At 66.1% G+C, this 218,092-nt stretch carries 237 protein-coding genes, 1 tRNA gene, 9 pseudogenes, 1 riboswitch and 1 other annotated feature (2 of these 249 cut by a window edge); of the genes and pseudogenes, 143 read left to right on the forward strand and 104 right to left on the reverse strand.

What is annotated here, in order from left to right; genetic code table 11:
* On the reverse strand, window positions 1–673 hold the 5' portion of the coding sequence (gene hda / locus BPET_RS04165) for a DnaA regulatory inactivator Hda (RefSeq protein ID WP_012247838.1). 29 nt of this gene lie to the left of the window's left edge; 673 of the gene's 702 nt are visible here — the first part of the coding sequence; its start codon is at window positions 671–673; the stop codon falls past the left edge of the window.
* A gap of 137 nt (window positions 674–810) precedes the next feature.
* On the opposite strand from hda, the gene purM reads away from it, so the two are divergent.
* Complete coding sequence (purM, locus tag BPET_RS04170; RefSeq protein ID WP_012247839.1) at window positions 811–1,860, forward strand: phosphoribosylformylglycinamidine cyclo-ligase; 1,050 nt, start codon at window positions 811–813, stop codon at window positions 1,858–1,860.
* Window positions 1,861–2,134: 274 nt separating this feature from the next.
* Here purM and miaA read toward each other — a convergent pair whose 3' ends face one another.
* Window positions 2,135–3,079 (reverse strand): tRNA (adenosine(37)-N6)-dimethylallyltransferase MiaA, encoded by a 945-nt coding sequence (gene miaA, locus BPET_RS04175; protein WP_012247840.1) that lies wholly within the window; start codon window positions 3,077–3,079, stop codon window positions 2,135–2,137.
* A 45-nt stretch (window positions 3,080–3,124) separates the two neighbouring features.
* A complete protein-coding gene (mutL, locus tag BPET_RS04180; protein ID WP_041863497.1) occupies window positions 3,125–5,023 on the reverse strand; it encodes a DNA mismatch repair endonuclease MutL in 1,899 nt (632 codons plus the stop codon).
* Between the two features lie 281 nt (window positions 5,024–5,304).
* On the opposite strand from mutL, the gene BPET_RS04185 reads away from it, so the two are divergent.
* Complete coding sequence (locus BPET_RS04185) at window positions 5,305–5,961, forward strand: VTT domain-containing protein (protein ID WP_085970200.1); 657 nt, start codon at window positions 5,305–5,307, stop codon at window positions 5,959–5,961.
* A gap of 40 nt (window positions 5,962–6,001) precedes the next feature.
* Here the strand turns inward: BPET_RS04185 and BPET_RS04190 are convergent, their stop codons facing one another.
* The 3 genes from BPET_RS04190 to tsaE form a co-directional block, all read right to left on the reverse strand.
* A complete protein-coding gene (locus BPET_RS04190) occupies window positions 6,002–6,436 on the reverse strand; it encodes a VOC family protein (protein WP_012247843.1) in 435 nt (144 codons plus the stop codon).
* Window positions 6,437–6,529: 93 nt separating this feature from the next.
* Complete coding sequence (locus tag BPET_RS04195; RefSeq protein WP_012247844.1) at window positions 6,530–7,906, reverse strand: N-acetylmuramoyl-L-alanine amidase; 1,377 nt, start codon at window positions 7,904–7,906, stop codon at window positions 6,530–6,532.
* Complete coding sequence (tsaE, locus tag BPET_RS04200; protein WP_041863500.1) at window positions 7,837–8,373, reverse strand: tRNA (adenosine(37)-N6)-threonylcarbamoyltransferase complex ATPase subunit type 1 TsaE; 537 nt, start codon at window positions 8,371–8,373, stop codon at window positions 7,837–7,839. The genes BPET_RS04195 and tsaE overlap by 70 nt, the downstream gene beginning before the upstream one ends.
* A gap of 143 nt (window positions 8,374–8,516) precedes the next feature.
* On the opposite strand from tsaE, the gene fumC reads away from it, so the two are divergent.
* Complete coding sequence (gene fumC, locus BPET_RS04205) at window positions 8,517–9,908, forward strand: class II fumarate hydratase (protein ID WP_012247846.1); 1,392 nt, start codon at window positions 8,517–8,519, stop codon at window positions 9,906–9,908.
* A gap of 697 nt (window positions 9,909–10,605) precedes the next feature.
* Here fumC and BPET_RS04210 read toward each other — a convergent pair.
* Complete coding sequence (locus BPET_RS04210; protein ID WP_012247847.1) at window positions 10,606–11,502, reverse strand: AEC family transporter; 897 nt, start codon at window positions 11,500–11,502, stop codon at window positions 10,606–10,608.
* Between the two features lie 226 nt (window positions 11,503–11,728).
* Here BPET_RS04210 and BPET_RS04215 point away from each other — a divergent pair, with 226 nt between their 5' ends.
* Window positions 11,729–12,712, forward strand: a complete 984-nt coding sequence (locus tag BPET_RS04215; RefSeq protein ID WP_081483048.1) for a tripartite tricarboxylate transporter substrate binding protein BugE — start codon at window positions 11,729–11,731, stop codon at window positions 12,710–12,712.
* A gap of 89 nt (window positions 12,713–12,801) precedes the next feature.
* Here the strand turns inward: BPET_RS04215 and BPET_RS04220 are convergent, their stop codons facing one another.
* Complete coding sequence (locus BPET_RS04220; RefSeq protein ID WP_012247849.1) at window positions 12,802–13,698, reverse strand: LysR family transcriptional regulator; 897 nt, start codon at window positions 13,696–13,698, stop codon at window positions 12,802–12,804.
* A 144-nt stretch (window positions 13,699–13,842) separates the two neighbouring features.
* Here BPET_RS04220 and ggt point away from each other — a divergent pair, with 144 nt between their 5' ends.
* On the forward strand, window positions 13,843–15,597 hold the full coding sequence (gene ggt / locus BPET_RS04225) for a gamma-glutamyltransferase (RefSeq protein ID WP_012247850.1): 1,755 nt from the start codon (window positions 13,843–13,845) through the stop codon (window positions 15,595–15,597).
* A 236-nt stretch (window positions 15,598–15,833) separates the two neighbouring features.
* Here the strand turns inward: ggt and BPET_RS04230 are convergent, their stop codons facing one another.
* From BPET_RS04230 to BPET_RS04240, 3 genes are all read right to left on the reverse strand, one after another.
* The gene (locus tag BPET_RS04230; RefSeq protein WP_012247851.1) at window positions 15,834–16,985 is read right to left on the reverse strand and encodes a CaiB/BaiF CoA transferase family protein; all 1,152 of its coding nucleotides are present in this window, start codon (window positions 16,983–16,985) and stop codon (window positions 15,834–15,836) included.
* A 12-nt stretch (window positions 16,986–16,997) separates the two neighbouring features.
* Entirely contained in the window at window positions 16,998–17,975 is a 978-nt protein-coding gene (locus BPET_RS04235) for a Bug family tripartite tricarboxylate transporter substrate binding protein (protein ID WP_012247852.1), read from the reverse strand.
* Window positions 17,976–18,074: 99 nt separating this feature from the next.
* The gene (locus BPET_RS04240) at window positions 18,075–19,763 is read right to left on the reverse strand and encodes an acyl-CoA dehydrogenase family protein (protein ID WP_012247853.1); all 1,689 of its coding nucleotides are present in this window, start codon (window positions 19,761–19,763) and stop codon (window positions 18,075–18,077) included.
* A 118-nt stretch (window positions 19,764–19,881) separates the two neighbouring features.
* Here BPET_RS04240 and BPET_RS04245 point away from each other — a divergent pair, with 118 nt between their 5' ends.
* Window positions 19,882–20,781, forward strand: coding sequence for a LysR family transcriptional regulator (locus BPET_RS04245; protein ID WP_041863502.1), 900 nt, complete (start codon window positions 19,882–19,884; stop codon window positions 20,779–20,781).
* A 42-nt stretch (window positions 20,782–20,823) separates the two neighbouring features.
* Here the strand turns inward: BPET_RS04245 and BPET_RS04250 are convergent, their stop codons facing one another.
* Window positions 20,824–21,738 (reverse strand): PhzF family phenazine biosynthesis protein, encoded by a 915-nt coding sequence (locus tag BPET_RS04250; RefSeq protein ID WP_012247855.1) that lies wholly within the window; start codon window positions 21,736–21,738, stop codon window positions 20,824–20,826.
* Between the two features lie 300 nt (window positions 21,739–22,038).
* Here BPET_RS04250 and BPET_RS04255 point away from each other — a divergent pair, with 300 nt between their 5' ends.
* A complete protein-coding gene (locus BPET_RS04255) occupies window positions 22,039–22,755 on the forward strand; it encodes a DUF2242 domain-containing protein (protein ID WP_050978199.1) in 717 nt (238 codons plus the stop codon).
* Between the two features lie 38 nt (window positions 22,756–22,793).
* Here the strand turns inward: BPET_RS04255 and BPET_RS04260 are convergent, their stop codons facing one another.
* Entirely contained in the window at window positions 22,794–23,273 is a 480-nt protein-coding gene (locus tag BPET_RS04260; RefSeq protein ID WP_012247857.1) for a VOC family protein, read from the reverse strand.
* A gap of 180 nt (window positions 23,274–23,453) precedes the next feature.
* Here BPET_RS04260 and BPET_RS04265 point away from each other — a divergent pair, with 180 nt between their 5' ends.
* The 12 genes from BPET_RS04265 to BPET_RS04320 all read left to right on the forward strand — a co-directional run bounded on the left by BPET_RS04265 (window position 23,454) and on the right by BPET_RS04320 (window position 36,094).
* Complete coding sequence (locus BPET_RS04265) at window positions 23,454–23,957, forward strand: MaoC family dehydratase (RefSeq protein ID WP_012247858.1); 504 nt, start codon at window positions 23,454–23,456, stop codon at window positions 23,955–23,957.
* Window positions 23,958–24,027: 70 nt separating this feature from the next.
* Complete coding sequence (dctP, locus tag BPET_RS04270; RefSeq protein ID WP_012247859.1) at window positions 24,028–25,017, forward strand: TRAP transporter substrate-binding protein DctP; 990 nt, start codon at window positions 24,028–24,030, stop codon at window positions 25,015–25,017.
* Between the two features lies 1 nt (window position 25,018).
* Window positions 25,019–26,635 (forward strand): amidase, encoded by a 1,617-nt coding sequence (locus BPET_RS04275; RefSeq protein ID WP_012247860.1) that lies wholly within the window; start codon window positions 25,019–25,021, stop codon window positions 26,633–26,635.
* Window positions 26,632–27,636 carry a TRAP transporter substrate-binding protein DctP gene (gene dctP / locus BPET_RS04280; protein WP_012247861.1) on the forward strand — a complete coding sequence of 335 codons (1,005 nt, stop codon included), beginning with the start codon at window positions 26,632–26,634 and terminating at the stop codon, window positions 27,634–27,636. Before BPET_RS04275 ends, dctP (BPET_RS04280) begins: the two co-directional genes overlap by 4 nt.
* Window positions 27,623–28,255 (forward strand): TRAP transporter small permease, encoded by a 633-nt coding sequence (locus tag BPET_RS04285; protein WP_012247862.1) that lies wholly within the window; start codon window positions 27,623–27,625, stop codon window positions 28,253–28,255. The genes dctP (BPET_RS04280) and BPET_RS04285 overlap by 14 nt, the downstream gene beginning before the upstream one ends.
* Window positions 28,252–29,523, forward strand: coding sequence for a TRAP transporter large permease (locus BPET_RS04290; RefSeq protein ID WP_012247863.1), 1,272 nt, complete (start codon window positions 28,252–28,254; stop codon window positions 29,521–29,523). The genes BPET_RS04285 and BPET_RS04290 overlap by 4 nt, the downstream gene beginning before the upstream one ends.
* 17 nt (window positions 29,524–29,540) lie before the next feature.
* A complete protein-coding gene (locus BPET_RS04295; protein WP_012247864.1) occupies window positions 29,541–30,941 on the forward strand; it encodes an MmgE/PrpD family protein in 1,401 nt (466 codons plus the stop codon).
* A 31-nt stretch (window positions 30,942–30,972) separates the two neighbouring features.
* Window positions 30,973–32,127, forward strand: coding sequence for an acyl-CoA dehydrogenase family protein (locus BPET_RS04300; protein ID WP_012247865.1), 1,155 nt, complete (start codon window positions 30,973–30,975; stop codon window positions 32,125–32,127).
* Window positions 32,124–33,314, forward strand: a complete 1,191-nt coding sequence (locus BPET_RS04305; RefSeq protein WP_012247866.1) for a CaiB/BaiF CoA transferase family protein — start codon at window positions 32,124–32,126, stop codon at window positions 33,312–33,314. The genes BPET_RS04300 and BPET_RS04305 overlap by 4 nt, the downstream gene beginning before the upstream one ends.
* Window positions 33,311–34,069, forward strand: coding sequence for a GntR family transcriptional regulator (locus BPET_RS04310; RefSeq protein WP_012247867.1), 759 nt, complete (start codon window positions 33,311–33,313; stop codon window positions 34,067–34,069). Before BPET_RS04305 ends, BPET_RS04310 begins: the two co-directional genes overlap by 4 nt.
* Window positions 34,066–35,286 (forward strand): MFS transporter, encoded by a 1,221-nt coding sequence (locus BPET_RS04315; RefSeq protein ID WP_012247868.1) that lies wholly within the window; start codon window positions 34,066–34,068, stop codon window positions 35,284–35,286. Before BPET_RS04310 ends, BPET_RS04315 begins: the two co-directional genes overlap by 4 nt.
* Entirely contained in the window at window positions 35,270–36,094 is an 825-nt protein-coding gene (locus tag BPET_RS04320) for an HpcH/HpaI aldolase/citrate lyase family protein (RefSeq protein WP_012247869.1), read from the forward strand. Before BPET_RS04315 ends, BPET_RS04320 begins: the two co-directional genes overlap by 17 nt.
* Before the next feature lie 31 nt (window positions 36,095–36,125).
* Here BPET_RS04320 and BPET_RS04325 read toward each other — a convergent pair whose 3' ends face one another.
* The 6 genes and pseudogenes from BPET_RS04325 to BPET_RS04350 form a co-directional block, all read right to left on the reverse strand.
* The gene (locus tag BPET_RS04325) at window positions 36,126–36,734 is read right to left on the reverse strand and encodes a LysE family translocator (RefSeq protein WP_012247870.1); all 609 of its coding nucleotides are present in this window, start codon (window positions 36,732–36,734) and stop codon (window positions 36,126–36,128) included.
* Between the two features lie 13 nt (window positions 36,735–36,747).
* On the reverse strand, window positions 36,748–37,602 hold the full coding sequence (purU, locus tag BPET_RS04330) for a formyltetrahydrofolate deformylase (protein WP_012247871.1): 855 nt from the start codon (window positions 37,600–37,602) through the stop codon (window positions 36,748–36,750).
* Between the two features lie 41 nt (window positions 37,603–37,643).
* On the reverse strand, window positions 37,644–38,753 hold the full coding sequence (locus BPET_RS04335; RefSeq protein ID WP_012247872.1) for an NAD(P)/FAD-dependent oxidoreductase: 1,110 nt from the start codon (window positions 38,751–38,753) through the stop codon (window positions 37,644–37,646).
* A 13-nt stretch (window positions 38,754–38,766) separates the two neighbouring features.
* Window positions 38,767–39,279, reverse strand: coding sequence for a flavin reductase family protein (locus BPET_RS04340; RefSeq protein ID WP_041862694.1), 513 nt, complete (start codon window positions 39,277–39,279; stop codon window positions 38,767–38,769).
* 16 nt (window positions 39,280–39,295) lie between these two features.
* Window positions 39,296–39,928, reverse strand: coding sequence for a pyridoxamine 5'-phosphate oxidase (gene pdxH, locus BPET_RS04345; RefSeq protein WP_012247874.1), 633 nt, complete (start codon window positions 39,926–39,928; stop codon window positions 39,296–39,298).
* A gap of 68 nt (window positions 39,929–39,996) precedes the next feature.
* A pseudogene (locus BPET_RS04350) lies at window positions 39,997–40,374 on the reverse strand (gamma-glutamylcyclotransferase); the annotation flags it as partial.
* 66 nt (window positions 40,375–40,440) lie between these two features.
* Here BPET_RS04350 and BPET_RS04360 point away from each other — a divergent pair.
* A protein-coding gene (locus BPET_RS04360; RefSeq protein ID WP_085970191.1) for an IS3 family transposase occupies window positions 40,441–41,615 on the forward strand; the annotation gives its coding sequence in 2 pieces (ribosomal slippage) (window positions 40,441–40,690 and window positions 40,690–41,615; 1,176 coding nt in all).
* Between the two features lie 41 nt (window positions 41,616–41,656).
* On the opposite strand, the pseudogene BPET_RS04365 reads toward BPET_RS04360, so the two are convergent.
* Both BPET_RS04365 and BPET_RS04370 read right to left on the reverse strand, forming a co-directional pair.
* A pseudogene (locus tag BPET_RS04365) lies at window positions 41,657–41,923 on the reverse strand (gamma-glutamylcyclotransferase); the annotation flags it as partial.
* Entirely contained in the window at window positions 41,920–43,053 is a 1,134-nt protein-coding gene (locus BPET_RS04370; protein ID WP_041862696.1) for an MFS transporter, read from the reverse strand. The pseudogene BPET_RS04365 and the gene BPET_RS04370, both read right to left, overlap by 4 nt.
* Window positions 43,054–43,393: 340 nt before the next feature.
* Between BPET_RS04370 and BPET_RS04375 the strand changes: the two genes are divergently transcribed.
* Window positions 43,394–44,263: a tRNA threonylcarbamoyladenosine dehydratase gene (locus BPET_RS04375; protein WP_012247878.1), complete on the forward strand. Its 870-nt coding sequence runs from the start codon at window positions 43,394–43,396 to the stop codon at window positions 44,261–44,263.
* 258 nt (window positions 44,264–44,521) lie between these two features.
* Here BPET_RS04375 and BPET_RS04380 read toward each other — a convergent pair whose 3' ends face one another.
* Both BPET_RS04380 and BPET_RS04385 read right to left on the reverse strand, forming a co-directional pair.
* Entirely contained in the window at window positions 44,522–45,265 is a 744-nt protein-coding gene (locus BPET_RS04380) for a GntR family transcriptional regulator (protein WP_012247879.1), read from the reverse strand.
* 2 nt (window positions 45,266–45,267) lie between these two features.
* On the reverse strand, window positions 45,268–46,941 hold the full coding sequence (locus BPET_RS04385; RefSeq protein WP_041862698.1) for an AMP-binding protein: 1,674 nt from the start codon (window positions 46,939–46,941) through the stop codon (window positions 45,268–45,270).
* A gap of 96 nt (window positions 46,942–47,037) precedes the next feature.
* Between BPET_RS04385 and BPET_RS04390 the strand changes: the two genes are divergently transcribed.
* Window positions 47,038–48,030, forward strand: coding sequence for a Bug family tripartite tricarboxylate transporter substrate binding protein (locus BPET_RS04390; protein WP_012247881.1), 993 nt, complete (start codon window positions 47,038–47,040; stop codon window positions 48,028–48,030).
* A complete protein-coding gene (locus BPET_RS04395; protein ID WP_012247882.1) occupies window positions 48,027–48,746 on the forward strand; it encodes an SDR family oxidoreductase in 720 nt (239 codons plus the stop codon). The genes BPET_RS04390 and BPET_RS04395 overlap by 4 nt, the downstream gene beginning before the upstream one ends.
* A 238-nt stretch (window positions 48,747–48,984) precedes the next feature.
* Here the strand turns inward: BPET_RS04395 and BPET_RS04400 are convergent, their stop codons facing one another.
* From BPET_RS04400 to uvrA, 3 genes are read right to left on the reverse strand one after another with little or no spacing between them, the layout of a single operon-like run.
* Entirely contained in the window at window positions 48,985–49,617 is a 633-nt protein-coding gene (locus BPET_RS04400; RefSeq protein WP_012247883.1) for an aminotransferase class IV family protein, read from the reverse strand.
* Window positions 49,618–49,645: 28 nt separating this feature from the next.
* Window positions 49,646–50,803: an aminodeoxychorismate synthase component I gene (locus BPET_RS04405; RefSeq protein ID WP_012247884.1), complete on the reverse strand. Its 1,158-nt coding sequence runs from the start codon at window positions 50,801–50,803 to the stop codon at window positions 49,646–49,648.
* 6 nt (window positions 50,804–50,809) lie between these two features.
* Window positions 50,810–56,584 (reverse strand): excinuclease ABC subunit UvrA, encoded by a 5,775-nt coding sequence (gene uvrA, locus BPET_RS04410; protein ID WP_041862700.1) that lies wholly within the window; start codon window positions 56,582–56,584, stop codon window positions 50,810–50,812.
* Window positions 56,585–56,759: 175 nt separating this feature from the next.
* Here uvrA and BPET_RS04415 point away from each other — a divergent pair, with 175 nt between their 5' ends.
* From BPET_RS04415 to BPET_RS27435, 4 genes are all read left to right on the forward strand, one after another.
* Window positions 56,760–57,593: an IclR family transcriptional regulator gene (locus tag BPET_RS04415; RefSeq protein ID WP_012247886.1), complete on the forward strand. Its 834-nt coding sequence runs from the start codon at window positions 56,760–56,762 to the stop codon at window positions 57,591–57,593.
* 18 nt (window positions 57,594–57,611) lie between these two features.
* Window positions 57,612–58,256, forward strand: coding sequence for a bifunctional 4-hydroxy-2-oxoglutarate aldolase/2-dehydro-3-deoxy-phosphogluconate aldolase (locus tag BPET_RS04420; protein ID WP_012247887.1), 645 nt, complete (start codon window positions 57,612–57,614; stop codon window positions 58,254–58,256).
* Complete coding sequence (locus BPET_RS04425; RefSeq protein WP_012247888.1) at window positions 58,249–59,187, forward strand: sugar kinase; 939 nt, start codon at window positions 58,249–58,251, stop codon at window positions 59,185–59,187. The genes BPET_RS04420 and BPET_RS04425 overlap by 8 nt, the downstream gene beginning before the upstream one ends.
* A 168-nt stretch (window positions 59,188–59,355) precedes the next feature.
* On the forward strand, window positions 59,356–59,484 hold the full coding sequence (locus tag BPET_RS27435; protein ID WP_268903484.1) for a hypothetical protein: 129 nt from the start codon (window positions 59,356–59,358) through the stop codon (window positions 59,482–59,484).
* Window positions 59,485–59,847: 363 nt separating this feature from the next.
* On the opposite strand, the gene BPET_RS04430 is transcribed toward BPET_RS27435, so the two are convergent.
* Window positions 59,848–60,771 carry a LysR family transcriptional regulator gene (locus BPET_RS04430; RefSeq protein ID WP_012247889.1) on the reverse strand — a complete coding sequence of 308 codons (924 nt, stop codon included), beginning with the start codon at window positions 60,769–60,771 and terminating at the stop codon, window positions 59,848–59,850.
* A 250-nt stretch (window positions 60,772–61,021) separates the two neighbouring features.
* Here BPET_RS04430 and BPET_RS04435 point away from each other — a divergent pair, with 250 nt between their 5' ends.
* Window positions 61,022–61,957, forward strand: coding sequence for a glycosyltransferase family 2 protein (locus BPET_RS04435; protein ID WP_012247890.1), 936 nt, complete (start codon window positions 61,022–61,024; stop codon window positions 61,955–61,957).
* A gap of 15 nt (window positions 61,958–61,972) precedes the next feature.
* On the opposite strand, the gene BPET_RS04440 is transcribed toward BPET_RS04435, so the two are convergent.
* Complete coding sequence (locus tag BPET_RS04440; protein WP_012247891.1) at window positions 61,973–62,476, reverse strand: hypothetical protein; 504 nt, start codon at window positions 62,474–62,476, stop codon at window positions 61,973–61,975.
* Window positions 62,477–62,612: 136 nt separating this feature from the next.
* Between BPET_RS04440 and BPET_RS04445 the strand changes: the two genes are divergently transcribed.
* From BPET_RS04445 to BPET_RS04460, 4 genes are all read left to right on the forward strand, one after another.
* Window positions 62,613–63,518, forward strand: coding sequence for a DMT family transporter (locus BPET_RS04445; RefSeq protein WP_012247892.1), 906 nt, complete (start codon window positions 62,613–62,615; stop codon window positions 63,516–63,518).
* A gap of 75 nt (window positions 63,519–63,593) precedes the next feature.
* Complete coding sequence (gene ettA, locus BPET_RS04450; protein ID WP_012247893.1) at window positions 63,594–65,267, forward strand: energy-dependent translational throttle protein EttA; 1,674 nt, start codon at window positions 63,594–63,596, stop codon at window positions 65,265–65,267.
* Between the two features lie 65 nt (window positions 65,268–65,332).
* Window positions 65,333–65,866, forward strand: coding sequence for an isochorismatase family protein (locus BPET_RS04455; protein ID WP_012247894.1), 534 nt, complete (start codon window positions 65,333–65,335; stop codon window positions 65,864–65,866).
* A gap of 208 nt (window positions 65,867–66,074) precedes the next feature.
* A complete protein-coding gene (locus BPET_RS04460; protein ID WP_041863514.1) occupies window positions 66,075–66,296 on the forward strand; it encodes a glycine zipper 2TM domain-containing protein in 222 nt (73 codons plus the stop codon).
* Between the two features lie 117 nt (window positions 66,297–66,413).
* Here BPET_RS04460 and BPET_RS04465 read toward each other — a convergent pair whose 3' ends face one another.
* Entirely contained in the window at window positions 66,414–66,974 is a 561-nt protein-coding gene (locus BPET_RS04465) for a LuxR family transcriptional regulator (protein WP_012247896.1), read from the reverse strand.
* A gap of 100 nt (window positions 66,975–67,074) precedes the next feature.
* On the opposite strand from BPET_RS04465, the gene BPET_RS04470 reads away from it, so the two are divergent.
* The 6 genes from BPET_RS04470 (at window position 67,075) to BPET_RS04495 (ending at window position 73,739) form a co-directional block, all read left to right on the forward strand.
* Window positions 67,075–68,253, forward strand: a complete 1,179-nt coding sequence (locus BPET_RS04470; RefSeq protein WP_012247897.1) for an acetyl-CoA acetyltransferase — start codon at window positions 67,075–67,077, stop codon at window positions 68,251–68,253.
* Window positions 68,254–68,257: 4 nt separating this feature from the next.
* Window positions 68,258–69,787, forward strand: a complete 1,530-nt coding sequence (locus tag BPET_RS04475; protein WP_041862703.1) for a class I adenylate-forming enzyme family protein — start codon at window positions 68,258–68,260, stop codon at window positions 69,785–69,787.
* Window positions 69,788–69,840: 53 nt separating this feature from the next.
* Window positions 69,841–70,932 carry a C4-dicarboxylate TRAP transporter substrate-binding protein gene (locus BPET_RS04480; protein ID WP_012247899.1) on the forward strand — a complete coding sequence of 364 codons (1,092 nt, stop codon included), beginning with the start codon at window positions 69,841–69,843 and terminating at the stop codon, window positions 70,930–70,932.
* 78 nt (window positions 70,933–71,010) lie between these two features.
* Complete coding sequence (locus tag BPET_RS04485) at window positions 71,011–71,559, forward strand: TRAP transporter small permease (RefSeq protein ID WP_012247900.1); 549 nt, start codon at window positions 71,011–71,013, stop codon at window positions 71,557–71,559.
* Between the two features lie 23 nt (window positions 71,560–71,582).
* Window positions 71,583–72,902, forward strand: a complete 1,320-nt coding sequence (locus BPET_RS04490) for a TRAP transporter large permease (RefSeq protein WP_012247901.1) — start codon at window positions 71,583–71,585, stop codon at window positions 72,900–72,902.
* Between the two features lie 33 nt (window positions 72,903–72,935).
* Window positions 72,936–73,739, forward strand: coding sequence for an SDR family NAD(P)-dependent oxidoreductase (locus BPET_RS04495; RefSeq protein ID WP_012247902.1), 804 nt, complete (start codon window positions 72,936–72,938; stop codon window positions 73,737–73,739).
* Between the two features lie 79 nt (window positions 73,740–73,818).
* On the opposite strand, the gene minE is transcribed toward BPET_RS04495, so the two are convergent.
* From minE to BPET_RS04515, 4 genes are all read right to left on the reverse strand, one after another.
* Window positions 73,819–74,079, reverse strand: coding sequence for a cell division topological specificity factor MinE (minE, locus tag BPET_RS04500; protein ID WP_012247903.1), 261 nt, complete (start codon window positions 74,077–74,079; stop codon window positions 73,819–73,821).
* A gap of 3 nt (window positions 74,080–74,082) precedes the next feature.
* Window positions 74,083–74,898 (reverse strand): septum site-determining protein MinD, encoded by an 816-nt coding sequence (gene minD / locus BPET_RS04505; RefSeq protein WP_012247904.1) that lies wholly within the window; start codon window positions 74,896–74,898, stop codon window positions 74,083–74,085.
* Window positions 74,899–75,007: 109 nt separating this feature from the next.
* Window positions 75,008–75,841 (reverse strand): septum site-determining protein MinC, encoded by an 834-nt coding sequence (minC, locus tag BPET_RS04510; RefSeq protein ID WP_012247905.1) that lies wholly within the window; start codon window positions 75,839–75,841, stop codon window positions 75,008–75,010.
* Between the two features lie 13 nt (window positions 75,842–75,854).
* Entirely contained in the window at window positions 75,855–77,618 is a 1,764-nt protein-coding gene (locus BPET_RS04515) for a glutamine--tRNA ligase/YqeY domain fusion protein (RefSeq protein ID WP_041863518.1), read from the reverse strand.
* Between the two features lie 118 nt (window positions 77,619–77,736).
* Here BPET_RS04515 and BPET_RS04520 point away from each other — a divergent pair, with 118 nt between their 5' ends.
* Both BPET_RS04520 and BPET_RS04525 read left to right on the forward strand, forming a co-directional pair.
* Window positions 77,737–79,080 carry a cytochrome ubiquinol oxidase subunit I gene (locus BPET_RS04520; RefSeq protein WP_012247906.1) on the forward strand — a complete coding sequence of 448 codons (1,344 nt, stop codon included), beginning with the start codon at window positions 77,737–77,739 and terminating at the stop codon, window positions 79,078–79,080.
* A complete protein-coding gene (locus BPET_RS04525; protein ID WP_012247908.1) occupies window positions 79,077–80,111 on the forward strand; it encodes a cytochrome d ubiquinol oxidase subunit II in 1,035 nt (344 codons plus the stop codon). The genes BPET_RS04520 and BPET_RS04525 overlap by 4 nt, the downstream gene beginning before the upstream one ends.
* A gap of 52 nt (window positions 80,112–80,163) precedes the next feature.
* Here BPET_RS04525 and risK read toward each other — a convergent pair whose 3' ends face one another.
* Window positions 80,164–81,663: a sensor histidine kinase RisK gene (risK, locus tag BPET_RS04530; RefSeq protein WP_012247909.1), complete on the reverse strand. Its 1,500-nt coding sequence runs from the start codon at window positions 81,661–81,663 to the stop codon at window positions 80,164–80,166.
* A 13-nt stretch (window positions 81,664–81,676) separates the two neighbouring features.
* Window positions 81,677–82,378 (reverse strand): response regulator, encoded by a 702-nt coding sequence (locus tag BPET_RS04535; RefSeq protein WP_012247910.1) that lies wholly within the window; start codon window positions 82,376–82,378, stop codon window positions 81,677–81,679.
* Window positions 82,379–82,543: 165 nt separating this feature from the next.
* On the opposite strand from BPET_RS04535, the gene BPET_RS04540 reads away from it, so the two are divergent.
* Together BPET_RS04540 and recQ are read left to right on the forward strand one after the other, a co-directional pair.
* Window positions 82,544–83,947 (forward strand): fimbrial protein, encoded by a 1,404-nt coding sequence (locus tag BPET_RS04540; protein ID WP_331386524.1) that lies wholly within the window; start codon window positions 82,544–82,546, stop codon window positions 83,945–83,947.
* Window positions 83,948–84,025: 78 nt separating this feature from the next.
* On the forward strand, window positions 84,026–85,840 hold the full coding sequence (recQ, locus tag BPET_RS04545; RefSeq protein WP_012247912.1) for a DNA helicase RecQ: 1,815 nt from the start codon (window positions 84,026–84,028) through the stop codon (window positions 85,838–85,840).
* A 56-nt stretch (window positions 85,841–85,896) separates the two neighbouring features.
* Here recQ and ruvB read toward each other — a convergent pair whose 3' ends face one another.
* Window positions 85,897–86,958, reverse strand: a complete 1,062-nt coding sequence (gene ruvB, locus BPET_RS04550) for a Holliday junction branch migration DNA helicase RuvB (protein ID WP_012247913.1) — start codon at window positions 86,956–86,958, stop codon at window positions 85,897–85,899.
* Between the two features lie 566 nt (window positions 86,959–87,524).
* Between ruvB and BPET_RS04555 the strand changes: the two genes are divergently transcribed.
* Together BPET_RS04555 and BPET_RS04560 are read left to right on the forward strand one after the other, a co-directional pair.
* Window positions 87,525–88,490, forward strand: coding sequence for a threo-3-hydroxy-L-aspartate ammonia-lyase (locus BPET_RS04555; protein WP_012247914.1), 966 nt, complete (start codon window positions 87,525–87,527; stop codon window positions 88,488–88,490).
* A 73-nt stretch (window positions 88,491–88,563) separates the two neighbouring features.
* The gene (locus tag BPET_RS04560) at window positions 88,564–89,484 is read left to right on the forward strand and encodes a complex I NDUFA9 subunit family protein (RefSeq protein ID WP_012247915.1); all 921 of its coding nucleotides are present in this window, start codon (window positions 88,564–88,566) and stop codon (window positions 89,482–89,484) included.
* A gap of 13 nt (window positions 89,485–89,497) precedes the next feature.
* Here the strand turns inward: BPET_RS04560 and ruvA are convergent, their stop codons facing one another.
* From ruvA to BPET_RS04590, 6 genes are all read right to left on the reverse strand, one after another.
* A complete protein-coding gene (ruvA, locus tag BPET_RS04565) occupies window positions 89,498–90,070 on the reverse strand; it encodes a Holliday junction branch migration protein RuvA (RefSeq protein WP_012247916.1) in 573 nt (190 codons plus the stop codon).
* Between the two features lie 78 nt (window positions 90,071–90,148).
* Window positions 90,149–90,697, reverse strand: coding sequence for a crossover junction endodeoxyribonuclease RuvC (gene ruvC, locus BPET_RS04570; protein WP_012247917.1), 549 nt, complete (start codon window positions 90,695–90,697; stop codon window positions 90,149–90,151).
* On the reverse strand, window positions 90,697–92,286 hold the full coding sequence (purH, locus tag BPET_RS04575; RefSeq protein ID WP_012247918.1) for a bifunctional phosphoribosylaminoimidazolecarboxamide formyltransferase/IMP cyclohydrolase: 1,590 nt from the start codon (window positions 92,284–92,286) through the stop codon (window positions 90,697–90,699). The genes ruvC and purH overlap by 1 nt, the downstream gene beginning before the upstream one ends.
* A gap of 45 nt (window positions 92,287–92,331) precedes the next feature.
* On the reverse strand, window positions 92,332–92,571 hold the full coding sequence (locus BPET_RS04580; RefSeq protein ID WP_012247919.1) for a helix-turn-helix domain-containing protein: 240 nt from the start codon (window positions 92,569–92,571) through the stop codon (window positions 92,332–92,334).
* 35 nt (window positions 92,572–92,606) lie between these two features.
* Entirely contained in the window at window positions 92,607–93,632 is a 1,026-nt protein-coding gene (gene dusB, locus BPET_RS04585; RefSeq protein ID WP_041863520.1) for a tRNA dihydrouridine synthase DusB, read from the reverse strand.
* A 54-nt stretch (window positions 93,633–93,686) separates the two neighbouring features.
* A complete protein-coding gene (locus BPET_RS04590; protein WP_012247921.1) occupies window positions 93,687–94,847 on the reverse strand; it encodes a UbiH/UbiF/VisC/COQ6 family ubiquinone biosynthesis hydroxylase in 1,161 nt (386 codons plus the stop codon).
* A 98-nt stretch (window positions 94,848–94,945) separates the two neighbouring features.
* On the opposite strand from BPET_RS04590, the gene BPET_RS04595 reads away from it, so the two are divergent.
* Entirely contained in the window at window positions 94,946–95,398 is a 453-nt protein-coding gene (locus BPET_RS04595) for an NINE protein (protein ID WP_012247922.1), read from the forward strand.
* Window positions 95,399–95,459: 61 nt separating this feature from the next.
* Here BPET_RS04595 and BPET_RS04600 read toward each other — a convergent pair whose 3' ends face one another.
* Window positions 95,460–96,800, reverse strand: coding sequence for an aminopeptidase P N-terminal domain-containing protein (locus BPET_RS04600; protein WP_012247923.1), 1,341 nt, complete (start codon window positions 96,798–96,800; stop codon window positions 95,460–95,462).
* An 85-nt stretch (window positions 96,801–96,885) separates the two neighbouring features.
* A riboswitch (yybP-ykoY riboswitch) is annotated at window positions 96,886–97,026 on the forward strand.
* A 78-nt stretch (window positions 97,027–97,104) separates the two neighbouring features.
* Here BPET_RS04600 and BPET_RS04605 point away from each other — a divergent pair.
* The 3 genes from BPET_RS04605 (at window position 97,105) to BPET_RS04615 (ending at window position 99,809) form a co-directional block, all read left to right on the forward strand.
* Complete coding sequence (locus tag BPET_RS04605; protein WP_012247924.1) at window positions 97,105–98,097, forward strand: sodium:calcium antiporter; 993 nt, start codon at window positions 97,105–97,107, stop codon at window positions 98,095–98,097.
* Window positions 98,098–98,505: 408 nt separating this feature from the next.
* Window positions 98,506–98,832, forward strand: coding sequence for a hypothetical protein (locus BPET_RS04610; RefSeq protein WP_012247925.1), 327 nt, complete (start codon window positions 98,506–98,508; stop codon window positions 98,830–98,832).
* Between the two features lie 80 nt (window positions 98,833–98,912).
* Window positions 98,913–99,809, forward strand: a complete 897-nt coding sequence (locus tag BPET_RS04615) for a cytochrome c oxidase assembly protein (RefSeq protein WP_085970244.1) — start codon at window positions 98,913–98,915, stop codon at window positions 99,807–99,809.
* Between the two features lie 15 nt (window positions 99,810–99,824).
* Here the strand turns inward: BPET_RS04615 and galU are convergent, their stop codons facing one another.
* On the reverse strand, window positions 99,825–100,661 hold the full coding sequence (gene galU / locus BPET_RS04620; protein ID WP_012247928.1) for a UTP--glucose-1-phosphate uridylyltransferase GalU: 837 nt from the start codon (window positions 100,659–100,661) through the stop codon (window positions 99,825–99,827).
* 65 nt (window positions 100,662–100,726) lie between these two features.
* Here galU and BPET_RS04625 point away from each other — a divergent pair, with 65 nt between their 5' ends.
* The gene (locus BPET_RS04625; protein ID WP_012247929.1) at window positions 100,727–102,235 is read left to right on the forward strand and encodes a M48 family metalloprotease; all 1,509 of its coding nucleotides are present in this window, start codon (window positions 100,727–100,729) and stop codon (window positions 102,233–102,235) included.
* 412 nt (window positions 102,236–102,647) lie between these two features.
* Here BPET_RS04625 and BPET_RS04630 read toward each other — a convergent pair whose 3' ends face one another.
* From BPET_RS04630 to BPET_RS26880, 5 genes are read right to left on the reverse strand one after another with little or no spacing between them, the layout of a single operon-like run.
* Window positions 102,648–103,748, reverse strand: a complete 1,101-nt coding sequence (locus BPET_RS04630; RefSeq protein WP_041863524.1) for a YheT family hydrolase — start codon at window positions 103,746–103,748, stop codon at window positions 102,648–102,650.
* A 15-nt stretch (window positions 103,749–103,763) separates the two neighbouring features.
* Window positions 103,764–104,186: a YybH family protein gene (locus BPET_RS04635; RefSeq protein WP_012247931.1), complete on the reverse strand. Its 423-nt coding sequence runs from the start codon at window positions 104,184–104,186 to the stop codon at window positions 103,764–103,766.
* A gap of 7 nt (window positions 104,187–104,193) precedes the next feature.
* Window positions 104,194–104,406: a zinc-finger domain-containing protein gene (locus tag BPET_RS04640; protein WP_012247932.1), complete on the reverse strand. Its 213-nt coding sequence runs from the start codon at window positions 104,404–104,406 to the stop codon at window positions 104,194–104,196.
* A 43-nt stretch (window positions 104,407–104,449) separates the two neighbouring features.
* A complete protein-coding gene (locus BPET_RS04645) occupies window positions 104,450–105,370 on the reverse strand; it encodes a branched-chain amino acid transaminase (protein WP_012247933.1) in 921 nt (306 codons plus the stop codon).
* Window positions 105,351–105,518: a hypothetical protein gene (locus tag BPET_RS26880; protein WP_158310069.1), complete on the reverse strand. Its 168-nt coding sequence runs from the start codon at window positions 105,516–105,518 to the stop codon at window positions 105,351–105,353. The genes BPET_RS04645 and BPET_RS26880 overlap by 20 nt, the downstream gene beginning before the upstream one ends.
* Window positions 105,519–105,550: 32 nt before the next feature.
* Between BPET_RS26880 and BPET_RS04650 the strand changes: the two genes are divergently transcribed.
* From BPET_RS04650 to BPET_RS04660, 3 genes are all read left to right on the forward strand, one after another.
* Window positions 105,551–106,303 (forward strand): AzlC family ABC transporter permease, encoded by a 753-nt coding sequence (locus BPET_RS04650; protein ID WP_012247934.1) that lies wholly within the window; start codon window positions 105,551–105,553, stop codon window positions 106,301–106,303.
* The gene (locus tag BPET_RS04655; RefSeq protein WP_012247935.1) at window positions 106,300–106,635 is read left to right on the forward strand and encodes an AzlD domain-containing protein; all 336 of its coding nucleotides are present in this window, start codon (window positions 106,300–106,302) and stop codon (window positions 106,633–106,635) included. Before BPET_RS04650 ends, BPET_RS04655 begins: the two co-directional genes overlap by 4 nt.
* A gap of 103 nt (window positions 106,636–106,738) precedes the next feature.
* Window positions 106,739–108,169, forward strand: a complete 1,431-nt coding sequence (locus BPET_RS04660) for a DEAD/DEAH box helicase (protein WP_012247936.1) — start codon at window positions 106,739–106,741, stop codon at window positions 108,167–108,169.
* 13 nt (window positions 108,170–108,182) lie between these two features.
* Here the strand turns inward: BPET_RS04660 and BPET_RS04665 are convergent, their stop codons facing one another.
* On the reverse strand, window positions 108,183–108,569 hold the full coding sequence (locus BPET_RS04665; protein WP_012247937.1) for a thioredoxin family protein: 387 nt from the start codon (window positions 108,567–108,569) through the stop codon (window positions 108,183–108,185).
* Window positions 108,570–108,632: 63 nt separating this feature from the next.
* Between BPET_RS04665 and BPET_RS04670 the strand changes: the two genes are divergently transcribed.
* The 3 genes from BPET_RS04670 to BPET_RS04680 all read left to right on the forward strand — a co-directional run bounded on the left by BPET_RS04670 (window position 108,633) and on the right by BPET_RS04680 (window position 111,268).
* Window positions 108,633–109,436 (forward strand): EI24 domain-containing protein, encoded by an 804-nt coding sequence (locus BPET_RS04670; RefSeq protein WP_012247938.1) that lies wholly within the window; start codon window positions 108,633–108,635, stop codon window positions 109,434–109,436.
* A 22-nt stretch (window positions 109,437–109,458) separates the two neighbouring features.
* Window positions 109,459–110,259, forward strand: coding sequence for a competence/damage-inducible protein A (locus BPET_RS04675; RefSeq protein WP_041862706.1), 801 nt, complete (start codon window positions 109,459–109,461; stop codon window positions 110,257–110,259).
* Between the two features lie 157 nt (window positions 110,260–110,416).
* Window positions 110,417–111,268: an IclR family transcriptional regulator gene (locus tag BPET_RS04680; protein WP_012247940.1), complete on the forward strand. Its 852-nt coding sequence runs from the start codon at window positions 110,417–110,419 to the stop codon at window positions 111,266–111,268.
* A gap of 207 nt (window positions 111,269–111,475) precedes the next feature.
* On the opposite strand, the gene BPET_RS04685 is transcribed toward BPET_RS04680, so the two are convergent.
* A complete protein-coding gene (locus tag BPET_RS04685; RefSeq protein ID WP_012247941.1) occupies window positions 111,476–112,453 on the reverse strand; it encodes a tripartite tricarboxylate transporter substrate binding protein BugD in 978 nt (325 codons plus the stop codon).
* Between the two features lie 329 nt (window positions 112,454–112,782).
* Here BPET_RS04685 and phaP point away from each other — a divergent pair, with 329 nt between their 5' ends.
* On the forward strand, window positions 112,783–113,358 hold the full coding sequence (gene phaP / locus BPET_RS04690; protein ID WP_012247942.1) for a TIGR01841 family phasin: 576 nt from the start codon (window positions 112,783–112,785) through the stop codon (window positions 113,356–113,358).
* Between the two features lie 94 nt (window positions 113,359–113,452).
* Here the strand turns inward: phaP and BPET_RS04695 are convergent, their stop codons facing one another.
* The 7 genes from BPET_RS04695 to BPET_RS04725 all read right to left on the reverse strand — a co-directional run bounded on the left by BPET_RS04695 (window position 113,453) and on the right by BPET_RS04725 (window position 119,219).
* The gene (locus BPET_RS04695) at window positions 113,453–114,502 is read right to left on the reverse strand and encodes a quinone-dependent dihydroorotate dehydrogenase (RefSeq protein ID WP_012247943.1); all 1,050 of its coding nucleotides are present in this window, start codon (window positions 114,500–114,502) and stop codon (window positions 113,453–113,455) included.
* A gap of 39 nt (window positions 114,503–114,541) precedes the next feature.
* A complete protein-coding gene (locus BPET_RS04700; RefSeq protein WP_012247944.1) occupies window positions 114,542–115,276 on the reverse strand; it encodes an arginyltransferase in 735 nt (244 codons plus the stop codon).
* A 60-nt stretch (window positions 115,277–115,336) separates the two neighbouring features.
* A complete protein-coding gene (gene aat / locus BPET_RS04705; RefSeq protein ID WP_012247945.1) occupies window positions 115,337–116,098 on the reverse strand; it encodes a leucyl/phenylalanyl-tRNA--protein transferase in 762 nt (253 codons plus the stop codon).
* A 2-nt stretch (window positions 116,099–116,100) separates the two neighbouring features.
* On the reverse strand, window positions 116,101–116,682 hold the full coding sequence (locus BPET_RS04710; RefSeq protein WP_012247946.1) for an NUDIX hydrolase: 582 nt from the start codon (window positions 116,680–116,682) through the stop codon (window positions 116,101–116,103).
* Between the two features lie 45 nt (window positions 116,683–116,727).
* Window positions 116,728–117,315, reverse strand: coding sequence for a DUF2946 family protein (locus BPET_RS04715; RefSeq protein ID WP_012247947.1), 588 nt, complete (start codon window positions 117,313–117,315; stop codon window positions 116,728–116,730).
* Window positions 117,316–117,398: 83 nt separating this feature from the next.
* Window positions 117,399–118,130, reverse strand: coding sequence for a helix-turn-helix transcriptional regulator (locus BPET_RS04720; protein ID WP_012247948.1), 732 nt, complete (start codon window positions 118,128–118,130; stop codon window positions 117,399–117,401).
* A 213-nt stretch (window positions 118,131–118,343) separates the two neighbouring features.
* The gene (locus BPET_RS04725) at window positions 118,344–119,219 is read right to left on the reverse strand and encodes an AraC family transcriptional regulator (protein WP_012247949.1); all 876 of its coding nucleotides are present in this window, start codon (window positions 119,217–119,219) and stop codon (window positions 118,344–118,346) included.
* On the opposite strand from BPET_RS04725, the gene BPET_RS26885 reads away from it, so the two are divergent.
* The 5 genes from BPET_RS26885 to BPET_RS04745 all read left to right on the forward strand — a co-directional run bounded on the left by BPET_RS26885 (window position 119,218) and on the right by BPET_RS04745 (window position 122,037).
* Entirely contained in the window at window positions 119,218–119,361 is a 144-nt protein-coding gene (locus BPET_RS26885) for a hypothetical protein (protein ID WP_158310070.1), read from the forward strand. The genes BPET_RS04725 and BPET_RS26885 overlap by 2 nt on opposite strands.
* A gap of 450 nt (window positions 119,362–119,811) precedes the next feature.
* On the forward strand, window positions 119,812–120,207 hold the full coding sequence (locus tag BPET_RS04730; protein WP_041862707.1) for a hypothetical protein: 396 nt from the start codon (window positions 119,812–119,814) through the stop codon (window positions 120,205–120,207).
* Between the two features lie 65 nt (window positions 120,208–120,272).
* Window positions 120,273–120,680 carry a hypothetical protein gene (locus BPET_RS04735; protein ID WP_012247951.1) on the forward strand — a complete coding sequence of 136 codons (408 nt, stop codon included), beginning with the start codon at window positions 120,273–120,275 and terminating at the stop codon, window positions 120,678–120,680.
* Window positions 120,681–120,849: 169 nt separating this feature from the next.
* Window positions 120,850–121,164 (forward strand): DUF1153 domain-containing protein, encoded by a 315-nt coding sequence (locus BPET_RS04740; RefSeq protein ID WP_012247952.1) that lies wholly within the window; start codon window positions 120,850–120,852, stop codon window positions 121,162–121,164.
* Window positions 121,165–121,467: 303 nt separating this feature from the next.
* The gene (locus BPET_RS04745; protein ID WP_012247953.1) at window positions 121,468–122,037 is read left to right on the forward strand and encodes a hypothetical protein; all 570 of its coding nucleotides are present in this window, start codon (window positions 121,468–121,470) and stop codon (window positions 122,035–122,037) included.
* 238 nt (window positions 122,038–122,275) lie between these two features.
* On the opposite strand, the gene BPET_RS04750 is transcribed toward BPET_RS04745, so the two are convergent.
* Genes BPET_RS04750 through BPET_RS04785 form a run of 8 tightly spaced genes read right to left on the reverse strand, consistent with a single transcriptional unit; the run spans window position 122,276 to window position 128,340 of the window.
* The gene (locus tag BPET_RS04750) at window positions 122,276–123,205 is read right to left on the reverse strand and encodes a tyrosine-type recombinase/integrase (RefSeq protein WP_407921180.1); all 930 of its coding nucleotides are present in this window, start codon (window positions 123,203–123,205) and stop codon (window positions 122,276–122,278) included.
* Window positions 123,100–123,417 (reverse strand): helix-turn-helix domain-containing protein, encoded by a 318-nt coding sequence (locus BPET_RS27525; protein ID WP_081482963.1) that lies wholly within the window; start codon window positions 123,415–123,417, stop codon window positions 123,100–123,102. Before BPET_RS27525 ends, BPET_RS04750 begins: the two co-directional genes overlap by 106 nt.
* 24 nt (window positions 123,418–123,441) lie before the next feature.
* Window positions 123,442–123,831: a hypothetical protein gene (locus BPET_RS04760; RefSeq protein ID WP_151208935.1), complete on the reverse strand. Its 390-nt coding sequence runs from the start codon at window positions 123,829–123,831 to the stop codon at window positions 123,442–123,444.
* Window positions 123,832–123,839: 8 nt separating this feature from the next.
* Window positions 123,840–124,040 (reverse strand): hypothetical protein, encoded by a 201-nt coding sequence (locus tag BPET_RS04765; protein ID WP_041862710.1) that lies wholly within the window; start codon window positions 124,038–124,040, stop codon window positions 123,840–123,842.
* Window positions 124,037–124,462 (reverse strand): hypothetical protein, encoded by a 426-nt coding sequence (locus BPET_RS04770; RefSeq protein ID WP_012247956.1) that lies wholly within the window; start codon window positions 124,460–124,462, stop codon window positions 124,037–124,039. The genes BPET_RS04765 and BPET_RS04770 overlap by 4 nt, the downstream gene beginning before the upstream one ends.
* A gap of 1 nt (window position 124,463) precedes the next feature.
* Entirely contained in the window at window positions 124,464–124,742 is a 279-nt protein-coding gene (locus BPET_RS04775) for a DUF4031 domain-containing protein (RefSeq protein ID WP_012247957.1), read from the reverse strand.
* Window positions 124,742–126,433: a dATP/dGTP pyrophosphohydrolase domain-containing protein gene (locus tag BPET_RS27270; RefSeq protein WP_012247958.1), complete on the reverse strand. Its 1,692-nt coding sequence runs from the start codon at window positions 126,431–126,433 to the stop codon at window positions 124,742–124,744. The genes BPET_RS04775 and BPET_RS27270 overlap by 1 nt, the downstream gene beginning before the upstream one ends.
* A complete protein-coding gene (locus BPET_RS04785; protein ID WP_012247959.1) occupies window positions 126,430–128,340 on the reverse strand; it encodes a DNA cytosine methyltransferase in 1,911 nt (636 codons plus the stop codon). Before BPET_RS04785 ends, BPET_RS27270 begins: the two co-directional genes overlap by 4 nt.
* A 62-nt stretch (window positions 128,341–128,402) precedes the next feature.
* Here BPET_RS04785 and BPET_RS26495 point away from each other — a divergent pair, with 62 nt between their 5' ends.
* A complete protein-coding gene (locus BPET_RS26495) occupies window positions 128,403–128,606 on the forward strand; it encodes a hypothetical protein (RefSeq protein WP_012247960.1) in 204 nt (67 codons plus the stop codon).
* An 8-nt stretch (window positions 128,607–128,614) separates the two neighbouring features.
* Here BPET_RS26495 and BPET_RS04790 read toward each other — a convergent pair whose 3' ends face one another.
* The 17 genes from BPET_RS04790 to BPET_RS04865 form a co-directional block, all read right to left on the reverse strand.
* Window positions 128,615–129,082 (reverse strand): hypothetical protein, encoded by a 468-nt coding sequence (locus tag BPET_RS04790; RefSeq protein WP_012247961.1) that lies wholly within the window; start codon window positions 129,080–129,082, stop codon window positions 128,615–128,617.
* Complete coding sequence (locus BPET_RS04795) at window positions 129,079–130,851, reverse strand: AAA family ATPase (RefSeq protein WP_012247962.1); 1,773 nt, start codon at window positions 130,849–130,851, stop codon at window positions 129,079–129,081. Before BPET_RS04795 ends, BPET_RS04790 begins: the two co-directional genes overlap by 4 nt.
* A 4-nt stretch (window positions 130,852–130,855) precedes the next feature.
* The gene (locus BPET_RS04800) at window positions 130,856–131,509 is read right to left on the reverse strand and encodes a cell division protein FtsK (RefSeq protein WP_231852653.1); all 654 of its coding nucleotides are present in this window, start codon (window positions 131,507–131,509) and stop codon (window positions 130,856–130,858) included.
* Window positions 131,510–131,799: 290 nt separating this feature from the next.
* Complete coding sequence (gene recT, locus BPET_RS04805) at window positions 131,800–133,047, reverse strand: recombination protein RecT (protein ID WP_081482964.1); 1,248 nt, start codon at window positions 133,045–133,047, stop codon at window positions 131,800–131,802.
* Between the two features lie 16 nt (window positions 133,048–133,063).
* Window positions 133,064–133,861 carry a RecB family exonuclease gene (locus tag BPET_RS04810; RefSeq protein ID WP_012247965.1) on the reverse strand — a complete coding sequence of 266 codons (798 nt, stop codon included), beginning with the start codon at window positions 133,859–133,861 and terminating at the stop codon, window positions 133,064–133,066.
* Complete coding sequence (locus BPET_RS25415) at window positions 133,854–134,315, reverse strand: HNH endonuclease signature motif containing protein (protein ID WP_012247966.1); 462 nt, start codon at window positions 134,313–134,315, stop codon at window positions 133,854–133,856. Before BPET_RS25415 ends, BPET_RS04810 begins: the two co-directional genes overlap by 8 nt.
* On the reverse strand, window positions 134,315–134,515 hold the full coding sequence (locus tag BPET_RS04820; protein WP_041862711.1) for a hypothetical protein: 201 nt from the start codon (window positions 134,513–134,515) through the stop codon (window positions 134,315–134,317). Before BPET_RS04820 ends, BPET_RS25415 begins: the two co-directional genes overlap by 1 nt.
* Complete coding sequence (locus BPET_RS04825) at window positions 134,512–134,751, reverse strand: hypothetical protein (RefSeq protein WP_012247967.1); 240 nt, start codon at window positions 134,749–134,751, stop codon at window positions 134,512–134,514. Before BPET_RS04825 ends, BPET_RS04820 begins: the two co-directional genes overlap by 4 nt.
* Window positions 134,748–134,969, reverse strand: coding sequence for a hypothetical protein (locus BPET_RS04830; RefSeq protein WP_041862712.1), 222 nt, complete (start codon window positions 134,967–134,969; stop codon window positions 134,748–134,750). Before BPET_RS04830 ends, BPET_RS04825 begins: the two co-directional genes overlap by 4 nt.
* A 359-nt stretch (window positions 134,970–135,328) precedes the next feature.
* Window positions 135,329–135,694 (reverse strand): hypothetical protein, encoded by a 366-nt coding sequence (locus tag BPET_RS04835; RefSeq protein WP_012247969.1) that lies wholly within the window; start codon window positions 135,692–135,694, stop codon window positions 135,329–135,331.
* 34 nt (window positions 135,695–135,728) lie between these two features.
* A complete protein-coding gene (locus BPET_RS04840) occupies window positions 135,729–135,929 on the reverse strand; it encodes a hypothetical protein (RefSeq protein WP_041862713.1) in 201 nt (66 codons plus the stop codon).
* A 3-nt stretch (window positions 135,930–135,932) separates the two neighbouring features.
* Window positions 135,933–136,265 (reverse strand): hypothetical protein, encoded by a 333-nt coding sequence (locus BPET_RS04845; RefSeq protein ID WP_012247970.1) that lies wholly within the window; start codon window positions 136,263–136,265, stop codon window positions 135,933–135,935.
* A 160-nt stretch (window positions 136,266–136,425) separates the two neighbouring features.
* A complete protein-coding gene (locus BPET_RS04850) occupies window positions 136,426–136,713 on the reverse strand; it encodes a hypothetical protein (RefSeq protein ID WP_012247971.1) in 288 nt (95 codons plus the stop codon).
* On the reverse strand, window positions 136,706–137,032 hold the full coding sequence (locus tag BPET_RS26500) for a hypothetical protein (protein WP_012247972.1): 327 nt from the start codon (window positions 137,030–137,032) through the stop codon (window positions 136,706–136,708). The genes BPET_RS04850 and BPET_RS26500 overlap by 8 nt, the downstream gene beginning before the upstream one ends.
* 52 nt (window positions 137,033–137,084) lie before the next feature.
* Window positions 137,085–137,405, reverse strand: a complete 321-nt coding sequence (locus BPET_RS04855; RefSeq protein WP_012247973.1) for a TM2 domain-containing protein — start codon at window positions 137,403–137,405, stop codon at window positions 137,085–137,087.
* Window positions 137,406–137,501: 96 nt separating this feature from the next.
* Window positions 137,502–137,867 carry a surface-adhesin E family protein gene (locus tag BPET_RS04860; RefSeq protein ID WP_151208936.1) on the reverse strand — a complete coding sequence of 122 codons (366 nt, stop codon included), beginning with the start codon at window positions 137,865–137,867 and terminating at the stop codon, window positions 137,502–137,504.
* 93 nt (window positions 137,868–137,960) lie between these two features.
* Window positions 137,961–138,689, reverse strand: coding sequence for a S24 family peptidase (locus BPET_RS04865; protein ID WP_012247975.1), 729 nt, complete (start codon window positions 138,687–138,689; stop codon window positions 137,961–137,963).
* Window positions 138,690–138,772: 83 nt separating this feature from the next.
* Between BPET_RS04865 and BPET_RS04870 the strand changes: the two genes are divergently transcribed.
* Complete coding sequence (locus BPET_RS04870; RefSeq protein WP_012247976.1) at window positions 138,773–139,030, forward strand: transcriptional regulator; 258 nt, start codon at window positions 138,773–138,775, stop codon at window positions 139,028–139,030.
* Window positions 139,031–139,035: 5 nt separating this feature from the next.
* Here the strand turns inward: BPET_RS04870 and BPET_RS26505 are convergent, their stop codons facing one another.
* Window positions 139,036–139,299 (reverse strand): hypothetical protein, encoded by a 264-nt coding sequence (locus tag BPET_RS26505; protein WP_151208937.1) that lies wholly within the window; start codon window positions 139,297–139,299, stop codon window positions 139,036–139,038.
* Here BPET_RS26505 and BPET_RS04880 point away from each other — a divergent pair.
* Window positions 139,298–139,558, forward strand: coding sequence for a hypothetical protein (locus BPET_RS04880; RefSeq protein WP_041862716.1), 261 nt, complete (start codon window positions 139,298–139,300; stop codon window positions 139,556–139,558). The two genes, BPET_RS26505 and BPET_RS04880, sit on opposite strands and share 2 nt — an antisense overlap.
* Window positions 139,559–139,562: 4 nt before the next feature.
* Here the strand turns inward: BPET_RS04880 and BPET_RS04885 are convergent, their stop codons facing one another.
* Entirely contained in the window at window positions 139,563–139,820 is a 258-nt protein-coding gene (locus BPET_RS04885) for a hypothetical protein (protein WP_012247977.1), read from the reverse strand.
* Between the two features lie 218 nt (window positions 139,821–140,038).
* On the opposite strand from BPET_RS04885, the gene BPET_RS04890 reads away from it, so the two are divergent.
* Together BPET_RS04890 and BPET_RS04895 are read left to right on the forward strand one after the other, a co-directional pair.
* On the forward strand, window positions 140,039–140,677 hold the full coding sequence (locus BPET_RS04890) for a toxin YdaT family protein (RefSeq protein WP_012247978.1): 639 nt from the start codon (window positions 140,039–140,041) through the stop codon (window positions 140,675–140,677).
* A complete protein-coding gene (locus BPET_RS04895) occupies window positions 140,670–141,191 on the forward strand; it encodes a DUF1367 family protein (protein ID WP_012247979.1) in 522 nt (173 codons plus the stop codon). The genes BPET_RS04890 and BPET_RS04895 overlap by 8 nt, the downstream gene beginning before the upstream one ends.
* Window positions 141,192–141,250: 59 nt before the next feature.
* Here the strand turns inward: BPET_RS04895 and BPET_RS04900 are convergent, their stop codons facing one another.
* The gene (locus BPET_RS04900) at window positions 141,251–141,925 is read right to left on the reverse strand and encodes a hypothetical protein (RefSeq protein ID WP_012247980.1); all 675 of its coding nucleotides are present in this window, start codon (window positions 141,923–141,925) and stop codon (window positions 141,251–141,253) included.
* Window positions 141,926–142,055: 130 nt separating this feature from the next.
* Between BPET_RS04900 and BPET_RS25420 the strand changes: the two genes are divergently transcribed.
* From BPET_RS25420 to BPET_RS04925, 5 genes are all read left to right on the forward strand, one after another.
* Window positions 142,056–143,132 (forward strand): DUF1376 domain-containing protein, encoded by a 1,077-nt coding sequence (locus tag BPET_RS25420; RefSeq protein WP_012247981.1) that lies wholly within the window; start codon window positions 142,056–142,058, stop codon window positions 143,130–143,132.
* Window positions 143,113–143,814: a hypothetical protein gene (locus BPET_RS04910; protein ID WP_012247982.1), complete on the forward strand. Its 702-nt coding sequence runs from the start codon at window positions 143,113–143,115 to the stop codon at window positions 143,812–143,814. The genes BPET_RS25420 and BPET_RS04910 overlap by 20 nt, the downstream gene beginning before the upstream one ends.
* Window positions 143,815–144,165: 351 nt before the next feature.
* Window positions 144,166–144,417 (forward strand): hypothetical protein, encoded by a 252-nt coding sequence (locus BPET_RS27000; RefSeq protein WP_162098127.1) that lies wholly within the window; start codon window positions 144,166–144,168, stop codon window positions 144,415–144,417.
* Window positions 144,402–144,857 carry a RusA family crossover junction endodeoxyribonuclease gene (locus BPET_RS04920; protein WP_231852654.1) on the forward strand — a complete coding sequence of 152 codons (456 nt, stop codon included), beginning with the start codon at window positions 144,402–144,404 and terminating at the stop codon, window positions 144,855–144,857. Before BPET_RS27000 ends, BPET_RS04920 begins: the two co-directional genes overlap by 16 nt.
* Complete coding sequence (locus BPET_RS04925) at window positions 144,850–145,497, forward strand: hypothetical protein (protein WP_012247985.1); 648 nt, start codon at window positions 144,850–144,852, stop codon at window positions 145,495–145,497. Before BPET_RS04920 ends, BPET_RS04925 begins: the two co-directional genes overlap by 8 nt.
* 137 nt (window positions 145,498–145,634) lie before the next feature.
* Here the strand turns inward: BPET_RS04925 and BPET_RS04930 are convergent, their stop codons facing one another.
* Window positions 145,635–145,928, reverse strand: a complete 294-nt coding sequence (locus tag BPET_RS04930; protein ID WP_012247986.1) for a hypothetical protein — start codon at window positions 145,926–145,928, stop codon at window positions 145,635–145,637.
* An 83-nt stretch (window positions 145,929–146,011) separates the two neighbouring features.
* Here BPET_RS04930 and BPET_RS04935 point away from each other — a divergent pair, with 83 nt between their 5' ends.
* The 31 genes from BPET_RS04935 to BPET_RS05090 all read left to right on the forward strand — a co-directional run bounded on the left by BPET_RS04935 (window position 146,012) and on the right by BPET_RS05090 (window position 168,695).
* Entirely contained in the window at window positions 146,012–146,590 is a 579-nt protein-coding gene (locus BPET_RS04935; RefSeq protein ID WP_012247987.1) for a terminase small subunit, read from the forward strand.
* A gap of 1 nt (window position 146,591) precedes the next feature.
* Window positions 146,592–147,983 (forward strand): phage terminase large subunit, encoded by a 1,392-nt coding sequence (gene terL, locus BPET_RS04940; protein WP_012247988.1) that lies wholly within the window; start codon window positions 146,592–146,594, stop codon window positions 147,981–147,983.
* Between the two features lie 2 nt (window positions 147,984–147,985).
* Window positions 147,986–149,266 (forward strand): phage portal protein, encoded by a 1,281-nt coding sequence (locus BPET_RS04945; RefSeq protein WP_012247989.1) that lies wholly within the window; start codon window positions 147,986–147,988, stop codon window positions 149,264–149,266.
* Window positions 149,202–150,041, forward strand: coding sequence for a phage head morphogenesis protein (locus tag BPET_RS04950; RefSeq protein ID WP_012247990.1), 840 nt, complete (start codon window positions 149,202–149,204; stop codon window positions 150,039–150,041). The genes BPET_RS04945 and BPET_RS04950 overlap by 65 nt, the downstream gene beginning before the upstream one ends.
* Window positions 150,042–150,051: 10 nt before the next feature.
* A complete protein-coding gene (locus BPET_RS04955) occupies window positions 150,052–151,134 on the forward strand; it encodes a DUF2213 domain-containing protein (RefSeq protein ID WP_012247991.1) in 1,083 nt (360 codons plus the stop codon).
* A gap of 9 nt (window positions 151,135–151,143) precedes the next feature.
* Window positions 151,144–151,596 (forward strand): structural cement protein Gp24, encoded by a 453-nt coding sequence (locus BPET_RS04960; RefSeq protein WP_012247992.1) that lies wholly within the window; start codon window positions 151,144–151,146, stop codon window positions 151,594–151,596.
* 78 nt (window positions 151,597–151,674) lie between these two features.
* A complete protein-coding gene (locus BPET_RS04965) occupies window positions 151,675–152,625 on the forward strand; it encodes a DUF2184 domain-containing protein (RefSeq protein WP_231852655.1) in 951 nt (316 codons plus the stop codon).
* A 1-nt stretch (window position 152,626) separates the two neighbouring features.
* Window positions 152,627–152,962 (forward strand): hypothetical protein, encoded by a 336-nt coding sequence (locus BPET_RS04970; RefSeq protein ID WP_012247994.1) that lies wholly within the window; start codon window positions 152,627–152,629, stop codon window positions 152,960–152,962.
* 2 nt (window positions 152,963–152,964) lie between these two features.
* Window positions 152,965–153,345, forward strand: coding sequence for a DUF4054 domain-containing protein (locus BPET_RS04975; protein WP_012247995.1), 381 nt, complete (start codon window positions 152,965–152,967; stop codon window positions 153,343–153,345).
* Window positions 153,332–153,790 carry a hypothetical protein gene (locus tag BPET_RS04980; protein WP_012247996.1) on the forward strand — a complete coding sequence of 153 codons (459 nt, stop codon included), beginning with the start codon at window positions 153,332–153,334 and terminating at the stop codon, window positions 153,788–153,790. Before BPET_RS04975 ends, BPET_RS04980 begins: the two co-directional genes overlap by 14 nt.
* Window positions 153,790–154,146 (forward strand): hypothetical protein, encoded by a 357-nt coding sequence (locus tag BPET_RS04985; protein WP_012247997.1) that lies wholly within the window; start codon window positions 153,790–153,792, stop codon window positions 154,144–154,146. Before BPET_RS04980 ends, BPET_RS04985 begins: the two co-directional genes overlap by 1 nt.
* 154 nt (window positions 154,147–154,300) lie before the next feature.
* On the forward strand, window positions 154,301–154,816 hold the full coding sequence (locus tag BPET_RS04990; RefSeq protein ID WP_012247998.1) for a phage neck terminator protein: 516 nt from the start codon (window positions 154,301–154,303) through the stop codon (window positions 154,814–154,816).
* 57 nt (window positions 154,817–154,873) lie between these two features.
* The gene (locus BPET_RS04995; RefSeq protein WP_012247999.1) at window positions 154,874–156,238 is read left to right on the forward strand and encodes a DUF3383 domain-containing protein; all 1,365 of its coding nucleotides are present in this window, start codon (window positions 154,874–154,876) and stop codon (window positions 156,236–156,238) included.
* 11 nt (window positions 156,239–156,249) lie between these two features.
* The gene (locus BPET_RS05000; protein ID WP_012248000.1) at window positions 156,250–156,675 is read left to right on the forward strand and encodes a phage structural protein; all 426 of its coding nucleotides are present in this window, start codon (window positions 156,250–156,252) and stop codon (window positions 156,673–156,675) included.
* Entirely contained in the window at window positions 156,675–157,154 is a 480-nt protein-coding gene (locus tag BPET_RS05005; protein ID WP_012248001.1) for a phage tail assembly chaperone, read from the forward strand. Before BPET_RS05000 ends, BPET_RS05005 begins: the two co-directional genes overlap by 1 nt.
* Before the next feature lie 149 nt (window positions 157,155–157,303).
* Window positions 157,304–159,166: a tape measure protein gene (locus BPET_RS05010; protein ID WP_012248002.1), complete on the forward strand. Its 1,863-nt coding sequence runs from the start codon at window positions 157,304–157,306 to the stop codon at window positions 159,164–159,166.
* Window positions 159,163–159,720: a phage baseplate protein gene (locus tag BPET_RS05015; RefSeq protein ID WP_012248003.1), complete on the forward strand. Its 558-nt coding sequence runs from the start codon at window positions 159,163–159,165 to the stop codon at window positions 159,718–159,720. The genes BPET_RS05010 and BPET_RS05015 overlap by 4 nt, the downstream gene beginning before the upstream one ends.
* The gene (locus BPET_RS05020; RefSeq protein WP_012248004.1) at window positions 159,717–160,049 is read left to right on the forward strand and encodes a phage baseplate plug family protein; all 333 of its coding nucleotides are present in this window, start codon (window positions 159,717–159,719) and stop codon (window positions 160,047–160,049) included. Before BPET_RS05015 ends, BPET_RS05020 begins: the two co-directional genes overlap by 4 nt.
* Window positions 160,036–160,950, forward strand: coding sequence for a phage protein (locus BPET_RS05025; protein WP_012248005.1), 915 nt, complete (start codon window positions 160,036–160,038; stop codon window positions 160,948–160,950). The genes BPET_RS05020 and BPET_RS05025 overlap by 14 nt, the downstream gene beginning before the upstream one ends.
* Window positions 160,947–161,639: a Gp138 family membrane-puncturing spike protein gene (locus BPET_RS05030; protein WP_012248006.1), complete on the forward strand. Its 693-nt coding sequence runs from the start codon at window positions 160,947–160,949 to the stop codon at window positions 161,637–161,639. The genes BPET_RS05025 and BPET_RS05030 overlap by 4 nt, the downstream gene beginning before the upstream one ends.
* Entirely contained in the window at window positions 161,636–161,995 is a 360-nt protein-coding gene (locus BPET_RS05035) for a hypothetical protein (protein WP_012248007.1), read from the forward strand. The genes BPET_RS05030 and BPET_RS05035 overlap by 4 nt, the downstream gene beginning before the upstream one ends.
* A gap of 22 nt (window positions 161,996–162,017) precedes the next feature.
* Window positions 162,018–163,469 (forward strand): baseplate J/gp47 family protein, encoded by a 1,452-nt coding sequence (locus BPET_RS05040; protein ID WP_012248008.1) that lies wholly within the window; start codon window positions 162,018–162,020, stop codon window positions 163,467–163,469.
* Window positions 163,469–164,224 carry a DUF2612 domain-containing protein gene (locus BPET_RS05045; protein ID WP_012248009.1) on the forward strand — a complete coding sequence of 252 codons (756 nt, stop codon included), beginning with the start codon at window positions 163,469–163,471 and terminating at the stop codon, window positions 164,222–164,224. The genes BPET_RS05040 and BPET_RS05045 overlap by 1 nt, the downstream gene beginning before the upstream one ends.
* Before the next feature lie 27 nt (window positions 164,225–164,251).
* Window positions 164,252–165,802: a phage head spike fiber domain-containing protein gene (locus BPET_RS05050; protein WP_012248010.1), complete on the forward strand. Its 1,551-nt coding sequence runs from the start codon at window positions 164,252–164,254 to the stop codon at window positions 165,800–165,802.
* Entirely contained in the window at window positions 165,799–166,209 is a 411-nt protein-coding gene (locus BPET_RS05055; RefSeq protein ID WP_012248011.1) for a hypothetical protein, read from the forward strand. Before BPET_RS05050 ends, BPET_RS05055 begins: the two co-directional genes overlap by 4 nt.
* Window positions 166,210–166,218: 9 nt before the next feature.
* Complete coding sequence (locus BPET_RS05060) at window positions 166,219–166,884, forward strand: gp53-like domain-containing protein (RefSeq protein WP_012248012.1); 666 nt, start codon at window positions 166,219–166,221, stop codon at window positions 166,882–166,884.
* Between the two features lie 14 nt (window positions 166,885–166,898).
* Window positions 166,899–167,366 carry a hypothetical protein gene (locus BPET_RS05070; RefSeq protein WP_012248013.1) on the forward strand — a complete coding sequence of 156 codons (468 nt, stop codon included), beginning with the start codon at window positions 166,899–166,901 and terminating at the stop codon, window positions 167,364–167,366.
* 73 nt (window positions 167,367–167,439) lie between these two features.
* The gene (locus tag BPET_RS05075; protein WP_012248014.1) at window positions 167,440–167,781 is read left to right on the forward strand and encodes a hypothetical protein; all 342 of its coding nucleotides are present in this window, start codon (window positions 167,440–167,442) and stop codon (window positions 167,779–167,781) included.
* On the forward strand, window positions 167,778–168,218 hold the full coding sequence (locus BPET_RS05080; RefSeq protein WP_012248015.1) for a glycoside hydrolase family protein: 441 nt from the start codon (window positions 167,778–167,780) through the stop codon (window positions 168,216–168,218). The genes BPET_RS05075 and BPET_RS05080 overlap by 4 nt, the downstream gene beginning before the upstream one ends.
* On the forward strand, window positions 168,215–168,445 hold the full coding sequence (locus BPET_RS26510) for a DUF7940 domain-containing protein (protein ID WP_041863548.1): 231 nt from the start codon (window positions 168,215–168,217) through the stop codon (window positions 168,443–168,445). Before BPET_RS05080 ends, BPET_RS26510 begins: the two co-directional genes overlap by 4 nt.
* Window positions 168,423–168,695, forward strand: a complete 273-nt coding sequence (locus tag BPET_RS05090) for a hypothetical protein (protein ID WP_012248016.1) — start codon at window positions 168,423–168,425, stop codon at window positions 168,693–168,695. The genes BPET_RS26510 and BPET_RS05090 overlap by 23 nt, the downstream gene beginning before the upstream one ends.
* 269 nt (window positions 168,696–168,964) lie before the next feature.
* On the opposite strand, the gene BPET_RS05095 is transcribed toward BPET_RS05090, so the two are convergent.
* Both BPET_RS05095 and BPET_RS05100 read right to left on the reverse strand, forming a co-directional pair.
* On the reverse strand, window positions 168,965–170,047 hold the full coding sequence (locus tag BPET_RS05095; protein WP_012248017.1) for a polysaccharide pyruvyl transferase family protein: 1,083 nt from the start codon (window positions 170,045–170,047) through the stop codon (window positions 168,965–168,967).
* 198 nt (window positions 170,048–170,245) lie between these two features.
* Window positions 170,246–170,458, reverse strand: coding sequence for a hypothetical protein (locus BPET_RS05100; protein WP_041862719.1), 213 nt, complete (start codon window positions 170,456–170,458; stop codon window positions 170,246–170,248).
* 145 nt (window positions 170,459–170,603) lie between these two features.
* On the opposite strand from BPET_RS05100, the gene BPET_RS05105 reads away from it, so the two are divergent.
* On the forward strand, window positions 170,604–170,837 hold the full coding sequence (locus BPET_RS05105; RefSeq protein WP_231852656.1) for a hypothetical protein: 234 nt from the start codon (window positions 170,604–170,606) through the stop codon (window positions 170,835–170,837).
* A gap of 2 nt (window positions 170,838–170,839) precedes the next feature.
* Here the strand turns inward: BPET_RS05105 and BPET_RS05110 are convergent, their stop codons facing one another.
* From BPET_RS05110 to BPET_RS26890, 5 genes are all read right to left on the reverse strand, one after another.
* Window positions 170,840–171,505 (reverse strand): SOS response-associated peptidase, encoded by a 666-nt coding sequence (locus BPET_RS05110; RefSeq protein ID WP_012248019.1) that lies wholly within the window; start codon window positions 171,503–171,505, stop codon window positions 170,840–170,842.
* A gap of 22 nt (window positions 171,506–171,527) precedes the next feature.
* Window positions 171,528–171,887: a hypothetical protein gene (locus BPET_RS05115; protein WP_041862721.1), complete on the reverse strand. Its 360-nt coding sequence runs from the start codon at window positions 171,885–171,887 to the stop codon at window positions 171,528–171,530.
* Window positions 171,888–172,331: 444 nt separating this feature from the next.
* Window positions 172,332–172,405: transfer RNA gene (locus BPET_RS05120), tRNA-Cys, on the reverse strand.
* 465 nt (window positions 172,406–172,870) lie between these two features.
* A complete protein-coding gene (gene arsH, locus BPET_RS05125) occupies window positions 172,871–173,533 on the reverse strand; it encodes an arsenical resistance protein ArsH (protein WP_407921181.1) in 663 nt (220 codons plus the stop codon).
* Window positions 173,534–173,729: 196 nt separating this feature from the next.
* The gene (locus tag BPET_RS26890) at window positions 173,730–174,182 is read right to left on the reverse strand and encodes a hypothetical protein (RefSeq protein WP_012248022.1); all 453 of its coding nucleotides are present in this window, start codon (window positions 174,180–174,182) and stop codon (window positions 173,730–173,732) included.
* A gap of 306 nt (window positions 174,183–174,488) precedes the next feature.
* Between BPET_RS26890 and BPET_RS05145 the strand changes: the two genes are divergently transcribed.
* The 6 genes and pseudogenes from BPET_RS05145 to BPET_RS05170 all read left to right on the forward strand — a co-directional run bounded on the left by BPET_RS05145 (window position 174,489) and on the right by BPET_RS05170 (window position 177,593).
* Entirely contained in the window at window positions 174,489–174,971 is a 483-nt protein-coding gene (locus BPET_RS05145; protein ID WP_012248023.1) for a MerR family transcriptional regulator, read from the forward strand.
* An 11-nt stretch (window positions 174,972–174,982) separates the two neighbouring features.
* Window positions 174,983–175,953 (forward strand): annotated as a pseudogene (locus tag BPET_RS05150) (arsenic resistance protein).
* A gap of 61 nt (window positions 175,954–176,014) precedes the next feature.
* Window positions 176,015–176,683 (forward strand): annotated as a pseudogene (locus BPET_RS05155) (ParB/RepB/Spo0J family partition protein); the annotation flags it as partial.
* A pseudogene (locus BPET_RS05160) lies at window positions 176,668–177,165 on the forward strand (transposase); the annotation flags it as partial. The pseudogenes BPET_RS05155 and BPET_RS05160, both read left to right, overlap by 16 nt.
* A pseudogene (locus BPET_RS05165) lies at window positions 177,162–177,389 on the forward strand (ATP-binding protein); the annotation flags it as partial. The pseudogenes BPET_RS05160 and BPET_RS05165, both read left to right, overlap by 4 nt.
* A gap of 21 nt (window positions 177,390–177,410) precedes the next feature.
* Complete coding sequence (locus BPET_RS05170; RefSeq protein WP_041862725.1) at window positions 177,411–177,593, forward strand: anaphase-promoting complex subunit 10 family protein; 183 nt, start codon at window positions 177,411–177,413, stop codon at window positions 177,591–177,593.
* A gap of 218 nt (window positions 177,594–177,811) precedes the next feature.
* On the opposite strand, the gene BPET_RS05175 is transcribed toward BPET_RS05170, so the two are convergent.
* Window positions 177,812–178,852, reverse strand: a complete 1,041-nt coding sequence (locus BPET_RS05175) for a cation transporter (protein ID WP_012248029.1) — start codon at window positions 178,850–178,852, stop codon at window positions 177,812–177,814.
* A 69-nt stretch (window positions 178,853–178,921) separates the two neighbouring features.
* A protein-coding gene (locus BPET_RS05180) for an IS3 family transposase (protein ID WP_085970202.1) occupies window positions 178,922–180,171 on the reverse strand; the annotation gives its coding sequence in 2 pieces (ribosomal slippage) (window positions 178,922–179,877 and window positions 179,877–180,171; 1,251 coding nt in all).
* Window positions 179,762–179,878: a sequence feature (AL1L pseudoknot), on the reverse strand. It overlaps the preceding gene by 117 nt.
* A 152-nt stretch (window positions 180,172–180,323) precedes the next feature.
* Here BPET_RS05180 and cadR point away from each other — a divergent pair.
* Together cadR and BPET_RS05195 are read left to right on the forward strand one after the other, a co-directional pair.
* Window positions 180,324–180,737, forward strand: a complete 414-nt coding sequence (gene cadR, locus BPET_RS05190; RefSeq protein WP_012248032.1) for a Cd(II)/Pb(II)-responsive transcriptional regulator — start codon at window positions 180,324–180,326, stop codon at window positions 180,735–180,737.
* A 126-nt stretch (window positions 180,738–180,863) separates the two neighbouring features.
* Window positions 180,864–181,385: pseudogene (locus BPET_RS05195) on the forward strand (IS110 family transposase); the annotation flags it as partial.
* Window positions 181,386–181,428: 43 nt separating this feature from the next.
* Here BPET_RS05195 and arsC read toward each other — a convergent pair.
* Genes arsC through BPET_RS05220 form a run of 5 tightly spaced genes read right to left on the reverse strand, consistent with a single transcriptional unit; the run spans window position 181,429 to window position 184,284 of the window.
* Window positions 181,429–181,851, reverse strand: coding sequence for an arsenate reductase (glutaredoxin) (arsC, locus tag BPET_RS05200; protein ID WP_041862728.1), 423 nt, complete (start codon window positions 181,849–181,851; stop codon window positions 181,429–181,431).
* Between the two features lie 14 nt (window positions 181,852–181,865).
* Window positions 181,866–182,951, reverse strand: a complete 1,086-nt coding sequence (arsB, locus tag BPET_RS05205) for an ACR3 family arsenite efflux transporter (protein WP_012248035.1) — start codon at window positions 182,949–182,951, stop codon at window positions 181,866–181,868.
* Window positions 182,952–182,961: 10 nt separating this feature from the next.
* Window positions 182,962–183,459, reverse strand: a complete 498-nt coding sequence (locus tag BPET_RS05210) for an arsenate reductase ArsC (RefSeq protein ID WP_012248036.1) — start codon at window positions 183,457–183,459, stop codon at window positions 182,962–182,964.
* Window positions 183,460–183,471: 12 nt separating this feature from the next.
* Window positions 183,472–183,942, reverse strand: coding sequence for an ArsI/CadI family heavy metal resistance metalloenzyme (locus tag BPET_RS05215; RefSeq protein WP_012248037.1), 471 nt, complete (start codon window positions 183,940–183,942; stop codon window positions 183,472–183,474).
* A gap of 12 nt (window positions 183,943–183,954) precedes the next feature.
* Window positions 183,955–184,284 carry an ArsR/SmtB family transcription factor gene (locus BPET_RS05220; RefSeq protein ID WP_041863555.1) on the reverse strand — a complete coding sequence of 110 codons (330 nt, stop codon included), beginning with the start codon at window positions 184,282–184,284 and terminating at the stop codon, window positions 183,955–183,957.
* A gap of 615 nt (window positions 184,285–184,899) precedes the next feature.
* Here BPET_RS05220 and BPET_RS05225 point away from each other — a divergent pair.
* The 12 genes and pseudogenes from BPET_RS05225 to BPET_RS05280 all read left to right on the forward strand — a co-directional run.
* Entirely contained in the window at window positions 184,900–185,646 is a 747-nt protein-coding gene (locus tag BPET_RS05225; protein WP_012248039.1) for a hypothetical protein, read from the forward strand.
* Between the two features lie 118 nt (window positions 185,647–185,764).
* Window positions 185,765–185,977, forward strand: coding sequence for an AlpA family transcriptional regulator (locus BPET_RS05230; protein WP_003090093.1), 213 nt, complete (start codon window positions 185,765–185,767; stop codon window positions 185,975–185,977).
* A gap of 42 nt (window positions 185,978–186,019) precedes the next feature.
* Window positions 186,020–186,895: a ParA family protein gene (locus tag BPET_RS05235; RefSeq protein WP_012248040.1), complete on the forward strand. Its 876-nt coding sequence runs from the start codon at window positions 186,020–186,022 to the stop codon at window positions 186,893–186,895.
* Window positions 186,879–187,148 carry a hypothetical protein gene (locus BPET_RS05240; protein ID WP_012248041.1) on the forward strand — a complete coding sequence of 90 codons (270 nt, stop codon included), beginning with the start codon at window positions 186,879–186,881 and terminating at the stop codon, window positions 187,146–187,148. Before BPET_RS05235 ends, BPET_RS05240 begins: the two co-directional genes overlap by 17 nt.
* On the forward strand, window positions 187,141–188,820 hold the full coding sequence (locus BPET_RS05245; RefSeq protein ID WP_012248042.1) for a ParB family protein: 1,680 nt from the start codon (window positions 187,141–187,143) through the stop codon (window positions 188,818–188,820). The genes BPET_RS05240 and BPET_RS05245 overlap by 8 nt, the downstream gene beginning before the upstream one ends.
* A 14-nt stretch (window positions 188,821–188,834) precedes the next feature.
* Window positions 188,835–189,395: a DUF2857 domain-containing protein gene (locus BPET_RS05250; RefSeq protein WP_012248043.1), complete on the forward strand. Its 561-nt coding sequence runs from the start codon at window positions 188,835–188,837 to the stop codon at window positions 189,393–189,395.
* A gap of 3 nt (window positions 189,396–189,398) precedes the next feature.
* On the forward strand, window positions 189,399–190,631 hold the full coding sequence (locus BPET_RS05255) for an STY4528 family pathogenicity island replication protein (RefSeq protein WP_012248044.1): 1,233 nt from the start codon (window positions 189,399–189,401) through the stop codon (window positions 190,629–190,631).
* 430 nt (window positions 190,632–191,061) lie between these two features.
* On the forward strand, window positions 191,062–191,856 hold the full coding sequence (locus BPET_RS05260; RefSeq protein ID WP_003090099.1) for a PFL_4669 family integrating conjugative element protein: 795 nt from the start codon (window positions 191,062–191,064) through the stop codon (window positions 191,854–191,856).
* Window positions 191,853–192,380: a DUF3158 family protein gene (locus tag BPET_RS05265; protein WP_012248045.1), complete on the forward strand. Its 528-nt coding sequence runs from the start codon at window positions 191,853–191,855 to the stop codon at window positions 192,378–192,380. The genes BPET_RS05260 and BPET_RS05265 overlap by 4 nt, the downstream gene beginning before the upstream one ends.
* Window positions 192,381–192,454: 74 nt before the next feature.
* Entirely contained in the window at window positions 192,455–192,907 is a 453-nt protein-coding gene (locus tag BPET_RS05270; RefSeq protein ID WP_003120036.1) for a single-stranded DNA-binding protein, read from the forward strand.
* Window positions 192,908–193,182: 275 nt separating this feature from the next.
* Entirely contained in the window at window positions 193,183–195,204 is a 2,022-nt protein-coding gene (locus BPET_RS05275) for a DNA topoisomerase III (RefSeq protein ID WP_012248046.1), read from the forward strand.
* A 531-nt stretch (window positions 195,205–195,735) separates the two neighbouring features.
* Window positions 195,736–196,320: pseudogene (locus tag BPET_RS05280) on the forward strand (DNA cytosine methyltransferase); the annotation flags it as partial.
* A 93-nt stretch (window positions 196,321–196,413) separates the two neighbouring features.
* Here the strand turns inward: BPET_RS05280 and BPET_RS05285 are convergent.
* The 3 genes from BPET_RS05285 to BPET_RS05295 are packed head-to-tail and all read right to left on the reverse strand — an operon-like array spanning window position 196,414 to window position 199,659.
* Window positions 196,414–197,463 carry a site-specific integrase gene (locus BPET_RS05285; protein WP_012248048.1) on the reverse strand — a complete coding sequence of 350 codons (1,050 nt, stop codon included), beginning with the start codon at window positions 197,461–197,463 and terminating at the stop codon, window positions 196,414–196,416.
* Window positions 197,456–198,451, reverse strand: coding sequence for a tyrosine-type recombinase/integrase (locus BPET_RS05290; protein ID WP_012248049.1), 996 nt, complete (start codon window positions 198,449–198,451; stop codon window positions 197,456–197,458). Before BPET_RS05290 ends, BPET_RS05285 begins: the two co-directional genes overlap by 8 nt.
* The gene (locus BPET_RS05295; RefSeq protein WP_012248050.1) at window positions 198,451–199,659 is read right to left on the reverse strand and encodes a site-specific integrase; all 1,209 of its coding nucleotides are present in this window, start codon (window positions 199,657–199,659) and stop codon (window positions 198,451–198,453) included. Before BPET_RS05295 ends, BPET_RS05290 begins: the two co-directional genes overlap by 1 nt.
* Window positions 199,660–199,829: 170 nt before the next feature.
* Here BPET_RS05295 and BPET_RS05300 point away from each other — a divergent pair, with 170 nt between their 5' ends.
* From BPET_RS05300 to BPET_RS05395, 20 genes and pseudogenes are all read left to right on the forward strand, one after another.
* The gene (locus BPET_RS05300) at window positions 199,830–200,840 is read left to right on the forward strand and encodes a DNA cytosine methyltransferase (RefSeq protein WP_012248051.1); all 1,011 of its coding nucleotides are present in this window, start codon (window positions 199,830–199,832) and stop codon (window positions 200,838–200,840) included.
* Window positions 200,841–201,083: 243 nt separating this feature from the next.
* Window positions 201,084–201,641, forward strand: coding sequence for a hypothetical protein (locus tag BPET_RS05305; protein ID WP_012248052.1), 558 nt, complete (start codon window positions 201,084–201,086; stop codon window positions 201,639–201,641).
* Window positions 201,642–202,575: 934 nt separating this feature from the next.
* Window positions 202,576–202,797 carry a hypothetical protein gene (locus BPET_RS05310; protein ID WP_003120032.1) on the forward strand — a complete coding sequence of 74 codons (222 nt, stop codon included), beginning with the start codon at window positions 202,576–202,578 and terminating at the stop codon, window positions 202,795–202,797.
* 21 nt (window positions 202,798–202,818) lie between these two features.
* Window positions 202,819–203,208 (forward strand): annotated as a pseudogene (locus tag BPET_RS05315) (hypothetical protein); the annotation flags it as partial.
* A gap of 182 nt (window positions 203,209–203,390) precedes the next feature.
* A complete protein-coding gene (locus BPET_RS05320; RefSeq protein WP_012248055.1) occupies window positions 203,391–204,077 on the forward strand; it encodes a hypothetical protein in 687 nt (228 codons plus the stop codon).
* A gap of 83 nt (window positions 204,078–204,160) precedes the next feature.
* Window positions 204,161–204,898 (forward strand): DUF5983 family protein, encoded by a 738-nt coding sequence (locus BPET_RS05325; RefSeq protein ID WP_012248056.1) that lies wholly within the window; start codon window positions 204,161–204,163, stop codon window positions 204,896–204,898.
* Window positions 204,899–204,994: 96 nt separating this feature from the next.
* The gene (locus tag BPET_RS05330; RefSeq protein WP_012248057.1) at window positions 204,995–205,273 is read left to right on the forward strand and encodes a hypothetical protein; all 279 of its coding nucleotides are present in this window, start codon (window positions 204,995–204,997) and stop codon (window positions 205,271–205,273) included.
* Between the two features lie 282 nt (window positions 205,274–205,555).
* Window positions 205,556–206,368 carry a hypothetical protein gene (locus BPET_RS05335; RefSeq protein WP_012248058.1) on the forward strand — a complete coding sequence of 271 codons (813 nt, stop codon included), beginning with the start codon at window positions 205,556–205,558 and terminating at the stop codon, window positions 206,366–206,368.
* 120 nt (window positions 206,369–206,488) lie between these two features.
* Entirely contained in the window at window positions 206,489–206,842 is a 354-nt protein-coding gene (locus BPET_RS05340) for a DUF3085 domain-containing protein (protein ID WP_012248059.1), read from the forward strand.
* A gap of 362 nt (window positions 206,843–207,204) precedes the next feature.
* On the forward strand, window positions 207,205–208,122 hold the full coding sequence (locus BPET_RS05345) for a DUF3577 domain-containing protein (protein ID WP_012248060.1): 918 nt from the start codon (window positions 207,205–207,207) through the stop codon (window positions 208,120–208,122).
* A 144-nt stretch (window positions 208,123–208,266) separates the two neighbouring features.
* Window positions 208,267–209,094 (forward strand): DUF932 domain-containing protein, encoded by an 828-nt coding sequence (locus tag BPET_RS05350; RefSeq protein ID WP_012248061.1) that lies wholly within the window; start codon window positions 208,267–208,269, stop codon window positions 209,092–209,094.
* Window positions 209,095–209,188: 94 nt separating this feature from the next.
* On the forward strand, window positions 209,189–209,878 hold the full coding sequence (locus BPET_RS05355; protein ID WP_003098913.1) for a DUF3275 family protein: 690 nt from the start codon (window positions 209,189–209,191) through the stop codon (window positions 209,876–209,878).
* 94 nt (window positions 209,879–209,972) lie between these two features.
* Window positions 209,973–210,311 (forward strand): hypothetical protein, encoded by a 339-nt coding sequence (locus BPET_RS05360; protein WP_003090121.1) that lies wholly within the window; start codon window positions 209,973–209,975, stop codon window positions 210,309–210,311.
* 106 nt (window positions 210,312–210,417) lie between these two features.
* Complete coding sequence (locus BPET_RS05365; RefSeq protein WP_012248062.1) at window positions 210,418–210,717, forward strand: hypothetical protein; 300 nt, start codon at window positions 210,418–210,420, stop codon at window positions 210,715–210,717.
* A 601-nt stretch (window positions 210,718–211,318) separates the two neighbouring features.
* Window positions 211,319–213,037: a group II intron reverse transcriptase/maturase gene (gene ltrA / locus BPET_RS05370; RefSeq protein WP_012248063.1), complete on the forward strand. Its 1,719-nt coding sequence runs from the start codon at window positions 211,319–211,321 to the stop codon at window positions 213,035–213,037.
* A gap of 218 nt (window positions 213,038–213,255) precedes the next feature.
* Window positions 213,256–213,516 (forward strand): hypothetical protein, encoded by a 261-nt coding sequence (locus tag BPET_RS05375; RefSeq protein WP_003120021.1) that lies wholly within the window; start codon window positions 213,256–213,258, stop codon window positions 213,514–213,516.
* Between the two features lie 76 nt (window positions 213,517–213,592).
* Complete coding sequence (locus BPET_RS05380; RefSeq protein ID WP_012248064.1) at window positions 213,593–214,240, forward strand: hypothetical protein; 648 nt, start codon at window positions 213,593–213,595, stop codon at window positions 214,238–214,240.
* Window positions 214,241–214,967: 727 nt separating this feature from the next.
* Window positions 214,968–216,683 carry a group II intron reverse transcriptase/maturase gene (gene ltrA / locus BPET_RS05385; protein WP_012248065.1) on the forward strand — a complete coding sequence of 572 codons (1,716 nt, stop codon included), beginning with the start codon at window positions 214,968–214,970 and terminating at the stop codon, window positions 216,681–216,683.
* A 67-nt stretch (window positions 216,684–216,750) separates the two neighbouring features.
* Entirely contained in the window at window positions 216,751–217,761 is a 1,011-nt protein-coding gene (locus tag BPET_RS05390; RefSeq protein WP_041862730.1) for a DUF6094 domain-containing protein, read from the forward strand.
* Between the two features lie 51 nt (window positions 217,762–217,812).
* Window positions 217,813–218,092: the 5' portion of a hypothetical protein gene (locus tag BPET_RS05395; protein WP_012248067.1), read on the forward strand. Its footprint extends 41 nt past the window's final position; 280 of the gene's 321 nt are visible here — the first part of the coding sequence; it begins with the start codon at window positions 217,813–217,815; its stop codon lies off the right edge, out of view.

Genomic DNA, 218,092 nt, shown 5'->3' on the forward strand with positions numbered 1-218,092 from the left:
GCATGGCGCGCAGCAGCGGAATGGTAATGGGCCGGCCGGTGGCCAGGGAATAGCGGTCTAGCGCGTCGAGCAGGGCGGCAAGCTTGCGGATGTCGCGTTCGCGGTGCGTGAGCATCCATTGGATGACTTCGGGCGCCAGCTGCAGGCCGCGTTCGGCGGCTTGTGCCGCCAGCGCGGCCCGCTTGTCGGCGTCGGACAGCGGTTCCAGCCGGAAGACCAGGTCCCAGCCCAGGCGGGTGCGCAGGTCTTCGCGCAACGGCATGGACAGGGGCGCGCGGTCGCCGGCCACCGCCAAGGCGAATGCGCGGCTGGTGGCCGCGCATTCGCGCCACCGATTGTACAGGGCGAACAGGCCGGCCTGCCGGGCGTCGTCCATGCGGTGCACGTCGTCGATGGCTACCACCGTCGGCATGGCGGCGGCGGAGTCGGCGCCGGCCAGCTGCCGCAGCGCCTGGGCCCCTTGCGCCGCGTCGATATACATGGCGCCCGGCACGGCGGCCAGCCCGCGCAGCAGGTGGCTGCGGCCGCAGCCGGCGGCGCCCCACAGGTATACGGCCCGGCCCGGCGCCAGCGCGCGCGCGGCGGCCAGCGCTTCGCCATTGGGACCGGCGATGTAGTTCTGCAGCGTGGGGGCGGTTGCGGGAAGAACGTCGAGCAGCAGCTGGCGATTCATGGGTGGCGATAGGTACAGGGCGGGGTGGCGCGGCCCTTGCGGGCCGGGCTGAACGATAGCAGGCGCGCGGGCATCGTAAAATGCTGGCGCGGCACCCCGTCAACCCTGCAATTGTTACATACCCCACGGTTTTTCTCATGACTACTCAACCTTCCGCCCCCCTGACGTACCGCGACGCCGGCGTCGACATCGACGCGGGCGACGCCCTGGTCGACCGCATCAAGCCTCTGGCTGCGCGCACCATGCGTCCCGGCGTGCTGGCCGGCATCGGCGGGTTCGGCGCCCTGTTCCAGGTGCCCGGGAAGTACCGCGAGCCCGTGCTGGTGTCCGGCACCGACGGCGTGGGCACGAAACTGCGCCTGGCGTTCGAATGGAACCGCCACGATACGGTAGGCGTCGACCTGGTCGCCATGAGCGTCAACGACATCCTCGTGCAGGGCGCCGAGCCGCTGTTCTTCCTGGACTACTTCGCCTGCGGCAAGCTGTCGGTGGACACGGCGGCCGCGGTGGTGGGTGGCATTGCGCGCGGCTGCGAACTGGCCGGCTGCGCCCTGATCGGCGGCGAAACCGCCGAAATGCCCGGCATGTATCCCGACGGCGAATACGACCTGGCCGGTTTCGCGGTGGGGGCGGTCGAAAAGTCCGCCATCCTCGACGGCAAGTCGATCCAGCCGGGCGACGTGGTGCTGGGCCTGGCGTCCAGCGGGGCGCACTCCAACGGCTATTCGCTGGTGCGCAAGATCCTGGACCGCGCCGGCGCGCGTCCCGACCAGGACTTCCACGGCCAGCCGCTGGCCGACGTGGTGATGGCGCCCACGCGCATCTATGTGAAGCAGGTGCTGGCCGCGCTGGCGGCGCATACGGGCGGCATCAAGGGGCTGGCGCATATTACCGGCGGCGGCCTGCTCGACAACGTGCCGCGCATCCTGCAGCCCGGCCTGTCGGCCCGCCTGCACCGCGACGCCTGGCAAATGCCGCAGCTGTTCCAGTGGCTGCAGCAGCAGGGCGGCGTAGCCGACACTGAAATGCACCGCGTCTTCAACTGCGGCATCGGCATGGTGATCGTGGTCGATGCCGCGCAGGCTGACGCGGTGGCCGCCACGCTGGCTGCCCAGGGCGAGACGGTCAGCCGGATCGGCGAGATCGTTGCCCAGAAAGACGGCGAGGCACAGACGGTCGTCGTCTAGTCGGCGGCCTGTCTGCGTATTGCCCAGGTGTCAGGCTCCGCCAGGCGCCTGACACCGTGCTATTGAGATAGCCGCTACGCGCTTCGGTGTCTGGCACCTGCGGAGCCAGACACCTGCCACAATCGCCTTCAATCAGGTGTCAGGCTCCGCCAGGTGCCTGACACCGTGCTGTTGAGACAGCCGCTGCCCACTTCGGTGTCTGGCACCTTCGGAGCCAGACACCTGGCTCAATCGGCCCTTGCCAGGCGCCGCAGGCAAAGACGCATGGCAATGGTCAGTCCGCCAGTATCTCGGCCACTCGGTCAACAACCCGCCCGCTGGCATTCCCCGCCAGGCAATCCACCACCAGGCGTTCCGGCTGCGCCCGCAGCCAGGTCAGCTGCCGCTTGGCCAGCTGCCGCGTTGCCGCGATGGCCTGTTCGCGCGCGGTTTCCAGATCGACCGCGCCATCCAGGTGCGCCCACATCTGCCGGTAGCCCACGCAGCGCACTGACGGCAAGCCGGGGTGCAGGTCGCCACGCGCGCGCAGGGCGCGCACTTCATCGAGCAGGCCGCCGGCCAGCATGGCATCGAAGCGCTGCGCAATGCGCGCATGCAGGGCGGCGCGGTCCGAGGGCTCGAGGCTCAGCGTCACATAGCGGTGCGGCGTGGCGTCGGCCGCGCGCTGCCGGCCGTGCAGCAACGCTGACATGGGCTGGCCGCTGAGCGTGCAGATTTCCAGGGCGCGCTGAATACGCTGGCTGTCATTGGGAGCCAGGCGCGCCGCCGTGGCGGGGTCCAGCCGCGCCAGCTCGGCATGCAGGGCTGGCCAGCCCAGGCGCGCGGCCCGCGCTTCCAGTTCGGCGCGCAGCGCCGGGTCGGCCTGCGGCAGGTCGTCCAGGCCATCGCGCAGCGCCTTGTAGTACAGCATGGTGCCGCCGGCCAGCAGCGGCATGCGGCCGCGCGCGCGGATCTCGTCGATGAGGCGCAGCGCGTCGGCGCGGAACTCGGCCGCCGAATACGACTGCGCCGGGTCGCGGATGTCCAGCAGGTGCTGGGGCACGCGGGCCTGTTCGGCGGGCGAGGGCTTGGCCGTGCCGATGTCCATGCCGCGGTAGATAGTGGCGGAATCGACGTTGACCACCTCCAGCGGCCAGCGCTGCGCCAGCGCCAGCGTGGCGGCGCTCTTGCCGGCCGCGGTGGGGCCGGCCAGGCAGACGATGGGGGCGGCGGAACTCATGCCGGCCCGGGCGCGGCGCGCCCGCAAGGCAATGCGCGCATGATGTTATTGCCCGCGCAGGAAAAGCTTGTCCAGGTCGGACACCGACCATTGCACCCAGGTGGGGCGGCCATGATTGCACTGGTCGGCGCGCTCGGTCACTTCCATCTGGCGCAGCAGTGCATTCATTTCCTCGATGCTCAGGCGCCGGTTGGCGCGCACCGAACCGTGGCAGGCCATGGTGGACAGCAGTTCGTTGCGCTGCTCGGTGAGCAGGCGCGACACGCCCACCGAGGCCAGGTCGCGCAGCACGGCGCGCGCCATGGTTTCGATGTCGCCGCGCGCCAGCAGCGCGGGCACCGAGCGCACCGCGATCGAGGTGGGGCCGGCCGGGCGCAGGTCGAAACCCAGGCCGGCCAGTTCTTGCTGGTGTTCTTCGGCCAGGGCCACGTCTTTTTCCTGGGCGTGGAATACCACGGGCACCAGCAGGTCCTGGCGCGGCAGGTCGCGCGCGTCGAGCGCCTGCTTCAGTTGTTCGTACACCACCCGCTCGTGGGCGGCATGCATGTCGACCAGCACCAGCCCGCGCCGGTTCTGCGCCAGGATGTAAATGCCGTGTAATTGCGCCAGCGCCATGCCCAGCGGGTGTTCTTCATCGGCGGGCAGGGCGCGGGGGGATGCCGGCGCTGGCTCGCGCAGCGTGGCAGGCGCCGGCGCGGTGTTGTCGAGCGGCCGGTACAGCGTGCGCCAATCGGTGGCGGGAATGCCGGCCGGTTCGGTATGCAGGCGGAAGGGCACTTGCGCGTGCGGCCGGGCGGTTCGGTCTGGCGCGGCAGGCCAGGCCGCCGCGCTGCCGCCGCCGGCAGAGAGCATGGCGGCGGGAGTGGTTTCGACCGTCAGGGCGGGTGCGCCTGTGTCGGATGCGGCGGCTGGCGCGCCCGGGGCCATGCCGGCCGCCGCCGGAACGGCGGATGCGCCGCCGGTCTGCGCCAGCGCCTGGCCGACCACTTGCGATACGAACCGGTGCACGGCGCCGCTGTCGCGGAAGCGCACTTCATGCTTGGCCGGATGCACATTGACGTCGACCGCGCCGGGGTCGATGTCCAGGTACAGCACATAGGCCGGCTGGCGGTCGCCGTGCAGCACGTCCGCATAGGCGGCTCGCAGCGCATGACTGACGGTGCGGTCGCGCACGTAGCGGCCATTGACGTACAAGTACTGGCGGTCGGCTCGCGCGCGGGCCGCGGTGGGGCGCGTGATCATGCCCGACAGGCCGATGGCGCCGGCCGAGGCTTCCACCGGCAGGCCGTGTTCAGTGAATTCGGCGCCCAGGACGTCGCGGATGCGTTGGCCCGGATCGGCCGGCAGCCACTGGCGCTGCGCGCGGTCGTGATGAAACAGGCGGAACGCGATGTCGGGATGCGCCAGCGCGATGCGCTCCAGCGCATCGACGCAATGGCCGAATTCGGTGGCCTCGGCGCGCAGGAACTTGCGGCGCGCGGGCACCGAGTCGAACAGCTGGCGCACGTCGACAGTGGTGCCCGGCGGGCCCGAGGCCGGCGTCACTTGCAGGCTGCCGCCGTCGATCTGCCAGGCGTGTTCGCCGTCGCGCGTGCGCGAGATCAGCGTGACCTGCGCCACCGAAGCGATAGAGGCCAGGGCCTCGCCGCGGAACCCCATCGAAGCCACCGATTCGAGTTCGCCCAGCGAGCGGATCTTGCTGGTGGCGTGGCGCGCCAGGGCCAGCGGCAATTCTTCGGGCGGAATGCCCACGCCGTCGTCTGACACGGCAATGCGCCGGATGCCGCCGCCTTCCAGGCGCACTTCGATGGCGCGCGCGCCGGCATCGATGGCGTTTTCAAGCACTTCTTTCAGCACGGACGCGGGCCGCTCGATGACCTCGCCCGCGGCGATCTGGCTGATCAGCAGGTCGGGCAGGGCGGCGATGGCGCGGCGTTCGGACATGGCGGGCGGCGGGAGGGAATCGGGCATGTGGCGATTTTAGCCTCCGGACCCGTCCGCGCCGAAAGCGGCCCGGGGGTTCTGCGGGCGGCAAGCCCGGTGCGCTATAGTCGAAGCCGGTTCGGTATTTGCCAGGATTTGCCAGGTGTCTGGCTCCCGCCAGGGTGCCTGACGCCGTGCTATTGAGACAGCCTCTGGCCGCTTCGGTGTCTGGCACCTGCGACGCCAGACACCTGGTTGCGCGGCCTGGCGTCGCGGCGCCGCTAATTTCACACGGTTATTGCATGCTCGAATTTTTCCAGATGGTGTTGCACATCGACCAGACGCTGGGCGTCTGGGTCGAACAATACGGGTCGTGGGTCTACCTGGTTCTGTTCCTGATCATCTTCGCCGAAACGGGGCTGGTGGTGCTGCCTTTCCTGCCCGGCGATTCACTGCTGTTCATCGCGGGCGCGTTCGGCGCCACGGGCAGCCTCGACCCGCTGCTGCTGGGCGCGCTGCTGATCGTGGCGGCGGTCGTGGGCAATACGGTCAACTACGCCATCGGCCGCGCCATCGGGCCGCGCGTGTTCACCATGAACGTGCGTTTCCTGGATCGCGCGGCGCTGCTGCGCACGCACATGTTCTACGAAAGGCACGGCGGCAAGACCATCGTGATGTCGCGCTTTCTGCCCATCTTCCGCACCTTCGCGCCATTCGTGGCGGGAGTGGCCGAAATGAACCTGCTGCGCTTTCAGTTGTTCAACGTGAGCGGCGCCGTGCTCTGGGTGGCGGGCCTGATCACGGCCGGCTATTTCTTCGGCAACATCCCCCTGGTGAAAGAACACCTGAACACGATCGTGCTGATCGGCCTGGCGGCGGCCATCGTGCCGGTGGTGCTGGCCGGGCTGGTGAAGCTGGCGCGCGGGCGCCGGCACGCCGGCAAGGATTCGCACCCCTGAAGGCCCGCAACCGCGCAAGCGCCGGCGGCGGCCCGAGCGTTCAGTCGTGCGGGGCGGGGTCGCTGGCCTTCGGCCAATAGGTGCCGAACACCCACAGGTTCAGTTCCGGATCGCGGCACGAGAACTCCCGGCTGCCGTAGCTGGTGTCGGCGGGCTCGGATTCGATCCGGGCGCCGGCCGCCTTGACTTGTTCGTATAGCGCGTCGGGATCTGCCACGGCCACGTACAGCGCATCGGTGCGGCGGCCGTCCAGGCTGCCGACCATCTTGCCGTAGGCGTCATCGCGATGCTGGCCCAGCATCAGAATCGACGAGCCCAGGGCCAGTTCGGCATGCTGCACTTCGCCCGCATGCCGGTAGACGACCCGTTCGGTGAAGCCATAGGTGTCGACCAGCCAGCGGATCATCGCTTCGGCGTCGTGGCAGCGTAGTGTGGGAAACAGGCAAGGCGGCTCGCCTGCGGTATGTGCGGTCATCGGGGTGCTCCTTCCGGTCGGCAGGAGTCCCCATCATAGAAGCAGCGTGCCGGCGGGCGTCCGGCTTTGAATAATTGTTACCCTTGCCGCGCGTCAGCTGGCGTCGGCAATGTGCGCCAGCGGGGGGTTCGCGACAAAGTACTGCTGGATGCCCGTCATCATGGCGACCGCCAATTTTTGCTGGTGGCTGCTGGAGCGCAGCAGCTTTTCTTCGTGCGGGTTGCTGATGAACGCCGTCTCCACCAGGATCGACGGAATATCGGGCGCTTTCAGCACCGCGAAGCCGGCCTGTTCGACATCGCGCTTGTGCAGGCGGTTGATTTTCTTGATTTCGTCCAGAAACGCCGCGCCCAGCCGCAGCGAATCGTTGATCTGGGCGGTGGTGGACAGGTCGAGCAGCACCTTGGCCACCTGTTTGTCATGGCTGCCGATGTTCACGCCGCCGATCAGGTCGGCCGCGTTTTCTTTGTTGGCCAGCCAGCGCGCCTGGGCGCTGGAGGCGCCGCGTTGCGACAGCGCGAACACCGACGAGCCGCTGGCGCTGGGCTTGATCCAGGCATCGGCGTGAATGGAAATGAACAGGTCGGCGCGCACCCGGCGCGCTTTCTGCACGCGCACGTGCAGCGGCACGAAGTAATCGTCGTCGCGCGTCAGGTAGGCGCGCATGTTGGGCTGGTCGTCGATCAGCGCTTTGAGGCGGCGCGCGATGCGCAGCACCACGTCTTTTTCGCGCAGTCCGCTGCCGCCGATGGCGCCCGGGTCTTCGCCGCCGTGGCCTGGGTCGATGGCAATGGTGACCATGCGCTTGCGCCGCGACGGCCGGGCCGGCTCGGGAGCGGGCTTGGGCATGGCGATGGCGGGCGGTGGCTCTTGCCCCTGGGCCTGCGGCGCGGGGGCGGTAGGCGTGACGGGGTTGCGCGCGATGTCTTCCAGGATGCGCGCCAGCGGGTCGTCGACGTCGGGGCCGGCCTGCTTGTTCAGCATGGCCATCAGCGGATCTTGCGCCACCTTGGGATACAGGTCGAGCACCAGGCGGTACTGGTAGTCGGCCACCGGCTTCAAGGTGAACACCTGGGGCGCCACGGCCTGTTTCAGGTCGAAGACCAGGCGCACGACATTGGGGCGGTTCTGCGCCACCCGCAGGGCCTGGATGTACGGGTCGTCGGGCCGCACCTTGGACACCAGCTGGTTCAGCGCGCTGCTGACCTGCAGGCCTTCGATGTCGACGACCAGGCGGTGCGGGTTCTCGAGCGTGAAGTGTTCGGCCTTGAGCTCGCTATCGAGTTCGAGCGTGACGCGCGTGTATTCGTCGGCCGGCCAGGTGCGCACGGCCAGGATGGTGGCCGCTTGCGCCAGCCGGGGAAGAACCGGCAGGACAAGCAGGGTGGTGGCGACGCTGATCAGGCGTCGGCGTTGGGCGCCGCTGGCAGAGAGGGCACCTGGGTCGGAGGGACAATCGCGTTCAACCATGTTTGTCCTCGTGCGGTATAGGCAGTCAGGGTGACCTCGCGGCCCGGGCCGGCATAGGCCAGGGAAATTTGCATGTCCGGAGGGGGCAAGACCCCCTCGGCACGCTCGGGCCATTCGATCAGGACGACTGCGTCATCGCGCAGTAAATCTCGGAATCCCGCGTCCAGCCATTCACGCGAATCACTAAATCTATAAAAATCAAAGTGATAGAAGTATAAGTTAGAAACTTTATAGGATTCAAGCAGCGCATAGCTTGGGCTTTTGATTCGGCCCGTTATGCCGCATTCGCGCAACAATGCCCGGGCGAAGGCCGTTTTGCCGGCCCCCAGCTCGCCTTGCAGGTGGATGCGGCCGCCCGCCGGGACGCCTCGGGCGCCAGTGAGCAACGGCGCGAACTGGCGGGCCAGCGCCTCGGTGGCGGTTTCGTCGGGCAGGGACAGGGTCAGGCTGCGCAGCGGGACGGACATGGCGGGGATGGAGTGGTAAAACAGGATGAACGTGCCGGGATTATAGGAAGCCGCCCGTCTGCTATCATCGTACTGATTTTTATTCTCGTTTAAGCCACGCCCGTGGCCACGCCGGTCCGGGCCCAGCCAGGACATCCCTCGCCATGACTACCCGTACCGAAAAAGATACTTTCGGCCCCATCGAAGTGCCCGCCGATCACTTATGGGGCGCCCAGACGCAGCGGTCACTGCAGTTCTTCGCCATTTCGACCGAGCGCATGCCGCAGCCGCTGGTGGCGGCCATGGCACGCTTGAAGCGCGCGGCGGCGAAGGTCAATGCCGAGTTGGGCGAACTGGACGGCAAGATCGCCGACGCCATCGTGCGCGCGGCCGACGAGGTCATCGCGGGCAAATGGCCCGACGAGTTTCCACTGTCGGTCTGGCAGACCGGCTCGGGCACGCAGAGCAATATGAACATGAACGAGGTGCTGGCCAACCGCGCCTCGGAACTGCTGGGCGGCGTGCGCGGCGAAGCGCGCAGGGTGCATCCCAACGACCACGTCAACCGCGGCCAGTCGTCGAACGATACGTTTCCCACCGCCATGCACGTGGCCGCGGCGCTGCAGGTCGAGCACGCGCTGTTGCCGGCCCTGAAGGCGCTGCGCGCCACGCTGGCGGCCAAGAGCGCGGAGTTCTACGACATCGTGAAGATCGGCCGCACGCACCTGCAAGACGCCACGCCGCTGACGCTGGGCCAGGAACTGTCGGGCCATGTGGCGCAGCTGGATCTGGCCGAGCAGCAGATCCGCGCCGCGCTGCCGGGCCTGCACCAGCTGGCCATCGGCGGCACGGCGGTGGGCACCGGGCTGAACGCGCATCCGGCTTTCAGCGCCAAGGTCTGCGCCGAACTGGCGCATGACACGGGCTCGGCTTTTGCGTCGGCGCCCAATAAATTCCAGGCCCTGGCCTCGCACGAGGCGCTGCTGTTCGCGCACGGCGCGCTGAAGGCTTTGGCCGCCGGCCTGATGAAGATCGCCAACGATGTGCGCTGGCTGGCCAGCGGTCCGCGCTCGGGCCTGGGCGAGATCCGCATTCCCGAGAACGAGCCGGGCAGCTCGATCATGCCGGGCAAGGTGAACCCCACGCAGTGCGAAGCCATCACGATGCTGGCCGCGCAGGTCATGGGCAACGACGTGGCCATCAACATCGGCGGCGCCAGCGGCAATTTCGAGCTGAACGTGTTCAAGCCCCTGGTGATCCACAACTTCTTGCAGTCGGTGCGCCTGCTGGCCGACGGCATGGCCAGTTTCGACCAGCATTGCGCGGCCGGCATCGAGCCAAACCGCGAACGCATCGCCGAACTGGTCGACCGCTCGCTGATGCTGGTGACGGCGCTGAATCCCCACATCGGCTACGACAAGGCCGCTCAGATCGCCAAGAAAGCCCACAAGGAAAACCTGTCGCTGAAAGACGCGGCGCTGGCCCTGGGGTATGTGACGGAAGACGAGTTCGCCCAATGGGTTGTGCCGGGGGAGATGACCAACGCCAAGAGGTAGGTGTTTCGGGGGGGCCTTTGCCTGGTTGCTTGATTGGTTGTTTGTTTGTTTGTTTGTTTGTTTGTTTGTTTGTTTGGCGGTGGGGTTCTTCTGGCGCCGGCGGGCGGTGGGCGGGGTGGCCTCGGCTTCACGGGGCCGTCCGGGCGCCCCGCGCGCCCGGACCCGGCCCCGAGGCGCCTCGCCCACCCCGCCCACCCCCCGCCGGCTCGCGAGGGTTCCGACTCGTTGCATCGCTGGGGAGGGTGGGGTTCTTCTGCTTCGTGGGGGCGTTGGTCTGGGGGGGGGGAGGATTTCGCGGGGCCGCCGAACGAAGCCGCCCTGCGCGGCTTCGTTCGGCATTCGCGCGGGGGCATGCGTGCAGCTGCGAGGCAGCGTTCTCCACGGCAACCTCGGCAAGCCACCACCCGAATGCCCTTGAACGCCGCGCAGGGCGGCGTTCAAGGGCGGCCCCGCAACCTTTTTCTCTAATCAACCGCGGCTGCCCAGACAGGCAAGAACCCCGCCCGCCCCGGCGACGCAGCAATTCCGATTCACCGCAAGTCTGGGTGGGATGGCGGGCCTGGCGAGGCGCCTCGGGGCCGGGCCCGGGCGCGCGGGGCGCCCGGACGGCCCCGTGAAGCCGAGGCAGGCCCGCCATCCCGCCCAGACGCCAGAAGAAACCGCACGCAACGCCCAACGCAGCAGCCGCCCCCGCGAGCTACCCCCCGGCCACCCCCAACCACACGGGTATCGTCAACACCGACAACAACGTCCCCAGCGAAATCAATAGCGCCACCATGCGCCCGTCGCCCCCCATCCGCATCGCCAGCACGTAGGCGGCCGAAGCGGTGGGCAGGGCGGCGAACAGCAGCAGCATGCGTGCTTCGGCCGCCGGCAGGCCGAACAGGCGGGCTGAGGCCAGGGCGGCCAGGGGCAATAGCAGCAGCTTCACCGTCAACACCCAGGCGATCAGCCGGCCGTGCCCCTGGCCGCCTTGCCAGGACAGGCTGGCGCCCACGCATAAGATGCCCAGCGCCAGCGAGGCCGCGCCCAGGCGCGCCAGGACGGCGTCGATCGGGCCGGGCAATTGCAGGCCGGCCAGGTTGCCGGCCAGGCCGAGCAGGGTGGCCATCAGCAGCGGATTGCGCAGCAACTCGCGCAGCAGGCTGCTGCTGCCATGCCGCGCCAGGCCGTACACCGCCGCCACGTTGGCGATGGGCACGGCGAAACCGACGATCAGTGCCATGGTGGTCTGGCCTTGCGGCCCGCCCAGGCTGGCCGCCAGCGCCAGCCCGATGTAAGTGTTGAAGCGGTAGCCGCACTGCGCTGCCGATGCCAGGGCCAGCGGTGGCGCGCGCAGGGCGCGCCCGCCCAGCCAGGCCAGCGCCACGCCGGCCGCCACCAGGGTCGCCGTGGCCTGCAGCAGCGCCAGGGCGCTGCCGGCGCTGATGGGCGTGCGCAGGATGGCCTGGAACAGCATGGCGGGGAACAGGACGAAGTACACCATGCGCTCGGTGCCGGCGAAGAATTCACGGTTGAATCCCAGTTTGTGGCGCATCAGCCAGCCCAGGGCGACCAACAGAAAATCCGGCAAAACGAGCAGGGCGACCGACATAAAATTTCTGAAAAGTTGGGGAAACTACCGCATGTTCCGGCCGCGCGATCTGGCCGTTTTGCTGCTATTCTCCCCGAATTCGGCTGAGCGCGTGCGCCACGGGCACGCCGAAATCCATAGACTTAGCTCACCTGTTTGCGCGGCGGCCGGCTTATCGGCGGGTCGCCGAAGCCTGCACTATCGGCCCCCATACAGGGGGCCCGCACCTGGAGGAAATACAACAATGATGATCAAAGCACGTAACCTGGCATCGGCCATCGCGCTGGCCACCGGCCTGGCGGCCACGTCGGCCGCCGTGGCCGCTGACGCTTACCCCAGCAAGCCGATTCGCGTGATCGTGCCCTTTGCGCCGGGCGGCTCCACCGACATCATCGCGCGCCTGGTCACCCAGCGCATGAGCCAGGAACTCGGCCAGCCCATGGTCGTCGAGAACAAGGGCGGCGCCGGCGGCGCCATCGGCGCTGCCGAGGCGGCCCGCGCCGACGCCGACGGCTACACGCTGTCCATCGCCACGGTCTCGACCATGGCGGTCAACTCGGCATGCCGTCCCAACGACCTGCCCTACGATCCCATCAAAGACTTCCAGCCGGTCACCAACTTCGCGAACACCGCCAACGTCGTGTCGGTGAACCCCAAGTTCCCCGCCAAAGACTTCAAGGGCTTCCTCGAAGAACTGAAGAAGAATCCCGGCAAGTACTCGTACGGCAGCTCGGGCACCTGCGGCGTGCTGCACCTGATGGGCGAATCGTTCAAGATCGCCACCGGCACCGACATCGTGCACGTGCCCTACAAGGGTTCGGGTCCGGCCGTGGCCGACGCCGTGGGCGGCCAGATCGAAATCCTGTTCGACAACCTGCCGTCGTCCATGCCGCAAATCCAGGCCGGCAAGCTGCGCGCCATGGCCATCGCGTGGCCCGAGCGCATCGACGCCATCAAAGACGTGCCCACCTTCAAGGAAGTCGGCTTCCCGCAGCTGAACCAGCCGGTGTGGTATGGCCTGCTGGCGCCCAAGGGCACCCCGATGGACATCGTGAACAAGCTGCGCGACGCTGCGGTGGTGGCCCTGAAAGACCCGAAGGTCATCGAAGCCCTCGACAAGCAGGGTTCGGCGCCGTCGGGCAACACGCCGGAAGAGTTCGCCAAGGAAATCCAGGAGCAGTACGACTGGGCCAAAGAGATCGTCAAGAAGAGCAACATCTCGCTCCAGTAAGCCGCGCACGCAGCGGTGGGCCTGCCGGGCCTGCCGCCGCACGGCACACGGGCGCCCGCGGGCGCCCGTTTTTCATGCCTGGCCGGGTTTCACGCTTCGCCGGGCAGGTGCCGGGCCAGTTCGGCGCAGGCCTGGCGTAGCCGTTCGATGAGTTCGCGGTGCAGGGCCGATAGTGGGTCTTGCGTGCGCGTCAGGATGCTGAGCGGCACTTTCAGGGGCGGGTCGAGACGGCGCGCCACCATGCCGGGGCGCAGCATGGCGCGCACGGTGATAGCGTCGACGATGGCTTCGCCGCAGCCCGCGTCGACCAGCGCGCAGGCCACGTAGTGGGTTTGCACCTGGATGGCCACGTCGGGGTCCAGCCCTTGCGCGTCCAGCGCCATCTGCAGCAGCGAGCCCGACGCGTCGCGGGAATCCAGCACGATCAGGGTGTCGTCGACCAGGTCGGCCAGCCGCGTGGCGCCGCCGCCGGGCTTGCGCCCCAGGTGCACCAGTTCGGTATGGCCCAGCGTGGAGCGGGTCAGGCCGGGGTAATCGTGCATGTCGAACGTGACCGCCAAGTCGAGTTCGCGCGCCAGCAGGCCCTGCACCAGTTCGGCGCTGTGATACGTGTGGATGTCGAACGTGATGCCGGGGCGGGCATCGCGGCTGGCCCGCACCACCTGGGGCAGCAGGCCCAGCCCCAGGGCCGGCGCGCAGCCTATCCGCAGGTGCCCGTGCGGACGTTCGCGCAAGCTGGCCGCCAGCCGGCGCACGCTGTTCAGGTCCTGGTTCAGGCGCGAGACTTCGGGGGTCAGGATTTCCGCTTCGCGAGTGGCCACCAGGCGGCCCTTGACCCGTTCAAACAGTTTGAAGCCCAGTTGCGCTTCGGCATGCGCCAGCAGCTTGCTGGCCGCGGGCTGCGAAATATGCAACGCGGCCGCGGCCTCGGTCAGCGAGCCGGTGCGGCGGATGGCCTCGAAAATTTCTATGTGGCGCAGGCGCATGGGGCAATGTGGCAGTGATGGCTGGACGCAGGATGAACAGGCCTGGAGCCGGCGGCGTCGAAAGAACGGCAGGCCCCTGGCATTCTATTGCGATAATGCCTGCGTCGGCGCCATGCCGGGCGCCGCGCGATGCGGGAGACCTCGATGCGTGTTCTACGATGGGCGGGCGCCTGGTGCGCCGCCTTGCTGTGCGGCGCCGCCGCCGGCCAGCCGGCCGCTCCGGCGGCGCACGAAAGCCTGAACCCGGAGGCGGCCTCGGGCTATGTGGCCAAGCAGGCCGTGACGGCGCGGCGCTTCATGGTGGCCACGGCCAACCCGCTGGCCAGCGAGGCCGGTTATCGCATCCTGCGGGAAGGCGGCAGCGCGGTGGATGCCGCCATTGCCGCGCAGCTGGTGCTGGGCCTGACCGAACCGCAGTCGTCGGGCATAGGCGGAGGCGGTTTCATGCTGCACTACGCCGCGGGCACGCACGAGTTGCGCGTTTACGATGCGCGCGAGACGGCTCCCGCGGCGGCCCGGCCCGATCGCTTCATGCGCGACGGCAAGCCGCTGCCATTCCGGCAGGCGGTCAACAACGGCATGTCGGTTGGCACGCCGGGGCTGCTGCGCGGGCTGGAGCTGGCTCACCGGCAGCAGGGCAGGCTGCCCTGGCGCAGCCTGTTCGAGCCGGCCATCGCGCTGGCCACGCAGGGGTTCGAAGTGTCGCCGCGCCTGCATGCCTTGCTGGCCGACGCGCGCGCCGAGCTGGCCGCCCAGCCGGCGGCCGCCCGCTATTTCTACGCGCCCGACGGACAGCCCTGGCCGGTGGGACATGTGCTGAAGAACCCGGACTACGCGCAGGTGCTGCGCCGGGTGGCCGACAAGGGCGCCGATGCGTTTTATCACGGCGATATCGCGCACGACATCGTGGCGGCGGTGCGCGCGCATGCCGTGCCGGGCGACCTGAGCGTGGCCGACCTGGCGGGCTACCGCGCGCGCGTGCGTGACGCGGTTTGCGCCGACTACCGGGCCTATCGCCTGTGCGGGCCGCCGCCGCCCAGCAGCGGCCCGCTGGCCGTGATGCAGATGCTGGGCATCTTGCAGCGCTTTCCCATGGACAAGCTGGGGCCGCAGAGCGTCGAGGCCGTGCATTATTTCGCCGAGGCCGGCCGGCTGGCCTTCGCCGACCGCGGCTTCTACGTGGCCGATCCCGCGTTCGCCGATGTGCCGGTGGCCGCGATGTTGCAGCCGGCCTACCTGGCCCGCCGCGCCGCGCTGATCCGCCCCGACCGCAGCATGGGCACGGCGCTGCCGGGCGACCCGGCCGGCCTGCTGGTCCGCCGCGCGCGTGACGACGCGCTGGAAGTGCCTTCGACCTCGCACGTCGTCGTGGCGGACGCGCAGGGCAATGTGGTGTCGATGACGAATTCCATTGAATCGGCCTTCGGCAGCAAGATATTCGTGCGCGGCTTTCTGCTGAACAACGAGCTGACCGATTTTTCGTTGTCGTTCCAAGACCCCGAAGGCCGCCTGGTGGCCAACCGCGTGCAGCCGGGCAAGCGGCCGCGCAGTTCGATGGCGCCCCTGATCGTGTTCCGCGATGACAAGCCCTATATGGCGGTGGGTTCGCCGGGCGGCAGCGCCATCATCAATTACGTGGCCAAGACGCTGGTGGGCGTGCTGGACTGGAACCTGGATATCCAGCAGGCGATTGCGCTGCCCAACATGGGTAGCCGCAACCAGGCCACTGAACTCGAACGCGGCACGGCGCTGGAAAACATGATGCCGGCCCTGCGGGGCATGGGGCACGAGGTGAAGGCGGTGGAGTTTCCCAGCGGCATCCAGGGCATCGTCATGCAAGACGGCCGCCTGATGGGCGGCGCCGACCCGCGTCGCGAGGGGCTGGTGCTGGGGGAATAAGGGTCGCCCTGTTCGGGCTCGATAGTGGCAGGTGTCGAGCTCCGCAGGTACCTGGCCTCGTGCGATGCAGGCAGCCGTTGCCCACAACGGTGTCGGGCACCTGCGGAGCCCGACACCTGGCTGCGACGTCTGCATGCTTGGCTGCTATGTCTGCATGCCTGGCGACTACTAGCGCACGCCTGTCAACACTACATCGCACGTGCCGCCATCCCCGGCTTCTGCTGGCTATTGCTGGTTCACGGGGGCGTGTCCGCTTCGGCGCGGATCTCGGCGTCGTGCTCGCCCAGGGCGGGCGGTGGGCGGCGCAGGGTGGCGGGCGTGCGCGAGAGTTTGATGGGCGAGCCCACGCCGCGATAGTTGCCGTGTTCCAGCACCATGCCGCGATGACGCGTGTGCGGATGGTGCAGCACGTCTTCGACGTTCTGCACGGCCGCGGCCGGCACGCCCTGCCGCAGCAGTTGCTCGGCCAGTGCGGCGGCGTCGTGTCCTGCCAGCAGCGCGGCCAGCTCGTCGCGCAGGGCTTCGCGATGTTGCAGGCGGCTGGCGTTGCTGGCAAAGCGCGCGTCGTCGGCCAGCCCCGGGGCGCCCAGCGCCCGCGCCAGCGCGGCGAACTGCCGGTTGTTGCCCACCGCCAGGAAGATCGGCCCGCTGCGCGTGGGCAGGGTCTCGTAGGGCGCGATATTCGGATGCGCGTTGCCGGTGCGGCCGGGCACTGCGCCGCTGTAGAAATAATTGGCCGCGTGCGGGTGCAGCAGCGACACGGCGCAATCGTACAGAGTGATGTCCAGGAACTGGCCCAGCCCGCTGCGGGCCCGTTCGTTCAGCGCCAGCAGCACGGCTACCGCGGCGTTCAGCCCGGTGACCATGTCCACCACGGGCAGGCCCACGCGCGTGGCTTCGCCGCCCGCGTCGCCGTTGACGCTCATCAGGCCGCACATGGCCTGCGCGCAGGCATCGTAGCCGGGCAGGCCGCCCAGCGGCCCGTCGGCGCCGAAGCCGCTGACGCGGCAGTGGATCAGGCGGGGAAACGCCGCGCTCAGCGTGTCGTATCCCAAGCCCCATTTTTCCAGCGTGCCGGGCTTGAAGTTTTCGACCAGCACGTCGGCGTCGGCCAGCAACCGGCGCAACAGTTCCTGGCCGGCGGGTTGCGACAAGTCGAGCGCCATGCCGCGCTTGTTGCGGTTCACGCCGATGAAGTACGACGCCGTTTCGCCCAGGAAGGGCGGCCCCCAGCCGCGCGTTTCGTCGCCGCCGGGCGGTTCTATCTTGATGACGTCGGCGCCGTGGTCGGCCAGCAACTGCGTGCAGTAGGGGCCGCCCAGCACACGCGACAGGTCGATGACCCGGCAGCCCGCCAGGGCGCCGGCTTGCAACGTAGGAATAGGCATTCAGATGTGTCCTCAGTCCATGGCCACGTGGGCTTCCCGGATGATGCCGCGCCATTTCGGCACCTGCGCGTCGATGAACGACGCCAGGCCTTGCGGGGTTTTGTCGTCCGCTTCGACGATGCCCTGCGCGTGCAGCGCCTGCTTCACCGCCGGCTGGGCCAGCGTGTCAACGAAGGCCTGGTTGAGCCGGGCCACCACGTCGGCGGGAGTGCCGCGCGGCGCCACGATGCCGAAGAACACGCTGACGTCGTAGCCGGGCAGGCCCTGCTCGGCGATGGTGGGCAGATCGGGCAGCGCGTCGGACCGTTCGGCGCTGGCCAGGCCGATGGCGCGCAGGTTGCCGGCCTGCACGTGCGGCAGCGCGGTCAGGATGTCGGTGAACGACATCGATACCTGGCCGCCCAGCAGGTCGTTCAGCGCAGGTCCGGTGCCTTTATAGGGCACGTGCAGGATCTGCGTGCCCGCCATCTTGTTGAACAGGATGCCCGCCAGGTGCGACGAGGCGCCGTTGCCCGACGAGGCGTAGCTCAGCTTGTCGGGGTTTTTCTTGGCGTAGGCGATGAGTTCCTGCACGTTGTGCACCGGCACCGACGGATGCACGGTCAGGATATTGGGCAGGTGGCCGATGCGGATGACGGGCGCGAAGCTTTTCTGCGGATCGTATTGCTGGTTCTTGTACAGGCTGACGTTGATGGCCAGCGGCCCCGAGGTGCCGAACAGGATGGTGTAGCCGTCCGGCTTGGCGTTGGCGACGTACTCGGCGCCGATGTTGCCGCCCGCGCCGCTGCGGTTTTCCACCACCACGGTCTGCCCCAGCTGGTCTTTCAGGCCGTCGGCCAGGCGCCGCGCCATGGCGTCGGTGGGACCGCCCGGCGGGAAGGGCACCACCAGGGTCACGGGGCGTTCGGGGAAGGTGCTGGCGGCGGTTGCGGGGGCGGACGCCAGGACGGCGGCGCCGGCCAGAGCCAGGCAGAAGATGCGACGATGCATGGTTGTCTCTCCAGGTGTCGATGAGCGCGCTCTCGCCCTCTTGGCGGGTCGGATGGCGCTGTTATGGAAATGGCCGGCCCTGCGGCTGGCCGGCGGTTACTACAAAGCGTGGGCCAGCATGGCGCGGCAGGCGGCGTCTTCGTCGGCGGGAATGGCGCAGGGGTCGCGCGGCGTCAGGCGGTGCAGCAGCACCTGGTCGGCCAGCACGCCGCGGCCGGCCAGGCCCGGGGCGCGCGCTTCCCGGCGCAGCGCCGCCAGCGACAGCGCGTGGTACAGCGCCGATGCCGCCTGGCGGGCCAGGTCGGGGCGGTCTTGCAGCGCGGCGTGGTCCGCCAGCGCGAAGGCGCCGTCCAGCGCGCGCGCCTGGGTGTCGGCCAGCGCGGGAGCGCAGGGCTCGCCGTCCTGCAGCAGGCTGTCGACATGGCGGCGCAGCACCGCCAGCGCGTCGGTTTTCTGGATGGCGCGCAGGACGTCCAGCGCCACGATGTTGCTGGTGCCTTCCCAGATCGAGCCCAGGTGCGCGTCGCGCACCAGCCGGGCCTCGACGAATTCTTCGATGTAGCCGCAGCCGCCGCGCACTTCCATGCCGTCGCCGGTAACCTTGCGCGCGTCGCGGCAGGCGCGGAACTTGATCAGCGGCGTCAGGATGCGGGCCAGCGCGGCGGCGTCGGCGTTCTGTTCGGCATCGGCCAGCGCCGCCGCCGTCTGGAACATGACGCTGCGCGCCTGTTCCGCCCACACGTTCATCTTGGCGAGCTGGCGGCGCATCAGCGGCATGTCGATCAGGCGCTTGCCGAACGCGCGGCGGTGCTGCGCGAAGTAAATGGCCTCGGTAACGGCGCGGCGCATCAGGCCGGCTGCGCGCATGCCGTTCGACAGCCGCGAGTTGTTGATCATGTCGGCCATGTGCTTGAAGCCTTTGCCGCGCTCGCCCACCAACCACGCCAGCGCGCCTTCCAGGCGGATTTCGCCGCTGGCCATCGAACGCGTGCCCAGCTTGTCTTTCAGGCGCAGGATGCGATAGGCATTGTGCGTGCCGTCGGGCAGGTCGCGCGGCAGCAGGAACAGCGACACACCCTTCAGCCCGGGCATGTCTTCGCTGCGCGCCAGCACCATGGCGAAACCGGCATCGGGGTTGGAGCAGAACCATTTGTCGCCATGCAGCCGCCAGGTGCCGTCGGCCTGTGGCTCGGCGCGGGTGGTGGTGGCGCTGACGTCCGAGCCGGCGCCCTGTTCGGTCATGAACATGGCGCCCTGGCGCAGTTCGTCGAAATCTTGCGAGGTGACCTGCGGCAGCACGCGTTCGACCAGGGCAGGGTCGCCAAACTTGCGCAGCGTGCGGGCCAGCGAGTCGGTCATGCTGACCGGGCAGCACAGCCCGAACTCGGCCTGCACGAAAAGGTGGCTGAGCGCGTATTTGGCCGCTGGCGGCATGGGCGCGGGCCAGTCCAGCACGCCGCCGCGGTGCGACAGCGCGGCCAGCCCGAATTCGCTGTAGGCCAGGCGTTCGAGCTCGACATAGGCGGGGTGCTTGTGCACGCGCGATTCGTCCTGCCCGGCGCGGTTTCGCACCGACAGGGTGGGCGGGTTCTGGTCGGCGACCGCCGCCAGCGCGTCGATGTGGCCGCCAGCCAGCGCGCCCAGGCGCTCCAGGTGCGGCAGCAGATGGGCGTGCAGGTCGGGCGGCAGATATAGCGCGCAAAGGCTGGCCGCGTAGGGGTCGGCGCTGAACAGGTTCAGGCCGCGCGAATCCGGGACGTCGGTGGTGGCGGAAGAAGTCGGGGACATGGCAGGCGCTCGGGTAGCAGGAAAGTGCATGGTCGCGCAGGCCATTTATCTATACAAATACCGTTTTTATGTAGAACAATACATAAAATATATTGATTGCAATGCAGGAAGGCATGCCATGGAGCTGGAACCCCGTCTGTTGCGCTACTTCATCGCGGTGGCCGAAGAGCGCCATTTCAGCCGCGCGGCGGCGCGCCTGCATTTGTCGCAGCCGCCGCTCAGCTATGCCATACGCCAGCTGGAATCCACACTGGGCACGCGCCTGCTCGAGCGCACCAGCCGGCACGTGGAGCTGACCGAGGCGGGCCGCGTGCTGTACCGCGAGGCCCAGGCGTTGCTGCGCCAGTCGGAGGCCATCGGCACGCTGGTGCAGCGCGTGGGCGCGGGGCTGCGCGGCCGGTTGCGCATTGGTTTCGTGGGCTCGATGCTGTACCGCGGGCTGCCCGACCTGCTGGCCGCGATGCGCACGGCGCTGCCCGATGTCGAGCATGTGCTGACCGAGCTGAATTCCCACGAGCAGATCGAGGCCGTGCGCCGCGGCGAGCAGGACCTGGGCTTCATTCACGCCAACCCCGCGCCCGCCGAAGTGCAGACCCTGAACCTGGTGGCAGAGCCCTTCGTGCTGTGCGTGCCCGACACCCACCCGCTGGCGCGGCGCCGGCGCGTGTCGCTGCAGGCGCTGGCGCACGACGATTTCATTTTGTTCGCGCGCGCGGCGTCGCCCAGCTACCACGAGACCGTGCTGTCATTGTGCGTGACGGCGGGCTTTCACCCGGCCATCCGCCACGAGGTACGGCATTGGCTCAGCGTGGCGGCGCTGGTGTCGCAAGGACTGGGGGTGTCGATCGTGCCGGCCTGCCTGGCGCGCAGCGGCCTGGCGGGCACCCGGTTCATTGCTTTCGATCACCCGGCGCGTTCGGTCAGCCAGGCGATCTGGCCGCGCGACACGGATGCGCCGCTGCTGCGCACGGCGGTCGACCTGGTGCGGGCCCAATACCAGTACGCGGCGCCACAATAGGGCGGGCCGCGCGGCGGCTGCCGGCGCCACCGCGGGCGCGGATCAAGGCAGGGGCGGCGCCGGCAACGAGCCTTCCATGACTACCACGGCCTGGCCTGCCACGCCTGCCCACACGCCGTCGGGGCGAGGCTCGGCATGCGCCAGCAGCAGGCTGGGGCGGCCCATGTCCACCCCCTGGCCGACGCGCAGCCGCAGCATGCCGCTGCCGCGCAGCGCCGCCCGCAGCGCGGTGGCCGCGGCCGTGGCGCTGCCGGTGGCGGGGTCTTCGGTCATGCGGCCGGTGAACATGCGCGCCTGCAGGTCGGTGGGGCGGTCGATCAGGTCGGCGCCGGTATCGGTGGTGTAGGCGTAGATGGATTTTGCGCCGGTCTGGGGCATCAAGGCGGCGTAGCCGTCGGCGTCCGGCGCGGCGCGGCGCAGGGCATCGCGGCTGGCCAGCTGCACCACCAGGAAGGCAAGCCCCACCGACACGACCTGGGGCGCGTGCTCGGAGAGCTCGATATCGGCCGGGGCCAGCTTCAAGGCCCGCGCCACGGCCTGCGCCGGCGCTTCGCTGCCGCGCGACAGCGGCTCGGGGGCCAGCAGTTCGGCGCCTTCGATGCCGTGGGCGCCCGCGGCCAGCGCGATGCGCACCAGGCCCGCGGCTTCTTCGAACACGAACTTGTCCGGCACGCGTGCGCCCGCCTGTGCGAGCTCGCGCGCCAGCACCACCGCGGTGCCGATGTTCGGATGGCCGGCGAACGGCACCTCGCGGTCGGGGGTGAAGATCCTGACCTGGGCGGTATGCGCCGGGTCTTGCGGCGGCAGCACGAAGCTGGTTTCCGAATAACCGAACTCGCGCGCAATGCGCTGCATCTGCGCGGCGCTCAGGCCCTGGGCGTCGAGCACCACGGCCAGCGGGTTGCCGCAGTAGGCCTGCGGGGTGAATACATCGGCGGTAACGTAGCGGTAGCGCATCTGGCCCTGCTTTCTTTTTTCCATGCGGGAAATATAGGCGGCGCGGCATCGGCGCGACAGACACAGAATTGTTGGATTCACGCCATAACAGGGCGCCGCGGCACGGTTCCAGGGTGTTCCGTTGCTTGGATGTTTATTTCAAGGCGGAGCGGCCGGCGGCGGGCCGCGCGGGAAGCCGGTAACAAACATAGCGGCCTGCACACGCTTGGAATCAGGCACGCGCGCAGCGATCGGAAAGAATGGATTTTTATTACTGCCAGCCCATCGCGCCGGGCGCCCCTGGCGCGCGCTTATTCGACCATGCTTGCCAAATATCCGTTGCCGGCGCCGCGCGCCGGCCTGCTGGCCCTGGCCTTGCTGCTGGCCGCCTGCAAGGCCACGCCGACCATCGACGAGCGCGATTCCTTTACCCAGGGGAACACCTATTCCCACCGCTTCGCGGGTTCCAGCCAGGTGGCCTGCGAAGCCGGGCGGCGTTCGCTGCTGGGGCAGGGCTACATTATTGACAAGGCCGAGCCCAACCGGGTCAGCGGCCACAAGAACTACCAGGACCAGGAAAACGACGACCAGCATGCGCAGATCCTGTTCAACGTGGACTGCGCGCCCAGCGGCGACGGCAACGCCATTGTGTATGTCAGCGCATTGCGCGAGCTGTACACGATGAAGAAGTCCAGCAATTCAGCCAGCGTGGGCCTCAGCGTGCTGGGCGCGGTGTCCATGCCGGTGGGGGCCAGCGACGATTCGCTGGTCAAGACGTCCAGCGAAACCATATCGCGCGGTGCGTTCTACGAAGGGTTCTTCGAGCAGGTCGAGCGCAACCTGGCGTCGGCGCGGGCCGCTATCAGTGCGGGCGCGACGCCGGGCCAGAATCCGGCCAACGTCAACGGCGCCGCAGCCAGGCCGGGCACCGGCGCGCCGGCGGCCCCGACGCGACCGCCGGCGCCGCCGGCCGCCGCACCCGCGGCACAGCCCGCGCCACAGCCCGCACCGCAGCCCGCCCCAGCCACGCCGCGCTGATTTCCCAGCCGGCAGCCTGGCGCATGACTGGCGCCGGGCTACCCGCGGCGCGCCGCCTCGATGGCGGCGATGTCGATTTTCGTCATTTCCATCATCGCCTGGAAGGCGCGCTTCGCGGCGGCCGGGTCGGGATCGGCAATGGCGTCGGTCAGGGCCCGCGGCGTGATCTGCCACGACAGACCCCATTTGTCTTTGCACCAGCCGCAGGCGCTTGCCTGGCCGCCGTTGTCGATGATGGCATTCCACAGTCGGTCCGTTTCGGCCTGGTCGTCGGTGGCGATCTGGAACGAGAAGGCTTCGTTGTGCTTGAAGGCGGGGCCGCCATTCAGGCCCAGGCAGGGGATGCCCGCCACGGTGAATTCGACCGTCAGCACGTTGCCCTGCTGGCCCGAAGGGTAGTCGCCGGGCGCGTGTAGAACGCGGCCCACGGCGCTGTCGGGAAATGTGCGGGCGTAGAACTGCGCCGCGTCCAGGGCGTCGTTGTCGTACCAGAGGCAAATCGTGTTCTTGCTGACCATGCGGACTCTCCCTTGGCAAAGCCGGCGGGTCGCGCGCGGCCTCGACACCTCTCACGTTAACGCATTGGCTGCCGGCCAGGCGGTATTTGCTGCGCCGCATGATGGAAATTCGTTGACAGGGATTTTCCTTTGCTGGAGTATTTGTCCAGACAAAGTGATAAATAAGACAAAGGAGACGTCATGGAGGTGGTATCCACCGGACCCAAGAGGTATCGCTTCAGCTTCGGTCGCTATCTGGAAGAGTTCGAAGTGGGGGCGGTGTACGAACACCGCCCCGGCCGCACGCTGACCGACGCCGACAACATTCATTTCTCGTTGTTGACGATGAACTTTCATCCCATGCACTGCGACGCGGCGTATGCCGGCCAAAGCGAGTTCGGACGCCTGCTGGTCAATAGCGGCCTGACGGTAGCGGTGGTGCTGGGCATGACCGTGGCCGACGTCAGCGGCAAGGCCATCGCCAACCTGGGCTGGAAGGAAATCAACCTGACCGCTCCGGTTTTTGCCGGGGACACCCTGTACGCCGAATCCGAAGTGCTGGAGCTGCGCGAGTCGCGCAGCCGGCCTACGCAGGGCATCGTGACGACGCGCACACGCGCCTACAACCAGGACGGGGTCGAGGTCATGAACTTCATACGGTCCTGCCTGGTACCCAAGCGGGGACACGGCGTAGGCGACAAATAAACACGCCGGACCCGACGACGCGGGCGCCGCCCGCGCCGCATCGCAGTACTCATCCAAAGGAGAGTTGGTCATGGTTCATTCGCTGTTCCGCCGGGCGGCGCTGCTGCTCGCGCTGGCGTTACCGCTGCACGCGGGCGCCGTCGAGATGGTGCTGACGTCCGAAGTCGCGGCCTCGCACTGGAAGACCCGCTACATGAACGAGTTCGCCCAAGACGTGGCCGAGCGCACTCATGGCGAAGTGCAGGTCAAGGTGTTTCCCGCCGCGCAGCTGTACAACGACCAGGACGGACTGGCCGCGCTGGGCACCGGCGCCGTGCATATGGTGTGGCCGGTCTCGGTGCGGCTGGAAACGCTGGACCCCGGGCTGGGCTATGTGAATCTGCCGTTCGGTTTGTCGGACAAGAAGATGGAAAACGCCTGCTTCGCTAGCGGATTGACCGACCTGATGTCCGAGCGGCTGAAGTCGCGCCAGTTGCAGGTGCTGGGCCTGCTGCGCACGGCCGACCTGTTCTTCATTTTCCGCGACCGCGACGTGAAATCGCTGGAGGACATGCGCGGCGCCAAGCTACGCGTGACGGGTGGCCGTATTTTCCTGGACATGGTGCGCAGCTTCGACGCCAGTCCGGTCTCGATGGCGGCCTCGGAAATGAGTACGGCGCTGGCGCAGGGGGCCATTGACGGCGTGCTGACCTCGCCGGCCGGCTGGGCTGAAATGATAGGCAAGACCGGCAAGTACGCGTTCCACGTGCCCGGCATGTCGCTGGCCACCTACGCGGTGGTGGTGGACCGCGCCTGGATGGACGCGCTGACGCCCGCGCAGCGCAAGGCCGTGGCCGACAGCCTGAACAGCATTATCTCGCGCCAATGGGAAGAGGCCCGCGCGGCCGACGACAAGCTGATCAAGCAGATGGAGAAGGAAGGGTCCGTCTATCGCGTGGCCGACGACGCGGCCGCGGCCGATTGGCAGGCCCGCGCCGACACCGCCAAAAAGGCCTACACCGACAAATACCCGGAGGTGGTCAAGCAAGTCGACGCCATCGCCAAGCGCTGCGGAGTATGAAATGGATGCATTGACCCGGTCGGCGCGCGAGTGGTCGCAGGCGCGCGGCTTGCCGCTGGACGACCAGGACCTGCCCGATCTGGTCGCGGCGGTGGCCGGCCTGGCCGACGCCCTGGAGCGGGAAACCGCGTCGCTGGGCATGGAGCAGGTGGCTGCGCCATTCGGCCAGATGCTGCATGCGCTGGCGCCGGCCGCGTGGGCCGATGCGCCGGCGCCGGCAGAAGTGGGCGCGTTGGACAGCGAGGCATGGGTGCGCGCCAGCCTGGCGGAAATCGAGCAGGCCGCGCCCGGCCGGCTGGCGTGGGTGGAAGTCGACGCCGAGGCCGCGCTGGCCGAAGCACGGCAGCGCGACGATGAGCGCCGGCGAGGCCGGGTGCGCGGGCCGCTGCACGGCATGCCGGTGGGCATCAAGGACATGTTCGACCGGCAGGGGCGCGTGGCCGGCTGGGGCACGCCGCTGCGCCGCGACAGCGCGCCGGCGGACGCCGACGCCACGGTGGTGGCGCGCCTGCGCGCCGCGGGCGCAGTGGTGCTGGGCGTGCAGCACATGGCCGAATTCGCCATGTCGCCGACGGGTTGGAATGCCAGCTACGGGCCGGGCCGCAATCCGTGGGATACCGGACGGGTCTCGGGCGGCAGTTCCAGCGGGGCCGCGATGTCGGTCGCGGCCGGGCACGTGCCGCTGGCCATCGGTTCCGACACCGGCGGCTCGGTGCGCCTGCCCGCGGCTTTATGCGGGCTGACCGGCCTGAAACCCACGCAGCATCGCATCAGCGTGGCCGGCGCCATGCCGCTGTCTCCCAGCCTGGACTGCATCGGCCCGCTGGCCTGGTCGGCCGAACTGTGCGGCCACGCATGCCGCGCGCTGGCTGGCGCGGACGCCGCCGATCCGTCCTGCCTGCACGCACCCGTCGTGGCGGGCCAGCCGCCGCGCCGCTTGCGCGTGGCAGTGCCGCGCTGGCGCGACGACGACCCTATGTCCGGCGCCATGCGGCAGGCGCTCGACGAGGCCGTGCGCGCGTTGCGCGACGCCGGCGTGGAGTGCGTGGCCGTGGCCTCGCCGTATCCGCTGTTGCAGCGGGCCGGGCAACTGGCGTCGATTGTGCTGGCGGTGGAAGCGGCGGCCATGCACCAGCGCTGGCTGCGCGAGCGCGCCGATGGCTATGGCCGCCAGGTGCGGCGCCGCATCGCGCGGGGCCTGCTGGTGCCGGGCGTGGACTATTGCAATGCGCTGCGCCTGCGCGGGCCGTTCCTGCGGCGCCACCTGCGCGAAACGCTGGGCGAGGCCGATGCCTTGCTGTTGCCTTGCACGCCCGATGTGGCGCCGCGGGTCGATGACACCCTGGGCGACGACCAGGGCCGCCTGGAGCGCGAGTTCGCATTGCTCTCGGCATGGACGCGCGGCGTCAATTATCTGGGCCTGCCGGCGCTCACCCTGCCCGTGGGAGCGGGGGCCGGCGGCCTGCCGCTGGGCATGCAGCTGGTGGGTCCGCCGCTGGGGGAAGACCGGGTGCTGGCGCTGGGGCGGTTGTTCCAGCGGACTACCGAATGGCATGCGCGCCGCCCGGCGGCATGCGCACAATCAGGCCACCAGGCCACCAATAAGGAGACGACATGAGGGCATTATGGAACAAGGCCGCGCCATGGTTCGCCGCCCTGGCCATCGGCTGGAGCGCTAGCGCGGGAGCGGCGGAAATGATCATCACCAGCGAGATCCCGCTGGCCACCAACCCCAGTCCGTACATCGAGCAGTTCATCGCCGAAGTCGGCAAGCGCACCGACGGCGCCATCCAGGGCAAGTATTTCCCCGCCTCGCAGCTCTACAACGATCGCGACGGACTGGCCGCGCTGGGCACGGGGGCCGTGCACATGGTGTGGCCCGTGTCTTCGCGCCTGGAGCAGTTCGACGCGCGCGTGGGCCTGGCCAGCCTGCCGTTCGCGCTGACCACCGACGAAATGACCAACGCCTGCTTCGCCGACGGCTTCACGCGCATGATTTCCGGCTACCTGGAGCCGCGCGGCATACAGGTGCTGGGCTTTCTGCGTACGGCCGACCTGATCTTCTTGATGAAAGACCGCGACATCCAGCGGGTGGCCGACCTGAAGGGCCAGAAAGTGCGGGTGATTGGCGGGCAGATCATGCTGGATGCCATGCGGTCGGTGCAGGCCAGCCCGATCTCGATGTCGGCCTCGGAAATGTCGGCGGCGCTGTCACAGGGCGCCATCGATGGCGCCATGACCTCGCCGGCCGGCTGGGTCGACGTGCTGGGCAACACCGCCCGGTACGCCACGCTGGCGCCCGGCATGGGGCTGGCCACGTCGGCCGTGACGGTCGACAAGCAATGGCTGGATGCCTTGCCCGAGGCGCAGCGCAAGGCCATCCACGACGTACTGGCGGAAATCATTGCGCGGCAATGGCAGGAAACCGTAGCCAAGGATCGCCAGTTGATCGAGCAGATGGTGGCGCAGGGCGGGCACTACCGCGTCATGGCCCCGGAAGAGGTTGAAAAACTGAAGGCGCGCTTTGTCGCGGCGGGCGAAGGGTTCCGCAACAAGTACGCGGACGCCATTGCGCAGCTGGAAAAAGTGCGCAAGGAGTGCATCCATGATGGCAAGTGACCTGGAGTCTGCGCGCATGCCGGCGGCGCGGCAGCCCGCCAGCGGCGCGCCGCGCGCCGCGCCGCGGTTCGGCGGGCTGGGCTGGGCCTCGCGGCTGGTGCTGGCTGTCGCGACCATCATGGCATTGGGCGCGACGTCCATCATGATGCTGGAGGGCTTCAGCCGCTATGTGCTGAATATCAGCTACTTCTGGGCGGAAGAATCGGTGCGGTTCCTGATGGTGTGGGCGTTCTTCCTGACGCTGGGCGTGGCGGGCTTTCGCCAATATCACATTCGCACCGAACTGCTGGTGCAGCGGCTGCCGGCGGCGGCGCAGCGCGCGGCGTGGCTGCTGTCATGCGCGGCCGGCATGGTGTTCGCCTTCATCCTGGCCTACTCGTCCATTCCGCAAGTGCACCGGTTCTACACCATGGGCATGGTCTCCGAATCTTCGCTCGAGCTGCCGATGTGGTTGCTGTTCCTGGCCATGCCGGTGGGCGGCGTGGCGCTGTTCTGCTATTACGCCTGCGCCGCCTGGCATGCGTGGCGCTGGGGCGACCCCTTTGCCCCCGAAGCCGTCGACGACGAACCCGATGCCGGCGTGGCCGCCGCCATGAACCGCCAGGAGCCGCTGCTATGACACTGGGACTTTCCGTAATCGGCCTGCTCGTCCTGCTGGCGCTGGGCGCGCATGTGGGCACTGCCATGGGCCTGGTTTCCAGCGCGATGGTGATGTCGGTGGACGGCGTGCCGCTGACCGTGGTGGCCCAGACCGCGTTCAAGTCGATCAACAGCTATCCGCTGATGGCGATCCCGATGTTCGTGCTGATGGGCAACCTGATGATGCGCGGCAATATCGTCGCCGTGATGATCGAGCTGATCGGCAGCCTGGTGCGTTGCGTGCGGGGCGGGCTGGCCCTGACGGTGATGCTGGCCTGCGTGTTCTTCGCGGCCGTGTCGGGCTCCAGCGTCGGGTCGGCCGCCGCCATCGGCGCGGCCACCGTGGACGGACTGAAGCGCGAGCACTACCCGCCGCGCTTTTCGGCGGCGCTGGTGGCGGTGGGCGGCACGCTGGGCCTGATGATTCCGCCGTCGCTAGGGTTCATCCTGATTGGCTCCATCGTGGGCCTGCCGGTGGACCGCCTGTTCGTGGCGGGCATCGTGCCCGGGCTGATGGAAGCAGGCCTGCTGCTGACCACCACCGTATGGCTGACGCGCCGGCACGGCTATGGGGCCACCAGCGGCAAGCCGGACGTGGCCGGGTTCGTGCAGCGCCTGCCGCGCGCGGCGGGCGCCCTGTCGATGCCCGTACTGGTGCTGGGCAGCATCTACATGGGCATCTTCACACCCACCGAGGTATCGGCGGTGGCCGCCGGCTACGCGGCCGTGCTGTGCGTGCTGGTGTACCGCACCATGAACTGGGGCACGGTGTGGAAGGTATCGCAAGAGTCCATCCTGCAGTCCACCATGATTTTCATGGTGGTGATGGGCGGCAGCCTGATCGGCTTCATCCTGGCGCGCATGGGCGTGTCGGCGTCGCTGATCGGGTTCATGGAACGCATGGATATGTCGGCCTGGCAGTTCCTGCTGCTGGCTAACGTCGTGCTGCTGATGCTGGGCATGTTCCTGGACGGCGTGGCCATGATCGTGCTGACCGCGCCGCTGCTGTTTCCCATGGCCACGCACCTGGGGGTGGACCCGGTGCATTTCGCGGTGATCATGGTGGCCAACGTCGAGATCGCCACGCTTACTCCGCCTATCGGCCTGAACCTGTTCGTCATGAGCGGCATCGCGCGCATTCCGGTCGAGCAGGTCGCGCGCGGGGTAGTGCCTTTTTACGCCACGCGGCTGGTGTCGCTGGCCCTGATTACATACGTTCCCGCGCTGTCGCTGGCGCTGGTGAGCTGAACAAGAGGAGAACACGCATGAAAGACAATGCAGACATGCCGGCCACCGGGCTTGCGCTGTCCGAGACCCTGGCGGACTATGCCGCCGGCTTTGACGGGGCGCGCATTCCAACCGAGGTGCGCGAGCGCGCGCGCCTGCTGATGCTGGACTCGATCGGCATCGCGCTGGCTTCGCACGGCTACGATTTCTCGCGGCGCGCGCTGGCGGCCGTAAGCGAACTGGATGGCGGCGGCGACAGCGTGGTCATCGGCACGCGGCTGCGCCTGGACCCGCGCAATGCCGCACTGGCCAATGGCGTGCTGGTGCACGGGCTGGACTACGACGATACGCATGCGCGCGGCGTGATCCACGCCACCGCTTCAGTGCTGCCCACGGTGCTGGCGCTGGCCGCGCGCGACGGCCGCTCCGGCGCCGACATGGTGACGGCCTATGTGCTGGGCATGGAAGTCGCTACCCGCCTGGGCGCGGTGGCAAAGGGCGGCTTTCACCAAGTGGGCTTCCACCCCACCGGCCTGATCGGCGCCTTTGGCTGCACGCTGGCCGCCGGCTGGCTGATGGGCCTGGACGCGCGGCAGATGGTGGACGCGCAGGGCCTGACGCTGTCGGTGGCGGCGGGGAGCCTGGAATTCCTGAACGACGGCGCCTGGAACAAGCGCATGCATCCCGGCTGGGCGGCCAATGCCGGCATCACCGCGGCTACGTTCGGCAAGCATGGCTATACCGGCACGCGGCTGGCCTACGAAGGCCGCTTCGGCCTGTACGCCAGCCACCTTGGGGACGCCGGCTACGATCTGGCGCTCGCCACCGAGGCCCTGGGCCAGCTGTGGGAAGTGCCGCGCGTGTCCGTCAAGCCGCTGCCCGCCTGCCATTTCACGCACGCCAGCGTCGACGCCGCGGTGCGCCTGCATGCGCAGGGGGTCAAGCCGGAGCAGGTGCGGCGCATCACGGTGCTGGTGCCGGCCGAGGTGGTAAAGACCGTGTGCGAGCCCGAGGCGTCCAAGCGCCGGCCCGCCAACAGCTATGAGGCCCAGTTCAGCATTCCCTATCTGGTGGGCACGGCCTTGTGCAAGGGCCGGCTGACGCTGGACGACCTGGAAGAAGCCGCGCTGCGCGATCCGGCCGTGCTGGCGCTGGCCGCCGTCACCGATTACCGCAACGACCCCGACAGCGGCTTTCCCCGCCACTATTCCGGCGAGGTGATCGTCGAGCTGAAAGACGGCCGCGTCTTGCGCGAGCGCGAGGCGGTGAACCGCGGCGCCGAAGACCGGCCGCTGAGCGCCGACGACATCCGCGCCAAGTTCCACGACAACGCGCGGCGCCAGGTGCCGGCCTCGCGCGCCGACGCCATCGAGCAATGCGTGCTGGGGCTGGACCAGGGCTCGGCCCGCGCGCTGGCCGACCAGTTGGGCCAGGCCTGAGCGCCGCCGCATTTTTCAAGGAGAACATTGCATGACAGTGCATGACGAGGGCCAGGAACAGCTGATCCTGGACATGGTGGGGCGCTTCCTGGAACAAGAGGTGCGCCCTCACGTGTGGCAGATGGAGCACGACGACACTTACCCGGTGGAAATCGTCGAGAAGATGAAGGACATGGGTCTGTTCGGCTGCCTGATCGCTCCGGAATACGGCGGCCTGGGCTTGTCCACCGTGACGTACGCCAAGATCATCGAGCTGATTTCCGAAGAATGGATGTCATTGTCCGGCATTTTGAATTCGCATCTGATTATGGCGGCCGCCGTGCAGCGCAACGGCACCGAAGAGCAGAAGCAGGCCTTCCTGCCGCGCTTTGCCACCGGCGAACTGCGCGGCGGCATCGGCCTGACCGAGCCCGACTGCGGCACCGACCTGCAGGCCATCCGCACCGTGGCGCGCCGCGACGGCGACGCCTACGTGATCAACGGCGCCAAGATGTGGATCACCAACGGCTATCACGGCAACTGCTTTGCCCTGCTCGTCAAGACCGACCCGCAGGCCGAGCCGCGCCATAAAGGCATGAGCCTGTTCATTGCCGAGAAAGGGCCGGGCTTTACCGTGAGCCGCCAGCTGGAAAAGCTGGGCTACAAGGGCATCGATTCGACCGAGCTGGTATTCGAAAACTACCGCGTGCCGGCTGACCGCCTGATTGGCGGCGTCGAGGGGCGCGGCCTGCAGATGGTGCTCAACGGGCTCGAACTCGGCCGCATCAACGTGGCGGCGCGCGGCGTGGGCGTGGCCCAGGCGGCGCTGCGTGAATCGGTGAAGTACGCGCAGCAGCGCAAGACTTTCGGCAAGCCCATCTGCGAGCACCAGGCCATCCAGACCAAGCTGGGCGACATGGCCACCCGCACCGAGGCCTCGCGCCTGCTGGTGCAGCGCGCCGCCGAAGCCTACGACCGGGGCGAGCGCTGCGACATGGAGGCAGGCATGGCCAAGCTGTTCGCCACCGAGACCGCGGTGGAAAACAGCCTGGAGGCCATGCGCATCCACGGCGGCTACGGCTATTCCAAGGAATACCTGGTCGAACGCTTCTACCGCGACGCGCCGTTGCTGGTAATTGGCGAGGGCACCAACGAAATGCAGCGCATCATCATCGCCCGGCAACTGGTGGAAAGGAACCGCATATGAGCCTGCCGCTGACAGGATTGCGCATCGTCTCGGTAGAGCAATATGGCGCGGGGCCGTTCGGCACGCAACATCTGGCCGACCTGGGCGCCGAAGTGATCAAAATAGAGAACCCGCACGACGGCGGCGACGTGGGCCGCGCCGTGGGGCCGCACTATTTCGGGCCGGGCGACAGCCATTTCTACCAGGCCTTCAACCGCAACAAGAAAAGCGTCACGCTGGATCTGAAAAAGCCCCAGGGACAGCAGGTGCTGCGCAGCCTGTGCCAGCATGCGGACGCCGTGTTCAACAACCTGCGCGGCGATCTGCCGGGCCGGTTGGGGCTGACGTACGAGGCTCTGAGCGAGGTGCGGCGCGATATCGTGTGCGTGCATCTGTCGGCCTACGGCCGCGACGGCGAGCGCGCCGGCTGGCCGGGCTACGATTATCTGATGCAGGCCGAAGCGGGCTATCTGTCGCTGACCGGCGAACCCGACGGGCCGCCGTCGCGCTTCGGCCTGTCGATCATCGACCTGATGACGGGCACCACGGCCGCGCTGGGTCTCGTGTCGGCTGTACTGGGCGCGCGCCAGAGCGGCGTGGGGCGCGATGTGGACGTCAGCCTGTTCGACGTGGCCCTGCACAACCTGGGCTATCTGGCCACCTGGTACCTGAACGGCGGCCACAAGACCGGCCGCGCGCCGCGCTCGGGGCATCCCTCGCTGGTGCCCAGCCAGCTCTACCGCACCGCCGATGGCTGGATCTTCATCATGTGCAACAAGGAAAAGTTCTGGCCGCTGCTGGCGCAGGCCATGGGGCATCCCGAGTGGGCCGAAGATCCCGACTACCGCGATTTCGCGGGCCGCCTGCGCCACCGCGAGCGCTTCAACCAGGAACTCGAGGCCGTGTTCGTGACCGCCACCACGGCCGACTGGATGGCGCGCTTTGCCGGGCGGGTGCCGGCGGCGCCGGTTTATGATGTAGCGCAGGCGCTCGACAACCCCTTCGTGCAGGCGCGCCATTGCCTGCTGGATGCCCATGATGCCGGGGGCCGGGCCATCAAGGGCGTGGCCTCGCCGATCCGCTGCCCGGGCGAAGCGCCGCTGACGCGAGCGGCGCCGGCCATGGGCGCCGATACCGACGAGCTGCTGGCGCAGGCAGGCTATACGCCGGACCAGATCGCCAGCTTGAGGAAGACTGCTGTTCTATGACCTTGAAGATCGAAGCGCCCGGCGGCCGGCCGCGCTACCTGCAGCTGGCCACCACCCTGGTTCACGAAATACGCTCCGGCCGTTATCCGGTGGGCGGCCTGTTGCCCACCGAGTTCGAGCTGTGCGACCAGTTCGGCGTTTCGCGCTTCACGGTGCGCGAAGCGGTCAAGCAGCTGGTGCAGATGGGGCTGGTGACGCGCCAGCCAGGCGTGGGCAGCCGCGTGCTGGCCAAGACGCCGGTGACCCAGTACACGCAGACCATGTCCGGCATTACCGACCTGCGCCAGTACGCCTACGAAACCTCGCTGGAAATCGAAGGCCAGGAACTGCTTGAGGTGGACGGCGAGCTGGCCGGCACCCTGGACGCCTCGGCCGGCGAAACCTGGCTGCATGTCTGGGGGCTGCGCTACACCGAGGCGCACGATGCGCCCATCTGCATGACCGACGCCTACATCGCGCCTGCCTTCCGCGCAGTGGCGGGCATACAGGGCCGCATGACGCGCGCCCTGTATGCGGTGCTGGAAGAACAATTCGACCTGCAGATCAAGACCGTGCACCAGGACATCCGCGCCGTGGTGCTGGACAAGGCCGCCGCGCGGCGCCTGGCGGCCAAGCCCGGCTCGGCCGGGCTGCGCCTGGAACGCCGCTACCTGGATGCCCGCGACGCGCTGGTCGAGCTGGCCGTCAGCGTGCATCCGGCCGACCGCTTCAGCTACCGCGAATCGTTCCGCCGCGACTGGCAGGTGCCTGCGTGAAAGTCTCCGGAGCAGGAACGCTCGCCATCACGCTGGCGGTGCAAGCGCTGGTCGCGGCAGCAGCCCTGGTAGTGCCGGTGCTGGCGCCAGTGCTCAGCGCCTCGGCCGGCGTGGGCGCCGAGCTGGTGGGCGTGTACGTCTCGCTGATGTATGCGGGCGCCATGGCGGGCAGCCTGATGGCTGGCGGCTGGGTGGCGCGGCAGGGGGCCATCCGGGCCAGCCAGTGGGGGCTGGCCTTGTGCGCGCTGGGGCTGCTGTGCAGCCTGTCGGGCCACGTGGCGCTGCTGGCCATGGGCGCGGTGCTGCTGGGGCTGGGCTACGGGCCGATCACGCCCGCCAGCTCGCACCTGCTGATCCAGACCACCCCGCCTCACCGCATGTCTTTCGTGTTTTCGGTCAAGCAGACCGGCGTGCCGCTGGGCGGCGTGCTGGCCGGGCTGCTGGCGCCCAAGATGGAAATTGTCGCGGGCTGGCGCGGCACGCTGCTGGCCACGGCGCTGGCCTGCCTGGCCTGCGCGGCCCTGGCGCAGCTGGTGCGCGCGCAGCTGGACGCCGATCGCACGCCGCAACGGCGCGCCGGCCTGGGCGATCTGCGCGCGCCGCTGGCCTTGATCTTCTCGCGCCGCTCGCTGGCGATGCTGGCTGGCGCGTCTTTGTGTTTTTCGGCGCTGCAGTGGTCGTTCAGCGCCTACGTGGTGACCTATTTGCACGACAGCCTGGCCTACACGCTGGTGATGGCGGGCGTGATGCTGTCGGTGGGCCAGGTGGCTGGCGTGGTGGGCCGCCTGCTGTGGGGCTGGTGCGCCGACCGCTACCTGGGCGCCGTCGCCACGCTGGCGCTGCTGGCGCTGTTGATGGCGCTGGGCTCGGTGACGCTGGCCTTGCTGCCGCCGGGCACGCCGGTGCCCGTGGTGGCGTTGGCGCTGATCGTGCTGGGCGCGGCCGGGGTGGGCTGGAACGGCGTGTACCTGGCCGAAGTGGCGCGCCAGGCGCCGCCCGGCAAGACCAGCCTGGCCACGGGCGGCGCGCTGACCTGCACTTTCCTGGGCGTGGTGCTGGGACCGCCGGCCTTCGGCGCGGTGGCTGCGCTGCTCGACAGCTATCGCCTTGCCTTCGTCTTGATCGTCATTCCGGCGCTGCTGTTCGGCTTGTTGCTGATCGCCCAGCGGCGCCGCTTCCAGGCCCAGGAGCCTATTGCCCATGAATCGTCTGCGTAGCTTGCTGTTCGTCCCCGGCGACCGTCCCGAGCGTTTCGATAAAGCCGTCGCGGCGGGCGCCGACGCCGTCATCCTGGACCTGGAAGACGCCGTGCTGCCCGATGCCAAGACGGCGGCGCGCCAGGCAGTGGCCGAGTGGCTGGCCACGCCGGGCCGGCCCGCCATCCTGCGCATCAACGGCGCGGGCACGCCGTGGTTCGACGACGATCTGCGCGCCGCGCGCCAGGCCGGCTGCCGCGCGGTGATGTTGCCCAAGTCGGAAGACCCTGCGGTGCTGGCGCACCTGCGCCAGCACCTGGGCGCCGAAGCGCGGCTGTTTCCCCTGGTCGAGACCGCCCTGGGCGCGCATCGCGCGCGCGAACTCGCGCTGGCCCCCGGGGTGGCGCGCCTGGTGTTCGGCAGCGTGGATTTCGCGCGCGATACCGGCATCCAGGACGAGGCCGGCTGGCTGCCGGTGCGTGTCGAACTGGTGCTGGCGTCGCGGCTGGCGGGCCTGGCCCCGCCTATCGACGGCACCACGCTGCACTGGGATGACACCGCGGCCGTGCAGGCCGTGGCCGCCGCGGCGCGCCGGCTGGGCTTCGGCGGGCAGTTGTGCATTCATCCGCGCCAGGTCGAGCCCGTGAACCAGGGGTTCCTGCCATCGCGCGAGGAACTGGATTGGGCCCGCAGGGTCGTGCAGGCCGTGGCCGGCGGCGGGCGCGGCGCCATTGCCGTGGACGGCAAGCTGGTCGACAAGCCCCTGCACGACCTGGCGCTGGCGTGGCTGGCCCAGGCCGGGCAGGCCACGCCGGCGCCGCAAGCCTGACTTCCAGGGGTTGCGGGCGCCCGGGTGGGTTTCAGGTCGTGGGCAGCGCCAGCCCCATGGCCGCGAACAGCCCGCCGCAGGTCTTGTTGAAGCGCTTGCCGGCACGTTCCAGGAACGGCCGCACCCGGTGCGCCCCGCGCGCCAGGCCGTATTCAACCAGGAATTCCATGGCCGCGAATGTGGCCGCCATGGTGGCGAACTGGGCCGCCAGGCCGCGCGCAGGGTCGATGAATTGTGGCAGGAACGCGCCGAAGAACAGCAGCGCCTTGGGGTTGGAAACCGCCGACAGCAGGCCCTGGCCGAACAGCCGCGCGGGCCGCGCGGCCGGCATGGCCGGCCCGGCCTGCAATTGCACGGCCGGCGCGCGCCACAGCTGGATGCCCAGGTACACCAGGTAGGCGCCGCCTACCCATTTCAGCAGGATCAGCGCCGGCGACCAGGCCTGCAGCAGCGCGCCGATGCCCAGCATGGAAAGGCCAATGACCAGGGTGAAGCCCAGCGTGCCGCCGGCGATGGTGCACAGCGCCTTGCGGTGGCCATGCAGCGCGCCGTGCGTCAGCGCCAGCAGCGTATTGGGGCCGGGCGTGACCGACAGCCCCGTTACGGCAATCAGGTAGAGCAGCCAGGTGTGCAGGGTCATCGCGGCATGGCCATTACCGGAACACCACCGTCTTGTTGCGGTTGAGCAGGATGCGGTGTTCCACGTGGCTGCGCACCGCGCGCGCCAGCACCAGCGATTCGACGTCGCTGCCGACCTGGGTCAGGTCGGCGGCGGTCATGGTGTGGTCGACGCGTTCGATGTCCTGCTCGATGATCGGGCCTTCGTCGAGGTCGGATGTCACGTAGTGCGCCGTGGCGCCGATAATCTTCACGCCCCGCGCATGGGCCTGGTGATACGGCCGGGCGCCCTTGAAGCTGGGCAGGAAGCTGTGGTGGATGTTGATCGCGCGGCCCGTCAGCGCCACGCACATTTCCGGCGACAGGATCTGCATGTAGCGCGCCAGCACCACCAGGTCGATCTGCTCGCTTTCCACCAGCGCCAGCACTTGTTTTTCTTGCTCGGCCTTGGTGTCGGCGCTGACCGGCAAGTGGTGAAACGGGATGCCGTACGAGGCCGCCAGGCCGGCGTAGTCGTTGTGGTTCGACACGATGGCGGCGATCTCGGCATGCAGCTGGCCGCTTTGCACGCGGAACAGCAGGTCGTTCAGGCAGTGGCCCTGTTTGCTGACCATGATCAGCAGGCGCGCCTTGCGGCGCGCGTCGTGAATCTGCCAGTCCATGCCGTAGGCGCCGGCCAGCGCGCCGAACTGCTCGCGCAGGCTGGCTTCGGTCGCCGCCGCGGGCAGGTTGAAGTGCACGCGCAGGAAAAAGCGGTTGGTTTCGTCGTCGCCGAACTGCTGCGAATCGAGGATGTTGCAGCCCAGCTCGAACAGCAGGCCGCTGACGCGGTAGACGATGCCGGTGCGATCAGGGCAGGACAGGGTCAGGATGTAGTCGTTATGTTGCATGGTCTGCAGGAAAAATCGGGCGATGCGAAGCGATGCCGGCCTTACGGCGCCAGGCGCGCCAGGACCTCTTCGGCGATGGCCAGGCTGGCGGTCAGCCCGGGCGACTCGATGCCGAACAGGTTCACCAGGCCGCCCACGCCGTGCGCCGCGGGGCCGGCAATGACGAAATCGGCGGCAGGTTCGTGCGGGCCCGAGATCTTGGGGCGGATGCCGGTATAGCCCGGCGCCAGCGCGCCATCGGGCAGGCCAGGCCAATAGGTACGCACCGCATCATAGAACACCTCGGCCCGGGTCGGGTCGAGCGTGTAGTCTTCGGTGGCGATCCATTCTGTGTCGGGACCGAATTTGGCCTGTCCGCCCAGGTCCAGCGTCAGGTGCACGCCCAGGCCGGCGTGTTGCGGCACCGGGTAGACCAGGTGCGAGAAGGGCGCCCGGCCCGCCAGCGTGAAATAGCTGCCTTTGCACAGGTACTCGGCCGGAATGCTGGCCGGCGGCAGGCCCTGGATGCGGCGCGCCAGGGTGGGCGCGTGGATGCCCGAGGCGTTGACCAGCACGTTGCACGACAGGCTCATGGCTTCGTCGCCGCCGAACTGCACCTCGAAGCCGCCTTCGGGCCGCACCCGGGCGGCGAGCATGGGCGTATGGAACACACATTGCGCGCCGGCGTTCTCGGCGTCGCCCTGGTAGGCCAGCATCAGGCCATGGCTGTCGACGATGCCGGTGGACGGCGACAGCAGCGCCGCCGTGCAGCGCAGCGCCGGTTCCAGCGCGCGGGCTTCGCTGGCGCTCAGGCGGCGCATGTCGTCCACGCCGTTGGCGCCGGCGCGCGCGGCGATGCCGTCGAGCAGGGCGGCTTCGGCGTCGGTGGTGGCGACGATGAGCTTGCCCAGCCGCTGGTGGGCAATGCCGCGCCCGGCGCAGTAGTCGTACAGCAATTGCTTGCCGCGCACGCACAGGCGCGCCTTGAGGCTGCCGGCCGGGTAATAGATGCCGGCGTGGATGACTTCGGAATTGCGCGAGCTGGTGCCCGTGCCGATGGCTTCGGCGGCCTCGGCCACCAGCACTTCGCGGCCGGCCAGCGCCAGGGCGCGAGCCACGGCCAGGCCGACCACGCCAGCGCCGACGACGATGCAGTCGATGTCAGTGCTCATGATGGGATGAGGTTCATTCAGAATGCTTGTGGGCGGGCGTCAGGTCGAACCCGCCGGCGTGAAAGACCAGGGGCGCCTCGCCGCTGTGGCCACAGCGTTCCACCTCGCCGACCATGATGATGTGGTCGCCTTCGACGTAGCGGCTGCGATTGCGGCATTCGAACCAGGCAGCGCAGTGCGCGTCCAGCATGGGCGTGCCGCCCGGCGCCAGCGCGCGCGACAGGCCGTTGAAGCGCTCGCGCGTGTGGCCGGTCGCGAAGCGGCGCGCCAACGCGGCCTGGCCGGCCGACAGCACGTTGACGACGTAGCGTTCGCATTGCTCGAAGATGCCGAGCGAGGCCGAGCTTCGCGACAGGCTCCATAGCACCAGCGGCGGGTTCAGCGACACGGAATTGAACGAGCTGACGGTCAGCCCGATGGGCGCGCCATCGGGCGCCGCCGTGGTTACGACCGTGACGCCGGTCGCGAAGCGGCCCAGGGCGGTACGAAAAAAACGCGCGTCGAAGTCGGGGGCGATGTCGGGCATGCAGCGGCGGCGCGGCTCAGGGCGAAAGCCGGTCGATGGCCCAGCCGCCACGGCCATCCGGCAGGTAGCGCAAGCGGTCGTGCAGGCGCGACGGGCGGCCCTGCCAGAACTCGAACAGGGTCGGCACGACCCGGTAGCCGCCCCAGTGCGGCGGGCGCGGCGGCTGTTCGCCGTAGCGGGCGCGGATTTCCTGTTCGCGCGCTTCGAGTTCGGCGCGGGTGACCGGCTGGCTTTGCCGCGAGGCCCAGGCCCCGATGCGCGAGCCCAGCGGGCGGCTGTGGAAATAGGCGTCGGATTCTTCCGCGGATACTTGCTCGACGCGGCCCTCGATGCGCACCTGGCGTTCGAGCGGCTGCCAGAAAAACAGCAGCGCGGCGCGCGGATTGGCCAGCAGGTCGTGGCCCTTGCGCGATTCGTAGTTGGTGTAGAACGCGAAGCCGCGCGAGTCGTAGCCCTTGATGAGCACGATGCGGGCCGACGGCTGGCCATCGGCGTCGACCGTGGCCAGCGTCATGGCGTTGGGTTCGGGCACCTGTGCGGCCAGCGCCTGGTCGAACCACTGGCTGAACTGGTCGAATGGCGAGGCGGCCGCCGAGTCTTCGAGCAAGGTGCTTTTTTCGTAGCTTTGGCGCAGATCGGATACAGACATGGAATGCGGAATGCCAGGACAGATGGAGGGCGGGTGAATGGGTGAGTTTACCGCCAACGCACGGGGCCCTAGTTGTCGACCTGGGGGTCGTCGGGTTCTTCCAGGCGCCGGGCGATGCGGTCGAGCCGGGCGTCGCGGATGCCGGCGGCGCGCAGCGCCTGCGCGGTCTGCACGACGTATTCGGTGCAGCGCCCATAACGGCCCGAGGCGCGACGCACGATGGCCAGCAGTTCGGCGTCGGGCAGGGCGCGGATGTAGGCGGGGTTGTCGCGGTTCATCACGAACACCAGCGCGCGCACCAGTCCTTCGTCGGTGGCGCAATTGATCCAGCGCGGCAGATAGGCGCCGGTGGACATCTCGCGTTCCCACAGGGCCGGGAAGTAGTCGGGCACGGCCTGCCCGGCCAGGCGGTACACCACGCCGCGGCATGAGCCGCCGCGGTCCAGTGAGCTTGCCCGCAAAAAATGGATCCCTTGCTGAGTGTGTAAAACTCACGCAAGGAGGGAGGAAAGATGGGTAATCCGAGAGCTCGATATACGCAGGAATTCATGCTGGAAGCCGTGCGCATGGTCCGCGGCGGCCAGAGCATGGCGGCGGTGGCGAAGATACTGGGCATCAGCCCGAAGACGCTGCACAACTGGGTGAAGGCCGATGCCGCTGGGAAGCTGAACGGCGCAGGCAAACAGGTTTCTCCAGAACAGATGGAGATTGCCCGGCTGCGCGCGGAGTTGGCACGCGTGAAGATGGAGCGCGACATATTGGGAAAAGCCACGGCGTACTTTGCGAAGGTGTCGGCATGAAGTACGCCTGGATCGAGCTTCACAGCCGACAATGGCCGGTGTCCCTGAGCTGCCAGGTGCTGGGTGTCAGCCCCAGCGGTTACCACGCGCGCAAGGTGCGGGATGTCGATACTGACCGACCGCGCCGACGCATCAGCAACGACGCTCTGCTGGTGCACATCAAGGCCGTGCACGCTGAATCCAAAGGCGAGTACGGCTGGCCGCGCGTGTGGAAGCAACTGCTGGTCCAGGGCATTCGCGTCAGCAAGGATCGTGTCCAGCGGCTCATGAAGCTGCACGGCATCAAGGCGAAGACCAAACGCCGGTTCAAGGTCACGACCGACAGCAAACACAGCCTGCCGGTCGCACCGGACCTGCTGCAACGAGACTTCTCTCCCGCGCGTCCCGACCAGGTCTGGACTACGGACATCACGTACATCTGGACGGACGAGGGTTGGCTGTTTCTGACCGTCATTCTCGACCTGTTCAGCCGTCAGGTGGTGGGCTGGTCGATGCAGCCGCACATGCGCACGGAGCTGGTGTCTGATGCGCTGCGTATGGCGTGGTTTCGCCGCCGTCCGCAAGCGGGCCTGATCCTCCACAGTGACCGTGGCAGCCAGTATTGCAGTCATGACTTCCAGGACCTGCTCAAGGGCTACGGCATGCGCAGTTCGATGAGCCGTCGAGGCAATTGCTGGGACAACGCACCGACCGAGAGCCTGTGGGGATCGCTCAAGCGTGCACGCATCCTCGGCCAGCGCTTTGCAACGCGTCGCGAAGCGATGGACGAGGTAATCGACTGGTTGAGCTTCTACAATCATTCGCGCTTGCACTCGACGTTGGGCTACGTCAGCCCGATGCAATTCGAGCGGGACTGGTACGCCGCCCAGAACCAACGGGTGGCATAATCTCGCTCAGTTAAGGGATCCGAAATTCGCGGGCAACGTCACAGCCCGAACACCAGTCCCGGGCATTCCGGCGTGCCGCGATTCACCCGCGACCACAGGCACAGCGCGCGGTGGTGGCCGCGCAGGGTGGCCAGGCGGCGTTCCCGGTATTCGAAATCGGGTCGCCAGATCAGCGAGCCATAGCCGTACACCCAGACGTCTTCGCCCTGGCGCCAGTGCTTCAGGGCGTCGTCCAGCGAGGCGCGCCGTTCTTCGGGCGTCCACAGGCGGAAGGGCATGGAAGGAATGGCGGGGGGCTGCGAATTCACGGCGCGGGGGTCTCGACGTCTTGCGGGGGGTGGCGATTGGCCCAGCCTCCGGCGCCGAGCGCCAGGGCGTAGGCCCAGAACAGGGGGGCGATGCCAATTACCGCACCCAGCGCGCCGAAGGTCAACGGCAGCGAGACCTGCGAGGCGTTGATGAAGGCCATGCGCAGGCCCACGGCCTCGGCGGCGCGGCCGTGCGGGGTGTGTTGGTGCAGCAGCGACAGGATGCTGGGCTGGCAGCAGCCCAGCGCCAGGCCAAGAATAAAGGATAACCCGATCAGGGTGGTAACTTCGGCGAACAGCGGGTAAATCAGGAAATCTGCCGCGGTAATACCCATGGCCGTGCGTATCAGCGTCCACGATCTGACGCGCGTCTGGATAAAGGGCAATACCAGCCGGATAAGGAATGTTCCCAGCGCGAAGGCGGCGAGTATGCTGCCGATCGTGGTGGCGGACAGGCCGATGGCCACCCCGAACAGGGGCACCACGAACAGGTGGGTGTCCCAGGCGCCCGACAGGATGGTGTTGACCATCAGAATGCGGCGCAAGGGGGGCAGTTTGAGCAGCTCCGCCACCGGGCGGCGCCGGGCCTGGCGCTCGGTGGGTTCGATGGCGTGGTCCATGGCGCGCAATGCGGGCTGCAGCCGCCGCAATCCGGCCAGCGCCACCAGCGGCCCCAGGGCCAAAATGCCGAAGGCCATGCGCGAGCCCAGATGGTCGATGGCCAGCCCGGCGATCAGCGGGCCACTGAAGCCCGAGCCGGCCATGGCCAGTGACAGCCACGAGAAGTTGCGCAGCCGCCGCTGGGGTTCGGCATGGCCCAGTACGTCCTGGGTGGACACCTGGTGCAGCATGAAACCGACCCCGATGCTGCAGGCGGCCACCAGCAGGGCCCATTGGGTCTGGAAGGCAAAAGGCAGCACGGTGCCCGTGACGACCAGTCCGTTGCCCAGCGTAACGGGCCGGCGCACGCCAACGCGGTCGATCCACTGGCCGGCGCGCACCGACATCAGCATGGGGATGACGGCGAAAACCGCCACCAGCCCGCCCACGACGAAAGTGGACAGGCCCAGTTGCAGGGCGGTCAGCGAAACCGTGATGCGTCCGCCGGTCAACGCCACATGGTTCAGCATGGCGACCACGCACAGCAGCCCCGCCCCGGAAAATTCCGGCGCGTTGGCAGAAGGCGAGGGAGAAGAGTGTGAGGCGGACACGGCGTTAACTGCAGTCATTCTGGCCGTATCTTCCGACAGTGTCGAGCGATGGCGCCGTCCGGCCGCCGTGGCGGGCAGTTTCAGCCGCATCTAGCGTATAGGCTGCAATGATGGGGTGCTGGCGGCAATTGGCAGGCAGATCGGCGTAGATGGCGTCCTGTTGCCGCTACAAATAGATGTTGGATCAATAGTTTGCGTGTGTCGTTCTTGCAACGGCCGGGCCGGCGCGCCGCCGCGGCGTCATGGGAGAATACGTGCCATGGCCATTTCACCCGTCCCCGAATCCAGTATTTCCGCCTCGCTGTGCGAGATCGACGCCGAGCGACGTTTTGGCGGCCTGGCCCGCTTGTACGGCCCCGACGCGCCCGCGCGCCTGCGCGAGGCCCATGTGGCGGTGGCCGGGCTGGGCGGCGTGGGTTCGTGGGCGGCCGAGGCCCTGGCCCGCTGTGGCGTGGGGGCGCTGACCCTGATCGACCTGGACCATATCGCCGAGTCCAATATCAACCGCCAGGTACACGCCCTGACTCCCACTCTGGGGCAGTCCAAGGTTGACGCCATGGCGGAACGCATCATGGCCATTAATCCCGAGTGCGTGCTGACGCGGGTGGACGATTTTGTCGAACCCGGCAACGTGGGCGAGGTGCTGCCAGGCTATTACACGGCGCTGGCCGATTGCACCGACCAGGCCGCAGCCAAGATCGCCATGGTGCTGCACGCGCGCCAGCGCGGCATTCCGCTGCTGCTGTGCGGGGGCGCCGGCGGCAAGACCGATCCGCTGGCCCTGCGCGCGGGCGATCTGTCGCAGGCGCAGAACGATGCATTGCTGGCCAAGCTGCGCAATACCTTGCGCCGTCAGCACGGCTTTCCCAAGGCCAGCGACGCGCGCGGCAAGCCGCTCAAGCGCGTGCCGCGCATGGGCGTGCGGGCCTTGTGGTTCGACCAGCCGGCGATCTTGCCGGCGGCGTGGGCGCGCGCGGCCGAGGCGGGCGACGACCTTGGCGCGGCGGCGCAGGCTGCGGCGCCGCAGGGTTTGTCGTGTGCTGGCTACGGTTCGGTGGTGATGGTGACGGCGGCCATGGGCATGGCGGTGGCCAACGAGGCGGTGCGGCTGGCGTTGCAGGGGACTTAGCTTGCGGGTGGGCAGTGGGGTTCTTGCTCCGTCACGCGGCGGGCGGCCGGGCGGTGGGCGGCGCACGTGCGTCGGGCTCGGGCGCAACCAGGCGCCCGAGGCCTGCTGCGCAGCTGCCCCGCCGCCCAACGCGCCGCCCGCCGCCCGGCCTCCCGCCGCGTGACTAGGCGGGTGGACTAGCGTGTCGCCGTTCGGTCTTGGCGTCGCCCTGCGAGCATGAGGGCCGCAGCATAGTGTGCGGCGGCGTGAAGGAAGGTGTCAGCGGGGGGCTAGCAGGTCGAACTCCATGCGGATCTTCTGGAACGGGAATTCGAGCCGCGCGAAGTAGACGACCCGGTTGCCGATGCAGGCGTAGCGGCGCAGTTCGGCTACGGGCGCCGACACCGGAATTTGCAGGGCCTCGGCCGATTCCCGGCCCGCCTCGATTACGTTCAGCACCTGGCGCGCCTGCGTGATGCGGCTGCCGTAGAACTGGTCGAGCACGGGCGCCACGGTGCTGCTGCGGATGCGCGTGCGGTGCCTGCGGAACAGGCCGGTGTCCAGGTAGACCTCGCTGTAGCAGAACGGCCCGGCGTCGGTGACGTGCACGCGGCGCAAATACTGGAAGCGGCCATCGCGCGCCTGGTCGCAGGGCATGCCCAGGTTGTCGGGCAGGGCCGTGTCGGCGCTGGATTCCATCAGCGACACGGTGCCCAGCTGGTTGCTCAGGGCCACGGTTTCTTCCCAGTTCTTGGGAATCAGCAGGGTGGGGGTGTGGGGCAGCGCTTCGTTCACGAAGGTGCCCGAGCCGCGCGCGCGGCGGATCAGGCCTTCGTTTTCCAGCAGGCCGAAGGCCTGCCGCACCGTAGAGCGCGCCACGCCGTATTGTTCGACCAGCGTTTCCAGCGGCGGGACCTGCTGGCCGGGCTGCCAGTGGCGGCTGTGGATATTGCTGCGGAATACCGCGGCGATCTGCAGGTACAGCGGCTGGGGACTGCGCGCATACAGTTTGGCGGCGGCCATGGTCAGTGGGCCGCCGATTCGGCCAGCAGGGCGATGGCCATGTCGCGTAGCCGGTGCTTCTGGATCTTGACCGAGTTGGCGCTTTCCACGGCGGGAAACGCCTGCAGCACCTGGAAGCCGGCGGGCACCTTGAAGCCCGCCAGCGCCCGCTTGCAGGCCGCACGCCAGCCTTCCGGGTCGGGTTGCGCGCCGTCCTCGAGCAGTACGAAAGCATAGGGTACCGTCTTGCCCTGGTGCTCGGCGCCCACGACCTGGCAGGCGCGCACGCCGGGCAGCGATTCGACCAGGTGTTCGATTTCGGCCGGGTTCACCAGAAAGCCCGCCAGGCGCAGGGAGTCGCCCAGGCGCGCCTGGAACACGAACTGGCGCGGCCCCAGGGTGTAGCCCAGGTCGCCCGTCTTGAAATACCCGTCGGGCGTCAGCGCGGCCTGCGTTGCCTCGGGGTTGTCCAGGTAGCCGCGCATCAGGCTGGGCGACTGGATATGCAGCTCGCCCGATTGGCCGTGCGGCAGCACGGCGCCGGTTTGCGGATCGCAGGCGCGCACGCGCGCTTGCGGATAGATGAGCAGGCCGCCGGCCAGGTGGCGCACCGACACGTCGCCCTGCGCCGCATCGAGCGGCTGGGCCGCCACCAGGGCGATCAGCTCGCTCGATCCGTACAGGCCGGTGAGCGGCACGCCGTGTGTTTCGGCCAATTGCAGCAGGTTGCCCAGCGCGGGGGCGAAGCTGGCGAAGCCGCACAGGCGCAACGAGGCGAAGTCACCCGGCTGCCCGGCCTGGAACAACTGCGCCAAGGCTTCATTGTTGGCAAACGCGTGCGTAATGCGATGGCGGCGGATGGCCTGCGCTGTGCGTCCGGTGTCGTAGACCGGCTCGCATACCAGTGGCACGCCGGCCGCCAGGGCGCCCGCCAGCATGGCGAAACCGAAGGCCCCGCAGAACGGCGCGGCGGCCAGCACGCAGGCGTCGTTGCCGTAGCCATAGGCCTGCGCAATGGCATCGCCGTGGCGCAGCAGCGTGCCCTGGTCGTGCAGCACGAATTTGGGCAGCGAGGTGGTGCCTGATGTGGTGAAGCACAGCGCGGCGGCATCGGCCGGCGCGGCGGGAACGGCGGACGCGGCGGATGCGGCCGGTGGCGCGCCGGCCAGCAGTTGCCGCCACGGTAGCACCGGGCGGCCCCGCACTTGCGCGGGCCCGCCGCCCGGCGCATCGTCTGGCGCGTCATCTGACGCGTCGTCCAGGGCGATGACGCCGCGCAGCGTCTGCAGGGCATCGTCAGGCACGTCGTTCAGAATCGAAGCGAAGTCGATGCCTTTGAAGCCGGGCCAGTACACCAGCCATTCGGCGCGGCCCCGGCCCAGGATGTCGGCCACTTCGGCGGAGCGAAAGCGCGTGTTCACCGCCAGCACCAGGGCGCCCAGCCGGGCGCAGGCCAGGAACGCCACGACCCATTCGGCGCAATTGGGCAGCCACAGCGCCACCCGGCTGCCCGGAGCCACGCCAGCCTGCGCCAGCGCGGCAGCCAGGCGGTTCGCCGTGTCGCGCAGGGTGGCGGTCGAGAGCGGCTGGCCGCTGTCGATCAGGGCCGTGGCATCGGGCTGCCGTTGCGCCAGCGCGTCGAGGCGGGCCGCGAAGGTGGGCGCGCCGCCGGCGGCGGGTGTTGTGGGAACGGACATAGTTGTGGTTATATGCATAAAGTACGTATTTACGTACTTTATTGAAAACCCGCAGAGGAAACAAGCTGGCCGATGCCGCAATAAAGGAGACCACCCATGCGTTCTGCTTTGCCGTTTTTCGCCGCCAAATGCCTGGCCATCGCCGGTTTGGCGCTGGCCCTGGCGCCCACCGCGCAGTCCGCGTCATATCCCGACCGCCCCGTCACGGTAGTGGTGCCGTATCCGCCAGGGGGCGCCGCCGACATCTTCGGCCGCGCCATCGCGCATGCCATGGAACCCGGCCTGAAACAGACCGTGCTGGTCGAGAACCGCCCCGGCGCGGGCGGTAATGTGGGCATGGCCCACGTGGCGCGCAGCGCCGCCGACGGCTATACGCTGGGCCTGGGCACCATCGGCACGCAGAGCATCAACGAGTTCCTGTATGCCAGCATGCCGTTCGATCCGGCCAAAGACCTGGTGCCCATCGCGCTGGTCTCGACCACGCCGAACGTGCTGGCGGTGCGCACCCAGTCGCCCTTCAAGACCCTGGCCGACGTCATCCAGGCGGCCAAGGCGCGCAAAGACAAGAAGCTGACGTACGCCTCGCCGGGCGTGGGCTCGTCGGTGCACCTCACGGGCGCCTATTTCGAGGCCGTGGCCGGCGTCGAACTGCTGCACGTGCCATTCAAGGGAACGTCGGCATCGCTGCCCGCCGTGGCCGGCGGGCAGGTCGACCTGCTGTTCGACAACTTGCCGGGCTCGCTGGCGCAGATCCGCGACGGCTCGCGAGTGCGCGGCATCGCCATCACGTCGCTGCAGCGCGATCCGTCGGTGCCCGACCTGCCTACCTTCAATGAATCAGGCCTGCCCGGTTTCGACGTGACCGCCTGGTTCGCGCTGTACGCCCCGCGCGGCACGCCCGAGCCCGTGGTGCGCGCCCTGATCGAGGCCGCGCGCAGCGGCTTGCAGGCGCCCGAGCTGGCGCGCCAGTTCGAAGGCATGGGCGCCCGGCCCGGCACCCTGTTCGGCGACGAACTCGGCGCGTTCGAGCAGCGCGAGCGCGAAAAGTGGGGCGGGCTGATCAAGCAGCGAGGCATTGCCGCCCAATGAGCCGACCCACTGCATTGATTACCGGCGCCAGTCGCGGCATAGGCCGCGCCATCGCCGTGCGCCTCATAGAAGACGGCTACGACGTGGTGAATTTCAGCCGCGGCGCGCCGGCCGCGCTGCTGGCCGGCGAAACCTTTGTGTCGGTAGACCTGGCCGACGCCGCCCGCACCAGCCAGGCCGTGGCCGAGCTGGCGGCGCAGCGCGAAGTGCTGTACCTGGTGAACAACGCCGGCATGATCAAGGTGGCCGACATCGAGCGGGTGTCGGGGCAGGCCATGCAGGAGACACTGGCGGTGAACCTGGTGGCGCCGCTGCTGCTGTTGCAGGGGCTGCTGCCCTCGATGCGCCGGCGCGGCCATGGCCGGGTGGTCAATATCGGCAGCCGCGCCGCGCTGGGCAAGCCGGGGCGTACAGCCTACGGCGCCAGCAAGGCGGGCCTGGCCGGCATGACGCGCACCTGGGCGCTGGAACTGGCCGCCTCAGGCATTACGGTCAACGCGGTGGCGCCCGGGCCAGTGGCCACCGAGCTGTTCAACCAGTCCAATCCGCCCGACCATCCACGCACGCGCGAACTGGCCGCCTCGATTCCGGTGGGGCGCATCGGGCAGCCGGAAGACGTGGCGCACGCCGTGGCCATGCTGCTCGACCCGCGCGCCGGTTTTATTACCGGGCAGACGCTGTATGTGTGCGGAGGGATGACGGTGGGGGCGGCCTGAGCAGGTTCTGCGCCAGCTTTGTCGCCAGACTTGCCCCCTGCCAGGTGTCGGGCTCCGCAGGTGCCTGACACCGCCTTGCGCAACGGGTACTCAGCCGCACGGTGTCAGGCACCTGCGGAGCCCGACACCTGAGGCGCCCGCGGGCGTGGGGTCTGCGGAGCCTGCCGCCCGAAGTACCCGAGGGCGTGGCGTGTGCGGAGCCAGGCGCCTGGGGCCGTCCGGCGAACCCGGGCATCGGTCAGCCGGCATGCAGCTCGACGTCGAACCAGCCGCGCAGCGCATTCGACAGGCGGATGCCGTCTGCCGCGTGCAGGTCGTCAAGGGTCAGCACGCGCTCTTGCGCGCGCCCGCTGTCGAGCAGCTCGGCGCGCTGCACGCCGGGTAGGCAGCCGGATGCGAGGGGCGGGGTGTACCAGACGCCGCGCACCTGCAGGTAGACGTTGCTGCGGCTGCCTTCGCACAACTCGCCGCGCTGGTTCAGAAACAATAGATCGAACACGCCGGGATGCGCGGCCAGCCAGGCGGCGGCATCGGCATACCAGGGGCGGTGCGAGGTCTTGTACCGCAACAGCGGCTCGCGCGCGTCGAGCGGCTGGTCGGACAACATGACTTGCTGGCCGGGCGCCAGCGGCGGCAGCGCGGCGGTCTGGATGTGACGGCGGCCGGCGCGGTCGAGCAGCAGGCGCAGCCGGTGCGGGCCGGGCGTCACCAGCGCGGCGGCGGCCATGCGCAGGTCGCGTTCGACGGCCAAGGCATCGCAGGGGTAGCCGAGCACGTCGCTGGCCGCTTGCAGCCGTTCCAGGTGGCGCGGCAGCAGCGGGATTTCGCCTTCCGCGTCAGCCAGCAGGGTCTCGATCAGCTCGGGAGACATGGGCAAGTTCCGGTTGAAGGGGCCTGGTTCATTGCGGCGGCGGGATCGCATCGCGCAGGATACGGGCTTTCCACAGGCATTCCTGCCATTCCTGTTCGGGATCGGAATCGTGCACGATGCCGCCGCCCACACTGTAGACGCCGCGGCCGCCTTTATCCAGCACCAGCGTGCGGATCGCTACGTTCAGCGAAAAGTCGCCGTCCGGCGCCAGCCAGCCGATGGCGCCGCAATACAGGCCGCGCGGGGCGACCTCGAGCTGGCGGATGCGGCGCATGGCCGCCACCTTGGGCGCGCCGGTGACCGACCCGCACGGAAACAACGCATGCAGCACCTGGGCCAGGCCTGCCGCGGGCGCGCGCGCCGTGACGGTGGAGGTCATGGTCCATACCGTGGGATAGCGTTCCAGCGAGAACAGCGCGGGCACTTGCACCGAGCCGGGCTCGGCCAGGCGGCCCAGGTCGTTGCGCAGCAGGTCCACGATCATCAGGTTCTCGGCGCGGTTCTTGGCGCTGGCGTGCAGCTCGCGGCCCAGGCGTTCGTCTTCGGCGGGGTCCGGGTGGCGCGGCGCGGTGCCCTTCATGGGGCGCGCCGTCAGGCGCTCGCCGTCGCGCCGCACGAACAGCTCGGGTGAGAACGACAGCACGGTGCGCGCGCCGTCTTCGATATAGGCGGCGTGGGCCACGGGGTGGCGCGCGGCGATGCGCCGGTACAGCTGTGCGGCGTCGCCCTGCACGCGCACATCGAGCGGCTGGGTGTAGTTCGCCTGGTACAACTCGCCGGCCTCGATCAGCGCGCGTATGTGTTGGATCTGGCGCAGGTAATCGGCGCGCGCCATGCGTGGCTGCACCGACAGGATGCGCGCGGCGTCGGCGCTTTCCGGCGGCGCGGGCCAGGGCGCCTCGGCGGCCATGCGGCCGAATGCCAGCGCGGTCAGGCGCGGCGCGTGCCCCTCGGGGCAAGCCGCAGGGGCCGGGCCGGTCGGCGGCGGCAGGGTGGTCTCGGGCGCCAGCCATTCGCCGAGTTCGTAGTCGAGCAGCAGGGCTACCCAGCGGCCGGCGCGACGCGCTGTCTCGATGGCGTCCAGCGCCGCGGGCAGTTCGCCCGGCCGGCGCGCTTCGATGCGTTGCAGCGGGTCGCGCAGGCACAAGGCCTGCCCGGCCAGCCGGTCTTCAAAGCGGCATTGCATGGAGCGTCATGCCTTCGCGCTTTCTTCCTGCTGCGCCAGGAACTCCGCCAGCACGCGGCCGGTGTGGGATTTGTCGCGCAGGCTCATGACGTGCTCGGGCGAGCCTTCGGCCACCAGCTTGCCGCCGCCCGTGCCGCCTTCGGGGCCCAGGTCGAGCAGCCAGTCAGCCTCGGCAATGACGTCCAGGTTGTGTTCGATCACCACCACGGTATTACCCGCCGCCACCAGCCGGTGCAGCACGTGGATGAGCTTTTCCACGTCGGCCATCGACAGGCCCACGGTGGGTTCGTCCAGCACGTACAGCGTATGGGGAATGCGCGACGCCCGGCCGGTGGTGATGACGCCTTCGGTCAGGCGCGCCTTGGACAGCTCGGTCACCAGCTTGATGCGCTGGGCCTCGCCGCCCGACAGCGTGGGCGAGGGCTGGCCCAGCGTCAGGTAGCCCAGGCCGACATCCTGCATCAGCTGCAGGGGGCGGTGGATCTTGGGGTGCGCGGTGAAGTACTCCAGCGCGTCGTCGACTTCCATGTTGAGCAGCTCGCCGGCGTTCTTGCCGCGCATCTGCACCGACAGTGTGTCGCTGTTGAAGCGCGCGCCGTTGCAGGCGTCGCATGGCACTTTCACGTCGGGCAGGAAGCTCATCTCGATGGTGCGCATGCCCTGGCCTTCGCAGATGGGGCAGCGGCCGTCGCCGGTGTTGAACGAGAAACGCGCCGCGCCCCAGCCGCGCATGCGCGCCTCGCGCGTGTCGGCGAACTGCCGCCGCACGTCGTCCCAGAAGCCGATGTAGGTGGCGGGGCACGAGCGCGGCGTCTTGCCGATAGGCGTCTGGTCTACTTCCAGTACGCGGTCGATGGCCTGCCAGCCGGTGATCTGCTCGCAACCGTTCCAGCGCGGCGCCTTGCCCTGCGACACTGCCTGCAGCAGGTTGTCGAGCAGCACTTCGCGCGCCAGGGTGGACTTGCCCGAGCCCGATACGCCCGTCACCACGCTCAGGCGGCCGACCGGAATGCGGGCGTCGACGTGGCGCAGGTTGTGCAGGCGCGCGCCGTGGATCTTGATCATGGGCGTGTCGTGCTGCACGGCGCGGCGCCCGTGCAGCGGATGCGCGAGCGGCCTGGCCAGGTAGCGGCCGGTTACCGATTCGGGCGCGTCGATCAAGTCTTGCGCGCTGCCCTGCGCCACCACGCGGCCGCCGCGCACCCCCGCGCCGGGGCCGATGTCGATGATGTGCGAGGCGCGCCGGATGGTGTCGTCGTCGTGCTCTACCACCACCAGGGTGTTGCCGTTGCCTTCCAGGCGCGCCAGCGCATCGAGCAGGATGCGGTTGTCGCGCGGGTGCAGGCCGATGGTGGGTTCGTCCAGCACGTAGCAGACGCCCTGCAGGTTCGAGCCCAGCTGCGCGGCCAGGCGGATGCGCTGCGCCTCGCCTCCCGACAGGGTGGGCGCGGCGCGGTCCAGGGCCAGGTAATCCAGCCCGACTTCTTTCATGAAGTTCAGGCGCCCGCGGATTTCCGCCAGGATGTCGCGCGCGATCTCGCCTTCGCGGCCGCGCGCCACCAGCCCGGTGAAGAACGTGTGGGCCTCGGATACCGGCATGGCGGCCAGTTCGGCAATGGAGCGGTCGCGCCAGCGCACGGCGCGCGCCACGCGATTCAGGCGCTCGCCGTCGCATACGGTGCAGGTGCTGGCCTCGCCTTCGTAGCCGGCGTTCCAGGCGCTTTCTTCGCCCGTCTGCTCGGCGTCGAAATTCTGCAGTTGCACGCCGGTGCCGAAGCAGCCCGGGCACCACCCGTGCTTGGAGTTGTACGAGAACAGGCGCGGATCGGGCTCGGGAAAGCTGGTGCCGCACGACGGGCAGGCGCGCTTGACCGAGAAATGCTGTTGCTGCAGTTCGCTGTCGAGCGCCTCGTGCAGCTTGTCTACCGGCCACACCATGCTCAGCACGCCCTGGCCGTGCTCCAGCGCGCTTTTCACGGCCTGGCGCAGGGCCGCTTCGTTGTCGGGGTCGACCACCAGGTCGGCCACCGGCAGTTCGATGGTGTGTTCTTTGTAGCGGTCCAGGCGCGGCCAGGGGCTGACCGGAATGAAGGCGCCATCGACCCGCAGGTGCGTGTGGCCCTTGGCGCCGGCCCACTTGGCCAGGTCGGTGTAATAGCCCTTGCGCGCCGTGACCAGCGGCGCCAGCAGGCCGATGTGCTGGCCTTTGTGCTCGCGCAGCAGGCGCGCCACGATCTGGTCGGCGTTCTGCGGCTCTACCGCCACCTGGCAGTCGGGGCAATACTGCGTGCCCAGCTTCACGTACAGCAGCCGCAGGAAATGGTGGATTTCGGTCATGGTGGCCACGGTCGACTTGCGGCCGCCGCGGCTGGTGCGCTGTTCGATGGCCACCGTGGGCGGTATGCCGAAAATGGCGTCCACATCCGGCTTGCCGGCAGGCTGGACGATGGCGCGCGCATAGGCATTGAGCGATTCCAGGTAGCGCCGCTGCCCTTCGTTGAACAGGATGTCGAAGGCCAGCGTGGACTTGCCCGAGCCCGATACGCCGGTGATCACCGTGAACTTGTCGTGCGGGATCTCGACGTTGACGTTCTTCAGGTTGTGTTCGCGCGCATTGCGGATCTCGATGGCGCGCGCTTCGCGCCGGCGGCGCATCACCGATTGCAGCGGCGTGCCCGCATCGGCGTTGTAGACCGCCACCGGTTCGGCAATGACCGGGGCCAGCCCGGCCTGCTCGGCGATCTGCGCGTCGGCGTCGCTGCTGACCGCCACATCGCCCGGCAGCACGCTGACAGCATATTCGCGCAGCGCGGCGCCAGTATGTGAACGCGGGTTGTCCATCAGGTCTTGGGGCGTGCCCACACCCACCACCAGGCCGCCCGCATCGCCGCCTTCGGGGCCCAGGTCGATCAGCCAGTCGGCCGCGAGGATCACGTCGAGGTTGTGCTCGATGACCAGCAGCGTGTGGCCGGCCGCCAGCAGCTTGCGGAAGGCCCGCATCAGGCGCGCCACGTCGTCGAAGTGCAGGCCGGTGGTGGGCTCGTCGAACAGGAACAGGCTGCCTTTCTTGGCCACCTTGGCTGTCGAGATGCCGCTGCGCGCCGCCTCGGCCAGGTGGCCGGCCAGTTTCAGGCGCTGGGCCTCGCCGCCCGACAGGGTGGGCACCGGCTGCCCCAGCCGCACGTATTCCAGGCCCACGTCGGCCAGCGGCGCCAGGCCGGTCTGCACGTCGCGCAGCCCCTTGAAGAATTCCAGCGCCTCGCTCACGGTCATTTCCAGCACCTGGTCGATCGAGGCACTTTTGCCCAGATGCTCGACGCGCACCTCCAGCACTTCGGGCCGGAAGCGCCGTCCGTCGCAGTCGGGACAGCGCAGGTATACGTCGGACAGGAACTGCATCTCGACGTGCTCGAAGCCGGTGCCGCCGCAGGTGGGGCACCGGCCGTCGCCGCTGTTGAAGCTGAAGGTGCCGGGGGTATAGCCGCGTTCTTTCGACACCGGCGCCTGCGCGAACAGCTTGCGGATGGCGTCGAAGGCGCCCACGTAGCTGGCCGGGTTCGAGCGCGCGGTCTTGCCGATGGGGGTCTGGTCCACCATGACCACGTCGGCGATCTGCTCGGCGCCCAGCAGGCGCTCGAAGGCGCCGGGCGCTTCGGAAGGCTTGCCCTGGTGCTTCAGCAGGGCGGGGTACAGCACGTCTTGCACCAGGGTCGATTTGCCCGAGCCCGATACGCCGGTCACGCACACCAGGCGGCCCAGCGGCAGTTCCACCGAGACGTTGCGCAGGTTGTGCGCCGTGGCGCCTTGCAGCAGCAGGCGCGGCGTGTTGGCCGCCACCGGCATGGGGCGCGGCGCCTCGACGCGCTGGCGTCCGCCCAGGTAGTCGCCGGTCAGCGTGGGCGAAGCGCGCAGTTGCGCCGGCGTGCCGTCGAACACGATGCGGCCGCCGCGCTCGCCGGGACCCGGGCCGATGTCGATGATGCGGTCGGCGGCCACCATGACCTGCGGGTCGTGCTCTACCACCACCAGCGTGTTGCCGGCGTTGCGCAGCCGGTGCATGACTTCGACCACGCGGTGCATGTCGCGCGGGTGCAGGCCGATGGAGGGTTCGTCCAGCACGAACAGCGTGTTCACCAGCGAGGTGCCGAGCGCGGTGGTGAGGTTGATGCGCTGCACCTCGCCGCCCGACAACGTGCGGCTTTGCCGGTCGAGCGTGAGGTAGCCCAGGCCCACGTCGCACAGGAATTTCAGGCGCGCGCGCACTTCGGTGAGCAGCAGGTCGGCGGCGGCATCGAGCGCGCCGGTGAATGAAAGCGTATCGAAGAACGTGCGCACGCGCTCGATGGGCAGCAGCATGACGTCGTGGATCGACAGGCCATCCAGCGATTCGAGTTGTTCGCGGCTCCAGGACGCGCCGGCCGGCATGAAGCGCTGGTAGCGTTCGTCGCCAGGCGGCAGCACCTGGTCGGCCTCGGCCTTGCTGCCCAGGCGCCACAACAGCGCGTCGGGCTTGAGCCGCGCGCCCTGGCAGGTGGGGCAGGGCGTGTAGCTGCGGTATTTCGACAGCAGCACGCGCACGTGCATCTTGTAGGCGCGGCTTTCCAGCCAGGCAAAGAAGCGGTGCACGCCGTACCACTGGGTTTTCCAGGCATTGTTGCCGCCTTTCCAGTCGGGGTCGCCATGCAGCACCCAGTGGCGCTGCGCGTCGGTCATGGCTTTCCAGGGCACCGACATGGGCACGCCGGCGCGCGGCGCGTACTTGGCCATGTCATCCTGGCATTCCTTGAACGACGGTGTCTGCCAGGGCTTGATGGCGCCTTCGCGCAGTGTCTTGTTTTCGTCGGGAATGACCAGGCCGTAGTCAATGCCTATTACGCGCCCGAAACCGCGGCAGGCCTCGCACGCGCCCAGCGGCGAATTGAACGAGAAGCTGCTGGGCAGCGGGTCGGTGTATTCGATGTCGCAGTCGGCGCAGTGCAGGCGGTCGCTGTATTTCCAGACGTGCGCGTCGGCGCCGTCGTCGTCGAGCACGTGCACGGCCATGTGGCCGCCGCCCATGCGCAGCGCGGTGTCCAGCGCTTCCATCAGGCGTTCGCGCTCGGCGCTGGAATGGCGGAAGCGGTCTTGCACCACATGCAGGATGCGGCGCTCGCCTTCGCCGGCGGCAGCCTTGCCTTTGTTCTTGCCTTTGCCGCCGCGCGCGGCCGGCGCGCGTGCGCGGCCGGTTTCTTCGCTGTGCACGCGGGTATAGCCCTGCCGTTCGAGGAAGCCGCGCACTTCTTCTTCGGTGAAATTGGCCGGCACCGCGATGGGAAAGGTGACCACCAGGCGCGGGTCGCCGGCCGCCGGCGCGCGCAACGCCAGCGAGGCCGCGATGGAATCGGGCGTGTCGCGCCGCACTTCTTTGCCGCAGCCGCGGCAATACAGTTTGGCGCCGCGCGCGAACAACAGCTTGAGATGATCGTTCAGCTCGGTCATGGTGCCGACCGTGCTGCGCGAGCTGCGCACCGGGTTGGTCTGGTCGATGGCAATGGCGGGCAGGATGCCCTCGATGCGGTCGACCTGGGGTTTGTCCATGCGGTCGAGGAACTGACGCGCGTAGGGCGAAAACGTTTCGACGTAGCGGCGCTGGCCTTCGGCGTACAGCGTGTCGAACGCCAGCGAACTCTTGCCCGACCCCGACACGCCGGTGATGACCACCAGCTCGCCCGTGGCGAGAGTCAGATCCAGGTTCTTCAGGTTGTTCTGGCGTGCGCCGACGATGCGGATGTGGGAACTCATGGCGTGGGAAGGCGTGGGGCGATGGAGAGGAAGACCCGAAGGCGACAAGAATATCGCTGAAAATATCTGTATATATAAACAGTATCTCAGATTCCCGGATATCCGGGTAGCGCGCCATCGACAGCAGGGCGCGGGCCAGGGATAATGTCTATATTATGAATTTACTGTCCACAATATGGACGAAACCTATTCTACGCCTTCAGCAAGTCCCGCGCCGGGCAATCCGCCCGTAGCCGGCACGGCCGCCTTCGGCAAGTTCATGTGCGTGCTGCAGCATGTTGCCGACGCGGCGCAACCGCCGGGCATGGCCGAGCTGGCCGCGCGCAGCGGCTTTCCGCGCCCCACGGTGTACCGCATCGTGGCGGGCCTGCTCGAACACGGCCTGGTCGCCGCGCAGCCCGACGGCACCTATGTGCTGGGCCCGCGCCTGCTCAGCCTGGCCAGCCGCAGTTGGTCGCGCTTCGACTTGCGCGTGGCCCTGCTGCCAGACTTGCATGCCCTGCGGGACGCCACCGGGCAGACCGTGCACCTGGCGGTGCCGGCTGGCGACGCCATGGTCTATATCGAAAAACTCGACGGCCCGGGGGCCGTGCGCATGGCTTCGCGCATTGGCGGGCAATTGCCGTTGCATTGCAGCGCAGTGGGCAAGGCGTGCCTGGCCACGCTCGAGCCGGCCGCGCTCGATGCCCGCCTGGCCGCTCTGCCACTGCCGCGCCTGACGCCGGCCACCCTGGCCGGCGCCGCCGCCCTGCGCGCCGAGCTGGCGCAGGTGCGCCGCCAGGGCTACGCGGTAGATAATGAAGAAAACGAGCCCGGCATCGTCTGCTACGGCGTGGCGCTGTGCGATGCCAGCGGCCGCGCGGTGGCCGGCGTCAGCGTCAGCACGCTGGCCTTTCACCAGCCGGCCCGGCCGCCATCGGCCTGCATCGATCCCCTGCTGCGGCTGCGCGCCGCGGCGTCCGCCCGCCTGGCCGGCATGCCCGCGCCGCTGGGCAATCCACTCTTGTAACCCTGCCGCGAGATACCCATGAGCTCTTCTTCCGCTTCTATCCCGATGGCGCGCCTGCTGGCCGACCGCGTCGTGCCGGTGCTGCGTTATGCCGACGCCGCCACCGCCGGCTATGCCGCCGAGATCGCCGTGCAGGCCGGCTGCCAGACCCTCGAACTGACCTGGACGATTCCCGGCGTTACCGACCTGGTGCGCGCCCTGCGCGACAAGCATGGCGACGCGCTGACGCTGGGGGTGGGCACGGTGCTCGATGAAGCCCAGGCGCGCGATGCCCTGGTGGCGGGGGCCGATTTCCTGGTGGCGCCGGGCCTGGTGCCCGGCATTGCCGAAATGGCCCACGCGGCTGGCGCCCTGTGCCTGCTGGGTGCCTTCACTCCCAGCGAAGTGCTGGAGGCCCGCCGGGCCGGCGCCGATATCGTGAAGATCTTTCCGGCCGACACCGGCGGCCCGCGCCACCTCGCGGCGCTGAAATCCGTATTCCCCGACACGGTGTTCTGCCCCACCGGGGGCGTCACGCAGCAGAACATGGGCGAATACTTCGCCGCCGGCGCCGGGCTGGTGGGCATCGGCAGCAACCTGTACGACAAGGCCGCCTTTGCCGCGCGCGACACCGCCGCCCTGGTGCGCCAGATCGTCCGCACCCGCGAGGCCGCTCATGGCTGATTTCGACATCGTCGGGCTGGGCGAGCCGCTGATCGAGTTCAACCAGACCCGCGCCGGCGATCCCCATTACCTGCAGGGGTTTGGCGGCGACACATCCAACGCTGTGATCGCGGCCGCGCGGCAGGGCGCGCGCTGCGCCTACCTGACGCGGGTGGGCGCCGACGCGTTCGGCGACCAGCTGCTGCAACTGCTGCGCGGCGAACAGGTCGACACCGCGGGCGTGCGGGTCGACCCCGACGCCCATACCGGCGTGTATTTCGTGCAGCATGGCCCCGACGGCCACGTATTCAGTTACCTGCGCCGCGATTCGGCGGCCAGCCGCATGCAGCCGTCCGACCTGGACGGCGCGCCGCTGTCGCGCTGTCGCTACCTGCACGTGTCGGGCATCAGCCTGGCCATCAGCGCCAGCGCTTGCGACACCGTGTTCGAAGCCATCGGGCGCACGCGCCAGGCGGGCGGGCAGGTGAGCCTGGATTCCAACCTGCGCCTGCGCCTGTGGCCGGTGGCGCGCGCGCGAGCCATTCTGCGCGAGGCGCTGGCCATGGCCGACCTGTTCCTGCCCAGCCTTGACGATCTGCGCCACCTGACCGGCCACGACGACCCGCAGCGTACCCTGGACTGGATTCGCGCCGCCGGCGCGCCCGGCGTGGTGGTGCTGAAACTGGGCAAGGACGGCGCGCTGGTCGATGACGGCCAGGCCCGTACCCCGGTGCCGGGCCTGGCCGTCAAGGCGGTGGACGCCACCGGCGCTGGCGACTGCTTCGCCGGCAACTTGCTGGCGCGGCGCTGCGCCGGCGACGACTGGCTGGCCGCCGTGCGCTACGCCAACGCGGCGGCGGCGCTGTCCACCACGGGCTACGGCGCCGTCGAGCCGCTGCCGCGCCCCGATGCCGTGCGGGCCTTGCTGGCTGACGGAGGGGCGGCCGGCTGAGCGGCGGCCGTCGTTGCCCGGGAAGGCGGGGTAGCGGTTTGGCGGCCAGGCCGTTTCGGGCTAGAATGCCGAGTTATCCCAGTTTTTGCCGCCAGCCTGTGGCCCCCGGTACCGCACCGGGCACGTCGGGCGGGTTTGGGCACCATCGAACCTTACCGGAGAACCATCATGGCTGAGCGCAAACGCGTGCGTCGCAACACCCTGGAACGCCGTTGCCTGGGCAAGGCTTTCAAGCGCTTGTTCGTCAACTCGCCCAAAGGCGTGTTCAAGATGCTGGAAAAAATCAAGCGTGTGTAATGGCGTGTAATTGCGGGCGTGTAATTGCGGGCGTGTAATTGCGGGCGTGTAATTGCGCGTGGCGTGTAATCGCGCGTGTATTACAGGTCTGATTGCCCGCTTTGATAAAAAACCGCCGGTCTTCCGGCGGTTTTTTTTCGCCTGTCGCGGGAAACAGGGCAGACAGAGCAGGCCGCGCCAGCTGTCTGCCCGGCGCCGTGCGCACCGCGCTATTACGCCTGCGGCACATGCACGCCCGGCACGCCCAATTCGTCTAGCGTGGGCACGTCTTTCAACGCCTCGGAGCGATGTCCGCCGGCCAGCGCCAGGGCCTTGACTTTGCCCGACGCCAGGAGAGGGTAGGCGCTGAGCGCGCGGCCGGGCTTAGTCGGCTGGGTCCAGCCAGGGCCGCAGGAATTCCATGAATACCCGCGTCTTGGCCGGCACCACGGGCGACGGGAAAATCGCGAATACCGGCAGCGGCTCGGTGCTCCAGCCGGGCAGTATCTGCCGCAGCGCGTTGCGGCCAATAATAGGCGCCAGCGCCCGGCAGTTCGGCAGCCGCGTGATGCCCAGCCCCAGCCCGGACAGCGTGCCGATGACGCTGATGTTGTTACCCGCGATGGAACCCTGCACCGTGACGCGCTCGGTGCGGTCGCCGTTGCGCAGTGTCCATACCGAATGCTCGCGATCGATGGCCGTGCGCAGGCATTCGTGGGCCGACAGGTCGGCCGGCTGCCGCGGCTCGCCGTGGGTCTGCAGATAATCGGCCGATGCGTACAGGTAGCTGTCCAGTGTGGCGATTTGCTGCACCGTCGGGTCTTCCGTGGCAAGCTCGGCCGCCACTTGCTCGCGGCCGAACCGCAACGCGACATCGAAGGGGCCGCCCTGTGAGTTCTCGGTCGGTTTCAGGCTGAGGTCGAATTCGCATTCCAGGTCGGGGTAGCGTTCAGTGAACGCCTGGAGCGCTTCGGGCAGCAGCCAGATGGCCATGCTGTAGGGAATGGAGATGCTCAGGCGCCCTTGTGGGCGCGCCGACAGCGTCAGCAACTGTTCGTGCGCGAGACGCGCCTCGTCGACCAACCCCTGGCAGCGGCGCAGGTATGCCGCGCCGGCGTCGGTAAGTTCCAGGCGCCGCGTATTGCGGTTGATGAGTCGCAATCCGATGGCCTGTTCCAACTGGCCGATGCGGCGCGATAGGGTGGAAGTCGGCATGGACAGCGCGCGCGCGGCCATGCTGAAACTCTTGCGGCGGGCGACTTCAACGAACAGCGCAATATCGTTCAACTGGATGGGACTGGATTCCATGGCTATTCCGTATGAGCCGCCCGAGTTTACCGCCGGCCGCGTGAGTTCCGGATCGCCGCGACGCGGGGGCCATTACCGTATTCGGTATAAATATGGAAAAACAAGACAAATTTGTTTGCAAAATGGACGAGCCTCGATGAGTTGGTTTCTCGCATATCCCATACACTGGAGCCCTTGTTTTTACCCATAATCAATTAGACCGTCGCCTTAGACCGTCGCAGTTTGTCCTGTCGCGAACCGGCTCCAGCGCATGAGTGACCCGCATCACATGTTCACGGTACTGACGCCCACCTACAACCGGGCCGCCACGTTGTACCGTGTGTATGAATCCCTACGGCGGCAGACCTGTCGTGACTTCGAATGGCTGGTCGTGGATGATGGTTCCACTGACCGCACCCACGAGGCCGTGCTCGCCTGGCAGGCGCAGGCCGATTTCCCCATTCGCTACGTGTGGCAGAAAAACCGCCACAAGAAAACCGCATTCAATCGCGGCGTGCGCGAGGCGCGCGGCGAGTTCGTGGTCACGCTGGATAGCGACGACGAAATTCCGCCGCGGGCGCTGCAGATCCTGCAAGAAGCCTGGGACGCTATTGCACCCGGGCAGCGCGAGGGTTATGTGGGCGTGACCGGCCTGTGCGCCCGCCCCGACGGTACCATCGTGGGCGACGCCTTTCCTCAGGATGTTTTCGATACGTCGGCGGTCGAGATGTATTTCCGCCATCGCATCAAGGGCGAGAAATTCGGCAGCATGCGCACCGACGTTTTGCGCCGCTTCCCGTTTCCCGAAGACGTGGAAGGCTTCGTGCCCGAAAGCCTGATCTGGTGGGCCATGGCGCGCGCCGGCTATCTGAACCGCTGCATCAACCAGGTGGTGCGCATCTACCATCCCAGCCCCGATGGCCTGAGCCGCGGCGCCGTGTCGGTGCGCAACAATGCGCAGGGCCTGTACCTGCTGGCCTGGGACATCCTGGAACACCACATGGACTGGTTCCGCTACCGGCCCAAGGAATTCCTGATGGCCGCCGCGCGCTACACGCGGTTCCGGCTCGACCTGAAGTATTCCGGCCTGCCTACCGCCGTGCAGGCCTACCGCCTGACGGTTCCCTCCGCGAGGGCCCTGGTGGCCGTGATGTGGCCGCTGGGCTACGCGCTGTATTGGCGCGACCGGCGGCGCGGGCTGGCGTAGCCGGCCGGCGCGACCTCAGCGCGGGCCGGGGCCGCCGGGCCCGACCTCGTCGCCATCTTCGTCTTCATCGTCCTCGTCATCGTCGTCGTCATCATCCGGCAGCGGCTCGTCGGTCAGCGCGAACGGCAGCACATCGGCCAGATCATCAGACCAGGCGGCCTCTTCGCCGGATTGATCCAGCTTCACGAAGCGCTCGCCCTCGGCCAGGGTGATCTGCACGGCCCACAGGTACAGGCAGTCGTACGCGTCGTTGTCGGCCGGGTCCAGGCCGCCGCGATTGCCCAGCAGGCGGGCTTGCGGGCCGCCTAGCTGCACGTGGGGCTGGTCGTCGGCGACGGCGCCCTGGGCCAGCGGCACGCCGAAGGTGACCCACTCGGTGCCCTCGTCGCCGAGCACAACCTCGGCCAGCACGGGTTTGCCCATATAGGCGCTGAGCGCGTCGGCGGTCTTGGCCAGCATGTCGAGTTCTTGCGGGCTGAAGTGCCCCGGCGAGGCGGGCGTAGGGGTGGAAGCGGACATGAAAATTCCTGTCAGGGCGCGGCCGGGCCGCGCAAATGCGTGAATGCCGCCATTGTCGCGCGTTTCCGCCGATGTTTCCCGGCCCTGGCGGCCAGGGCGCTAATATCGCGGCTTTGCTTCACGCTTTGCCTGTTTCATGCCCGATGCCTCTCCCGCGCCGTCCGCGCGCCATATGTTGCTGCCGCTCATGGCGGCGCTGATCTGGTCCTTGAACATGGTAGTGACCAAGATGGCGGCCAGCGTCATCGAGCCGGCTGCCATCGGCTTCTACCGCTGGGTGCTGGCGGCGCTGCTGCTGACGCCGTTCGCGCTGCCGCGCGTACTGCGCAACTGGCACGCCATCGCGCCCCACCTGGGCAAGCTGGCCGTGCTGGGCGCGCTGGGCATGGCCTTGTACCAGGGCCTGACCTATGTCGCGGCCGCCACCACCACCGCCACCAATATGGGCATCATTACCGCCATGGTGCCGCTGCTCACGATCATCCTGGGCAGCCTGGTGCTGCGCGAGCGCCCCGCGGCCACGGCGGTGCTGGGCGGCGCCTTGTCGCTGGCGGGCCTGGGCGTGCTGCTGGGCGAGGGCGATCCGCTGCGCCTGCTCGAAGTGGGCGGCAGCTTTGGCGACGCCCTGATGGGGCTGGCGGCGCTGGCTTACGCCATGTACGGCGTGCTGCTGCGCCGCTGGCCTTTGCCGATAGGCATGTGGCAGTCCCTGTACGTGCAGGTGCTGTTCGGCATCGCGCTGCAGTTGCCGTCGTTTCTGCTGGCCCCGGCCTCGCCGCTGAATGCCGGCAACATCCCGCTGGTGCTGTACGCGGGCATTTTCCCGTCTTTGTTCGCGCCCTATCTGTGGATGCAGGGCGTGCGCCACCTGGGCCCCAACCGCACCAGCATTTTCCTGAACCTGATGCCGGTGGCCACCGTGGCCATTGCCGCCGTCATGCTGGGCGAGGTGCCGCATGCGTACCACGTGGCGGGCGGCCTGATGGCGCTGGCCGGCGTCAGCCTGGCGCAGTGGCGCCCGCGCCGGACGGCGCCGCGCTAGCCCGGGAGGAGGGCAGCGGCCCGATCCGGCCTACAATCATTGCTTCCCCTTGATTCATCTTTTGCATACGAGCCCATGGCCCAATACGTCTACACCATGAACCGCGTTGGCAAGATCGTGCCGCCCAAGCGGCAGATCCTGCGCGATATTTCCCTTTCGTTTTTCCCCGGTGCCAAGATCGGCGTGCTGGGCCTGAACGGCTCGGGCAAGTCGACGCTGCTCAAGATCATGGCCGGCGTCGACAAGGAAATCGAAGGCGAAGCCGTGCCCATGCCGGGCCTGAACATCGGCTACCTGCCGCAAGAACCGCAGCTCGATCCGGCCCACACCGTGCGCCAGGCCGTCGAAGAAGGGCTGGGCGCGGTGGTGCAGGCCAAGAAGCGCCTGGATGAAGTCTACGCGGCGTATGCCGAGCCCGACGCCGATTTCGACGCGCTGGCCGCCGAGCAGGCCGAGCTCGAAGCCGTCATCGCGGCGGCGGCTTCCAGTGGCGCCGACGACATCGAGCACCAGATGGAAATCGCCGCCGACGCGCTGCGCCTGCCGCCCTGGGACGCTACGGTGGGCAATCTGTCGGGCGGTGAAAAGCGCCGCGTGGCGCTGTGCCGGCTGCTGCTGTCCAAGCCCGACATGCTGCTGCTGGACGAACCCACCAACCACCTCGACGCCGAAAGCGTCGAATGGCTGGAGCAGTTCCTGCACAAGTTTCCGGGCACGGTGGTGGGCGTTACCCACGACCGCTACTTCCTCGACAACGCGGCCGAGTGGATTCTCGAACTCGATCGCGGCCATGGCATTCCCTGGAAGGGCAACTACAGCTCGTGGCTCGAACAGAAGGAAGCGCGCCTCAAGCAGGAAGAAGCCGCCGAATCCGCGCGCCAGAAAACCATCAAGAAAGAACTCGAGTGGGTGCGCCAGAATCCCAAGGGCCGCCAGGCCAAGGCCAAGGCGCGCCTGTCGCGCTTTGAAGAGCTGTCTTCGTACGAATACCAGAAGCGCAACGAAACCCAGGAAATCTTCATTCCCGTGGGCGAACGCCTGGGCAATGAGGTCATCGAGTTCAACAACGTCAGCAAGGCCTATGGCGACCGCCTGCTGATCGACAACCTCAGTTTCAAGGTGCCGCCGGGCGCTATTGTTGGCATCATCGGCGCCAACGGCGCCGGCAAGTCGACGCTGTTCCGCATGATCGCCGGGCGCGAGCAACCCGATTCGGGCACCATCGCCATCGGCCAGACCGTGAAGCTGGCTTTCGTCGACCAGTCGCGCGATTCGCTGCAAGACAACAAGACCGTGTTCGACGCGGTGTCCGACGGCGCCGACCTGCTCACCGTGGGTAAGTTCGAGATGTCCTCGCGCGCATACCTGGGCCGCTTCAACTTCAAGGGCGCCGACCAGAACAAGATCGTCGGCCAGTTGTCGGGCGGCGAGCGCGGCCGGCTGCACCTGGCCAAGACCCTGATCGCCGGCGGCAACGTGCTGCTGCTCGACGAGCCGTCCAACGACCTGGACGTGGAAACCCTGCGCGCGCTCGAAGACGCGCTGCTGGAATTCCCCGGCTGCGTCATGGTGATCAGCCACGACCGCTGGTTCCTCGACCGCATTGCCACGCACATTCTGGCCTTCGAAGGCGATTCGCAGGTGGTGTTCTTCGACGGCAACTACCAGGAATACGAAGCCGACAAGAAGCGCCGGCTGGGCGAAGAGGGCGCCAAGCCGCGCCGCCTGCGCTACAAGGCCCTGAAATAACGGCGTGCCCCGGCCCTTTCCGGGCCGGGGCGCATCGCGCGGCGAACGACTGAAACGAGGCCCCCATGCTGCTGCAAGCCACCGATTCGACGCTGCTGATCGTCGACATGCAGGAACGCCTGATGCCGGCCATCGCGCACGGCGCCGAGCAGGCCGGAGTTGTCGAGCGGCTGGCGCAGGGCGCGCGCCTGCTGGATGTTCCGGTGGTCGCCACCGAGCACGCCAGCGACGCCCTGGGCCACACCATCGAGCCATTGCGCGGCCTGACGCAGGCGGTATTTCAAAAACGGCATTTTTCCGCGGCTCGCGAGCCCGGCTTCGATGCCTGGTTGCCCGCCGCGCGACGCAGCGTGCTGGTGGTCGGATGGGAGGCGCATGTCTGTGTGCTGCAAACCATTGTGGGGCTGCTCGAACTGAATTACCGAGCAGTGCTGGTGTCCGATGGCGTCGGCTCGCGCCGGCCCGCCGACCAGCACGCGGGCATGCGCCGCATGCGCGCCGCGGGGGCCACCGTGGTCACCGCCGAAATGGCTTTGTTCGAGTGGATGGAGAGCTGCGACCATCCCCGCTTCCGCGACGTGTTACGTTTAGTGAAATAAGCCGCCCGCCGGGCAACATCTACGCCCGTTATCCTGTCCGTGGCCTACCCATGGATACAATTTATGGGCATCCCTAACAGCACAATGCGGCGCTTTTTGCGATTCTGAAGGTTCAAAAGTTTGTAGGGGACGCCGTAGTGCCTGCTTGTCTGGCCCAGTCTGATTCCAGCGCGTTGTCCCAGGCACAAAAAACAGGAGCCTCATCATGATGAAAATCGGAACCTTCGCAAAAATCAGTACAGCCATTGTGTTGGCGGCATCCGTCGCGGGATGCTCGTCGTGGGACAGCATGAACCGCCGCCAGAAAAGCACGGTCGGAGGCGCCGCCATCGGCGGTGTGGCCGGCGCGGTGATCAGCGGCGGCGGCGTCCTGGGCACGGTGGGGGGCGCCGCGCTAGGCGGCATCATCGGCGACCAGGTCGGCAAGTAAGCCGCGCCCGTCTCGCGGGCAACCCAGGGCCTGAGCCCGGCGTCGCGCCGGCTCAGGCCCTTTGCTTTGCGTTGCCCGCCCAGTGTCCGCCCGCGACGGCGGGCCGCGGCCTGCGGTTCATTCGCCGTTGGTGACGAGAATGATGCGCGACACCAGTTCGGCGGTGTTCTTGGCGTTGAGCTTGCGCATCAACCGGCCCCGGTGCACCTCGACCGTGCGGTGCGAAATGCCCAGCTCGGATGCGGTTTCCTTGCAGGTGAGCCCGTTGACGATGAAGCCCGCGATTTCCTGTTCGCGCGGCGTCAGCGAGGCCGTCTTGCTGGGCCGGTGCTGGATGCGGTCGAAGTTCCAGATCATCAGGCTGAAGGGGTCTTGCGGCGTCAGCGTGACGCCGCGCGCACGGGCCCAGAAAATTTCTTTGCTGCGATGCTGCATGAAGCGCTCGTCTTCATACGCGGTGTTGTGGCGCAGCGCGTTCAGGCAGCGTTCGCCGATTTCGTAGTAGTCGGCGCTGCACGGATAGAGCTTCAGGATGAGCTCGCCGGTGAGTTCTTCGACCGAATAGCCGAACAACGACGCGAACGCCTTGTTGCAGCGCAGGATGCGCCGATGCTCGGTCATGATCAGCGGCGAGGGCGATTCGCGGAACGCCAGTTCTTCCAGTTGTGTCTCAGTCATATGCGTAGAACTACGTATGTTGATACGTGTGTGCACTTATAGACGTACGTATGGCGAGTGCCCATCATATGCCAAAAGAACCGTCATGCGGAGGAGCATCATGAACAGGCACACCGTTTCGCTGGTCGGCAGCGGCCACACCAAATTCGGCCGGCTCGACGCGCTCAGGCTCGAAGACCTCATCGTCAGCGCGGCGCGCGAAGCCATGGACGACGCGGGCGTGCCCGCCAGCGAAGTCGACGCGGTCTTTCTCGGGCACTTCAATTCCGGCATGGTCAGCGACGGCTTTGCATCGTCGCTCATTCACCAGGCCTCGCCCGACCTGCGGTTCAAGCCGGCCGTGCGCTGCGAGAACGCCTGCGCGTCCGGCGCCGCCGCAATCGCCGCCGGCGTGGCGGCCATCCAGGCCGGCCAGGCCGAGATCGTGCTGGTGGTGGGCGCCGAAAAAATGACCCACAACACCACGGCCGACGTCACGCGCGCGCTGGCGGGCGCCGGCTACCAGAACGACGCCGACGAAGCCGCGCTGAGTTTTCCGCAGGTCTTCGCGCGGGCCGCGCAAGAATACACGCGCCGCTACCGCGATCCGCTGCCGGCCATGGCCGCCATTGCGTCCAAGAACCACGGCAATGCCATGCGCAACCCGCTGGCGCAAATGCACCGGGCGCTCGACGTCGAGGCCTGCAACACGGTGTCGGACCGCAATCCCCTGATCGCGCCGCCGCTGCGGCTGACCGACTGCTCGCTGGTCACTGACGGCGCGGCCGCGGTCATACTGGCCAGCGCCGAGCGGGCGCGCAGTTTTCCGCGCGAAGTCGCCCTGCGCAGCCTGGCGCATGTCAGCGACCTGCTGCCCATGTCCGCGCGCGATTTCCTGGCCTTCGAAGGGCCGCGCAAGGCCATCGGCGACGCCCTGGCCGGCGCCGGCATCCAGCTTCGCGACCTGGATTTCGCCGAAGTGCACGACTGCTTCACCATCGCCGAATTGCTCATCTACGAAGCCATGGGGCTGGCGCCGGCAGGCGAGGGACACCGCGTGCTGGACGACGGCACCGTCATGCGCGGCGGCGCGCTGCCGGTGAACCTGTCTGGCGGCCTGAAGGCCAAGGGGCATCCGGTGGGCGCCACGGGCGTGTCCATGCATGCGCTGGGTTTCCGCCAGCTTACCGGGCGCGCGGGCGAGATGCAGGTCGACGGCGCGTCGCTCGGCCTGGTGTTCAACATGGGGGGCGCGGCGGTGGCCAATTACGCCTCGGTTCTTGAAGCAAAGCGGGCGTAGGCCAATGAATGTCGCCAATTGGCTCCATGCGCGGGCCTTGCAGACCCCGGCCGCCCCGGCCCTGTTCCACGGCGCCGAGTGCCGCGCCGATTACCGCCAGTTCGCCGCGCGCGCGGCGGCGCTGGGCGCCGCCATGGTCAGCCGCCATGGCGTGCGTGCGGGCGACCGCGTTGCGTTGTACATGCCGAACCGTGTCGAGTACCTGGTTGCCATGTACGCCGCATGGTGGGCCGGCGCGGTCATCGTGCCCATCAACTACAAGCTGCACGTAAAAGAGGCAGCCTGGATCGCCGCCGACGCCCAGGCCGCGTTGCTGGTCACCGACGCCGGCAGCCAGTTCGAGCCTGGCCTGCTGCCCGAGGGATGCCGCGAACTGGGAGTGGATACCAGCGAGTTCGAGGCCGCGATGCGCGCGGCCGATGCGTTCGGCGCGCCCGCGCCGGTCGAGCCCGGCGCGCTGGCCTGGCTGTTCTATACGTCGGGCACCACCGGTCGGCCCAAAGGGGTCATGCTCAGCCACGACAATCTCGTCGCCATGGCGCTGTGCTACCCGTACGACGTCGACAGCGTGTCGGCCGCCGACGCCTGGCTTTACGCGGCGCCCATGTCGCATGGCGCGGGCCTGTACAACTTCATGTTCGTGCGCGCCGGGGCGCGCCACGTGGTGCCGGCATCGCGGGGCTTCGACAGCACCGAGATCTTCGACCTGGCCCGCCAGCTGCGCGACATCTGCCTGTTCGCCGCGCCCACCATGATCAAGCGCATGGTCCGCGAGGCGCCCGCCCGCGTCACCGGGCTGCGCACCATCGTGTGCGGCGGGGCGCCCCTGTATGCCGCCGACCTGGTCCAGGCGCTGGACGCGCTCGGCCCCGTTCTGGCGCAAATCTACGGCCAGGGCGAAAGCCCCATGACCATCACGGCGATGCGCAAAGACGCCATTGCCGATCGCGGCCAGCCGCGCTGGGCCGAGCGCATCGCCTCGGTGGGCACGGCCCAGTCCTGCATGGAAGTGCGGGTGGTCGACGCGTCATTTAACGACCTGCCCGCCGGCGAATGCGGCGAGGTCGTGGCGCGCGGCCCGGCGGTCATGAGCGGATACTGGCGCAATGAAGCCGCGTCCCGGCAGGCCCTGGCCGATGGCTGGCTGCGCACGGGCGATATCGGGTTCCTGAGCGACGACGGCTTCCTGACGCTGACCGATCGCTCGAAAGACGTGATCATCTCGGGCGGCACCAATATCTACCCGCGCGAGGTCGAAGAAGTCATCGCCCGCCATCCCGACGTATTCGAGGTGGCGGTGGTCGGTGCGCCGCACCCGGAATGGGGCGAAGAGGTGGTGGCGTTCGTGGTGGCCCGCCCGGGCGGCAAGCCCCTGGATGCGGCCGCGCTCGAGGCCTGGTGCCGCGCCGAGATGGCCTCGTTCAAGAAGCCCCGGCGCTACGAGTTCTGCGCCGACCTGCCCAAGAACAGCTACGGAAAGATACTCAAGACGGATTTGCGGGCGCGCGCGAAATCGGGCGCCCTGGCGGTTTAGACCTGTCGCGGGTCATACGAGGCGCAACCACGCGCCCATAATCAGGAGGAGTCATGAAACGTCGTGAATTCATCAAGGCCAGCGGTCTGCTGGCGGGCGCCGGCGCACTGGGTGGCTTGGGCGGGGTGGCGCATGCCAAGGACAAGGTCACGTTCAAGTTCGACAGCTACGTGTCCGAGACCGCCGGGCCGTCGTGGCTGGACAGGTGGTTCCTGGACCAGCTGGAAAAACGTTCCGGCGGGGTCGTGAAGGTGCGCCGCTATTGGGCCGCCTCGCTGAACAAGGTGGGCGAACACCTGCCGGCGGTGCGCGACAACACCTCGGAAATGAGCCTGATCTCGCCGGGATACTACCAGGCCGACCTGCCCGTGACGCGCGGCCTGGAATGGTACTTCCGCATGAACCGGGCCGACGCCCTGCTGCAGGTGTGCCGCGACGTGTACGGCGAATTCCAGCCGCTGCGCGACGAATGGGAAAAGCGCCACCGCGCCAAGGTCATGTACTGGACCAACTGGAACTACGCGCCGCTGATCACGCGCACGCCGATCAAATCGCTGGACGACATCAAGGGCAAGCGCATCCGCGGTTACGGCGTGGCCACCGACGTCATCGAGCGCCTGGGCGGAACGGCGGTGCCCATGGCCGCGCCCGAGGTGTACACGGCGCTGGAACGCGGCGTGCTCGACGGCGTATATGGTTTCGACTTCATCACGGCGGTGGCCTACAAGCTGCATGAAATCGCGCCGCACTTCACCGACATCGGCGACGGCCCGCACGCGCCCGCTGCCACGGTCATCAACGTCGATGCCTGGGGCGCATTCCCGGCCCAGGTGCAGGCCACCTGCAACGAACTGGTAGACGAAATCTACGGCGGCCAGTATTCCACCATCATGAACAAGGTGCTGCGCGACTACGTAAAGAAGGCCACGAGCGAAGGCGTGAAGTTCCATGTGCTGGACGACGCGCAGAAGCAGTCGGCCAAGGCGCTGATCCAGCCGGCGCAGGTGAACAACTGGATCGACAGCGTGGCCGCGCCCGCCGGCATCGACGGCAAGCGCATGCAGGCGCTGATCGACCAGGCTATCGCCAAGCACGACGCCAAGGGCACGCTGCTGCGTCCTTCCGAAATCGCGCTGCAGGCCTGATCCGGCACCGGGCCCCTCGCCCGCGCCCGCCGGGCGCGGGCGGGCCTCGCGCGGGCGCAACCTTGATGGGAGGGCCGCATGCGGCAACTCGAAAATTTCTTCAGATTGGTATCGAACCTGTTCGGCGCCGTCTCGCTGGTTTTCCTGATGTTCCTGATGCTGGGCACCACCCTGGACGCGGCGGCCCGGGGGATATGGGGGCGGCCGATTTCCGGCGTGTTTGAACTGGCCGAGCTCAGCATGGTGCTGGTGGTGTTCCTGGGCCTGGGCTGGACCATGCTCGACAACGCGCACATCCGGGTCACCTTGCTGGTGGAGCGCATGCCGCCCTGGGCCGCGCGCATCGCCGAGACGCTTTCCTGGGGCTTCGCCGCGCTGTTGCTGCTGATCCTGGCGGTGCCGTCCACGCAGGACGCGGCGCACTCGTTCGCCATCCGGGAGTTTCGCTGGGGGTACATCGAATTCCCGATCTGGTGGGCCAAGATCGTGCTGGCGGTGGGGCTGTGGTTCGGCTTCCTGCAGCTTGCCTTTCACACACTGTACGTGGCGCTGCGGGGGCAACCCGCCCAACCCGCGCAGGGCCCTGCCACAGCCACGGCGGGCGCCGGCGTTCGCATCGAGCCCTGACGGGCGCGCCAGGGGAAACAACCATGGATGATTTCGTTGTCGCGACCGCGGTCGCAACGTGCCTGATCTTCGTCTTGATGGCGATCGGCACGCCGGTGTTCGCCGCCTTGGGCCTGGCGGGCGTGGCCGGCATTGTCATGATCGAAGACCTGGGCTTCGTACTGAACCGCCTGAAGGCCTTTTCCTATCACCAGTCGGCGTCCTACCTGCTGACGGTGGTGCCGCTGTTCATCCTGATGGGGGCTTTCGCCCATCATGCCGGCGTGGGGCAGAAACTGTTCGGTGTGGCGCGCAAGTGGGTGGGGCATCGGCCGGGCGGCCTGGCCATGGCCAGCATTCTTACCTGCGCCGGCTTTGCCGCCACATCGGGCTCGAGCGTGGCGACGGCCGCCACGGTGGGCTCGGTGGCCATCCCCGAGATGCGCAAGGCCGGGTACGACCCCCGCCTGTCCGCCGGCGCGGTGGCCGCGGGCGGCGTGCTGGGCGTGCTGATACCGCCCAGCGTGCTGCTTATTTTCTATGCCGCGCTGACCGAAGTGTCAGCGGGCAAGATGCTGGTGGCCGGCGTGGTCCCGGGCATCCTATCCACCTTGGTGTTCATGGCCGGCATCTGGGTGCTCAGCCGCGCCACGGGCGCCGCCGGGGCCACCGTGCCCGCCGAGCGCTGGGGCCGGCGCATTGCGTCGCTGGCCGACGCATGGCAGGTGCTGCTGTTGTTCATCGTGGTGCTGGGGGGCATTTATCTGGGCTTCGTGACGCCCACCGAAGCCGGCGCGGTCGGTGCGTTTGCGGCGTTCGTGATGCTGCTGGCCTCGCGCCAGGCGCGGCCCTTCCTGAAGACCCGGCTGCTCGAGAGCTGCCGTTCGGCCATCACGACCACGGTGATGATCCTGTTCACCATGATCGGGGCGGGCATATTCAGCTACTTCCTGAGCCTGGCGCAGATTCCCCAGTTGATCGCCACCGCGGTGGTCGATGCCGACGTGCCGCCCCTGGCCGTGATTTTCCTGCTGCTGGCGGTGTATTTTCCGCTGGGCATGTTCCTGGATGCCTTCTCGATGCTGGTCATCACGTTGCCCATCATGTTTCCGACCGTCGTGTCGCTGGGCTACGACCCCATCTGGTTCGGCATCCTGGCCGTGAAAATGTGCGAAATCGGCCTGATCACGCCTCCCATGGGCCTGAACGTATACGTCATCGCGGGCATAGACCGCGGCACGTCGCTGACCCAGATATTCCGGGGCGCGTGGTGGTTCGTGGCGATGGAAATCGTCACCACGCTGATTCTTTTCTTCTTTCCGGCCATTGTGACTTTTCTGCCGGAAAACATGCTCGGCAAATGAATACCGTGCCGGGACCAACAAGGAGCGAGAGACATGGCAGGGCGACTGGCAGGCAAGACGGCGGTGGTGATGGGAGCAGGGTCCGTGGGGCCCGGCTGGGGTAACGGCAAGGCGGCTGCGGTGCTGTTCGCCCGCGAGGGGGCCGCCGTGGTGTGCGTAGACATCAACATCGAGGCCGCGCAGGACACCGCGCGCCTGATCGAAGGCGAGGGCGGGCGCGCGCTGGCGCTGCGCGCCGACGTCACGCAACTGGCCGACATCGCGGCCGTGCAGCGCGAGGCCGTGGCGGCTTTCGGCAAGGTCGACATCCTGAACAACAACGTGGGCATCTTGAGCGTGGGCGGCGTGGTCCAGACCGACGAAAGCGAATGGGACCGCGTTTACGCCATCAATCTGAAAAGCTGCTTTCTGGCAATGAAGCAGTTCATTCCCGCCATGCGGGAGCAGGGCGGCGGGTCGATCATCAATATTTCGTCCATCGCGTCGTTGCGCTACACGGGCGTGCCGTATGTGACGTATTCCACCACGAAGGCCGCCATGAACCACCTGACCCGGACCACGGCGGTGGAATATGCCAAAGACAAGGTGCGCGTCAACGCGATCTTGCCGGGCCTGATGAAGACGCCGATGGTGGAAAACGCGGCCGGCCTGGCCGCGGAGTACGCCGATGGCGATGTCGAGGGCATGTGGCGCGAACGCGATAGCCAGGTGCCCATGGGGCACATGGGCGATGCCTGGGACGTGGCCCACGCCGCGCTGTACCTGGCTTCCGACGAGTCCCGGTACGTAACGGGCATCGAGCTGGTGGTCGACGGCGGCATTACGCTGAAGTACTGAGCGCGGCCCGCGCCGTCCGCCCAGAAAAAACGCCCCTGGCAGCGCGGCTGCCAGGGGCGTTGTGCATCGATGCGCGCGCTCAGGCCTCTTTCTGCGGCATCTCGATCTTGACTTCCAGGACTTCAAGGGTGTCCTGGCGTTCCAGGTGCACCTTGATGTCGTCAGGGTTGATGTTCACGTACTTGGAAATGACGGCGACCAGCTCTTGCTGCAGCTGGGGCAGGTAGTCGGGCGAGGCGCCGCGGCCCGAGCGCTCGTGCGCCAGAATGATTTGCAGGCGTTCCTTGGCGACGACCGCCGAGGTTTTTTTCTGGCCGAGCAGAAACGACAGGAAGGACATTGCTTACTTCCCTCCGAACAGGCGCTTGAACAGGCCGGGTTTTTCGTAGTCGGTGAAGCGCAGGGGCTTTTCTTCGCCCAGGTAGCGGGACACCACGTCTTTGTAGGCCTCGGCCACGTCGGTGTCGCGCAGGTGGATGGCGGGCAGGCCCTGGTTCGAGGCCTGCAGCACCGCTTCAGACTCGGGGATGACGCCGATCAGCTTGATGCGCAGGATGTCTTCGATGTCGGTCAGCGACAGCATTTCGCCATCGTTGACGCGCTTCGGGTTGTAGCGCGTGAGCAGCAGGTATTCCTTGACGGGCTCGTCGCCTTCGATGGCGCGGCGCGACTTGGCGGCCAGAATGCCCAGGATGCGGTCGGAGTCGCGCACCGACGACACTTCCGGGTTGGTGACCACCAGCGCGTCGTCGGCGAAATAGGCGGCCATCAGGGCGCCTGTTTCGATGCCGGCGGGCGAATCGCACACGATGTAGTCAAAGCCCATTTCTTTCAGGTCTTCGATGACCTTGGCCACGCCTTCCTGGGTCAGGGCGTCTTTGTCGCGGGTTTGCGAAGCCGGCAGGATGAACAGGTTTTCGAGCTGCTTGTCCTTGATCAGCGCCTGTTTCAGCGAGGCTTCGCCCTGGATCACGTTGACGAAGTCATACACGACGCGCCGTTCGCAGCCCATGATCAGGTCCAGGTTGCGCAGGCCGACGTCGAAGTCGATGACGGCGGTTTTGTGGCCGCGCATGGCCAGGCCGGATGAGAAACTGGCGCTGGTGGTGGTCTTGCCGACCCCGCCCTTGCCGGAAGTCACCACAACAATACGTGTCATGACCGTTTAACCCTTATGTTCGTATAAATCGCGTTATCGTAAAGCAAAAAGCCCGTGTAAGGCTTCTTACAAGATGTAGACATCGTGGCGGCACGCAAGCGCGGGCCACCTATCTTTTCAAGGCCTCGACCCGCAGCGTCTCGCCGTCCAGGTAGACCAGCGCGGGCTGGTTATGCAGCGTGCTGTCGAGCTTGTCTTCCACCACCCGGTACACGCCGGCCACGGCCAGCAGCTCGGCATCGAGCTGGGTCGTGAAGATGCGCGCCGAGGTGTCGCCGCGCGCGCCGGCCATCGCCTTGCCCCGCAGCGGGCCGTAGACGTGCACGTTGCCGTCGGCAATGACTTCGGCGCCCTGGCTGACCATGCCGATGACGACCAGGTCGGTGTGGCGCGCATAGACGCGCTGGCCCGAGCGCAGCGGCTTGGTGATGACCAGCGCCGAGGCCGGCGCGGGCACAGCCGGCGGCTGGGGCGCCGCCGCCGGGGCGGCGGGCTCGGCCGGGGCGGGCTCAGCCGGGGCATTGCCCGTGGTCGCCGAGGCGCCGGTTTCCAGGGCGGCGGCCGGCACTGCCGGCACGGGGGTGGCCGCGTCGTTGGGCGGGGCCGTTTCCACGGCGGGCGCCGGGCGCGCCGGGGGGGTGGATAGCTCTACCGCCGCCAGGCCGGCCGCCTGGGCCGCCGCCAGGTTGGCGCCTTCGGCCACCACGCCGATGGGCGGCAGGTTGTGGCCGCGCAGGGCCGCCAGCAGGGCGGGCCAGTCGATCGGGTCGTCGACCCGGCTGGCGTCGACCACCACCGGCTCGTTCTCGAAGAAGCTGCCGGCGTCGGCCATGCGCTGGTCCAGCGCGGCGGTCAGGCGGTCGAGGTCGGCGTCGTGCAGCACCACGCGTATGGCATACAGCGTGGCGCTCTTGAAATCCAGGGCGAGGGAATCGGTAGTCATGGTCGGACGGAGATCAGGCCGTGGCCCAGGAGTCGCGCAGCGTCACGATGCGGTTGAGCACCGGCGCCTGCGGCTTGGAGTCTTTGCTGTCGACCGTGAAGTAGCCCAGCCGCTCGAATTGCCAGGTGGCGCCCGGCTCGATCGCCGTGCCGGGTTCGATCCAGGCGTCGACGGTGTGGCGCGAATCGGGGTTCAGGCAGGCCAGGAAGTCTTTGTCGCCGGCGTCGGGGTGCGGGTCGGCGAACAGGCGGTCGTACAGGTGCACGCGCGCCGGCAGCGCATGCGCGGTACTGACCCAGGTGATATTGCCCTTGACCTTGACGCTGTCGGCGCCGGGGGTTCCGCTCTTGGTGTCGGGCAGGTATTCGGCCTGCACCTCGGTGACCCGGCCGGATTCGTCTTTGGTGAAGCCGGTGCAGCGCACCACGTAGCCGTACTTCAGGCGCACCAGGTTGCCGGGGAACAGGCGGAAGTATTTCTTGGGCGCTTCTTCGCGGAAATCGTCGCGTTCGATCCACAGCTCGCGCGTGAACGGGAACTGGCGCGAGCCGGCCGCCGGGTCGTGCGGATTGCGCGGCGCGGAGCAGAGTTCTTCCTGGCCGGCGGGGTAGTTGGTGATGACCAGCTTGAGCGGGTCCAGCACCGCCACCGAGCGCGGCGAGCCGGGGTCGAGCTCATCGCGCACGGCTTGTTCGAGCAGGCTGTATTCGATGCGCGAGTCGGACTTGGACACCGCCGTGCGGTCGCAGAACAGCCGGATGGCCGACGGCGGATAGCCGCGCCGGCGCATGCCGAACAGCGTGGGCATGCGGGGGTCGTCCCAGCCGTCGACATAGCCTTCGCGCACCAGTTGCAGCAGCTTGCGCTTGCTGGTGACGACGTAGGTGAGGTTCAGGCGCGCGAATTCATACTGGCGCGGCAGCGGCCGGGCCAGCTTGCCCAGCTCGGCCAGGCGCGCCAGGATCCAATCGTAGAACGGGCGCTGGTCTTCGAATTCGAGGGTGCAGATGCTGTGCGTGATGCCTTCCAGGGCGTCTTCGACCGGGTGCGCCCAGCTGTACATGGGGTAGATGCACCACTGGTTGCCGGTGCGGTGGTGCGTGGCATGGCGCACCCGGTACATGACCGGATCGCGCAGGTTGATGTTGGGCGAGGCCATGTCGATCTTGGCGCGCAGCACCAGGCTGCCGTCCGGATGCTTGCCCTCGCGCATTTCGGCCAGCAGCGCCAGCGATTCGGCGGCGGGGCGGTCGCGCCAGGGCGAGGCCACGCCGGGCTCGGTCAGGGTGCCGCGGTTCAGGCGGATCTGCTCGGGCGACTGTTCGTCGACATAGGCGTGGCCCGCCTGCACCAGCGCCTGGGCGAATTCGTACATGAAGCCGAAGTAGTCGCTGGCGAAGTACAGGTTGTCGTTGCCGTCGGCTTTCCAGTCAAAACCCAGCCAGTGCACGGCCTCGATGATGGCATCGACGTATTCCTGGTCTTCTTTCTCGGGGTTGGTGTCGTCGAAACGCAGGTGGCAGACGCCGCCGAAGTCGCGCGCCAGGCCGAAGTTGACGCAGATGCTCTTGGCATGGCCGATGTGCAGATAGCCGTTGGGCTCGGGCGGAAACCGGGTGCGGATGCGCGCCGGGTCGGGGGCGCCCTGCGCCTGCACCGACGCGGGGCCGGGCGCGCCCGCCCAGCGCTTGCCCTGGTAGCGGTCGGCCCGCAGGTCATCTTCGATGATGTTGCGCAGGAAATTGGTGGCGGCAGGCGGCGTCGGGGCGGTGGTCATGCTCGAAGGAATAGGAGGAAAAGGCAGCAGCAAAGCGTCAATTTTGCCACGTCCGCACCCGATGCCGTCCAAACCCGTTCCCCGCGTTCCGAAAACAGGCTCTACACTACCGGCCATCATGGATACTGTCCCCCTGCTACTGGCCCGCATCCAGTTCACCGCCAGCCTCAGTTTCCTGGCCCTGTTCATGGCCCTGGCGCTGGCTCTGTCCTGGTTGCTGCTGTTCTTCAAGCTGCGCGCGCACCGCACCGGCCTGCCGGGCTGGACCGCCGCGTACCGGTTCTGGGTGCGCTTTTTCGCCCTGTCGTTCGTGCTGACCCTGGCCGCCGCGCTGCCGGTGCTGATCCAGGTGGGCAGCCTGTGGCCCGGCCTGATGGACAAGATCGGCAACGTGGCCGGCCCCCTCATCGGGTTCGGCGTGCTGTCGGTGTTCATCCTGAAGTCCTGTTTCCTGGGGGTGATGCTGTTCGGACAGCGGCGGGTGTCCGAGCGCGTCCACACCCTGGCCGTGTTCATGGTGGCGGTGGGGCAGGCCGTGGCGCTGTTCTGGGTGCTGGCGCTGCAGTCGTGGGTGCAGACGCCGGCCGGCGCCACCCTGATCGACGCCCGCTACCAGGTGTACGACTGGTACGCCGCCGTCTTCAATCCGTCGCTGGGCTGGAACCTCGGGCTGACGGCCCTGTGGTCGGCCCTGGCGGCGGCCTTCCTGATCCTGGGCGTGACCGCGCTGCAGGCCTTGCGGCGCCCGCTCGACGATGGCGAGCGCTGCGCGTTCAAGACCGCGCTGGTGGTGGCGGTGGCGGCCTCGCTGCTGCAGGCGCCCGTGCTCGACGGCGCCGGCCGGGTCATGGCCGAGCACCAGCCCGCCAAGGCGGCGGCTGCCGCCGGCTACTGGCATAGCGGCGCCGAGCCCGGCTGGACACTGTTCGGCTGGCCCGATGCCCGGGCCCAGGCCAACCGCGCCGCGCTGGCGCTGCCGGGCGCGGGCGGCGCGTGGCTGGGACGCGATGCGCAGGGCGTGTACCAGGGCCTGGACAAATTCTCGGGCATGCGGCCCCCGGTGGCGCTGACGTTCTGGGCGCTGCGCGTGGCGCTGCTGCTGGGCGCGGCGATGCTGCTGGTGTCTTGCGTAACGCTGGCGCTGACCGCGCGGCGCGGCCTGGACCCGGCCCAGTTGCCGGCGTGGTGGCTGCGCGTGATCGTGGGCATGCTGTATGCCGGCGGGTTGACCGTGCTGGCCGGCGGCGTGTTTTCGCTGGTGGGCATGCAGCCATACGCGGTCAATGCCGCCATTACCCAGACCGAGGTGCTGGGCGTCACCAGCACGCCCACCCTGGCGGCCAGCCTGGCCGGCTACCTGGTGCTGTACGGGCTGCTGCTGGCGGCGTTTAACGGCATGCTGTTCCACGCGGCCCGCTACGGCGTGGTGCCGGTGCGCAAACCCGGAGGATCGCCCCAATGATCGACATGCTGGCCGCTTCGTTGGGCGTGAACGCCAACGATCCCACCTTCTGGATGCCGCTGGTCTTCATGGGCCTGTTGTTCCTGCTGATCGCCGGCGGCATTGTGCTCGACGGCTTCGACCTGGGGGTGGGCATGCTGCTGCCGCTGGCGCCGGCCGACCAGCGCGGCCGCATGATGACGCTGCTCAGCCCCTGGCGCGACGCCAACGAGTTCTGGCCGCTGCTGGGCATCGGGCTGTTTGCCTCGGCATTTCCGCTGGCCTGGGGCGTGATCTTCGGCAAGCTTTATGGTCCGCTGGCGCTGATGGCGCTGGGCCTGGTGCTGCGCAGCGTGTCGTTCGAATTCCGCATCCGCGCCCGCGCCGAGCTCAAGCCGCGCTGGATCTTCGGATTCTGGCTGGGGTCGGTGGCCACGGCTTTCGGGCAGGGCATGATCCTCGGGCGCATCGCCACCGGCTACCAGACGGATGCCGGCTACGGCTGGTTCGCCATGCTGATGGGGTTATGCGCCGTTGCCGCCTATGTGTTGCTGGGCGCCGCCTGGCTGGTCATGCGCGTCGAAGGCGACCTGCAGCGCCGCGCCGCGCGCTGGGGGCGCCACGCCATCCGCTGGACCGCCGTCGGCATGGTCGCCACGGCGGTGATGCTGGGGCTGGCCAACGCCGGCATTTTCTACAAATGGAGCAATCCCGGCGGCCTGGCCGTGGCCGTGGTGGTGTGGGCCTTGATGCTGCTGTGCTTTTCCAGCGTTGAGATGTTGCTGGCCCGCGTGCCAGGGCGGGGCGAGCTCAACAGCCGGCTGCCGTTCGTGCTGTGCGTGGTGCTGTACCTGCTGATGCTGGCCGGCCTGGCGTACAGCCTGTTTCCGTACCTGATCCTGGACGACATGACCCTGTGGGACGGCACGGCCTCGATCGGCTCGATGCGGCTGGTGCTGGCCGGCGCCGTCATAGGCGTGCCGGTGGTGCTGATCTTCAACCTGCTGGCCTACCGCTCGGTATTCGGCAAAGAGCGCCGCGCGGCCCCGTAAATGCGGCGCGGCCGTCCGATGCTCCAGGCGCCCGGCTTTCGCGCGATGGGTATCAGGCAGCGTTGTGCTGCTCGGCCACCAGTGGCAGGGTAATGCGCACCAGCAGGCCGCCGCTGTCGGCCTGCAGCAAGGCCAGTTGGCCGCCGTGCGCCCGCGCGATGGCTTCGGCCAGGGCCAGTCCCAGGCCGACATTGCCGGTGCGGGTGCGGGCATCGTCCAGCCGGGCAAAGGGGCGCAACGCCTCGCTGCGGCGTTCGGGCGCGATGCCGCGGCCGTGGTCGGCCACGTCGAGCATCGCCATGCCGCCTTCGCGGCGCAAACTGACATCCACCGGCGGTTCGCCGTGGTGCAGGGCGTTGCCGATCAGGTTGTCGAGCAGCCGGCCCAGCGCCACGGCATCGCCTTGCACGGTGAGGCTGTCATCGGACATGTCCAGGTTGACCGACGTGCCAGTGCTTTGCCAGCCGCCCACCCGCTCGGCCAGCCACGCGGGCAGGTCCAGCGGCGCATAGCGGTAGGCGGCCGGGTCGGTGCCGCGCACAAACCCGATGAACTGGTCCACCATGTGCTGCATGTCTTGGAGGTCTTTGCGCAGGCCTTCTTTCAGGGTGGGATCGTCGGCCATTTCGATGCGCAGCCACATGCGCGACAGCGGCCCCTTGAGATCGTGCGGCAGGCCCGACAGCAGGGTGCGGCGCACCGATTCGGATTCGGCCAGCGCGTCGAGCATGGCATTGAAGCGCTCGCCCAGGGCGCGGGTCTCGCTGGGCCCCGACGGCTGCACGCGCTGCGGCTGTCCGGCCGCCAGGCGGTCGGCGGCCTCGGCCAATCCGGTCAGGGGCCGGGTAATGTGCCAGGAAAACCCCGCGGCCAGCAGCAGCACCAGGCCCAGGCCGCCCAACCAGACGGCCACCAGGGGCGTGGCCACCGGCGGGTCGAGGCGGTCTAGCGGGATGACCAGCCATTCGCGCAGGCGCGGCGCGTCTTCGGTGTCGGGGTTGCGGGCCAGCGAGATGAAGATTTCCGGGTCAGGTCCGTGCGAAAGCGCCACCCGGGTGCCATCGTTGAGGCGGTCATTCAGTTCGCGGATGGGCCCGCGCAGGTCGCGCCGGATGTCGTCGGGCGCGTTCTCGTGCATGGCGCGAAACCGCTGGCGCCGCGCCTCGCGTTCGCGCTCTTGGTCGGCGGGGTCGGGGGCGGCGTCGCCGCCGGGCTGGCGGGCATCGTCGTGCCGCGGCGGGGGCGGCGGGCGGTCCAGGCGCTGCAGCCGGGCTTCGGCCGGCAAGGTGCGCGACCACAGCCGCCACTGGTTCTGCGAGGCATTGCGCACGAACTCGGCGCGATCTTCGGCCGGGATCTGCGACACCGCCGCCCGCAGTGTGCGGATGGTGGTAGCGATGTAGCCGATGGCGACGTCTTCCAGGAATTTCTGGCGGTAGTACGACACGGTGGCCAGCGTGGCGGCCTGGGCCAGCAGCACGGCGCCCAGCACGAGCAGGATCAGGCGCGCCCGCAGCGAGCGTGGCAGCAGGAAGCGGGTGAGGCGGTTCATGCGGCGGGGCGGGTCAGGGAGAGAAGCGGTAGCCGATGCCCCATACGGTCTGGATCCAGCGCGGCTGCTTGGGGTCGTCTTCGATGGCGCGCCGCAGGCGCAGGATGGCGATGTCGATGGCGCGGTCGTTGCGTTCGCCGCTGTCGTCGTCGCGCGCCAGCGCCAGCAGCCGCTCGCGCGACAGGGGCTTGCCGGCATTGCGCACCAGCGCTTCCAGCAGGTTGATTTCGCCGCCGGTCAGCTTGACCGGCTCGCCGTCGCGCAGCAACTGCCGCATGGCCGGGTCGAACACGAAGGGGCCGAAGCTGACCGGCGCGTCTTTGGTCAGGGCCGACGGCCCGCGCTTGCGGCGCAGCACGGCCTCGATGCGGGCCAGCAGTTCGCGCGGATCGAAGGGCTTGCCCAGGTAGTCGTCGGCGCCGGCCTCCAGGCCGATGATGCGGTCGACCGCTTCGTCGCGCGCGGTCAGCAGGATGACGGGGATGTCTTCGCCCTGCTCGCGCAGGCGGCGGCAGGCGTCGGCGCCGTCGCCGCCCGGCAGCATGCGGTCGAGCACCAGCAGGTCGGGCGCGTAGCGCGCGATGCGGGCGGCCAGGTCGTTGGCGTCGGGCGCCAGCAGGGTGTCGTAGCCGTGCCGGTTGAGGTAGTCGGCCAGCAACTGCCGCAGGGCGGGGTCGTCGTCGACGACCAGCAGCTTGGTGTGAGGGGTGTCCATGGGTGCCATAGTGGCCGCGGACGGGGCGGCCGGCAAGAGGCAAGAAATGGATTGAAATATACCGTGACGTGCCGCGGGTTCACTAAAATACGGTTGGAACCCCTTGCGCCCGTTCAACGACGTTTACAGATGCCTCGCCTTTCGGTCTTTACACTGTACGGTGTCATGACCTCGCGCAATTTGCCTCGCAAACGGGTCTCCCGCCCGCTGTCGGCCGCCTTGCTTGCCGGCAACATGGCCCTGGGCGCCTGCGCTACGCTCGAACCCCCGGCCGCCAGCCCCGCCACCGAGGCGCCAGCCGAAACCCCCCAGGCGCCGCCGCCGGCCCGCCACGCCTGGAACGAGATCGAGCGGGCGGCGCGCGAGGGCATTTCGGTGCTGGCGCCGGCGCAGCCCTTGCCGGTGGCACCGGTTGCCCGGCCCGAGTCGCGCGAGCTCGACCTCGATCCCATGCCCTGCCAGCTGACACCGGCCGAAGGCCTGACCGATTCGTCGTTGCGTCCCGTCGCGAGCCTGCCCGACGCCGCGCAGCGGCCGCCCGGCCCGGACGCTACCGGCACGTTAGATGCCCCGGTGGATGCCGGCCCGGAGGCCGCGCCGCTGCCCATTCAATGCGCCAACCTGTTTCCCGATGTGGCCCCGGCGCCCCGGCAGGAATACGCCTTCGGCCTGGAAACCCGCGACCCGGTGCCGCATGGCTCGGTCATGGTGGTGACCGGGATGGCGCAGCCTCCCAATCCCTGGTTTTCCTCCGTCGGCGCGCAACAGGGCTTTTCGTACGGCGGCGGGCGCTGGGTCTATCACGCCTCCGCCGGTCCGACAGTGGCGCTGGGCAACCTGACCGCCAACGCGCCCATCTGGGGCAGTGCCGTGCCCATCGGCGGATTGCAGATCGCCGATTGGGCCGGCGGGACACAACACGTGCCGCAAGGGCGCCTGGCTTATTCGTCGACGGTGGGCGTGTTGAACTACACCGACATGGCGGCCCGGTCCGGCGCCATCGACTATGGCGTCACGGCCGGCAGCGGCACCCTGCGCTACGGCCTGACCCCCGAGCTGACCCTGGAAAGCCAGATGCAGAGCGCGCCCGACCTGTCCACGCGGGGCCTGGGCAGTACGTATTCGGCGGGCGACCTGGGCACGTTCCAGGCCGGCGCCACGCAGAGCAGCTTCGATGACATCAACGCCTGGCGCTATCGCTTCGGCTACAACGTCAACCTGTTCGAGTCCGTCAGCCTGGCGGTCACCAACGAACAGATCGGCGCGGGGTTCGGCGACCTGGCCCAGTATCGCAATGGCGTGGCGGCCGCGCCGCAGATGCGCAACACCCTGGCGGCCGGCGTGCCGATCATGGGCTGGGGCACGCTTACCGGCACCTACAGCGGGCTGCGCCAGTCCGGCGAGCCCATCGAGCAGCGCTTCGGGCTGCAGCACAGCATGCTGATCGCGCCCAGCGTGCGCCTGGCGGTCGGCGCCGATCGCGACGTGGTGACGGGCGACTATGAAATGCGCGCCGGCGTCACCATGCCGGTGGACGCCTTCATGCGCGGCCGCTGGCTGCCGTGGTAGCGCGGTTCGCGCGCAGGGCGGCCCCGGCTTCGGCAATGGGGCTTAAAATCGCCGCCATGATGCTTTCGGCTACTTCCCATGTCTGACCCACGCGCCCAGGGCGTCCTGCAGCGCGTTTTTGGCTACGAATCCTTCCGCGGCGACCAGCAGGCCATCGTCGAGCACGTCATCGGTGGCGGCGACGCCCTGGTGCTGATGCCCACGGGCGGCGGCAAATCGCTGTGCTACCAGGTGCCGGCGCTGGTGCGCGAAGGCACCGGGGTGGTGGTGTCCCCCCTCATCGCGCTGATGCAAGACCAGGTCGACGCCCTGACCGAGCTCGGCGTGCGGGCGGCCTACCTGAATTCGACACAGGAATGGCGTGAGGCGCGCGATGTCGAGCAGGCCTTCCTGGATGGCAGGCTCGACCTGTTGTACGTCGCGCCCGAACGGCTCCTGACCGACCGCTGCCTGCAGTTGCTGGAACGCGGCCGCATCGCGCTGTTCGCCATCGACGAGGCCCACTGCGTGTCGCAATGGGGCCACGACTTCCGGCCCGAATACCTGGGCCTGTCGATGCTGCACGAGCGCTGGCCCGATGTGCCGCGCATCGCGCTCACGGCCACCGCCACCGCCGCGACGCGCGTCGAGATCGCGCAGCGGCTGGCGCTGGACCAGGCCCGCCATTTCGTGGCCAGCTTCGACCGGCCCAACATCCGCTACCGCATCGTCGAGAAAAACGAGGTGCGGCGCCAGTTGCTGGACCTGATTCGCGCCGAGCACGAAGGCGATTCGGGCGTGGTGTATTGCCTGTCGCGCGCCCGCGTCGAGGAAACCGCCGATTTCCTGTGCCAGAACGGCATCAATGCCTTGCCGTACCACGCCGGCCTGAGCGCGGCCGTGCGGGCCCGCAACCAGTCGCGCTTTCTGCGCGAAGACGGCATCGTCATGGTGGCGACCATCGCGTTCGGCATGGGCATCGACAAGCCCGACGTGCGGTTCGTGGCGCATATCGACCTGCCCAAGTCGGTCGAGGGCTACTACCAGGAAACCGGGCGCGCGGGCCGCGACGGCTTGCCGGCCACGGCCTGGCTGGCCTATGGCCTGCAAGACGTCGTGCAGCAGCGCCGCATGATCGACGAATCGCCGGGCGACGAGGCCTACCGCCGCCGGCTGGGCCAGCAGCTCGACGCCATGCTGGGCCTGTGCGAAACCGTCGAGTGCCGGCGGGTGCGCCTGCTGGCTTATTTCGGCCAGACCATCACGGCTTGCGGCAATTGCGACGTGTGCCTTGAACCGCCGCAGTCATGGGATGGCACGGTGGCGGCACAGAAGGTGCTGTCGGCCGTGTACCGCCTGTGGAAAGAGCGCGGACAGCGCTACGGCGCGGGCCACATCATCGATATTCTGCGCGGCAAGGAAACCGAGCGCACCCGCCAGCATGGGCACGAGACGCTCAGCGTGTTCGGCGTGGGCGCCGATCTTTCCGAAGCCGCCTGGCGCGGCGTGCTGCGGCAGTTGCTGGCGCAAGGGCTGCTGATGGTAGACCACGAGGGCTACGGCACCCTGGCCCTGACCGAAGGCAGCCGCGCCGTGCTGAAAGGCGAACGGCAACTCATGCTGCGGCGCGAGTCCGAGAAAAAAGCCCGCGCCGGCAAGTCGGGCGGCCGGGCGCGCGCGGCCGTCATCGAATTGCCGCCCGACGCCCAGCCGCTGTTCGACGCCCTGCGCAACTGGCGCGGGGAGGTCGCCAAGAGCCATGGCGTGCCGGCCTACGTGATTTTCCATGACGCCACGCTGCGCGAAATTGCCCTGGCCCGGCCGGGGTCGATGGACGAGCTTGGCCACATCAATGGCGTGGGCGCGCGCAAACTGGAAGCCTACGGCGACGACATCCTGCGGCTGGTGGCGTGATCCGGCGTCAGGCGCGAGGCGCCTGCAAAGCCGGGCGCGGGCCAATACGCGGCGCGCTATTTGTTGAACAGATCGCCGCTGCCCGAAGGGGGCGCCAGGCCCAGGTGCCGCCAGGTGGTCTGGGTGGCCATGCGGCCGCGCGGCGTGCGCTGCAGATAGCCGTGCTGGATCAGGTACGGTTCGATGACGTCTTCGATGGTGTCGCGCTCTTCGCCGATGGCCGCCGCCAGGCTGTCCACGCCCACCGGGCCGCCGTCGAATTTGTGAATGATGGCTTCCAGCAGCTTGCGGTCCATCAGGTCGAGGCCTTGCGGGTCGACTTCCAGCATGGCCAGCGCGCGGCCGGCCGAGTCGGCATCGATGGTGCCGTGCGATTTCACTTGGGCGTAGTCGCGTACGCGCCGCAGCAGGCGGTTGGCGATGCGCGGCGTGCCGCGTGACCGGCGCGCCACTTCGGCGGCGCCGTCGGGCGTGATTTCGGCCTGCAGCAGGCCGGCGCTGCGCGTGACGATGCGCGCCAGGTCATCGGCGTTGTAGAACTCCAGGCGCGACACGATGCCGAAGCGGTCGCGCAGGGGGTTGGTGAGCATGCCGGCGCGGGTGGTGGCGCCAACCAGGGTGAAGGGTTGCAGGTCGAGCTTGACGCTGCGCGCGGCCGGGCCTTCGCCGATCAGGATGTCGATCTGGAAGTCTTCCAGCGCCGGATACAGGATTTCTTCGACGACCGGCGACAGACGATGGATTTCGTCGATGAACAGGACGTCGTTTTTTTCCAGGTTGGTCAGCAGCGCGGCGAGATCGCCCGGGCGTTCGAGCACGGGGCCGGAGGTCTGGCGCAGCTGCACACCCATTTCGTGGGCAATGATGTGGGCCAACGTGGTTTTGCCCAGCCCCGGCGGGCCGAACAGCAGCACGTGGTCCAGCGCCTCGCCGCGCTTGCGCGCGGCCGCGATGAAAATTTCGAGCTGTTCGCGGGCCCGCTGCTGGCCGACGTATTCCTGCAGCGCCTTGGGGCGCAGCGCGCGTTCGATGGATTCTTCGTTGGGCGACACCGGTTGCGGAGTCACCAGGCGAGGAGCGTCGGGCAAAGAGGAAAGCGAGTCGGACTGGATGGCCATGGTCGGGAATGAGGCTGGCGGGAGACAAGAAAAAGCGGGTGCCAGCGAGGTGCATCGTACACCACGGGGGGGAGGGTGGAAACGGTGATTGTCGGTGTTGCCGGAGGTGGGTTCCTGGCCCCGTCCCGCGGCGAGCGAGCGGGCGGGGGCGGCGCCCGTGCGTCGGGCTCGGGCGCAACCACGCGCCCTCGGCCTGCTGCGCAGGCTTCCCCGCCGCCCAACGCGCCGCCCCCGCCCGCCCGCTCGCCGCGGGACTGCACCGGGGTGGTTCGGGGCGCCGACTACAAATCGTATTTCGCAGGGGCCGCGCCTGTGCGAGGAGTCGCTACGCGATCATCCGTAAGGCCGAAGCCACGTCATTTGCCATAAAACACACTCTGGCGCTGTCTTGTCCCGAATTGCAAACACGCGAGCCTTGTCGTGGCGGGGGCTTCGCCCGGCCCAGCCCCCGCCACGACAAGGCGCCTGAAGAACCCAATCCAGCAAGCCCCCACCCCCATGCAAGCATCCCGCCACAACTGGCGATATCATGCACCCGTTCCCGATCATCCTTGAAGGACCCCGTCATGGCCCCCGCACTGCCCACTTACGACGACGTTGTCCGCGCCAGCGAAACCCTGGCCGGCGTCGCCCACCGCACGCCGGTGCTGACCTCGTCCACCGCCGATGCCCGCACCGGCGCCCAGGTGTTCTTCAAGTGCGAAAACTTCCAGCGCATGGGCGCTTTCAAGTTTCGCGGCGGCTACAACGCCATCGCGCGCCTGAGTCCGTCGCAGCGCGAGGCCGGGGTGGTGACGTTCTCGTCGGGCAACCATGCGCAGGCCATTGCGCTGGCCGCGCGCCTGCTGGGCGTGCGCGCCACCATCATCATGCCGAACGACGCGCCGGCGGCCAAGCGCGCCGCCACGGAAGGCTACGGCGGCCAGGTCATTACCTACGACCGCTATACCGATGACCGCGAAGCCGTCGCGCGGCGCGTGCAGGCCGAGACCGGCGCCACGCTGATTCCGCCTTACGACCACGGCGACGTGATCGCCGGGCAGGGCACCGCCGCCAAAGAGCTGTTCGAAGAAGTCGGCCCGCTCGACGCCTTGTTCGTCTGCCTGGGCGGCGGCGGGCTGCTGGCCGGCTCGGCCCTGTCGGCCCATGCCCTCAGTCCGGGTTGCGCCGTGTACGGCGTCGAGCCCGAGGCCGGCAACGATGGGCAGCAGTCGCTGCGCAAAGGGGAAATCGTGCGCATCGCCACGCCCAAGTCGCTGGCCGACGGCGCCGTCACCACGCACCTGGGGCAACTGACCTTTCCCGTGATCCAGCAGCGGGTCACGGACATCGTCACCGTCACCGACGCGCAACTGGTCGACACCATGAAGTTCTTCGCCGAACGCATGAAAATGGTGGTCGAGCCTACCGGCTGCCTGTCTACCGCCGCGGTGCTGCACCAGGCCATCGCGGTGCCGGGCAAGCGAGTGGGCGTCATCATCAGCGGCGGCAACGTCGATCTGGCCAACTACGCGCGCCTGCTGGCGGCTTGATCCGTGCCCTTGCGGCCGGCTGCGCCGCAAGGCAGAATGCCCTTACTGGCACTTCAGTACTGGGGTAGCGGCAATGCGTATCCTGCTGATCGGCGGTACCGGTTTCCTGGGCCGGCATATGGCGGCGCGGCTGGCGGGCCACGGCCATGTTCTTATCGTCCCCACGCGCCAATACGGTCGCGGACGCGACCTGCAACTACTCCCCACACTTACCCTGGTCGAAGCCGACGTGCACGACGACGCCGTGCTCGACCGCCTGCTGCGCGAATGCGATGCCGTCATCAACCTGGCGGGCATCCTGCACGGCGGTCGCGGCCAGCCTTATGGCGCCGGCTTTGCGCGCGTCCACGTCCAATTGCCGCAGCGCATTGCCCAGGCCTGCCGCCGCCACGGCGTGCGGCGCCTGCTGCACGTCAGCGCCCTGGGCGCCGATTCCTCCGGCCCCAGCATGTACCTGCGTTCCAAGGGCGACGGCGAAGCCGCCCTGCGCGAAGCCTATGCGGCCTGGCCCGAAGGCGCCTGCACCATCTTCCGGCCTTCGGTCGTGTTCGGGCCCGACGACCACCTCACCACCTTGTTCGCCCGCCTGGCGCGCTGGCTGCCGGTCATTCCGCTGGCCGGGGCCGACGCGCGCATGCAGCCCATCAGTGTCAGCGACATCGCCTTCGCGGCTGAAGCGGCGCTGGGCAACCCGCACACCGCGGGCCGCGTCTACGATCTGGGCGGGCCGCAGGTGTACACGCTGGGCGAAATCGTCCGCCTGTGCGCCGCCTGGAGCGGCCATCCGCGCACCGTGCTGCCCCTGCCCATGGGCCTCGGCCGCCTACAGGCCTTGTTTTTCGAGTGCCTGCCGGGCGATCCGCTCATTTCGCGCGACAACCTGGCGTCGCTTGCGGTCGACAACGTCTGCTCGGCGCCCCTGGACCCTGAACTGGGCATCGTGCCCACCAGCATGGAAGCAGTCGTGCCCGGGTACTTGAAAGCGGGGCGCTGACCCGCCGGCGCCGTTACCGCACCAGCGCTTTCAGCGCCAGCCGGATGCCCTCGGACACCCCGGTGCCTTCGGGCAGTTTCTTCAGCGCCGCCTGCGATTCCTTGTCGGAATATCCCAGGGCCAGCAGGGCATTCAGGATGTCGGTCTGGCTGTCGGGCACCGCGTGCGCCGTGGCGCCGATGTCGGCGCCCAGTTTGCCGCGCATTTCCAGCAACAGGCGTTCAGCCGTTTTCTTGCCGATGCCGGGCACGCGCGTCAGGCGGCCCGACTCCTGCAGCGTGATGGCCTGCGCCAGGTCGCTGACCGACAGGCCCGACAGTACCGACAGCGCGGTGCGCGCGCCGATGCCGCTGACCTTGATCAGCTCGCGGAACGCGCCGCGCTCGGCCGCTGTGGCGAAGCCGTACAAAATGTGCGCGTCTTCGCGCACCGTCAGGTGCGTATGCAGGGTGACCCGCGCGCCGAGCTCGGGCAGGGCATACAAGGTGCTCATGGGCACCTCGATGTCATAGCCCAGGCCATTGACGTCCACGCAGATGGTGGGCGGCAGTTTCTCGATCAACGTTCCGGTGATGCGTCCGATCATGGTGCGGGTGGCGACAAGTGGATGTGGAGCGCGCCGCGCGCGCCTGCCGGCATTCTAAACGTTGCGGCGCCGGGGCGGTCAGCCCACCAGGCGGCCGCCGCGCACGCGCGTGCCGCCGCCCAGGCCGGTGGCGGCCGACAGGCCGCCCAGCCGGGCCTGCAGCGGCCCGACATGCGCGTGGCAGATGGCGCAGGCCAGCGCGTCGGCCGAGTCGGGCGCCGGCGTGCCGTCCAGCGACAGCAGGCGCTGCACCATCATCTGCACCTGTTCTTTGGCCGCGCGGCCGGTGCCCACCACGGCCTTCTTGATCTGCAGCGCGGTGTATTCGTGCACCGCCAGCTGGCTGTCGGCCAGCGCGCACAGCGCCGCGCCGCGCGCCTGGCCCAGCAACAGGGTGGAGGCGGGATTGGTGTTGAGGAAGACGATTTCCAGCGCGGCCACGTCGGGACGGGTATCGCGCGCGACCTGGCGCAGGTTGTCCAGAATGACTTTCAGGCGTTCCGGCAGCGCCAGCGCCGGCGGCACCACGATCGTGCCGCTGGCCACATAGCGCAGCCGCATGCCTTCGGCATCGATCACGCCGAAGCCGGTGCGGCGCAGGCCGGGATCGATGCCGAGGACGCGCATCAGTGACGGAAGTGGCGGGTGCCGGTCAGCACCATGGCGATGCCATGCTCGTCGGCCGCGGCGATGACTTCGTCATCGCGCACGCTGCCGCCAGGCTGGATCACGCAGGTAGCGCCGGCCGCCACGACCACATCCAGGCCGTCGCGGAACGGGAAGAACGCATCCGACGCCACGGCCGAGCCTTGCAGCGTCAGGCCGGCGTTCTCGGCCTTGATGGACGCGATGCGGGCCGAGTCGACGCGGCTCATCTGGCCCGCGCCCACGCCCAGCGTCATGCCGCCGCCGGCGAACACAATGGCGTTGGACTTGACGTACTTGGCGACTTTCCAGGCAAAGCTCAGGTCGTTCATTTCCTGGTCGGTAGGCTGGCGCTTGGTCACGACCTTGAGCGCGTCGCGCGGCACGTTGTACGAGTCCGGCGTCTGCACCAGCCAGCCGCCGCCCACGCGCTTGATGTCGAAGTCGTTGTGGCCCGTGCCGGCCGGGATTTCCAGCACGCGCACGTTTTTCTTTGCCGCCAGCACGGCCAGCGCGGCGCCGTCGTAGCCCGGCGCCAGCAGCACTTCCAGGAACTGGCCGCTGACGGCTTCGGCGGTGGCCGCGTCGACCGGACGGTTGAAGGCGATGATGCCGCCGAAGGCCGAGGTGGGATCGGTCTTGAAGGCTTGCTGGTAGGCGTGCAGCGGATCTTGCGCCACGGCCACCCCGCACGGATTGGCGTGCTTGACGATGACGCACGCCGGCGTGTCGAAGCTGCGCACGCATTCCCAGGCGGCGTCGGCGTCGGCGATGTTGTTGTACGACAGTTCCTTGCCCTGCAGCTGGCGGTAATTGCCCAGCAGGCCGGCGGGACGTTGCGCGTCGATATAGAAGGCGGCCCGCTGGTGCGGGTTTTCGCCGTAGCGCAGGGCCTGGGCCTGGTGCACCTGCAGCGTCAGGGTGCCCGGCCAGTCGTGGCGCGCGGGCGCGGCGTCTTGCGCGGGGGCCGGCTCGGCCAGGCTGGTCAGGTAGCTGGCGATGGCGCCGTCGTAGGCGGCCGTGTGGGCATAGGCCTTGGTGGCCAGCGCCAGGCGCAGCGCGTACGAGGTGGCGCCGCCCTGGTCCATTTCGGCCAGCACGCGGGAATAGTCGGCGGGGTCGATCACCACCGTCACGCCGCCGGCGTCGGTGCCGTGGTTCTTGGCCGCCGCGCGCAGCATCGCCGGGCCGCCGATGTCGATGTTCTCGACCGCGTCCGCGAACGTGCAGCCCGGGCGCGCGATGGTCTCGCGGAAGGGGTACAGGTTCACCACCAGCATGTCGATGCGGTCGATGCCGTGCTGCGCGATGGTGTCCATGTGTTCGGCGCTGTCGCGGCGCGCCAGCAGGCCGCCGTGGATCTTGGGGTGCAGCGTCTTGACGCGGCCGTCGAGGATCTCGGGCGAGCCGGTATGGGCGGCGACTTCGGTCACGTCCAGGCCGGCGTCGGCCAGCAGGCGGGCAGTGCCGCCAGTGGACAGCAGGCGCACGCCCCGCGCGGCCAGCGCGCGGGCGAATTCGACGATGCCGGTCTTGTCGGACACCGAGAGCAGGGCAGTTTCGATTTTCATGTTGGGACGGCTGAGAGGTAGGAAAGCGGTCGGGGCGCGGAGCGCTCAGGGCTGGATATTGTGCGCCTGGAGCTTCTTGCGCAGAGTGTTGCGTGTGATGCCCAGCATTTCAGATGCGCGCGACTGGTTGCCGCCCGAGCGTTGCAGGGCGACTTCGAGCACCGGGCGTTCGACGCAACGCATCACCATGTCCCACATGTCGTGTGGCTCGGACTCGCCCAGGTCTTCGAAATAGCGCTCCAGGCTGGCGCGCACGCAGTCTTCCAGGACATCTTTCTTGCTCATGTGTACAGATTTTATAGTTGGAGGTGGGTGGCGGATCACGCCGCCAGCAGGGGTTGCGCGACGGTGGCCGTAGATGCCGGGCCGCCGCGCATGAGTTCATCGAACCATTCGGACACGGCCCGCCACTGGTCGCGGGTGCTGTCGATGAGGTTCATGCGGTCGCGGAACGCGTCCGCGCCCGGCAGGCCGTCGATGTACCAGCCGATGTGCTTGCGCGCCGAGCGCACGCCGGTGTGCTCGCCGTAAAAGCGGTAATGGTCGTCCAGGTGCTCGAGCAGCAGGTCGCGCATTTCTTCAAGGGAAGGGGGCGCCAGCGTATCGCCCGTGCGCAGGTAGTGGTCGATTTCGCGGAATATCCAGGGGCGGCCCTGGGCCGCCCGGCCGATCATGACCGCGTCGGCGCCAGTGTAATCCAGGACGCGGCGCGCCTTCTGGGGGCTGTCGATGTCGCCGTTGGCAATGACCGGGATGGATAGCTCGGCTTTCACTGCCCGGATGGTGTCGTATTCGGCCGTGCCGGTGTAAAGGTCGGCGCGGGTGCGGCCATGCAGTGCCAGCGCGGCGATGCCGGCCTCTTGCGCGCGGCGCGCCACGCGCAGCGCGTTGCGGTGCTCGCGGTCCCAGCCGGTGCGGGTCTTCAGGGTAACGGGCACGCCCAGCGGGGCGCACGCGGCCACCACGGCGTCGAGAATGCGGGCGACCAGGTCTTCGTCGCGCAGCAGCGCCGAACCCGAGGCCAGGTTGCACACCTTCTTGACTGGGCAGCCCATGTTGATGTCGATGATGCGCGCGCCGCGGGCCGCATTGAAGGCGGCTGCCTCGGCCATCATGGCCGGGTCGGCTCCCGCGATCTGCACCGCCACCGGGGCGATTTCTCCATCGTGGTTCAGGCGGCGCGAGGTCTTGACGCTGTCCCACAGGCGCGGGTTGCTGGCGGCCATCTCGGACACGGCGTGGCCGGCCCCCAGCCGCTTGCACAACTGGCGGAAAGGCCGGTCGGTCACTCCCGCCATGGGAGCGACCAGCACGTTGTTGGGAAGGGTCCAGGGGCCGATGCGCATGGGGCGGATTTTACCCGCCTTCATGTGGCCCCTATTCGTGGCCGGTGTGCGCGCCTAGTTGCGCAACCCTTGCAGCAGGTGGCGCGCCAGCGGCGCGCGCAGGGGCGCGGCCAGGTCGAGAGCCAGCAGGCCCAGCCCGCAGGCATGCTCGACCGGCGCCAGGCCGGTGGCGAACGCGCGCGGCATCAGGTCGGTAAGGCCGGCGGTAATCCAGCGGTCGGCGCGGCGCGCCTGGGCAAATGCCGCCAGCGCGGCGGCCGGGTCGGCGGCCGGGCTGGTCAGCCAGTCGGCCAGGCCCTGGGCCAGGCGCGCCGCGTCGCGCAGCCCCAGGTTCAAGCCCTGGCCGGCCACCGGGTGCAGGGTTTGCGCGGCATTGCCGATGGCCGCCACGCGGCCCTGGGTAAGCGTGCGCCGGGCGTTGAGCGCCAGCGGGAAGATGTGTCGCGGCGCCTGGCTGGACAGGCGGCCCAGGCGGGTGCCGAACGCCTCGCTCAGCGCCGCGGAAAAAGCGGCATTGTCCAGTTGCGCCAGCTCGGCGGCGCGCGCCGGCGCACTGCACCACACCACGGAATACCCTTGCGCCGGGTGCGGATGCGGCAGCAGCGCCAGCGGACCCTGGTTGGTGAAGCGTTCCCAGGCCCAGCCCGGCCGGGGCAGGGTGGCCTGGGCGCTGGTGATGACGGCATGCTGCCCGTACTCGCGGCGCAGATCGTTGGCGCCGCTGCCGTCGGATTGCACGGCCACGCCGCAGCGCACTTCGGCCTCGCCCTGGCGCACGATGACGCCCTGGCCGTCCTGGCCCTGCACCTGGGCCCGACGCCCGTGCAGCACGGTCACGCCGCTGGCCTGGACGCGCTCGTGCAGCGCGGCGTGCAAGTCGGCATACGACACCGTGCTGCCCAGCCGTGGCACCTGGAAGTCGCCGCACTGGATCAGGGTGCTGCCCAGCCGGCCGCGCTGCGACACATGCACGGTGCGGATGTCGGCCGCGCGTCCGGGCCAGGCCTGCAGCGATTCGAGCAGCACGCGGCTGCCGTGGTTCAGCGCCAGCACGCGCGGGTCGGCCGACGGAACGGCGCCGCCCGACTCGGGCGCCGCCCCGGCCAGCAGGGCAATACGCTGCGGCCGCGCGGCCAGGCGGGCCAGCAGCAGCGCCAGCACGTGGCCAACCGGGCCGGCGCCCAGGATGGCAATGTCGTAGACAGACTGAGTCATGCCGGAATTCTACCGTCCACTACAATCGCGGACATTCGAAACCGGGTGTCCCGCACGCCAGCGCCGCCCGGGGGCGTGCCTACTTTTCCTGTTTTCTCATGCAGCCAGCCTCGCCGTCCCTGTCCGAATCCGCTACCCGCCCGCGCAGCAAGCTCGTGCTGGGCCTGCTTGCCTGCCTGCTGGGCTGGCTGGGGGCGCATTGGTGGTACTTGCGCCGCCGCCATGCCTGGCTGGTGACGCTGGCCGCGGTTGCCTGCCTGGTTGCCGCATCGCAGTTTCCCGTGTGGTACGACAACCCGGCCTTCTTCCTGGCGTTCGTGCCCATGATCGACGGATTCATCGAGGGCGTGGTGTTCAGCCTGATGCCGGACGAAAAATTCGACCGCCTGTACAACCCCGCGCACGGGCGCGTCACGCATACCGGCTGGGGGCCGGTGCTGGTGGCCCTGATGGGCACGCTGGTGGGGGCCATCGTGGGCATGTTCGCCATTGCCATGGTGGTGGTGTACACCTGGACGGCCATGGGCTGGCTGGACGGCTACGTATTCTGAGGGTTCTTTATCCCGAGCCTTCATCCCGGCCCGTCCGCGGCGACGCACGAACCACCACGGTTCATTCGCGCATCAGGGCCTCGATTTCGCGCGCATCCACCGGCACGCCGCGGGTGATGAGCTCGCAGCCCTCGTGGGTGATCAGCGCATCGTCTTCGATGCGGATGCCTATGTCGTGGAACTGGCGCGGCACGTCGTCGGCGGCGCGCACATAAATGCCCGGTTCGATGGTCAGCACCATGCCCGGCTCCAGGTTGCGCCACGGGCGGTCCGCCGGGGCGGCCGGGCCGCTGCGGTAGTCGCCGGCATCGTGCACGTCGAGCCCCAGCCAGTGCCCGGTGCGATGCATGTAGTAGCGCGTATAGGCGCCCGATTCGATCACCCCGTCCAGCGATCCTTGCAGCAGGCCTTCGTCGAGCATGCCTTGCGCCAGTACCCGCACCGCGGCCTCGTGGGCGTCGTTCCAGCTGCGGCCCGGCGCGGTAGCCGCGACGGCGGCGGCCTGGGCGGCCGCCGTCAGGTCGTACAGCGCGCGTTGTGGCCCGCTGAAGTGGCCGTTGACCGGAAACGTGCGGGTGATGTCGGACGCGTAGCTGTCGACTTCGCAGCCTGCGTCGATGAGCACCAGCTCGCCGTCGCGCAGCATGGTGTCGCCGGCGGCGTAGTGCAACACGCAGGCATTGGCGCCGGCGGCGACGATGCTGGGGTAGGCAGGAGCCTGCGCGCCATGGCGGCGGAATTCGTACAGCAGCTCTGCTTCCAGTTCATATTCGTGCAGCCCCGCGCGCGCGGCCCGCATGGCGCGCGCATGAGCGCCGGCGGAAATGCGCGCGGCCTGGCGCATGGCGGCGATCTCGCTGGCGTCTTTCACCAGCCGCATGCTGGCCAGCAACGGCCGCAGGTCGTGCACGCGCGCCGGCGGCTGGCGCCGGCCGCGGCCTTGCTGCTCGGCTTCGGCCTGCCAGCGGCGCAGCTTGCGTTCCACCGGTCCGGCCGCCGCGAAAGAGCGGTACAGCGCCGGCTGGTCGAGCAGCAGCGCGGGCATCAGCTCGTCGAGTTCCTCGATGGCGTGGGCGTCGTCCATGCCATAGCGTTCTATCGCCGCTTCGGGCCCGCAACGGTAGCCTTCCCAGATTTCCTGCTCGGGATGCCGGGCGCGGCAGAACAGGATGGCGCGGTCGACGGCGCCCGCCACCAGCACCAGCCAGGCGTCCGGCTCGGTAAAGCCGGTCAGGTAGTAAAAATCGCTGTCGTGCCGGTAGGGGTATTCGGTGTCGCGGTTGCGCACCGCGTGCGGCGCGGTGGCCAGCACGGCGATGCCGCCGCCGGCGGCGCGCAGGTGGTCGAACACGCGGCGGCGCCGGTCGGCGAAGGGGGCGATATCGGTGGCGGGCAGGCTCATGGCAAAGGGCTTTCCGGGGCGGGGACAGGCTTACTTTACCTTGCCGGCGGCGTGGCGGCGCGTCGTTGCGCCTGCTACAATCCGGGCCACTGTCATTGGGGAGTAGCCATCCTTTGAATCCCCAAAGGAGTCAGCGTCAACAGACTTGGTGGTTTCCGTACCCCATGGCGCTGACGGTTCCCGCGCGGCGGCCTTGCCTGCCGCCCCGGGCCAGCCAGGCGAGACCTTTGGCCGCGAAGCGTTCACGCCAGCCGGGCGAGCCGCGTCGTCGCGCCATTGGTGTCTGCTCGTCCGGCTATTTGTCATGCTGCTCACCCTGTTCCTGTTTTTCCTGTCGGCGCTGGTCATCTACTTTGCCTGCGAGTATTTCGTCAATGGCATCGAATGGGTCGGCCATCGCCTGAAGCTGGGCGCCACCGCCGTGGGCACGGTATTGGCCGCGTTCGGCACGGCACTGCCCGAAAGCGCGGTGACTTTCATGGCGGTGGTGTTCGGCGCCACGCCCGAACAAAAAGACATCGGCGTGGGCGCGGCCATGGGCGGGCCCCTGGTGCTGGCCACCCTGGCCTACGCGGTGGTGGGGCTGGCGCTGTGGCGGGGCGGGCGAAGCGCCGCCCGCATCAATGCCGACCAGAAACGGCTGGCGCGCGACCAGGCCTGGTTCATGGGCGTGTTCGTGGCCAAGGTCGGCCTGGGGTTGCTGGCGTTCGCCTGGAAGCCCTGGCTGGGCCTGTTGTTCCTGGGCGTGTACGGGCTGTACGTCAAGCGCGAGTTGTCCAGCGATGAAGAATGCCTGGACTGCGACGATCTCGAACCCCTGAAGCTGCGTCCGCGCGACGATGATCCGTCGATGGCCTGGGCGTGTATCCAGACGCTGCTGGCGCTGGCGGTGATTGCCGGCGCTTCGCATATTTTCGTGCGCCAGATCGAACTGCTGGGCATCGCCATGGGCGCTTCGCCCCACATTGCGGCGCTGCTGCTGGCGCCGGTGGCCACCGAACTGCCCGAGATCATGAACGCCCTGATCTGGGTGCGCCAGGGCAAAGAGCGGCTGGCCCTGGCCAATATTTCCGGCGCCATGATGATCCAGGCCACGATACCTAGCGCGCTGGGTATCTTCATGACCCCGTGGCTGCTCGACGGCCCGCTGGTGGCGGCCGGCCTCTTCACGCTGCTGTCGATCCTGCTGCTGTGGCTGCGCTTTCGCCGTGCCGGCATGAGCGTGCCGGTGCTGTCGACAGTGGGCGGGTTCTACGGGTTGTTCGCCCTGTACCTGGGGTGGCACTTCGCGCGCTGACGCCGCGCGCGCGGGGGCGGCAGCGGGCCCGCGTCGCACGCCATTGCATGGTGGCGTTGCATCGGCGTGAAACCGGGAAAACCCTTGTTATCAGGCCAAAAAACGCGTAAAATCAATATGTTTACATCATACGGAGTTGCTCTGTGAATACCGATTCCGGCGACAGTAGTCGATCTTGCATCGACGTCGCTGCCTGACAGGATCCACGCAGAAACTTCATCTGCCGCATCCTGCCAGCGCAGGGTGCGGTATGCGGCGGCAAGTTCTTTGCCGCCATTGCCCCACCAAACCGCCAGAACCGCCGCTGTGCCGTCGCAGCCTGTGCCGACGCGCGCCTTTCGCGCGCCGCCAGTTGCCGCGAGGGCGCGCGCATTCGCAGCTGCGCTCCTCTGCTTCAGGGAGGTTGCCATGCGTTTATTCGACCTGTTCATGCGCCGCGCCGGTGTGGATCGCGGCGCGCTCAACCGCCGTCCGGGCACGTCGCGCCTCACCATCGAGTGTCCGCGCGATGCCCTGGGCGCCGTCCGCAAGCAGATTTGCCTCGATTTCGGCGCCGCGGGCCTCGATGTGGCGCAGTTCCAGATCGATTCGCGCCGCGATGCCGATTTCGCGTCCGCCTGCATCACCGTCAACTGTCCGCCTGAACTGCGGCCCGAGCTCATGTCGCAGGCACGCCGCCTGCGTGCCAATCCGGCGGTGCGCCACGTGCATTTCGGCACTTCGGCCCGCGCCTGACCCAGTCGCCGCGCCCCGGAGGCGCGGCTCTACTACAATGCCATGGCGGGCTGCAGCCCGTGTTTCGTCAGGATTTTCGGATTTTCGGCATGGATCGGCTCGGCTGGCTCGTCCCGTGGGAGTTTTCCCCGACCCTGGTGGCTGCCTTCGTGGCGGCCATCGTGCTGTTCGTGCGCGGCCAGCGCGTGCACCGGGTAGGCGCTGCGCGCCAGGTCCTCTTCTGGACCGGCATGGTGCTGCTGTACCTGTCGCTGCACACCCGGCTCGACTACTACGCCGAGCGCATGTTCTTCATCCACCGCATCCAGCACCTGGTGTTGCACCACCTGGGGCCGCTGCTGGTCATGGGCGCCTTCCCGGGCTCGGTCATGCGCGCCGGCCTGCCCATGGCATGGCGGGCGCGGTTGCGCGACTTCCTGCGCAGCGCGGGCGGCCGCGCGCTGGTGGGCGTGCTCACCAACAAATACCTGGTGCCGGCGCTGTTCGTGTTCCTGGTGCTGGTCTGGCTGATTCCCTCGGTGCAGTTCTATTCCATGCTCGACTGGCGTCTGTACCGGCTGATGAACTGGTCGGTGGTGATCAGCGGCTTCATGTACTGGAACCTGATCCTCGACCGGCGGCCCAGCCCGCCGGCGGCCATGAGCCCGGGCGGCCGGGTGCTGTCGCCCATCCTGACCATGGCGCCGCAGATGGTGGCGGGCGCTGTCATCGCCTTCACCGAATCTGATATCTACCCCTTGTTCGAGCTGTGCGGCCGGGCCATTGCCATGTCGGCGCAAACCGACCAGACCATCGGCGGCCTGACCATGTGGATTCCCGCCGCCATGGTGGAAGTCTTCGGGTTGCTGGTGGCGCTGGGCACCTTGATGCGCCTGTCGGGCAAGGGCCGCCTGCGGCCCGAAGACCGCCAGGCCCGTGCCCGTGCGCGCGAACGCGAGCGGGCCGCCAAGGCGGGGCAGGCCGTCGCCAGCCCCTGAGCCAGGCCGGGTGGCCTACGCCACCAGCCCGTGGTACTTGCGGCCCAGGGCTACCGTGGCCTGGAACATCCCGGCCTTGCTGCCGCAGTCGTAGCGTTGCCCCGTGTAGCGGTGCGCCAACACCGGGCGCGCGCCCATCAGGGCGGCGATGCCGTCGGTCAGCTGGATTTCATTGCCCGCCCCGATCTGCGTGGCCCGCAGATGGTCGAAGATTTCGGGCTCGAGCACGTAGCGGCCCACCACAGCCAGGGTCGAGGGGGCTTCCTCGGGCGCAGGCTTTTCAACGATGTGCGTGATGCGGGCGGTGCGGTCGTCAATGGGGCGCGCCGCCACGATGCCGTATTTGCGCGTGTCTTCGCGGGGCACATCCTGCACGCCCAGCACGCTGGCGTCATGGGCGTACGACGCGTCGATGAGCTGCTTCAGCACCGGAGTGTCGGCGTCGATCAGGTCGTCGGCCAGCAACACGGCGAAAGGTTCGTTGCCCACGGCGGGGGCGGCCGTCAGCACGGCATGGCCCAGCCCCAGCGGGGCGGCCTGGCGGATATACAGGCAATTGACATGCGCCGGCAGAATGCCGCGCACCATGGCCAGCAGCTCGTGCTTGCCCTTGCTTTCCAGGTCGGCCTCGAGTTCGGGGGCCGAGTCGAAGTGGTCTTCGATGGCGCGCTTGTTGCGCCCCGTGACGAAGATCAGGTCGGTGATGCCGGCCGCCACGGCTTCTTCCACGGCGTACTGGATCAGTGGCTTGTCGACCACCGGCAGCATTTCCTTGGGCATGGCCTTGGTGGCAGGCAGAAACCGGGTGCCCATTCCTGCGACAGGAAAAACGGCTTTGCGGATTGGGCGCATGAGAACCTCTGGTAGAAAATTGATCGGACCGTCAAACTTTTTCCGGCGGTCGCTATCATATTGCCATGAACCGCAGGCATACGATATTCCGGTATCCCATTGTGAAGCGCGGGCTGGCTGGCGCCCTGAGCCTGGCCCTGGCCCTGCCCGCCGCGCCGGCCCTCGCCCAGCCGGTGGGCCTGCCCTCGATGGGCGCGGCCTCGTCGGCCGATCTGTCGCCCGCGCTGGAACGCCAGCTGGGCGAGGCCATCATGGCCCAGGGCAGGCGCGACCCCACCTATATCAACGATCCCGAGCTCACCCAGTACCTGACCACCATGGGGCGCAAGCTGGCCACCTATTCGCCCGGCACGGTGCCCGATGTCGAGATGTTCGGCGTGCGGGACCCTGAAATCAACGCTTTTGCCATGCCGGGGGGCTTTATCGGCGTCAACAGCGGCCTGATCGTCTCGTCCACCAGCGAATCCGAGCTGGCCTCGGTGCTGGCGCACGAAATCGGCCACGTCGTGCAGCGCCATATCGCGCGCGGCATGACTCAGCAGAGCCAGAGCGGCGTGGTCATGATGGCCAGCATGGCGGCCGCGCTGCTGGCGGCGCTGGCCGGCGCGGGCGGCAACCTGGCCATGGGGGTGGCTGCCTTCGGCCAGGCCGCCGCCATCAACCGGCAGTTGGGCTTCTCGCGCGATGCCGAGCGCGAGGCCGACCGCGCCGGATTCCAGATGCTTACCAAGGCCGGCTACGATCCCAACGGCATGGTGCGCATGTTTTCGCGCCTGATGAGCGCCTCGCGCCTGAACGAAGGCATGGGCGGCGGCGCGTGGGCCAGCACCCACCCGCTGTCCATCGAGCGGATGTCCGACATTCAGAACCGCGCCCGCAACCTGCCGGCCGAGCGCCACGCCGACAGCGACGACTTCTGGTACGTGCGCGCCAAGATGCGGGTCATCCAGGGGCGCGACGCCGTCAGCCTGCGCACGGCCGGCCAGCAATTGCAGGACGAGGCGCGCACGCTCACCGGCGTGCGACAGTCGGCGGCCTACTACGGGCTGGCGCTGCAGGCTTTCCAGCGCAACAACCTGGATGAGGCCCGGCGCTATCTTGACCAGGCAGGCGCGGACCGCGGCCCGCAACTGGCGCGGCTTGGCATCGACCTTGCAGCCGCCAGCAAAGACAACGCAAAAGCCCTGGAACTGGCCACGGCCGCTATCCGGCGCTGGCCGCAGCAGCGCGCCCTGGGCATTGCCTACGCCCAGGCCCTGCAGGGGGTGGGCCGGCATGCGGACGCGCAGGCCTACCTGCGCGACCGCATCAAGCAATGGGGAGACGACGAGCCCGGTCTGTACCAGATGCTGGCGCAAAGCGAAGAGCACAACGGGCAGCCAGTGCAGGCGCGCCGCGACATGGCGCGCTATTACGTGCTAACCGGCGCCTACGCGGCGGCCGAGGCGCAGCTGCAACAGGCGCGCGGCCTGTCCAAGGATTTCTACGAACAGTCGCAGATCGACGTGCAGATACGCGAAGTGAAAGACAAACTGGCCGCCGAACGCGACCTGCTCGAACGCTTCAAGGGCTGACCGCAGGGCGTAATCCCGCCCCAGGTGTCTGACACGGAAGGTCCATACAGGGCGTAATCCCGCCCAGGTGTCTGGCTCCGCAGGTGCCAGACACCGTACGACTGAGACGGCCCTGGCATACAACGGTGTCAGGCACCTTCGGAGCCAGACACCTGATCTGAGGGCGTGACCAGACACCTGACCTGAGGTAGTGGCCAGACACCTGAGGGAGTGACCAGACACCTGATCTGGGGGAGTGGTTAGGCGCCTGGCCTTGAAGATCCCTGCAGGGCGTAATCCCGCCCAGGTGTCTGGCTCCGCAGGTGCCAGACACCGTACGACTGAGACGGCCCTGGCATACAACGGTGTCAGGCACCTTCGGTGTCAGGCTCCTGGCCTGAGACCCTCTGGCAACAGCGCCGCTTTGGACGGCTTATCGCCCAGTCTCGAAGAAACGCCCCAGCCGCTGCGGCAGCCAGCTCAGGTGGGCGGGGAAGGGGCCGGTGGGAAAGCCGGCATGCCCGCCTTCGGCCGGCTGGTGCAGCAGCACGTGGGCCGAGCAGTCGCGCGGCACGGGCAGGGCGCTTTCGGGAAGGAAGGGATCGTTGCGTGCGTTCAGCACTAGCGTGGGCACGGCGATGCTGGCCAGCCACGGTTTGCTCGAGGCGCGCGTCCAGTAGTCGAGCGCATTGCGAAAACCATGCATCGGAGCCGTGTAGGCGTCGTCGAAGTCGCGCAGGTCGCGCGCGTGGGCGATACGCATGACGTCGATGGCGCCCGGAAAGCGCCGTGCCTTTTCCAGCACCTTGTGCTTCATGGTTTTCAGGAAGTGCGCGCTGTAGAGACGGCGGTTGATGAACCCGCGCGACAGCGTCGTGCCGCCGGCCACCAGGTCAAGCGGCACCGACACGCCGGCGCACGCCGCCAGCCACGACACGTTGCTGCCTTGCTCGCCCAGGTACTTGAGCAGCGCGTTGCCGCCCAGCGACACGCCCACGGCATGCCAGCGCGCGTGCGGGATGCGGGCACGCACGGTGTCGAGCATGAAGCCGACTTCGGTGGAATCTCCCGAGTAATACGCGCGCGCCAGCCGGTTGGGCGTGCCCGAGCAGCCGCGGAAGTGCGCCACCGCCACGATCCAGCCGCGGGCCCGGAAATGATGGGCGATAGACTGCGCATAGCGGCTGGTGCTGCCGCCTTCCAGCCCGTGCAGCAGCAGCAGGGCGGGCGTGTCGGGGGTTTGGGGTAGCGAGGGCCAGTCGGCCTCGGTGATCCAACGGGCGGCGGCGGTCTTGCCGGCCACCACGGGGGCGGTGTTGTCGATGGGGTGCCCGTCCGGGCCCTTGTGCGGAAACAGCCCCGGCCCGGTCCAGTCAATGTCGATGAAATCCGTATCGGGCGTGTCGACGCGCTGGCGCACGAACGCGATTTGATGATGCTGGGCCACGAAGGCGGCATAGATCGTCTGGCTATGGCGATCGGGCAGCCAGGCGGGAACGGGGCAGGGCGAGGTATCGAGTCGGGCGGTGGCCAAGCGATGCACCCGGGGTCAGTGCAGCCGGTCGGGCACGTCGTGCAGGTCGAGTACCCCGGCATCTGCGGGCGCCGGCGACGCGTGGTGCACGACCATGCGCCATCCCGTGGGCCCCTTGTGATAGATGTTGGTGGCGTAGCAGTTGGCATACTGCACGCCGCCGCGCGCGCGCACGGCCACCTGTTCGACCAGCGTGTGCACCGAGCACATCATGCTTTGCATGACCAGCGGGCGCAGCGGCCGGATATGCAGCGGCCCGGCCGCCAGCGTCTGTTGCCAGGACTCCTGCACGGCCGTATGGCCGACCGCGCGCAGCCCGCCCGGATGAATGCAGACGATTTCCTCGTCGTCGGCCCAGATCTGCATCAGGCGGACGACGTCGGCTTGCTCGAGCGCTTCGTAGAACGCTTGCTCGGCTTCTTCGGGCGTGGCGAACATGGGGCGTTCAGTGGCCGCGGACGATGGTGCCCGGCTTCAGGCGGTATTCGGCGCCACAGTAGGCGCAGCGCGCCGAGCCGGTGTGGGTGATGTCGAGGAACACGCGCGGATGCATGCTCCAGAGGGGCGCCTTGGGGCCCGGGCAGTACACGGGCAGGTCTTCGGCGCCGATTTCGATGGTTTCGTGCGAGGTCGCGGCGGCGGGAGCGGCGGCGGTCATGGAGGTTTCCTGGAAAAAACGTAAGGTGGAAGAAAGCGGCGGATCAGACCGGGGTGAGCCAATGCGCGTACTTGGCATTGCGCCCACTGACCAGGTCGAAGAACGCCGTTTGCAGTTTTTCAGTGACCGGCCCGCGCCGGCCCGCGCCGATCTTGCGGTTGTCGACTTCGCGGATAGGCGTGACTTCGGCGGCGGTGCCCGTGAAGAAGGCTTCGTCGGCGATGTAGATGTCGTCGCGCGTCAGGCGCTTGGTGACCACGGGAATGCCCAGATCGGCGGCCAGCGCATGCACGGTGGACCGGGTAATGCCGGTCAGGGCCGAGGCGATTTCGGGTTCGCACAGCACGCCGTCTTTGACGATGAAGACGTTTTCGCCCGCGCCCTCGGCCACGAAGCCGTCGGTGTCGAGCAGCAGGGCTTCGTCGTAGCCGTCTTGCAGGGCCTCGGCGTTGGCGATGATGGAGTTGGCGTAGGTGGTGGCCACCTTGGCGCGCGGCATGGTGACGTTGACGTGCTGGCGCGCGTACGACGACACCTTCACGCGGATGCCCTGCGCCAGGGCTTCTTCGCCCAGGTAGGCGCCCCAGGGCCAGGCCGCGATGGCCACGTGCACCTTGGCGCCCTTGGGCGATACGCCCATTTTTTCCGAGCCGTAGAACACCAGCGGGCGCAGGTAGCAGGATTCGAGCTGGTTGGCCCGCACGACCTCGCACTGCGCGGCGTTGAGCGTGTCAGGGTCGAACGGCATGGGAATCTGGTAGATGTGCGCCGAATTGCACAGCCGCCGGGTGTGGTCTTGCAGGCGGAAGATGGCGGTTCCGGCGTCGGTTTTGTAGGCGCGCACGCCTTCGAACACCGACAGGCCGTAATGCAGGGAGTGGGTCAGGACGTGCGTGGTGGCCTCGCGCCACGGCACCAGCTTGCCGTCGTACCAGATGAAACCGTCACGGTCCGCCATCGACATGGTATTCCCCCTTGAAAGAGGCGCCTATTGTATCAAGCGGCAAGGGTACAATGCCGCGTTTCAGCGCCAGGGCCGCGGGCGACGCCCGGCTTGGCGCCGCGCCGGGCGAGCTGGCGTGCGTGTATGTGCCTTCTTTGATGAATTCCATGCCGTCCAGTTCCGTTTGCCAGGGGGCGCCAGGTGCCCGCTGACCCCGCCGCCCTGCTCGAAGACCCCCGCCTGGTGCGCCAGGAGCGCATCGCGGCGTTCCGCCAGGGCCTGCATGCCCTGATGCCGGCCCTGATCGCCACCGCCACCTGGGGCCTGGTCACCGGGGTGGCCATGGTCAAGTCGGGCCTGACCGAATCCATGGCCCTGGCCATGACCCTGCTGCTGTATGCCGGGTCGGCCCAGCTGACCTCGCTGCCGCTCATTGCCAGCGGCGCGCCCCTGTGGCTCATTTTCATGGCGGGCAGCGTGGTCAACCTGCGCTTCATTATTTTCGGCGCCGCCCTGCATCCCTACTTTCGCCACCTGTCCTGGCCGCGCCGCCTGGGGCTGGGGTATTTCACGACCGACATGGGTTTCGTGCTGTTCATGCCGCGCTTCGGCGACGCCGCCGAACGGGGCACGCGCGAGCAGTTGTGGTATTTCCTGGGCACCATCGCCCCGGGCTGGGTGGTGTGGCAGTCGTCGTCGATTGCCGGCATCTACCTGGGCACGCTGGTGCCCACAGCCTGGTCGCTCGACTTCGCCGCGGTGCTGGCGCTGCTGGCCATCACGGTGCCGCTGGCCAATTCCCGCCCCATGTTGGTGTCCATGCTGGCCGCCGGGCTGACCGCCTGGGTTGGCCAGTTGCTGCCCCTGCGGCTGGGCCTGGCGGCCGCGGTGATCGTCGGCATCCTGGCCGGCATCGCCGCCGAACGGTATTTCCACAAGGTGGCGCGCCCATGAGCTTCTGGCCCTCGGAAATCTACGTCTATTCCGCCATCTTGTTGCTGGCGCTCTGCAGCGTGCTGACCCGCGCGGGCTTCATGCTGTTCGGCGACTACGTGCCGCTGCCCGATGGCGTGCGCCGCGCCCTGCGCTATGCCCCGGCGGCGGCCCTCACGGCCATCATCGTGCCCGACCTGCTGCCCTGGAAAGCCGGGGCAGGGCCGGCCTTCGACTACCGCCTGGTGGCCGCCACGGTGGCGGTTGTGGTGTTCCTGCGCACCCGCAGCGCGGTGCTGGTAATCGTGGCAGGCATGCTGGTGCTCTGGACGCTGCGCTGGCTGACCGGTTAGGCCTCTGGGCCGGCTGCGCTAAAATAAAGTTATCCACAGCAATCCGGGCTTGGCAGCATACTCGTTTTGTTCTTTTTCATTGCCCCGGCATCTGCCCATCCTGATGACTGACTCCACTACCCCCGAAGCTCCCAGCACCGACGCGCCCACCTCGACTTTCGCCGACTTCGGACTGCACCCGCAACTGCTCCAGTCGGTTGCCGACACCGGATACACCACCCCGACGCCCATCCAGGCGCAGGCTCTGCCTGCCGTGATGGCCGGGCGCGATGTCATGGGCGCGGCGCAAACCGGCACCGGCAAGACGGCGGCCTTTACGCTGCCCATCCTGCATCGCCTGATGCCACTGGCCAATACCAGCGCATCGCCGGCGCGGCATCCGGTGCGCACGCTCATCTTGACGCCCACGCGCGAACTCGCCGACCAGGTCTACGAGAGCGTCAAGCGCTATAGCAAGCACACGCCGCTGCGCTCGGCCGTGGTGTTCGGCGGGGTCGATATCGGACCCCAGAAAGAGGCGCTGCGGCGCGGCTGCGAGATCCTGGTGGCCACGCCGGGCCGCCTGCTCGACCACGTCGAGCAAAAAACCGTCAACCTCAGCCAGGTGGGCATCCTGGTGCTGGACGAGGCCGACCGCATGCTCGACATGGGCTTCCTGCCCGACCTCGACCGCATCGTCAGGCTGCTGCCGGCGCAGCGCCAGGGGCTGCTGTTCTCGGCCACTTTCAGCAACGAAATCCGCAAGCTGGGCCGCACCTACCTGAACCAGCCGGTCGAAATCGAAGTCGCCGCGCGCAATGCCACGGCCGATACGGTCAGCCAGATCGCCTACCAGATGCCCAGCGACGCCAAGCGCGCCGCGGTGGTGCACCTGGTGAAGTCGCGCGGGCTGAAGCAGGTGATCGTGTTCTCGAACACCAAGATCGGCACGGCGCGCCTGGCGCGCGAACTCGAGCGCGACGGCGTGCGGGCCGAATCCATCCACGGCGACAAGAGCCAGGCCGACCGCATGAAGGCGCTCGACGCCTTCAAGGCCGGCGAGCTCGAAGTGCTGGTGGCTACCGACGTGGCCGCTCGCGGCCTGGACGTGGCCGGCGTGCCCTGCGTCATCAACTACGACCTGCCGCACAACGCCGAAGACTACGTGCACCGCATCGGCCGCACCGGCCGCGCGGGCGCTTCGGGCGAAGCCATCGCGCTGTTCACCGCTGACGAAACCCGTTACCTGCAAGACATTGAAAAGCTCACCAAGCGGCCGGTGCCGCGCGGCACGCTCGACGTGCCCCGCGACCTGGTGGCGCGCAGCCACACGCGCGATACGCGCGACGGCCGCGATGCCCGGGGCCGCGGCCGCGAGCGGCGCGGGTCTTCGCAGGCCTACGGCGCGCCGCAGCAGCCGGTGGATGATTTTTTCTACAAGCCGTACGAGCCGGCCGCGCCCGCGGCTGACCAGGCCGAGCCAAAAACGGAATCCCGCAGCAGCACGCCCAAGCGCCAGGTGGCGGTGCTGCTGGGCGGCAGCCGCAAGCCCTGAGCCCGCCCAGCCGCTACTGCGCCAGCAGCGCGGGCACGTCGGGCAGGCCGGTGGCCACCGTGGGGCTGTCGGGTGCCAGGCTGTCGAGCAGCCGCTCCAGGTGGCCGATGTGCGGCAGCATCGGGCCATAAAACACCACGCGCCCGCCCACCTGCACCAGCAGCGTGGGAAAGTTCTCGACATCTTCGTCGCCGAGCAGGTCGGGGTGGTCTTCGATATCGATCCATGCAAACACCCGTTGGGGCTGGGCCTCGGCCAGGGCCGCCAGCCGTGGCCGGTATTGGCCGCAGGTATCGCACCAGGCCGCGCAAAAGCAGGCTACCAGCCAGGTGTCGGGGCCGCCGTCGGCCAAGGCGGCGCGCAGCGCGGGGGTGTCGGGTCCGGGAACGAGCAGGGGCATGGCATCAAATCGCAGCGTGTTTGAGACTATGATACCCGGCATGTCTACCGACAGGTTTGCTACATGATTCCTCCCCGCCCCGATCCCGCGGCGCCCACGCCGGCCCGCGCCGCCGCGGCAGGCGCGGCCGGCGTTGCCCAGGCATTCAAGCGCGCGCTGGTATCGCAGTGCCATCCCAATATGCTGTTCGCGGTGCTGCTGCCGTTCGTCATCGCGCTGCTCGGCGCGTTGCTGCTGGTGTGGCTGTTCTGGACTCCGCTGACCGATTGGCTGAACCTGCAGGCGTCGCAGTGGCAGTTCGTCAACAACGTCGATGCCTGGCTGGTGGGCATCGGGCTATTCTCCATCAAGCTGTATTTCATTCCCGTCATTGCAGCGGCCATCTTGCTGCCCGTATCGGGCATTCTGGGGCTGGCCATCGCCGCCGTATTCGTCATGCCGCTCGTGCTGCGCCACGTCGGCGCGCGCGAGTACGCCGGGGTGGCGCGCCAGGGGCGCAATGCCACGGCGTACAGCGTCTGGAACGCCATCTGGGTCAGCGCGATATTCGCCATCGGCTGGGTGCTGACGCTGCCATTCTGGCTGATTCCACCCATGGCGGTGATCTTGTCGGTCTTCTGGTGGGCGTTTGCGTTTTCGCGCATGCTGCGCGTCGATGCCATCGTCGAGCATGCCAGCCCGGCCGAGCGCCGCATCCTGCTCGAACGCCACAATACCGGCTTCTGGATCATCGGCCTGATCTGCTCATTGTTGAACCTGCTGCCGCCCGCCTGGATCATCCTGCCCGTGTACTCGGGCCTGGTGTATGCGCATTACGGGCTTGAAGCGCTGCGCCGCCTGCGCCAGGAACGCGTCATCGAAGCCTGACCTCTTCCACTTACCAGACACCATGGCTGCTTCCACTTCCCGCCGCATCGGCCTGATCATCGTGGGCGATGAAATCCTGTCCGGTCGCCGCCAGGACAAGCACTTCGCCAAAGTCGTCGAGCTGCTGGCCGCGCGCGGCCTGCAGCTGTCGCATGTCGAAATCCTGCCCGATGACCGCGCGGCGCTGACCGCGGCCCTGCGCCGCAGCTTTGCCTCCGGCGACATCGTGCTGTCGTGCGGCGGCATCGGCGCCACGCCCGACGACCACACCCGCCAGGCCGCCGCCGCCGCGCTCGATGTGCCGCTGCAATTGCATCCCGACGCCGAACAGGCCATCGTGCTGCGGGTGGCCGAGATGGTGGCCAAGGGGCAGGGCTCGCCCGACATGAGCACGCCCGAGAACCAGCACCGCCTGCAGATGGGCATGTTCCCCGCCGGCAGCGAGATCGTGCCCAACCCCTACAACCGCATCCCGGGCTTTTTCATCCACGATCACACCTTCGTGCCGGGTTTTCCGGTCATGGCCTGGCCCATGCTCGAATGGACGCTCGACACGCGCTACGCTGCCCTGCATCACCAGGTGGCGCACATCGAGCACTCATTCCTGGTGTTCGGCATGCCCGAATCGCGCATCGCGCCGGTGATGCAGGTCATCGAGCAACGTTGGGCCGCGGTGCGCGCTTTCAGCCTGCCCAGCGTGGGCGAGGCAGGCGGCCCGCCGCACATCGAATTGGGCGTCAAGGGCGACCCCGGTCCGGCCGCCGAGGCGCTGGCATTCCTGCAGCAAGAAGTGCAGCGGCTGGGCGGCCGGCTGGCCCCCTGAGCGCGGCCGCCGCGGGCGCCCGAGGGGGAAACGGGTTGCCAAATCGGCCGCAAGATTTCACAATACGGGAAATCAGCCTCATGGTGCGCCGCGGCATCCGTCGCCGCGCCGGGGGCGCACCTGTTACCCGCGTTAACCAACCATTGTGACTTCCACCATGTCAGCCACCGCGCCGGGCTCGGACAGCGAGCATGCCCCGGGCCAGTCTCCTATTGCCATCCAGGTCATCGAACGCGCCATGCGCCTGCTCGACGCGCTGGCGGCCCACCCCGACCCGGTCACCCTGAAAGAGCTGTCCGCCACCACCGGGCTGCACGCGTCCACGGCGCATCGCATCCTTAACGACCTGGTCGTGGGCCGCTATGTCGAGCGCGTCGACAACGGCCTGTACCAGCTGGGCATGCGCCTGCTCGAACTCGGCTCGCTGGTGAAAGGGCGCCTGAACGTGCGCGAGGCCGCCATTTCGGCCATGCGTTCGCTGCACAAGCTTACCGGCCAGACCATCAACCTGTCGGTGCAGCAGGGCGACGAAATCGTCTATATCGACCGAGCCTGGAGCGAGCGGTCGGGCATGCAGGTGGTGCGCGCCATCGGCGGACGGGCCCCGCTGCATCTCACGTCCACCGGCAAGCTGTTCCTGTCCACCATCGACAGCCGCCAGGTGCGCGCCTATGCGCTGCGCACCGGGCTGGCCGGACACACCCGCAACAGCCTTACCGATCTCGAACGCCTCGAGCGCGAGCTGGCCTTGGTGCGCCGGCACGGCTACGCGCGCGACAACGAAGAACTCGAAATGGGCGTGCGCTGCATCGCGGCCGGCATTTTCGACGACACCGGCAAGCTGGTGGCCGGCCTGTCGATCTCGGCGCCGTCCGAGCGCCTGCAAGACGAATGGATACAGGCCCTGGTGGAGGCGGCCCGCAATATTTCCGAAGCCCTGGGCTACGAGCCCACGGTTACCGCCAACCACACGGGCAAGGGCCTGGCGCCGCACGCGGTGCGCACGTAATCCCCTCGGGCCAGGTTTCAGGCTCCGCAGGTGCCTGAAACCACATGTAGTCGCGGCAGCCGCTGCACGCTTCGGTGTCAGGCACCTGCGGAGCCATACACCTGGCGAGACCCGCCAAACCTGACACCGGGCGATCCGGCCGCTCTACAATAAAAAACCCCTGGCAAGCCAGGGGTTCCAGGGGCCCGAGGGCCGGTATTATTGGTTTTATTGTTTCGGTACGCCAGCCTTCTTGAACAGCTCGGCCCACTGCGGCACTTGCTGCTTGACCTTGGCTTCGAGCGCCTTGGGGTTGGCGTCGTCGTTCAGCACTTCGGCGCCCAGGCCCGCCATGCGTTCCTTGAACTTCGGATCGGCCAGGCCGGCCTGCAGGGCCTTGACCAGCTTGTCGACGACCGGCTGCGGCGTGCCCTTCGGTACCCACATGCCGTGCCAGATACCCACTTGGAAGCCCTTGAAGCCCGATTCGTCCATGGTGGGCAGGTCGGGCAGCGTGGGCACGCGCTTCAGGCTGGTGACGGCATAAGCCTTCACCTTGTGGCTGGTGATGTACTGGGTGGTGTTGGTGGTCTGGTCGCACAGCATGTCGACCTGCTTGCCCAGCAGGTCGTTCATGGCCGGGCCCGTACCCTTGTAGGGAACGGTCAGCAGATCGACGCCCAGGGCATCGACCAGCATGGTGCCGCACAGGTGGCTGGCGGCGCCGATGCCGGCGTTGGCCAGCGAAACCTTGTCTTTATTGGCCTTGACGTAGTCGACCAGCTCTTTGATGTTGTTGGGCGGGAAGTCTTCGCGGGCGATGATGGTCATGGGAACGTCGACCACCAGGCCCACCGGCTCGAAGCTGGTGAAGGGATCGTAGCCCGGGTTCTTGTACAGCGAGGCCGCCGTGGTGAAGCCCAGGTGCATCAGCAGCACGGTGTAGCCGTCGGGTTCGGCGCGCGCCACGAACGAGCTGCCGATGGTGCCGCCCGCGCCGGTCTTGTTTTCGACCACGACGGACTGGCCCAGGGTGGGCCGCATGGCTTCGGCCAGCGACCGTGCCACGTTGTCGGTGGGGCCGCCCGCCGAGAACGGGACAACCATGTTGATGGCCCGTTCCGGATATTCAGCGTGGACAGCGCCGGCTGCGAGCAGGGCGCCGGCGGCCAGCAATGCCGAAAGCGTACGGGGGATGAATGTCATGAGGTCTCCTGTGCCGCAGGGTGCGCGGCGGTGTTTTCACTTGGGCTGATGAGCCTTTCTTGGAGTGTCATCAGCTGGCAGCCAGTGTAGAAAACAAATAGGGGGTCCGTCACCGGGTATTTCCCCCGATCCTGCGGCGGCGCAAATCTGTAATTGTTGCGACGCGTCAAAAATGCTTGACAGGTGGCTCCAGGCCCGTAAAATGTGGTTTGTGCAGTGCAACAAACGCGCCGGCGACAGCTTGCAATACCCGCTCCCGGGCCGTTTGCACCCCTTAGCGAAGCATCATTATCTGCCGGCACGCCCCCGGCCCACTACCGGAGATCTACATGACCGCCATTCCGCAACAAGTTCTGGATCGCCAGAAATCCGCCCTGAATACCCTGGCTGCCACCCAGGCCACCCTGTTCGCCGGCTTCGAAAAGCTGGTCGACCTGAACCTGAAGGTGGTCAAGGCGACGCTGGACGAAGTCGCCCAGACCTCGCAGCAGGCCATTGCCGTCAAAGACCCGCAGGAAGCCGCCGCGTTCGCCACCGCCCTGGTGCAGCCGGGCGCCGAAAAGGCCCTGGCCTACGGCAAGCATGTGTATGACATCGTCGCCGGCGTGCAAGGCGAACTGGCCAAGCTGGCCGAAGCCCAGATCGCCGAAGGCCAGCAGCAAGTGGCCGACGCCGTCGAACAGTTTTCGAAAAGCGCCCCCACTGGCTCGGAAAGCGCCGTGGCGCTGCTGAAGTCGTCGCTGGCCACCGCCAACGGCGCCTACGAATCGCTGACCAAGGCCGCCAAGCAGGCTGCTGAAGTCGCCGAGTCGAACCTGAACGCCGCCGCGAACGCCACGTTCAAGGCCGCCACCGACGCTGCCGAGGCCGCCACCAAGGCGCCGCGCAGCCGCCGCGCAGCCTGATATGGCTGGCCGGGGCTGTTGCCGCCGGCCAGACTGTAGTACTGTTGAGTGACAGAGCAGAGCTGGAATTAGCCACCCCCCGGGGTGGCTTTTTTTATTTGCCGGCTGCTTTGATAGCGCTGGCGCATTCGCCTACCAGCGCCGGCCCGCGGTAGATCAGCCCGGTATACAGCTGCACCGCGTTGGCGCCCGCATCGATTTTCTCGCGGGCCTGGCGGCCTGACAGAATGCCGCCCACCCCGATGATGGCCGCGCCAGGCCCCATGCGCTGGCGCAGGCGGGCGATGACGGCCAGCGACAGCGCATGCACCGGCGCGCCCGACAGGCCGCCGGCCTCGTTGGCATGGGGCTGCCCGGCCACGGCATCGCGCGACAGGGTGGTGTTGGTGGCAATGACCCCATCGACGCCGTAGCGCGGCAGGATGTCGGCGATGGCGTCGATCTGCGCTTCGCTCAGGTCGGGGGCGATTTTCACGGCCAGCGGCACGTGGCGCTGGTGGCGGTCGGCCAGTTCGGCGCGCTTGTCGCGCAATTGCGCCAGCAGCGCCGACAATTCATCGCCGCCCTGCAGGGCGCGCAGGTTCTGCGTGTTGGGCGACGAAATATTCACGGTGACGTAATCGGCGTGCGGGTACACGCCTTCCAGCCCCAGCAGGTAGTCGTCGGCCGCGCGCTCGATAGGAGTGTCGGCATTTTTGCCGATATTCAGCCCCAGCACGCCGCCTTGCGCGCGCCACTGGCTGCGCTGCACATTGGCGATGAAGGCGTCCAGGCCCTGGTTGTTGAAGCCCAGGCGGTTGATCAGCGCCTGGGCGCGCGGCAGGCGGAACATGCGGGGCTTGGGGTTGCCCGGCTGCGCCCGCGGCGTAACGGTGCCGACTTCGACGAATCCGAAGCCCAGGTTGCCCAGGGCGTCGATATAGGCGCCGTTCTTGTCCAGGCCGGCGGCCAGCCCCACGGGGTTGTCCAACGCCAGCCCCATCAGGGTGGCGGGCGCCTGCGGGCGCGTGCGCAGCAGCCTGCGGGTGGCCCCGCAATCGTAGGCGCGTTGCAGGCCGGCCAGCGTGACTTCATGGGCGGTTTCCGCGTCCATGGCGAACAGGGCCGGGCGCGCGAGGGGGTAGGCTTGGAACAGGATGGACATGGGGCGCAATTGTAGCCAGTTTGCGCCGCCGCGAGCGGGTCAGAGCGTGCCGGGCGGCGGTGCTTGCCAGGCGCCGTCCAGGTACAGCTGCAACGGCTTGAAGCCTGACTTGTAGGCCATCTTGCGGCTGTCGCGGATCCAGTAGCCCAGGTACAGCCAGGGCAGGTCCAGGGTGCGGCACTGCTCGATCTGCCACAACACGTTGTAGGTGCCCAGGCTGCCGCGTGCGGCGGGGTCATAGAACGTGTACACCGAGGACAGGCCGTCGTCGAGCACGTCAATGATCGACACCATGGCCAGCGTGCCTTCGGCATCGCGGAATTCGACCAGGCGCGTGTTGACCCGGCTGGTAAGCAGGAACTGGGCGTACTGCGTGCGGCTGTCGTCGTCCATGCCGCCGCCGGGGTGGCGGCCCTGCTGGTAGCGGGTGTACAGGTCGTAGTGTTCGGGTGACCAGGCCAGCTCCGCCACGAAGGCGCGCAGTCCCTGGTGTCCCCGCCATGCGCGCCGCTGGCTGCGGTTGGGCGCGAAACGAGCCGTGTCCACGCGCACCGGCACACAGGCCCGGCAATTGTCGCAATGGGGCCGGTAGGTAAACAGCCCGCTGCGCCGGAACCCCTGTTCCACCAATTGCGAGTACGCGCCCGCGTTGATCAGGTGCCCCGGCGCGGCTACCTGCGACCGCGCCTGCTGCCCGGGCAGATAGCTGCACGGGTAGGGCGCAGTGGAATAAAACTGCAGGGTGGCGAAAGGAAGTTCTTTGAGCTGGCTCATGGGCGGCTCGCCAGGGAATCGGGCCCGGCGGACATGGCTACATCTTAACGCCGAAGCGGGTCAGTACAGCAAGGTCGACACCGGGGCGGGGTGCAGACTGCCCTGGCTGTCCAGGCGCCCCGACTGCCAGGCGGGCGCAGGCCCGGCGATTGCCTGGCGAATGTGTTCGACGAAGCGGGCGCGCGGCACCGGCCGAGCGCCCAGGCTGGCCAGGTGGCGCGTCTGTTGCTGGCAGTCGATCCATTCGACGCCGGCCCGCCGCAGGAACGCCACCAGATAGGCCAGCGCGACTTTCGAGGCATCGGGCACGCGGGTGAACATCGATTCGCCGAAGAACATGCGGCCCAGGCTGATGCCGTACAGGCCGCCCGCCAGTTCGCCGTCGATCCAGGTTTCGACGCTGTGCGCCACGCCCGCCGCGTGCCATGCGCGGTAGGCCTGCTGCATGTCCGCGGTGATCCAGGTACCGGCCTGCCCGTCGCGCGGCGCGGCGCACTGCGCCACCACGGCGTCGAACTCGGTGTCGACGCGCACCTGCACGCGCGGCAGCAGCGCGGATTCTTCGCGCGCGATCTGGCGTAGAAGCTTGCGCAGCGAATGCGACGGCGCGAAATCGGCGCACGCCAGCACCATGCGCGGATCGGGGCTCCACCACAGAATGGGCTCGCCTTCGCTGTACCACGGAAAAATGCCGTTGGAATATGCGGCGGTCAGGCGTTCCAGCGACAAGTCGGCGCCCGCCGCCAGCAGGCCTGCCGGGTCGGACAGAGCATGCTCGACCGGTGGGAATGGCGTGTCGGGGGATAACCAGGGCAGCTTCAAGATCAGCGATGCGATTCGAGGGTGTATCGATGGGTGCCGAAGCTGCCGCGGCGGCGGTCTTCCAGGAACTGTTTCAGGGTGGTGGCTACCGTGCGGAACGACAGGTCTTCCCAGGGGATGTCGGCTTCGTCGTAGTAGCGCGCCTCCAGGCTTTCCGGGCCGGGGTCAAGCTCGGGATCCAGCGCGCGGGCCAGATAGAACAGGTGAACCTGCTCTATCTGCGGCACGTCGATGATCGTGAACAACGGACCCAGCTCGATGCGCGCGCCCGATTCTTCCAGGGTTTCGCGCGCCGCGCCTTGCGCGGTGCTTTCCCCGAGCTCCATGAAGCCTGCCGGCAGGGTCCAGGTGTCGTAGCGAGGTTCGATGGCGCGCCGGCACAGCAGGATGCGGTTTTCCCAGACGGGCACCGTGCCTACTACCATGCGCGGATTCTGGTAGTGGATGGCGCCGCAGTGGTCGCATATGTCGCGTTCGCGATTGTCGCCATCCGGCACCCGGCGGTTGATGGGGGAGCCGCACTGGCTGCAGAAGCGTGCCCGGCGCGGGGCTGGGAAATACGTCGGAGGCGATTGGGCGGTCATGCCGTCGATTCTAACGGCAGTCGGGCCGCCTGTTGCGCGGCGCGTTCAGGCGCGCGGGTTGGCCACGAACGCCAGGCGGGCGGGAATGTCGGCTTGCGCGACGTCGAGATACAGCGGGGCGGGAGCCGCCAGGGCGGGGTGCGAAACCGATATGCCCGCGGCGGCCGATTCCAGCGCATCGGCCAGCGGCCGGCCCTGCACATCGCGCAACGAGTCGAGCAGCGCGGGCAGTTCGCGGCCTTCGACCATGGCTGGCCCCGCATCGGTCTGCGCGTACAGGCGCCCCGTGTCGTCCAGCAGCCAGGCTGTCACCGCCCGCACCGTCCGGCCGGTATGCGTGACCAGGCCGACGCCGTCGTCGGCGCGGCGCAGCAGGAACGGCGCGGCATCCAGGCGCACGTACACGCGCTGCGGGCCGTTCTGGAAAAACCAGCGGCCTGCGTCGTCATGATCGTAATTGCGGCCGATGAAGTCCAGGATCTGGGTGTTCTCGATGGATTCGCCAGGCCCGCCGCCGGTGGCGTCGCCCACAGGATGCAGGCGCCAGCGCCCGCGTTCGTCCAGCGACAGCCAGCCGTACACGGCGGGTACATCGGGCCATTTGGCCAGGGCGGCTCTGACGGAGGAATCCATGGGTAAGCGGCAAGATGCCGCGGGCCGGCGGCCCGCGTTCGTCTCGCCATTTAACCAGAATGCCCGCGCGCCGGGCGCATGCGCTACACGCTGGCGGCAGCTTCGCGCGCCATGGCGGGCCAGCCTAGCGTCGCGCCGCGCGAGATGGCGGCATAGACGGCTTCGGTGCGATTGTGCACGTGCAGGCGCTGGTACACGGTTTCCGCGTGCACCTTGGCTGTGGTGACGGCAATGTTCAGGTCGCGCCCGATCGCTTTCAATGTATAGCCGCGCGCCAGCAGCACCAGCACTTCATACTGGCGCGGGGTCAGCCCCAGCGCCTGGCTTTCATGGTGCAGGAAGTGAAGCTCGCGCGGCGCCGGACCGGCCGCGTCGGTATCGGCCGTAGGCTGGCAGGGCGCCTCGAGGTGTTCGGCCACACGCTTGCCGATGCCTTGCGCGGGAAAGAACATGCCGCCGGCCAGCACCAGTCTGATCGACGCCTGCAGCATTTCGGCGGGGGCATCGGTGGGCACGCACCCCACGACGCCGGCCGGCAGGCCGTTGGCCCAAGGCGCGACCCCTCGGCTGCTGACCAGCAGCAGAATGGCCTTGGGCATGTACGTCAGCCTGGCCATGGTCACGGCCTGGTGCACGTCGTCCAGATCCAGCACGGACAGCAGCATCAATTCATATCCCTGTTCGCGCCACGGCTCGACAGGCATGTCGAGGTAGGCGGAACCGTCAATGCGCCAGCCGGGTGCGGCCTGCGCAGTGGCCTGGAGAATGCCCTGCCGTATCCACGGCCGTGATTCGATGACGATGATGGTCGACACGTTTGCTTCTCCCTTGATGATCGCAATGCCCTGTTTGTAGTTGTTGCTTGGGGCGCGTCAGAAGCGGTGACGATGGACGAAACCGGCGGCAGGCATGACTGCCTGCCCCGGGATGGCCGGGAACCCATGTTGCCGGCTTGTGAAAAAATTTAACTTGAAATAATAGAATTAGCAATAGATTTGCTACATAATAATATCAATTATCATTAATAATTACTGAATCCAGCAATTTAATTGTACCCGTCGAGGGTTGAACTCCCAATTCGTGGGAAAGGTTTCAAAGCGCTCGGCGAAGCAAGAGGCTCGCAGGCTATAGCCGGAGCGCGGCAGCCACTGGTCCAGCAGGTTCGCGTACAGCGCCGGCAGGCCGTCGGCCGTGCAATGGGCTTCACACATGGCGATGCGGCCGCCGGGCAGGGTGATCTCGAAAGCATCCTTGGGCTTGGGGCCGAACCCGGGGGGAACCTGCACGCCGCAGTAGTAGCGCATGAACGGCGTGGGCACGAACATCGGCGTGTCGTAGGTCAGGCCGAAGAACGGCCCGGTGAGCAGGTCCGACCGCAGGTGTGCGAACAGCCGGCGGAAGTCGTTCCAGCAAGCGTATTTCTGACTGGACATGCCTTCGTAGCGTACCGCCCAGAAGCGGGTGGGCGGCAGTTCGCGCACCGTGACGCGAACCTGGTTGCCCGGCGGGCAATGAGGGTCGGCGGCCACCATGCCCGACTCGTTCATCTTGGCAATGTAGCGGGCGTGCGCCAGTCGGAACCGGCAGGGGGAAATTCCCCAATAGCGGGTGAAGGCCCGCGTGAATGCCTGCTGGCTCGAAAAACCCATGTCGATCGCTATTGAAAAGAGCGGCTGGCGCGTATGCGCCACCATCAGGGCGCAGCGCCCCATCAGGTTGCGATGGATGTAATCGCGAGGCGAATGCTGGAAGTCCTTCAAGAACAGCCGGGTCAGGTGGAACCGGCTGAGCCGGATTTCGTGTGCCAGTTCTTGTATGAGCGCGTCATGCACACAGTGTTCGGTTGATTCATGCAGGATTTTCTGTTCGATCTGCGTTATGCAGTATTGAATGCGTGGGTCCATGAGACTCGTCCTTTCGCTGGTGGGCCAGCGCCCGCTGCCGGTGCTTGCTGATTCAGCGCAGAACCAGGCAAGGCAAGATTTCAAAAAAAAATTTGAAAAATCACAAACTGTAAATTTTGTGAATCGGAACTGCCTAGAATGAAGTCCGTGCAGACAAGTATGAAAGGGAGTGGGGAGGCAATTTCAGATAGCGTCGGGGCAGACGTGGAAATTGCAGAGATTAGTCAGAAGTTTGCAGTCGTGGGTTTCACGGCTCGATTATGCGGCGAACAGGGTAAGTATTAAATAGGCCGTTGGTAGTAGATGGGCGGTGCGCCAAGGCGCACCGGCGGGGGCCGAATTAAATACTAGTGCCGATTTTCCATCCTGGCATTTTCAGCCGGGCAAGGGATCTGTTTGCCCGTAATTTCCGAAATAGCGGGATTGAGCGATTTTTGTTAAGGGATTTCCAGTAAAGGAAAACACCATATTTGAAGGAAAAGATATTCCGAGGCATTGCGGCGGTATGGAAAAAATCGATATTGGCGTAATCCCGGATAACCGGGTTGGACCGCCTCGAGACGGCTTCTCGAGATATCAGGAGGCATACATCATGAAGAAAGCACTATTGGCAGTGGCCCTGGCCGTCAGCTCCGTGGGTATGGCGCATGCGGCGGGTTTTGCGATCGGCGTATTCGGTGGAACCGGCGCCGCCACGTCCGGCACCCAGGGTGGTTCGCAGGCGACCAGCAGCAGCGGCTCGATCGGCTTCGGCTCCGCCTTGCAGGGCACCACGGCGACCAGCACGACCAGCGCCAATTCCGGCGTATCGCTGACCCCCCAAGGGACTCAGACCTATGCCAACGGCACCAGCGTCAACCAGTCGGTGGGCGGCGGCTTCACCAGCGGGTTCGCGGTGGGTGGAACCTCGGGCATGGCCGGAGGTGAATACACCAGCGGCGCCACCGGCAACGTTGGCAGCATCGGTTTCGGCGGCTGGACCTGGTAAGCCCATCTGTCCGGATACCTGTCGTGTGGGGAAGAACGGTCTTCCCCACACGTAGGAGAACTCTCATGAAACCCTTGCTATGCCTGGTTTTGCTGGCTTTTGTGGCTTGCGCGGCAATGCTGCGTCCGGCCTCCGCGGCGACCGGGCCGGCGATGGTGGGACCGGTTGCTCCGGCCTCGCTTGCGCCGGTCTGTGAGCGGGACGCCGACATGAAGATGCCGCAGTTTGCCCTGTCCTTTCCGACGATCACGCCGCCCGAACAAGGCTTCTCTCTTGCCGAGAGCGCATCGCCGGATTGCCGCGCGGCAGGCGGCAGCGGTTTCACGAGCGTCGTCGCGCGGGCCCAGGCTGGCGGCGACTACCGGTGGCGCGACTACTGGCTGGCCGGCACTCGCCTGTTGCCCAGTTATCCGGATGCCGGCAGCCCCGCTTTTGTGCAGCCCGGCTGGCACTGGATAGAACTTGATCGCTGAACCTGATATTAATTTTTTAACGGACGACCCGATGTCCTTATTATCAGGCCGTCCAAGGGGGCGGCCAATCATATGGCCGCGAAATACTGCATTAAATAACGGCAGTTACATTCCTTCCGAGTTAATCGCAAGTTTGCTCGGGAAAGGGCCCACCTGAGGAGCGCTGGTAATGGACGAGAAACTTGACGAAGAAATCAAGCGGTGGACGGTCAGGCGCAAGAGCGTGCTGGTCATGGATATTATCCAAGGCCGCACCAGCGTGCGAGAAGCCAGCGAGGCTTTCGATTTGCCTGTGCCCGAGATAGAGCGCTGGGTCGAAGAAGGGAAACGTGGGCTGGAAAACGCGCTCAGATCCAACCCGTTGAATGTAAAGGAATTTTATGAAAAACAGATCAAGGCCCTACAGCAGGCGTACGGCGAAGCCATGCTGGAGCTGCGGGTCAGAGGCAAGCAGAACGGAACGCCATCCGATGACGACAAATGATAATCGGTTCCGCCCGGACGCGCCGCCCGAGATAGTTTTCACCCAAATGCCGGAGGCGGGCTGCTCAGTTGCGCGGGTCAGGCCTTACGAGTATTGAAAGCAGCCAGTTTCTTGGAATAAGCCGTCTCGATTTATTTTTAATAAATAGTTTGTGAAACCTCACAAAATGGCAAAAAGTGGTTTTAGAGTAACCATAAAATGAATTGGCAATATTCGTATGGTTACAGGCTTTAGAATAAAACGATTATGTGGCGGATGTGTCTTCAGACAGCATTGGGGTGGCCTCATTCCAGGAGAATAATCATGAAACGCCTATTATTTTTGGCATTGGCCTTATGCGCCGCCGGCGCGCACGGTCAGACCATCACGACGGGTGCCGACGCGACATCCAACGCAACCGGCAACGCCAGTTCCAGTTCCCAGTCGGGTACCGCCCAGGTGGGAGTGTCGGCCCAGATGGGCATGGGCAACATTACGTTCGAAGGATCTTCCCAGCGCGAACACCAGAGCATTTCCACCACGCCCAACGTCTACATCGCACCCAGCATGTTCGGCGGCGCCAACAATTGCGGCCAGAGCAATACCATGGGCGTGGGCGTAACCGGGTTTGGCATAGGCGGTTCCGTGGCCAGCGAGAGTTCCGCTTGTAACGCTCGCGAAGACACGGCCACGGCCTACAAGCTGGGTTACAAAGAGGTGGCCGACATGAGATTTTTCTGTTTCGGCGAAGACGAGAACCGCCTCGCGTGGGAAGCCACCGGCCATACCTGCCCGGCCACGGCCAAGCCGACCGCCCAAGTGTCGCAGCCTGTTGCCAGCGCAGCGCCCAGCAGCGGCACCTACGGACCGTTGCCCGCCTACATCGAGCCCTGACACCGGTGGGGGCCGCAAGCAGGTACCGGCAGGGCGCGCCGGAAAGTCACCGGAAAACAAAAAGGCTCTCGGTTACCGAGAGCCTTTTGCTTCCTGCGTTGTTCTATGGAGGCGCAAGCCGGAATCGAACCGACGTACACGGATTTGCAATGCCTAAATGCTGTACGGATAAACAGCGCTTCCCTATGAAGAAAATCCGCCACTGACGCCCGAAACACTGCCAAAACCACGTCGAATGTCAAATTTTCCCCACACCCCTTTTCGTCGTTTTCTTGGGGGAAATTTGTTGTAAGGCAGCCTGCAAATCTTCGGTGCCCAGGTGGGCATATCGCGCCGTTGACGCGGTAGATTTGTGGCCCAGTACTCTACCTACAGTGTACAGAGGAACCCCAGCCCTGACCATGCTGCTGGCCGTGCTATGCCGCAGGTCATGCAGGGTCAAATCCGGTCGTCCAATGGCCTTCGCGCCGTTTTTCAGCCAGATCATCAGGGACCGATAACTGATGACCGGGGGCAGGTGCTTCCTGGCATAGTGGGCCACCTTTGGCATGATCGGGACTTGCCTGGGCTCGCCGTTCTTGGTGTCGGCCAGGATGAACCTGTCGCCAACCACTGCCGCAGACCATATCTCGCCGCGCCTCATCCCGGAATAGAACGCGATCAGCAGGATTGCCCTGGCACGCCGGTTCTTGATCTTGCGGCACATCCTCAACATTTCAGGCCGCGTCAGGTAGTTTCGCCGCTCGTTCTTTACCTCCGGCATCGTCAGGTGGGCGGCCGGATCCTGCATATCCATCCGCTTGTCCTTCCATAGCAGGCGGCATGCTGCCCGGATGAGGGCGATGCGTTGCTTGATCGTGGCTGGCTTCCAGTTCCCGGACTCCTTCTCTGCCATCTCGGTTGCCACATCAGCCAGCCCATCCATGCGCTTTCCTTCGTAGTAGGGAGCTGCCGCGAAAAGGTGGCGCGCAGCTTGCATGTGGGACTTCAAGTGCTTCTTGCTGTCGAGATAATGCTTGACCGCCGTGTCGATCAGCGGGATTTGCTTTTCGATTCCATGAGCTATCGCGTAGAGACGGCCGCTTTCTTCTCTGTCGAACTGCGCTGCTTGGGCTTGATTCCAAGCTTTCGGAAGTAGCTTTGTAGCTCTGACCCGGTTTCCGTGGATAACTTGGTCGAACTCAAAGCGATATCGACGGCGCACTTTATCGTAATAGATCGACATTGCTGTTCGTATTCCATGATGTCGGCCTCATCAAACCGGATGAGGCGGCCGATTCTTGTGCAGGGGATAGGGCCGCCAGGCGCGGCGAGAGCGCGGGCCTTGCTGCGGCTGATCTTCAGCCGGTCGGCCAGGTCTGTGGGTGTGAGGACTGGCATATCGCCTCCAAAACAATGCCCACGCTAGGCGGGCGGTAGATCTGTCATTTGCTTGCCGATCTCTGCGGCTGCTCGGACTATTGCTCGCCGGGTGGCGGCGTAAGGGTCGAAGTCGTAACGCCACAGTTCATCTATATCCGTCTGAAACCCAATTGAATCGATATAGCCGCGCGCCGTCACAGAGGCCTCCCGGCCTTTCATGCAAGCCTCATCAGTGAAAAGCTCAAGGAATAGGCCAAGTTTCACCGCCAGGCGAAGAGCGTCCCCATCGTCGGTGAGCGGGTTCCAGCCTATGCCGTCGCCGTTAACGTCACGAAGAAGGAAGTCTTCCCACAGGGAATCGCCCAGCCGGGATCGGATTACGGCTATGCCGGCCGCCTTGGCTGCCAGTTCCAACAATTCTCGATCTTCCATATCCATCCTCAAAAAAGCCGCAACCAGCGCCACGCATCCTGCAGGCGGCACAGGGGCCGCACCAGGCACGCCGGCAGCCAGCTGGGCGCGGTGTTGCAGATTTCGTCGATGACCAGGCCGTCGGCGCGCATGTCGGCGACCTGGGCGGGCGTGGCTTGGAAGGGGACGGACCAGCGGGCATGGACATCGATGGAGTACCAGCGCTTCATGGCTGTGCCTCAAAGAGATCGCCCACGGCGGCGCGAGCCTTTCTCGTTGCGCGTGCCGATTCCGCGTGGTGCTTGGCGTCATATCGTAGATGGCAACGCTGGCACCAGGCGCGCAGGTTAGCCGGATCGCAGTTCTCCGGCTGGTGGTCCAGGTGGGCGATGGTCAGTACGATATCCACCATCCGAAGCACTTCGAACTCCGACATACGCTTGCGGCCCAGGTACTCGCCGGTGTCGGCGTGGTACACATGCGCCTCGGCGGTCATGTAGGTGTCCGAGTCTTCGCCAGCCCCGCGCGCGATGCGCGTGTGATTCTCCGCGCCGCATTGCTCGCAGAAGCCGCCAGCACGCTCCAGGATAGCGGCGCGAATTTCCGGCCAGTTCGCTGGATACCTCGATCGATTCTCGGGCTTGATGGGCATGTCACGCCTCCCCATCGTTCGCCGTGGCGGCGCGCTTGCGCTGGATCAGCGCGGCGACATCAGGCCGCCCGATCTCAACGGCGCCGGCCGCCACCGCCTTCATGCGCTTGCTCAGGCAGATGTCGTAATGGCTATGCGGCGTACCGGCTTTCTGGTGCCAGCGGCGCGCCACGCCGATACGCGCGGCCATCGCGTGCAGTTCCTGGTCAGTGTCGGCCAGCATGTGGCACATGACCATGCGGCCGTAGGGCGCGCGCATGTCGTCTACGTAGACGGCCATCACTCACCCCCTTCGCCCTGGCGCTGCTGGGCGGATATGGCGGCAAGCACGTCGTCGCGCAGTAGATACCGACCATCGTCACTCTTGAGCGCGCTCAAGTATCGAGTGCCGTTCCCGTCGTCGGCATAACCGAATTTGTAACGCTGCAAAGACTCGACTTGTGCCTGTATGGAGTCTTTCGCATCCTCGCCGTCCGGCTTGTGCGCGGCCATCCCATAGCTGTATCTGGCCAGCGCCATGCGGCAGAGCCTTACCCAAAGATGGCTGTAAAGTTTCACCTGTTCGGCGGTGGCGTCCGTGGCCACTTCCCTGGCCAGCGCAATCAGTTGTTCATCGGTCGGCGCGACCTTGTTCGCGGCAGGCTGCGCGGCCAGCAGAGGCTCGGCCGGGTCGTGAATCAGCTTGCCCCCGGGGTCGCTGGCGATATCACGTTCATCGCGCGGCGTTCCATCTGGCCGGCACGTCACCAGCTTGGCGCTGGAAATGCTGACGCAGGCACTTTCGCCGCACTTGCGGCAGCGCAGATGTGCTGACGCCGCCTCCTGGCGCGACGTGTCAGGCGGCAGACCTTTCCCCGCGCGATATCCGGCCCACCAGGCCCGCTTAGAGGTCATCCCTTCGCCGCCATTCTTGCCGCGTTGCTGACGGCGCATGGCCTGCTGCCATAGGCGAAACTGGAAATCCTCGACATCCCATTCCCAGTCGTCCCCGCCCAGGTGCTGCGCGCCGGCGGCGATCATGTCGGCTGCCCAGGCTTCGCGGTCGTTCTCATCGGCGTCGCGCTGCCGCCGGTCGGCGAACGACGCCCACCGCCCCATGTCGGACTCATCCGAGCCTATTGCGGAGTCCACGGCGGCAGGGGAATCTTGCGTGCGGTCGTGTTCGATAGCCTTGTTCGGATCCATGGTGCGCCAGTCAGGCCATGCACGACCCTCGTTCTTGGCCTGCTTGGCAACAATGGCGTCGATGATCTGTTGGGGCGTAGCGCCGCTGCGCCATGCCCCATCCAGCGCCAGAATGATCACGTCCACCCATTCACGCAAGTCGCCGGGGTCGGATTCGATCTCGATCAATTCCTTCCGGATGTGATCGATCACGCCGTTAGCGCGAGAGCCTGGGCCGAACGTGCGCTCCGACCACTCCCGTTGTCGGGCGAGGTGTGCATGAAAGTCGAACGCCTCGGCGCTGGCCTGGGGCGCAGGTTCGCCTAGGCGCGTCGGGCTATTCGTCGCGTTCAGTTCGGCCACCAGCCGCGACAAGGTTTTGCGCTCGGCCAGCAGATCGGCATCGGCGTCCGCGCGCGTCAGTTCTTCGTTGATTCGGCGCAGCGCCTCGACCAGCGGCACGTCTTCGGCATCGCCTTCGTAGGCGTCGGCAAAGTGAGGGGCGTCGGCCTGGGGTGCGGCATACAAGGGCGCGGTGGCCTCTTGAGTTGGCGCATCGTAAATCTTGGCGTTCCACTTCATACCGCGTTGTCGCCCCGCGACGTACACGGGGTCAACGAAGCCGACCGGCTCGCCCGCCGCGCGCAGCTTGGAGAGGACGGCGGACTCGATGGCGCGGGCGAACTGGTCATCGCCCTCGATATACACGTCGCCCGCCCCGACAAACTGCGCGTGCGCGGTCAGATGTGCTTTCGACAGGGCGCCAATTTCCTCGTCCGTCAGCACGGTTTGCTTGGTGTCGTTCATGCTGAATCACCTCCGCGCACGGCCAGCGCCGTCGCAATGGGCCGCACCCAGATAGGCGTGCTGGACAGTTGGAAGGATTCGCCGGCGCGCGCCAGCAGGATGGCCCGGCCGATCTCTTCGGCCATGGCCTTGGCGGCCTTTTTGGGCACAGCGTTCCCGATGCGCTCCCGCCAGGCCTGGTCCGAGCTGCCGTGCAGGACGAACTGCTCGGCGGCCTCGGCGTAATCGTCGGGGTCGTAGAGGCTCTGCAGCGCGGCCAGGTCCAGCGTGGTAAAGGGGCGGTGCCAGGTGCCATCCAGCGCCCGGATCACGCACACCAGCTTGTCGGTGGCCTCAGGCAGTCGCCAGTCGGCCACGCTCCACCGGCCGTTGTCGTGGCAGGCGGACGCCGACACGGCGCCGGCGGGCTCGGCCGGGTCGACCACGCCGTAGTGCCCGGCGGTCAGGTAGTTGTCGCCGCGGCCGCGCTCCATGTTCGGGCGGGGATCGGCCACCGCGTAGGCACCGTTGGCGTTGCCAGCGATCACGGCCCGGGCGGCTTCGGTCCATGCTGACACCGGGTACTTGCCGTGCTGGTCAGCCGCTTGGCGGCCGCCCAGCGGGTCCGCCACACACTGCCCGGTGCCGTGGGCACCGGTGACGGCGCGCGCCTGGCCGTCGAAGGGGACGATGCGGAACTCGTTGGAATGCTTGGCGGGGCCGCTGTGGCGCGGGTCGGCCACGCTGAAGCTGCCCTGACCCGGACTCTTCACACCGATGACGGCGCCGGCCGTGTCATCCATGCGCAGCACGCCATACTGCTGGTACTGGCTGGCGCCCGCCGCGGCGCGAGGGTCCGCAACCGAGAAGCGGCCGTTGCTGGGCAGGGATTCGCCCGCCACGGCACCCGTGGGCGCTTCCCATGCGTTGACCCCGTAGCCGGCCGAGTAGACCTCTTGGCGCGGGTCGGCGACGCTGTAGGCGCCGTTGGTGGGGCCGCAGCGGCTGGAGATCGTGCCGCTGGCCGTCTCCCAGCGCTGCACACCCAGGAAACCATGGTGGGCCTCGGGCACGATTAGGTAGTCGCGCAGGTGGCCGTTTTCGACGGCCAGCCGGTTCAGGCTGCGCCAGTCCTTGCCGGCTTCCACGAAGGCCAGGCGCACCCAGGTTTTCCAGTTCAGGCTGGGGATGCGGTGCATCGGGCCCATGGCCGGGTCACCCGGGCGGCCGTAGCGGCTCAGCACCTCGCCCACCGACCGCAGGGCCCGCTTGGGGGGCTCGTAGATGAAGGGCGGCACTTTCTCGGCGTGCCTGGCGATCAGCAGGAACCGCCTCCGGCTCTGGGCCAGGCCGCCCAGCTCGCCGCAGTCATGCGTGGTTTCGCGGACCACGTAGCCGTAGTGGCGCAGCATGCCGGTGATCTGATCGAGCAGATGGCGGCCACGGGTGGCGATGCGCGGCACGTTCTCGAACAGGATCACCTCGGGCGGATCGTCGGCCCAGGCCTCCAGCATCAGCCAGACGCCGCGCAGCGTCAGGCGGTTGAGAGCTTGGTACTTGGCGGTGGTGCTGCGCGTTTCTGACAGCAGGCCGGAGAAGCCTTTGCAGGGCGCCGACAGGAAGACGATACTCGGCCGGCGGCCGTTCGCCGCGGTGCGCACGTCGGCCGGCATGGCCTCGATCCAGCCCGGGCCCGGCTCACGGCCGTGGAAGTCCAGGTACTGGCTGCGGTCGAACAGATCGCGCACGGTGCCGCGCACGCCCGTGAAGCGGTGGAAGTCCTCGGCGCCGGCCGGATCGACGTCCATGCCGCCGATGCACACCATGCGGCCCTGCATGCCCGGGATTTCCGGACGCGCCTCCTGGAAGCCGGCGGCGCCGCCGCCCAGGCCAAAGAACAGGTGAAAGTGGTTGATGTCGGTGATCAAGCTGACACTCCGGTGGGGGTGGGGTACGATTGCCGGCCAATAATCGAAAGAAGGGAGGACCCATGCCGAAGTACCGTGGGCAGAACTACACGTTGGACACTCGACCGGGTAGTGGTGGCTGTTTCGACTACTTTGTGACGGTCTTTCCGGCAGGTGTTATTGCGACTGGAACCAAATTCCTCACCGAAGCTGCGGCGCGTGCGGCCGGGAAAGAAAGCGCAGAGCGATACTTGGATAGTCTGCTCAAGGCGCCGGAGGCCGATTGAGTGCGTTATCACGCCCGCGCCTCCATTTCCGCCTTGATCCGCGTCTGCTGCAGCAGGTCCAGCTGATCGTCCGGGTCGGCCATAGCCATGGCCCGACGCAGCACCGGCATGGCATCTTTCAGCTTCACCACCGTGCTTTCCATGACGGGCTTGATGTAGTGCAGCGCGATATGCAGTTCCCGCAGGCCGTCCAGCGGCAACTCGCGGCCGTGCCGCGTGCAGAACATCTCGAAGTGCCAGATCACGCCCTCGATGGCTTCGTCGGACGGATACCACTGGCCGTCGCCGGCCTGGAAGACCGCGTAGCCTTTGGCGTCGGTCGTGACGGTGCCGTCGCGCTCGAGTTGGTCGATGATCTGCTCGAGGGGGCGCAGGACCAGATCCGTCGCTACCAGCATCGGCGTGTGCACTGCGCGAGGCCGGTAGGGCTTGTTGCGCCGTTTCTCGCGGCGCGCTTGGCGGAAGGGATTGCTCATGCCGCCTCCTTCAACTGGGCTGCGCCGGCGCGGCCCTGCTCGATCCAGTAAACGGTGAAGGCCTCGCTGGGCGCGGCGGGTGCCGCCTTGAGCGTGCCCAGCAGCAGCACGGTGTCGATGTCGCCGTCGGCGGCCAGGGCGTCGAGCAGCCCCAGGATCTCGGAGCGGCCGGCCAGGTTGAGGCAATCGAAGCGGTCCAGGATGGCGCAGCGCAGGCCCGACAGGTGGGCGATGGCCAGCGCCAGCAGGGCGTCGGCGCGCCACTTCTCCGACTCAGACAGCAGCCGGTAGGCGCGGCCGCCGGCCGTGATGGCCATGTCGCCGTCGATCTGGACGAGCGGCCAGCCCGCGCAATCCGACATCGCCACCAGCTCGTCGTTGAAGGGCTGCAGAGCCTTGGCCAGGATCTCGCCGGGGATACCGTCCGGCGACAGCGCGCTGCCGATGGCGTCCCAGGCCATGACCTCGGCGTGGTATTCCGCGGCGTTCCGGGTGCGCTGCGCGGCGCCGACCGAGGCCTGCTTGGCCGCCAGCAGGGCATCGACCTCGGCATAGGCCTCGGCGCGCTCGTTGCGCAGGCCGGCCAGGTGGGCGCGGGCGGCCGCGACGTCCTCGTCGGCGACAGCTTCGGGAACTGCCCGCGATTTCAGGTCTTCGGCCGCGGCTTCGGCGGCGGCGATGTCGCGCCGGCAGTTCTCGGCGGCGCGGGCCGACAGGTCGCGGGCTTCGATGGCCTTGGGCAGGGCGGCAGCGGCTTCGGGGTCGCCGGTGGCGTCCAGCTTGCCGTACTGCGCCTCATAAGCGTCCAGGACGCAATCAATCTGCTCGCCCATCTCGGCGGAGAATGAGCTTGCCTCGTAGGCCTCGGCCAAGCAGCGCGCCAGGTCGTGCACCAGCCCCTGGCGCGGCCCCGTGCCGGCCTTGGCCTGCAGTTCCTGCACCTTGGCCGTCCAGGTATCCAGATCCTGCTGGTCGCATTGCAGTTTGGCGCGCAGCGAGTCCAGCCGGCCGGCGCGCTCCTGTATGGCCGCAAGCTGATCTTTCTGCCCCTGGTAAGCGCGCAACTGCTGCTCCAGGGCGCCCACGGCCTTTGCGGCGGCCTCCATGCGGACCTCGATCGCGGCCAGTTCAGTCTGGGCGGCGTCCAGGCCGGCCTGGTCGTAGGCCGGCACCTCGGCTTGCCACGTTTCGCCCTTCTGGCTGCCCCAGGTTTCGTTGGTGACGCCGCGCCAGGCGCCCTTGGCCTCGGTGGCCTGCTTCTTGGCGAACTCCGCGCCGGCGGCAAAGCCGCCGCGGAGGATCGGCTTCATTTGCGCCACCAGCATCTTGTGGCAGCCGCGCTCCAGCAGCCGGCGCTCAATCTCGTCGGGCGTGGCGCGCGTGCCGGTCAGTGTGAACAGCAGCTGGCGGCGGTCGTCGGGCTTGGCCGCGGCGAACAGCTCGGGCGACAACACGTAGGGCAGGGCCGGGCTGGCGGGCACGGCTTCTTCGCCGCTGCGTTTGCCGCTGGGCAGCGCGATCGCCACCGGCGCGCCATCGACCTCCACGGCCGCCGAGCCCAGCTTGGCGCCGTCGCGCACGACCTGGCCGAGTTCCTTTTTCAAACTGACGCGCTCGGCGCTGCCCAGCAGGGCCATGCGCACGGCCTCGGCGATGGTGGACTTGCCGGCGTAGTTGTCGCCCGTGATAAACCCGATGGCGGTGGGCAACGGCAACTCGGCCGACTTCACGCCCTGGAAGTTGGACACGGAAAGGTTGGTCAGGCGCATGGTGTCAGCCCTCGGTGCCGGTGGGCTGGCTGTCGTCAGCCGGGATGTCTTCGTGATAGCTCTTCCAGCCCTTCACCCACTGGATGCACAACTTGCCGTCCATGACCGGGCAGGCGGACTCGGGCTGACCTTCGGCGGCCGCGGCATAGCCATCGTCCCAGGCCTTGTCGAGTTCCTCTTGCGTCGGGCCTTCGGGCGCCGGCAATTCTTTGAAGTCGGCATCGACCACGTCGTCGGGCATGTCGTCGCCATCGTCGTCGGTGTATTCCTTGCCTAGGTCCATGGCGCGCTGGTCGCTTTCTCCGCGCACGGCGCCCATGCCGGCCGTATGGGTCTGGCTGTCGGCCACGACGATCAGCACAGCCTTGCCTTGCGAATCATAGAGATCGTGCAGGGATTCAGCGCCGCGGCCGATCTTGATGACGACCTTGGCGCCATCCTTGATGGTCACTTGGTCCAGATCGCCTTGCACAACCGTTCGGCCTTCGCTGGCGATCAGGTGCACGGCCATCTTGATGTTGTATTCAACGCGATCACGCAGGCGGTCAATGATGTCGTCCTGCTTGGCCTGCGACAGTTTTGGCCAGGTGTCGGGCAGCAGCTTCAGTTCTTGGACGAGCGCAGATAAGAGATCTTTGCCGATCGTAGTCGCGGTCATTTCGCGAGGATCTTGGTGTGTCATGTTGTCGGACTCCGGGTATGGCTGGGTGTGAGATTCGGGCGCCGGTTACCCTCGTCCGGCCCTGCGTCAGACCCTGCGGCGGGCCATCTATGCAGTGGGTGCGGTCGGAATCGGCCGACCGTCAAGACTGCCGCTGGAGGTTCGGAGGCAATCGTCTCTATGCGGGCCTACCTCGGACAGATCAACGCTCGACCCGCCTTCGGATTACCGCGATGCTCTGCGGCGCGGCCCTCTCGGGGTGCGTTCTTTGCTACCGGCGCGGGGGCTTACTCGGGCGCCTCCATGCGCCGGCGCTGGGTGGTCTGGCGGGCGGAGGAGGCCTGTCCCGCGGCGGGCTGTTGGTCGGCCGGCGATGACTGCGCGGACTGCTTGATGACCTTGCGGCGTTGCTCGTAGACCTGATTCAGGTGCGCCTGCGCGTCCAGGTCCAGCACGCCGCAAATCGAATCGGCGGCCAGGTCGAGGACTTCCAGGTCTTTGGCGGACATCAGCTGCGCTTCGACCTTCTCGGGGTCCAGGCCTTCCGGCGCGCCGTCCCCGGTGCCCGCCAGGTGGCCCTGGGCGCCGGCCGGCTGGGAGGCAGGGGCGGCCGCTGCCGCGCCCTGCGCCGGGTTACCGGCCTCGGCTTGCGCCTTCGCGGGGGAGGGGTTCAGTACTTCGCCGGTGTCGGGGTCAACCGCCTGGCCATCCTCGGCGCCGTCGTCTTCGTCGCCGGTCGGAATGACGGTGAACTCGCCGTCGATGGTGTTGATGTCCAGTTCCTGCGACACGCCGCGCGCATTCAGGTCGTCGAGTGCGGCAGCCGTGGCCATCTCGATGCTGACCGGCAGGTACTTGAACAGCCGACGCAGGACCGTCTTGCGGCCCATTTCAACGAAGTGCTGGCCCCATACGCTGCCGGCCTTGTCTTTGGCGAACTTGTAGTTCTGGCTTTCGTCGCAGATCTTCTCGACCTGAGCGCGGCTCATGACCTCGAAGGCGTGGCCGCCGTCCTTGAGCTTGGCGACCGCGTAGAACGCAATCACCTTGCCGCGTTCATCCATCGCCGGCCGGTGGTCCAGGCGTTCGTCCAGGCCATAGGCATAGTCGAACTTGTCGTTTTCGCAGACTTCGTGCGCGGCGATGCTCACGACCTGGCCGGAGCGCCGCGACAGGTCGATCAGGCCCTTGTAGCCCAGCACGATCTGCACTTCGGTGATGCCCTTCCGGCGGTTGTCGAACGGAATCAGGTAGGCGTGGCCCAGCGGCGTGTTGGGTTCCAGACCGAGCTGCGAGCATTGCACGACGCCGCCCAGCAGCGATTCCAGCGTGCAGTTCATGAGCTTCGGCGTGGTGCGCATGGCACCCAACGCGATCTTCAGCATGCGGTCGGCGCTGACGTGCTTGGGCAGCACGGCGGCGAGCGTGCCCTTCTGGCTTTCGAAGAAGGTCTTGACGGTGCCGGCGCCGACCGTCTTGGCGACCATCTTGGACGTCTGTTTCAGATTGGCAATCGAAGTCGTGTTGTCGGACATTGAAGGCTCCAGATTTTTAGCGGTAGCGACACGTGGAATGACGAGGGCAGTACTTGGCCGAGCACAGGTACGACTTCGGGTTGCCGTAGAAGCTGCCGCTGTGGATGATTCGGGAGGCGTGTTCGAGCAAGCCGGGGCTGTCGGCGGTGCCCACCAGCGCGCCGCGAGCCTCGACGATTTCGCCGGTGCCGACGCGCTGGGCTGCGGCCGTCTTGCCGGTCTGCAGGCCGATGATCTGCGCGGGCGCCGTCAGCGGTTCGCCAATCGAGAATTCGGCCAGCAGCTCGTAGACGCCCATCTGGGGGCCGTGGCCGGCGGTGGCCACGCGGCCGTCGGCGCCCACGGCCGTCTTGCCGCTCTTCAGGTCGGCGATGCCCAACTGCCCGTCGGGGAGGCGACGCACGCGGTCGGTGGTGCCGGTCAGCGCCAGCCCCAGGTCGGTGATCTCCAGGCGCTCGCAAGTGAGTTCGACCGCAACGTAATCCTGCTGGGGCGCGATCTCCGCGCAGTAGCGCGTGTGCAGCGCCAGCGCCACCTTCTCGGCGTCGGCCGGCTGGGAACCATCCCAATCGACCTCTTCCATGGTGTCGTGCAGGACGTCCACCAGCGCGCCGGCGGCGTCATCGGCCGTGATCGGGCTGCCGTCCAGCTTGGCCTGGTCGAAAGCCGCGGTGCCGGCGTGAATTGCCGTGCCCAGGCGAGCGGCGGCCGACGACGGCATGCGCATCTTCAGGATGTGCTTGGCTTCAAACCTCGCTGGGCAATCGAACAACTCGGCCAGACTCGACGCCCGGACAGTGAAAATGCTACGCATGGGAAGGCCTCCGATTGATCTTGGAAAACTCGGGCCACGCCGCGGATTGCTCCAGCCGGTGATGCAGTGCGGTGTGGTATTCGTGGGTGCAGATCAGCAGGTTCGAGGGCGCGTTGTTGGTCTTGTCGCCGTCGACGTGGTGAACCACTTCAGTTTTCGGGTTGCCGCGCCCGTAGTTGCGCAGCGGCCGGCCGAGCGCGCTCTGCGCGATCAGGATGTGTTCGTACTGGCGGGTGCCGTTGACGCGCACGACGACGTAGCCATGCGACGACCTGCCGCGCCCGCCTTTCCAGTTGGGATTGGCTGCACCGCGCTTCACGTTCGCCGTCAGGCTGTGTCCCCTGAGGTACAGCAGCGGTTCGCCCTTTACCCAGCCTTTCGATCGGTCGTTGACGGGCGCGATGCGGGTGCGGGCGCCGCAGCCGCAGAGGCAGTGTCCGGTTGCGATAGCCATCAGAACCCCGCGGCGTGGCCGATGAGCGGCACGATGAAGAAAAGGAGGGCGGCGACGGCGGCCGCGCCGATCCAGGCGGAACGCGGAATGCGGTGGCTGTCGGGGGCCCAGTTGCCGCCCCAGTCGCTGGTGCGCTGGGCGCGGCCGGTCCAGTTGCTGGAACCCATGTTCAAGCCGTTCGGCCAGTTGGAAGTGCTCATGCCAGTTTCTCCAGTCGCTCGAGGGTGATGTCCAGATGCTCGTCGGCGAAGGCGCGGGCGGCAGCGGCGCTGACGCTGCCGTCACCCAGCGCGCCGACCATCAGCGTCAGCCAGACGTGCTGCTGCATGTTCAGGCCCATTTCGGCGCCGTACTCGTACGCTCCGTGCACGCGATCGCGCGATGCGTCGTACAGGGCCGATTGGGGAAACGCGGGGGATTTGGCGAAGTCGCTCATGCCCGCTCTCCCTTGGCCTTGGCGATGGCGGCGCGGGCAGCCTTGATTGCCGGCCCTTCCTTGTCGCCAACATGGTCGGGGAATTCGTCATGCCAGTCGGCGAGCATTGGGAGCAACGATTCCAGCGCGTCCAGCAGCTCCGGCGCGGCGGCGATCAGGCGGGCGTTGGCCTCCTGGGTTCGCTCGCCAGCCTTGCCGTGAGGTGGAGGGGCGGCCATGCAGTAGTAGCCGGTGGCCGAGGGCGTAGGAAAACCAGCCCCGTGCGGGGTTTTCGCTAGAACTTGGAATCCGCCTGTGTAGCGGTGTGGCCCTGGTGGGTCAATCAGCCACGGCCCGGGCGTGTGTTTCGTCGTCATATCAGCCTCGGATGCCGGCGACAGCCGCCGGCGCAGGGTTGTGATGGGAAACCCGGGCGGGCAGGGCCGATGAAGCGGCCAGGGCCAGCGCCAGGGCGGTGAGAATGCGGATCACGCGTCACCCCGGCAGATGGCGGTGACGAGGTCGCCGAGCAGCGCCAGCGGAAAGGCGACGGCCAGGCCGACGACGCTGAAAACCGCGATGAAGGTGAGGGCGCCGATCACTGGTGCATCTCCAGCTCGTCGGCGGTCATGCCAGCCAGCAGCTTGCGAGCGCGCTTCACCAACTCGGCCTTGAGGGCGTCGATGCCCGGGCCGCAGCGGTCGCGGTCGAAGTGCCAGGTGGTCATGGCGGCCAGACCGACGTGCGCCAAGTTGGCGTGGCCGATGTCGGTGAACGTGTCGGCCCACCATTCCAGGTCCTCGCCAAAGGCACGGTCGATGCGGCCGGCGAAAAGGTCGTAGATCGGGCCCAGCACCTGCTCGTCGTCGAGCTCCAGGGCCTTGACGCCGCGATCGCGCTGCAGCTGGCCGTAGTCGGCGGTGCGCGTGGCGTCGTCAGGCAGGGCGGCAAGATTGATCTGCATGGTGGTCTCCTGGCCCGCGCGGCGGGCGCGCGGGTTAGCGGTCGCCGTTGGCGATGTCTCTGCGGAGATCGCGCGCTATGAGCGTCAGGCGCCCGAGCTTCGATTCGTAGCCCCAGTCGCCAGGGCTGCCGGCGTACCTCAGGAGCGGATCAAGGACGGCGATCCAGCGGGCGCGTTCTTCGATGGACAGCTCGCACTCAGCGAGCGGGCAGTCGTTGAAGGGTTTGGCAGCCATGGCTCAGGCCGCCTTGAGGAAGCTGGTGAACATGCCGCGGCCGTGGTTGGCGCCGCCGCACTTGCACTCGCAGGCGCCGTTGTGCTTGCCGTTCAGGCACTTGGCGTTGCACTCATGGCGCGAGGGGAAAGCCTTGTATTCGATCTTTCGCGTGATCGGCAGCACGGCGCCACCCAGGTTCCCGCCCGCGTGGCCCACCAGCATCTGGTAGCCGTCGTAGCGGATACCCTTCACGCCAGGCCAGCGAGCGGCGAACCTTTTGTTCGGCATGCCGTGCGGCGCGGTCAGCGAGACCGCTTCGCCGGTCACGTCGCTGAAGTACTTGATGCTTGCCATGCTTGTTCTCCCATTCGCTGGCCCGGCGGGCCGTTTGGTGATGCGATGGGATTAAGATTACCCTAGGGTAAGCATTTAAACAATACCTACAGGTAATCTAAATTGTAACGGGCAAAAGAAAACCGCCCGAAGGCGGTTGTATGTGGGGCTAGGACGAGGGCTACAGCAGTTTGGCTATCCCTATGCCGGCCATCATCAGGGCGAATCCGATGCCGATGACCCATTTGGTCTGGGTGTGCACGGCGTCCGAAAGATCAGCCTTTGTGGGCATGTTGTCCAGGCGTGTCTCGATCTTGGTGAGGCGGTCGCGGACCGTCACCATTGCGTCTTCCAGGGCTTTTACGCGTGGTTCCATGTCATCATTATCGCCGCCGCCCGGCGGGCGTGCAACGCCTCCTTCGCGCCAATTGCCAAACGGCCCTTTGGAGCGCAAATAGCTGTTACTCATTTGGCGTCCCCTTCTTCTTTTCCTGCCAAGCGCTGAAGACCTCTCTGGCGTGATTGCGCATGAATCCGCATTTCTGGCAGATGACCATTATGACCGGCATGAACTGCTCCATCCTTTGCGGACCAGTTTTGCTGCGCCCTTGCAGCATTAAACCGGGTACGAGGTTCTTCGGCGGATCGTCTTGTACTGCCCATGTCTTATTTCCGCATGCCGGACAACTCGCAGATGCACCTACGGAATTGAAGAATTCAATGTAGTCGGCCAACGCTTTGACTTTTGCCTGCTCGTCGTTGTCCGGTGCCGGCGAAGCTTCTTCCATAATCAGGTCCCTGTGATGTTTCTTTTAACCAAAGCTTGGCGGGGCCGTGGCGTTACTGGCTGCTCGGCACACCGCCGTTGGATAGGGTAGCCACGAGCAGAGTATTGCTGTTGCGGATCCAGCCGGGAATCAGGAACGCGTCCACGATGACCCAAATACCCACGATGAACAGCAAGAAGAAGCCAACGCCAACGACACTGAGCAGCACCCCGATGATGGTCAGCGCGATGATGGCGATCGCGCTGCCGGTCTTGCCGGCGTAGAAGCGATGACCGCCGACACCACCCAAGAAGAACCACAGTAGATAGGCGACTCCAACGCTTTTCTTATTGGCGTCATAGAGCATTGCCTGGGACGCTGGATTGACTGACATGGGCTTCTCCGAAGTTGTTGTTGTGATGCCCCTTTGGCATCGGTTTGAAATTTGGGATTTGCCAGCGCAGCGCACGCTGAAATTCGTGGCAGGGCATCAGTCGCCAGACGGCCCACCGTTGCGCACAAATGGGGCTTCAGGGCGCGCGCATGCCATATTCATGACTTGCTGCACGAACGAATTGGCGGGAACTGGCTGGAGGGTCTGTTTAGCGAGATCGTATGGAAACGCCAGCATGTCTACCTGCTCACCATGGGACAGCATGGCGGCCTGCATGACACCGGCGGTGCCTTCGGCGCAGTCGAAAAGTCGACGAACCTTGACTTGATCGAACTGGTATCCCTGCTTTTTTGCAGTCTGCGGCTGAAAGAAACTTTCCCGCATCCATGCTGTAGCGATTCCGTTGAAGTGCTGCATGCCATCTGCCGCGTAGAACACCTCTGCATCTTCTCCGTTGCCCATGCTTACCCAGCTGGCCCCAACGGAGAGGGCCGGCAAGAGGGCGGCAGATACAAACAATATCGGTAATCTCATTTCGTCACATAGTGGCCAAAATTAGAAGTCGCGGCTACACCAGACTTTCAGCACTCGCCCGAGCACTTCGAAGTCCATCACCGACGTGATGTCCCAGGAGTCGTATTCCTTGTTTTCTGACTTGGCGCGAATGATCAAGCCCGATTCCATTGGAATGCGCTGCAGCCGCTTAACGAATCCTTCATTACCGACTCGGAAGAAATACACGGCATCGAAGTCGACGACCCGAATGCCGACATCTACAAGCAGCGGATCGCCCGGGTTGAACATCGGCTGCATCGAGTCACCGAAGCCCGTCACAATGCACAAATTTTGCTTGGCACTGTACGCCCGTACGTTCTTCTCAACCCATTCTGCGCTAACGCGCCAGCTCTGGATAACGCCAGGTTGGTCGGGCAGGTGCAGCCCTTGTCCCATACTCCCCCCTGTGCCGAATTGATGAATTGTCAGGTCATCATGGTGCGATGTGGCGGCGCGCGCATCAGGCGCGAACTGCAGCACATTGGACCCAGCTGAGCCCCAGCCGTCTTCCGCCATCCACCCTGGGAATTTTTCGTTCAGTAGCGCAACCGAGTCATCGCCGATTCGCTTGCTGCCTTCTTTGGTGGATTCGTACAACATGCGCGAGACGTAGTTCGGCGCCTTGCCGAGAATTGCGGCAAGTTTGGCGATTCCGCCGCGGCCGCTGGGCTGATCCAGTTGGGTCCGTAGGCGGTGCAGGGCTCGTCGGCGTGCTTCGTACCTATCCATGACCGTATTGCAGCCAAAGATTACCTGCAAGTAAATGACCTGTGGGTATTGATTAAAAGCTTACCTACAGGTAAGCTTCTGGCATGGAAAGACTCCGCGCCTACCTCAACAGCCTTCCGAAGGCTGAGCAAATCGCCTACGCCAGCCGCTGCCAGACGTCGCTGGGCTACCTGCGCAAGGCGATGTCGATTGGCCAAGAACTTGGGGAGGGGCTGTGCATCCTCCTGGATCGGGAATCGGGCGGCGCCGTGCCGTGCGAATCGTTGCGCCCCGACATCGACTGGGCTTACCTGAGGGGAACGGCAACCGGCCCGAAGGTCGCCCAGCAGGAGGTGGCGTGATGTCCTCATTCGGATCGGAGTTCTGCCGCTGGTTCACGCGCCTCTTGCACTGGTTGTCCTGGCACGGCCGAAAAGAGAGGAGTTTCACGCACGCGATCGAGGGTGAGCGCCATATCGCAACTTCCAGTCGGCCAATTTCCCGCCTGCCGGCCGAACTCCAGCGAATGCAATCGGGCTTCGAAATTTTCTCCGCTGAGGTCCGAGAGTGCTTTAGCAATGGCGGCCTCAATTTCCGCCAGTGAATGATTCTTCAATTTGGATTCGAACATGAACAGGTTTCCTTCGGAGTTTCAGCGACCCATAGAGCTCTTGCTCATATCGGCAGACATTTTTGGGCGCCTTCCTTTGAGCGTTGATGCTGTCGCGGAGTACTTCACAGCTATTGGCAGCACGGACATCGAAGCACTTTCGCGGGCTATTCGGCATGCGATTCGGCACGATTCGACGTTTCCGCTGCCGTGGCGAATTCGTGAGTTGCTCGACACCGGCAGCGTGAATGCCGTGGTGGGACGGCAGGGAACATCCTGATGGCCTATTCCCGACTATCGACAGCGCGCCGCGCTACCTCGGCCATTTCAGAAAGATATTCGACGACGCGCGCCGGCACTTCAGGCCGTTCACGGAGGTCGGTCGCCGCGCTTTCGAATGTGTCTGCAATTGGGCTGTCGGGAAAATGCGTTGCCAGCACGACTGTCAACGTTTTGACGGCGAGGCGTAGCGCCAGAAACTCGTTGTCTGCGGCGTCGAGGCCCGCCCGCAGTTGGCCATCAGTCAAATTTTTGTCAGTCATGGTCGGCTTCTCCTGGAAATGTTTGGTTGTTGGCGCTTCCAAGCATACCCGGCTGGAGCCGGCCGCCCAACACGGAGTGGCTTATGCCTGACCCCGACCCCAAAGACGAACGCATTCCCATCGGCCCGACCGATGTTTGAACGCGCCAGGGCGTCACGCTGAACGCCGCGCGCCGCGCATGACCAGATTTTTCCGGTAGCCCTCCTGACTGATTGCCCATGTCCAGCACTGTACCGATCCAAGCCGCCCAAGGCATGCGAAACGAATCGCACAAGTCCCTGATCGCTGTCGTGCGCGAGCACGTATCGGCCTGGCGCAAAGCCGAAGGCTGGTCGCGCGAAACCGTGGTCGACGAGATCGTGCGCGCCCACGCCGATATCGGCGGCCCGGTGTCCAGCGGCATCCTGTTCGACCCCGCCACGCGCGACACCTTCGAGCGCATGAAGGTCAACGCCGACCGCGTGTTTCGCTGGCTCGACGACGACAGCAAGGACACGAACCTGCTGCCCGCCAATTTCCTGCCCTCCATTCTGGCGGCGATGCCCGTGGATCGCCGCCGGCACTGTCTGGACGACATTCTGCGGCCGATGAGCATGGCAGTGCGTCTGATGGCGCTGACTGCTGGCGACGGAGTCGATATCACCCAGGTGGCCGCCATGATCCGCGAAGGTGCCGAGGCGCATGCCGCGGCGGCGGCGCTGCTCGGTGGCCAGGCAACACCGGCCACGATGGCGGCCGCGCACCGCGAGATCAGCGAGGCCATCACGGCGCTGCGCAACGTGCGCGCGTCGCTGGAAAACCAGATGGGGATGGCCGGCATGGATATGCCGGTAGCCGTGGAGGGCGGCCGTGTCTGAAATCCTGCTGGTCAAGCAAGACCCTGTCGAAGTGTCCGAAGAGGATAGGGCCGCCGCGCGCCGCGTGATCTTCGGTGCCGTGGACGGCCTGGGCGAGCGCGGCAAGAAGCAGTGGCGCCGCCTGTGGAATCGCATCTTCAAGCTGCAGCCCGGCGAGGCGATGGAGATCGTCACGCGCCAGGAACGGCTGGGCTGGTATCACCGCAAGCACATGGCGCTTGAGCAGCGCGTGTTCGAGGCGCAGGAGGTCTTCGAGCATTTCCGTACCTTCCGGGCCTGGTTGAAGATCGGCGCCGGCCACGTGGAATTCGTGCCGGGAGCGGATGGCCACCTGCAGGCCGTTCCGCTGTCGATCAGCTACGCCGACATGGAGCAGGCGCAGATGGAGGAATTCCATGACGCCGCGGTGGGGTTCCTGCGGTCATCGCGCGGCGCGTCGCAGCTGTGGCCCCACCTGCCGGTGTTGGCCGCCGGCGGCATGATCGATGCAATCCTCGGAGATTTCGGCGAGTGACCGGTTTTGCGAGCCTTTGGCGGTGGGGATACCCGTGCGCGACGAGTGTATGTCTGTTCTCAGTCGTCACCGAATATCTCAGACGGGTCGGGCGCAGGAGCGTAGTCGAGAGCAATTGCATTCAAGTCGAGATTGACTTTCTTCAGCAGATCGACCGCGCTACTAAGCCTCAGGCCAAGCCGCTCCGTAGTGCGATTGGGCACCTTATGGCCTGGTGCAAGGTTCTGCCTATGCGACAACGCATCAGTGTCTCGTCTTACCTCCTCGACTTCCGACAAGGCCCGCGCCAGTTGGTGCGCGGTGCGTTCTCCTATCGGAACCAGGTGAGCCGCGTGTTCGACCGAGATGATTGGAAGCGCCTGCTCCAGCTCTTCGCGGAACCTACCAAACTTGGGTGTATGGTCGACCTCGTCGTCAAAGAGGGTGCCCGTCGCTGCAATGTCCAGCGCCGCCGTGTAGCGGTCCAGTTTCACTGCAAGGTAGGCTGCATAAAGCGCGGCTTGCTCCACCGCCTCACGCCTATGTGTTCTCGTTTGCTGGCCAGCGAGATACAGCGCGACGGCGGCGGTAAATGCAGTTGCGAATGCTGCGGCCCAACCTGCCGTAGCTGGATGTGCGATGAACGCCCGGAATCCAGGCGACCGGATTGCTATCAGGCCCAGCACGATGGCTATTGCGGCACCAGCGACGGTCCAGCCACGCCAGTCAAACCATTCACGGATCGCCCTGTTCATGGGTATGTCTCCTCAGAACTGAGCATCCATCGTATTCCACCGGCGCGGGCATTGCCTATCACAGATCCGGCCGAAAAAAAATTGCCCTCGTTCAAAATACAAACGCCGGCGCCGCCGGCAGGATGGGTCTATGGAAAAGACCAATAGCCCCGCCGGCCCCGAGCCTTTAACGCCGGCCGACTGCAATCTGCAGGACTTCCAGTTCATGCCGCTGGACGTGCTGCGCCTGCGCGACTCCGAGCTGGCATCGAACGAAACCCCCGAGGCATGTTGGGCCGCCGTGCTTCTGTGGTGCGCGGCGTGGCACCAGGTGCCGGCCGGCTCGATCCCGAACGACGAGCAATGGATCGCCAAGCAGGCCGGCTACGCCCGGCGCGGGCGGATCGACAAGGAATGGAATGACGTTCGACCAGGCGCGCTGCGCGGCTGGATCGAGTGCAGCGATGGCCGCCTTTATCACCCCGTGGTGGCCGAAAAGGCCCGCGATGCCTGGCAATCCAAACTGGAGCAGCGCTGGCGGTCGGAGTGCGGTCGCGTCAAGAAGCACAACCAGCGGCACGGGACAAAGGTGGTCGTGCCCGACTTTGTCACCTGGTTGTCGCTTGGTTGTCCCCAGGGACAACCGCTGCCTGTCCCTGGGGACAGCGCACAACAGGAACAGGGACAAGTGGGTAATGTCCCCAGCCCAGGCGGTACCAGTCCCCAAGACAACCCCGGGGACAAGGGGTCCAAGGGACAGGGAGAGGGACAGGGACAGGGAGACTCTTACGTAGAACCTAGCGGTTCTACGTTACGCGGCGATTCGCCGCCTCCGTCCGTCGACGCCGGCCGGTTGCCTCGAGCGCTTGGCATCCGCGAGCTGATCGCCGAAGGCGTCGAGCGCCAGCATGCCGAGGACTGGCTGAAGGTCCGCCGCGCCAAGGGCGCGCCGTTAACCTCGACCGCCTGGGATGCCGTCAAACGCGAAGCCGCCGCCGCAGGCATCACGCCGCCAGAGGCAGTCCGAATCTCCGCAGAAAACGCCTGGCAGGGCTTCAAAGCGTCCTGGCTGGAGCGCGCCCGCCAGCGCGACGAACCGTCGCAGAGCGCCCGAGGGAAATCGGCCTCGCAGCAGCGCGCCGATTGGCTGTCCGAACTGGACGATGAACTGCGCGGCAAGCCGCGCGAAATCGACATGGGAGTGATCGATGCAAGTGGCCAACGCTGAAACTGTCGACGCGACGCTTGGCGCTCTCGTCGTGCGCGAGATGCGGCTGCTGTATGGCGCCAAGTTCGCCCAGCAGTGGCAAGGCCTGTCGCCGCGCGAGCTGCGCGAGTCCTGGGACCAGAAGCTGGCCGGCCTGAACGAGACCCAGGTGCGGCGAGGCCTGGCTGCTTGCCACCTGCGGGAATGGCCGCCGACGCTCCCGGAGTTCCTACGCCTTTGCTGCCCCTGGATGACGCCGGAGGTTGCCTACCACGAAGCCGTGCGCGGCATGTCGGCGCGCCAGCGCGGTGAGATCGGCGAATGGTCGCACCCGGCGGTGTACTGGGCCGCCGTGGGCGTGAGCTCGGTGGACCTGCTTAACAGCGCCTACGGGTCGATCAAGGCGCGGTGGGAAAAGACGCTCGCCGATGAGTTGTCCCGTGGGACATGGCCGGAAATTCCGGAGCCGCGCCAGTCGCTGCCAGCGCCTGGGCAGACGGCGGCCACGCGCGAAGAGGCAGCGGCGGCAATGCGCAAGATGGGCGCCGACAAGGTGCTGGCACAGAAGGGCCGCGATCCGCTCCGCTGGGCCCACAAGATTCTGGCCGAGCAGGAGCGTAAGGGCGGTCGCCGGTACGCGCCGGCCGTCCTGGCCATGGCCGAGCGGGCCATTACGGCGCCGGCCGGGGAGGGGCGGTCATGATCTGGGTCTTGGCCATCCTGGGCGTGGTGCTGGTGGTCTGCCTCGGCCTGGCGATCTGGGCGCTGGCCGCCGCCTACAAGCGGGAGTACGACGAATGGCTGTGAGAGGCGGCTACCTCGCCATTGGCGTCTGGCCGGTGGTCCGCGAGCAGGGCTGGGGCATCCTGCCGTTCCGCGGCGACAAAGCCCATTACCTCCACCGCGGCGCGCTGACGGGCGAGGGCGGTCGGTTTGTGTACTCGAGCTGCGGCGTCCGTGGCGCCGAGACAACCCAGGTGCCGCTGCTGGTGCCCGGGAATTTCCCGCGCTGCCAGAACTGTGTGCGCGCTTTGCCAGCCTGGAAGCGGTACGCATGACGCCGCCAAATACCGTCCAGTGCGTCGGCTGCCGCCTGTTCAGCCTGCAGAAGCACGCCGCCATGGCGGAACAAGGTCTGGGTCAGTGTGCGTTGGAAGCCGCGTCGCATCCCGGCCGATTCCGCGGCGCGCTTCGCGACCACGAATGTCCAGATTTCGCCGCGGCGCTCGCCCCGGTAGTCGAAAAACGAGTTGTTTGGCTGCGTGCGCAGCAGGAAGAAAGGAGAAGCTGGTGCTCGAATTCGTGATCCCAGGTGTGCCGGTCGGCAAGGGCCGGCCGCGCGCCGCCAAGTTTGGCAAGCACATTCAGCTATACACGCCCGAGAAGACTATCACCTACGAGAGCACGGTGGTGCTGACCGGGTACCAGGCCATGGCCGGCCGTCCGCCGCTGGATGGGCCGGTATCCGCGATGCTGACTATCCGGCTGCCGGTGCCGACGTCCTGGCCCAAGCGCAAGCAGGCTGCGGCGCTAGCCGGCGTCGAGCTGCCCACCAAGAAGCCGGACGCCGATAACGTCGTCAAAGCCATTTTCGACGCCTTCAATGGCGTGGTCTGGAACGACGACACGCAGGTGGTCGACATGGTGGTGCGCAAGCGCTACGCGGCCGTGCCGGGCGTGGCCGTCAGGATCGCCATCGTCAAATTTCAACCTGAAGACCTGCTGGACGGGAACCGCCATGCGTGACACCACCATTCCGGCCCGTGAGCCGGGCACCTTCAGCTGCCCCGAGCACGCCATTGCCGTGGCCTACCTGATGCTGGCGCTTCCCATCGAGCCCAAGAACCCCACGCAGCTGGTCTGCGAAGCCCTGCAGGAGCGTTTCAACACAGCCTACGAGCGCAGGGCACTGTCGGGTCTGTCACCACACGACTGGCATGCGCAGGCAGTCTTCACGGTCAAGGCCCTGCAGCGCACGCTAGGCGATGGCATCGGGTTCCATATCCTGCGGGCGCAATACGGCACCGGCGCAGAGGGCGCCGTCAGCGCGCGCCGCGTGTCGGAATGGCTGAATGCGGAATGGCCGGCGGACAGCCGTATGCGAGAACTGACCGACCTGCTGGTCGGGAACATCCTGCGCGGGCGCCCACGGCTGCGGGAACTGTCGGACCGCTTCGACCTGCCGAAATCGAACATTGGGCGCCTGGCGTCGGCATACCGGGTGCTGGTCGAGGGCGCCCGCCGGGCCGCGCTGCTGCGCTTGGACGTGTGCATGAGGGATACCGGCATTGTGGTCGACCTGAACGAAGATCGGCGGCCGACACCCCTTGACAACGTGGGACAAGATAGTCAGAATTCAGCCACACTCGTAGCAAGTACGACCTGAAGAAACGCCCCGGCCAAAACCGGGGCTTTTTTCATTGGGAGATCAATCATGAGCCGCTGATCAGATCCGCGTTACGTCAATCCCCCGGGACACGATGTGGAGCTCAAGCCGTGGCCTTTTGGATGGGCGCTGAATCGTTAATCCGCCCGCCCCGCAGCTTCCAGCGTCCAGAATTGTGGATTTTTGGACAGGTATTGATCGGCCCGCGCGGTATCCCAGGTTTCCAGCACCATGAAGTCGCGATGGCCGCCTTCAGGGTGCGGTCGGGTCAGTTTGACCCGTCGGTAGACGTCCTGGACGTTCGCATCCCATTCGCGCTCTGTGCGGTAGCTGACCATCGCGGAGTTGACATTTGCGTGCATGCGCTGGGTAAGGCCATGCAGCCCGCCGCCCAGGTAAGTCACCGTATCGAGTTCTTGTACTTCGGACATTTCCTTTCTCCAGTGGATTTGGCGTCCAGCATCGCCTTGGTTTTCGCTGGAGGAGAAATGTATGGGCATAGGTGGAAATTTCAATGGCGCTGACAGACAAACAGCGCCGCTTCGTGGAAGAGTATCTGGTCGATCTGAATGCCACGCAGGCGGCGATTCGGGCTGGGTATAGCAAGAAGACGGCGGCTTCCATCGGCGAAGAAAACCTGAGAAAACCTGATATCGCCAAGGCGATCCAGGAAGCCCAGGCCGCCCGGTCAAAACGAACCGGGATCACGCAGGACCACGTCTTGAGGGAACTGGCCAAGATCGGCTTCGCCGACATTCGCAAGGCCGTCCGGTGGGGTGGCACCAAGATCCAGGCCGGGGTGGATGAAGACGGCGAGCCGACCACCGAGGTCTACCACGGGCTGGTGCTTGTCGCTTCCAACGATATCGACGACGACACGGCAGCCGCCATCGCCGAGGTGTCGGAGGGCCGGGAAGGCCTGAAGGTCAAATTCCACGACAAGCGCGGCGCCCTGGTCGACATCGGTCGGCACCTGGGCATGTTCAAGGACAAGGTCGAGCATTCTGGTCCGAATGGCGGGCCAATCCCCACCACCAGCCTGTCGACGGCCGAATTCGAGGAAGTGGCCCGCAAGCTCTTGACCGAGGTCTGACATGCGCGAATTCACCGCGGCCGAACGGTTGGCCGCGGCTGAACTGGCGCGCGCCGACCTGTACTTCTACACGCGCTGGATGTTCTACCAGCGCCGGCGGTTCCCGTGGAAGCGGGCACGCCAGCACAGGATCCTCTGCGATGCCCTGATGCGGGTGTTCCGGGGCGAATGCCGGCGCCTGGTGGTGAACATGCCGCCGCGGTATTCGAAGACCGAGATAGCCGTCCAGAATTTCATATCCTGGGCGCTGGGCCACTACCCGGACGCCGAATTCATCCACACGTCCTATGGCGCCAAGTTGGCAGCCAAGAACTCGCTGCAGACCCGGGACATCCTGGACCACCCCGCCTACCAGGAAATCTTCGCGGACACGCGCCTGCATCCATCCTCGATGGCGCGCGACGACTGGAAGACCACGGCCGGCGGCGTCATGTACGCCACAGGCTCCGAGGGCGCTATCACCGGCTTCGGCGCCGGCAAACAGCGCGACGGCTTCGGCGGGGCCATCGTCATCGACGACCCGCACAAGCCCGACGAGGCCGAAAGCGACACGATTCGGGAAGGCGTGATCGAGTGGTTCCAGAACACTCTGGAGTCGCGGACGAACACGCCCGATACGCCGATCATCGTCATCATGCAGCGCCTGCACCAGAACGATCTGGCGGGCTGGCTGCTGGATGGCGGCAACGGCGAGGCCTGGGAGCATGTCTGCATCCCGGCGCGCAACGAGGACGGCACGCCGCTATGGCCGGAAAAGCACAGCGCGGCCGACCTGGACCGCATGGAGGCGGCGAACCCCTACGTTTTCGCCGGCCAGTATATGCAGCGGCCCAGCCCGCGCGACGGCGGCGTGTTCAAGCCCGGCCGCATCGAGATTGTCGACGCGCTGCCGGCAGGCCTCGAGCTGCACCGCGGCTGGGACCTGGCCGCGTCGAAAGGCAAGGGCGACTGGACTGTCGGTGCGAAGCTGGGCAGGGACAAGGACGGCATTCTGTGGATCGCCGACATCCAGCGCGAGCGCGGCAGCCCTGACGACGTCGAGCGCCTGCTGGTCAACACGGCCAAGGCCGACCGCGTGAAGGTGCTGCAGTCGATTCCCCAGGATCCTGGCCAGGCTGGCAAGGCCCAGGCTGCTTACCTGGGAAAGAAGCTGAGCGGCACGCGCTTCGTGTTCACGCCAGAGTCTGGCGACAAGGCCACGCGGGCGGCGCCGTTCGCCTCCCAGGTCAACGTGGGCAACGTGCGCATGCTGCGCGCGCCCTGGAATGAAGCCTTGAAGGCCGAGCTGGCCATGTTCCCCAACGGCACCTTCGACGACCAGGTCGACGCCCTGGCCCGAGCCTTCAACAGCATGGGCGACAACCTATCGCGCTTTGCGGCGCTGGCGAGTTGAATATGAGTTTTCACACGGACGGCTACGAGTCGGCGCTGCTCGGGCACCGCCGGCTCCAGGCCGGCCAGGATGCGCCGCTGACCGAGCTGCAGCTGTACGCCAGCGGTGGCATTTTCGGCCGCGTGGTCGATGCGCCGGCCGACGACGCCGTGGCGCGCGGCGTCACCATCGACGGCGACGACGGACGCATCGCGGCCGAGCTGGACCGTCTGAAAGTGCTGCCGGCGCTGGCCGACGGCATCCGCTGGGCGCGCCTGACCGGTGGCGCCGTACTGATGCCGATTACCGACGACAGCGCGCGCCTGGACACGCCCCTGAATGTGGAGCGGCTGCACCAGATTCAGGAATTCCGGGTTTTCGACCTGACGGACGTCGATGCGCCGGAGCGCCGCTACCGCGACCCGCGCAAGGCCAATTACGGCATGCCCGAGGTCTACCGGGTGCGTAGCATGGCGCCGGATGACGGCACCGCGGTCTTCTACGTGCACGAAACGCGGCTTATACCGATTCCCGGCGATCCGCTGCCGCGCCGGCTGGCAACGCTGAAGGGCGTGCCGTGGGCCGGCCGCACTGCGGTCGAGCGTACCTATCGAGCCATTTGCCGCTACCAGGAGGCCCTGGTGCTGGCCCTGAAGGTGCTGGAGCGCAAACAGCAGGGTGTCTATGGCATGAAGGGCCTGGCCGAGGCTATCTCCAACGATATGGAGGCTGCGGTACAGAAGCGCATCGATCTGGTGGACGCCGTACGCGGCCTGCTGAACACCGTGGCGATCGACAGCGAGGACGAATACGCCATCCACGACGCCAACGTGTCGGGTGTGCGCGACTTGGTGAACGAGTTCCAAGTGGGCGTGTCGGCGGAATGCGGCATGCCGGTCACCATCCTGTTCGGTCGGTCCCCGGCTGGCCAGAACGCCACGGGCGAGGCCGATTTCGACGGCTACTACGACCTGGTCGAGGGCGTGCAGAGCAACAAGGCCACTCCCGCACTCGAGCGCATCGTGTCGCTGATCCTGGCGCAGGAGACCTTCGCCAATCCGCCCGAGGACTGGTCCATCCGCTGGCCCGCCCTGTCCAGCCCCACGCCGAAGGAAGAAGCGGACGTGCGCGAGACGAACGCCAAGGCGGAGAAGGCCGAAATGGAGGCCCTCTCACTCGCCGTGGACAACGGCCTGGGCGAGGACGAGGCCCGGGCCTACATGACGGAGCACGGGAAGTATGGCCTCAAACCTGACACCGGCGGGCGCGCCGCGGCCACGAAGTACGCCACGGAAACCGCGTAAGTGGCGCTACCCGGCCGGGCAGGAAGCCGATTATGCCGCCGCGCTGGACCGGATCGCCCGACAGGCCACCGAGGCGGTGACCGAGCATGTCCTGCCGGCCCTGGGGCCAGCGCAGCGCGGCGACGACCTGAACAGTATTCCGGAGACGGAAGGCTGGTACGAGACGCTGCGCCAGGCCTTCCTGGCTGCCCTGGGCGCCGCTTCGGTTGACGACGAGGCCGTGAGCGGCCTGGTGGCGCTGGTGGCGCGGCGCGTGGAGCGCTTCAACGCCGAGCAGTTCCACCGGACGATTCGCCAGGCCTATGGCGTCGACGTCTTCAAGGCCGAGCCCGAGCTGCGCCAGCTGGCTGCCGTCTGGGAGGCCGAGAATATCAAGCTCATCAGGTCCATCCCGGCGCAGTACCTGGACAGCTTGCACGGCAAGGTGGTGGCCGCCGTCCAGAAGGGCACCAGCCTGCGGGACCTGACCGCGCAGGTGCGCCAGACCTACAAGGTGCCGCGCAATCGCGCCGAGCTGATCGCCCGCGACCAGGTCGGCAAGCTCAATGGCCAGTTGACCGCCTACCGGCAGCAGAACATCGGCGTCGCGGAATACCGGTGGCGCGGCGTCTTGGACGAGCGCGAGCGTGATGAGCACGTGGCGCGCGAGGGCCATGTGTTTCGCTGGGACAAACCACCCGAGGACGGCCATCCCGGGCAGCCGATTCGCTGCCGGTGCTGGGCCGAGGCGGTGCTGCCGCTCTTCGACGATCTGGACGCCGCAATCGTCCACTGAGGAATTTTCCATGGTTATGCGATTCGACCGCGTGCCTTTCAAGGCCACGCGCACCGACGAGGGCTACATCAAGGACACGCCGGTGCTCACGCGTTCCGGCGTCTTCGTCTACGTGGACAGCCAGGGGCGCGAGCGCCGCGAATACCGGCCTCCCGAAGAGGTGTTCAACGCCGATTCCCTGGCCAGCCTGAAGGGTGTGCCGGTGACCGACGTGCACCCCGGCGAGGTGACCGCCACCAACGTCAAGCAGCACATGATCGGCACCGTGTTGTCCGAAGGCCGCAAGGACGGCGACCAGGACATGGTCGGCGACATTGTGATCTACGACACCGGGCCGGTAGACGACGGCGGAAAGAAGGAGCTGTCTTGCGGATACAAGCTGCAGCTCGACGAAACCCCGGGTGTGTCGCCGGCAGGCGAGCGGTACGACGCCGTCCAGCGAAACATCCGATACAACCACCTGGCGGTGGTCAAACGCGGCCGCGCGGGCAATGCGCGGCTCAACCTGGACGCGGCAGACGCCGTAACGAAAACCGAAGAGGACAATGACATGAGTATGGTCAAGATCCGCCTCGATTCCGGCCTGTCGTACGACGCGGCCCCGGAAGTGGCGAACGAACTGGAGCGCCTGCGCGCCGACGCGGCCGAGCTGCGCAAGAAGGTGGACGCCGAGTCCGCGCGCGCCGACACCGAGAAATCGCGTGCCGACAAAGCCGAAGGCGACATCAAGAAGGCGCGCGAGGATGCCCAGGCGTCCGCGCTGGCTCGCGTGAAGCTGGAAGCCGTCGCTACCGCCCACAAGGTCGACTTCAAGGCGGACACCGCCGACCGTGCGCTGCGCGAAGGCGTCATCAAGGCGATCCGCGGCGATGGCTTCGACCTGACCGGCAAGTCCGACGGCTACGTCGAGGCGGCCTTCGACCTGGCCGTGGCCGACAAGGCCGGCCGGCAGGACGCCGCCGCCGCCCAGCGGCAGGCCGCCACCGGACAGCCCGGCAAGCCGACCCCCGACATGAACCAGGACAGCGGCGACAAGCCCAAGTCGGCCGCCCAGGCGCGCGCCGCCATGATCGCCGCCCGCAACAAGGAATAAGGAGCTGACATGTACGAAGACTACATGCTGCCGGCATTTGCCGGCATGAAAGTGGATTCGGGCGACGACCGCGTCGAATCGTTCCCGGCCGCCGGCGACGTCGCCGTGGGTGTGGTGTGCGGCACCAATGCCAGCGGCCTGCTGGTCGCGGGCCCCGGCACCAAGGTGCGCGGCGTGTCGCTGCACACCGCCACGCTGCCCTACGACGCCTACAAATACGTCGAGGGCGACAGCGTGTCGACCATGACCCGCGGCCTGGTGTGGGTGCGGGTTACCGCCGCCGGCGCCGTGACCGAGGACGGTCCGGTGAAGTTCGCCGCCGACGGCACGGTGTCGGACGGCGGCGCCAACACCCTGAACAATGCGGTCTTCCGCAGCGGCATTGTGACCGGCCCGAACGGCCAGCAGATCGCCCGGGTGGAGTTGCACAATCCGTTCAGCGTGCCGCCCGCCGCGCCGTAAGCACGTCGCCGAACTCACCCATAGGGCCCGCCTTGAGCGGGCTTTTCTCATTTCCGCGAGGGAAAGATGGACAAACACATGCATTACGACGAGGCCGACCTGGCCGGCGTCCAGGCCTTTGCCCCGACCATGGGCGGCCTGCGCGAAGACGAGGGCATCTATGCCGCCCGGGAGCTCGACTACGTCAAGTCGCGCACCTACGACAAGAAGATGCCCCCCATGAAGGGCCTGCAGCTGGTTCCGCAGTCCAGCGAAGTGCCCGAATGGGCCGAAACCTACACCTACAAGGTATATGACCAGGTCGGCATGGCCAAGATCATCGCCAACTACGCCGACGACCTGCCGCGCGTGGACGTCTACGGCCAGGAAGTCACCGCCCGGATCAAGGATATCGGCGACTCCTACGGCTACAACGTGGGTGAACTGCGCGCCAGCACCGCCATGCGCACGTCGCTGCCGCAGCGCCGGGCCGCCGCGGCGCGCCGCGCCATCGAGGTCAAGCAGAACCAGATCGCCATGGTGGGCGACGCCCAGCACAAGCTCTACGGACTGACCAACCACCCGAACATCGGCATGACGACCGGGCTGAACGGCGACTGGGCCAACCCGGCGACCACGGCCGACCAGATTCTCGACGATCTGAATGCGCTGTACAACGCCGTGCGACTGCAGTCCAAGGGCGTGCACACGCCGAACGTGCTGGCGATTCCCAGCACGCAGCACGCGGCGCTGTATTCCAAGCGCCTGTCGGACTCCGGCGGCCTGACGGTGGGCGAGTTCTTCGTCAAGCAGCACCCTGGCCTGCGCATCGAGGAAGTGCCCGAGCTGTCCGACGCCGGCACCGGCGGCGTGTCGCTGGCGATCATGTACGAGCGCAGCGAAGAGAACCTGAGCATGGAAAACCCCATGCCGTTCAACCAGCTGGCCGCTCAGGCGCGCAATCTCGAGCTGGTCGTGCCTTGCCTGGCGCGCACCGGCGGCGTCGCGGTGTACTACCCGCTGGCGCTCACCAAGGCGGAGGGCATCTGATATGGAAAAGCACGTCAAGAACCTGGCGGCTTTCGCCATCGTCACCGCCGCCGGCGAGGTCATCCCGCCCCTGCAGACCTCCAAGGCGCCCATCGACATCACCAAGCGCGACACCGCAGCGCTGATCAAGCGCGGGACGCTCGAGGTCGTGGGCGCCAAGGCTGGCAACAAGACCGCCGCCGGCGAGGGCGACGCGCCGCTCGACCCGGCCACCATGAAGGCCGCGCAGCTCAAGGCCGAGCTGGACCAGCTGGGCGTCGAGTACGCCGGCAATGCCAGCACCGAGGTGCTGCGCGACCTGTACGTCGCCAAGCTGGCCGAGCAGGCGGGGCAGTGACCATGGCCGCCACCGTCGAGCTACTGGACTTCCTGGCGCCGGCGGTGGCGGGCATGTCGGCCGAGGACAAGCAGAAGGCCCTGGACATCGCCGCCGACTACCGGCCGGCGTGCCTGCCCGAGGCCAAGCAGGATGAGGCACAGGCCTGGTACGCCGCCTGGCTTCTTTATGGGCGGCTGCAACAGCAGGCCGCCCAGGACAGCGGCGGCGTGGCGCCCGCCGGCGTGGTAAGCGAGAAAGAGGGTGATCTGTCGCGCACCTACGGGCGGGCGGCTGGCGCCGATGATCCGGCTGGCTTCTACGGCAACTACGATCGACTGGCCAGGCTGTGCCGTGCCGGAGCGATCATCGTCGGAACGAGGCGCCGCTATGGCTGCTGTTAAGACCATCGACCGCGGGCTGAATCGCCTCATGGTCCAGGCCCAGGCCCTGGATGGCGCCGGCGTGAAGTTCGGCATCCAGGCCGACGCAGGCGCGGATCCGGCCAGTGGCGTCGATCTCCTGGACATTGCGATCTACAACCACTACGGCACCGAGCATATCCCGGCGCGGCCTTTCATCGGTGACTTCGCCGAAAAGAATGGCAGGGTGCTGGGCCAGGCCATGGACCGCGTGGCCATGGCAGTGCAGGACGGCCGGCTGTCGGCGGACGCCGGGCTGGATCAGTTGGGCACCTTCGCCGAGCGCCACCAAAAGGCCCACGTACAGCAGTCCAGGGGCTGGGCCGTGCCGAATGCACCATCCACCGTCGCCAAGAAGGGCAGCGACGTGCCGCTGATCGACCAGGGCGTGCTGGTCAACGCCATTCGTTACGAAAAGGTGCGCTGATGGGCTTTCGCAGACCGCAGACTATCCGCCCGCGCGCCGAAGGCGGCTATGTGAAAGGCCGGTGGGTCGAGGGAGCCGACGCGGCGCCATACACCATCCAGGCCTCGGTGCAGCCGGCCCGCCTGTCCGACCACGACGTGCTGCAGCCGAACCCAGAGGGTCGGCGCATCACTGCGGCCGTGCGCATCTACACCACGGCCGTGCTGAATGTGGCCGGCCAGGACGATCAGAACGGCGACCGTCTGGTCTGGGACCGGGCGCCGCACCCGGGTGAGTACCTGGTGGTGGCCGTGTCGCCCTGGCAGTCGGGCGTCATTTCGCACTACCGCTATCTGGCGGTGCTGCAAAACGATTGACAGCCCGCAGAACCCTGGCAGCCTGGCCAGGCCCGACGGGGCAAAGCGTCGGGAAAGGACTACCCGCACCGGGCGGGGCATCCGGGCACCGGGAGGGCAGTGCCGAGTCGGCCGAGGCCGATAGACCCATCGGGACACACTTACCTGGAACACCATGGACGCGCAAAACGCCATCTTCGAGCTGGCCGAGCACGTGGCCGCAGACGTGCCAGTCATATTCCGTGACGGCAATGGCAAGCGGCCGGGCCGGCCCTACATCACGCTGAAGGTCACGCCGGCCGCCCGGTTGCCCGTGCACCTGGGCGCTGTCGACGACAGCGGCGGCCAGCAGGTGTCCGCGCACCGGGAAGCTGGCGTCGAACTGCAGTACTTCGGCGACGACGCCTTCCAGGCACTCGACGAAATCAGCCTGCGGCTGGGCTTTCCCAGCATCGTGGACTTCGCCAACGGTCTGGATCTGGCCGTCTTCGACGTCGGCGATGTCCAGGACATTCCGGTGCCGCGCGACAAGGCGCGCTTCGAGCCGCGGGCCGTCCTCGACTTGCGCGTGCGCTACACCGGAACCCAGATCGACACCGTCGGCACGCTGGAAGGCGTCGAGATCGGCGGCAGCCTGTCCGGCGGCATCACAGAGGTGCCGGCCATCGAAATTCCCGCCGCGGCGCCCTGACGCCGCCTGCCTTGCATCCGGCCGCCTTCGAGCGGCCTTTTCTTTGGAGCCACGACAATGGCGAATCTCGACCGGATCGTGAACGTTCAGATTTCCCTGAACACCACCGCGATCAAGGAACAAACCTTTTCCGATCTGCTGGTGCTGGCCGCCCATACGCTGTCGGTCAATCGCGTGCTGATCGTGACGCAGGCCGACGAGCTGCTCGAGTTGGGCCTGCCGACTACCGACCCGCTTTACATGGCGGTGCGCGACGCCTTCAAGCAGATTCCGACGCTCAATCGCATCTACGTGGGCCGCCGCCAGGTCGACGAGGCCAGCATCACCGTCACCGCGGCGGCCGAGGTGGATTATTCGATCACCTTGAACTGGCGCGATGCCCAGGGGGCCGTGCAGACCGCCACCGCCACCTATGCGGGCCTCGCGGCCGACGACACCAGCGACATCGCCACCGCGCTGGCTACCGCCATCAACAACACGGCGGCGCCGGTGACTGCCCTGGCCACCGGCGCCGCGGTGTCTGTGGATGCCGATGTGGCCGGGGCGGCGTTCGCGCTGGCGGTCGATGGCAACCTGGTCATCAACGCCAGCACGACGTCCGAGTCGCCTTCGGTGGCGCTCACCGAATGCCGCGCCGAAAATGGCGATTGGTACGGTGTGTCGCTGGCTTCGCGTGCCGAGGCCGATATCCTGGACGCCGCGGAATGGGTGGAGGCCAATCAGAAACTGCAAGGGGTGGCCTCTGGTGATCCCGGCATCATCGATGCCGGCCTGAACACCGACCTGGCGTCCAAGCTGAAGGCCAAGAACTACTTCCGGACGGCTTGCTGGTATCACGCTCTGGCGGCGTCCGAGTGGCTGGATACGGCGGTGGCCGCCAACCGCTTCACCTTCTACCCGGGTGCCGAGACTTGGGCCAACGTGAAGCTGGCCGGCATCACCGCCGACAACCTGCGCGAGGGTCAGGCTCAGGCCGCATTCAACAAGAATGCCAATACCTTCGAGCCGTTTCGCAATTTCGCCATCACCCAGAGCGGCAAGGTGGCCGCCGGCGAATGGATCGACGTCATCCGCTTCCGCGACTGGCTGGCCGAGCAGATCAAGGTCGCTGTGGTGTCGGCCCTGATCAACGTGAAGGGCCAGTTGGGCAAGGTGCCTTACACCGACGGCGGCATCCAGATCGTCACCAACGCCATGCGCGGCGTGCTCGACCTGGGGGTGGCGCGCGGTGGCATCGCACCCGAGGAAGTCGACGAAGACGGCCGCAAGATTCCGTCTTACACGGTGACGGCGCCGCTGTCTGCGAACGTGCCGTTCAACGACAAGGCCAACCGCATCCTGCGCGACGTCTACTTCACCGCCCGTCTGGCCGGCGCCATCCACGCCGTCGAGATCAAGGGCAATCTGACCTACGAACTGTAATCGGAGCCGCCATGACGGTAAAAACCTACGACCCCGCCAAGGTCAATGTGACCTTCGGGGCCTCCCAGATCACCGGCTTCGCCGAAGATTCCCAGGTGAACATCGAGGAAATCGGCGACGGCATCACTTCGACGTCGGGCGCCGACGGCGAGGTGGCGCGTGCCATGTCATCGGACCGGCGCTGCCGGGTCACGTTGACGCTGCAGCAGACCAGCCGCAGCAACGACGTGCTGTCCGGCTACAACGAGGCCGACCGGCTGAGCGGCGGCGGCGGCGCGCTGCCCATGACGGTGCGCGACCTGCGTGGCACCACGCTGTTCACGGCGGTCGCGTGGGTCGTGAAAAAGCCGGCCTCCGGCTTCGGCAACGCCGTGGGCACCCGCGAATGGGTACTCGAAACCGGCCCTGCCGCTTACTTTGTCGGGGGTAACGACTGATGGCCCGGCCCCACGAGATCACCATCGGTGACACGAAGTTCTATATCCAGCGGTTCGACGCCTTCGAGGCCCTGGAAATCTTCGGTGACCTGCAGCGCGACATCCTGCCGGCCGCCGGCGGCGCCCTGGCGGCGGCCTTCGGTGCCGAGAATGGCCCGCGTGACGAGCAGGCCATGATCCAGGCCTTGCGGGAATTGTCGACCACGCTGGACGGCAAGACCCTCAAGGCGTGGGCCGACCGTCTCATCGTGCCCGACCTGGTCGCCTACGAGCTGCCGGATGCCCAACCCGCCAAACTGGACAAACGCGGCCGTGAGCTCGCCTTCCAGGACTTCACCGAGATCCTGGAACTGATGTTCCACGTCATCAAGTGGAACTGTGAAGGCCCTTTGGGGCGCTGGCTCGACCGTTTTGGCGCGGCCCGCGCACAGATGGCGAGCCTGTCGGCCAGTTTCGCGAAGACCTCGAGCGCGAGCTGATCATCTGGCGGCCGATCCTGGCCGGCCACGCGTCGCTGGCCGACGTCAAGGCTGGCCGGGTCGATCTGGTCGACCTGCTCAAGATCAACGCGCTGCTGGATGCGCAGGAGGCTGCCCAAGAGGCAGCCGCACGAAAGAAGGGGTAACCCATGGCTGTAGTCCGTGAACTGGTGACGCTGCTGCGTTACCAGGTCGATCAGTCTGGCCTGCGCGCCTACCAGCAGCGCGCCACGATGGTGGCCGACCGTCTGCGCCGCGGCATGCAGGTGGTGCGCGAGGCCGGCGTGGGCGCCATGCAGGGCGTGCGCCTGGGCGTCCAGGACGTCCTGCGCGACCAGCGCGCCCTGAATGCCGCCCAGCGCCAGAGCGTCGCAGAAACCAAGCAGATGGGCGACGGCTACAGCCGCGTGGGCGGCCTGATTCGTGGCGTACTGGCGGGGGTTTCGGCCCTGAGCGCTGCCCGGGTGGCGGACGAATGGGCCAGTGTGCGCGGACGCGTGAGCCTGGTGACGGATGGCATTGTCGAGCAAGAGCAAGCCCTGCGCAGCCTTTTCCAGATCGCACAGGACACGCGCCAGCAGTACGTTGCCACGGCGGACCTGTTCCAGTCGGTCCAGCGCAATCGGAAAGAGCTCGACCTTACGTTGGCCGACTCTCTGCAGCTGACGAAAGCCATCGGCCAGGCACTGACCATCGGCGGCGGCAGTACTTCTGCACAGCAAGCGGCACTGGTGCAGCTTGGCCAGGCCCTGGGCGCCGGCGCGCTGCGCGGCGACGAGCTGAATTCGATCATCGAGCAGTCGCCGCGGCTGGCGCAGGCCATCGCGGAGGCCTTCGACGTGCCGGTCGGCAAGCTGAAGGAGTTGGGCGAGCAGGGCAAGCTGGCCAGCAAGGAGCTGGCCAAGGGGCTGCTGAAGCAGTCCGAAAAGCTGGCGCGCGAATTCGACCGCATGCCCAAGACTTTCGGCGCCGCCTGGACGCTGATCGCCAACAAGTGGGGCCAGATCGTCGACTCCATGAACCGGGCGACCAGCGCCAGCGAGTTGTTTTTCGCAGTCACCAAGCGCCTTGTGGATAACCTGGGCGACATCGCCAAAGTGGGCGCGCTGGCGGCGCTGTCTTATGGCATCGTCCGGGTCACTCGCCTGCTGCGTACCATGCGCGTCGCCGCCTGGGCCTCGCTGGGGCCTTACCTGGCTATCGCCGCGGCGCTGGCCGCGATCTACCTCGTCGGCCAGGACATTTGGGTGTGGCTCCAGGGAGGCGACTCGATCCTGGGCACGCTGGTGGGCCGCGTAGAGGACTGGCAGTTCCAGCTCGACACGATTCTGATCGCCGCCAAGGAAATCTGGTGGGCGATAGAGGATATCGCCACGGCGCTGGCGAATAGCGCCGCGCAATCGCTTGGCTTGGGACGCGAGTTCACCGGCCTGGGCGATATCGCGCGGACTGTGTTCCAGGGCATCCTTGATGTCATCAAGTGGACATTGGGGATCATCCGGGATCTGCTGAAGGGGCTGGCAGCGATGCTGCGTGGCGACTGGGACGCGGCCGCCAAGCACATCGAGAGCGCGTTCACCGGCCTGATCAAGCCCCTGGTGTTCCTGGGCAGCAAGGCCGTCGAGATCATGCAGAACATCGGCAAAGCGATCCAGGTATGGGTCACCGACAAGCTGCATGCGGCCAAACGTGCGCTGGAGGCCCTCGTGCCCGCCGGCTGGTCGGATTCTGAGCAGGCCAAGCGTATGCAGGCTGTCAACTCCACGTTGCGGGAGTACTTGCCTGATTTCTTGTTTGGCAACGCCTACGGCGTGACGCCAGCCAGCGTGCAGCGCGTCGGTGCGGGCAGCAACGTCACCGTGCAAAACAATATCGGCGGCGTCACCGTGAATGCACCCAACACGAACCCGGCCAGCGTGGCCGCCGCGACGCAAAAGGGAGTGGGCGGCGCGCTGAACCGCTACGGCAACCCCTTCGGGTCTGAAGTTCCCATGGTCGAGGTCAGCCCATGAGCTACGTATCGCTGGTCTTCGGCCAGGGCTTCGCCCAGAGCAGCATCGGCGCCGTGACGCTGGATGCACTGCTGGGCGAGACCACCGAGCTGAACAGCCGTGCCACCGAGTACGTGGTGGAAGACGGCCCCCCGGTGACCGACCACATCGTGCAGGACTCCGAGCGCCTGCAACTGACTGGCTGGATCACCGCGGCTGACCTGACGCTGTTCGGCGCCCAGGGCCGCACGAAGCTGGTGTCGGCCAAGGCGGCGTTGCGCCGTATCCATGCGGAGCGGCTGCCGGTGGCCGTCGCCACCGGCATGGACGTATACGCCGACATGGCCATGGAAACCTGCAAGATCGAGCGCACGAACGAGGGCGACTTCTTCAGCGTGCAGTGCGGTTTTCGCAAGATTCGCAAAGTGGCGCTGCGCATGGCCGATATCCCGCCCGACAAGGTGTCGGCTGCGGCCAAGGGCAAGGCGGGGCAGACCAGGACCAACGCAGGCAAGGCCGACACGCCTGAGGCGACCCCCAAGCAACAGTCGGACTTGTTTCGGATCCTGAAATGATCACCATCCCCGTCATCGACGCCAACGACAGCCTGACCGAGGTTGAGCTGGAAGGGCGTACCTATTTCTTGCGGCTGTCCTGGAACAGCGAGGCCGAGTTGTGGGTGCTGGGGGTGGAAAACGCCAATAACGAGGTCATCATCGCCGGCATCGCCGTGGTGCCGGACACGCCGCTGCTCGCGCAGTACCGGCACCTGGCGTTGCCGCCCGGCGAGCTGGTGGCGCTCACGTCAGACGGTCGCAACACAATCAGCCGTGATGCGCTGCCGGCCGGCGACGTGTCGCTGGTCTACGCCACTGTCGAGGACATCGCCAATGCCGCGCTTTGATCGGGTCTACCGGCTGGTGGTGGGCAAGGCTGGCCAGCGCGGCATGGAGATCACCCAACCGCTGCGCATTACCTTCGAAATCGAGAAGACGACCAGCGAACAGCCGAACCCGCACAAGATCCGTATCTACAACCTGGCGGCCGACACCCGGCGCGCCATCGAAGAGCCGGACCTGCGCTGCGTGCTGTATGCAGGCTACGCCGAAGAGCATGGGCCCGTGCTGATGGCGGCAGGCGCCGTCACCTTCGCCTACACGGCTTTCGACGGTCCTGACGTGGTGACCGAGCTCGAGGTGCGCGACGGCTACGTGGAGATCCGCGACACTGCGGTATCTCTGGGCTATGGCCCCGGGGCCCGCGCTTCGGTCATCATCGGCGAGATCGCTCGCCAGATGGGGCTGCCGCTGGTGATGGAAGATGGCGCGCCCGATCGAACCTGGGCGCATGGCTTCTCGTTTTACGGCCCAGCGCGCCAGGCGCTGCACAAGGTGGCGGCCGGCGCAGGACTGGAGTGGTCTATCCAGAATCAGCAGCTGCAGGTGATCGCCAGGGGCGGCACGACGCGGCGCCAGGCGGTGGTGCTGGCCGCTGATTCCGGCCTGATCGGCTACCCGGAGCGCACGCGCGAGGGTGCCCGCGAGAAGGCGCGCGTCAAGGACCGCGATACCGGCGATGTGCGCGAGATCGTCAGCCAGCGCCAGCAGCGAGCAGGGTGGCGGGTGACCTCGTTGCTGTTGCCGACCATCAACCCGGGCGACCTGGTGAAGCTGGAAAGCCGCAGCGTCCAGGGCTTCTACCGCGCGGACGGCGTGCGTCACGTGGGTGACAGCGACGGCGGCGACTGGCAGACCCAGTTGGACCTGGTAGACCGCTACGCAGCCCGCAAGAAGGCCCGACCATGACCGATCCTGTAACCGACCTGCGCCGCCTCATCGCCGCCGAGCTGGCCGAGGTCCACACCACGCTGCCGGGCGTCGTCGTGGCCTACGACGGCAAGATGGCCGTGGTCCGACCGGCATTGCCCAAGCAACTGGCCAACGGCCAAGTCCTGCCGGCGCCGCAGATCGTCAGCGTGCCGGTGTGCTGGCCGGTGGGCGACGTGGCCGGCGCGCTGGCGCTGATCAGCGTTCCGCTGAAGGCCGGCGATCCTGTGGTGCTGCACTTTTCTGAGCGTGCCCTGGAATCCTGGCTGGCCGGCAGCGACGAGCCCCCCGACGATCCCCGGCAGTTCGACCTGACCGACTGCTTCGCCGCGCCAGTGATGCGGCCCGGCGCGGCGGCGGCCGACACCGAGAACCTCAGCATCCAGTACGGGCCGGGCACCGTGAAACTGTCGCCCGCCGGTGACCTGACCATGAACGTCAAGCGGTGGACCGTCAATATGGAACAGGGCACCTTCAACGGCCCGCTGCTGGTCAACGGCTTGCTGGCATACACGCAAGGCATGACTGGCGAGGGTGGGGAAGGCAGCACGATCAAGATCACCGGCGACGTCAAATTCGAAGGCGGTGGCATTTCCCACAACGGCAAGAATATCGGCGACAGCCACCGCCATCCCTACGATGGCGGCATCACGGACCCACCGCAATGAGCCTGGACCTACTACTGGCCGACGATCACGACCTGGCGCTGGCTGCCAGTGGCGACGCCCGCCTGGTCGATGGTGCCGAGCGCATCGCCCAGCAGATCAAGGTGACCCTGCAGACGTTCTTGGCCGAGTGGTTTCTGGATACTGATTTCGGCGTCCCGTATCTCGAGCAGGTGATGGTCAAGGCACCGCAGCGCGCCCAGCTCGAGGCGATTTTTCGGGCCCGCATTGCGGACGTGCCGGGCGTGCTGAGCGTGCGCCGGCTGGATCTGCAGGTCGAGCGCGCGCTGCGGCGGCTGAAAGTCGACTTCGAGGCCGAGACGGTCGAAGGCATCGTCCGGCTGCAGTTCACCCTGTAACACCCAATTTTCGAGGTTCCCTATGGCCTACGGCGTAACGCCGGACGGGTTCGTGCGCCCGCGCCTGCCCGAGATCCGGCAGGAGATTGTTGGCGACCTGGTGGCGCGCCTGAAGGCGGCTGGCTTCAGTGGTGACGTCCAGACGCGTCCTGACAGCATTTTTGGGTTGGTCATCGACACCTTCGCCGAGCGGGAGGCCGCGCTATGGGAACAGGCTGAGGGCGTCTACTACGCCATGTACCCGGGTTCGGCCACCGGAGTATCGCTGGACCGCGCTGTGTCGTTCACGGGCGTTACCCGCCTGGCCGACGAGAAATCGCGTGCCTACGTTGTGCTGTATGGCCAGCCTGGCACCGTGGTACCGGCCGGCGCCCAAATCAGCAACGTGCTGACCCAGACCCTCTGGGCGACGGTTGAAGATGCGGTGATTGCCACTGGCGGCGCGGCTGACGTCTCGCTGGTGCCGACTGTGGCGGATTCGACCACCTACACGGTGACGGTCGACGGCACAGCCTATGCGTACACGTCAGACGCCACGGCCAGCATTGCCGAGATTCTGTCCGGCCTCGTGGCGGCATTGAGCACCAGCGCCTACGCGGTGTCCAGCAACGGCGCCGCGGTGCGAATCCAGTCCGATGGCCGGCAGGACTTCACTGTTTCAGTATCGGCCAATATCGCCTTCGACCAGGTCGGCTCCCCGGCCCTGGTCGAAACTCTGACGGCGGTGGCGGAGGATGCGGCGCCCGGCACGCTGACCGGCATTGTCACGCGTGTCGATGGCTGGGATGCAGTCGACAACCTGCAGGCCTCGGCGCCGGGCCGGTTGGCCGAGAACGACGCCGAGTTGCGTGCGCGCTATCCGAGCGGCCTGTCTCGACTGGGCGCGGCGACGCTGCCCAGCATCGCGCCGAACGTGCGTGACAAGGTGGTGGGCGTGGCGGCGATCAAGGTCTACCAGAACGATTCCGATGTGGTGGACGCCTCGGGCCGCCCGCCTCACTCGCTGCACGTGGTCGTCGATGGCGGCCTGGACGATGAAATCGGGGACGCTATCTTCCGGACCAAGGCCGGCGGGATCGACACGTATGGCAGTGTGGTGGTGTCGGTCGAAGACGACGAGGGCGCCAATCACCTGATCCGCTTCGACCGGCCGGCGCCCGTTTATGTCTGGGTCAAAGCCAGCCTGACGCTGCTGCCAGCAAGCGAGCAGGAATTCCCGACTGATGGCTACGCCCGAGTGGCGGCCGCTATCCTGGCCACGGGCCAGGCCCACCAGATCAGCCAGGACGTGCTGCAGCAGCGCTTCTTCTGCGCGATCTACCAGACCCAGGGGATCGCCATGGTGGATCTGGTCTTTGCCCATTCCACTGATCCGGGCTTCGTTCCAACCCAGGGCGACTACAGCGCCGAGAACGTCCCGATCCAGGAATTCGAGGTTGCCAAGTTTGATGCTACCCGGGTCGAGGTGACGTGATGGACTTGAACCAAGACCATGGGCAGGTTGCCTGGGATCACTGGCTGTCGCAATTCGACGGCAAGCCACGCTTGCAGGCGCTGGTGAAGGCGTTGCTGAAGCCTGCCGAAGGTCTGCAAGGGGCGCTGCGCGACCTATACGACAAGCGCTGGCTGGATGCTGCCGAAGGCAAGCAACTCGACGGCATCGGCGAGATCGTAGGCCTGTCGCGGGTGCTGGACAATGCCGTATTCGTGGCCTTTTTCGGATTCGTGGGCCAGCCCAGTGTCGAGGGCTTCTCTCGGGCGCGCATCCGCCGGCGCTACGAGCGCACGGTGGCGGGCTCGACCACGCTGCCCGACTACGAATACCGCAAGCTGCTGTACTGGAAGATCGCCGTCAATAACGGGTACGGCACGACGCCCGAGATCATCGCGGCCATCAAGCCGATTTTCGATGTGACGCGTGTGGTGGTCCAGGATGCCGGCAACGCCAAGGTCCGCATCTGGATGAACCGCATCCCGAGCACGGCAGAGGCCTTGCTGAATGACCCGCATCGGTGGATTCCAGTGGCGGCCGGGGTGGGGATCAAAGTCATAACGGTGTCCAGCGACAAGCCGTTCGGATTTCTCAACCAAGGCTATTACGGCTTCGGGGTGGGCGTCATTTCCCATGACATCCGCAATGGCACGGGAGGCGGGTGCTTCACTGTCGCCAATGGCTATGCCCCCACCTATTTCGCCGGTAACTACAACGTTTCGACGCAGTGCTTCTGATGGCGTCGCTTTGCACATGGATGGCTTATGGCCGATGAACTGATCTACAAAGTGGAGGCCGGGCGGCCGCTGGAAGATGAAGAGGTTGATGGCAACATCCGTTTTCTCGACCAAAAGGCTGGCGCGGCTCAAGCCGCCGCCGTTGCGGCCGGCACCGCCGCCAGCAATGCTGCGACGGCTGCCAACGACGCCCTGGATGGGCTGGCAGGGCACAAGATCGGCGGCGACCACGATGGGCGCTATCTGCGTCGCGACATCGCCGACGCGGCGCCGCTGCTGGGCGATATCCCGCAGGCCGGCGTGGTGGGCCTGCCGGCCGCACTCGACGCGCTGCGCACGGCGATCCGCCAAGCGCTGTACGGCAGCGGGCCGTATCCGTCGCTGGACGAGCGCTTTGTAGGGGCGACGCGCCTGAGCCCGGCCTGGACGTTCCTGCGGACCACCACGGCGACACTTCACGGCCCTGATCGCCTCATGCGTACCGCGGCCGTGAACGAACCGCGCTTCGACCACGACTCGGTTACCGGCGCCGCCCTTGGGTTGCGCCTGGAGCCGCGCGCCACCAACTTCGTCACCTTCTCCGACGATTTCACGAATGCCATCTGGACGGCGCTGAATCAAGTCCCGGGCGTGCGCGGCTCGGACGGATGGACCCGCCTGACCGAAGACGCGGCCACCGGGCAGCGGCGGCTGTATCGCAACGTGGCGGTGACGGCGGGCCGCGAGTTCGTCATGTCGCTGTCGGTCAAGCCGGATATCGGCCGGCAGGCTCTCGTTCTGTACCCGAACGTGGGCGGCAACGGCTGCCTGGTGCGCTTTGACCTCGCCAACCAGGTCACCGAGGTCGTGCCGGTGGGCACCGCCACGGGGTCTGCGTGGCTGGACCGGGACGAGGACGGCTTTCGGCTGTCGGTGCAGGTGACCTTTGCCGAAGACGTGTCCGCCATGCAGTTCGGCATTTACTTCGGACCCACCGGCGGCCAGGGCAATGCCACCTACGCCGGTGACGGGTCTTCGGGCATCTATGTCCGCCGCGCCCAGCTGACCGCTGGCAGTGCTCGCAACTCGTTCATTCCCACGGCAGGGACGGCCGTGAGCCGCGCGGAAGACGTGGCGACGGTCGACGGCGCCGAGTTCAGCAGCTGGTTCAACCCCATCGAAGGGACGTTTCTCATCGAGGCGGCCAACCTGGGAGACGGCATTTCGGACTCGACGATCCTGGTGATCGATGATGGCGGTACAGGGCAGGCCAACCAGATCAGCATTCGCACATCGTCCGCCGGCCAGACCTGGCGCCTTACGCCGCGGGCGGACGGCGCCAACATCTTCGACGCCGGGCTTGGGACAGTGCCGACTGGCACGGTCTGCGGGGTGGCCTTTTCCTACGGCCCCAGTGGTTGGCTGGTGTCATTCAATGGCGACGCCGCCATCGTGGTCGCTGGGGCTGTGCCTGGCGGCCTCTCGCGCCTCAGGTTGGGTGTGCGGGGCAGCGGGGCCGTCTCTCACATGCTCACACATCGACTGTCCTACTGGCCGATCTCGCGGGCTGCCGCCGAACTTCAGGAGCTGACATCGTGAAGCGCGCAATTCTTCGGTTGCCGGCAGGCACACGGTTCGACAGCCTGACCGCGGAGCAGCAGGCGGCTATCTCCAGCGTATTCGCGCAGTTCGTGCTGCCCATGCCAGGCACCACGGTGGCGGACGGCTACGAACTCGTCGATGGCCTGGCCGGCGACAACTTCGATCCGGCCGTCATGCCTGGCCTGGGCATGGATTGGCCGATTGTGGCGCTGTGTCAATGGGATGAGGCGGCCGGCCTGGCCACGATCCAACCGCTGGACGAGGCGGTGCTGCTCGCCCACTTGGCCCCGGTTGTGGAACTGGATGCCGACGGCAATGTGGTGGGCAGTCAGCCCGCCGAGCTGGACATGCCGCACAACTGGGCCGGCTGGCCCTGGGTCGACTTTTCGGTACCGACCAATTAAAGGAGCATCATGAACGTCGATTTTTTCAATGGGTTTTCGTTCAACTGGGCTCAGAACGGCATAGTCGAGACCTTCGATGATGCCCAGTACAAGCTCGGCTGGTCCTTCATCGGCGCGAGCCCTCCTACGGTCGAGCAGTTCAACGCGGTGCAGCAGCTCACCGACCAGAAGCTTGCGTGGCTGTTCGGGCAGATCAAGACGGCAGCGGATGCCAGGGGGATTGAACTGGCGGCCAGCGATCTCGGTTCCCTGCTCGCATTGCTGGACGCCAATGTGCCTGGACAGGCGACGACCGAACTTGCCGGCGTGCTCAAGCTGGCTACCACTGCGTTGGCTCAGGGGCTCACCGACGACGCAACGGCGCTGACGCCGAAGAAGTTGGCCGACGCCTTCGGCGGGGCTAACTGGTCGGCAGCGGGCAATGGTTGGACGAAGCTTCCGAACGGCCTGATTCTGCAATGGGGAAGCGTCGTAACGGTAGCGGCCAATACGACTTTTGTTTTCCCTGTCGCATTCCCCAGCGAGTGTTTTTTGGCGTCGGGGTCCCTAGTCGTGATTGGCGATGCCAACGAGTATGCGGCATCCGCCCCGCGAAGCTCCAATTTGAGCTCGACGTCCGTTACGTTCAGCACGGTTGCCGGAAATCGTATCGACGTATTTGCCATCGGGCGCTAACCGGGAAAATCGAAATGTTCTATTCTGTCGAAACTGGCGGCTTCTACTCTGCCAAAATGCACGGCAAGGCTATGCCTGCCGATGCCGTCGAGATTACCGACGAACTGTATTCGCAATTGCTGGCGGGACAGTCTGACGGCAAGCGCATCGTTGCCGATGAAAGCGGCTTCCCAGCATTGGCGGACCCTCTGCCGCCGACGCCCGCGCAAATCGAGGTACAAAAAGTCGCCGTCGTGCAGAAGCACATGGACGACGCCGCCCGCGCGCTGCGATACGACGATATCGCGAATGCCGTTACCTACGCCGAGGAACCGGCCGTGCCGAAGTTTCAGGCCGAAGGCCAGGCCTTTCGCGAATGGCGTTCGCTGGTGTGGGACAAGTGCTACGCAATCCTGGGGGAGGTGCAGGCCGGCACGCGGGACATTCCCACCGATGAAGGCTTGATCGCGGAGCTGCCCGCACTGGTACTGCCGCCCACCTGACCTTTTGCGCCTCTATCAGCCCGCTTCGGCGGGCTTTTTTGCGCCATCAGCAAGACCACTCGAAGAGGTTCCGGTGGAAACAGAAAAGAACGCCCTGAGCCCGGATACCAAGGCGATTCTGGCCGCGGTCGAGGCGCTGCAAGCCGCCGCCGCGCGGGCCCAGGATTCCAAGTACGACGCCCTGCACAAGGAAATGGTGGCGCTGTCGGCCACAGTCAAGACGGCATTTCCTGACGGCGACCTGGATGGCCACCGACGCTATCACGAACTCCTGATCGAAGAAGCACTCGAGCGCAAGCGGATGCGCAGCGCGATTTTTATCCACGTGGCCAAGTCCAGCACCTGGGCGGTGATCCTGGGGCTGTTGGCCGTCCTCTGGATCGGCTTCAAGAAGAAATTGGGAATAGGCGAATGATCAACGAATTGACACGGCTGCTGCGCGGCGACGAGGGTGAAGTCTTGCACGCCTACCGGGATCACCTGGGCTACCTGACCATCGGGGTGGGCCGGCTCATCGACAAGCGCAAGGGCGGCGGCATCAGCACGGCGGAATCGGCCCTGCTGCTGAGCAATGACATCGCCGAGAAAGAGGCCGAACTGGACCGTCGGTTGCCCTGGTGGCGCGATTTGCCCGACGCGCGGCGCGCCGTGCTGATGGCCATGGCGTTCCAGATGGGCGTCGATGGGTTGCTGAGCTTCGAGAACACCCTGGCCATGGTCAAGGCTGGGGACTGTGACGGTGCCGCGCGCGGCATGCTGGCCAGCCTGTGGGCGCGCCAGACGCCCGAACGTGCGCACCGCATGTCCGAGCAGATGCGGACAAACATCTGGCACTTTAAGGAAGGCACATGAAACTGAAACTTGTCGAGGACTGGCGGCGCGGCTGGCGATGGATATCGGTGAACTGCATCGCCGTGGTGGTGGCCGTGCAGGGCGCTTGGATGGCAATGCCGGACGACCTGAAGGCAGGTATCCCGTCAAGCTGGGTGAGCGGTGTATCGGTCGCCACGCTGGTGCTGGGCGCGCTGGGCCGATTCATCAAACAAGGGGGTGCCGATGCTGACAAGCCTGCTGAGTAGCTTCGGTGGCTACATCGTTGCCGCGGTGGTGGCGCTGGTGGCCGTGGCAGGCGCCTACCTGCGCGGCCGTTCCAGCGGCAAAGCGGCTGAACGCACGGAGCGTGACGCCAAGATCAACGAACAGGCCGCCCAGGCGCGCCGGGAAGCGCAGGAGGTGCGCAATGAAACGGCTGCTATGGCTGACGATGCTATCGCTGCTGAGCTGGCAGATAACTGGGTGCGCAAGCCGGCCGGCAAGGGTGGGCGTTGAGTACTGCGATCAAGCACTGCCGATTTGGTTCGACACCGCCGAGCAGGTGATGGCCACGCCAGCGCCTGTGCGACGGCAGATTCGGGACGGCAATCAGACCTGGGAAAGGCTGTGTGGCCGCGACGACCGAAGACGCTAAGGGCGCTGTGGCGAACCAACCTGCATCGCATTGACCGGCCAGTCACGGCGCCCCACTGAGGCAAAAAACCGGCGCGCGGCTTGGCTTTGTCTCACGTGCGATCACTTGGGCGTCAGCACAGTGGACTCCCTCACCTAATTTTTGCTATGGACCCGATAATATTTTGGTCAAACTCGTTGAGTTGACTTTCGAGATGCAGAAATTTTTTGAAGTTGCTATCGCGGTCGTTCTCGATCAGCGATAGGGTGAGTTCAGCAGGAACGGTGGACACCCCAACATCCCTAGCCCTCATGCCTATCTTTCGCCGCACCCTATCCACAATGGTCGCTGGCGGTCGATAAAAACTAGGTGTCGATACTCTGCCATTTATCGTCAACCCATAGCCAGCTCCTCTGCCATCCTGCTCTATAAGATAGGATAATTTTCGACGCCCAAGCGCCGAAACGTGGGCGTGAACTCGGAAGCCGACATGTAGATCGACATCGTTATAGAAGTCCAGACCGTTTTCTCGATTTTCATATATTCTTCTGAACGGCACAGAAAGGTCTTTTGCTGTTTCCTCGACGCCTGGATTGACACCATGGAGAGCGACCACCACCTCGGCCCCCGGAAATAGCTGCTTTAATCCTCGAATCACGACGCAGAAACTATCTTTGAAGATGTTATGGCGGTGCGGATCGGAAACGACGATCCTCCTGATTGCCCCGTTGACATCGAACCTCGATCCGCTCGAGCCGCTAAAAAAAGCGATATCGCCTGAGAAGCTAGTGTTCGTCAACCCGAGCCGGCGGCATATGGTTTGCGTCAGGTAGTCTCTGGTCGTAAAAACACACGCTCGCTTATCCAAGGCCCTGAGCAGGTCTATAGTCTGCTGCGTGAAATTAAAGGCAATCTTGCTTCCTGCCAGATTTACCGCAGTGCCGGCTGCTATGACGCTGATAGGGATATCACGTTCCAATACCTTGGCTAGAAAAGGATATTCCTTTTCGGCCATGTTGTCCCGTATCGCCAGGCAAGCGAAAACCACCCCTGCACACCCCTCAAGCAAGGGCTCGACCACGGCCCATTTCTCTTCTCTAAACACGACGTCAAAAGAAGCCCCTTCCCCCTTCACGTGCTTAATTGCCTTAATCAACGATTGGGTTATCAGGTGGTCGCCAATATTTTTTGATCCATGCTCGGGATAAGTGCTAACTATCAGATATCTCTTCATTATGGTCCCTCAGAATGGATCACTCGGGTCTGTGCTGGTAGGCCAAATGCAAGGCACGGTGGCGGCCATTCGCAACCAATTGTTCCAACATCATAAATGATTTCTTTCCGGTTCATTCTGTCACATGCAAGGCCGGTCGGCGCGGGTCCCGATACCGAGGTGGGCAAATTGAGCACGCCCACGCCTTGCCGACCGGATTCAAGCCCAGGTGATGTACCAGCCCTGGTAATACCGGGCGCCGTCGACTTCCTCGAAGCCACGCACCATCATGGCCCGGTCGGTAGAGAAGGTCAGCAGCTCAACGTCCATCAAGTCAGGTATGGGCGACGGCAGGGTTACCGCGTCGACCGTGCGCATGACCTTGAAACAGGTCACGTACCGACGCTGGTTCTCGCGGTAGATTGAGTACATGGTGACTGGGCCGGGTATGGGCGTCCAATCCCGTTCGCGGAGCTGGCGACCGAGACGGTGAGTGCGGTGGACAATACAATCTGGCATGGCAAAACTACTGGTTGTTTATCCAGTATAGTCGCTTTAGAGTTGGTGCCAGATTCCGATGGAAATCACATTGTCTGGGGTGGCGCCGATGGATAGTGCATCGACCGAGTGGCGGCAGGGCGACGATTTTTACTGGGCCGGCGCGCCAGGCTGGACGATTTGCAGGGTATGGGTAGATGGCGGCTACCGCCACGAACTTTGGCACACCCGCGAAGGCGTCGGCCGCCTGGTTGGCACTCGCGCCTCATTCCAGGGCGCAGTGGCGCTGTTTGACCAGCAACCGAAGGGATAGGGCTACTTCGGCTCCGGGGTCGCCACCAGCGCGTCGGCCGGGTAGGGCACCAGGAAATCCCGGGATTCATCAGGGCCGGCCGTCAACCAGTCGCCGTAGGCGCCATCGGGCAGGATGACCACCATTCGCTTCTCTTCGCCGGTGCGGTGGTATTCCTTGAACAGCGGGTGCGCGTCGGCGTTGATGGTCAGCATGGTGTAGCTGATCTGCCAGTTGCCGGCGGCATCCTTGTAGCGGTCCCACAGGCCGGCGATGCCCAGCGGCGCGCCGTCGGCCCGGGCGAAGCGCGTGGGCACGACCTTACCGGAGCGCCGGTCGGGCTCGTAGATCGCCTCGGCCGGCACGATGCAGTGCTGCCCGCGGCGCCAAGCGTTGCCGAACGTGAAGGACTTGGCGGCGGTTTCTGACCTGGCGTTGAACGTCGACAGTTTCTCAGCCCTGGCCAAGCCTTCTGGGCGCGTCATGCCCGAAATCAACCCCCAGCGCCCGATCTCCACCTCCCGCTCTGGGACGGCCTCATCCCCGGAATCCCATTCGGGCGGTCTTCTGACGAACTCCCCAAGGCGGCGCGGCCACATGTCCCAGTTTGGCGGCAGAGGAATGCCCCGGGTGCGGAAGTACTTCTCCAGCTGCTCGCGCTTTTTGATGCCTTGGTAGTGGCTGCACATGCCAATCATCCTGGCTAGGAACTTAATTATCGCCCTTCCGCTTACTTTCCCAAATTTTTTGCAGCCGATCGGATAGCGACTTCTCTACACGAACTTTATATTGCTGGCCAACGGATGTGCCAAAAACGAAGTTCAGTCTTTCGAAATTAGCGGAATTTTCGGTGCCAGTGAACTTCTCCACCATCGAAGCCCACTGTTCAAATGGATGGCACCACCGAGCCTCTGCCCCATCGTCAAGCACAACGGGCAGTGAGCTGGACAAACCATCGGCCTGATCGGTCATCTGGACGAAGTTCTTTTTACGTCGCCAACCGGTCACGTACTCCCATCCGATGAACGTGACCTTTGCAGGACGGCGCCCGGTGTTTATTACCTCGAGCATGAGCATTTCCTGATGCTGCCGTACGCCGGGCGTCACGATTATCCTGATCCCCGCACGTCCCTTCAGGTCTAGCCGGTCGGGACGCCTAGCGAGCCACAAAGAGGCTAACACTGCCGAAAAAGTAGCAAGCACCCCGAGACAATTGGCTACAGCGCTAACAATCTCCCATCCGTCTTTGTCGACTCCCAGAAATGTTGGCATTTTTGTACGCCCAGATTCGGAAAGAGTAAGAATACCCGTGCTTAGCGGACTCCGGGGAGGATTCTGATAGTGCGCATCGGCTAGGCGGCCAGAGAGATGGTGCCATCAGTCATGACGAAAACGAATGGCTTTATCAAGCCTGGGCCGCAGGGGCAGCAAGGTTCCGGTAGGTCGAATGGCAGATTTTCCCCACACCCGAGGCAAAAAAGAAAAGGCCCCCATCGCTGAGAGCCTTGTCTTTGCTGGAGGCGCAAGCCGGAATCGAACCGACGTACACGGATTTGCAATCCGCTGCATAACCACTCTGCCATTGCGCCAGGGGCGTGTTCTGCCAAGCCCGCCATTGTACAGGAATTGGAGCGCTCGTGTCTGGTGTCCGGGTTGCCAGTTTGAAGGTAGCCGCCAGCATTCCAGATGCGCTGAGTATGTTTGCGGCCCACCCGACTTCGGTTTGCCCAATAAAAAAAGCCCCAGTGCTGGAGCTTTTTTGCTGCCGGCAACTGGATGTCCGGTGCCTGCATGCTGAACCTGGAGCGGGAGACGAGTCATGCACTAGAGCGCTAAGTCTCTGTTTCCCAATCACTTTCTTCACTGTGGTAACCAGCGAAGACCTTAATTATAGCCTCATTCTGGCCCCTCGACAACAATCGCTGTCCAGTAATTTCCATCGAAGTCTATCGACCGCTTGTTTCCCCTATCGCAGCAGCCTCCGAAGCGGTCGGGCGGAACGAAGTCCTTGGCTCGCAAGCTAAGGCCATCTCGCGAGCGAGACGCATTGGCTATCAGATCACCGCCTGCTGGATGCGCCGGCTCAGAGCCTCGGCGCTCTCCTTACGCTCGCTGTAGCGATCCACGAGGTACGGCGCCGCATCGCGCGTGAGCAGCGTGAACTTCATCAATTCCTCCATCACGTCCACGATGCGGTCATAGTAGGCCGAAGGCATCATGGGCCCGGCTTTGTCGAACTCTTGCCAAGCCTTGGCGACAGAGGATTGGTTGGGGATGGTCAGCATGCGCATCCAGCGGCCCAGCACGCGCATCTGGTTCACGGCATTGAAGGACTGTGAGCCGCCCGAGACCTGCATCACCGCCAGCGTCTTGCCTTGGGTCGGGCGCACCGCGCCGACGGACAGCGGAATCCAGTCGATTTGGGTCTTCATCAGGCCAGTCATGGCGTGGCGCTCGGGCGAACTCCACACCATGCCCTCGGCCCACTGCGCCAGTTCATGCAATTCCTTGACCTTGGGATGGTCGGCGGGCGCGTCATCCACCAGTGGCAGGCCAGATGGGTTGAACATGCGCGTCTCGCCACCGAGCGCACGCAGAATACGCGCCGCTTCCTCCCGGCCAGGCGCCAGCGCAAGTAGGTGGCGAGGCCGGAGTCCCCGGGGTTCTTCCAGTAGGTGTGCCAATCCTTGCTGTGCGTCAGCGAGAGGCCGAGCCAGGCAGGCTTGCCGGGCGCGATGCCTTCGGGTGCGTAAGCCTGCAGTTCCGCGCGAACCTCTTTGGTCTGGACGGCGGCGCCTTCGGCCATGGCGAAGGCGGTGGCCAGCGCGGGAATAAGAAACGCGAGGGACGCCGCAAGGCGGCGAAGGACTTGCATGAATGACCTTTGCGTTAACTGTGTGAATCTGGGGCGGGTCAAGCGCAGCCGCAGGAGGCTGCGCCGCAGCCGCTCTTCATCGGCGCCGCGCCACGAAAATGGTCGAACAGCGTTTGCGTGAATGTGTCCTGGTCGTCTGCAGCGGTGATCGTGAGTTCGACATCGTGCGGGCCAGGGCGAAGCCGGAAGTCGAGGAAGCCACAGCAATCCCTTTCTGCGCTAACCAGGTCCGTCAATTCCGCCTCGGCCGCCGTGGCGTACCGCAATCGAAGCGACAGGCCGTCCTGCTCTTGACCCAGCAGATGCTGATCTGCCAACCGTTGAATCCGAGTCAGGCGCTGTTGGAGGATGCGGCGGGAGAGCAGGCAGGTGTCTGCTGCTTGAGCCAGAGCGTTGTGGCCGTTCACTGGCTCACCCCGCCTCGCGGCCCACAGCCGCAGCCACACGCTGCCTCGGCCTTCGGCAGCGCCGGGCTCGCTGGGCTTGCGCACGTAGAAGTCCGGCGCCTGCGCACCAGCCAGAAAGCCGCCGTCGCCAACGCGGTGGTGGCGACCCCCACGCCAATGGCGACAACCCGGTTATCTGTGCCGAGCAGGCCTTGCCAGTCGAAGGCCGTGAGGCCTGTGGCTGAGAGGCCGGCGAGCACTGGCAAGGCCAGGGGAATGGCACAGCACGCGGCGCAGGCGCCGGCGAGGCCAAAGACCGCTAAGAGAGGGCGTTTCATGAATTGTCCTTGCGTTGAAAAACGGTAAACTGGACTCTAGAACCTCAAGTAACTTGAGATGCAAGGCCTTTGAATGAATAGCCCTACGGAACACTCCTCTTTGACCATTGGTGCGCTGGCGACGCGCACCGGGCTAAATGTCTCGGCGATCCGCTACTACGAGGAAATCGGCCTGATCCCCGAGGCCCAGCGGCGCCCCAGCGGCCATCGCGTGTACGGTGCCGATGCCGAGGAACTGCTCACGCTCATCCGACACTGCCGGGACTTCGGCTTCTCGGTGGAGGACACCAAGGCGCTGATCTCACTGGTGTCGAGCAAGGAGCGCGACTGCGTGGAGGCGCGGGACATCGCGCAGGTCCATCTGGACGCAGTGCGCAGCAAGTTGGCGGAGTTGCAGGCGCTCGAACGCAGCTTGAGCAAGTTCGTCACTGCCTGCACGGAGCAATGTGCAGGCGGGCCTGCGCCGCGGTGCACGATCCTGCGAGACCTGGGCACGGGTCCCGGGCCACAACCCCTTGACCCGGCCGAAGTTCGCTCGAGTCGGTGCTGCGGGTGAGCGCGGCCTCGATGCGGGAGCTTCTGGAGAGCCGGCAGGTCGTCATCTACTTCTTCAGCGTTGCTGTTGCGGCAGCGGTGGCGCTCGCCATGCCGGGGACTTCAGCCCTGGAGACTGCGGTGAACCCGGCGCTGGCGCTGATGCTGTATGTGACGTTCCTGCAGGTGCCGCTGGCGGAACTGGGTCATGCGTTGCGGCAGGGGCGTTTCCTCGTCGCGTTGCTGGTGACGAACTTCGTGGCCATCCCGGTGTTGGTCGCGGTGTTGGCTCGTCTCCTTCCCGTCGATCCGATGGTGCAACTGGGCGTCTTGCTTGTGCTGCTCACGCCCTGTATCGACTATGTCGTGACCTTCTCTCACTTGGGGCGTGCCGACGCGCGTCTGCTGCTGGCCGCCACGCCGGTCCTGCTCATCCTGCAGATGTTGTTGCTGCCCGGCTATCTTTGGGTCCTGCTGGGGAAGGAGGCAGTAGGCCTAGTTCAGTTCGGGCCGTTCATGCACGCCTTCGCGTGGCTGATTGCTCTGCCGCTTCTGTTGGCCGGCGCTACGCAGGCGTGGGCGGTGCGCACCCATTCGGAGCCAGCGTCGCAACGGTGCTGGGGCTCCTGCCGGTTCCGGCAACCGCGCTGGTTCTCTTCATCGTCATCGCATCAGTAGTGCCGCAGTTGGGATCTGCGACCGATGCCGCACTGCAGGTGTTGCCGGTCTATGTTGCCTTCGCGATCGCGGCTCCTGTCCTTGGATGGATGATTGCGCGAGTATTCGGCGCCGAAGCCGCGGCAGGACGCGCTGTGGCCTTCAGCGCTGGGACTCGTAATTCGCTCGTCGTCTTGCCATTGGCGCTTGCGGTGCCGGGGGCAATTCCTGTCTTGCCGGCAGTCATCGTGACTCAGACTCTCGTCGAGCTGTTGAGCGAGCTGATCTACATACGCTTGATTCCCCGTTGGGGACAGAGCGGGGCGATCAACTCGGCGCGCAATTGATCAGATGGCTGTTGCTATCTGTGGATTGGAGTCAAGGAGGACAATTGCCAACGTGACCTAAGCCATGCACCCGGCAGACCAGTTCGAGGCCTTCGCCGCACTGGTGGCCGAAGGCCGGCCCATCGAGGACATTGCGGCGGATTTCAGCGTCACGCCACTGGTGGTGCAGCGCCGCTTGAAGCTGGCGAACGTCTCGCCCCGCCTCATGGCCGACTATCGCGCCGATGCCGTGAGTCTTGACCAGTTGATGGCCCTTGCCATCACAGACGACCACGCCGCGCAGGAAAGCGCGTTCTACGATGCCCCGCAGTGGCAGCGCCACCCCTCGCACTTGCGCGAACGCCTCACCGAGCGCGAAATCGACGCTTACCGCCATCCGCTGGTGCGCTTCGTCGGCCTGGACAGCTACGAGGCCGCAGGCGGTGGCGTGCGCCGTGACCTGTTCGCGGAGGGTGACGCGGGCGTGTATCTGACCGATGCCGCGCTGCTGGAACGGCTGGTGCAGGAGAAACTGGCGAGCATCGCCGCCACTGTCCGCGCCGAGGGTTGGGCATGGGTGGATGCCACGCCGGGCGTGACCCATGCCGACCTGCACGCTTTCCAGCGTGCGCCGAGGGAGCGCCGCGAGCCCAACAAGCGCGAAGCGCAGCGCATCGAGAAGCTGCAAGCCAAGCTGCACGAACTGGCCGAAGCCGTGGATGCTGCACTCAAAGCCGAGGACGAGGACAAGCTGTGCGCCGAGGCCGTGCCAAGCCACCACGGCCAGTGAGACCGCCGAGCACGCACATTGCCACGGCGCCGGCTCAGGTGTGGTGCTGGGATATGACGTATCTGCCGGCCTGCGTCATCGGCCAGTGGTTCCACCTGTACCTGATCCTGGACCTGTACAGCCGCAAGATCGTGGGCTGGGAGGTGCACGACAGCGACGACTCCGCGCACGCCGCTCAACTGGTGCGCCGCACGGCGCTGGCCGAGGGCATTGCCGCCAGGGCGAGCAAGCCCGTGCTGCACGGTGACAACGGCGCCACGCTCAAAGCCACCACGGTGCTGGCGATGCTCAACTGGCTGGGAGTCAAACCCTCATACTCGCGACCCCGCGTGAGCGACGACAACGCCTTCGTCGAGAGCCTGTTCCGCACGGCCAAGTACCGGCCGGAGTTCCCCGTGGGAGGCTTCGTCGATGTCGACACGGCGCGTCGATGGGCAGGCGACGATACGAGCGCGGTCCCATGATCCTGACCAGCAACCAGAGCTTCGCCGCCTGGGGCGAGGTGTTCGGCGACCGCGTGATCGCAACCGCCATCCTCGATCGGCTGCTTCATCACGCCGTGACCCTGAACATCCGAGGCAACTCCTATCGCCTCAAGGACAAGCTCAAGGCCGGCCTCATCCGGTCACACGACAACGACGGTTCTCAACCGGGTGGGGAAATTTAGATTGCACGGGGGGAAAATTGAATTGCCCTTGACAGCTACGCCCCCAGCACGGTGCGCGCCCGCCGCTGGCACGGCGATGACGACGTGCGCGGCTACCGCCCGCCCTTGGGCTGGTCAGCTCGCGCCGACCTCACCGACGTTCATCCCATCACGGGCCGCGCCTTGCCGCGCGCCGTGTGGTGGATCATCGAGACAAAGGAATAACCACGATCAGCACCGCGCCCAGGCCGTTCCGACCTGGGCGCGGTGAAACGCAAATCCGGGCGCGGCAGTGGCCGCGCCCGGGTGTTCAAGGCCAACAGCGAATCGGAACGCTGCGCTTTCGCGGTGGCTCATTCGACGGTGTTGACGGCATCGCTCAGTGCGCGATGCTTTGGGCATAGCCTACAAGCCTGCGTTTCGATGGGCCGTGCCCAATCGGCCTAATTGAGTCTCAGGATGCGGCGAGCACCGTTGAGTACCACCAGACCGATGAGCGCGCCTATCACCAGATCCGGGTATGGCGAGTTCGTCCAGACAACCAGCGCACCAGCGGCAATCACGCCAGCATTGGCAATAACATCGTTGGCCGAGAAGATATAGCTTGCTGTCATATGGGCGCCCCGGTCGCGCTTCTTGGCGATGAGCACCAAGCATGAGACGTTAGCGACCAATGCAACCAATCCCATGCCCATCATGAGCATGGAACGTGGCTCGCTCCCGAACAAGGCTCGCCGAATCACCTCCGACAATGCCCCAAGCGCGAGCACGACCTGAAGCCAACCGGCGATGTGCGCGGCCTTCAACTTGAGGGCCGCTGTGCGGCCTACGGCGTAAAGCGCAAGCCCATAGACTGCGGCGTCCGCGAACATGTCAAGCGAGTCCGCAATGAGGCCCGTGGATTGAGCAACCAGGCCCACGATCATCTCGAAAACAAACATCGCACCGTTGATCCCAAGCAGAAGTTTCAGCGTCCTGGCCTCTGCGGCGTCGCCTTCGGAATCGGGCTTGACCGTTTCCACCTCGACATTCTCAATGCTTTCCAGCACATGCGCGCCAAGGTCCAGTGGGACAAGACGGGCCAACACGTCGGCCGGTTCTCCTTCGTGAACCACGGTCAGTTCGCGGGTCTTGAGGTCGAACGTAAGGGGTCCGAGCCCCAACGCATCCGCCAACGCCAGGCGGATGAGGTTCTCCTCAGAAGGGCAATCCATCTTTGGAATGGCTAAGCGCGTTCTTCTGGCAACGCCGCTCGTGATCGGAGCGGTTTCCATGAGGACTGCGCCAAGGTTCAGGGACAATAACTTTTCGGTGATCCGTTCGGCCTCACCGGAGTGAGAAACCCGCAATTGCCGACCGGCCAGGTCGAACGCCATTGCGCCTACACCAGGAAGACTGCCCAAGGCCATCCGAATGAGGTTTTCCTCGGAGGGGCAGTCCATTTTGGGAACGTCGAACGTGCTGACGCGCAAGGGGGAGGCCACGGAAACCTGCTCAACCGGTGCCTGCGAACTACAACTTGAATCGCCCCGGTTTTCGCGGAGGCTGTTTGGTTAAAGTAAAACGGCCTCACCGGCGGATGTGCCGAGTTGGTTGTAGTAGTTTGCCTCAGCCTCAGCCGGCGGGATATAGCCGATGGATGAGTGCAGGCGTTGATGGTTGAACCAGGCAACCCATTCCAAGGTTGCCAGCTCGACAGATTCCCTGGTTTTCCAGGGTGCGCGACGGTGAATTAGTTCAGCCTTGTACAAGCCGTTGATGGTCTCGGCCAAGGCGTTGTCGTAACTGTCACCACGGCTACCCACGGACGGCTCGATGCCCGCTTCGGCCAGGCGCTCGCTATAGCGGATACTGACGTATTGCGACCCTCTGTCGGAGTGATGGGTTAGAGAACCATCGTTGCCGGGCTGACGGGCATATAGAGCCTGCTCCAGCGCATCAAGCACGAAGTCCGTCGTCATCGACTTGCTCACTCGCCAGCCGACGATGCGCCGGGCGTAGACGTCGATGACGAAGGCCACGTACAGCCAACCCTGCCAGGTCGAGACGTAGGTGAAGTCCGAGACCCAGAGCTGATTGGGGCGATCGGCCCGGAACTGCCGGTTGACCCGATCCACTGGACGGCTGGCCGCATCATCAGCGATGGTCGTTCGCAGCCGCTTGCCGCGCCGCACGCCTTGCAGGCCCTGAGCGCGCATCAGCCGTTCGACCGTACAACGGGCCACCCTCACGCCTTCGCGGTTCAACTGCCGCCAGACCTTGTCGGCGCCGTAGACGCGATAGTTCTCCTGCCAGACTCGCTGGACGTGTGGCATGAGCCGTTCGTCGCGGCGGGCACGGTCGCTGCGCCGCGCCGGATCGCGCAGCCGCGCAGCATGGCGCCGATAGGCCGACGAGGCAACCTGCAACACCTTGCAGATCGGCTCGACCCCGTAAACCTCCCGGTGCCGGTCGATGTAGGTGTTTACGACTTCAGTTTGCGGTCGAGCTCCGCCTGCGCGAAAAAAGCGCTGGCCGTGCGCAGGATGTCGTTGGCCCGGCGCAGTTCACGAACCTCACGCTCCAGGGTCTTGATGCGTTCTCGCTCGCTGGTGGTGACGCCTTCGCGCTGCCCGCTGTCGACTTCGTGGCGCTTGACCCAGGTCAGCAGCGTCTGCGCCGAGCAGCCGATCTTAGGCGCGATGGACTCGACCGCCACCCACAGCGACGGGTACTCGCTGCGGGACTCCTGCACCAGGCGCACGGCGCGCTCGCGCACTTCCGGGGAAAACTTGTTCGCGTTGTTCTTGCTCATGGCTCGCATTCTCTCAAGAGTAGGAGCCTCCGCAAAACCCGGGGCGATTCAACTGCTGGTGCAGTTACTACTTTGACATGTGCTCATCGGCTGCATTAGAAACCCTCAAGTAGGTATAGAGTCAATCCTACTACCGAGGTCAAAGAGAGAAGGAAACCCATATGAAAATTGGTGCGCTGGCGGCGCTAGCAGGCTGCCCCGTCCCGACCATCCGCTTCTATGAAGCCGAAGGGCTGCTGCAAGCACCCTCGCGTGCAATCAATAACTATCGAAACTACGGCGACCAGCACGCCGACAGGCTCGCCTTCATCATGCGGTGTCGCTCACTGGACATGTCGCACGCCGAGATTCGGGTCTTGATCCAGTTGCAGAATGAGCCGCATAGGCCCTGCGATGAGGTCAACGACCTGCTGGACGCTCACCTGCGCTTGGTCGAGCAGCGGATCGTCGAACTGACGGCGCTGCGCAAGCAACTTCACGCTATTCGCAGCATTTGTGCCGGGGGTATCTGCATCGGTGATTGCGGCGCACTGGAATCGTTGCGCTCAACGACTGGGACAAACCGGTCGTTGTAAGCGTCGATTCGTGTGATAGATCCAGACGGATCGACATTCGGCTTCAATCCCTTGTATTTTTGAAATGCGTGTTCGGCAGTGCCGTCACGTCCGGGTCTGTCAGGGTTCGGGGTTGGCCGCAGCATGTCCGGGCAGTACCAACTGGCCTGTGCCTGCGCACTCCAGGCTGCGGGATTCGCTGTCGTCGTCATCAACCCTCGGCAGGCGCGGGACTTCGCCAAGGCCATGGGGCGCTTGGTCAAGACCGACAGCGTGGATGCTCGCGTGCTGGCTGAACTGGCCCAGGTGCTGAATCTGCGGCCGGATCGAGACCGCTTCATCAAGCCGATGCCAGACCAGGCTCAGCAATACCTGTATGCGCTGGTGCTTCGGCGTCGGCAACTGGTGCGCCTGCTGGTCAGTGAACGCCAGGCCCGCGGCAAACGCATCATCTGCGGCGGGCGCGCCACGGTCAGGAGTGCGCTGTATATGGCGGCCATCGTCGCCATGCGTCACAACGCCGTGATACGGCGTTGCTACGAGCGCCTGCTGGCGGCAGGTAAGCCGAAGAAGGTTGCCATCGTGGCCTGCATGCGCAAGCTGCTGATCATCATGAATGCCATGGTCAAAAGCGGGCGGCCATGGAGTGATCAACTGGCACAGGCCTGAGAGTGGTCGATTCAGATCGGCCCGTCGATTGCGCGGGCGGAGTTCAGACCCTGCGGCCCTGCGCGTCCACGACGGCTTTGCCATCTTCCTTATTGAACGCGCCGCGCTGCGGCTGCGGCAGGATGTCCAGCACGGTCTCTGACGGGCGGCACAGGCGCGTGCCCAGCGGCGTGACCACGATGGGCCGGTTGATGAGGATGGGGTGCTGGAGCATGAAGTCGATCAACTGTTCGTCGCTCCACTTCGGGTCATCGAGGCCGAGTTCGGCATAGGGTGTGCCTTTCTCGCGCAATACCGCGCGCACGGGCACGCCCATGTCCGCGATCAGATGTTGCAACGTTTCGCTATCAGGCGGCGTCTTCAGGTACTCGATGACCGTGGGCTCTTCGCCGCTGTTGCGGATCAGAGCCAGCACGTTGCGCGACGTGCCGCAGGCGGGGTTGTGGTAAATGGTGATATTGCTCATGAGGAATGTCTTGGTTATCTGCGGGTAGGGTTCGGGCCGCACTCATACCAGCCCTTGCTTTGGTTGACGATCCGAACGACCAGCAGCATCACTGGCACCTCGATCAGCACACCGACCACGGTAGCCAGCGCAGCGCCGGACTGGAAGCCGAACAGGCTGATGGCGGCGGCCACGGCCAGCTCGAAGAAGTTGCTGGCGCCGATCAGCGCCGAAGGACAAGCGATGCTGTGCTGCTCGCCCGCCTTGCGGTTGAGCCAGTAAGCCAGGCCGGAATTGAAGAACACCTGGATCAGGATCGGCACGGCCAACATGGCGATCACCAGCGGCTGGCGGATGATGGCCTCGCCCTGGAAGGCGAACAGCAGCACCAGCGTGAGCAGCAGCGCCGCGATCGACAGCGGGCCGATGCGCTCCAGCGCCCGGTCGAAGGCGGCTTGGCCCTTGCTCAGCAGCGCGCGGCGCCAGAGCTGAGCCAGGATGACTGGAATCACGATGTACAGGCCGACCGATACCAGCAGCGTGGCCCACGGCACCGTGATGGACGACAGGCCCAGCAGCAGGCCGACGATGGGCGCGAAGGCGAACACCATGATGGTGTCGTTCAGCGCGACCTGCGACAGCGTGAACACCGGATCGCCCCCGGTCAGCCGGCTCCAGACGAACACCATGGCTGTGCAAGGTGCGGCGGCCAGCAGGATGAGGCCGGCAACGTAGCTGTCGAGCTGGTCGGCGGGCAGCCACTGCGCGAAGACCTGGCGGATGAAGATCCAGGCCAGCAGCGCCATCGAGAAGGGCTTGACCGCCCAGTTCACGAACAGGGTTACGCCGATGCCGCGCCAGTGCTGCTTGACCTGGCCGAGCGCGCCGAAGTCCACCTTCAACAGCATCGGGATGATCATGATCCAGATCAGCAGGCCGACCGGCAGGTTGACCTGGGCGATCTCCATGCGGCCGATGGCCTGGAACACGCCCGGCGCGAACTGGCCGAGCGCGATACCGGCGACGATGCACAGCAGCACCCACACGCTCAGGTAGCGCTCGAAGACGCTCATGGTGGAGGTGGCCGGCGCACGGCCGGCCGTTTGGGATCCAACACTCATCGCACCAACCTCACTTCGTACCAATGCTGCGCAGCTCGTGCTTCAGCGACATGGCATCGAGCCGCTGCAATGGCAGCGACAGGAACAGCTCAATGCGCCGGCGCAGCGTCAGCGCCGCATCCGTGAACGCCTTGCGCTTCTGCTCGTCGGTGCCTTCGACGGCCGCGGGGTCAGGAACACCCCAATGCGCCGACATTGGCCGTCCCGGCCACACGGGGCAGACCTCGCCAGCGGCGTTGTCGCACACCGTAAAGATGAAATCCAACAGGGGCGCACCGGGCGCCGCGAATTCGTCCCAGTTCTTGCTGCGGTAGCCGGCGGTCGGCATGTGCAGCCGTTCCAGCGTGGCAAGCGCCAGTGGGTGAACTTCGCCCTTGGGGTGGCTGCCTGCCGAATAGGCGCGAAAGCGCCCCTGGCCCAATTCATTGAGGATGCCTTCGGCCAGGATGGAGCGGGCCGAATTGCCCGTGCAGATGAACAGGGCGTTGTAGGTCTTGTCGGTGGTCATGGGTATCTCACATCAGCAGCAGGAGGAAGCCGGCTTCACCGCAACGCCTACCGGCTTGCCGCGCGCCGGGGTACAGCACGCTGCGGTGGCACCCGCTGCAGGCTCCGCTTCGTTAAAGACCGGGATGCTGCCCAGCGTGTGGAAGTGCTCCCAGGCCACGCCCTGCGGATCGGTGATCCAGTGCTTCTCGCTGCGCGCGTAGCAGCAGGTGGTAGCGCCTTCGTCCAGCAGTGCCATGTCGGCCGCTTCGGCTCGCACCTTCAGCACAGCCAGTTCCTCGGCATCGTCGGTCTGGATGCCCAGGTGGTCGATGCCCGGCTTGTCGCCTCGCGTGGAGATGGCGAAGTTGACCGGCGGATCTTCGAGCATCCACTTGGCGTAGTCGCCTTCGACGCGCGCCGGTTGCGCGGCGAACAACTGGGAATAGAAGCCGATGCTGCGGTTCAGGTCATCGACGTGCAGGTGGACGTGGAAGCGCTTCATGGGGAGATCCTTTCAGCAGGAAGTACAGGCGGAGGAGGAATCACTGACCTCGCACGTGCTGCCTTGGCAGCAGTGCTCGGTCAGGTAGCCGAGCAGGCCGTTCATCTGGGTGAAGTCGGCGCGGTAGATCAGATTGCGGCCCTGCTGCTCGATGGTGACCAGGCCCGCATGGGCCAGTTCCTTCAGGTGGAAGGACAAAGAGTTGCGGGCCACGTCGAGCTGGTCGGCCAGGACGCTGGGCGTCAGCCCCTCGGGGCCGGCGACCACCAGGGCGCGGAAAACCCGCAGGCGCTGGGTGTGGGCCAGGGCGCCGAGGGCGGAAACGGCTTGGGTCTCGTTCATGATTCGATAATACAACATTTATTGAATCAACGGACAAAGACCGAGGGACATGGTGTCTAAGGGCTTTCCGACGTTTTCCCGCAAGTTCGCGCTCATCCGCTCTGCGCTAGTTGCCGAATCGCGGTCCTCAAATGCCAATTGTCCTGTTGCCTAGCACCGATGCCCCTGGATTCGCAGGTCGAGACTGAACCATCGCAGCGCTTCACTGCAGGATGCTATGTCGATATATCAGGATGCCGAACGGAGCATGACGCACCCGGCCTTCTTCCATGTCCACCTGGGCATCAGGTGCCGGGAACGCCCCTCGCGCGCCCGGTGAAACCGCTGGGCTATCACACCATACCGAATCGGTCTTGATGGGCTTTGCGCCACCCATGACGCTGGTACCGTGAGCGCCAATATCGAGCCTGCGTCCTCATCGCTCGATGGGCCGGCACCTGATCGATTCTTGCACATCGAGCAAGACGAGGCCACCTGCGGCGGATGCCAATCATCTCGCCCGCCTACTGTCAGGGCATCGTCCCAGGCAACCGCCGCAGGCCATAACGACACAACAGCCCTTGGCAGGGCAAGAAAGGAGCCGGTGATGTAGCGCTTCCGAAAGGAGACGAAGACATGAACAAGGACATTCCAACATCAAAGGTGTTCTATCGTCCCATCGAAGCAGCCATCCGATGGGCCGGATTGCTGCGGTACCTGCCGATGATCCTGGCCACGATCGCATCACCGCGCTTCCTGCCTCCATCGCTGAATTGCCCGAGGTGGAATGAGTGCCGGCTGTACTCGGAGCGCATCTATGACGGCATCCTCAATGGGGATCTGCCTTACGGCCAGAACGGGATCACGCTCAATGACCCGAAGCTGCTGCAGTCGCCAGACTTGACCGTTCGACATGTCGATCTGAAACGCTGGATGCGCACCCACTATCCCGAGCACCGGCCAGGATTCCTGTTCAGCCGTGGCGAACGCATGGCGCACCCCTTCATCACAATGGAAACCGGACAGGCGATCCTGGTCGAGCGGCTGGCCCTTCAGGCCGCGCTGGATCATGCCCGGCGCCAGATGCAGGAATTGCAGGAGCAGCGCGACACCTTGCTCAAGCAGTCCACTGCGCTGCTGGCCTCCAAGCAATGCGAGATCAGCGAGCGGGCGGAGACGACCTATCTCAACATCATCGGCGGGATGCTGACGCTGATGCTGGGCCAGTCCCCTTCGGGTGTGCCTTATTCCAGCTTCAAAACACAGGAGGCACTTGTCTCGGCATTGGTCGCCCACTACGGCGGCACCATGGGCATCACGGAGCGAACCTTGAACGGCAAATTCGCCAACGCCAGGAAGTACGTCCGTAGTGCAAGTGAATGAGGTTTTCCAGCTTGTATGTGCAATCGCGGAGATTGCATTTGCAATGTCTTTCCGCAGCCATGTCTATTGAATAGAGGTCACGCCAACAAACGCCACCGAGCGTTCAGGAGTGACCGCCATGTCGCAGACACCTGTACTCCCGCCGAACGAGCGCCGCATCCTGCGCCTCGATGAGGTCGAAGCGAAGTCCGGCTTCAAACGCGCCCACATCTACAACCTGATGAAGAAGCGCCAGTTCCCCCAGGCGCTGCGCCTGGGCGTGCGCGCCGTCGGCTGGGATTCGATCGAAATCGACCAGTGGATCGCCGAGCGCCTCAACCACCGGACCTGACCCGCTCTCCCGCGGACTTCCCATTCCCAGCCGGAGAGCGCCATGCAGGTCGTGTCCATCATTTCAACGAAGGGCGGCGTCGGCAAGACCACGACGGCCGCCAACCTAGGCGGGCTCGCCGCGGACGCGGGCCTGCGCGTGCTGCTGCTCGATCTCGATGTGCAGCCCACCTTGTCCTCCTACTACGAGCTGACCCAGCGTGCGCCGGGCGGCATCTATGAGCTGTTGGCCTTCAACGAGCGCGACCTCAGCCAGCTCGTGTCCCGCACGGTTGTCGCGGGCCTGGACCTGGTGCTCTCCAATGACCACCGGGGCGAGCTGAACACCTTGCTGCTGCACGCGCCGGACGGGCGCCTGCGGCTGCGGCATCTGCTGCCGGCTCTTGTTCCCCTCTACGACCTGGTGCTGATCGACACCCAGGGCGCGCGCTCGGTGTTGCTGGAAATGGCGGTGCTCGCTTCCAACCTTGCGCTGTCGCCTGTCACGCCGGAAATTCTCGCGGCCCGCGAGTTGCGGCGCGGCACCATGCAGTTGCTCGAAGACATTGCGCCGTACCGGCACCTGGGCATCGAACCGCCGCCGCTGCACTTGCTCATCAACCGCGTCCACCCGGTGTCCGCCAACGCACGGCTGATCCAGCAGGCCTTGCGCGACCTGTTCCAGGACAGCGCCGGCATCCGCGTGCTCGCCACCGACGTGCCGGCCATAGAAGCGTATCCACGCGCCGCAACGCGCGGCCTGCCAGTGCATCGGGTCGAGCACCGCCAGCCGCCCGGCAGAGTCGCCCCTGCCGCGCTCGACACGATGCGCGCGCTCGCCAGCGAGTTGTTCCCGCAATGGCAGGACCGACTGGCTCAAGTATCCGGCCGCCCGCAGCGACCTCTTGATCCTGGGAGGCCCCATGGCGAACGCACATGAGCTGGCCCGCGGCCACAAGCGGCTGCGCGCCCTGATCGAGTTCGCGGTCGGTGAAGGCTGGCACGTCAAGCGCACGCCGGGCGGGCACCTCAAGTTCACCAAGGCCGGCTGCGCGGCGATCTACACCAGTTCGACAGCGAGCGACCACCGGGCCGAATTGAACGCCCGTGCGCAGATCCGCCGCGCCGAGCGAGAGGCTCGCATGGCGCCGGCCGGCGGTCTTGGGGATTGCGAGGGGCGCGGCCATGGCTGACATGACCTCGCAGGACATGGCCGGCAAGCTGCTCGCGGCCGGCTTCGAGCGCAGCGGACCAGCGGCCGCGGCCTTGACCGATCCGATCGCGGACACGCCCATGGTCGTGACGCTGGACCAGTTGCGGCCCTACGACCATGACCCGCGCATGAAGCGCAACCCGGCTTACGAGGAAATCAAGGCGTCCATCCGCGAGCGCGGCCTGGACGCGGCGCCGGCCATCACGCGCCGGCCCGGCGAGGACCACTACATCATCCGCAACGGCGGCAACACGCGGCTGGCGATCCTGCGCGAACTCTGGTCGGAGACCAAGGACGAACGCTTCTTCCGCATATCGTGCCTGTTTCGGCCATGGCCGGAGCGCGGTGAAATCGTCGCGCTGACCGGGCATCTTGCCGAGAACGAACTGCGCGGTGGCCTCACGTTCATCGAGCGCGCGCTCGGCGTCGAGAAGGCACGCGAGTTCTACGAGCAGGAGAGCGGCGCCGCCCTGAGCCAGTCGGAACTGGCCCGCCGCCTGGCGGCCGATGGCTTCCCCGTCCGGCGGTCGCACATCACCCGCATGGCCGACGCGGTGCGCTACCTGCTGCCCGCCATTCCTACTGTGCTTTATGGCGGCCTTGGGCGCCACCAGGTCGAGCGGCTGTCGGTCATGCGCACGGCCTGCAAGCGCACCTGGGAGCACTATGCCAAGGACCGCACGCTGCCGCTGGACTTCGACAGCTTCTTTCAGGAGGTGCTGGCGCAGTTCGATACGCAGGGCGACGAGTTCGCGCCGCAGCGCGTGCAGGACGAGCTGATCGGCCAGATGTCCGAGCTGCTGGGCGTCGGCTACGACGTGTTGGCGCTGGACCTGACCGAATCGGAAAGCCGCCACCGGGCGCTGGTCAGTGACCCGACGCCACCTGCGGCGCAGCCGGCGTTGCCTTCGCCCACCGCCGGCACGCCGACTCCGCCGGGCGCAGCATCGTCCATCGCCACGCCTGCAGCGGCGGCCGGTCCTCCACCCGCCAGCCCTCCGGCGTCCGAGCCCACCTTGCGCCACGACGACACGGCGGCTGGCGAAGCGGCCACGGGAAGCCCGGCGGCTGCACCGAGCGATCTGCTTCGTGAGCACATCGTCTCGCCGGCACCGACGACCGAACGGCTGCAGTCGATCCAGCGCATGGTCGCCGACCAGTTGGGCGATGCGCTGCCGCCCGACTTCTCGGCGAGCGTGTTGCAGTCCATCCCGGTGCAAGCCGGCGGACTCTATCCGATCTCCGATGTCTGGTACATCGACGCCGGCCTGGACACGCCCGATCGGCTGCGCATCCACATCGCGCAGTTCGCGCGCGAGATCGCCGGGGAGGCAGGCCTGGACGAGTGCATCGAGGACCGCGCCGATGGCATCGGGTTTGCGTGCCGCGCCCGCGGCCAAGCCCCGTCGCCGCTCGGCCGCGCGGTGCTGACGCTCCTCACTTCCCTGACGGGTCAGCCCGTCGCCGAAGCGGGCGTGGACGGCGCGCGGCTCGCCGCCGACCTGCCGATCCTGTTGCACGGCCAGAGCCAAGGCCATGGCAGCGGCGCAAGGCGCTTGAGCGACACGGCGTTGGTCAAGCTCTTTCGGCTGCTCCGCCTGGCCCGGCGTCTGCTGGATTTGGAAGCCGGCACCACGGCGCCCGGGACCTGAGCGAGGGAGGCCACATGTCCACATCGCATCCGCTCAACCAGGCCGTGATTGCCCAGGCGCTGTATGACCTTCGCAACGGCCAACTGCGCCGCTGCAAGGCCATGGGCTTCGGCGAGGCCGAGCTGGATGCGCTCAAGCACCCCGCGCTGATCAGCGTGCTGGCCAACGCCAGCGTTTCGTGGTGTTCGGTCACGGTCAACCGCGAAGTGCTGCAGCGCCTGCTCAACCAGGCGCAGGACGTGGAGAAGGAAATCGCCACGGTCGATCGCATGCTGCGGCTGGGGGCCAGCACGGAGATGGTCAGCCGCTTCTATGGCCTGACCCATCAGGAAGTCGCCCTGCGGCGGGAGATCCTCAGCCTGCCCAAGCGCAAGGGGCGCCACCCCGTCCTGGACGAGACCCAGGACACCGAACTGTGGCGGCAATGGAAAGCCGTGACCAGCAGCAGGAACGTCGATCTGGAGGACGAGACCTCGATTCTCGATGCGGCCATGGACCTGGCCGAGGGCATGTCACTGCCGCTCTCGGTGGTCTGGGCCGCGATCAGGAACTGGGTCGATCAGGGATTGGGCTAGGCCATGGCCGTGGACGACACCGCCCCACGAGCCCCGCGTCAAGGCCCCATCGCACTCGCCGACCTGTTCGACGCTGCGCTGAAGGACCTCACGCCCAAGCCAAATCCCAGCGCGCCAGCGCCCATGGCAGTGCCCACGCCTGCCGCGTCCGGCGACGCCTTCCTGTTCAGTGGCAATCGGCACGAGAGCGTGCCGCGGCGGCTGTTCCTCGACCGCCGCCTGACACCGCTGGAGCGCAACGCCTGGCAGGTGTTCCGGCTAATGCTCAACGACGACGGCGTGACGGCGTTCCCGACCTATGAGCAGTTGCGCCCCTGGCTGGCGTCCATGCCCTGCGCGGGACAAGCCTCCCACGAGACCGTCGCGCGGGCGCTGACGCTGCTGCGCCTGACGCGCTGGCTGAGCCTCGTGCGACGACGGCGCGACCCTAAGACCGGCCGCATCCTCGGCAACCTCTACGTCCTGCACGACGAACCCCTGACACCGTTCGAGGCGATGCAGCTCGACGCCGACTACCTGGCCCTGGTCAGCCAGTCGCTGGGGCATTCGGCCAAGGCCGTTCAGGTGGTGGGACTCCACACCCTCCAGGAGATCGCGGACGACCCGATGTTGTCCGGACGCACCTTGCCGTCGCGGCTGCAAGTGCTCGCCGAGCGTCTGGCCGACCAGGGCATCACCGCCACCGAAAGTTATCCACAGGAGGATGCGGTCCACGATTCCGAAGAAGGGCCCGCGAGCCTTCTTCGGAATGGCGAACGCCCCTCTTCGGAATCCGAAGCAGGGCCGAAACCCGCGCCAGACGGCGCTCTTCGGAATCCGAAGCAGGACCGTACAGTACGTAGTAGTCGTATTAATGAAGTACGTACTACCGCGCAGGCGCGTGCGCTGGGCGACCTGCAATGGCCCAGGCGCTTCGCGGAACTGAAGGCGGAACAGCAGGCCGGCGCCAAGATGGCGTTGCAGCAGGTGGACGCGGCCCTGCGGCAGGCCGTGCTGGACGAATGGGCCGCACGGTGCGGCAAGCATGGCATCCGCAACCCCGCCGGATATCTGTTCGGCATCATCCAGCGCGCCATGCGCGGCGAGTTCAATGCGTGGGCCAAGCAGACCGGCCCGGCAGCGCCAACACCATCGGCGGCGCGAGCGCCACCACCCGAGCCGCCGCGCAACGTCGTGCCGCCCGAGGTGGCCCGGCAGCACATCGAGCGCCTGCGCGACCTGCTGCGCAAGACCTGAGCACAGGGCTTGTCAAAGCCGTGAAGTAGATCTCCATGGCGGTCGGCAGAAACGGTCCCCTGGGGACGGCTGTGCGGTGAAGCGCCGGGTGACGGCGCGACCTGCTGCGCGAAACCTGGGCAAAGCGCCAGGGAAGGCCATGAAGCAAACCTCCATGGCGTTCAGCGCAACGGTCCCCTGGGGACGGCCGTGCTGCGAAGGATGGCGTCGAACGACAGCGCGACGTGCGGTGCAGCACGCAACCCTGCGACGACCGAGGCCCGGAGCGCCAACGTGAATGCCCATCTGCGGAGCGGTCCCCAGGGGACCGTTGCGCGCTGCGCCGCCAGCGCGCACAGAACCGGGGGCCGGCTCATTTCGGTTTGTTGACTGACTGCCTTCCGCCGCATGCGGATGCTGGCGGCTCCCTGTCCACCAGCGAGCGATCACCATGGCAACCAGCAACGAACCATTGCAACTCAACCTCGGCTCCCTGCGCAGCGCAATGTCGCTGACGCTGCACACCCACCACGCCTCGCGCATCTGGCATGGCCGCGCCGCCGCCGAGGGGCGACCGGGCATCGTCGGCCTGAACGGCTACATCGCCGTCATGAACAAAATGAAGCGCGGCTCGGAGCAGGACGACCCGTACAGCGACTGGTGGATGCTGCGTATCGAGGACAAGCTCGACCAGACCAAGACCACGCTGCAGACGCTGCGCGAACAGGTGGACCAGGCCCTGGCCGGCGTGCCCGCCGCGTTGACCCTGGGCGAGAACCTCAACGTGCAGCCCGTCAAGCTTCCGCTGTTCGTCAATGCGCAGTTGGGCTTTGCCGCTGTCTATCTCCTGGCCGACTACGACGACATCGCGCGCAAGCTGATCCTCGCCCACCACACCGCGCTGATCGACCGCAGCACCTTAGAGCGCTGGCTCAACGAGGGCGCGCACGCGCTGCGCAGCCTGTTCTCGCTGGCCCAGCAGTATCGCTATTCGGGCTGCACCCGCGACGATTTCGCGGCGAAGAATGCCGCAGCGCGGGCCGCGCTGGAGAAGTTCGGCGAGTTGCCGCAGGACGTGCTCGAAGGCACGCGCCGCTCGAAGTTTGCGCCACCCATCGTGCGCCGTGGTCTGCAACAGCGCGGTGAGAGTCCTGCCGCAGCCGCTACCAGCGTCGATGGTGATGCGGCCGCTGCTGCCGACCCATCCGAAAACGCAGCCACTGCCGGCGAGGACGAATCCGCATGAGCGATCTGAACCAGCCGACCCGCTACTTCCGGGGCCTGCAACAGGGAGCCTTCATGCGCCTGGAACACGCGGCCTCTCTAAAAGGCCTTTTAAAGCCTTTTAAAGGTAAAGGGGACTTGGAGGCCTGGGCCAGCCAGTGCTTCGCCATGCGCGACGAGTTGATCGGCCTGGCGCAGCGACAAGTGCTGCAACAGGCCAGTGGGCATCCCTTCCACCTGCTGCCCGTGGAACTGGCCCAGCAGACCACTGGCGCGGGAACGACGTTCCTGCGCTGGCGCAGGCACGACCGCTCGGCCATGGGCGTGGCCCTGTGGCAGGAGCTGATGGCGAGCACCAGCACGCCGGTCAACCTGCTGGCCGACCTGCACGCGATCGAGCTGCAGCGCATCACGCTGAACATGCAGATCAGCCTGTTGCACACCCTGGGCAGGCAGGCACAGGAGTGCGCCAGCAAGGCCGCCGAGGCGGAAGACGCCTACCTGCGCCGGCTCGCGACCATACCCCCCGCAGTGCGCGATCGGTGATCGCGTCGGGCACCCCCAGCACGCGCCCGACGCCGACATGGCACGGGTATTTCATCCACCAAGGAGATTGCACCATGAGCACGCATTTTTCGGGCGAAGGCAACATCGGCTCGCCCCCCGAGTACCGGGAGTTCCCCAACGGCAACGACGAACCGCGGCGCTTGTTGCGGCTGAACGTGTATTTCGACAACCCCGTTCCCACCAAGGGCGGCGACTATGAGGATCGCGGCGGCTTCTGGGCGCCGGTGGAAATCTGGCACCGCGACGCCGCGCACTGGAAGGACCTCTACCAGAAGGGCATGCGCGTGCTGGTCGTCGGCCGCATGGAGCGCGAACCCTGGACCGACAACGAGGATCAGCCACGTGAGACTTGGCAGATCAACGCGCGCAGCGTCGGCATCCTGCCGTTCCGCATCGAGTCCGTCGTCCTGAGCCCCAAATCGCAGGAGACCGCACAGGACGCGCAGCCCAAGCCCCAGGCCGCCCAGGAACCGGCTGCGCCGAAGGAGCCCAAGCGCAGGAAGTGATCCGGCGGGGGGGCGGCCGCAGTACGTTGCCGCCCCCCATGTCCTCGCGAGCTATCCCCAGGGGATAGCGCCACCAGCGTCCACCGGCTTCCACGCGCTCCCGAACATCGCGGCTCCCGACTCGCACATCGCCGGCCGCACGCCATCCCCGCCGCAGCCAGCCATCTCGTGAAAGCGGTCGCTGCCGCATGCAGCTTGTTTGCTGCTGCCCCAACAGGCGCTCGGCATCCTCGATCCCAGCAACTCCATGAACAACGGGAAGCGGATGGACGGACATGCGGCTGTTTCTGTGCGAGAAGCCCTCCCAGGGCAAAGACATCGGCCGGATTCTCGGCGCCACGCAGCGCGGTGAAGGCTGCCTCAACGGCTCCGGCGTCACGGTCACCTGGTGCATCGGCCATCTCGTCGAAGCGGCAGCACCCGAGGTCTATGACGCGGCGCTCAAGCGCTGGTCGTTGGAGCAGTTGCCCATCATCCCTCAGCAGTGGCGGGTCGAGGTCAAACCGCAGACCGCCACGCAATTCAAGGTCGTCAAAACGCTTCTGGCGAAGGCGACCCATCTCGTCATTGCCACCGATGCCGACCGCGAGGGTGAACTGATCGCCCGCGAGATCATCGACCTGTGCGGATACCGCGGCCCCATCGAACGCCTGTGGCTGTCGGCGCTCAACGATGCGTCCATCCGCACCGCGCTCGCCAAGCTGCGGCCCTCGGCCGAGACGCTGCCGATGTATTACTCGGCGCTGGCGCGCTCGCGCGCCGACTGGCTTGTGGGCATGAACCTCAGCCGGCTGTTCACCGTGCTCGGGCGGCAGGCCGGCTACGACGGCGTGCTGTCGGTCGGGCGTGTACAGACCCCGACGCTCAAACTCGTGGTGGACCGCGACCGAGAGATCGCGGCCTTCGAGTCCGTGCCCTACTGGGCCATCGACGTGTCCCTGTCCGCAGGCGGTCAGACGTTCACCGCGCAGTGGGTGGCACCCGATGCCAGCACCGACGACGCCGGCCGCTGCCTGCAGCAGCCCGTCGCACAGCAAGCCGCGCAGCAGATCCGCGCCGCGGGCAGTGCCCAGGTGGTGTCGGTCGAGACCGAGCGCGTGCGCGAAGGCCCGCCGCTGCTGTTCGACCTGGGCACCCTGCAGGAGGTGTGCTCCAAGCAGCTTGGGCTGGACGTGCAGGAGACGCTGGAGATCGCTCAGGCCCTGTACGAGACGCACAAGGCCACGACGTACCCGCGCTCGGATTCCGGCTACCTGCCCGAAAGCATGTTCGCCGAGGTGCCTACGGTCCTCGACAGCCTGCTCAAGACCGATCCCTCGCTGCGCCCGATCATGGAGCAGCTCGACCGCTCCGTGCGTTCGCGCGCCTGGAACGACACGAAGGTGTCCGCGCACCACGGCATCATCCCGACACTCGAACCGGCAAACCTCTCCGCCATGAGCGAGAAGGAACAGGCGGTGTACCGGCTGATCCGGGCGCATTACCTGGCCCAGTTCCTCCCTCATCACGAGTTCGACCGTACCGTGGCCGAGCTTTTCTGCGGCCAGCAGAAGCTGGTGGCCACGGGCAAGCAAGTCGTCGCCAAGGGCTGGCGCCTGGTGCTGGCCGAACCGCAAGCGGACGAGGACGGCGATGGTGCCGCGCGCAGCCAGGTGCTGCCTGCGCTGCGTGACGGGATGGCATGCCAGATCGCCGGGGCCGACATCAAGGCCCTCAAGACGATGCCGCCTAAGCCCTATACCCAGGGCGAACTGGTCAAGGCGATGAAGGGCGTTGCGCGTTTCGTGACCGACCCGCGCCTGAAGCAGAAGCTCAAGGACACGACGGGCATCGGCACCGAGGCGACGCGGGCCAACATCATCAGCGGGCTGATCGCCCGCGGCTACATCGTGAAGAAGGGACGCTCCATCCGCGCATCGGATGCGGCGTTCACGCTGATCGACGCCGTGCCCGCGGCGATTGCCGACCCCGGCACCACCGCCGTCTGGGAACAGGCGCTGGACATGATCGAGGGCGGACAACTCACCCTGGATGTGTTCATCGGCAAGCAGGCCGCCTGGATTTCGCAGTTGATCGCGCAGTACGGCAGCACGTCCCTGTCCATCAAGGTTCCCCAAGGACCGGCTTGTCCGCAGTGCGGCGCACCCACGCGCCAGCGCACCGGCAAGAGCGGCCCGTTCTGGTCGTGCAGTCGCTACCCCGACTGCAAAGGCACGCTGCCGGTGGCAACCGGCACGTCCAGGCGTGGTGCCTCGCGTCCACGCCGTACCAGTGGCGGCGGCCGCAAAGGCTCCTGACCGACCCCCGTTCCCCGTGAGCCGTGCCCGCCATCGGCGGCGTGGCCCGTGTTCCGCATGCCCTGCGGGACGCCCAGCGCGCAACGCCTTCTTGTCCGTGTGCGCGTCCCGTTCAGCCGCCCCCGGCCGCGGGACCTGAAGGTAGCTTCTCCGCGAACCGCACCCCGCGCGTTCTCCCCGTCCGCATTTCTTCCGCACGCTGCGAAGGGTCCCCCGATGGCTTGCCTGTGCGAGCCACCCGGAGACCCTTCGTGGTCAGCGGTATTCGTTGCCGGTGCCCGCCGGCGCAAAAACGGGCTCCCTTTGTGCGCGGATGTGCGCCAGACGATGCCGGCCCCAGCCACGACATGGGCCGGGTGTGATTGCTGGATGAGCAGACGGTTCTAGCGACGACCGGGTCTGCCAATCAGCCCACGGGTGGTTCTTCTTTCCTCCCGAGCCGAAGGCCCCTGGGGCCTTCGGCGCCTTTCTCCTGCCTTTCAACGCCCCGGCCAGGGCGATGGCCCTGCGCCATACGAACAGGAGACCGACATGCACCCGAAACCTTGCGCACCGCCGCGCAACGCGCCGCTGCTCTACGGCAGCGTTTGTAGCGGCATCGAGGCCGCGAGCCTCGCCTGGCAACCCCTCGGCCTCGAAGCCGCGTGGTTCGCCGAGATCGAGCCGTTCCCGAGCGCGGTGCTGGCCCACCGCTACCCCCGCGTGCCCAACCTGGGCGACATGGCCGCGATCGCCCGCCAGGTGCGCGCCGGCACCGTGCCGGCTCCCGACATCCTGGTCGGCGGCACGCCATGCCAGTCGTTCAGCGTGGCCGGTGCGCGCCAGGGTCTGAACGACCCGCGCGGCGCCTTGACCCTTGCCTATGTGGAGCTTGCAAATGCCATCGACCAAACCCGCCATGAAGACCGCCGCCCGGCGGCAACCCTTGTCTGGGAAAACGTCCCCGGCGTCCTCAGCGACCGCAGCAACGCCTTCGGGCACTTCCTGGGAGCACTGGCCGGCGAAAGCCGTGCGCTCGAACCGCCAGGGCAAAAAGGGGCGCACGCTGGTTGTGTGTCTGGACCCCGGCGCCGCATCGCCTGGCGCGTGCTCGATGCTCAATTATGTGGAGCTTCACATAATTGAGCTTATGGATAGCGCAGCGTTATGAAAAGTCGGCGCAACGCAACCAGGGATCGCAGGCACTTGCGCCGAACTTGCTTCACATAATCAACCAGCGGGCCGGTGATCCTTTCCCAGTGATTGCAGCCAACTGAGCAGTTCGCCGTCCTGGCCCCATGCCGGATATGGGGTTCTTGACGTGCCTGGATAGGCCATTTCCAAAGCAGCCTTCTTGCTGTCCAGATCTGCCCGCGCATAGATCTCTGTCGTTTTAATATCGGAATGGCCGAGTAGGTCGCGGATATAGATAAGATTCACGCCAGCCTGCAGCAGGTGCATGGCTTTGCTGTGTCTCAATGTATGCGGACTGATTTTTGTCCCCAGTAGACCCGGATTTCCTTGCGAGACCTCCCTGGCATACTTCTGCAGAATGTAGGAGATGCCTGCTCTTGTTAGTCGCTTCCTGACGTTGTTGCAGAACAATGGCCTGTCTTTCTGCTCCAGGTACTGCCCGTGATGCTCCTGCAGATATGAAACTAAAAGAGCCGTCGTCGGCGCCAGCAGAGGGACCAAACGGACTTTGGCTCCTTTGCCCAACAGCCTTGCGGTTGCCGGTGCTGTCAGTTTCAAGTCGCTCACGTTCATGTTCGCAAGCTCCTGAACTCTGGCCCCCGTGTCATACAGTACGCTGAGCAGAACCAGATCTCTTCGACCCATAGGTTTCCGTGCGTTGGGCTGCTGGAGCAGCAGCTCTACAGCTTCAATGGACAGGTAGTCCACCGTTGAAGATTGCCGCTTCTTGAACTGGATATTGAGGATTTGTTGGCACAGGAGGATGTGCTCTGGATAGATCGACATCACGAACCGAAAGAAGCTCGTGATCGCGCTGAGGCGTTGATTCCTGGTGTTAACGGAATTGCCCCTGTCCTGCTCAAGCCACAGAAGAAACGCTTGTATTTGCTTATGATGCAGGTCCGCAATGCAAATCCGCTCGATCTTCACGCCGGCCTGATGCTCCATGAATCGCAAGAGGATGGAGAACGTATCTCTGTAGGACGCCACAGTGTTCGCGCTCATTCCGCGGTGCGCGGCCAGATGCTCTCCCAGGAATTTTGACAGGGCGTATGCGAAGTCAGTTGGCTGCCGATGCTTAGTCATCCAGGGCCCCCTCGGTCAAATGATTGATCTCAGGGAAGATGTGTCCGAGTCTCGCCTCAAGCTTCGAGGTTATGTCCGGATACACCTCGGCTGTCAGCCTCAGGTAGTAGTAGGTCGAAGTGAGATTGGCGTGTCCCAGGTAGGCCGAGAGAACAGGCAACAAGGTGTTCAGATCTGCGTTCTCTTTAGCCCATCTGTTAAGCCGATGGCAGACGAACGTGTGCCGTAAATCGTGGAGCCGTGGACCACGGTCTTTGCCGTAATACGGTATCCCCACCTCCCACAGCATTTGTCTAAAGCGTCTTCCAAAGTCGCCCGGACTGCAAGGTTCGCGCTTGCGATTGAAGAAAAAAGGGGCAAGGTCATTCGCACCTGTCAACGCTTGTGCTGCATATTCCCGACATACGTCGGTGAGTGTGCTCGACATGGGGACAAGCCGCTCATGGTCGTTCTTTCCATGCCTGACATGCAAAACACCTTGCTCCAGATCGACATCGCGGACTTGTAGCGCAACGACCTCCGAAATTCTCAGTCCGCACCCATATAGGATCTTGATCATCGTGGGGGTGGAGCGATGCATCAGTCGTGACACAGGACTTGGCTTCAAGGCACTCGTGTAGTCGAATATGCGACTGATCTCCCCGCTGCTGAAGATGTACGGGTGGTGCAAACTCTTTCGCGGAATCTTGCCTGGAACAAGGAAGGTCGAATGGCCTTGTCCTTCAAGAAACCTGGCGAAACGATGCATCTCACCCACACGAGAATGCCGAGTGGATTCGGCTTCGTTTGGACGTTTCTTGCTCCAGGCCGAAGCCAGTTCTTCAGTGATGGTGAAACCCTGAATGCTGTAGCCCTTGCTGAAGTTATCAAACATGCGCAGGAGCATTGCCTGCTGCTTATACGCCCGCCCCAGGGAGCGCATCTGGGTCACGAACGCATCGCACATCGGTGCGAAAGGGCCAGTGAAGTAAGCTATTGATGTAGACATCAGGCCACCTCCAGAGCGCACAGGCGCAGCTGCGGCAGGTTGACCTGAACGTACCCGCTGGTGCTGCCAATATCGAGATGGCCCAGGGTATGAGAGATGGTTTGAATTGGAACCTGCTTCTGCAGCAAAGTCGTCGCCAGACTATGTCGCAGTGAATGAACGCCTCGGGGCTTGTTCGCCGGAACATGGATATCCGCCCTGCGAAGGTATTGAAGCATTTGCTGATGTAAAGCAGACGTCAGACCATCGAACGGGGCGATATGTTTTATGAATACGAGTGGGCATTCCGAATGCGGCCGCCCGTTCCGCAGGTAGTCAATAATTGCCCATCCAACTTCATCCATGATCGGAAGATCAACTGGCTTTTTTGTCTTTTGCTGGACGATGGAGATGACATTTCTTGACCAGTCAAAGTGATGGAACATCAGTCCACGAACATCACTGATCCGCAGCCCCATTCTTGCCAGCAGAAGAAAGATCGCATAGTTGCGCTTGCCCAGCGCATTGCTCCTGTCAATCGCAGACAGGATCTTCTCGGTCTCACCAACTGAGAACACTGTTGGCAGTCGCTGACGTCTTTGGCGTCGGACAATGGGTATCGCGTTGTCGAAGCTCTCGACATGAAATCCGTTGGAGCAAGCGTACTGAAAGAGCTGCTTCAGAATCCGCAGCGTCGAGCCGACGGTATTCGATGAGAATCCGGCCAACGACTCAATGTACGAGTTGATGTGTTGAATCCGGATAAGTCGGAATTCTTCAATGCCGTGATGGAGCAGGAAATACTCAAGTCGAAACAGCCGACTTCGCCACGTGCGGAGCGACCCAGGGGCAACCCCTTGGGCGGACAGGTGCTGCAGAAAGCCTTCGAACACTTGACGATAGGATTTGGTGAAACCCTTCAACGTGGCGTGTGATTGCTTGAAAACGGTCCCATACCGTTGGAAGTCGCTGAGAAGATGGATTGCCCGATGGATGTTGTGGGAAGCGTCGGGGTCATCAAGGCGGTGTCCATAGTGGCTCTGGATGAACTCGCGAGCCACTTCCATCGAAAACGCACCGCAAGCGTTCTCGTTGGCATAGGGAACCAGATTTCTCCAGATCGAATTAAGGCGGGTGATAGTGGCGCCGCTGTAGCCCATCACTTCCAGCTTCCCGGTCAGTTCTTCTACCAGCCGAGCCGTGTCCTGTACGACATTTCCGTTCTTCATGCTCATATCTCCGATTTGCGTGGCGACATGCCACGAAAATCATCATCGGAGATTATGTTGAGCAATAGCTCGGGAGATGTTTGAGTTTTGGGGCCTGAGTGCAGTTACTGCGCATAACGCAGTGCTATCCATAAGCTCAATATTTCGGCGTCGCCCAACGGCGCCGTCGCGTGTTTCTTGTGGCAAGTGGTGGAGGTGGCATCGATCCCGCCGAGGTACTTTTTGAGCGCGACGGCGTGCGCTGGGATTCTTCGCCGGGCTTCGCGCCGTGGCAAGACGCTGCCGGCGCTGCTGGATCGGGCGCTGCGGCAGCAGGTGGGTATTCGGGATATGCAGGACTGAAGCAGCCCTACGGCAAGGCCACGGTGACGTTCGGATTCGGTGGGGGCAACACCGCAGGACCCGTCGACGTCGCGGCCTGCCTGACCGCGGCACCCGGCCCGAAGAACGACTTCGAGGTCGAGACCTTCGTGGCGCAGTCCGTCGCGGGCAGCATCAGCCACACGCTCAGCACCGCCAACGGCGGCAAGGGCTGCAGCGAGGACGGCACCGGCAAGGGCGTGCCGATCATCGCCTTCACCGCACAGGGCTGCGGGGCGGACGCGACGACAAACCATGCACCGACGCTGCGTGCCGGCGGACATCGCCTCAGCCACGCGAACGCCGGCGTCGTGCCGGCCATCGCGTTCGCGCAGAACTCGCGCGGCGAGCTGCGGCTCGAATCCGGCCACGGCCAGCTTGCCGGGACGCTCTCCACGGGTGGCGGCAAGCCGGGCCAGGGCCGGCCGATGGTGATCGGCGTGGCGCTGCGCGGTCGCACCGAAGGCCTGGCCGCTGAACTGGGCGATGGCGTCTCGACCGCGCTGCGCACCAGCAGCGGTGGTGCCGACAAGCCCCATGTGCTGGCACCGGACTTCGAGGCACATTTCCGCTACGACTGGAATAACCCCGGTCCGGGCGACTGGTCGCAGTGGCGGGTGCGTCGGCTGATGCCGGTCGAATGCGAGCGGCTTCAAGGCATGCCCGACGACTACACGCTGGTGCTGTACCGCGGCAGGCCCTCCGCCGACGCGCCGCGCTACAAGGCGATCGGCAACTCCATGGCCGTGCCGTGCGTCGCGTGGCTGGGCCAGCGGCTGGTGCAATGCCTGCACAAGACGGGATCGAGCGCTACGGATTGATGTACGACGCGGCCGGCAGGTCGCGCGATCCTTCCTCCTGCATTGCCGACGCATCGGCAACAGCCAGCAGCCAGGGTGTCAAGGCTGCCGTGGGTTCCTCCCACGCCACCCGCCAGTTCGCCCCGGCATCTCACCGGCGAACGCTGCCCACCGGGCATCGATGCCACCTTCCTCCAACCCACGGGATGTATGCCGCGTCCCGTCAGGGGCGTGTCGTCAACCCGGTCGATATCAGGACTTTCCATGGACACCATCACCCGACAAGACCGCATCACGCTCAAGAACCTCAAGGTCGCGGATTTCGCGAGCGAGGAAACGCTGTGCTTCACCGCCACCGTCATGTTCGACGGAAGGCCCATCGCCGAAGCCCGCAATGACGGACACGGCGGCTCGACGTTCGTGCGCGCGTTGCAAGGCCAGGCCGCGCTGCTGGCCCAAGCCGAGGAATTCGTCAAGAGCCTGCCGCCGGCATCGCTCGACGTCGAACGCGAGGACGACGAGCCACTTCTCATCGACATGACGCTCGACTTCCTCGTGGACCAGTTGGCCGATGCCATGCACGCAGAGCGCAAGCTGCGCACCGCGTTCAACCGCGACATCGGCAACAAGGTGCTGTTCATCAAGGACGGCCGGCTGCTGTTCCTCAAGGGCATCAAGCTCAAGGCCATTGCCGACCGCGCGGCATATTTCGCAAAGCTGCGCAGCCGACAGGACCAGCCCATCGTCATCCTGGCCGAGCTGCCAGCGGACGAGGCATTCGCCATCTGGAAGCAGCATGTCCTGGGCGACAAGCCCCGCTGATCCAGCCTCACCGCACCGTCATGACCGCCCCGCACTCGTTGCGGGGCTTTTCTTGTGCGCCCGGCACGGGCGCACTCCTGGAGGTGCAAGTCCTCCCGTGAGCTGGCCACAGCGAACGAAGTGAAGCGCAACTGCGCAAGGGCGACCGACCGTGGGGAGGAAGCGTGGAGCGTAAACCGTGAGCCGATGAACAAGAATCGGATACGAGGCACTGCCGAGCAGGGCGAGCGGGCAAGAAGCCGCGAAGCTCTTGTGGCCAAGGTGAGGTGGTGTATATCCGGCGGTTGTGCGGTGAAGGAGTGTGTTCTTACCCGGGGAGATCTCGCCTTATGCCTGAAAGGGCGACGTGGTGACACGGAGCGAGAAGTCAGCAGAAGCCATAGTAGCCGCTTGTTCAGGGCGAAGGGCCGAACGAGAAGGAGCGTCAAACGCCTTGTCGATGAGCACTGTAACGCATCAGATGCCCGCATCCGCGGGGCGGGTCGCAACACGGGAAGGTGAAGCCTTGCCGGAAGTGGCCAGCGATGAAACAGGACTCCCGCGACAAGAACCGGAAGGCGCAGGGAACCCTCAACTTCTCGAACCGCCCGGTGCGGACCCGCATGCCGGGTGGTGTGGGAGGGGCGGAACCTACTGGTTCCCCCCTATCCCGATTGTCCCTGCGCACATCAATCGGGGCTGGACCAGATGCCGATTTCCAACTGACGTGGCGCGGCACCCCCACGAAGCTGTCCGCGTGTTCGCTGATTCGTCAGCACATGCCAGCAGCCAGGGTTTCAGGCTGCCGCGGGGTTCTCTCCGCGCAACCCACCAGTCCGCATCGCATCCATTGCGCGGACGCGCGTTCCCAAGACGCTGATGCTTTTTTTTCAACCGCGTGCGGGAGCTGCCATCCCGTGAGGGACAGGGCCCCGCTTTTCCAAGGAGCCCATCCATGTCCCAGCAAGCCTCTTTCGGCCGATTTGGTCAATTGGCCTTGACCTACTGCGGCAAGTTCCTGCCGCTCGAAGTCCTGCACAGCGCCGCCGGCCACTACATCGGCACGCGCGATACCGAAGGTCCCGTTTCGCGGGAATCTCGTGAGTACTTCCGCAGCCATGCCGCGGCTCAACGTGCCCTCGAAAGAGGCGGCTGGTCCCAGCTCGCCATTCCCTGATCCAACTGGAGGAATCACGTCATGAACCAGCTGCTGCCGCAGGAAGTCGTCGATCAGATCGTTCGGGAAGAACGGCATTTCAGCGCCGCGCCCCAAGCCTTTTTCGAGGCATGGAAGCGTGGTGTCGAGATCGCCGGCCCGCAATGGTTTGGCGATGGCACCCGTGAAGGTCTGAACCAGGCCAAGAGCAAGTGGGATCTGCGTCCCGACATGCTGCGCCTCAACGACGCCCTCGGCGTCCTGAGCAGCGGGGAACGCATGTTCCTGTCCGCGATGGTCAGCTTCTACAACGCGCGCGAGGGCGGTGCCATGCTCAAGCGCTGCCACTTCAACGGGTTGTCGGACTTCGACGGCCTCGATCTGCCTCGTCGCCAGGTGATCGCCGACCTGCTGCTGAACTACAGCGGTTGGCGAGCCGGTCCCCGGCACACCTTCATCACTGCGTTCACGCGACCCCATGAGGGACATGCGCCTCGTCCGAGGCCATGTCCCTCGCGTTTCTCCCCGCTCCGTGCCATCCGGCATCAAGCGGTTCCCCTGCGGATGCCATGTCCGCAAGGGCTGGCTCCGTTCATTCATCGAAAGGAGCCTTCATGGCCAACAACTACTACGAAGCCACCGGCGTTCTCGTGCTCGACCGAGTGACGCCCGTCATCCAGGCGCTGTTCGGCGCCTTCGCGCTGGACGAGAGCCATCCAGGCAACGGGCAGGCCTACATCGCCCAGATCGCCGAGACCACCCATCCGCAATGGCCGGACGTGCTCGATGGCCTGGAAGACCTGGCCACGCAACTCGGTATTCCGATGCCGGACGACGAAGGGCTGTCGATCCCGCCGCTGCTCGAACTGCTCGCCGTGCACTTCGGTGCCGATGAGGACGAAGAGCTGGGGAACTTGATCGAGCGTCATTCGTTCGAGGACACCGCCGATCTCGACGCATTGTTTCTGATCGCCACCCGGTTCGATGACGGCCACCACCTGACCGCCATCCAGTTCGAGGGATGCTGGTATTGCAGCAAGCCGCGGCTATTCGAGTTCGGCGGCAACGGCTGCTACCTGAGCCGCGAGGTCCGCGTCATCAGTTCCTCCTCGCAGGCGCTCCAGCTCGGCGACCAACTTCGCAAGGCCATTGTGGCCGCCGACATCGAAGAGGCCTCGGCCCTGATCGCGCTGGAGGCCATCAATCTGCTGGCGGGCGTCAGCGACGAGCCATTCCGCATGAATTTGCGCCGGCGCGTCGCCGAGAGATTGGCCCAAACGCCAACGATCAGCGCCACCTGACGCTGTTCCCTTTCTTTCCACCCACCGGGGTCAATTCCCGGTGGCGGGGATTGGCTCCATCATTATTCTGTTGGAGAAATCCCATGTCCCAGAACCCCAATCCCTTTCTACGCGGCTACTGGAATCTGAAGGTCGTCCGCACGCTGTCCATCAGCCACGAGGACGGAAGCCCGCATGTCTGGCGAAACATCCACCCGAGCCAGCAGCACCTCTCCGACGAGGCACTGGTTTCTTCCCCCTGCATCGTCACCAGCGACTTCGCGGTGGTCAGGACTGGCACCGAACCTGTCGGCGCCGCACTGATCGACGAAAGCGACGCGGCTGAAGGGGTCAGCGGCGAAGGCGTGGTGGGTGCCGTGGTGTACGCGATCCACGGCGACGACTTCGACGACCGCCCCGTCCACATTGGCGACACCTATTCGGCCGAGGCCGCACGGGAAGTCGTGCAGCGGTTGAGCTTCGAGACCGGCTACTACAGCCGGTGCTGGGAAATCAGCAGCGCGCACATCAGCCACGGAACCGGCCAGTACCTGGCCAACCTGGCTGACCTCGCGACGCCGGAGGCCTTTTTGTTCGTTGCGTTCCGGCTTCCCTACAGCCCGGCGATCGGCGTCAAGCTCATCTCCACGCCCTGGACGGACCAGCACCTGCAGGACGTCGAGGGGATCACTGCCGAGCAGCTTCGGCAGGAGCACCGCAGCAAGGGCATGCCGGACGACCTGGCACAGATCCTTGAACTGGCCGGTCAGGCCGATCTGCGCATCCTCATCCTCGATGCCGACGCACTCGTGTTGCCGGGTCTGCCGCTGGCCGGCGAATAGCTGCCACACACATCCCCAGCCTTCCTTTTCATCACCGCATGCCGGCCCGTCTCCCACCAGGGAGCCGGGCCGGCGCACTTTCACAGGAGCGATCCCATGTTCCCCGACCTCATCACACCCGCATCCGACTTTGAGCACCAGCTTGGAGCCTGCGTCAACGCCATGAGCCAGGACGATGCCATCGGCCAGATCCTGGTATTCGAGCGCATGAGCGGCACGCTGCAGATGCGCCATATCGCCAGCGCCGACCTGGTGGACACCGACGTGGACAACTACGAAATGGTCGTCTTCGACGGTGGCAACACAAGCGGCGACACGTGGAAGCACGTGTTCTTTCCGCGTCAGCGCGAGCACTACTTCGTGTACCAAGCCTGACCCCTCCAGCCCCTTCCGAGGGGCTTTTTCTTGCCCGCAGCACAGCAATGCGGGCGTGGTGCGGTGCCGTTTCCTGCGGGCACGCCGGCCGCCCCGGGACCATGCTTGCCCCATGTTCGTCGGCGTTGCCGGCACATGCCCAGGCAGTCGAGACCTTCGAGGCTGCAAGCGCGGGAAGCCGCGCTGGTCGTTTCTTCCTCCGGACGTACCGCGTCCATCCACCCACAAGGGACCTTTCCCTTGCGGGAGAGGAATCCCTTGCTCTTCCTCAAGGAGATTCCCATGGATCGCTCTCTCATCAAAACCCTGATGCCTTCGCTTGTCGCAGGCCATGTACCCCGCAACGTGCAGTCATTCAAGTACCGCGTGTTCGATGATCAGCCGCAGTTCTCGATGCTGGGCGTCGCCATCGATCCCAAGCCCTTTGACGGCAAGGTGGTCGCGGTCAACGACGACGCCATCGTCGTCAAGCTCAAGCCCAGCGAGTTCGCTGTGCTCGACCCCAACCTGGTGACCACCGTTCCCCGCGAAGGCACCAAGGTGCATGTCCAACCGTATGCTCGCCGCCGTTTCGACGGCCTGCGCGCGGACACCCCGGAAGTCATCACCGAGAAAGCTGCAGACGGTACGCCTTACACCCTCACGCGCACCATTCTCGGCAAGGCCCCCGCCAAGCTGCCCATTCCTCAGCCGCAGTGCATGGAACTGGGCCAGCTCATCGAGCAGATGGAGGAAATGCCGGCACCCGACGGGTTCCGGCGCATCACCCACATGTTGGTCGATGCGGGCGCCCGGGACTTCACCTGGGTCGATCCCACGCCATCCAAGATCATCGAGACGCCTCCGGCGATCAGCTTCACGGTCTCGACCGCGAAGTTCGAGGGCCGGGTCACTGTGTTGTACGACCGTGGGGCCGATGTCTACGTGGTGGAACTGCACCGCGACGGTGAACTGGTTGATCGGCACGACGAGGTGTATTTCGACATGCTCGGCGACGTGCTGGAGCGGCTCATCGACGACGGGCGCTGGCGCCTGATCGACGTGAGCGTGATCGACGCAAAGGCTCCTCGGCAACGTCAGGCGGTTTCAGTCTGACGTGTCAGAAAGCCCTGCGGCACTGCTGCTCCTTTCGCAGCCTACCGGCGACTTCCCTACAAGCCTTCCACCCGTTCGGGTGGAGGGCTTTTTTCTTCATTCATACAGGAGATTCCAACCATGCCATTGCGATTCAGAGGCTCCGATCTTCGCCCCGTTTTGGTCGAGGCCGTCGCCAACCAATGCCGCGTCGTCCTGGCGAAAGACCAGGGCGTGTACTTCCTCGCCGAGCGTGGGGAGCGCCGCCCCGATGGCCGCGTGAAGCTACTGGCCTACGCGGTCGGCTGCAATCCGGAGGCCGACCCGTTCGATGACTGGTGGGAACTGGCGCGCGCCGAGTTGGGAGGCGACGACTTCGGCGAGTTCTTCGACCCGAATGACGGCGTTTTCACACGCATCCTGCACAGCAAGGATGATCTGATGCTGTCCGCCACCGCCACGCATCTGTCGCTGGAGGTGGTGCCATCGGCGTAGTGCAACTAACGCCGTGCAGCCTTCACAGCCCCCACCCGGGGGCTTTCTTTTGCGCCGCGCTGGCTGAGCGGACAAAGGGAAGCGCCCGGATGCCGATTCATGGCTGTCGCGCGCGCGAAGCTCCGCCATGCTGACCCCATGCCTGCTGACGTTGTCAGCGACATGCCAGGCGACCATCGGTCTTCGAGGTTGCGGCGCAGTTCCCACTGCGTGACCGAGCCAGCTCGCACCGCATCCATCCGCGAGCGGCCACCAGCCTCTGGTGGCGGATGCTTTCGCCTTATCAACCCACCGCGGGGTTACGCACCTTCCCCGCATGCGTGGGCCGGTGTGTCTCCGCTTCATCCCAATGGAGATTCACCATGAACACCACGTCCAACGAGAAATCGTATTTCGACCTCCACACCTCGGGCATCGGCTACGTCCAGCGTGTCCGTGAAGTGCCCGTCCGGGGCGGCCGCCGTGCGCAGCCGTTCCTGGCTTGCACCATCGCCGCGCTGGTCGGCCCCGCCCGGGACCCCAGCTACCGCTACTTCGACGTCAAGGTCTCGGGTGCCGAGGCCAAGAAGCTCGTTCAGCGCTACATCGGCGTTGACGATCCCAAGCAGCGCCCGCTGGTGCGCTTTCGCCTCGGTGACCTGTGGGGCGATGCGTACATCCGCGACAAGGGTGAGCAGAAGGGTCAGGCCGCCGCGTCCCTCAAGGCGCGACTGCTCAAGGCCGAACTGATCGACCGGGCCGAACTGGCTTCGATCGAGCAGCACGAGCTGATCACCCGCGGCATCGGCTATCTCAATCGTGTGAAGGACGTCACCCCGAAGGCTGGCGACTCGTTCCTCTCTTGCACGGTCGCAGCACTGGCCGGGCCTGTCGATGAACCGGAGTATCGGTACTTCGACATCATCGTCGCCACCCCGGAAGCCGAGCATCTGGCTCGCCGGTGCGTCCAGGCCATCGAGGGGGACCGTAAGGTCCTGATCGCCTTCCGTCTGAACGACATGAAGATCGATCCGTACATCCGCACCAAGGGCGAGCACGCCGGGGAACCGGCCGCAAGCCTGGAATCGACGCTGGTCCACATCGGTCTCATCAAGATCGACGGTACCCAGGTCTATCCGACGAGCCAGGCGCAAGCCGAGGCGTCGCCGGCCGAAGACGCATCCGCGTCCGAAGCCGACGAAGCCATCGACACTGCTGCCGACCAGCCTGCCGAGCCCGCCGAGCGCGAGCCCGAGGCGCAAGTCGAGGAGCAGGAGCCGGCATTGGCTGCTTCGTTCTGATACGGCATGGCCCCTCACGGGGCCTTGTCGCTTCTCTTCCCGCATCCGCCGCGTCCCTAGGACGCGCGCTTGCGCATTTCATCCCCCGAGTTCCGCGTGGTCTCACGGCCGCGCGGTTGTCGCATTTCTCAAAGGAGATCAGCCATGTCTCTGTCATCCCGCTTTGCTCCGCAATCCCCGATCCTGCGCTCCGATCGTCCACTCTCGGACGACCGCATTCGCGCCGTCGTTCCGTCGATCTTCGCCGACGCTCCGCATGGGAGCCGGTCCGATCGGTATGCCTACATACCGACCTCGACCGTGCTGACCAAGTTGCGCCAGGAGGGCTTCGAGCCCTTCATGGTGTGCCAGACACGCGTGCGCAACGAAGACCGGCGCGAGTACACGAAGCACCTCATCCGACTTCGCCATGCAAGCCAGATCAACGGCGACGAGGCGAACGAGATCATCCTGCTCAACAGCCACGACGGCACGAGCAGCTATCAGATGCTCGCCGGCATGTTCCGGTTCGTCTGCCACAACGGCCTGGTTTGCGGTGACACCACCGCCGACATCCGCGTTCCCCACAAGGGCGACGTGGCCAGCCAGGTGATCGAAGGTGCCTACGGAGTCCTCGACGGCTTCGAGCGCGTGCAGAACGCGCGCGATGCGATGCGCACCATCACCCTCGATGAGGGCGAAGCGGAGGTCTTTGCAAACTCCGCGCTCGCACTCAAGTACGACGATCCAGCCAAGTCCACGCCTGTCACGGAGTGCCAACTGCTGGCACCCCGGCGATGGGACGACCGCAAGAACGACCTGTGGGCCGTCTTCAACCGCGTCCAGGAGAACCTCGTCAAAGGGGGCCTGAACGGACGCACGGCCAACGGCCGCAATCAGCGCACCCGTCCGGTGCAAGGCATCGACCAGAACCTGCGCCTGAACCGGGCGTTGTGGCTGCTGGCCGAAGGCATGCGCCAGCTCAAGGCGTGATGCCACGCGGACCTCGCCCACCTCGGGCGAAGCCATTTCCTCTCATCCACCGGGTGCCGTCGGCGGCCCGTCATTCATCATCAGGAGAACCATCATGGCAACCCCATTGGCACCCGAGAAATCGGTTGCGCCCATCGTCGTCCCCGGCCAGCTCACGCTGCGTACCATCCGCGGCAAGAACGGCCCGTTCACGGTTGGCCGCCTCGCCACGCACCTCGGTACGTTCGAGGTCAAAGACCCGGAGCTGGAGCAGTACCCCGAAGGCAAGTACGACGGGGAATTCATCATCAGGTACATCTTCCCGAAGTCCTATCCGGTCGGCGGCGGCATGCGGTTCGAGATCCGTGCCAGCCTCGACGGCATGACGCTCAACGGCATCGACAAACTCAGCCGCGACGAAGCCCGCAGCTTCGCCACCCAGGACGTCGATCCGCTCGATGAAGAGCAAGGGGCGCAGCCTGCGGCAACGCCGGCCAAGCCCACCAAAGCGTCCAGGCCCGCCAAGCCCGCACCCGTGCAGGCGTCCGCGGACCCGATGGTCGATACCACGCCCTTTGGCGTGGATGCGCCGCCACCTGCTGAGGCTGCTGCCCCCGGCAGCACCCAAGACGGTGACCCCGCGCTCTTCGGCCTGCTGTGGCCGCTGGGCGAGTCCGTGAAACTGGATTCGACCATCGACCGCCGCGCTTTGCGTGCACAGATCGTCCGCCTGGGCGAGCTGGGCTACGCGCTGGACTTCAAGACGCAGGAGTGGAGCCGCCAGGCCGAACTGCAACCTGCGTGATCGCAGACGCCGCATGCGCGGTGTTCTTCATCCACCCGCCGGGGTTCCTTCCCCATGCGGGGGAGGCCCTGGCCATCTTCTGGAGGTCTTCATCATGTCCACCATCGCTTGCGATATCCCCCGCTCCGCGCTGGATGAACCCGCGTGGCGGGCTCTCTGCGAGACGGCAGCCGCACAAGCCACCAAGGGTTGCGGACTGTCTCACGACTACTACGTCGAACGCTTCAGTTCGGCGATCGACGCGCAACTCGGTCGATTGCCCGAAGAACAGCGCGCACAGGCGCTGAAGATCGCACAGGAATGGGACTACGCAACACCGGCCGAACGGCAGGAAACCCAGGACTGGAATGCGGAGCACGGCTATTGCTCGCATGGGATCGAGTTCGGCAGCTGCCCGGCTGGTTGTGATCGCGACGATGACGACTGGGACTAAGGGCAAGGCATAGGTTTTCCTTCGCTGCACCTGCGGCATTCCATCACCCACTGGGGGTTCTTCCCCACGGGGAGGCCTCCAGCTCAACTTTTCGAGGAGGCCTCTCATGGGCTGGTATTTCTCTCCCCAATCGCGGTCTGAACTGATCGCGGAACTGATCGCACCACAGCAGACCGAGCGCGTCAGCGCGAAGGTCATCGCTCACGCACTGCGCGGCAACGTGCTGTGGTCCGTGGTCGAAACGACCGCCAAGGTCGAAGGCGTGCATCGTGATCTCGCACCGGGGCAGTCCCTGTGCATCATTCGCTGCGATCTGCTTGAACGCAGCGGCAACCAGTGGGGCTACAAGCCGCTGGACGAGTCCATGCACCCGTACTACTACTCGTGCCCGCTGTGTGCGACCTGAAAGTCGCTTCGTTGATTGTTCCAGCTACGCAAGTAGCGAGGGAACCTGGTGTTCCGTCATCAGTAGCCTACCGATACATGCAGGACTGGCAACGGTCTTGTGTGAAGCTATCGGGACAATGCACTCAGGCCATTTGGCCGCGCAGAGCCGCGAGGCAAGGCGTCCACTGCAAGCATCAATGCGGGGTGAGGCTAGGCTGGGAGACATGATCAGTAGATGCAAACTGTCGATAAACGTCGTGACACGTAACGAGCCAAAGATGCTGTCAGGCTCGAACCAAAAGGTATGCGGCTGGATGCTTCCTTACAGTGTGGGAGCACACGGACACAAGGCCGCCGGCGAAGAGACAGGATCTAAATCTTCCTTGTCAACGTAGTGAAACAGGATAAGCCCGTATCGCTGCCCATTGGGCAGGCAGACCGTAAGGAATGTTGTTGGCGGTGCGGGTATGAGAGTGTGGAAAAAGCGAAGGCCACTCTGTAATGGGGTGGATAGAGATTGCGCTGCAAGGCAACATCATCTCACGTGAAAGCGGGCAGACTTCCACATGGTCTTTCTCTACGAGAGAACTTGTCCAACCTTCTTAAAGAGGGAATTGCAGATGACTACGCAAGAAATTGCTTGCGCGGGTGCGCCCTCACGCGAATCGGTCACATGGCACAGCATCGACTGGGCTACGTGTCACCGTGAAGTGCGAAGGCTCCAAGCGCGTATCGTAAAGGCGACACGGGAAGGAAAACACGGCAAGGTGAAAGCCCTGCAGTGGATTCTGACCCACTCGTTCAGCGGCAAAGCATTGGCCGTCAGACGAGTCACCGAGAACCAAGGCAAAAAGACGCCGGGTGTGGATGGCATCACATGGTCCACTCCGGAAGCCAAGTCTCAAGCCATGTTGTCAATCAAGCGGCGCGGGTATCGTCCCCAACCGCTGAAGCGTGTCTATATTCCCAAAGCCAATGGGAAGATGCGGCCGCTGGGTATCCCGACCATGAAAGACAGGGCGATGCAGGCGCTATACCTGCTTGCTCTGGAACCCGTGGCCGAGACCACAGCGGATCGAAGCTCGTTTGGGTTTCGTCCAGAACGATCCACGGCGGATGCGATAGGGCTGTGTTTTACGCAGTTAGCTCTGAAACGCTCCCCGAAGTGGATTCTTGAAGGCGACATCAAAGGCTGCTTCGACAACATCAGCCATGACTGGCTCATGGGTCACATACCGACGGATCGAGAGATTCTGAGTAAGTGGCTCAAGGCTGGGTACATGGAAGATCGGCAACTTTTCCCAACCGAAGCCGGTACCCCGCAAGGGGGCATCATCTCGCCAACCCTGGCGAATCTCGTCTTGGACGGACTGGAAGCCAAACTAGAAGCCGTGTTCGGTAGAGCACGGTATATCAATGGCAAACAGACCCGTCTGGCTGTCAATTATGTGCGCTACGCGGACGACTTCATTGTGACGGCACGCTCGAAAGAGCTACTGGAGCAGGAGGTCATGCCGCTTGTCGAGGAATTCATGCGGGAACGAGGGCTCACGCTCTCACCCGAGAAGACCAAGATCACGCATATAGACGAGGGCTTCGATTTCCTAGGCCAGAACATCCGCAAGTACGACGGGAAGTTGTTAATCAAACCGTCGAAAGCGAATGTGGCAACCTTCCTCGGGAAAGTTCGCGCCGCGATCAAAGGAAACAAAGCGGTAAATCAACAAGAGTTGATTCGACTTCTTAATCCAATGATTCGGGGCTGGGCAAACTATCATCAGCACGTCGTGTCTTCTGCGACGTTTGCCTATGTCGATCATGAGATTTGGAAAGCGTTGTGGCGATGGGCCGTTAGGCGGCACTCACAGAAGGGAGCGAGGTGGATTAAACGCCGCTACTTCCATGCCGTGGGTGACCGTAGCTGGGTATTCGCTGAGGCAACGGGGGAACGATTCCCGGATGGGAGTCCAATCCTGAAGTCTTTGCGGTATGCAGTCGATACGCCCATTCGGCGACACCGACCGATCAAGTTGGAAGCCAATCCATTCGACCCCGTGTGGGAGACGTATTTCGAGGAGCGTGTAAGCCTCAAGATGCAGAACTCACTAAAGGGAAAGAGGAAGCTCATCAACCTCTGGTTGGATCAGGATCGTCGTTGTCCAATCTGCCGCGAGTTGATCACGCAGGAGTCGGGGTGGCATGTCCATCACCTAATCCGGCGGGTCGATGGCGGAAAGGACGGGAGCACCAATCTCATCATGGTGCATCCGACCTGCCATAACCAAATCCACGCCAACGGTCTCAAGGTGGTGAAGCCGGTTCGCGAAAGCGGGCTTTGAAAGGCTTGAGCCGTATGAGGGGAAACTCTCACGTACGGTTCTTAGGGGGGGATGGTGCCAGCAATGGCCTGTCCCTACCCGATCCTATCTGGACCTCGCACCGGAGCAGTCCGCCGACTGGCGTGCAGGCGTTCGCGCCTACCACGCACGGCGGCGCACACCCACGGCTGTCACGGCACCCGCCGCGGCGCTGTTGGCCTGAGCCAGGAGGAACCGACATGGACCCGATCCTGGCTGCACTCCCGCTCTCGCTGTTGAAGCTCGTTGAAGGCAGTTTGTCCAACGACGAAGTTTCCTCCGACGAGGAAATGCTGGGGTACTTCATCGACAACGGCCTCACCGAGGAGCAGGCACGGCAGGCGCTGACCTACCGCGACCAGTACCTCAACAACATCTACCTGGACGGCTTCACGCCGATCACCGCGGTGGACGAGGCGCTTCACTTCAATCCGCACACCCGACAGTTCGAGCCGGACTGAGCGGTTTTCTTCCACCCCCTGGGGCAGTACTTGCCCCAGCGGGCGGTGCTGTTCCCGTTCATCCGAGGACACCACCATGCCCGCAAACACTTCTTCCACGCTGTACCGCATCGACGAATGCCCGGACGTGATGGCCGACGCCTGCGTCGGCGATGACCAGGGCAACCTGATCTTCCTGTCCATCTGGGCGCGGGACACCGCCGTCCAGCAGTTCCTTGCACGCCTGACCCTCGGGCGCGACGAGCAGGGACTGGACCAGTTCCACGTCATCACCGACCAGGGCGGCAGCATCCCGGTATTCATCGGCAACGTCGATCGCCTGGAAAAGCGCATCACGCGCGCCTACCGGCGAACGCTGTTCGGTTCGCTCTCCAACGTGTGGCTGTTCGACCGGCGCTGCGTCAAGCCCGACAAGGCCAACGCCAGCGCATTGGCACTGCTGCCACGTGACAGCGCCCACCGGCTTGACCGCCTGTGGATGCTGGTGCGGGACACCTGCCCGTTGCCGCTGCTCGACCACTGGCGCGAGACCGTGCTGGAACTGCTGCAAAGCCGCGAGATGCTGGCCCGCCTTCCGTTCGCCCTCGGGCCGCTGGAAGGCCATCGGCTCGCCATCGACGTGCCGGCGCTGAGCTTGGCGCTGGGCTCCCTGATCCGCAGTGACGCGCTCACCGCCTATCCATATCCGGCCAAGATTTGGACGCCGGAAGCGGTAGCGGCTTGACCCACCCTCGGAGGCACGCCTTGGCGTGCTTCCGTCATTCATCCCCGCCAACCAGGAGACTTCCATGGCTCTCATGTTCCCGCGGCTCGCCCGCAATTTCGCCAAAAATGGGGTGTGACGTGAAGTCACGTGAGTAATTGTCTCAGCCCCTCGGGGTTAGCGAGACCTGATATTCCGCTATCAGTAGCCTACCGACACATGCGACTTCGGCAACGAGGTGGTGTGAAGCTGTCGGGACAATGTAGACCTCCCATGAGGGAAAGGTCCTTCCGCGAGGGAGGGCCAAATCTGCCAGCATCAAGGCGGATGGGTCGCTAGGCTGAGCGACATGGTTAACGCAAGTGAACTGCTGATAAACACTGTAATAGCGAACAAGCCAAAGATGCTGACAGGCTTGGGCCAAAAGGCAACGTAGTCGGTCAACCCTCGTCCGTTTGGGGTTGCGCGGACATCACGACTACCGGTGAAAAGGCAGAACCTAACTCGCTCTTGTTACTCACGTGGAACACGGTAAGCCCGTACCACCGCCCCTCGGGGCAGGCAGACCGTAAGGAATGCTGTTGGTGGTGCGGGTAGAGGAATGTGGAAAAGGCGAATGCCGTCCTGTAATGGGACGGATAGGGATTGAGCCGCAAGGCAACATCATCCTGCGCGAAAGCGAGCAGACTTCCACTTGGTCTTTCTCTACGAGAAAACTTGTCCAACCTTCTATAAGAGGGAATTGCAGATGACTACGCAAGAAATTGCTTGCGCGGGTGCGCCCTCACACGAATCGGTCACATGGCACAGCATCGACTGGGCCAAGTGTCACCGTGAAGTGCGAAGGCTCCAAGCGCGTATCGTAAAGGCGACTCGGGAAGGAAAATACGGCAAGGCGAAATCCTTGCAGTGGATTCTGACCCACTCGTTCAGCGGCAAAGCATTGGCCGTCAAACGAGTTACTGAAAACCAAGGAAAGAGGACTCCTGGTGTGGATCGCGTCACGTGGTCAACGCCGGAGACCAAATCCGAAGCAGTGTTGTCCCTTCGCCGTCATGGCTATCGACCCCGCCCGTTACGGCGGATCTATATTCCAAAAGCCAATGGCAAGAAGCGGCCTCTCGGTATTCCCACGATGAGGGATAGGGCTATGCAGGCACTATACCTGCTGGCTCTCGAACCCATCGCGGAGACGACCGGGGATAAGGACTCTTACGGGTTCCGCCCCGGCCGAAGTGTGGCAGACGCCATCAGGCAATGCCACACGGTGCTGGCTTGGAAACGCTCTGCGGAGTGGGTCCTTGAAGCCGATATCGAAGGGTGTTTCGACAACATCAGCCACGATTGGCTCGCCGAGAACATTCCGATGGACAAGGCGATCCTCAAAAGCTGGCTCAAGGCCGGATACGTCGAGAGCGGTAGTTTGTTCCCGACGGAGGCAGGTACTCCACAAGGGGGGATCATCTCCCCGGTGCTGGCGAACATGGCGCTGGATGGATTGCAAGAGGTTCTTGGCAAATCGTTCTTCAGGACGAGGCGCCAGAACAAGCACTACGATCCGAAGGTGAACTTCGTTCGTTACGCCGATGACTTCATCGTCACGGGGTACTCGCGTGAGCTACTCGAAATAGAGGTGCTGCCACTGGTGGAGAAGTTTCTTGCCGCCAGGGGCCTCAACATCTCGAAAGCGAAGACTCGCGTTACTCATATCTCGGAAGGGTTCGACTTCCTGGGCAAGAACATCCGCAAGTTCAACGGGGTGTGCCTGACCCAGCCATCGAAGAAGAACACGAAGGCTTTTCTAGATTCGATCCGAGGTTTGATCCGTGCCAACAAGGCAGTGAAACAAGACGACCTCATCGGCATGCTCAATCCACGCATCAAGGGTTGGGCGGAATTTCACAGTGCCGATGCTTCATCCCAGACGTTTACTCGCGTCGATGCAGTCATATGGCGCAGCCTATGGCGCTGGTGCAGGCGGCGGCATCCAAAGAAAGGGGCCTATTGGGTTAAGGAAAGGTACTTCCACCGGATAGGCAACAGGAATTGGGTGTTTGCTGCGGACGATGGTCAGAGGTTCCCTGACGGCAACGTGAAATGGAAGATGCTGCGCATAGCGGCGGATACCAAGATACGACGCCACGTCAAGGTCAATGGCCTAGCCAACCCGTTCGATCCCGAATGGGAAAGCTACTTTGAAGCTCGCTTGAGCCAGAAGATGGTCCAGTCCCTGCACGAGCGCAGGAAGCTCGTCAAACTATGGCTTGCGCAGGATGGAAAGTGCTTGATCTGCGAGCAGCCCATCACGAAGGAGACCGGTTGGCATGCCCACCATATCCAACGTCGGGTTGATGGCGGAAAGAACACTTTGGAAAACTTGGTTCTGCTTCATCCAAACTGCCATAACCAGCTACATGTCCAAGGTTTGAAGGTAGTGAAGCCGGTTCGCGAAAGCGAGCTTTGAAAGGCTTGAGCCGTATGAGGGGAAACTCTCACGTACGGTTCTTAGGGGGGGATGGGCCAGCAATGGCCTGTCCCTACCCGACTACTACCCGACCGACGAACCCACGCTCGAAAGAGCCCTCAACGCACTGATGCCCAGCGACGGGCCGATGTGCATCCTCGATCCCTGCGCCGTCGAATTCGACGCCGAGCGGGCGCGCCATGCCCGCGGCCTGGTCGATCACTGCCTGCACGCGGACCTGATGGACACGATGATCTCCAAGCAGTCCTTCGGACTACTGTGGCTGAATCCACCGTATGGCGACCTGTCCAAGGACGTCAACGGCAACATCGGCTATCAGGGCCAGGGCCGTGCCCGCCTCGAAAAGCTGTTCTATCAGCGTTCGCTGTCGCTGTTGCAATACGGCGGCGTGCTGGTCTTCATCGTCCCCGGCTACGTGCTCGACGCGGAGCTGGTCGGCTGGTTGACGCGCCACTACACCGATCTGCGTATCTACCGAGCGGTGGAAACGCAGTTCAAGCAGGTGGTGATCTTCGGCCGCCGGGTCCGTCAGCGGGAGCTGGCACCCGATGGCGTCAAGGCCGTGCGCAATCTGCTGCTGCAGGTTGGGCTTGGCGAAGTCGAAGCCGAGGAACTGCCGAGCGAATGGCCGTTCCTGCCGTACATCGTCCCCGCCAGTCCGGCCGAGCCGGAGCATTTCTTCCGCGTGACGATGGAGCCCGAACAGTTCGCCGACGAGGTTGGCCGGCTGCAAGGCCTTTGGCCGTCGCTGGACACGCACTTGGGGACCGCGCAGCAGTCGCTGCGTCCACCGGCGCGGGCCTTGTCCCACTGGCATCTCGCCCTGGCTCTGGCCGCGGGCGCGATCTCCGGCGTCGTGCGCTCCCAGACGGGGCGCGTGCTCGTCGTCAAAGGTGACACCCACAAGGACAAGACGCTCCAGCGGGAATTCACCGAACGCGAAGACGGCTCCATCGCCGAGACACGCATCCTCACCGACAAGTTCGTGCCTGTCATCCGCGCGTGGGACATGACGCCTGGCTCCCCGACGCGGGGCGAGGTGTTGACCATCCGCTGATCCACCGGACGCGCTGCCGTCCTGCTGCACTACCTCGAAGGAGAAAACACCATGCTCTCGAATCTGTTCAAGCGGCCGGCGCCGCACAAGCAACCGTTGTTCGCACCGAGTACGTTGAAGTTGAGCGAGAAGGTGCATTGGCTGGCCCGAAGAGGCCTGATCGACCCCTTGGCCTATGTCCAGCGCCATGTGCGCGGGGACTGGGGCGAGATCGATGAGGCCACCCGCCAAGCCAACGACGTGGCGATCCAACAGGACAACCTGATGATCTCGCAGTTCAGGATCACGCCGGACCTGGCGCTGATCGTCAAGACCAGCGAGGACCACCAGA

Origin of the sequence: Bordetella petrii (genome assembly GCF_000067205.1) — a bacterium.
Taxonomy (GTDB): domain Bacteria; phylum Pseudomonadota; class Gammaproteobacteria; order Burkholderiales; family Burkholderiaceae_B; genus Bordetella_A; species Bordetella_A petrii.

Bases quoted from the DNA above. Each gene is read 5' to 3' on its own strand.
- purM (WP_012247839.1), top strand. From the start codon at position 811: ATGACTACTCAACCTTCCGCCCCCCTGACGTACCGCGACGCCGGCGTC.
- miaA (WP_012247840.1), bottom strand. From the start codon at position 3,079: ATGAGTTCCGCCGCCCCCATCGTCTGCCTGGCCGGCCCCACCGCGGCC.
- mutL (WP_041863497.1), bottom strand. From the start codon at position 5,023: ATGTCCGAACGCCGCGCCATCGCCGCCCTGCCCGACCTGCTGATCAGC.
- BPET_RS04185 (WP_085970200.1), top strand. From the start codon at position 5,305: ATGCTCGAATTTTTCCAGATGGTGTTGCACATCGACCAGACGCTGGGC.
- BPET_RS04190 (WP_012247843.1), bottom strand. From the start codon at position 6,436: ATGACCGCACATACCGCAGGCGAGCCGCCTTGCCTGTTTCCCACACTA.
- BPET_RS04195 (WP_012247844.1), bottom strand. From the start codon at position 7,906: ATGGTTGAACGCGATTGTCCCTCCGACCCAGGTGCCCTCTCTGCCAGC.
- tsaE (WP_041863500.1), bottom strand. From the start codon at position 8,373: ATGTCCGTCCCGCTGCGCAGCCTGACCCTGTCCCTGCCCGACGAAACC.
- fumC (WP_012247846.1), top strand. From the start codon at position 8,517: ATGACTACCCGTACCGAAAAAGATACTTTCGGCCCCATCGAAGTGCCC.
- BPET_RS04210 (WP_012247847.1), bottom strand. From the start codon at position 11,502: ATGTCGGTCGCCCTGCTCGTTTTGCCGGATTTTCTGTTGGTCGCCCTG.
- BPET_RS04215 (WP_081483048.1), top strand. From the start codon at position 11,729: ATGATCAAAGCACGTAACCTGGCATCGGCCATCGCGCTGGCCACCGGC.
- BPET_RS04220 (WP_012247849.1), bottom strand. From the start codon at position 13,698: ATGCGCCTGCGCCACATAGAAATTTTCGAGGCCATCCGCCGCACCGGC.
- ggt (WP_012247850.1), top strand. From the start codon at position 13,843: ATGCGTGTTCTACGATGGGCGGGCGCCTGGTGCGCCGCCTTGCTGTGC.
- BPET_RS04230 (WP_012247851.1), bottom strand. From the start codon at position 16,985: ATGCCTATTCCTACGTTGCAAGCCGGCGCCCTGGCGGGCTGCCGGGTC.
- BPET_RS04235 (WP_012247852.1), bottom strand. From the start codon at position 17,975: ATGCATCGTCGCATCTTCTGCCTGGCTCTGGCCGGCGCCGCCGTCCTG.
- BPET_RS04240 (WP_012247853.1), bottom strand. From the start codon at position 19,763: ATGTCCCCGACTTCTTCCGCCACCACCGACGTCCCGGATTCGCGCGGC.
- BPET_RS04245 (WP_041863502.1), top strand. From the start codon at position 19,882: ATGGAGCTGGAACCCCGTCTGTTGCGCTACTTCATCGCGGTGGCCGAA.
- BPET_RS04250 (WP_012247855.1), bottom strand. From the start codon at position 21,738: ATGCGCTACCGCTACGTTACCGCCGATGTATTCACCCCGCAGGCCTAC.
- BPET_RS04255 (WP_050978199.1), top strand. From the start codon at position 22,039: ATGCTTGCCAAATATCCGTTGCCGGCGCCGCGCGCCGGCCTGCTGGCC.
- BPET_RS04260 (WP_012247857.1), bottom strand. From the start codon at position 23,273: ATGGTCAGCAAGAACACGATTTGCCTCTGGTACGACAACGACGCCCTG.
- BPET_RS04265 (WP_012247858.1), top strand. From the start codon at position 23,454: ATGGAGGTGGTATCCACCGGACCCAAGAGGTATCGCTTCAGCTTCGGT.
- dctP (WP_012247859.1), top strand. From the start codon at position 24,028: ATGGTTCATTCGCTGTTCCGCCGGGCGGCGCTGCTGCTCGCGCTGGCG.
- BPET_RS04275 (WP_012247860.1), top strand. From the start codon at position 25,019: ATGGATGCATTGACCCGGTCGGCGCGCGAGTGGTCGCAGGCGCGCGGC.
- dctP (WP_012247861.1), top strand. From the start codon at position 26,632: ATGAGGGCATTATGGAACAAGGCCGCGCCATGGTTCGCCGCCCTGGCC.
- BPET_RS04285 (WP_012247862.1), top strand. From the start codon at position 27,623: ATGATGGCAAGTGACCTGGAGTCTGCGCGCATGCCGGCGGCGCGGCAG.
- BPET_RS04290 (WP_012247863.1), top strand. From the start codon at position 28,252: ATGACACTGGGACTTTCCGTAATCGGCCTGCTCGTCCTGCTGGCGCTG.
- BPET_RS04295 (WP_012247864.1), top strand. From the start codon at position 29,541: ATGAAAGACAATGCAGACATGCCGGCCACCGGGCTTGCGCTGTCCGAG.
- BPET_RS04300 (WP_012247865.1), top strand. From the start codon at position 30,973: ATGACAGTGCATGACGAGGGCCAGGAACAGCTGATCCTGGACATGGTG.
- BPET_RS04305 (WP_012247866.1), top strand. From the start codon at position 32,124: ATGAGCCTGCCGCTGACAGGATTGCGCATCGTCTCGGTAGAGCAATAT.
- BPET_RS04310 (WP_012247867.1), top strand. From the start codon at position 33,311: ATGACCTTGAAGATCGAAGCGCCCGGCGGCCGGCCGCGCTACCTGCAG.
- BPET_RS04320 (WP_012247869.1), top strand. From the start codon at position 35,270: ATGAATCGTCTGCGTAGCTTGCTGTTCGTCCCCGGCGACCGTCCCGAG.
- BPET_RS04325 (WP_012247870.1), bottom strand. From the start codon at position 36,734: ATGACCCTGCACACCTGGCTGCTCTACCTGATTGCCGTAACGGGGCTG.
- purU (WP_012247871.1), bottom strand. From the start codon at position 37,602: ATGCAACATAACGACTACATCCTGACCCTGTCCTGCCCTGATCGCACC.
- BPET_RS04335 (WP_012247872.1), bottom strand. From the start codon at position 38,753: ATGAGCACTGACATCGACTGCATCGTCGTCGGCGCTGGCGTGGTCGGC.
- BPET_RS04340 (WP_041862694.1), bottom strand. From the start codon at position 39,279: ATGCCCGACATCGCCCCCGACTTCGACGCGCGTTTTTTTCGTACCGCC.
- pdxH (WP_012247874.1), bottom strand. From the start codon at position 39,928: ATGTCTGTATCCGATCTGCGCCAAAGCTACGAAAAAAGCACCTTGCTC.
- BPET_RS04370 (WP_041862696.1), bottom strand. From the start codon at position 43,053: ATGCTGAACCATGTGGCGTTGACCGGCGGACGCATCACGGTTTCGCTG.
- BPET_RS04375 (WP_012247878.1), top strand. From the start codon at position 43,394: ATGGCCATTTCACCCGTCCCCGAATCCAGTATTTCCGCCTCGCTGTGC.
- BPET_RS04380 (WP_012247879.1), bottom strand. From the start codon at position 45,265: ATGGCCGCCGCCAAACTGTATGCGCGCAGTCCCCAGCCGCTGTACCTG.
- BPET_RS04385 (WP_041862698.1), bottom strand. From the start codon at position 46,941: ATGTCCGTTCCCACAACACCCGCCGCCGGCGGCGCGCCCACCTTCGCG.
- BPET_RS04390 (WP_012247881.1), top strand. From the start codon at position 47,038: ATGCGTTCTGCTTTGCCGTTTTTCGCCGCCAAATGCCTGGCCATCGCC.
- BPET_RS04395 (WP_012247882.1), top strand. From the start codon at position 48,027: ATGAGCCGACCCACTGCATTGATTACCGGCGCCAGTCGCGGCATAGGC.
- BPET_RS04400 (WP_012247883.1), bottom strand. From the start codon at position 49,617: ATGTCTCCCGAGCTGATCGAGACCCTGCTGGCTGACGCGGAAGGCGAA.
- BPET_RS04405 (WP_012247884.1), bottom strand. From the start codon at position 50,803: ATGCAATGCCGCTTTGAAGACCGGCTGGCCGGGCAGGCCTTGTGCCTG.
- uvrA (WP_041862700.1), bottom strand. From the start codon at position 56,584: ATGAGTTCCCACATCCGCATCGTCGGCGCACGCCAGAACAACCTGAAG.
- BPET_RS04415 (WP_012247886.1), top strand. From the start codon at position 56,760: ATGGACGAAACCTATTCTACGCCTTCAGCAAGTCCCGCGCCGGGCAAT.
- BPET_RS04420 (WP_012247887.1), top strand. From the start codon at position 57,612: ATGAGCTCTTCTTCCGCTTCTATCCCGATGGCGCGCCTGCTGGCCGAC.
- BPET_RS04425 (WP_012247888.1), top strand. From the start codon at position 58,249: ATGGCTGATTTCGACATCGTCGGGCTGGGCGAGCCGCTGATCGAGTTC.
- BPET_RS27435 (WP_268903484.1), top strand. From the start codon at position 59,356: ATGGCTGAGCGCAAACGCGTGCGTCGCAACACCCTGGAACGCCGTTGC.
- BPET_RS04430 (WP_012247889.1), bottom strand. From the start codon at position 60,771: ATGGAATCCAGTCCCATCCAGTTGAACGATATTGCGCTGTTCGTTGAA.
- BPET_RS04435 (WP_012247890.1), top strand. From the start codon at position 61,022: ATGAGTGACCCGCATCACATGTTCACGGTACTGACGCCCACCTACAAC.
- BPET_RS04440 (WP_012247891.1), bottom strand. From the start codon at position 62,476: ATGTCCGCTTCCACCCCTACGCCCGCCTCGCCGGGGCACTTCAGCCCG.
- BPET_RS04445 (WP_012247892.1), top strand. From the start codon at position 62,613: ATGCCCGATGCCTCTCCCGCGCCGTCCGCGCGCCATATGTTGCTGCCG.
- ettA (WP_012247893.1), top strand. From the start codon at position 63,594: ATGGCCCAATACGTCTACACCATGAACCGCGTTGGCAAGATCGTGCCG.
- BPET_RS04455 (WP_012247894.1), top strand. From the start codon at position 65,333: ATGCTGCTGCAAGCCACCGATTCGACGCTGCTGATCGTCGACATGCAG.
- BPET_RS04460 (WP_041863514.1), top strand. From the start codon at position 66,075: ATGAAAATCGGAACCTTCGCAAAAATCAGTACAGCCATTGTGTTGGCG.
- BPET_RS04465 (WP_012247896.1), bottom strand. From the start codon at position 66,974: ATGACTGAGACACAACTGGAAGAACTGGCGTTCCGCGAATCGCCCTCG.
- BPET_RS04470 (WP_012247897.1), top strand. From the start codon at position 67,075: ATGAACAGGCACACCGTTTCGCTGGTCGGCAGCGGCCACACCAAATTC.
- BPET_RS04475 (WP_041862703.1), top strand. From the start codon at position 68,258: ATGAATGTCGCCAATTGGCTCCATGCGCGGGCCTTGCAGACCCCGGCC.
- BPET_RS04480 (WP_012247899.1), top strand. From the start codon at position 69,841: ATGAAACGTCGTGAATTCATCAAGGCCAGCGGTCTGCTGGCGGGCGCC.
- BPET_RS04485 (WP_012247900.1), top strand. From the start codon at position 71,011: ATGCGGCAACTCGAAAATTTCTTCAGATTGGTATCGAACCTGTTCGGC.
- BPET_RS04490 (WP_012247901.1), top strand. From the start codon at position 71,583: ATGGATGATTTCGTTGTCGCGACCGCGGTCGCAACGTGCCTGATCTTC.
- BPET_RS04495 (WP_012247902.1), top strand. From the start codon at position 72,936: ATGGCAGGGCGACTGGCAGGCAAGACGGCGGTGGTGATGGGAGCAGGG.
- minE (WP_012247903.1), bottom strand. From the start codon at position 74,079: ATGTCCTTCCTGTCGTTTCTGCTCGGCCAGAAAAAAACCTCGGCGGTC.
- minD (WP_012247904.1), bottom strand. From the start codon at position 74,898: ATGACACGTATTGTTGTGGTGACTTCCGGCAAGGGCGGGGTCGGCAAG.
- minC (WP_012247905.1), bottom strand. From the start codon at position 75,841: ATGACTACCGATTCCCTCGCCCTGGATTTCAAGAGCGCCACGCTGTAT.
- BPET_RS04515 (WP_041863518.1), bottom strand. From the start codon at position 77,618: ATGACCACCGCCCCGACGCCGCCTGCCGCCACCAATTTCCTGCGCAAC.
- BPET_RS04520 (WP_012247906.1), top strand. From the start codon at position 77,737: ATGGATACTGTCCCCCTGCTACTGGCCCGCATCCAGTTCACCGCCAGC.
- BPET_RS04525 (WP_012247908.1), top strand. From the start codon at position 79,077: ATGATCGACATGCTGGCCGCTTCGTTGGGCGTGAACGCCAACGATCCC.
- risK (WP_012247909.1), bottom strand. From the start codon at position 81,663: ATGAACCGCCTCACCCGCTTCCTGCTGCCACGCTCGCTGCGGGCGCGC.
- BPET_RS04535 (WP_012247910.1), bottom strand. From the start codon at position 82,378: ATGGACACCCCTCACACCAAGCTGCTGGTCGTCGACGACGACCCCGCC.
- BPET_RS04540 (WP_331386524.1), top strand. From the start codon at position 82,544: ATGACCTCGCGCAATTTGCCTCGCAAACGGGTCTCCCGCCCGCTGTCG.
- recQ (WP_012247912.1), top strand. From the start codon at position 84,026: ATGTCTGACCCACGCGCCCAGGGCGTCCTGCAGCGCGTTTTTGGCTAC.
- ruvB (WP_012247913.1), bottom strand. From the start codon at position 86,958: ATGGCCATCCAGTCCGACTCGCTTTCCTCTTTGCCCGACGCTCCTCGC.
- BPET_RS04555 (WP_012247914.1), top strand. From the start codon at position 87,525: ATGGCCCCCGCACTGCCCACTTACGACGACGTTGTCCGCGCCAGCGAA.
- BPET_RS04560 (WP_012247915.1), top strand. From the start codon at position 88,564: ATGCGTATCCTGCTGATCGGCGGTACCGGTTTCCTGGGCCGGCATATG.
- ruvA (WP_012247916.1), bottom strand. From the start codon at position 90,070: ATGATCGGACGCATCACCGGAACGTTGATCGAGAAACTGCCGCCCACC.
- ruvC (WP_012247917.1), bottom strand. From the start codon at position 90,697: ATGCGCGTCCTCGGCATCGATCCCGGCCTGCGCCGCACCGGCTTCGGC.
- purH (WP_012247918.1), bottom strand. From the start codon at position 92,286: ATGAAAATCGAAACTGCCCTGCTCTCGGTGTCCGACAAGACCGGCATC.
- BPET_RS04580 (WP_012247919.1), bottom strand. From the start codon at position 92,571: ATGAGCAAGAAAGATGTCCTGGAAGACTGCGTGCGCGCCAGCCTGGAG.
- dusB (WP_041863520.1), bottom strand. From the start codon at position 93,632: ATGCGCATCGGCCCCTGGACCCTTCCCAACAACGTGCTGGTCGCTCCC.
- BPET_RS04590 (WP_012247921.1), bottom strand. From the start codon at position 94,847: ATGACTCAGTCTGTCTACGACATTGCCATCCTGGGCGCCGGCCCGGTT.
- BPET_RS04595 (WP_012247922.1), top strand. From the start codon at position 94,946: ATGCAGCCAGCCTCGCCGTCCCTGTCCGAATCCGCTACCCGCCCGCGC.
- BPET_RS04600 (WP_012247923.1), bottom strand. From the start codon at position 96,800: ATGAGCCTGCCCGCCACCGATATCGCCCCCTTCGCCGACCGGCGCCGC.
- BPET_RS04605 (WP_012247924.1), top strand. From the start codon at position 97,105: ATGCTGCTCACCCTGTTCCTGTTTTTCCTGTCGGCGCTGGTCATCTAC.
- BPET_RS04610 (WP_012247925.1), top strand. From the start codon at position 98,506: ATGCGTTTATTCGACCTGTTCATGCGCCGCGCCGGTGTGGATCGCGGC.
- galU (WP_012247928.1), bottom strand. From the start codon at position 100,661: ATGCGCCCAATCCGCAAAGCCGTTTTTCCTGTCGCAGGAATGGGCACC.
- BPET_RS04625 (WP_012247929.1), top strand. From the start codon at position 100,727: ATGAACCGCAGGCATACGATATTCCGGTATCCCATTGTGAAGCGCGGG.
- BPET_RS04635 (WP_012247931.1), bottom strand. From the start codon at position 104,186: ATGTTCGCCACGCCCGAAGAAGCCGAGCAAGCGTTCTACGAAGCGCTC.
- BPET_RS04640 (WP_012247932.1), bottom strand. From the start codon at position 104,406: ATGACCGCCGCCGCTCCCGCCGCCGCGACCTCGCACGAAACCATCGAA.
- BPET_RS04645 (WP_012247933.1), bottom strand. From the start codon at position 105,370: ATGTCGATGGCGGACCGTGACGGTTTCATCTGGTACGACGGCAAGCTG.
- BPET_RS26880 (WP_158310069.1), bottom strand. From the start codon at position 105,518: ATGGAATTCATCAAAGAAGGCACATACACGCACGCCAGCTCGCCCGGC.
- BPET_RS04655 (WP_012247935.1), top strand. From the start codon at position 106,300: ATGAGCTTCTGGCCCTCGGAAATCTACGTCTATTCCGCCATCTTGTTG.
- BPET_RS04660 (WP_012247936.1), top strand. From the start codon at position 106,739: ATGACTGACTCCACTACCCCCGAAGCTCCCAGCACCGACGCGCCCACC.
- BPET_RS04665 (WP_012247937.1), bottom strand. From the start codon at position 108,569: ATGCCCCTGCTCGTTCCCGGACCCGACACCCCCGCGCTGCGCGCCGCC.
- BPET_RS04670 (WP_012247938.1), top strand. From the start codon at position 108,633: ATGATTCCTCCCCGCCCCGATCCCGCGGCGCCCACGCCGGCCCGCGCC.
- BPET_RS04675 (WP_041862706.1), top strand. From the start codon at position 109,459: ATGGCTGCTTCCACTTCCCGCCGCATCGGCCTGATCATCGTGGGCGAT.
- BPET_RS04680 (WP_012247940.1), top strand. From the start codon at position 110,417: ATGTCAGCCACCGCGCCGGGCTCGGACAGCGAGCATGCCCCGGGCCAG.
- BPET_RS04685 (WP_012247941.1), bottom strand. From the start codon at position 112,453: ATGACATTCATCCCCCGTACGCTTTCGGCATTGCTGGCCGCCGGCGCC.
- phaP (WP_012247942.1), top strand. From the start codon at position 112,783: ATGACCGCCATTCCGCAACAAGTTCTGGATCGCCAGAAATCCGCCCTG.
- BPET_RS04695 (WP_012247943.1), bottom strand. From the start codon at position 114,502: ATGTCCATCCTGTTCCAAGCCTACCCCCTCGCGCGCCCGGCCCTGTTC.
- BPET_RS04700 (WP_012247944.1), bottom strand. From the start codon at position 115,276: ATGAGCCAGCTCAAAGAACTTCCTTTCGCCACCCTGCAGTTTTATTCC.
- BPET_RS04710 (WP_012247946.1), bottom strand. From the start codon at position 116,682: ATGACCGCCCAATCGCCTCCGACGTATTTCCCAGCCCCGCGCCGGGCA.
- BPET_RS04715 (WP_012247947.1), bottom strand. From the start codon at position 117,315: ATGGATTCCTCCGTCAGAGCCGCCCTGGCCAAATGGCCCGATGTACCC.
- BPET_RS26885 (WP_158310070.1), top strand. From the start codon at position 119,218: ATGAGACTCGTCCTTTCGCTGGTGGGCCAGCGCCCGCTGCCGGTGCTT.
- BPET_RS04725 (WP_012247949.1), bottom strand. From the start codon at position 119,219: ATGGACCCACGCATTCAATACTGCATAACGCAGATCGAACAGAAAATC.
- BPET_RS04730 (WP_041862707.1), top strand. From the start codon at position 119,812: ATGAAGAAAGCACTATTGGCAGTGGCCCTGGCCGTCAGCTCCGTGGGT.
- BPET_RS04735 (WP_012247951.1), top strand. From the start codon at position 120,273: ATGAAACCCTTGCTATGCCTGGTTTTGCTGGCTTTTGTGGCTTGCGCG.
- BPET_RS04740 (WP_012247952.1), top strand. From the start codon at position 120,850: ATGGACGAGAAACTTGACGAAGAAATCAAGCGGTGGACGGTCAGGCGC.
- BPET_RS04745 (WP_012247953.1), top strand. From the start codon at position 121,468: ATGAAACGCCTATTATTTTTGGCATTGGCCTTATGCGCCGCCGGCGCG.
- BPET_RS27525 (WP_081482963.1), bottom strand. From the start codon at position 123,417: ATGCCAGTCCTCACACCCACAGACCTGGCCGACCGGCTGAAGATCAGC.
- BPET_RS04760 (WP_151208935.1), bottom strand. From the start codon at position 123,831: ATGGAAGATCGAGAATTGTTGGAACTGGCAGCCAAGGCGGCCGGCATA.
- BPET_RS04765 (WP_041862710.1), bottom strand. From the start codon at position 124,040: ATGAAGCGCTGGTACTCCATCGATGTCCATGCCCGCTGGTCCGTCCCC.
- BPET_RS04770 (WP_012247956.1), bottom strand. From the start codon at position 124,462: ATGCCCATCAAGCCCGAGAATCGATCGAGGTATCCAGCGAACTGGCCG.
- BPET_RS04775 (WP_012247957.1), bottom strand. From the start codon at position 124,742: ATGGCCGTCTACGTAGACGACATGCGCGCGCCCTACGGCCGCATGGTC.
- BPET_RS27270 (WP_012247958.1), bottom strand. From the start codon at position 126,433: ATGAACGACACCAAGCAAACCGTGCTGACGGACGAGGAAATTGGCGCC.
- BPET_RS26495 (WP_012247960.1), top strand. From the start codon at position 128,403: ATGCCGAAGTACCGTGGGCAGAACTACACGTTGGACACTCGACCGGGT.
- BPET_RS04790 (WP_012247961.1), bottom strand. From the start codon at position 129,082: ATGAGCAATCCCTTCCGCCAAGCGCGCCGCGAGAAACGGCGCAACAAG.
- BPET_RS04795 (WP_012247962.1), bottom strand. From the start codon at position 130,851: ATGCGCCTGACCAACCTTTCCGTGTCCAACTTCCAGGGCGTGAAGTCG.
- BPET_RS04800 (WP_231852653.1), bottom strand. From the start codon at position 131,509: ATGACCGCGACTACGATCGGCAAAGATCTCTTATCTGCGCTCGTCCAA.
- recT (WP_081482964.1), bottom strand. From the start codon at position 133,047: ATGTCCGACAACACGACTTCGATTGCCAATCTGAAACAGACGTCCAAG.
- BPET_RS04810 (WP_012247965.1), bottom strand. From the start codon at position 133,861: ATGCGTAGCATTTTCACTGTCCGGGCGTCGAGTCTGGCCGAGTTGTTC.
- BPET_RS25415 (WP_012247966.1), bottom strand. From the start codon at position 134,315: ATGGCTATCGCAACCGGACACTGCCTCTGCGGCTGCGGCGCCCGCACC.
- BPET_RS04820 (WP_041862711.1), bottom strand. From the start codon at position 134,515: ATGAGCACTTCCAACTGGCCGAACGGCTTGAACATGGGTTCCAGCAAC.
- BPET_RS04825 (WP_012247967.1), bottom strand. From the start codon at position 134,751: ATGAGCGACTTCGCCAAATCCCCCGCGTTTCCCCAATCGGCCCTGTAC.
- BPET_RS04830 (WP_041862712.1), bottom strand. From the start codon at position 134,969: ATGGCCGCCCCTCCACCTCACGGCAAGGCTGGCGAGCGAACCCAGGAG.
- BPET_RS04835 (WP_012247969.1), bottom strand. From the start codon at position 135,694: ATGCAGATCAATCTTGCCGCCCTGCCTGACGACGCCACGCGCACCGCC.
- BPET_RS04840 (WP_041862713.1), bottom strand. From the start codon at position 135,929: ATGGCTGCCAAACCCTTCAACGACTGCCCGCTCGCTGAGTGCGAGCTG.
- BPET_RS04845 (WP_012247970.1), bottom strand. From the start codon at position 136,265: ATGGCAAGCATCAAGTACTTCAGCGACGTGACCGGCGAAGCGGTCTCG.
- BPET_RS04850 (WP_012247971.1), bottom strand. From the start codon at position 136,713: ATGAGTAACAGCTATTTGCGCTCCAAAGGGCCGTTTGGCAATTGGCGC.
- BPET_RS26500 (WP_012247972.1), bottom strand. From the start codon at position 137,032: ATGGAAGAAGCTTCGCCGGCACCGGACAACGACGAGCAGGCAAAAGTC.
- BPET_RS04855 (WP_012247973.1), bottom strand. From the start codon at position 137,405: ATGTCAGTCAATCCAGCGTCCCAGGCAATGCTCTATGACGCCAATAAG.
- BPET_RS04860 (WP_151208936.1), bottom strand. From the start codon at position 137,867: ATGGGCAACGGAGAAGATGCAGAGGTGTTCTACGCGGCAGATGGCATG.
- BPET_RS04865 (WP_012247975.1), bottom strand. From the start codon at position 138,689: ATGGATAGGTACGAAGCACGCCGACGAGCCCTGCACCGCCTACGGACC.
- BPET_RS04870 (WP_012247976.1), top strand. From the start codon at position 138,773: ATGGAAAGACTCCGCGCCTACCTCAACAGCCTTCCGAAGGCTGAGCAA.
- BPET_RS04880 (WP_041862716.1), top strand. From the start codon at position 139,298: ATGAACAGGTTTCCTTCGGAGTTTCAGCGACCCATAGAGCTCTTGCTC.
- BPET_RS26505 (WP_151208937.1), bottom strand. From the start codon at position 139,299: ATGTTCGAATCCAAATTGAAGAATCATTCACTGGCGGAAATTGAGGCC.
- BPET_RS04885 (WP_012247977.1), bottom strand. From the start codon at position 139,820: ATGACTGACAAAAATTTGACTGATGGCCAACTGCGGGCGGGCCTCGAC.
- BPET_RS04890 (WP_012247978.1), top strand. From the start codon at position 140,039: ATGTCCAGCACTGTACCGATCCAAGCCGCCCAAGGCATGCGAAACGAA.
- BPET_RS04900 (WP_012247980.1), bottom strand. From the start codon at position 141,925: ATGAACAGGGCGATCCGTGAATGGTTTGACTGGCGTGGCTGGACCGTC.
- BPET_RS25420 (WP_012247981.1), top strand. From the start codon at position 142,056: ATGGAAAAGACCAATAGCCCCGCCGGCCCCGAGCCTTTAACGCCGGCC.
- BPET_RS04910 (WP_012247982.1), top strand. From the start codon at position 143,113: ATGCAAGTGGCCAACGCTGAAACTGTCGACGCGACGCTTGGCGCTCTC.
- BPET_RS27000 (WP_162098127.1), top strand. From the start codon at position 144,166: ATGACGCCGCCAAATACCGTCCAGTGCGTCGGCTGCCGCCTGTTCAGC.
- BPET_RS04925 (WP_012247985.1), top strand. From the start codon at position 144,850: ATGCGTGACACCACCATTCCGGCCCGTGAGCCGGGCACCTTCAGCTGC.
- BPET_RS04930 (WP_012247986.1), bottom strand. From the start codon at position 145,928: ATGTCCGAAGTACAAGAACTCGATACGGTGACTTACCTGGGCGGCGGG.
- BPET_RS04935 (WP_012247987.1), top strand. From the start codon at position 146,012: ATGGCGCTGACAGACAAACAGCGCCGCTTCGTGGAAGAGTATCTGGTC.
- terL (WP_012247988.1), top strand. From the start codon at position 146,592: ATGCGCGAATTCACCGCGGCCGAACGGTTGGCCGCGGCTGAACTGGCG.
- BPET_RS04945 (WP_012247989.1), top strand. From the start codon at position 147,986: ATGAGTTTTCACACGGACGGCTACGAGTCGGCGCTGCTCGGGCACCGC.
- BPET_RS04950 (WP_012247990.1), top strand. From the start codon at position 149,202: ATGGCCTCAAACCTGACACCGGCGGGCGCGCCGCGGCCACGAAGTACG.
- BPET_RS04955 (WP_012247991.1), top strand. From the start codon at position 150,052: ATGGTTATGCGATTCGACCGCGTGCCTTTCAAGGCCACGCGCACCGAC.
- BPET_RS04960 (WP_012247992.1), top strand. From the start codon at position 151,144: ATGTACGAAGACTACATGCTGCCGGCATTTGCCGGCATGAAAGTGGAT.
- BPET_RS04965 (WP_231852655.1), top strand. From the start codon at position 151,675: ATGCATTACGACGAGGCCGACCTGGCCGGCGTCCAGGCCTTTGCCCCG.
- BPET_RS04970 (WP_012247994.1), top strand. From the start codon at position 152,627: ATGGAAAAGCACGTCAAGAACCTGGCGGCTTTCGCCATCGTCACCGCC.
- BPET_RS04975 (WP_012247995.1), top strand. From the start codon at position 152,965: ATGGCCGCCACCGTCGAGCTACTGGACTTCCTGGCGCCGGCGGTGGCG.
- BPET_RS04980 (WP_012247996.1), top strand. From the start codon at position 153,332: ATGGCTGCTGTTAAGACCATCGACCGCGGGCTGAATCGCCTCATGGTC.
- BPET_RS04985 (WP_012247997.1), top strand. From the start codon at position 153,790: ATGGGCTTTCGCAGACCGCAGACTATCCGCCCGCGCGCCGAAGGCGGC.
- BPET_RS04990 (WP_012247998.1), top strand. From the start codon at position 154,301: ATGGACGCGCAAAACGCCATCTTCGAGCTGGCCGAGCACGTGGCCGCA.
- BPET_RS04995 (WP_012247999.1), top strand. From the start codon at position 154,874: ATGGCGAATCTCGACCGGATCGTGAACGTTCAGATTTCCCTGAACACC.
- BPET_RS05000 (WP_012248000.1), top strand. From the start codon at position 156,250: ATGACGGTAAAAACCTACGACCCCGCCAAGGTCAATGTGACCTTCGGG.
- BPET_RS05005 (WP_012248001.1), top strand. From the start codon at position 156,675: ATGGCCCGGCCCCACGAGATCACCATCGGTGACACGAAGTTCTATATC.
- BPET_RS05010 (WP_012248002.1), top strand. From the start codon at position 157,304: ATGGCTGTAGTCCGTGAACTGGTGACGCTGCTGCGTTACCAGGTCGAT.
- BPET_RS05015 (WP_012248003.1), top strand. From the start codon at position 159,163: ATGAGCTACGTATCGCTGGTCTTCGGCCAGGGCTTCGCCCAGAGCAGC.
- BPET_RS05020 (WP_012248004.1), top strand. From the start codon at position 159,717: ATGATCACCATCCCCGTCATCGACGCCAACGACAGCCTGACCGAGGTT.
- BPET_RS05025 (WP_012248005.1), top strand. From the start codon at position 160,036: ATGCCGCGCTTTGATCGGGTCTACCGGCTGGTGGTGGGCAAGGCTGGC.
- BPET_RS05030 (WP_012248006.1), top strand. From the start codon at position 160,947: ATGACCGATCCTGTAACCGACCTGCGCCGCCTCATCGCCGCCGAGCTG.
- BPET_RS05035 (WP_012248007.1), top strand. From the start codon at position 161,636: ATGAGCCTGGACCTACTACTGGCCGACGATCACGACCTGGCGCTGGCT.
- BPET_RS05040 (WP_012248008.1), top strand. From the start codon at position 162,018: ATGGCCTACGGCGTAACGCCGGACGGGTTCGTGCGCCCGCGCCTGCCC.
- BPET_RS05045 (WP_012248009.1), top strand. From the start codon at position 163,469: ATGGACTTGAACCAAGACCATGGGCAGGTTGCCTGGGATCACTGGCTG.
- BPET_RS05050 (WP_012248010.1), top strand. From the start codon at position 164,252: ATGGCCGATGAACTGATCTACAAAGTGGAGGCCGGGCGGCCGCTGGAA.
- BPET_RS05060 (WP_012248012.1), top strand. From the start codon at position 166,219: ATGAACGTCGATTTTTTCAATGGGTTTTCGTTCAACTGGGCTCAGAAC.
- BPET_RS05070 (WP_012248013.1), top strand. From the start codon at position 166,899: ATGTTCTATTCTGTCGAAACTGGCGGCTTCTACTCTGCCAAAATGCAC.
- BPET_RS05080 (WP_012248015.1), top strand. From the start codon at position 167,778: ATGATCAACGAATTGACACGGCTGCTGCGCGGCGACGAGGGTGAAGTC.
- BPET_RS26510 (WP_041863548.1), top strand. From the start codon at position 168,215: ATGAAACTGAAACTTGTCGAGGACTGGCGGCGCGGCTGGCGATGGATA.
- BPET_RS05090 (WP_012248016.1), top strand. From the start codon at position 168,423: ATGCTGACAAGCCTGCTGAGTAGCTTCGGTGGCTACATCGTTGCCGCG.
- BPET_RS05095 (WP_012248017.1), bottom strand. From the start codon at position 170,047: ATGAAGAGATATCTGATAGTTAGCACTTATCCCGAGCATGGATCAAAA.
- BPET_RS05100 (WP_041862719.1), bottom strand. From the start codon at position 170,458: ATGTACTCAATCTACCGCGAGAACCAGCGTCGGTACGTGACCTGTTTC.
- BPET_RS05105 (WP_231852656.1), top strand. From the start codon at position 170,604: ATGGAAATCACATTGTCTGGGGTGGCGCCGATGGATAGTGCATCGACC.
- BPET_RS05110 (WP_012248019.1), bottom strand. From the start codon at position 171,505: ATGTGCAGCCACTACCAAGGCATCAAAAAGCGCGAGCAGCTGGAGAAG.
- BPET_RS05115 (WP_041862721.1), bottom strand. From the start codon at position 171,887: ATGCTCGAGGTAATAAACACCGGGCGCCGTCCTGCAAAGGTCACGTTC.
- BPET_RS05145 (WP_012248023.1), top strand. From the start codon at position 174,489: ATGAATAGCCCTACGGAACACTCCTCTTTGACCATTGGTGCGCTGGCG.
- cadR (WP_012248032.1), top strand. From the start codon at position 180,324: ATGAAAATTGGTGCGCTGGCGGCGCTAGCAGGCTGCCCCGTCCCGACC.
- arsC (WP_041862728.1), bottom strand. From the start codon at position 181,851: ATGAGCAATATCACCATTTACCACAACCCCGCCTGCGGCACGTCGCGC.
- arsB (WP_012248035.1), bottom strand. From the start codon at position 182,951: ATGAGTGTTGGATCCCAAACGGCCGGCCGTGCGCCGGCCACCTCCACC.
- BPET_RS05210 (WP_012248036.1), bottom strand. From the start codon at position 183,459: ATGACCACCGACAAGACCTACAACGCCCTGTTCATCTGCACGGGCAAT.
- BPET_RS05215 (WP_012248037.1), bottom strand. From the start codon at position 183,942: ATGAAGCGCTTCCACGTCCACCTGCACGTCGATGACCTGAACCGCAGC.
- BPET_RS05220 (WP_041863555.1), bottom strand. From the start codon at position 184,284: ATGAACGAGACCCAAGCCGTTTCCGCCCTCGGCGCCCTGGCCCACACC.
- BPET_RS05225 (WP_012248039.1), top strand. From the start codon at position 184,900: ATGAACAAGGACATTCCAACATCAAAGGTGTTCTATCGTCCCATCGAA.
- BPET_RS05230 (WP_003090093.1), top strand. From the start codon at position 185,765: ATGTCGCAGACACCTGTACTCCCGCCGAACGAGCGCCGCATCCTGCGC.
- BPET_RS05235 (WP_012248040.1), top strand. From the start codon at position 186,020: ATGCAGGTCGTGTCCATCATTTCAACGAAGGGCGGCGTCGGCAAGACC.
- BPET_RS05240 (WP_012248041.1), top strand. From the start codon at position 186,879: ATGGCGAACGCACATGAGCTGGCCCGCGGCCACAAGCGGCTGCGCGCC.
- BPET_RS05245 (WP_012248042.1), top strand. From the start codon at position 187,141: ATGGCTGACATGACCTCGCAGGACATGGCCGGCAAGCTGCTCGCGGCC.
- BPET_RS05250 (WP_012248043.1), top strand. From the start codon at position 188,835: ATGTCCACATCGCATCCGCTCAACCAGGCCGTGATTGCCCAGGCGCTG.
- BPET_RS05255 (WP_012248044.1), top strand. From the start codon at position 189,399: ATGGCCGTGGACGACACCGCCCCACGAGCCCCGCGTCAAGGCCCCATC.
- BPET_RS05260 (WP_003090099.1), top strand. From the start codon at position 191,062: ATGGCAACCAGCAACGAACCATTGCAACTCAACCTCGGCTCCCTGCGC.
- BPET_RS05265 (WP_012248045.1), top strand. From the start codon at position 191,853: ATGAGCGATCTGAACCAGCCGACCCGCTACTTCCGGGGCCTGCAACAG.
- BPET_RS05270 (WP_003120036.1), top strand. From the start codon at position 192,455: ATGAGCACGCATTTTTCGGGCGAAGGCAACATCGGCTCGCCCCCCGAG.
- BPET_RS05275 (WP_012248046.1), top strand. From the start codon at position 193,183: ATGCGGCTGTTTCTGTGCGAGAAGCCCTCCCAGGGCAAAGACATCGGC.
- BPET_RS05285 (WP_012248048.1), bottom strand. From the start codon at position 197,463: ATGACTAAGCATCGGCAGCCAACTGACTTCGCATACGCCCTGTCAAAA.
- BPET_RS05290 (WP_012248049.1), bottom strand. From the start codon at position 198,451: ATGTCTACATCAATAGCTTACTTCACTGGCCCTTTCGCACCGATGTGC.
- BPET_RS05295 (WP_012248050.1), bottom strand. From the start codon at position 199,659: ATGAAGAACGGAAATGTCGTACAGGACACGGCTCGGCTGGTAGAAGAA.
- BPET_RS05305 (WP_012248052.1), top strand. From the start codon at position 201,084: ATGGACACCATCACCCGACAAGACCGCATCACGCTCAAGAACCTCAAG.
- BPET_RS05310 (WP_003120032.1), top strand. From the start codon at position 202,576: ATGTCCCAGCAAGCCTCTTTCGGCCGATTTGGTCAATTGGCCTTGACC.
- BPET_RS05320 (WP_012248055.1), top strand. From the start codon at position 203,391: ATGGCCAACAACTACTACGAAGCCACCGGCGTTCTCGTGCTCGACCGA.
- BPET_RS05325 (WP_012248056.1), top strand. From the start codon at position 204,161: ATGTCCCAGAACCCCAATCCCTTTCTACGCGGCTACTGGAATCTGAAG.
- BPET_RS05330 (WP_012248057.1), top strand. From the start codon at position 204,995: ATGTTCCCCGACCTCATCACACCCGCATCCGACTTTGAGCACCAGCTT.
- BPET_RS05335 (WP_012248058.1), top strand. From the start codon at position 205,556: ATGGATCGCTCTCTCATCAAAACCCTGATGCCTTCGCTTGTCGCAGGC.
- BPET_RS05340 (WP_012248059.1), top strand. From the start codon at position 206,489: ATGCCATTGCGATTCAGAGGCTCCGATCTTCGCCCCGTTTTGGTCGAG.
- BPET_RS05345 (WP_012248060.1), top strand. From the start codon at position 207,205: ATGAACACCACGTCCAACGAGAAATCGTATTTCGACCTCCACACCTCG.
- BPET_RS05350 (WP_012248061.1), top strand. From the start codon at position 208,267: ATGTCTCTGTCATCCCGCTTTGCTCCGCAATCCCCGATCCTGCGCTCC.
- BPET_RS05355 (WP_003098913.1), top strand. From the start codon at position 209,189: ATGGCAACCCCATTGGCACCCGAGAAATCGGTTGCGCCCATCGTCGTC.
- BPET_RS05360 (WP_003090121.1), top strand. From the start codon at position 209,973: ATGTCCACCATCGCTTGCGATATCCCCCGCTCCGCGCTGGATGAACCC.
- BPET_RS05365 (WP_012248062.1), top strand. From the start codon at position 210,418: ATGGGCTGGTATTTCTCTCCCCAATCGCGGTCTGAACTGATCGCGGAA.
- ltrA (WP_012248063.1), top strand. From the start codon at position 211,319: ATGACTACGCAAGAAATTGCTTGCGCGGGTGCGCCCTCACGCGAATCG.
- BPET_RS05375 (WP_003120021.1), top strand. From the start codon at position 213,256: ATGGACCCGATCCTGGCTGCACTCCCGCTCTCGCTGTTGAAGCTCGTT.
- BPET_RS05380 (WP_012248064.1), top strand. From the start codon at position 213,593: ATGCCCGCAAACACTTCTTCCACGCTGTACCGCATCGACGAATGCCCG.
- ltrA (WP_012248065.1), top strand. From the start codon at position 214,968: ATGACTACGCAAGAAATTGCTTGCGCGGGTGCGCCCTCACACGAATCG.